A 230,686-nucleotide genomic window follows, 5' to 3' on the forward strand; every position below is an offset into this window, starting at 1 on the left:
AGAAGAGCAGAAACGAGTTGAAGAAGCAACTAAGCAACGATTAATAGATGAAGCTAAAGCAAAAGAAGCAGAAGCATCCAGAGTTAAAATAGCTAAAGAGCAGGCTAAAGCAGAAGAATTGGCTAAACAAAAATTAGCAAACGAAGAAGCAGATTTAAGATTGAAAGAAGAAGAGCGGAAACGAGTTGAAGAAGCAACTAAGCAACGATTAATAGATGAAGCTAAAGCAAAAGCAGCAGAAGCAGCAAGAATTAAAACAGCTATAGAACAAGCTAAAGCAGAAGAATTAGCTAAACAAAAATTAGAGAAAGAAGAAGCCGATTTAAGATTAAAACAAGAGGAACAAAAACAACTAGAAGAAAAAGCTAAACAAGAAGCATTAAAGCAAGAAAGAGAAAATCAATTAATGGATACACTAGAATTAGATGGTGTGTTGGTTAAAGTTGCTCGAGATAAAGAATCTTTAGAAATAAAGAAAATGATAGAATTAACAGAAAATTCTAAAATTGAACAACAAGATTTATTAACTAAGTTAAAAGCTTTTATTACAACTAAGCAACAAGATTTAGATGATTTAAAAGAAGAGAATGATTTAAGTGAACAAGGGGTTGTTAGTGCTAAACCAAAGGTGTTTAAAAGTGTTTCTGCAGAAAACAGAGCAATAGAAGTGTTAACTGAAAATCTTAATAATCTAATTAATTCTCAAGAATCCAAATTGATAGAGCTTCAAGATTTGTTTAGCAAAAGATTAAAAATAGTTAAAGATAAAACTGAAGCTACAAATGTATTTTATCAACAAAAGATTGAGGAATTACAATCTGTTCAATCAAGAGCAATTCAAACAAAAGCAAGTTTACTTTCTACTTTAGAAGTTGTTAAAGTTGCTACTGAAATAGAAAGAAAACGAAGAATAAAACGTGCATCTTATGATAATGAAGAAGATCGTTATAATAAAGATAGAGCATCATTAAATCAAATAAAACAAAATACGCCTTTAAGTGCAGAACCATTAAGTGAGTCAGATTTTGATTTTGGTGAAGAGTTAAATAATAATATCAAAATTGTAAAAAATGTTTCTAATGAAGAAAGTGGTTATTATTTAGTAATAGCAGTGCATAGTGATATTTCTAAAAGAGATGAGTTTTTAAGAAAAGCTATAGCTTCAGGAGAAAAGAATATTAATTTCTTTTTTGATGTAAATACTAGTAAATATTATATTTATTACGATAAGTTTGATTACATAGATATTGCTAAGAAAACACTGGAATCAAAAGAAAACAAACCGTATAATAGTAAAATGTCTATGGTCAAAATAGAAAATTAAGGACTTCCTTTTATCTTAATTTTAAAATTCTTAATTATTCAGCAAAAACTTCATCTTGCATATAAAAAACCTACAAAAAGATATATTAAAACAGTTAAAGCGTTTTATTTGTCGTTAAACTGCGTTAATTTTACTATGTTTTTTCATTGTTTAAAAAAAAATACCGATATTTATACCGTTTAAAAACTTAAATTAAGGATAAATTACATGTTTTGTAGTATTAGTCTTGTTTCTGTGTTGAACAATTAAATTAAGAGTGATATATCTTTTTTATTCCCCAAAGTAAAAGAGAAAATTTAAATATAGCCACCATGAAAAAAACTACTTATGTAACAAAAGGAATTGTTTTTTTATTGTTTATTACTCTGTTTTGTAGTAACTATGTTTTTGCTCAATTACCTGTCCCTTTTTCACCTAGACTTCCTGGTGGAAGTATAAAAGTAAAAGGAGATATTATTTTAATTGGTAATGGTATAGTTACAGCTAAAGATTTGCCTTTGCCATATAATGGTACAGAAATAAATAATAATAATGAAGGTGTTTATGTAAATGTTGCAAGTGGAGGCGACCCATCAATATTTAGTTCAAGTAGTGCAGACTTAGCTATAAACAATAATTGTAAAAATATTTTATATGCTGGTTTATATTGGGCTTCTGTTTATCCATTAGAAGTAGCCAATAATAGAAGTGTACAATTTGAAGGCACACCTAGACTTGAAGATTGGAATCAAATTAAGTTTAAACTTCCAACGGGTGGATTTATAGATATAGTAGCTGATAATAACCCTGATCCAGTAGGTGATGAGGATGATATTATTTTTGATGGATATGAATATTATGGTTCAGGCGTAGAAAATTCATTTAAAGATTCACCAATAATATGCTATAAGAATGTAACAAGCTTGTTACAAGGTTTACCAGAAGCAGATGGTGAATATACTGTAGCAAATTTAAGAGCTACAAGAGGAATAAGAAGAGGAGGGTGTTCAGCAGGATGGACATTAGTAGTTATTTATGAAAGCCCTATATTACCAAGTAAATTTATTTCAGTTTTTGATGGATATGCTGGTGTACAAAATACCACAGAATTAGATATTCCTGTTTCAGGTTTTCAAACCTTACCAAGTCCTCTACCAGTAAATTCTAATATTGGGGTTGCAGCATTGGAAGGCGATATTGGTATTTCTGGTGATTCATTTCAATTTAAAGCAAGTACATCAGGTACTTATACTGTATTAAGTGACGTAATAAATCAATCAAACAATTTTTTTAATTCTAGTATTACTATTGATGGTGCACATGTAACTAATAGAAATCCAGCCAGTTTAAATACTCTTGGTTTAGATGTTAATAATTTTAGATTACCAAATCCATTAAATTCCGTTTTGCCTAATAATGCCACTGCAGGAGATTTAAAACTAACTACAAATGGAGATGGCTATGGTGTGTTTTTAACATCTTTTGCTGTTGAAATTATAGAACCTAAGATTACATTAACTAAAGTTGTTGAAGATCCAGCTGGGAATGACATTGGAAATCAATTGGTTAATCTTGGTGATGAATTAAATTATGTAATTGGTTTTCAAAATACAGGTAATGATGATGCAACAAATCTTATTATTAGAGATATACTGCCAATAAATATTGATTTTAATTATCCAGCAGATATGGGGTTATTACCTCCTGGTGTAACAGTTCAAAGTTATAACCCAACAACTAGAGAACTCATTTTTAGTGTTGATAATTCTGTTGTTGAAGAAAATGACCCAGTTCAAGAAATACGTTTTAAAGTAACTGTAGTGTCTTCATGTAGTTTATTAAATGATGCATGTTCAAATATAATAAGTAATCAAGCTTATGTAACTTATAACGGAACTATAAATTCGACTTTTGTAATTACCGATGATCCCAGTTTTAGTGCTAATACAGGTTGTTTAATAACACCTGCAGCAACAAATTTTTTAGCAGATCTTAATTGTGTTTTTGAGGAAGAAGTAATACTTTGTGGAGATAATGTTGTATTAACTGCAGGTAATGGTTACGATGCCTATTCTTGGTCTACAAGTCCTTCTGGAACTCCAGTAATAGGAACTACACAATCTATTACAGTTACAACACCAGGAACATATTATGTAAGTAACACGGCTATCGCACCTTGTCAATCCACTGAGCAAACATTTGAAGTTATTACGTTTGGAGCTAATGTTACAAATCCAGTTATCCCTTTTGCTGATCAAGTTGTTACTTGCCCTAATGATGGTAAATTATTACCTAATATCTTTTTGTGTGGAGCAAACGATTCAAGGTTTATTCAAACAGGTATCACTGATACAACATCTATGATATGGGAAAAATTAGATGAAACAAGTTGTACTGCAGTTATAAATCAAGATTGTGCTAATGAGGATTCTGGTTGTACATGGAATCAAGTAACGACCGGTCCCGATTTTATGGCAGATACTGCGGGTCAATATAGATTGACTTTAAATTATACAGGTGGTTGCTTTAATCAGTTTTATTTTAATATTTATACAAATTTATTAGTACCTACAGCTACAACAAAAGATATAATTTGTACAACACCGGGAGAAATTAATGTAGGAGGAGTTTCAAGTGGTTACGAATATAGTATTGATGGTATAAATTATCAACCAACTAATGTGTTTTCTATAACTTCTCCAGGTATTTATAGTGTATATGTGAGGCAAATTGGTGTAACTCCAAACCCATGTATTTTTTCAGTACCAGATGTACAAATAAGACAACGTGATTTTACGGTTTCAACAGATGTAATCCAACCATTTTGTAATGGAGGTATGGGGAGTGTGATTGTTGCTGCAAATGACGCTCGTCCTCAATATTATTTCTCAATTTATGAAGGTGCTACCCTTGTAAATAGTGTAGGTCCATTAGTTGCTAGTGATTATACTTTTAGTAATTTAAATCCAGGTATTTATACACTAAATGTTTCTACAGAAGATGGCTGTTTGTATACAGGAGATATTGAAATTATTAATCCTCCATTAATAGAAGCAACGGCTGCACTTACCAAACCATTAACTTGTACTGATGGGGAAATTACAGTCTATCCAGTTGGGGGGACAGCACCATATTTCTATTTTGTAAACAGTGCAACAGTTTTTCAAACATCACCCATAATTAGTGTAACAACTACAGGTGTTTATGATATTACCGTTGTTGATTCAAATAATTGTTCAGCAGATACATCAATAACAGTAAATACAATACCTGCTCCAGATTTCACTGTATCTAAAACAGATATTTTATGTGCTGAAGCAGTAAATTCAGGAAGTATTGATATTAACGTATCAAACCCAAATGGAAACACTTTAGAATATAGTATAGATAACGGGGTTACATTTTCAACTTCACCAGTTTTCACAGGATTAAGTGCTGGCGACTATGATGTTGTTGTTCAGTACACTTTTGGACCAGATGTATGTTTAACCACACCACAAGCGATAACAATTACCGTTGCTCCAGCAATTAATGGAACCGCAACTTTAACAACGCCTTATACGTGTACTACTAATGGAGTAATAACTGTTTCAGGTGTTTCTGGTGGAACAGCACCTTATACTTATAGTCTTGATGGTGTAAATTTTCAACCAGGTCTTATTTTTACAGGTTTAACAGATGGAACTTATACTGTAACCATACAAGATGCTAATAACTGTTCATTTGTTACGGCACCTGTAATTATAGATTCTTTAAACCCTCCAACAGATTTAGATTTTACTAATACACCTATAAGTTGTCCAGCATTAACTTCAGATGTAACTTTAACCCCAACAGGAGGAGTAACATCTTTAGAGTATAGAATAATATCTCCAACAACAACGTCTTATCAAACTTCAAATGTTTTTACAGGATTAGTATCTGATACTTATACTTTTGAAGTACGAGATGCTAATGATTGTATGTATGCAGAATCTTATACTATTGAACCATTAGCAGCTGTTACGGCAAGTATAGTAATAACAAAGGATTTAGATTGTACAGCATCTCCTGACGGATTAATAACAGGAAATGTTTTAAGTGGTGTAGCTCCATTTACTTATCAAGTTTCTCTTAATGGAATTGGATATGGTAGTTCAACCTCTATTGCAGGGACATCATTTACTCATTTAGCACCAACTGATGGGACATATCAATTCTTGATTACAGATGCTAACGGATGTACTTTTGAATCTGGTGTACAAACAATTAATGCTATTTCGTATCCTGAAATAAGTTCAATTTCTTCAACTCCAAATATCTGTAATGGTGATACAAATGGAACTATACAAGTTACTATTAATAATACTGTAGGCACACCTCCATTTATAATTAATGTTCGTAATGATACCACTGGAAGTAATTTTGGTAGTCAAACTAGTGGACTTCCTTCTGGTGATTACACCGTTACACTAACCGATTCTAAATCTTGTACGGATACTGCAACAGTAACAATTGCAGCACCCGATCCTATAAATGTTGTTTATCACCCAGAACCAATAACTTGCGACCCTATAGGAGGTATTTCAAAAGGTTCTGTTGTTGTTGATGGTGTATCTGGAGGAACAGCTCCTTATAATTATTTTGTAACTGGAACAAACGGATATTTTGATTCCGAACTTAATGTTTCTGGCTCTATTTCTACTACGTTTGATGTAGTTGATTTTGGATTATATCAAATTAATGTTGTAGATGCAAATGGGTGTTCTGTTTTAATTCAAGATGTATTAGTGGCATCGCCGCCAGACCATTTTGATATTACAGTTTCCTCACCGCCAGCAGATTGTTCTACAGGAGGTTCAGCCTTAGTTGCTGTAGGTACTGCTCTTGCTAGTGCAGGTCCTTTTCATTTTGCTATTTACACAGGTCCAGGAATGATTTATACAGCTCCAACAGCTTTTCCTTGGCAAGATGAAGATGCTATTGGAAGTAAGCAAACTACGTTTTATAATTTAATACCAGGAGCAACATATACATTTATTGTTTTTGATGAGTCAACAGGTTGTTATTATTATGAAACGTCTACCACCCCAATTCCAACAAATTCAACATTAACAGCTAGTACATTAATTTCAAATAATATTACTTGCGTTGGAAGTGCCGATGGTAATGTGAGTTTTGATGTAACAAGTATTTATCCAGTTTCTACTAATATTACATATGAAGTATATAATTCACAAACTTTAACACCTGTAGGTATTACAGGGGTAGGAACAGTACCAGCAAATGGGACATTAAACGTATCAAATTTTGAATCATTAGATTTTGGTAATTATTTTGTTTTAATTACTGAAGACGTAGGAGCAACTAACGCTGGTTGTAGTGTAGTAAGTGTTCCTTTTAATATTTCAGAATCAGCATTCGATTTAAATATTTCTGCTACTGTAGATAAGAATGCTAATTGTAATCCGAATTCAGGAGTTATTAATGCTATTGCAAGAGATGGTACAGCTCCATATTTATATCAAATAACTACATCAGCAACGCCTCCTTTGGATACTGATCCATCTTGGGCATCAGCTAATGTGTTTAATATGGATGCAAATAGTTATTATGTGCATGTTAAAGATGCTTATGGTTGTATTAGGTCTACACCTGTTTTAGTATTACCATCTGATCCAGAACCAGTAATTACAGCTACTCTAAACAATCAATGTACTGTAACAGAAGGTAACTTTGAAATAAATGTAGCATTAACTACAGCAGGTATTGCCCCATATAGTTATAGTATAGATGGCGGTGTTTTTCAAACACGTACAGCACCATTTTCTATATCAAATTTAGCTTCGGGAACACATACTGTTGAGGTACAGGATGCTAACGGATGTGGTAATTTAGTATCAGTAGATATTGTAGCACCAATAGCTATAATACCTAATGTTACAACATTACCGACATGTAATGACGATGATGGAGAAATAACAGTAGCAGGATCAGGCGGAACAGGATTTTATAGTTATTCTATTAGTCCAAGTCCTGCTTCAATAAGTTTAAGTGGTAATGTGTTTTCTGGAGTTCCATCAGGTACATATACTGTAACAATTACAGATACGGCAACCTTGTGCTCTGAAAGTGTAGAGGTCTTTTTGCAAGCTGCAACACTTCCAAGTATAACTATTACATCTCCAACTGCTGTAACATGTTTTGGAGATAATAATGGAACTTTTGAAATTAATGTTAGTGGGTATTCAGGATCTTATACATATGAGGTTTTTGATAGCTCATCTACTTCTGTTTTTGGTGTAGTTTCAGCTAATACGTCAACGAATCCAGTATTGGTTTCTGGTCTTTTAGCCGATAGTTATACGGTTGTTATAAATGAAACAGCAAGTCCTTTTTGTTCAGTAACATCTGGAGCTGTTATTATTTCAAGTCCGGCATCAATATTAACTGTAGTTGCATCAGAAACATCTAGCGTAACATGTGATGACGATAAAGGAACAATTACTGCAGTTGCAAGTGGAGATTGGGGAACTTATGAATATGAATTAACTGGAGCAGCAACGGTTGCATATTCTTCAAACGGAACATTTACAAATTTATCTGCAGGAGTTTATACGGTTAACGTAAGAGATGCAAGAAGTTGTATAGCTTCAGATGATGTTACTCTTATTATTCCAGATCCTATTGATGCTGTTGTTACAGCAAATACAACATTATTAACTTGTTTTGGAGATACTAATGCAAGTATAACAGCAAGTGCAGTTACAGGCGGGCAAGTAGGTAATTATTCATTTACACTAAATATGCTATCTCCTACTATAACATCATCTGGACCACAATCTTCTCCTGTTTTTACAGGATTAGGAGTAGGAACTTATAATGTTGTTATTACTGATGGCTATAATTGTGAATTTACTTCACCAGATATTACAATTGATCAGCCAACTCAAGTTCAAGCAGCATTGGTAAAAGTAACATCACAAACTTGTTCAACTGGTTCAACATTAGAGTTAAGTGCGACAGGCGGTACAGGAACTTATGAATATAGTGCTACTGAAACTTTTACAACGGTATTAGGATCATTTTCTTCATCTGTTGTAATTCCAGTTAGTGATGGTTCTTATGTGTATTACGTTAGAGATGCTAATGGTTGTAATGCTAATGTTTCAAATGAAATAACTATTGATCCTCTACCAACATTAGAAGTTGATATAGATACTACCAACGCTAAAATTAATTGTGCTGGAGATACTACTGGTGTTATTGTAGCAACTGCTATAGGTGGTTTAGGAAGTTATGTTTATACTTTACAAGATGACACAGGAACTAATATTTCACCACTTAATCAAAATGCTACGGGTGTTTTTACAGATCTTCCTGTAGGTGCTTATCAAGTAAGAGTAGATAGTGGAGATTGTTTAACAGCATCTTCAGTAATTCCAATTATTGAACCTTCTTTACCATTAGATGTTAATTTCACAGTTACAAATGTTACGTGTACTGGAGCTAATAATGGGTTGTTAGAAATTGTAGCTACAGGAGGTTCAGGTATTATAAAATATGCTATTTCACCACAATTAAATCAATTTTTTGAATCACCAATTTTTGAAAATCTAGCTTCAGGAAATTATCAAGCTATAGCTCAAGATGAATCAGGTTGTTTTGTTCTTTTTGATTTTGTAATTAACGATCCTATACCTGTTTCTCTTAGTATTGTACCAAATTCTATAATTCCAGAATTGTGTAATGGAGATGATAATGGAGCTTTTAGTATAGAAATATCTGGAGGAGAGATGCCATACAGTGTTGCTTTAGATGATATTAATGGTATTTATACAACAGGAACTTTAACTCAAGTACAGTTTGATTTTACAAGTTTATCTGGTGGCGATCATATTGTTTATGTAAGTGATGCTCTAGGTTGTGAGTCTGAATGGAATATAACGTTCCCAGAATCAGTACTTATTAATCCGGTTGTAGATGTAGAATATGGTTGTTCAAATAATTTATCAACTAATACTGTAACAGTTAGTGTTGATGCCAGTATTACAGATCTTTCAAATTTAAGCTATTCACTAGATGGAGGCCCATATCAAACAAGTAATGTGTTTATAAATGTACCTCAAGGCTTAAATCATTATATCGATGTAAGTCATACAAATGGTTGTATTAAACGAACAGACTTTTTTGATATTTTAGGTTATGATCCATTAACATTGGTATTACAAGATGGTGAACTAAATCAAATTGTTGCTGTTGTATCTGGTGGATCTGGTGATTATGAATTTACATTAAATGGAGAGCCATATGGTAGTGAAAACACATTTATTATTTATGCATCTGGAGATTATACAGTTACTGTAACTGACCGTTTTGGATGTGTAGCTTCTGCCACAAGGTATTATGAATATATAGATGTATGTATACCTAATTATTTTACACCTAATGATGATGGTAATTTAGATGAATGGGGACCAGGATGTACTAATCAATATAAAGATCTAGAGTTTAATATTTTTGATAGATATGGTCGTAAAATTGCCACCTTACGAGTTGGTGAAAAATGGGATGGTAGATATAATGGAGCAGAACTTCCAACGGGAGATTATTGGTATGTTGTAAAGTTAAATGATACAAAAGATAATCGTCAATTTGTAGGACACTTTACGCTTTATAGATAACGATAATTAATGGTAATAACCATTAAATATAAATAAACAAATGCGAAAATTAATTATATATATACTTTTCTTTTTTATAGCAAATAGCTATGGACAGGAGTTAAATTTGCCTGTTTTTACACAGTATTTAGCAGATAATAATTTTGTAGTATCATCAACATATGCAGGAATTGGCGATAATTTAAAAATAAGAGCTAACGGATTAACACAATGGGTTGGTATTAAAGGTGCGCCAGATAATCAATCGCTTTATGGTGATTTTAGAATTTCAAATCGTTCAGGTGTCGGATTTTCAATGTATAATGATAGAAATGGAAATACTATTCAAACAGGTTTTAAGTTTTCTTTTGCACATCATCTTACCTTAGATTATTATTCTAAACAATATTTGTCATTTGGTATATCTTATAATATTAATAATTTTAGAATAGATATTAATAATTTTAATACCACTTATGAAAACCCAATTATAGATCCTTTTGTTACAGACGATAGAAGAACATCAAATAACAATTTTGATGCTGGTTTTTTGTATAGAAATAAAGGATTTTTTTTAAGTTTTAATGTTAATAATCTTTTAGATAAAGATATTGATAATAGTATTAGGGTAGCAGAACCTAACTTACTTTTAAACTATCAAATATATTCGGGGTACACTTTTAATGGCCCCAAAAAAAGTGGCTTAGAGTTTGAACCATCTGTATATTACCAAATGTTTGCAAGCGATAAACGTTCTAGTAGCGATTTAAATTTTAAAGTACGAAAGTTTAATAGAAAAGAAGATTATGTTTGGGCAGGTATCTCGTATCGTTTCCTTAACGATCAATTATTAAAACCTTTAAATATAGGTCCTATGGTAGGGTTTCAAAAGAGTGTTTTCTATTTTGGGTATGCTTATCAAATAACAACAAACGAATTATCTGCTTACAATTCTGGTACACATGTTATAACCATTGGATTGAATTTTTTACAAGGTATTAGCAATTGCCCTTGTGTGCAAAGTGCTGTGCATAAATAATTCCGTTAGCATTTTTTAATAAGTAGTTGAAAATCTATTTCAATAGTTTCGTTAACACAAATTAGGCCTAGTAATTTTTTAGGAGGTTCAATATTAAAATCACAAATATTTAATGTTAAAAGTCCTTTAACAAACAACTCATTTTTATTGTCTAATATTACTGGTGTTTGATATTGTTTAACTACTCCAGCAATTTCTATTTCTATTGTAGCGTTTAAAAAGGCGTTTTCTTTATCTATTTTTTCTATTTCTTTTAATTTTAGAAATATTTCAGGGTATTTTTTAGATTTTAATAAGTCTTGAAAATCTTTATTCATGCCTTTGTTTCCGCAATCAAAACAAGCGTTATTTAAAACAAGTTCCGTTTTTTTAAACACCATTTTATGGTCTTCAATCTCAAAAAAAACAGGAATGGGTTTTTTTAAGTTTGTAACATTAAATACACAATCAAAAGTGTTAATATTAGTTTTTCCTTTAACTACCAATTTACTTTTAGGAGTAATAATTACAGAAGTGCTTTTTGCAGTGCCTCTATTTGTAAATGAAACTAATAGTAAAATAGAAAAAATATATACAATGTTTTTCATGTTTTTGGTTTTAAATTGAATATATAATGAAATTAAAAAGAAAAAAGTCTCAATGAAACTTCTGCTTCATTGAGACTTATAATTTTTTATTAAAAGCTTATAGCCGCTTCTGCCATAAATCCATTAAATTTACCATCATTTAATATGCTTCCAACATCATAACCATCGTAAGTTTGGTTTACATATTCTAATTTTAATAAAATATTTTTAGTCATAAACCATCCAGCTCCAAGCTGTGTTCTTTTAACTTTAACATCGGCACTAGTTTCTTCTGCATCAACAACATTATATCGTCCACCAATATATAAGTTTTCATTAGTACCAAAACGGTATATAAGTTCTCCTGCATATTGTTTTGCAGTTCTTTCATCAGCTCCAGCAGCTGTTTTACCTTTAGAATTTTCAATAGTTCCAAAAAATTCTAATCCTTGATATTTTAAAAACGGATTAAACATTATAGCTGTGATGCTATTTCTAAAATTAGGATTGTAACGTCCAGATCTGAAATCATCAGATGTTGCAGTTGCAGCTGTCATAACACTATAATATCTAGAACCAGCTCTATCAGCTGCATATAAATTAGCATTTCCTAAATAACCAGTGTTATAAATAGATCCTGTTAATCTAAATCTAAAATCTTCATTATACTGTTTGTCATACCCTAATTTTGCTAAGAAAGTAGCTCCTCCTGTTTTATCATTTGCTGCTTTTTCTGGAGATTGGTTTAGTTTACCGTTTGATAACCCAACCATAGCTAAAAGACCACTATCACATCTATATAATAATTCAGCGCCAACTTCAGTTGTAAAAGCATCCATTAATAAGTTTCCAACAAAAGGGTTATAAATAGCTTGTGCGTTATCAGTTCTTCTAAAATGTGCATCACCATAGTTGTTTTCCATATGACCAATTTTAATAGTAGCATGTTTCATGAATTCTCCTAAAAAGCCTTCACTGATAAAGTCTAATTTATCAATTTGAAAGTAACCTCCTTTTACATAAGGTTCATGATGATGACGAGAAGAAAGAAAAGTACGTAAATGCATTCTAACACCATCAAATAAAGCGACATCTAAGTCTAAGTTTGCAGTTGCTAGATTAAAGTTTGCCCCAATTTCTTTTAACTCTAAACCTGTTGTTCCTGAATTTTCATTGTCTAGAGCTTGATATTGAATAGTTGAAGCACCACCAATTCTTACTTTTACATCATTAAAAGTTGTGATTGTATCTTTTGGACTTTCAAATACATTTATCCCATTTTTATCTGGTTGTCTGTAATTATCTAAGTTTCTATTTTGAGCATAAAAACTGAATCCAGTTAAGATTAGCCCAATTAGCATTGATTTTTTTAAAATTGATTTCATGATTTTTATTTGTTAAGTGTTATTAAGTTATATAAAGGTTGTTGAAAATTTAATAGTTATATCATCTCCTGTAGTAATGGTTCCAAATAATGCTTTTGGAGGGTTAATATTAAAATCTGTCATTTTAATTTTTTTCTCTCCTGTTAAATTTATTTTACTTCCATTTATACTTGCTGTAAAGTTTAGTATGATCTGTTTTTTTACACCAGCAATAGTTAAGTTTCCTATAGATTTTACAGAATAGATTCCATTACCTTTGTTTGTTACTTCTTCAACATTGGTTAATTGAAAATTAATTGTTTTATAATCATCTGTTTTTAAAGCTTTGTATGTGTTTTTATCCATAGAGTTTTTACCACTCTTTAAGCTTTCAGCATTCATGATTATATTGCAATCTTTTATATTACAATTATCAATGTTTTCAAATACTATGGTGCCGCTTTGAGTTTCTTCAGTAATATGCCAATCGTGCAAACTTGAAGTTCCTAGTACTGTTAATGTAGATTCGCTATTGTTTAAATTGAATTGTTGTGCTTGACTTAGGTTTATTGTAAATAATATTATCACGAATAAACTTAGTAGTTCTGATTTTGGATTTTTTAATATTGACATAATTTAGATTTGTTTTAAATAATAATACAAAGGTTGTCTGATTTCAGATATTAAAATATGATTTTGATCATGTTTTAGTAATATGCTTGTTTTGTTAGTTTATCTTTAATAAAACCAATGAGTTAGAGTGTGTTGTTATTGAATATTCATTTTTTTATTATGACTATTAGGTTATATATTTAATGGAATTATGCTTTTTTATAAAGCATTCCACTATTTTTGCGGCTCAAAAAAAATGAGTTAATGGAATTAAGGTCTAAACAACGTATAGCGTTAAGCACATACTTTTTTTTATCAGGTATTTGTTTTTCTAGTTGGGCGTCTCGAATTCCAACAATAAAATCTTTTTTTAATTTTAATGAGGCCGAATTAGGGACTATTCTTTTGGCAATGCCTATAAGTTCTCTCATAGGGTTACCCATTTCTGGTTGGTTAGTATCAAAGTTTGATAGTAGAGTACCCTTAATAGTAGCTTTTGTCTTTTTTTCTATATCACTTACCTTAATAGGTTTTGCAAGCACGCCTTTTTTATTAGTAGCTGCCGTTTGTTTTTTTTCATTTTGTATGCGTATCATAAATATTTCTATGAATACACAATCTATAATCTTGCAAAAAAAGTTTGAGAAACGTGTTGTAGGAGCTTTTCATGGTCTTTGGAGTACAGGAGGATTAGTTGGAGTAGGGTTTTCTACTTTAATGGTGAAAATGAATATTGCTATTCAAATACACTTGTCTATTATTTCAATAATGGTGTTGTTAATAGCTTTAATGGCCTATAAATACACATTAAAGAATGATAAATCACCATCTGGCAATAAATTAATATTAGGAAAACCAGATCCGTTTATACTGTATTTGGGCGTTATAATATTTATAGGAGCTATATGCGAAGGCGGTATGTTTGATTGGAGTGGAGTGTATTTTAAAGAAGTTGTAAAAGAAGACGTCTTTACTTATGGTTACCTTATGTTTATGCTAACTATGGCATTATCTAGGTTCTTTTCAGATAGATTAGTAAACCAAATAGGATTACAAAAAATATATATTTTAAGCTCTGTTGTCATTTCATTTGGCATGCTAATAGCAATTGTATTTCCCTATTTTTGGTCGGCATTATTTGGGTTTTGTTTGGTAGGATTTGGTACTGCAGCTATTTTTCCAATGACAATATCGTTAGCAGGAACTTCAAAAAAATATTCTCCTGGTATGGCTATTTCAATAATAACTACCTATGCTATTTTTGGTATGTTATTAGGTCCTCCGTTAATAGGCTATTTAGCACATGCTTTTAATTTACAAAAGGCCTTTTTAGTTTTTGTAATTCTTGGCTTTATGTTTATTCCTGTTTCTTATTCGTTTTTTAAATACCAGTCAAAAAATAATTAGGGCTTTACATTTATCCGGGTTTAGGTCAGGACAAAGGTCTGGCTATCCGTTATAGTTTTGGCTCGATACTCACCTCGCCAAAAGCTGTCACTACTATCCATAACGCAAAACAATACTATCTAAAAAAGGTTAGTGATTTTATAAAACAATTTACCAACATTAGTGCGCTCAATTTCACCATTTTTTAATTTTTGTTTGCGTATTTTTCTTTGTTTTTTATAAAAGGCAGCACCATTTTTTCTGGCAAATTCTCTTTTTCTTTTTTGTTCCAATGCTTCTTCAGGAGTTAATTGGTATGGTGTAGTACAAGATGTTGCACCTCCAACAGTTACAATCATTTCTCCCGAAATATCTTCTTCTAATTCTAATAAAATAGGTTCAGAAAAACCATTAGTAAGTTTAAGCTCTTTAGTTTTAAAGCCAATATAACTTATAACTAATATATCATCTGCTTTAGCTTCAATAGAAAACTTTCCATCAATATCTGTTGTTGTACCAATTTTCGAACTTTTAATAATAATATTAGCTCCAGGTAAAGGTATTTTATCAGCATCCAAAATAACACCTTTTATTAGGTTGTTTTCTACTTTAGGAGTGCTTTTAATTTTTCCTTGAATCTCATTATTATGTGTTTTATCAACTAGAACCGTTTGAGGTTTCTCTTGAGCAAATGATTCCTGACTCGAGATTCCTAAAAAAGCAAATAGTCCAGACGCTACATAAGATAAATAATTGTTTTTTTCTTTTCTGCTAAAGACTAAATCACGTTTTAATTGAGTGTTTTTAAATCGCCCGCAAACATTTCCATTTTTAGTGAATGTTTGTACAATTTGTTCGTCTGTTTTTGAAGTAAAATCATAAACAGTTTTTTTACATACAGCACAATGTCTACCTTTTTCTTCAGGAGTCATAGTGTTCCAGTCTTCATGACATGGTTTTGGAATATCAATGGTTATAACTTTTCTCATAGTTCAAATAACTATAAGAAAAACATTAAATAAAACTAAAAATGAGTGAACGCCCCTTTCTAGTGAGTGAAATCATTTTTGTTGCAAGTAATTTTATCTTTCAAAAACTTTAATCATTTTAAAAGACTTAAATAAATGAAATAAGCCAGGTAAAATAATAAGTCCTCCAACAATTAAAGAAGCACCCAAAACTGTGATAACACTTTCAGTTGCTGCTGTATCAATAAGGCTAATTTCCTTATTAGCTGCTATAATTAAATCTGGAAAATGTGTAATAAAAGCAGCAATCATAATTAATACAACCTGTATGCCTGCTAAAGATCGGCTAATAATTTGATGAGCATTTTTTATGCTTTTCAATAAAGGGTATATTAAAATAGCCGACAAAACTACCAAACTTATAGCATAAGGATTGTCTATAAAATCGGTTACAAAGGATACATTAAAAATAAAGCCATAGCATAATAAAACAAATCCCATTGCAATTACAATAATGGTAGCTATTTTAGATTTTTTAACATATATGCTTGTATCTTCATCATTAGCTTCACCAATTAATAATACAGCAGTTAAAAAGGCACATAGTGCCGCAAAAAAACATCCTACTAAAATAGAAAAACCATTAAGCCAAGGGTTTATAAATAATTCGTAAAAGGTGAAATTTTCATAGTTGTCAGTTATAATTAATTGACCAGATAACATAGCACCAAAAGTGGTTCCTAAAAAAATAGGAGTGAGGAGACTAGATATTCTAAACATCCAATCATATAGAATTTGTGAACTGTCTTTATAAGCATCATAATGTCTAAATACAAAAGCAACACCTCTTAGCGTAATTCCTAATAAAATAAGGGTTAACGGAACATGTAAATACACAACAAGCACGTTATAAAAATCTGGAAATCCTACCCATAAAATAACCATAAGAATAATAATCCATATATGATTTGCTTCCCAAACAGGCCCCATAACACGGTAGACCGTTTTTTTTGTTATGATTTGATTGTCTTCAGAAGAAAATAATTCAATAATTCCTGCTCCAAAATCGGCTCCAGCTAAAACAACATAAAGTAGTAACGAAAACATTAAAAAGAATAAAACAACGTATAACATATTAAGCTAGTTTAGAATTGTTAAGCGATTTTATTTGACGCATCATAAGCCATGTAACAGCCACAGTTAGTATGCTGTAAAGTACTACATACATATAAAAACTATAAACCATTCCTGGCATAGGGGTAACGGCATCTTTTGTTTTCATAATATTATGAATAATCCATGGTTGTCTACCAACTTCGGTAACAATCCAACCAGCTTCTAGTGCTATAAATCCCATAGGAGCTAATATGGTAAATAGTAACCAAAACAGTTTATTAAGCCACCATTTTTTCTTTTTTAAACTTATAAAAAATAAGATTCCAACTATTAGAAGTAGCGTGCCAATACCCACCATAACTTGAAATGCATAATGTACAATGGCAACTTTAGGTCTTTCATCTTCAGGAAAATCGTTAAGTCCTTTTACTTCGGCATTAAAATCTCCAAACGCTAAAAAAGAAAGTGCTTTAGGAATTTCAATTTTATACGATACTTTTTGTTTTTCTTCATCTACAATCCCACCAATATAAAGAGGAGCGCCTTTACTCGTTTCATAATGGGCTTCCATAGCAGCTAATTTAGCTGGTTGGCGTTGTGCTATATCTTTTGCAGAAATATCGCCACTTAAAGGTTGTAATATAGCAGCAATAGCTCCAAAGGTTATAGCGATTTTAAAAGCTTTTTTATGAAGTTCTACATGTTGCTTCTTATATATTTGAAAAGCATGAATACCTGCTACAGCAAACCCTGTTGCAGTAAAGGCAGCAAGTGTCATGTGTAAAGCTTGAGTAAACCAAGCAGGATTAAATAAGGCTTTTACGGGGTCTATATTTAAAAATTCACCATTTATATAATCAAATCCAGAAGGAGCATTCATCCATCCATTAGCAGATACGACGAGTATGCCCGACAAAACACCAGAAATACCAACAATGACACCTGTAAGCCAATGAAATTTTTCAGGCAGTTTTTTCCAACCATATAAATAAAACCCTAAGGCTATGGCTTCAACAAAAAAAGCAGCACCTTCTAATGAAAAAGGCATGCCAATTATAGGACCAGCATATTTCATAAATTCAGGCCACAATAACCCCAATTCAAACGATAGGGCTGTTCCAGAGACTGCGCCTGTAACAAAAAAAATGGCAACACCTTTTTGCCATGATTTAGTCAGTTTTAAATAAATAGGATCTTTTGTGTTTAACCATTTTTTATGAGCAACAATCATAAAAAAAGGCATTACCATACCTATGCAAGCAAACACAATGTGAAAAATTAGGGTAAATGCCATTTGTAACCTAGCAGCATCTAAATTATCCATAAAAAAGGGCTTTAAAATAGTATTACAAAGATACTTTTTAAAGCCTAATTTTTAGGTAACAATTATTACAAATGGGTAAAAAATTTTACTAAAAAAATAATAAGTATTTTACTTCTCAATAATTTCAACTTCAAATAATTTGTCCCAACGTTTGCCAGTTACAAAAACTGTTTTTGTAGTTGGGTTGTAAGCAATGCCATTTAGTACATCTAAACCTTCGTGTTGAGTTACTAATTTTTTTAATGGAGAAAAATCTATAACACCAATTACAGCTCCGTTTTTAGGATTAATAATGGCAACGCCATCTTTTTGGTATCGGTTTGCATAAATGCTTCCGTTAATCCATTCCATTTCGTTAATACCAACAATTTTTCCTTTGTTAGTGTAAACTTGTATATATGATTCTTCTACTAAAGTTTCAGAATTTAACAACCATATTTTTTCGGTACCATCACTTTTATAAATTGTTGTATCGTTATTGCATAATCCCCAACCTTCTTTACTATTGCCATATTTAAAGCTACTTAGTTTATCAAAAGAATTTATATCATAAACAAAACCAGTGCCTTTTCTCCAAGTTAGTTGGTATACTTTATCGTGTAATATGGTTAAGCCTTCTCCAAAGTATTCATCGGCTAAATCTATGTTTTTTAATACTTTTCCTGTTTTATAATCTATATGTCTCAGTTTCGATTCTTTATACAAACCATCACTTTCATATAAACTATCGTTTAAAAATTCGAGTCCTTGCGTGTATGATGTAATATCGTGAGGATATTCATTAATAATTTTATAAGTATAAATTTTAGGAGCTTCGTTATTTAAAACTGTAATAGTTGTATTGATTGTTTCTTTTTCATTATTAAAATAAACGGTAGCTTCAATAGTTTGTTTTCCTAATTTTTGATTTTTCAAACTAATGTTGTCACTTATTCGTTTTCCTTCAAAAGCATAAGTTATAGAATCTATTGTATGACTTTTTTTGTTTTCAATAGATAGTTTTAGAGTCTCATTGATAGAAATATTACCCTTTATAGCATTAGTTTTTATAGAAAAATCATTTTTTTTCTGACCTGTTTTTGATCCGCAAGCAATAAGAGATCCGCTTAAAAATATGATTGTTAAGTATTTAATAATTTTCATAGTTACTGTAAAATTTTAAGCAAGGTATTTATTTAAAATCAGTTTAAAAAATCATTGTGAAATTTTTAAAAGGTTGTATCTTTGCACTCGGCAAGTCCTACACAACCAGCTCCTGTTGAATCCTCCAGGTCGGGAACGAAGCAAAGGTAAATGGTCGTAGCGGTGTGATGTAGGTAGCTTGCCTTTTTTTGTACAATAAACTCAAATCTTGAAAGCTATGGCGAATCAAGATTTTTTAGTTTTTGAACATTTCCTCGAAAGCAGGAATCTTATAATTAATATTGTATTTTTAAGGAATAAATAACATAAAGTATGTCTAAAGTTGTTTTAATAACAGGAGGGTCTTCTGGTATTGGTAAATCTATAGGAGAGTTTTTAAATGAAAAAGGTTTTAAAGTTTATGGAACCAGCAGAAAACCAGAGAATTATCCTGAAAGCAAGTTTCCTATTTTAGCTTTAGATGTAGCGAATAATGATACTATTTTACAAACAGTTAAGACTATAATTGAAACTGAAGGACAATTAGATGTTGTAATAAATAATGCAGGAGCCGGAATTACAGGACCTATTGAAGAAGTACCAGAAGAAGAAATTAAAGCTAATTTTGAAACTAATTTTTTCGGACCCATAAAAGTTATTAAAGCGGTATTGCCACAAATGCGTAAACAACAATCTGGTTTAATTATAAACGTTACATCAATTGCAGGTTATATGGGCTTGCCTTATCGAGGTATTTATAGTGCTAGTAAAGGAGCTTTAGAACTTTTAACGGAGGCTTTTAGAATGGAAATAAAAGATTTTAATATTAAAATGACTAATGTAGCTCCTGGTGATTTTGCTACTAATATTGCTGCAGGAAGATACCACGCTCCGCTTTTAGATGATTCTCCTTATAAAAAGCCTTACGGCGATACTTTAGATCTTATGAATACGCATGTTGATAATGGTAGCGATCCTTATTTAATGGGAAAAGAAGTATTTAAAATTATAAATACAAGTACACCTAAAGTGCATTATAAAGTAGGGGAGTTTATGCAGAAATTTTCTATTGTTTTAAAACGAATTTTACCAGACACCGTTTATGAAAAACTGCTTATGAACCACTATAAACTATAGGACTATTTATTAATTAAGCCTAAAAGTTCTTCTTCAAAATTTCTAGAAAATATATTGGTATTATTATTAGCAATTTTTTTGTTCTTATCTATTAAAATTGTTTTTGTCATAGGGTGAATGGCAAAAGTTTCTATAGAAGCTTCTCGGTTTTTAAAGTGATATTCATCGTCAAACGAAAAGCTATTAGATTCTAAAAATTGTTTTGACTTTTTTATATCAAAATCATCAATGTTAATAGAGATGAATTTAACTTCTGGGTATTTTCTTTTTAAGTCGTTAATTTTAATGTGATTATCTTTAAAATGATCATAGTAAGTATGCGACCAAAAACTTATAACAGTTGGAGAATTTACTAAGTTATTTATACTTAATTCATCATTTTTATAATTAATAATAGTTACGTTAGGAATTTGTGATCCTATTTTTAAATTATTAATTGAGTTCGTAAAACGAGTTATCATTTCTTTTCCTTTTTCATCCTTACTTTTATTTAAGTAAGCATTTAAGATAATCTCGTTATTTTTTAAGTTTTTATTTTTTGAAATATAATTTACGGTAAAATGGTAAAGTAATCCATCTTTTATGTATGGATTACTAACTAAACTATCAATAAGCTTAAGCCTGTCTAAATTATAGCATAAATCACTTCTCTTAAATTTATTGTCAATCTCCTTATGATGATCAAAATGTTCTTGAAGGGCTAAATTGTTAAAACTAGATTTTAAAAAATTATTATAAATAAAATTATAGTCTTTTAGTAAGCTATCATTATAACTAACATTTTTTCTATAATCATAAAAATCTTTTGGTAATGATTTTAAAAGATCTTTTTTGCTATCACCATGATGCCATAACGGGTATACTTCTTTACTAAAGTAATAATTATATTTATTATTTGTTTTTGCTATTTTTTCAAATAAACTAGAAGGTTTGTATTTTTTTAAAAAAGCATTTAGTTTAACTTTTTTTAATAATGATAATGAATCTAACTTGTTTTGATAATCTTTTGGATTAAGCTGACAATACTTATAAATGCTTTTTTCAATTATCTCGTTTTCTAGAAAATCATTAATTAAGTAGTTGTTTTTTTTAGCTCCAACACCTGTAAATACTAAAGATTCATCAAAATCTATGGTGTTTAACCTTAAAAGAAGGCTATCATTAGGCTCTAAAAAAACTATTTGAAATTCGTTACCATGTTTAAAAGTATAAATTCCTTCTTTTAGATTATCAATTTTTTTTATAAATCTATTTCTTCCATCAAGATCAATGGTGTCTATAACAATGTTAGATCTAGATAGTATTATAAAGTTAGTATTAGGGTTAATAATTTCACCACCCAAATAGGCAATTTGATTTTCTGCTTTATTGGAATTGTTTTTACAACCAAAAAGCATTAATGATGATATAATAACTGCTAAAAATAATTTCATAAGTCCCTCAGCAAAGAATTACTAACAAAAATATGGCTTGTATTTATAAACTCCTGTTAATGCGTTGTTAAAAGTTTTATAACAGAAAAACCTTTTAACAAGAGAGATTACATAAAAATAGATGAACTAAGTTTCGTCTTACCAATTGATTTTTCTACTTTTGCAAAAACTTTAAAAACAGATATATGTCAAGGAGTATGTCTTAATTAATTTTGAAGTTTATGAAGTCTTTTTAGTATAAATAAAAACATCTGAGAAAAATATAAAACAACCCATATGTTATCAGTATCAAATCTTTCGGTTCAATTCGGAAAACGTGTTCTTTTTGATGAAGTAAATACCACATTTAATAATGGTAATTGTTACGGCATCATTGGTGCAAACGGAGCAGGGAAATCAACGTTATTAAAGATTATTTCAGGCAAACAAGAGCCAACTTCAGGTCATGTGTCTTTAGAATCAGGAAAGCGTATGTCTGTGTTAGAGCAAGATCATAATTTATATGATGAGCACACCGTTTTAGAAACTATTTTAATGGGAAATAAACCATTGTTTGATATTAAAACTCAAATAGATGCGCTTTATGCTGATTATTCTGATGAAAATGCTGATAAGATAGGAGAGCTTCAAGTGCGTTTTGAAGAAATGGATGGTTGGAATGCCGATAGTAATGCGGCTGCCATGTTATCTAACTTAGGTATTAAAGAAGAGTTTCATTATACATTAATGGGCGATTTAGATGGAAAACAAAAAGTACGTGTGTTATTAGCACAGGCTTTATTTGGAAATCCGGATGTGTTAATTATGGATGAGCCTACCAATGATTTAGATTATGAAACTATTTCATGGTTAGAAAACTTTTTAGCTAATTATGATAATTGTGTGATTGTAGTATCGCACGATAGACACTTTTTAGATGCTGTTTGTACACACATTTCTGATATCGATTTTGGGAAAGTAAATCATTATTCTGGTAATTATACGTTTTGGTATGAGTCGTCTCAATTAGCAGCACGCCAACATGCACAACAAAACAAAAAAGCAGAAGAGAAAAAGAAGGAGTTAGAAGAGTTTATTCGTCGTTTTTCTGCCAATGTAGCAAAAAGTAAACAGGCTACCAGTAGAAAAAAGATGATTGATAAACTTGATATTGGAGATATTAGAAGAACAAGTCGTCGTTATCCTGCTATTATTTTTGAACGCGAAAGAGAAGCTGGAGATCAAATTCTTAATATTGAAGGTTTAAGTGCTTCAACAGATGGAGAAGTATTATTTAGAAATATTGATTTAAATTTAGTAAAAGGTGATAAAGTAGTGGTGTTCTCAAGAGATTCTAGAGCTACAACTGCATTTTATCAAATTATAAATAATAAAGAACAAGCTGATTCTGGTAAGTTTGCATGGGGTGTAACAACTACACAATCGTATTTACCATTAGATAATAGTGAGTTTTTTAATAACGATTTAACACTTATAGATTGGTTACGCCAATGGGCAAAAACTGAAGAAGAACGCGAAGAAGTTAATATTCGTGGCTTTTTAGGAAAAATGATTTTTAGTGGAGAAGAGGCTTTCAAAAAATCATCGGTATTATCTGGAGGAGAAAAAGTACGTTGTATGTTATCTAGAATGATGATGACAAGAGCGAATGTACTTCAATTGGATGAGCCAACTAACCACTTAGATTTAGAGAGTATCACAGCATTTAATAATTCATTAAAGAATTTTAAAGGCACTATTTTATTCACAACACACGATCATGAGTTTGCTCAAACGGTTGGTAATAGAGTAGTAGAATTAACTCCAAATGGCGTTATTGATAGATACACAACGTTTGATGAATACATGCAAGACAAGAAAATAAAGGAATTGCGTGATAAAATGTATACTGTTTAAAGGTTTTAAATAGTAAGTATAAAAAAAGGATGCTTTGAATAAATTCAGAGCATCCTTTTTTTATTAAAAGACTAATTTAATTATTAGTCTTTTAATTCTGTAGTAATACTTTCAATAATTGGGGTTGCTTTTTCAATTTCATCTTTATGGATAAATACTTCTTGAAATCCAGGAACAATACCTCCACCAAAACCTGCTAAACGAGCAGATTCTGTTTCGTCTTTAACAACAGCAATGACACCTGATTTTTCTAAATCAAAAGTAATGCGTTGTGCTACAATAGAGCTTCCGGTAAAAATTTTTATATAGTTTGAATCTGTCATAGCTTATTGTTTTAAGTGTTCTCTTAAATATACGAAATTTTTGAATATGAAAAAGAGAATAATCATTGTTTTCTTTTGAAAATTCGATACTTAAAAATACCCATTTTTAGGTATTTACTAAGCTTTTGATAATTTGTATTTTTGTTAGTGCTATTAATTAATAAAATATTTGAAATGAAAAAGCTTAGTTTTTTCTTAGTCTTTCTATTGTTGTTTACATGTAATAAGGATGATGATGTTTCAACAGAATCCGTTTCAGAATCCGTTTCAGAGAATATAGTTCTCATTACTGATGATAATTCAGAATTAAAAAGTACCGAAGAACAATTAGATGCAGGAACTTATGTCATTCAGTTTACAGGAGAATTACCAGATGTTGTAAAAGGAGATATTATTATTGGAGATGAAGGAGAAGGGTTTCTTCGCAAAGTAACTACTGTCTTGGTTGAAGGTGATGTTGTAAGTTATAAAACAGAACAAGCCACTATGGAAGATGTTTTTATAAATGCAGATATTAGTTTTAATACAGATATTTCTGAAACCTCTAAATCAGGGAATAATAAATCTTCTAATAATAATTTGATAACTGTTAATTATAAAGCGGAAGGTGTAACCTTGTTAGATGATGGTTTAACCTTTGATTTTTCCAATACACCCATAACTGATAATTTAAAAATATCAAAAGGCTCGGTAAGTTTTAATCCAAATTTTTATTTTGATTGGAGTTATAGTTTAGGAAGTCTTGAAAGTTTCAATTTTAAAACAGAAAACACCGATTTAACAATAGATTGTGACTTATTACTTAGTGAGAGTGGTTCAGTTTCAGGGAGTCATAAAAAAACCTTAGTAGATTATAATAAATATATTACTGTTTTTGTATCAGCCATACCTGTTATTATATCTATAAACACCAAGCTTATAGCGAAGTTGAATCAAGATTTAGACGCGGAGTTTCATGTAACATCTGGATTTACGAATACTAATACACTCACTTTAGGTGCGACATATAAAGATAATGCTTGGAACTCTATTTACAACCTAAATTCAGAATTTCAATCTAAACCAGTTGTATTTGGTGGTTCGGCAAATTTAACTTCAAAGTTAACTATAGTGCCAGAGGTTAGTGTTAAGTTTTATGGTGTTATAGGACCTTATTTTACACCCGAAATGTATTTAGAAACCAATCATGCCATTGCTGTACCTTCTTTAGATTGGTATGCTAATTTAATTGCTGGAACTAATATTGGAGTAGGTGCTAAAGCTACAATTCTAGGTAAAACTTTGGCAAACTATAATAAAACATATTCTTCTTCAGAAACTATTATGGAAGCTCCGAGTAAAATAGAAATTATATCTGGAAATGAACAAATTGGAACTCAAGGCGCTAATTTAAAAGACCCAATTAAAGTTAAGGTAATAGATAAGGCAGGTTTTAAGGTTAGCAATGTACCTGTTTATTTTAACGTTACGACTGGTGGTGGAAGTGTAAGTGAAACAAGTATAATAACGGATGATGAAGGTTTTGCTGAAGTGACTTGGGTATTAGGAAAAGACTCTGAAAACCAAGAAGTAAGTGTAAATATAAAAAAACCTGATGGAACTACATTAGGAGCTCCTATTGTTTTCAAGGCATCTTCTAATGCAGTATTTATAGAACTTTCTGGAGATTTAGATTTTGGTAATGTCGCCTTAAATACAACAGTAGAAAAAACACTTACTATTACTAATAGTTTTGATGCTCCTATTGAAGTGAACTCTATAGAGTTACCAGAAGCATTTACTGTAGATTGGATTAGTGGAACAGTTCAAGCAAATAGTACACAAAATATTGTTATTAGTTTTACACCAACAAAGTTAGAGGACTATAATGGTGTTGTAACCATTAATAATGATGTAGACGAAATAAATAACACTATTAATGTTTCTGGTGTTGGAGTTAATGCTTATACATTAGCAGGAGATTTAAATTTTGGTGATGTAGCCGTTAATAGTGGAGTTACAAGAACTTTATCAATTACTAATAATTTACAACGGGTTTTAAATATTTCTTTAATTGATTTACCTACTGGTTTTTTTGCAAGTTGGACAGGTGGAGATATTGGTGTGAATAGTACACAAGAAGTGATTATTACTTTTATTCCTACCGAAGTAAAAGCGTATTCTGGTAATGCAATTGTTAATAGTGATTCTAATCAAGAAGATAATAATATTGGTGTTTCAGGAAATGGTGTAGAATACTCTATAATTGGAACTTGGAAAGTTATTGAAGAAAGAGGGAAGCCTATTGTTTATAATTCAGAAAAAATTATATTTAGAGAAGACTGTCCAGAATTAATATCATCTAAAGAGTTTGTTTCAAAAAAAAACATTGTATTTAGTTCAAGTACTATCACATATTCAGAAAATGCGAGCTATACTTCATATCACTATTATTTATTATTGAATGATTGTTCTTATGAATCATTTAATACCAACACATCTACTTCTACAGATGAAAATGATTCCATTAATGAGTGTGCATATGCAGGTAATAGAATAATTGTTGATATCAATGGTGATGAACTGATAGCAGAAGATGAAGGTTATTTTTTTGAGTTTGTTAATAGTAATATAGTAAAGTTATCAGTATCATCTGCTGGTGTATATGATACTGATTATTATGTTCTTGAAAGACTATAAAATAGTCTAATGCTTAAAAAACTGTTTTTTATCGTTATCAAACTTTGCTTATATATTGGATGGTGATAAATCGTTTTAATGGAATATTGAATTAATGCCAGATAAAATAATTGTAAAATAGAAAAATAAAACTAAAGTTTAACTTCAGTATTATCTTAATTCTGCACCCAATTGTATTTCAAAACTAGATTGTAATTTAGATATTATTTTATCTATCTGCTTATCGTTAAGCGTTTTGTTTTCATTTTGTAATGTAAAACTAACAGCATAACCCTTTTTACCTTGGTAAACATCAAATAAATTAACACTTTTAAGTAATTGCTTTTCGCTTTGTTTTGCTAATTTATAAATAGATTAAAAGACACATTATCATCTAATAATAATGCAAATTCACGCTTAACAGCAGGGTACTAAGTTTTAGCTATTGTTCAAAAAGTACCTATAAATCCTATTTTGTTTCCGCTAAAGGTAAAATTCCAAGAAATAGTTTTTTGCTTTTTAGTAGCATCATAAGCTTTTGTTTTAAACAAAAATTTGTCTACACCATCTACAACAGCAATACTTAATACGGTTGCTACACCAATATCTGTTAACCAATGAGCTCCAGCAAAAAGTCTGGAGATAGGTGCGATAGATCCTAAAGTATAAACTCCAACTTTAGACCAAGGGTTATTAAATTGTTTAGCGATAGCATGCGCCATAGTTATTGATAATACTGTATGACCAGATGGCATTGAGTGAAATCTAGATTCATTAGACCAAAATCTAAAAGAATTACTTTTATATTCACCTCCTGGTCTGGCTCTACCAATTGCTGTTTTTGAGAAGCTTTGTATTAACCCAGTTGTAAAAGATGAAGATATGATTAAAACACTTGTTCTTCTTAATTTTTCATTTTTGGTAAATAAGCCTACACCATATAATGTGGCGTTTGCAATAAAGTATACTTGAGGGCTCCCAAAGCGTGTGCCAGCTTCTTGAAACAGATTAGGAACATGAGGTTCGTTTCTAATAAAAAGAGCACTCACTTCATCATCAATACTAGCTAGAGATACTGCAGAAAATGCAATGATTCCTAATGTTTTAAAATCCTTTTTTTGCCAATGAAAAGGTCTAGAAAATGAGTATCCAACACTATTTATACTTTGCTTTAAATCATATAAGGCTAATTTGCCTATAGATGTTGTATCTGCAATTTTTACTTTTTTATACGTGTTTTGTTGCGCACTTATTTTAAAAATAGCTGCAAAAACAATAAAAAAAACAATATGATTTTTAAGTTTCAAAATCACCTTAATTCAGCACCAAGTTGTTTTTCAAAATTAGTTTGTAGCTTATTCATTATTTTGTCTATCTGCTTGTCGTTAAGCGTTTTGTTTTCATCTTGTAGTGTAAAACTAACAGCATAACTCTTTTTACCTTTTGGTAGGTTTTTACCTTGATAAACATCAAATAAATTAACACTTTTAAGTAATTGTTTTTCGCTTTGTTTTGCTAATTTATAAATAGATTCAAAAGACACATTGTCATCTAATAATAATGCAAAGTCGCGCTTAACAGCAGGATATTTAGCAATAGTTTTGAATGTGATTTTATTTCTTTTTACAAGTTCTAAAATGGCATCCCAATTAAAATCTGCGAATAGCACTTCTTGAGAAATATCGAAATGTTTTAAAATAGGATTTTTAATGATACCAAAATCAACCAACTTTGTTTTTCCTTGACTAAAACTTAAGCCTTCACTAAACAAATCATTAGCAGTTGGGCTTTCATTAAATCTAGAAATACCTAAACGTTCTAAAACAGTTGTAATATTTCCTTTTAGGTAAAAGAAATCACTTTTTTTAGAGGGAGATAACCAGTTTTCATGTGATTGATTTCCTGTAATAAATAGTCCTAAATGTTTATATTCTTCACGCTTATCGTTATAACCATGGTATGTTTTTCCAAATTCAAAAAGCTTTAAATCACTTCGTTTTCGGTTGATATTAAACGATAAGGCTTCTAGTCCTGAAAATAATAAAGACTGTCTTAAAACAGATAAATCATTACTTAAAGGATTGAGCATAGAAATATTATGTTCTTCTTTTAATTGCTCACTTAATGCAGCGTAATTAGGCGTCGTCAACGAGTTTGAAAGAATTTCAAAAAATCCTTGAGATGCTAATTGATTTCCTATAATATTCTGAATTTTATAATCTTCAAAACGTGTAGTTGAAGAAATAGAGGCGTTTAATTTTTCGGTAGTCTTTATATTATTATAACCGTAAACACGTAAAATTTCTTCAATAACATCAGCTTCTCTAATAACATCATTACGAAAAGCAGGTACGGTTAAACCTAATCCTGTTTCGGTAACATTATTTACCTTGATATCTAAGGAAGCTAAAATGCGTTTAATAGTTTCTTTTGGAATTTCTTCACCAATTAATCTTTCAGCACTATCAAAACTAAGGCGAACTTCAAAGTCTTTAATTTTATTAGGATAAAAATCAATAATATCACTTGTAATTTCTCCTCCAGCAAGTTCCTGAATTAGTAGGGCAGCACGTTTTAATGCATACTCAGTAATATTAGGGTCGATACCTCGTTCAAATCTAAAAGAAGCATCAGTATTTAAAGCGTGACGTTTAGCCGATTTACGAATACTTACAGGGTTAAAATAGGCACTTTCTAAAAAGATACTTGTTGTAGTTTCAGAAACACCAGAATTTAAACCTCCAAAAACACCTGCAATACACATAGGCTTTTCTTCATCGCAAATCATTAAATCATCTTCATGTAATTCACGTTCTACACCATCTAAAGTCACAAATTTGGTTCCTGCTTCTAAAGTTTTAACTTCAATTTTATTTCCAGCAATTTTAGCAGCATCAAAAGCATGTAACGGTTGTCCTAAATCATGTAACACATAATTTGTAGCATCAACAATGTTGTTTATTGGGCTTAATCCAATTGCTTTTAAGCGGTGCTGTAACCAAGCAGGAGATTCTTTAACTTTTAAACCAGAAATAGTAACACCACAATAGCGTGGTGCTAAATCTTTATCTTTTACATCCACATCAATTTTTAATATGCGACTATCAACATGAAACGCACTAACGGATGGTGTTATTAATTCTAAATTAATATCTTTTTGTACTAAACCAGCTTTTAAATCGCGAGCAGTTCCTAGATGACTCATGGCATCGGCTCTGTTTGGTGTTAAACCAATTTCAAAAACTTGATCGTTTTCTATATCAAAAATATCAGCTGCAGGTGTTCCTACTTTTAAAGCATTGTCTAAAACCATGATACCTTCATGAGACTTCCCTAAACCTAGTTCGTCTTCGGCACAAATCATTCCGAAGCTTTCTTCGCCTCTAATTTTACCTTTTTTTATGGTCCATGCTTCTCCTTCTTCAGAATATAAAGTAGTTCCTATAGTTGCTACAGGTACTTTTTGTCCTGCCGCTACATTTGGTGCGCCACAAACAATTTGTACAGGAGCTTCTAAGCCAATATTTACAGTGGTTACTTTTAGTTTATCGGCGTTTGGATGTTTTATACAAGTTAAAACCTCTCCAACAACAATACCTTCTAATCCTCCTTTTACAGATTGATAGGCTTCAATACCTTCAACTTCTAGTCCTAAATCTGTAAGTAATTCACTGGTTTGTTCTGGAGTCCAATCTATTTTTAAGAATTGTTTTATCCAATTGTATGAAATCTTCATAAATCATTATCGTATTAAGCATGCAAAGATAAAATATTGCTGCTAGCATTCAAACAAAGCGTTGTAATTTGTGAGGTTAAAAAGGAATAAATATATAATTTAATCTATAGATATAAAGTTTTCAATAAATTATAAATCTTCAAGCATCAAATTATAATCATATTGCAAGTCTTCATGTAAAGACGCTATTATTTTTTTAGAAAGTAATATTTGTCTATCATACATGTTTTGTAGCTGTGTGCTTCTTTTTATAGTAGGTTTAAAATGTTTTAGCTTTTCGCAAAAGTAGAGTAGGAGTTCAACTTCGGTTTCTTTCTTTTGAGAATATCGAACATACTTTTTTACGTTTCTAAGAATTTTGCGTACACTTTTTCTAATGTAAAAATAACTATCTCTGTTTATTAATTCAAACTCATCATCCATATAGGTTTTAACGGTTTGTATATAACCATCTTCATCAGCAGATTCAAACAATAAATAAGTAAGAAGTTCTTTGTTTTCTTTTTTAAATCGAGATAAGCGCAAACATAACTCCATTAATTCGTTAGAAGACAGGTGTTTTAATTCTTTTTTTATAGTAACAACTGAGACTGCTTTCATTTAAACTTTATAGTGTTTTTTAATCGTTCGTTTTACCGAATATAACCGTAACAAACCAATAATTAATATTGCAGGACATATTGCTAATAAAATGATACCAAAGGATTTCATTTCAGAAAAGAACTCTAATTTTAATAATGTTATTCCTGTTCCAAGAAATACAATAAACGTTCTAAAATAGGCAAGAAAGGTTCTTTCGTTTGCTAGTTTTGTTCGTTCTATGGCCAACCAATCTCTGGTTATTAATGGTGTTTTTTTATCCATTATTTTGATTTGTTTATAAATATAAAAAAACCATTACAAGTGTAATGGTTTAAAATATTATTTATTGCGATTTTATTTTACCTCAATTTAGGAAAATCGGTAGGGTTTAATTCGTGCATAACCTCATAAACTGCTTCAAAAATATCTTCGGCAGATGGTTTAGAGAAATAATCACCGTCATTTCCATAAGCAGGTCTGTGCGCTTTAGCAGTTAATGTTTTTGGTTCGCTATCTAAATATTGAAATGCTTTTTGTGTATTTAAAATTTCATTTAAAATATATGCTGAAGCACCTCCAGGAACATCTTCATCAATAATCATAACTCGATTTGTTTTAGTAATGCTTTTAACAATATCATGATTTAAATCGAATGGTAACAATGACTGTACATCAATAATTTCTACATCAATACCAATAGATAGTAATTCTTTGGCTGTTTCTTGTACAATACGAAGCGTAGAACCGTAAGATACTAATGTAATATCTGTACCTTCTTTTACGGTTTCTACAACACCAATAGGCGTTTTAACAATACCTAAATTATTAGGCATTTTTTCTTTTAATCGATAGCCGTTTAAACATTCCACTACTATTGCAGGATCGTCGCCTTGTAACAGTGTATTGTAAAAACCAGCAGCTTTAGTCATGTTTCTTGGTACTAAAACATGTACACCTCTTGCTAAATTTAATATACCTCCCATTTGAGAACCAGAATGCCAGATGCCTTCTAATCTATGTCCGCGTGTTCTAATAATTAACGGTGCTTTTTGTTTGCCTTTGGTTCTGTAATGTGTTGTAGCTAAATCGTCGCTAATAATTTGAATAGCGTATAGTATATAATCTAGGTATTGTATTTCTGCAATGGGTCTTAATCCACGAAGAGCCATACCTATTCCTTGACCTATAATGGTTGCTTCACGTATGCCAACATCGGCAACTCGTAATTCTCCATATTTTTCTTGTAAACCTTCTAAACCTTGGTTTACATCACCAATATTTCCTGAATCTTCACCAAAAACTAGGGTTTCTGGATAGTTTTGAAAAATGGCATCAAAATTATCGCGAAGAATAATACGACCATCTACTTGAGGTGCATCATCTTCATAGCTTGGTTTAACTTCTTTAATAAGAATATTAGATCGATTTGTTTCAGAATATAAATGAGAACTAAATTTAGGTTGTACTTTTTCAAAAAGAGCATCTACCCAATTACTAAGCAATTTTTTTTCTGTTGAAATATCTCCAATAGTATATCTTAATGCTTTTCTAGCATGTGATAATATATCTTTTCTTGTAGGCTCATCAATAATAGCTAACGAATCTTTAAGTTTCTTAATGAATATACCGTTAACACTTGATGATGCTACTTGAGTTAATATAGAAAGTAATTCTTGTTGTTCTTTTTGAATGGGTTTCAAAAATATTGTCCAAGCATTTTTTTTGGCTACTCTAACATCTCTTTTTATATTTCTTTCTATTTCAATAAGCGCTTCGTTAGTTGCTATACCACTTTCAATAATCCATTCTCTCATTTTGGTATTGCAATCATGTTTGGTTTCCCAATCTAAACGCTCTGCATTTTTATAACGCTCATGAGAACCAGAAGTAGAATGACCTTGTGGTTGCGTTAATTCTGAAACATGAATTAAAACAGGTACATGCTCATCTCTTGCAATAGTAGAAGCTTCTTGATATGTTTCTATAAGATTTGGGTAATCCCAACCTTTTACGCGCAAAATTTCGAAACCTTTTTGCTCGTTATCGCGTTGAAAACCTTTTAATATTTCAGAAATATTTTCTTTAGTTGTTTGGTGTCTTGCGTGTACAGAAATGCCATATTCATCATCCCAAATACTAATAACCATAGGAACTTGTAATACACCTGCAGCATTTATGGTTTCAAAAAATAGTCCTTCACTTGTACTGGCATTACCAATGGTTCCCCAAGCAACTTCATTTCCTTTTTTAGAAAAATTAGTTGTGTTTATACCATCAACTTGTCTGTAAATTTTTGAAGCTTGCGCTAAACCTAACAAGCGAGGCATTTGACCAGCAGTAGGAGAGATGTCAGCGCTAGAGTTGTATTGGTTAGTTAAATCTTTCCAACTTCCATTATCATTCAAACTATGTGTTACAAAATGACCTCCCATTTGTCGACCAGCAGACATCGGTTCTAATTCTAAATTAGTATTAGCATATAAACCAGCAAAAAATTGTTCAGGAGTAAGTTCTCCAATAGCCATCATGAATGTTTGATCGCGATAATAACCAGATCTCCAATCGCCTTTTAAAAAGGCTTTCGCCATAGCTAATTGAGGTATTTCTTTGCCATCACCAAAAATGCCAAACTTTGCTTTTCCAGTTAATACCTCTCGACGACCAAGGATACTACATTCTCTGCTTGTTGCTGCAATTTTATAATCATTTAATACTTCTGTTTTAAAGTCTTCAAATGATATATTGTTTTTCAAGTCTGGAATAGTTTGCATATAAGTAGAATTTCACTTTTGCAAAAGTAGGTAAAGTTTATCTTTTTTGCAATTATATAAACCTTAAAGTTATTGAGTAATTGCTAAAATAATTCATTTTTTTCTTCAAAAAACAAAAATAAATCATTAAAAACAACATTTTATTGATAAATATGTAATTTTAAAATGTTTTAAAACCATCTTCTTCTGAATAAACCTAAAAGCGCTTGTGGATCTACAGTAAACTTAAATCTAATTTTTTCATCGTAATTAGGTTGCCCAATTTCCCAACCTAGGTTAGAGTATAATGGAAAATAAATTTCGAAATAATCTGTGACTAAATTAAGTCTGATTCCAGAATCATAAACGAAATGTGGTGACGCAAATTTATTTTTAACTAAACCAATATCTCCATATAGTAGAATATACCTCCATAATGTTGTACTACTATTAATTGTTGTAATCCATTGGTTTGCAAATGGCGTGTCAAGTTTAGATTTAAAACCGCCTTCAGCAGCTATATATTGTTGACTAAAAATCCCTGAAGTTTCAGAACGCCCTAAGTATGGATAATCAAATAAATAATCTGTTGGTCTGTCTAAAGCAAAGCTAAAATAATTTGAATTAGCATCATTTTTATTACTTAAAAAAGCTCCAGTATACATGCGTAAATTTAATTGCCTATTGCTTTCAAATAAACGTCTGTATTCATAATTTAAAGATACTTTACTAAATGTTTTAGAAATTTGAAGGTCTGTTCGTAATTTGCTGAAATTTATTAGGTTGTCGTTTGAGTTAACATAACGCACATTGAATAAATTATAGTTTGGTTCATTGGTTGTTAATATGTTATTTATGTCTTCATCTCTATTAATATCAGAATATCTGAACATAAGTAATTGCTTCTTATTTGATCGTAAGTCATTCTTTTCTCTAAATAGAAACGTAATTGCTGGACCAAATTGTGTAACAAATAAATTAGGAGCAAACGAATTATAACCAGCTCCAATACCATAACTAATTGAATAAAGATTACTATCTTCTAAAAAGTGGGTCATTGAAACAAAACCAGAACCGGTAAAGGTTTTTGATTTTAAAGAATATTGTGGCTCAAATTTATAATTAAAGCGTTTTTTTAGAATGGTTGAGTTGTAAGCACGCATTCCAATAGTAAAACCGTCATAAATATTATTAAATTCTGCTATAGGCATAAAGAATACCTGACTGTAATGAGGATCTTCAATATCTTTAAAAAGCCTAAATTGCAGTGGTTTGTTATTAAAAAAGAAACCTTTTAAAGATTTCCAATTATCCCTTATATTTACTTCAGGAATAACTTTATTATAGTTTAAAACAAGTTTATTGGCATCATTTCTTGGTAACGTTATTGTTTTGTTATTTGTAATATTTTCAATCCAAGTTTTAGAAATAATACTATCATTATTTAAAGTGTATAATGATATAGGCATGCTATTATCTCTCTTGTTTTTAATAGTTAATGTAATAGAATCTTTTGTTTTTCTTACCTTTTTTATTTTGAAATCTATTTTTTTCCTGGTATTTAAATAATCATTAAAAAACCAATCAATATTTTTATTGGTTTTTGATTTTATATAGTTTTCAAAAGCTTTAGCCGATGTTGGTTTTAGTTTGTTATCAATTATAAATTCTGATAAGCTATTTTCTACTACATCATGATTTACGAAATCATCTAAATATTTTAAACCAACTCCAGCTTTGTATTTATTAGCAATATTTTTGTTGAATTTTAGTAACGAGTCCTTTGGCATAGTTAATTTTTGGTCTCTGTTACTTCTAGCCATCAACATGAATGCTAAAGTATACTTATCGTTAAAATCCATATCTGCTGCATGAAATGAACGAACTCCCCAAAAATCAGCTATAGAACCTAAAAATTTCATTTCAGGGTAATGCTCTTCAACATATTGCATTAGATAATAAATTTGTATACCATCAATGAGCCATTGTTCTTTTCTTGGATTGATTAAAAGCGTATTTTCTAAATAGTTTTGAAGCGCTATTTTTAATATTTTCAGTTCGTATTGAAAATGATTAGGATATGGTTTTATGAATTTAGGAAGAAAATTTAATCCATAAATAGGATCATTATTATAATCTATATTTGTTAAAAGAAGTTTACTATGAGGGGGCTTTCCAAAATTATCTAATAAAAAATTTATTACTTTTTCAGTAATCAAAACTTTATCAATAACTTCTAAGCCATCATCATTAATATTGGAAATTATTGTAAAATCATCAGTTTGAATGGCATTGAAGTTAGATATTTTATTTAGGAATAACTTATTGTTTAATCTGTTTTTTCCTTCTAATATTACTGTTTGTTTTTTTGTGTCTTCTTCTTTGTTTATAATATCTAATTCTGAAGTTATTGTATAACCCTTTGGATATTCAATTTTTAATGTTACATCTGACTTAGGAATGAATAAATCATCTAAATCTTTATTACTATAATACTGCCATTCACCATTATAAATAGCAGGAGTTATATACCAATATCTTAAGTTTAAATCTCCTGTATCTGTATAACCATAACTTGTAAATTTATCGCTAGGTACTTGTACTATATAATCTAAATTAATAGTATAAAACTCATTAGGCTTTAAAGGGGTTTTTAAAGCCACTTGAATAATATCTATTTGATTTTTTAATTGACTGAACACTAAATTTTTATTATCCTGTTTTATTGAGGTAATTACAGAGTAACCACGATCTTTATTTTTAGCTAAATGAAATTTATTATTGTATTCGTCAGCAATTCTATGTGCTAAAGGTGTTTTTTTAGTTGAGTAACTATTATTCCAATCGTTTAAATAAATAGTATCTAATACGTTATTTGAAGTATTCTGATATTGAATGGTTTGAGATATTTTTATCTGTTTAGCATTAATATCAAAAATAGCCTTTAAATCAATTTTATTTTGACCAAAGCCTGTAAAGAAAATTAGGGTAAATATGGTACAAATTAAAAGGCGTAATTTCAATGTATTAAAATCATTAAAGGTTCATAAGTCATTCAAGGCGCTGCAATATAGTAAAATAAGACGGTTTTGCTAAATTACAGCACTTTGAAAAAGAAAAGTAGATGTATTAAAAATTCGGACTCAAACCAGAATTTTCATAGAAAGCATCTAAAATAGTTATAACCTCTTCTTCAGTATCAACTAAATGTATTAAGTCTAAATCTTTTGCACTAATGTTGCCAAATTTTTCTAAAAGAGTAGATTTTACCCAGTCCATAAGACCTTCCCAAAATTCAGTTCCAACTAATATTATAGGGAATTTTTCAATTTTATGTGTTTGAATAAGTGTTATGGCTTCAAATAATTCGTCTAAAGTTCCAAAACCTCCAGGCATGACTACAAAACCTTGAGAGTATTTTACAAACATGACTTTTCTAACAAAGAAATAATCAAAATCTAAACTTTTATCAGAATCGATATAAGGATTATCATGTTGCTCAAAAGGTAATTCAATATTTAATCCAACCGAAGTTCCACCACCTAAATGTGCCCCTTTATTACCTGCTTCCATTATACCAGGACCACCGCCAGTAATAACACCATAACCAGATTCTACAATACTTTTAGCAATACTTTCTGCTAGTTTGTAGTATTTGTGTTCAGGTTTTGTTCTTGCAGATCCAAAAATGGAGACACAAGGACCTATTTTACTCATTTTTTCAAAACCATTGACAAATTCGCCCATAATTTTAAAAATAGCCCAAGAATCGTTTGTTTTTATTTCGTTCCAACCTTTAGGATGATGTTCTGTTACCATACTTCTTTATTTATTTTTTATTAACTTGTTTAGACAAGTCCTTAATTAGTAAATTTTATTGGTTATAAATCTAATTCTTTTTTTAAGAATTTAGCTGTATAACTTTTTTTATGTTTCACAATGTCTTCTGGCGTACCTTCAACAATAATTTGTCCGCCACCTTTTCCGCCTTCATAGCCAATATCAATAATATGATCAACGGTTTTAATAACGTCTAAATTGTGTTCAATAATTAATACGGTATTTCCTTTGTTGGCTAATTTATTGAGCACAACCATTAATACTCGAATATCTTCAAAATGTAATCCTGTAGTAGGTTCATCTAAAATATAAAAAGTATTTCCAGTATCTCGTTTACTTAATTCGGTTGCTAGTTTTATACGTTGAGCCTCTCCACCAGATAGGGTTGTACTTTGTTGTCCTAGTGTTATATAACCTAATCCAACATCTTTGATGGTTTTTAGTTTGTTGTAAATTTTTGGAATGTGTTCAAAGAAATCTACAGCTTCATTAATGGTCATATTTAAAACATCGCTGATGCTTTTTCCTTTATAACGAATTTCTAAAGTTTCACGGTTAAAACGTTTTCCTTGGCAAGTTTCACATTCTACATACACATCAGGAAGGAAATTCATTTCAATAACACGTAAACCACCTCCTTGACAGGTTTCACAACGTCCGCCTTTTACATTAAAACTAAAACGACCTGCTTTATAACCGCGAATCATAGCTTCAGGGATTTTAGCAAATAATGCTCTAATTTCACTAAAAGTACCTGTGTAAGTTACTGGATTACTACGTGGTGTTCTACCAATTGGCGATTGGTTAATATCAATAACTTTATCAATGTGTTCTAAACCTTTTATGCTCTTGTAAGGCATGGGTTTTTTTACACCATTAAAGTAGTGTGCATTTAAAATAGGGTAGAGGGTTTCATTAATTAAAGTCGATTTACCACTACCAGAAACACCAGTAATACCAATCATTTTGCCTAAAGGAAATTTAACCGATACATTTTTTAAATTATTACCTGTACAACCTTTAAGTTCTAAAAATTTGCCGTTGCCTTTGCGTCGTTTTTTAGGAATCTCTATTTCTTTATTACCATTTAAATAATCGGCAGTTAAGGTATCGTGAGTTAAAAGTTCTTCGGGTGTACCGATGCTAATAATTTCACCACCATATTTTCCAGCTTTAGGTCCAATGTCAATTACATAATCAGCACGTTCAATCATATCTTTGTCATGTTCAACAACAATAACTGAATTACCAATATCACGAAGTGATACTAACGAATTAATTAGTTTTTCATTATCGCGTTGATGCAGACCAATACTAGGTTCGTCTAAAATATAGAGGACACCAACTAATTGAGAACCTATTTGTGTAGCTAGTCTAATACGCTGTGCTTCTCCACCGGATAACGATTTAGAACTTCTATTTAATGATAAATAATTTAAACCAACATCTAATAAAAACTGTAATCTTGATTTTATTTCTTTTACAACTTCTTCAGCTATTTTAAGTTGTTTTTCTGATAAGTGATTATGTAAATCTTTAAACCAATTGGCTAATTCAACAATATCTGTATTAGCAAGTTCTGCTATGTTTTTATTGTTTATTTTGAAGTAAAGTGATTCTTTTTTTAAACGAGAACCTTCACAAACTGGACATTTAATTTTGTCCATATAATCTTTAGCCCAACGTTTTAAAGAGGTTGATTCTGCCGTTTTATATTGATTTTCAATAAAATTAGCAACGCCTTCAAAATCTATCTTATAATCTCGGGTAACTCCTAATGTTTTACTTTCAACAGAAAACTTATCGTTGCCACCATACAAAATCATTTGTTTAGCTTCCTCAGGAATATCTTTGTAAGCATCGGTTAGTTTAAAATTAAAACGCTGCGCAATTGTTTCAAACTGTTTAAAAATCCAGCTGTTTTTTTCCGCGCCATGAGGCGCTAAAGCTCCATTTTGTATTGAAAGAGAATCGTCTGGAATAATTTTATCTTCGTTTACCTGATATAATTCGCCAATACCATTACAATTATCGCAGGCACCTTTTGGAGAGTTGAATGAAAAATTATTGGGTTCAGGATTTGGATATGATATACCACTTGACGGACACATTAAATTCCGACTAAAATAGCGTGTTTCTTTGGTGTCTTGATCTAAAACCATTAATACATCATCACCATGATACATGGCCGTGTTTATGGTTTCGGTAAGACGTTTATCATTATCGGCTGTATCGTCAATTTTTAAACGATCAATAACAATTTCTATATCGTGATTTTTGTACCGATCTAATTTTAAGCCTTTTACAAGGTCTTTAATTTCGCCATCGGTTCTGACTTTAACAAAACCTTGCTTCGCTATTTGTTCAAACAGTTCACGGTAGTGACCTTTACGAGAGCGTACTACAGGAGCTAAAATATTTATGCGTTTTCCGTTAAAGTTTTTAATAATAAGTTCTTTAATTTGCTCATCACTATAACTTATCATTTTATCGCCTGTATTGTAGCTATATGCATCACTAGCACGCGCAAATAATAAACGTAAAAAATCATAAATTTCTGTAATAGTACCTACAGTAGACCGTGGTGATTTACTGGTTGTTTTTTGCTCAATAGCTATAACTGGAGAAAGGCCATCAATTTTATCTACATCAGGGCGTTCTAAACCTCCTAAAAATTGTCTGGCATAGGCCGAAAATGTTTCAATGTAACGACGTTGTCCTTCGGCATAAATAGTATCAAAAGCTAATGATGATTTTCCGCTGCCTGATAATCCTGTAATAACTACCAGTTTTTCACGAGGAATGGAAACATCAATATTTTTAAGATTGTGTACTCGGGCTCCTTTTACTTCAATAAAATCATCAAATTGGCTCATAAATAGGCAAAAGCGCAAAGTTACAATTTTTGATGTTAAATTCTTGTGAAGTTTATTCCCGTTTTATTTTATCAATATGCTTATCAAATATTATTGATTTGTTGCGTTTAGATAATTAATTAGAAATTTCATGTTTTTAATATAGTTCCCTGTTGAAATATATTTTTGATTTGTTTTATTTCTAAAAGGAGAAGTGTCAGTTTCATCACCAACCCTTGTAGTGCTATAATCATTGGTAAGCTCTGTTTTTACGCCGTCTCCAATATATGGGTTACTAATATATGCTTTAGTTGTTAGCCAACGGTTTTGGTTATCTAACGCATTAATAATTTCTGTTATTTTAGTTTCATTAACCTTAAATTGATAGCTAAACCTATTTAGATTATAATATTTTTGAGGTGTCCCTTCGTTTTTAAATTGTGCTGGTTTAAGAGGGGAATCCTTAGATGCTTCATCGCTTGTAAGTTGTGAAACTCTTTTGTATTCATCTTTTAATTTTTGAATAGGAATACCACGTTTTCCTCCGTAATGAGATAATAGATTTTTATCATCATAATCTACATAATAACGTCCGTATTTTACGTTAGATCCTTTACGGTGGACATAAATTGGTTTGTTGGATTTAATCTCAACAAATGTTGGGTGTGTACGGTGTGCATCTACTTTATCTGCAGGTAGAGTTACTTTTTCTAACCAATTAATGGCTTTAGGTACGCCTTCTAGAAAAGTTCTATCACCTGTTAATTCATAAAATTTCATTAAAAGAAACGTGTTTTCACTTGTCGCTCCAGGTAAAAAAGCAGCTGGTTCATAAGTTCTAGCACTAGCAACTTCCATTTTCATATTTAACTGTTGGCCCCATGCACCAGAGCTATGTTGAGATATTTTATAAAAATTCATACCTCTATAAATTGGATCAAGAAATCGTTCTTCTCCTAATACTAAATAACATTGAATGAGTAGATTTATATTCTCCCAAATAACATCATCGTTAAATGTATAAAACGAAGAATAGTCTGGAAATCCATGCTTTTCATAATTATACATTAACGGATATCTTTGAGGCCAACCACCATTAGGGTATTGACTTTTTAAAACAAACTCAATAGCTTTATCTAAGGCTGGTTTATATTTAGGATCTAATTCTTCTAGATACATTCTTAATAAAAATCTTGTAGCATCAGATGTTACATCGTCATCAAAAGTGGAGTTACCATAATAATGTTGAAACTCTTCTAAGCGCCATCCGTTTTTACCAATAGTATTATACCATTGTTTAAGCGATCGGTCTCCTGCAAAATCTACTACATAATTCCAGCCTCCTTCATTACTTTGTCCCCAAATAACCGCAGCTGCAGCTTTTTGTGCCGCTTTTAAATAGTATGTGTTATTAGTAGCATGATAGGCATCTAAAAACAAATTACCCATACCAATTGTTCCCGATCCTTGCATCCAAATCATGGTTTTATAAGCTTCCATTTCTCCCCACTGACGTGAAAAATCGGGCATATAATACCAAACATAACCACCATTAGTACTTACTTCTTCAACCATAAATTTGGTTGCTTTAAGCATGGTTTCTAATGTTTGTTCTTTAGTAAACTTTGTTTGTGCTTCTAATTTTAATCCTAATATTAAAATTAAGAATAGGAGTAGATAGTGGTTAGCTATTTTCATATTACTTAGTTGGTTTTAATACAAAAAAACAACATGAATTTGGAAACAAATGGGAAAGTATTCTAAATAGCTTAAGAATAATAAATTATTCAAACTTTTAATATGTAATTACTTAGATGGTTTAAAAACTCATAAATTCATTTGGTTTAAGTTGTTTTTGAGATACTTTAACTTTGTATATGTCTCCTTTAAACCAAGAGCGTTTATTTAAACGTACACCTGCAGAACTTTTCCCTGTTTCAATAGGATTAAAAGTGTAAGGCTCTGTTAATTCAAGTTTTCCGTTAACATAGGTGCTAAGACTATTTGCAGAAACAACTAAAGCAACATGATACCATTGTCCTAGAGGATGCAGCAAGCTTTCGTCAATGAGCGCTAATTTATTTTCTCCAGAAGCTACAAAACCATCAAAATACCAGTTATAATCTACAGCTCTTATTTCTAGTAACATTCTATCTCCAGAAACTTCACCCATGTGAACAACACGTTGCTCAAAAGGAGAATTTAATGACGGATTAAAAATCATTTCTATAGTAAACTCCTTTAACGATTTTAGAGGCATTTCATTAATGAATAAAGCATCATCAACTCCATTAAAATGAACGGCTTCACCATGTGATGATTGAACTATTATAGGATTACCACTAATTTCTAGATTATTAGGTTTTGTTTTTAGGATATTCGCTAGTGTCCATTCGGTTGTGTTATTTTGAGCTTGTTGTTTTTTAGAGTTTTTACAATTAAAAAGAAAAGTAAAACATAATGTAATTAATACAATTTTTACTGTGGTATTTATTCTAGTATATTTAATAATCATAAATTTATTTTTGTTTTGAATTGATAACTAAAGAAAAATAGTTAATTATTCAAATATATTTAAAAAAGAGTCCTTTGTCAAAATGTTAGTTACTAAATTGATTTTTAAAAGAATAATACTTAATAACTACCGTAACTAGTAACACAAAAAGATACAATTAAAACAACCAATCCAACAAGTAGGATTGCATAGGTTTCTTTTTTTACATGTTTCCATTCTTTCATAATGACACCTACAATATAGCTAAAGAAAATAAGCATAGACATGTGTAATACCCAACTAGCAAACTGGAATTCTCCCATTTTTACATGCCCTAAGCCATAAAAGAAAAACTGTAAACACCATAGCATACCTGTTAAAGATGATAAGAACCAATTTCTTAAAAGATTGCTTTTAGGAGCTTCTATTGCTGTGTTTTTATTAGGTAAAAATTCTTTTATTGTATTTTGTTTAAAACTTAAGACTAAATACCATATAAAGTTTACAACAAAACAACCTAAGGTAGATACTACTAATTTCGCATTTCCTTCAAAATGACCTGCGCCATTTTCGGCTGCCATATCTGCAATAGGTTGCCCAAATTCTAAAGATAGATTAAACACTCCAGAAAGTACACCTGCAATAATACTTAATGCTAAGCCTAACATCATGTTAAAGCCCGCTTTGTTTAGTTTTTTGCTACTTATATCTTTTTCTTTTTTAAAACCTGCCCATCCACAAATAACAACACCAAGAATAGATAATAGCATTCCTAAAAGTACAATACTACCTCCAGGTTTTGTGAAGAAATCTTGAAAGCCTCCAAACACCATAAGTGGCATGATTGTACCAATTACCGCAGAAATACCTATAGCAATGGTATAGGTTAAAGAATAGCCAATATGGTTAATGGCTTTACCAAAAGACATACCACCAAAGCCATAAATACCGCCTAACAAAAAGGCCATCCAAAACGGTTTTGAAGGTGCTTCTGCCATGATGGAAAAAAAATCAGGCACCGTTAACCACGCTAATAGCATAGGCATAACTAGCCATGCAAAAATGGATTGTGCTAACCAATAGGTATTCCATGACCATCCTTTTGTTTTGGTACTTGGTAAATAACAACTCGCTGCTGATATGCCTCCTACTGCATGAAGAAGCGTTCCTATTAAAGAATTTGGTGCACTCATTTTATTATGTTTTAGTTAGTTGGTTATTTTGAAACTCATTAGTAATTATAATCTAATGGGTAATTTTAAGCTTTTCTTTTAACGAGCAATAAATGATCGCAAACCAAAACAACTTCACCTTTTTGATTTATGATTTCTACATGCTCAGTTACGGTTCCCATTTCTGGTCTTTTTGCATCGGCTTTATTTGAAATGGTAATTTCAGAATGAATGGTATCACCAATGTGAACGGGTTTAACAAATCGCATTCTATCATAGCCTTTTGAAAATGCTTCTGGGTTTATTTCGGAAGCTGTTAAACCAATGCCTATACTAAAAATCATGGTGCCATGTGCAATACGTTGTCCAAAGGGTTGTGTTTTACACCAAGCTTCATCCATATGATGCGGAAAGAAATCTCCTGTATGTCCTGCGTGCACAACGAAATCGGTTTCGGTTATAGTTCTTCCTAAGGTAACACGTTTGTCGTCTAATTTATAATCTTCGAAAAATGTTGATTTGAAATACATATCTTATTTTTTTAATCGTTTTATTGTTTATAGTTACTCTGTGCGTTAGGGATTGTAGCGGCATCCTTTTGTTTTTATAAAAAAACATTCCTAGTTTTTAGGATGTAATTTTATTTGATTGTGGATTCTTGCCTGTTCAGGAATGACAAAAAAAACAAAAGATACAGCGTAAAGCCCGACCTTAATCCTTAACTTAATTCAGGATTAAGGTAACGCCCAATTAATTTAAATCTTTTAATGAAATACCGCCGTTTTTATTGCTAACATAACAAGCTTCAACCACTTTCATAGTATCTAAAACGTCCTGAACACTGGTGTGTAACACTTTGTCTGAACCTTCTTTAAAGCGCATTAAGTTAGACATGGTACCGATGAACGATTCAGGAAACCACGAGCCTTCCAAATCGATGGTTTTCCATTCGTATGGCTTTCCAGCTTCTGCAATGGCGTATTCGAAAACGTCTGGTAAACCATCGGGATAATTCATTAACAAGCCCATTTTGGCTTTTATAGCGCCTTTAGTGCCTTCCCATTTTATATAACTTTCTTGATGTTCTGCTCCAAAATGATGGTCGTGATTGGTGTTTATTTTAACACTTTTGGTATCGCCATAATCTAAAATGATAGTAGAGCGACACGAGGACAAATCTTTTGATGGATGCTTCCAAGTTTTTGCCATAACGCCGTTTGGATTTCCTAAAAATGAGCGAATACAATCTATATAATGCACGCTATGAAATAGTATTTCTAAGCGTGGATGCTGTTTAATAACAGGAAATAATTCCCATGGTGTATTTACGGTGACTTTAAATTCTAAATCGTATAAATCGCCTATAAGCCCTTGATCGATAATGTTTCTTGCTGCACTAACAAACGATGCAAATCGTAATTGAAAATTGATGGCGGCCACTAGGTTTTTACGCTCACAAACTGCTACAATTTCTTTGGCTTGTTTATAATCGTTACCCATTGGTTTTTGAATAAGTACAGCAGCACCATTGGGTAATTGTTCTAAAATGCCTATGTATTGATCTGGCAATACCGTAATGTCATAAACCGCATTTTTAGGTGCGTGTTTTACTGCATCAGAAACGGTATCAAATACATGCTCAATATTATGGTCTTTGGCGAGTGCATGTGCTTTCGAAATGGTTCGGTTTGTTATTCCAAATACTTTAAAACCTGCCATTTTATAAGCTGGTAAATGAGCATCTTTTACAATACCACTTGCGCCAATGATAATGATTGGTTGCTGTGTTTCTGGTAACAAAGGTTTATAAGTAACATTCATTTTAAATAATTTTTTGGATGTTATTTTGTGTGTCTTCTAATAGTTGCTTTGATGGCACATTTTTATTTATAGCGTTTAAAACCATAGCATCAATTAAGGCTGCTACTTTTGGCCAAATAGGTGTTTGCGGTAGCGTTAATGCGTTTTCGTGAAGCCTACTTAATTTATGATAATAGGGAATGGTTTTATTGATTTCTGTATCATTCCAAGTTGATTTTCGGCAGCCAATACCGCCTTCGTTGGTTAAAAGTTTATCACTTTTAGCTGTGGTTGCAAATCGTAAAAAATCATAGGCTATTTTTTTATGTTTACTTCCTGAACCAATAGTGTATAACCAATACACATTTAATGATGCTGATTTGTGATTTTCATTATGGGGTAATTCAGCAATATCGACGTTTCCTTTTACTTTAGAATCATTGATAACTTCGCACATTGAGGCAAAACCAAACCAATTTATTGCCATGGCAGCTTCACCTGTAGCAAATGCCATACCTGCTTCTACAGAACCAAATTCTTTTGATTTTGGATGTGTTGTTTTTTTATTGTTTACGAGTTGTCTGTAGAAATCTAATGCCTCAATAGCTTCTGGTTGGTTTATGTTTATTTGATTATTATCATCTAATAACGATCCACCACGTGTCCATAATTGTAAACAAAAATCGAAAACCATATTATGGCCATCAGGATAATTGGCAAATACGCAACCATATAATTTTTGTTCTGGACGATTAAAAAACGCTGCTATATCAGTAAATTGATTCCATGTTTTTGGAGGTTGTAAATCGTAACCATATTGGTTTTTAAAGGTTGTTTGTTCTGTTTTGTTTTCAAATAAATCTTTTCTATAAATTAAACATTCTGGCCCATCATGAAATGGTAATCCATAAACTTGATGATTAATTTCTTGTAAATGAAGTAACGATTGATGCCAACCTTCAGGAAAATCTTGAGGCGGGTTTTGATTGATTAGCGGTGATAAATTTTCAACTGCTTCAGCGTTTACTGCATCAAAAATCCAATCGGTATTAATATGAGCAATATCCCAATCGCCATTTTTTAAACCATGATTAGCTAAGGTTTGCTCGTACAAGTCATGAAGTTCTAAAGGAATCATTTCTGCTTCAACAGACAGATTGTTTTCTAAACAAAAAGCATCCCACAATTTTTGAAGTGTGGTTTCAAAAGGATCAAATTTCCGAACTGCAATTCTTAACTTTTCCATTACATATTGATTAATTCTTCTAATATTTTCTTGTTGTGTTCTCCTAATTTAGGCGAGCCTTTACTTGATGTTAATAATTCGCCATCAATTTTAATAGGACAGCGTGTGGTTTCGTATGAATAGCCATCTCCCATGGTTACTTTTTGAATAAAATCTAAGACTTTAAAACCGTCTTCTTCAAAAAGTTCTTGATAGTTTAGCACTTTCGCACACCAAATATCGGCGGGTTCTAAAATAGCAAGCCAGTAGTCTGTATCTTGTGTTTTAAGATGCTTTGCTAATACTTTTTTGATGTCGTTTCGTAATTCAAAGGTGTTTTCTGGAAACTTCAACAACTCCTCGCAGTTTAATAATTCTGATAAAACAGGAATAGATCCCATGGCTAGTGCTAAAAAACCATTATTTGTTTTATAGATCCCATAAGGTGCGCCTAAATATGCGTGTGCATTATTGCTTTTTGTTCTCACAGGAAGCTCACCGCCATCATTAAAATAAGTTGTAATGGTTTCAAATTGAAAATCGATTGCCGATTCTAGCATACTTACCTGAACAAATGCTCCCGTATTACTAACCGTTTTTCTGTAAAGTGCTGCTAAAATACCTTGTGCTAAATGAGCGCCTGCCAACATATCGACAATAGATAAACCCATAGCAACAGGACCATCGTTTTTATTGCCTGTTAACCAAGTTAAAGCTGTTAAGGACTGTAGCAATAAATCTTGCCCAGGATGTTTAATTAAATCGGGATGATTGCCATAGCCAGATATTTCGGCATAAACAACATTTGGGTTTATAGCTTTAACATCGTTGTAACTTAGCCCGATACGTTCCATAACACCTGGTCTAAAATTATGCATAACCACATCTGCTTTTTCCAATAATACTTTAATTGTCTTTAGGTCTTCAGCATCTTTTAAATCGGCTGCAAAAGACTCTTTGTTTCTATTTATAGTATGAAAAATAGAGGATTCTTCATTCATTATTAAATCAGAACAATAGAGCGTACGACAAATATCTCCTGTGATAGGTTTTTCAATTTTAATAACACGCGCACCTAAATCTGCCAATCGTAAACTAGCGGATGGGCCAGATAAAAACTGACTAAAATCTACTATTAAATAATCTTCTAATGGTCGCATTTAATTATTTAAAAATTGTTTGTGAATCGTTTTATTATCTTCTCCAATTTGTGGCGCCGCTTTAGTACTTGTCAAAATATTGCCATCAAATTGTATGGGCAGTCTTGTGGTTGTCATTTCTTTTCCTTCAGCATTTTTTACAATTTGTTTTAACTGTAAATCGTTCATAAAAGCTTGGTTATTCAAATCATTATAATTCAATACTTTTTCACACCACATGCCATTTTTTCGTAAAAGGCTAATCCAATGTTCTGAACTTTTAGTGGTTATTCGCTTTCTAAGTATTTTTCGAATAGCTGCTCGTCCTGTAAACCACGTTTTTTTATTAGAATAAGCACTTAAATCAACATTAAGAATATCACCCAATTGCATTAAATCGCCCATGGCTAAAGCTATATAGCCATTATTGGTTTCGTAAATACCATAAGGCGCACTTAAAAAAGCATGTGCACTGCCTTTTACATTTCCTCTATCTGCTAATTGACCACCATTATTTAAATAAATAGTTAAAGCTTCAAATTGCACATCTAAAATTGATTCTAACAAACTGACTTCAACTAAAACGCCTTTTCCTGTTTTAGCACGTTTAAGTAATGCTGCTAAAATGCCTTGTACAAAATGATTACCACACATTAAATCGGCAACCGCCAATCCAAAAGGTACAGGGCCTTGGCTACTCTTTCCGCTTAGCCATGTTAATCCTGAAAGTGATTGTACTAATAAATCTTGTCCTGGTTTTTTTGCCCAAGGACCTTCGTTTCCATAACCGGTAATAGTACCATAAATTATTTTTGGATTAATGTTTAAAACATCTTGAAACGTTAATCCTATTTTTTCCATAACGCCAGGTCGGAAATTGTGAGTAACAACATCTGCTTTGGCTATTAGTTTTTTTACCTGTTCTAAATCGTTTGGATCTTTTAAATTAGCCGCAAACGATTCTTTATTTCTGTTGATAGTATGAAACAGCATACTGCTGTCATCAACAAACAAATCTTTAATGCTTAATTGTCTGCAAGCTTCTCCTTTAACGGGACGTTCTATTTTAATGACACGCGCACCTAAATCGGCCAATTTTAAACCTGCCGAAGGTCCTGCCAAAAATTGAGAAAACTCTAATACCAATAAACCTTCTAATGGCTTCACTGTTTTATTTTATTAATGCGTTAATGATTCTTTATAAATGTCATTCATTTTGTCTACAGCTGCTTCAACAGAAACTTTGCCTGATACAGCTTCATGAATAACAGGACTTGCTTCATCTTGAAAATGCATATAACCATAATATTGTGGACGCATAGTTGCTTCATCTAAAGTTTGTAAGGTGTCTTTAAAAAAGTCTTTACACTGCTTATTTACATCATCATTTAACCATGACTTTCTATGTCCTGGTTGTCCTCCAAATTCGAAATATAATCCAGATTGCATTTTTTCTGTAGCTATAAACCCAGCATATTTCATGGCAGCTTCTGCGTGTTCTGTTTTTGAAGATACCGCAATACCTGCGCCTCCTAAGGTAGAACGCAGCCTTTTACCATTAAAAGTAACTAAGCCTCCTGCTTTTAAAGTATGATCTGCATAGTTTTTTTTCGAATAGTTTGAATACCCATAATTAAACGGACTGTAAACTATATCATTTGTTTGTGTCATATGTTCAGCTATTTTTATAGGATTCATTTCTAAACAAAATGACGGAGCTAAATCGACTAGTTCTTTATAGGTTTTTATGGCTTCAATCATAATATGACGAGGCGCAACTTCGGTTTTACTTTCAAAAACATTTGCGCCTAGAGCAATACACATCATATAATTATGCATTAAAGTATCAATAGGAATCGATGCAAACGCGACCTTCCCAGTTTTTGTTAATTCTAATAATTCCTTCCAAGTTTTAGGGATTTGTATGTTTTGCTGACTAACTAAATCTTCTCTCCACGTCGCAATGGGTGTAGCAGCATCGGTTGCTAAAGTCCATTGTTTACCATTCATATTGTAGCTGGCATGCGATTTCCCTACACTATTATTTGCTAATTCTTTTATAAAATCGGCATCCAAATAATCATCAAATGATAAAAGAACCTGATCTCTTGCTGCTATGGAAACATGCGGATTATCCATGATTAACAAATCGTATTGGCTTGTTAATTCATTTAAAGAAGCATCAGCAAATGCTTGTAGCGATCGCTTTTCCCAAGTAATTCGTATGTTAGGATGTAACTCTTCGAATCGTTGAGCTGTTGCAACTACCGAGGTAAATCCGCGGGTATGATTCCAAGCTATTCCTTTTAATGTTATCATTTATTTTATTCTATCTTAATAATTAATTTAATAATCCATTAGGCCATTCATAACTCCCTGGCTTTATGGTAATATATTTATTAGGGTTGTTGTCATACTGCATTCTAACAACACCAGATGCAAGTTCTTCAATTGGTGTAAATGATTTCCAATGTAATTCGTTTAACAAATCGTAGGCAGTAGCGCCACCTTCAATAAAAAGATTATTTGTATTAGAAGCTTTCACAAATCTTTTTGCTATTAAGCTCATTCTGGTTTTTAAATTTAATGAACTATTTTTAAGTTGAATGATTTCATTTGAAATTCTTAAAGCTACTTTCTTATTATCATTATAAATGCCTGATATTTTTTCTATAAAATCGTTTAAAGCATTTTGGTTGAGTTTGTCTTCTAGAAGAATTTTAGGAAACGTTACCAAAGGGCAATTTGTTTTTTCTAAATTTTTTGAAAACTGAACACTTTTAGGATGCGTACTTCCTGAAAGGAGTACATAATCATTTTTATAGTTGTGTTTCGTTTGATTAATTTTTGAAGTTGCTAATTTCATTTTTATTAATAACTGCTCGAAAAAAGCAGCACTTCCTGCAATAACAGTATCATCAGTATATAAATTGATGGATTGGGTTAATGCTTCTACAGCATCGCAATCTGGAATAAAAATACCTTTTGAATTGATTTCTGTAATTGTTCCTGTATGAATGTCGATTTTAGAAGGTTTACTATATCTATCAAGAATAAGGTTTTTAACTGAAGCTGTTTTTGAAGGAAAATCAGGATCGGTTGCAAATCCCGTTTTTTCAATGGAGATGTTGTTTATTAAATACGTGCCATTTTTGATACAGCGATTTCCTTCAGGATTTGAAGGTTGTAAAAGCACACGGTCTTTCTCGTGTACATCAAGTAAAGCTGAAAGTTCTGTTAAAACATGGCCTCTTAAAACAGAATCACATTTTTTAAAAAAGATACTGTTTGATTTTTCTAAAATATCTTCGGCTAGATGAAAATGCGTTTCATAAGCTTCATCCTCAGTCATCGATCGAGAATCGGTAGCAATAATATTAACAGCAGCTTCTTTCTCTGGAATCGTATCAATTCCAAAAGAAACCTCTACGCCGTAGCGAAGACAAATTCCTGCTATTTCAGCAGCACCTGTTATATCATCTGCAATTACAGTAATCATTATTTTTTATGTTTAGCCATTACAATAGCATAGTCTATAGCAACAAGCATGGCATCAGCCGAAGCAATGCCTTGTCCCGCTATTTCAAATGCTGTTCCATGATCTACCGATGTACGTATAATAGGCAGACCTAAAGTGATATTAACACCTTTAACACTCTTCATGGTTTCCTTTTCATTATCCCATTTAAAACCTTCTAATTTAAACGGAATATGACCTTGATCGTGATACATAGCAACACAGCCATCAAATTTTCCTTGTACTGCTTTTACAAACATGGTATCTGGCGGAAAAGGGCCTTCAACAGTATAACCTAATGCATTCGCTTTTTCTATAGCAGGTATTATTTCATTGACTTCTTCATCTCCAAATAATTGATTTTCTCCGGCATGTGGATTCAATCCAGCAATGGCTATTCTAGGGTTTTTAATACCGAATTTTTTACAAGCATCATCCAATAAAGTAATCACTTCAAATACGCGATCTGTTTTGCATAAATCGCATGCTTGCCGCAATGACACATGTGTACTGTTATGAATCACTCTAAAGTTTTCATCAGCCAAAAGCATAGCGAATTTTTTAGTGTCTGTGTATTCTGCATAAATTTCAGTATGCCCAGAATATTTATGTCCCGCTTTATGGATAGATTCTTTATTAATAGGTGCTGTAACTGTAGCATCAATTTCTTTAGCTAAAGCTAATTCTATATTTTTTATAACAGCCTCAAAAGCTGCTTTTCCAGCTATGGCGGTAACCATTCCCGGTTGTAAATTAGCATTATCAACATTTTTTAAATCATAAACATCAATAATTCCACATTCGAATTTAGCATCCTTTACATTTTGAATCGCATTAATTTTTAATGAAGATTTTAATGTGTTTACTTCATTTTGCATGGTTTGTGCATCTCCAACAACTAAAGGGTTACATCGATTGTAAACATCTTGTAATGCTAATGTTTTTATGATTATTTCTGGACCAATTCCTGCAGGATCGCCCATTGAAATTCCTATTTTTGATTTCATCAATTATATTTTAAAGCAATTTTGTATAAATATTTATAGCATCTTCTCGTGTAACCTCTCTTGGGTTATTCTTTAATAAGCGGGTTACTTTCATAGCGATGTCTGCTAGTTCAGGAATATCGTTTTCAGAAACTCCAATTTCAGATAGTTTTTGTGGTATATTACATGCTCTTGATAAGGCTTCAATTTTTTCTATACCTACGGTTGCAATATGCTCATCCTTACCATTCCACGTTATTCCCATAGCACGTGCTACATCGGCATGTCTTTTTGGGTTTGCCGATAAATTAAAGCGTAACACTCCGGGCATTAAAATAGCATTTGATAAACCATGTGCAATGTGGAATTTTCCACCTAAACCATAGGATAATGCATGAACTGCAGAAGTGTTTACAGGTCCTAAACATAAGCCTCCATACATTGAACCTAATAATAGGGCAGAACGCGCTTCAATATCATTTCCATCTTCATAAGCTTTTTGAATGTTTTCAGAAATAAGCTGTATGCCTTTTAAAGCGTAAGTATCAACTGCTGGATGTGCAAATTTATTAGTGTAGGCCTCAATACAATGCGATAAAGCATCAATACCAGTTTCTGCGGTTAGTTTTGGAGGTAACGTTAGTGTTAATATAGGGTCGAGATAACAAGCGTCTGGTACTAAATAAGGACTAATAATACCGCTTTTAGCTTGTGTTTCTTCATTTAATAAAATGGCATTTGGTGACACTTCACTTCCTGTACCTGATGTAGTAGGAATACAAATTAGTTTTATTTTTCTTCCATTTAAAAATCCAATACCTACAATATCTTCGAGTTTTTGTTCATTATTGATGAGCGCAGCAAGTAGTTTTGCACAATCTAGAACACTGCCACCACCAACACCAATGACACAATCAGGGGTGAATGATTTGGTTGCTTCTAGAAGTTCATTAAATTGAGCAAATGTAGGTTCTCCAACATATTTGTATTCTACAAGTTGAACTGTTTTGTTTTTAGATTGAATATCTTTTACGGTTGTTTTAACAGCAGATAATAGAGGTGTTGCGACCAATAATAATATACTGTTTGAAGTTTCTATAATAGCATCTTTTGAAAGATATTTTATTGAATCTTCTCCGAAAACAATTTTTTGAGGTTGTAATAATGTGATTGAATTCATTTTGTATGTTATGATTCTTTTTCTTTTAATTTGAAATATCCGTAGATGGTTAATTCGTCTTTTACTTCTTCAGATTTGAACAGGAAACTAGCAAAATAACCAACGACTAATACAATCAGGTGGCTATAAACACCTAGCATGTATTTATGATGTGGAAAATTATAATCACCTAAATCTAATATTAACGCATCTCCAATTTTTGTTGTTGTTAATATGGCATAAGCTGTAAAAATGATACAAGTAGCAATACCAATATGCAAACCTTGTTTGTTAGCTCGTTTTGAGAATAGTCCTAAAAGAAAAATTCCAACAATACCGGCTGAGAAAATGGCATATAATTTAAAAACGACACCTAATACACCTTGTCCGCTCCACGCAGCATATAATAATGCGACACCTGCCATAGAAACTCCAGCAAATAACACCAATAAACGCCCAACAATTAGTCGTTGTTTATCTGTACAATTAGGGTTGAAACGCTGATAAAAATCTTCGACACCAATTGCTGCTAAACAATTCATATCAGAATCTAAACTAGAAACTGCTGCTGCAATTAAAGCAGCTAGTACTAAGCCTACGGCTCCAATAGGTAATTCTGTTCCAATAAAATATGTAAATACTTGGTCTACTTTCATACCTTCTGGTAAAGTCGCGCCTCCTGTATTGTAAAATACAAATAATAATGATCCTATTAGCATAAACAATCCCCAAACAGGAACACTTGCTAAAACACCAATATAGGCTGCTTTTTTAGCATCTTTATCATTCTTGGCAGTTAAGTAGCGTTGCACAATGGTTTGATCGGTGCCATATTTCTGTAAAGCATAAAATGCTCCATTAATAACCAGTACCCAAAAGGTTAATTCTGAAAAACTAAAATCATAAGGTCCGAAATCTATTTTTTTCATTGAAACGGCTTCACTTATCATATGTCCAGCGCCTCCTTCAGAATTAAATAATAAAATGCCTATACATAATAATCCGCCTCCAATAAGTAAAAAACCTTGAATAACATCCATCCAAATAACAGCTTCCATGCCGCCTAATAATGTTAGAATTATAATGATTACTGTTAAAAATAAAATAAAGGTAGTAACATCTATACCTGTAAGTGTTGCTAAAGCTAAACTTACCAAATATAAAACGGTTCCCATTTTTGAAAAATGCGTTAAAATAAAGGCGACAGAGCTGTACATTCTTGCAAATACGCTAAAACGACGCTCGAAATATTCATAGGTACTTAATCTGATAACTTTTCGGAACAGTGGGACAATAACCCAAATTAACCCAATTAATACAATAGGCACCATTAAACCTTGAACGAGTAAAATCCAGTTAGATTTGTAAGCCGCTGCTGGATATGCTAAAAATGTAACACTACTTATTAAAGTTGCAAATATTGAAATTCCAATTGCCCAAGCTGGTATAGTTTTACTTCCTGAGAAATATTGATCGGAACTTTTTTGTCGATTTGCAAAGTAAAAACCTGCTCCTAAAGTAAAGGCAACAGAAATAATTACAATAACAATATCAATCCAATGAATGTTTAGCATAATAATTTAGTTTAGTTGGTATTTATTAATCCACCTCGGTTAATGGTGGCATCATGGTTTTATTACATATTCCTTTTTTGTTCATTAGCGACTTTAAAACGGCTAATGATTGTCCTAAGGTTTTATCTTTTTGATATTTTTGTGCAATTACATCAGTTTCATCTTGTAACCTATCACAATTATTCCAGTCTTTCTTTAGAGCAGCATCATAGAGCGCTTTATACATTTCTGGCACATAATTTCCAGTACTAGGAACAATACCATCGGCACCTAGTTTTAAACTACCAGCACTTTGAGCGCCCCAACCACAGAAAAAAGAGAAGTTTTCATTTTCTTTATATAAGTTTATAAACGTTTTCATGCGATATTCATCACGTTCAGAATCTTTTAGTCCCCATATGTTTTGATGTGTAGATAGGTTCTCTACCACATTTAATGGAATAGACATTTGAGTAGTTGCTGTAATGTTATACATCATTATTGGTCCAGATATTTTGTCAGCAAGTGTTTTGTAAAAAGAAGTCATTTGCTCTGGGGTAAGTCCGTAATAGGAGGGAAGTGTAGCAACAACACAATCGGCTCCAATTTCTATATATGTATTACCACGATTAATTAAATCACCAACCTGATTACCTACTAAACCTGCATAAATACATTGGTTTTCTCCCTTAGAATCTACAGCGGCTTTAACCAATCTAAAACTTTCGATTTCATTTATAGAGCTAGATTCACCTGTAGTTCCTAAAACAAGCGGATGTATATTGTTTTCTGCAAATAAAGTTACAAGCCTTTTTACAGCGTCAATATCTACAGTGAAATCTTTATTTATTGGTGTTATCATGGGTACTACAACACCTGAAAAACGTTTATGCATATAATTGTAATAGTTTATAAATTAGTTTGTGTCTGAATTGTAAAGTGTAAAATGCAATATTGGTAAATGAATAATAAAACTGTGTAATTTTTGAGCGGCGACCAATTTTGTAAACTTAATATTGATAACCATTATCAACTTTTAATTTGTTGATGCAGTCTTTATGCTAAACAGAAATTCATGTAATAAAAAAGGGTGTGTATTTTATAATACACACCCTTTAAAAATTATAATTTTTAAATTATTATCTAGTAAGTAATTTTACTGATTTTTCACCTTCTGCATTTTTAACAGTAGCAATCCAAAGACCAGATTTAAAAGTAAAATTAGTATCCTCATTAGTTTTAAATGACTTAACTAAAGCTCCAGTAATACTATAAATTTTTACTTCGGTTTGAGAATTTACATTTGACACATAAATTCTGTTGTTAACAGCACGTACTTGTGTTTGTGATTTTAAATTTTTATCATCTACACTTAAAAGTGCTTCTACAGAACTTTTGATAGAAGTAGAACTTACATACATTCTGTATATTCTAATTTTTCCACCACGGTTTCTTAAAATGTATGGTCCAGCATCAACAGCTTGAAACTCCATAACTCTTACAGATTCATCACCAGTATCAGTACCATCAATTGGTCCTGTAGAGCTTCCTGAACCAGTACCAGCATCAGTAATATCTACAGGTACTCCTGTACCTCCATAAGTTGCAAATTGGAAAGTTCCAGTTGAAAAACCTCGAGTACCATCACCTTCAATATCTGTATATTGACCAGAACCAACAACTGTTAAATATTCACCAGCAGCTAAAGTCATTGAAAACCCACGACCACCAGATCTATCCCATCTTTTTTCACCAGGAGTAGTAAATTGGATACATCCAGCAAATTCGTTAAGATCTACAGGGTCCGGTAAATCTACTCGTTCATCATAGCGAGTTATATCTTTATTTATTGTGATTATACGATCACTATTACTATCTTTCATAAAGCCCATGTTAGTTGTACCATCTAAATCAGGAAGGTTGTTTGGTTTTGTGTAAACACTAGAACCACTAATATAGATTCCACCATTGCCATCATCTTTACCAGAACCAACTTGAAATTTAGACATACTTGCATAAACAGGATCAAAAGTAGCATCATAAATTGATTGTACACTTTCTCCGTTTTCATTTTGATAACCTGCTTTTGGAGCATATCCTGTTCCATCAGCAAAATTAACTGCAGGAACACCTCCAGCGTCAACCCAATTTATATTACGAAGTTTAGCCGATAAAGCATTTAGATATTCAACAGGCATAGCGTTGTCATAACCAGCACCTAAATCTTTACCTCCAAAATCCCAATATTTAATTTGAGCTTCTGTTGTTGCTGTAAAAAGCAAGATTGGTAATATGAGTAAAAGTAATTTTTGTTTCATTTTTTTAGTTTTAAGATTAATATTTAGTTGAAAATAATTCTAAAATTTCAGCTATTATAAATAACGATAGCTTATTTAGATATAACATGCAATTTAATAAGTATATAAATATTGCGGTGTTACTATTGTACGACGACCAATTTTATAAAATTACGAAATTTTAATAAAAAATAAAATTATTTCATATTAAAAAATACTTTGATGATTGCTAAGTTTAATAATAATTATTAAGAATTTGAAAATTTATTAATGATTATTATAACCTCTAAATATTATTGGGGAAAATTTATAGCTACAGGTTAGAAACAATTGGAAAAATAGTGTTTTTCAATTTATTGATGCATATATGTTGATTTATATACCGTTAATTTTTTTGATATTTAAAAGGAAGCAATTAAAGGTTAACTTGAAATTTTAATATCAGTAATCTCTAACCCTAAAAATAGTAGTTTATGAAACGTAGGTAATTGTATGCCATTATCTAAGGTAGTCCAATTTATCCAAGATGCTTCTAAACCGTCAATGGGTAATATGGATGCCCATATCTTGAAAGCATTAGGTTTACCTGTTTTATCTAATAACCATAAGTATGAATCTCCAGGTGTAGAGCCGCCAGTTTTGTAGGTAACTAGTAAGGCTTCATCATTATTTTCTAAATTAACTAATCTGCGCTCAACACCATCATCAAAAACCTTATAAGGAGCAACCAACCAAAAAGAATCATTATTAAAGTAGTTTATAGCTTTTTCTATTAATTCTTCTCTTAATTCGCTTTCAATTATAAAACCATGAATATAAACTTTGCTGTTTGCATAGTTTTTTAGGTCAAGGTTTACTTTGTGCTCTTTCCAATATACTTCACAGATGTTTTTAGTTTTGTCCCATTTATAATGATGACGCTTTTTAAAAGTCCACTCAATATAATCTGTGTTTTTATAAGCTTCATAGTTTAATGCATCTAGCATTTTATTTGCCAATGCATCTGCTTGTTCACCTTCTATACCAGCAGGTAAATCTTCATTGTATTTAAAATAAAGAAAACCAAAAAAAAGAAAGCTTGGTAAAGTGAAAAAGATAATAACACCTATAGCTATTTTTAATATTTTCTTTGGTTTGATGGACATGATTCTGATTAAAGGGCTATTGCATAAATAATTAATGCGGTTCTAAAATATTAATTATTAGTTGATTAATGAAGTAAAAACGATAAAAAACGATGGGTGTTATATCCTTCTCGATTATCGGTATCTGACTTTGTACTTAATCTTATAAAAATGAATTCTATCTAAACAACTTTAAAGTAAACTTAAGGTGTGTTCTTCCAGTTTTTGTTTGGAAAAAGTAATTAACTCATCAAAGAACATGGTAAATTCATTTTCAAATTCATTATAAAATTCTTCTAATTCTTGTATGGCTTCATTCATGCCAGAACGATTTTTTGTTCGCCTATTCATACCGTCTAAAACTCTAGAAATACCTTCAATAGAGGCATAACTTAGTAGCCAATTATCTGTTATCATAAAGGGTGTCATTTTTTGAATTCGTAAAGGTAGAATGTCATAATATTCTTCAAGTGAATCATAAAAAGTATTAACATAAGCTTCCAAAGGTATGTCGCTATATTTACTCCAATTTTTAGCTAAAAAATGATCATAAAGAATATCAACAATGACACCAGAATAATGTCCGTATTTTTCATGCAAACGCTTCGTGCTTTTTCTAACGGTTTTATGAGCATCTGTAAAAGTGTCGATATTTCTATGTAATAAAATACCAATTTGGATGTCTTTGGAATATTTTTTATAATCTTTTCCTTTGATGCCATCTGCAATAAAGTTGCCAATAGTAACTAAATCATTGTCTCCAGAAAGGTAAATGTGTGCTAAATAATTCATTTGTGAAATTTACGAATAACGAATTGACAAATACAAGTTTGAAATACTATATTTGTTTTTTAAACTAAAAAAAGACTATGACATTAATAAAATCAATTTCAGGAATTAGAGGAACTATTGGCGGACAGGTAGGAGAGAATCTGACACCTATTGATGCGGTTAAATTTGCATCGGCCTATGGTGTATGGGTTAAACAACAGCGAGATAAAGAGAATTACAAAGTAGTTGTTGGTAGAGATGCGCGTATTTCGGGTAAGATGATACAGAATTTAGTTATGAATACTTTAATTGGTTTAGGAATAGATGTAGTTGATTTAGGCCTTTCTACAACGCCAACTGTAGAAGTAGCTGTTCCTATGGAGCATGCCGATGGCGGTATTATATTAACAGCAAGTCATAATCCAAAACAATGGAATGCTTTAAAATTATTAAATGCCAAAGGTGAATTTTTAGATGGAGATGAAGGTGCTAAAATTTTAGAAATAGCAGAAAGTGATGCTATGAATTTTGCCGAAGTTGATAGCTTAGGAAAGATAACAAAGAATAAAGCTTATATAGATTTACATATTATAGAGGTCTTAGATTTGCCATTGGTAACAGTAAAAGCTATTGAAGCTGCTCGTTTTAAAGTTGTAGTAGATGGTGTTAATTCTACAGGAGGTATTGCTATTCCTTTATTGTTAGAACGTTTAGGAGTAGATGTTATTAAATTATATTGTGAACCAAACGGGCATTTTCCACACAACCCAGAACCATTAAAAGAGCATTTAACTGATTTATCGGAGGAAGTAAAAAAACATAATGCCGATTTTGGTATTGTAGTAGATCCTGATGTCGATCGTTTAGCATTTATGGATGAAAACGGTGAGATGTTTGGTGAAGAATATACACTAGTGGCTTGTGCCGATTATGTATTGAGTAGAACTCCAGGAAATACCGTAAGTAATATGAGTTCTACGAGAGCTTTACGCGATGTTACAGAAAAACATGGAGGTACTTATGAAGCTAGCGCTGTAGGCGAAGTGAATGTGGTTAAGCTCATGAAAAAAAATAATGTTGTAATTGGTGGTGAAGGTAACGGAGGTATTATTTATCCTGATTCTCATTACGGTCGTGATGCTCTTGTTGGAGTTGCTCTATTTTTAAGTTTATTAGCAGATAAAAGAATGAGTGTTAGTGAACTTAGAAAAACCTACCCTAACTATTTTATGAGCAAAAAGAAAATACAATTAACACCAGGATTAGATGTTGATGGTATTTTAAAAGCGATGGAAACACGTTATAAAAATGAACAACTAACAACCATTGATGGAGTTAAAATAGATTTTTCTGAAAGTTGGGTACATTTACGTAAAAGTAATACAGAGCCAATTATTAGAATATATACAGAAGCAAAATCTCAAAATGAAGCAGATGATTTAGCTGATAAGTTTATTGAAGAAATTGGAGCAATAGCTAAAATTTAAAACTATTTAGTAAATAAAAACAACAAAGCAATCTTGTTACAAGATTGCTTTGTTGTTTTTAGATAGTTATAAAATATTTTATTTTTTTCCTTTGTGTTTCCAACGTTTATGAGTCCAGAAGTAAAATTCGGGTGCTTCATATATTTGTTTCTCTACTTCACGTAAAAACATATCTGTAAGCTCGTAATCTTTATAATCATTTGAATTTTCAGCAAGCGTCATAATTTCAGCTTCATAGTGTCCACGTTTTACTTTGGTAACCTTTAGGTAAGCAATAGTTAAATCTAACTTTTTTGCTAATCTTTCTGCACCAGTAAAACACGGTACTTCAATGCCCATAAAATTAGACCAGTATCCTTCTTTAGTTAGTCTTGGAGATTGATCGCTTAAAAAAGCCACAACGCTTTTTATACCATTTGTTTCATTTTGATTTATGGTGCTAATAGTTTCTTTTGTGCTTATTAGTGTGGTACCAAATTTAGAACGAATATCCCTAACCAATTTGTCAAAATACTTATTTGCTAATTGTTTGTATACACCTAATCCTTTATATGTAGCGTAATTTTGAAGTTCAACCGACCATTCCCAACTGGCGTAGTGGCCATACATTAATAAAACACTTTTATCTAAAGATTCTAATCGTTTAAGTTCTTCTGGGTTTTTTATTACAAATCGTTTTTTTAGTTGTTTTCTAGAAATTGTCATGGTTTTTGCCATTTCTAAAAACATATCACATAAATGATGATAGAATTTTTTTCTAATAATTGTTATTTCTTTTTCGGTCTTTTCAGGAAAAACAAGCTTTAAATTATTGGTAACTACTTTTTTTCTATATCCAATAATGTAATACAGTAATATATAGACACCATCAGATACAAAGTATAATATTTTAAAGGGTAAAATAGAAATTAACCACAAAAGCGGATAAACAAGAATATATGCTAGAAATTGCATGAATTAATTTTAGATTTGTAACAGCAAATATATGCTAATTTGAAATTAAACTTTTAAGTAATGGGGAATTTAGATTTAGTTACAATAATAATTATTGCAGCCAATGTTATTATATCCTATAAAGGATTCAATGACTATGGTTTTTTCGATCAATATAAGTTTAATGTTGGTGGTGTTCAGCGAGGTGAAAAAATACGCTTGTTTAGTTCAGGGTTTTTACATGCAGACACACAGCATTTGTTATTTAATATGTTAACATTATACTTTTTTGCTGGAACAGTGATGAATTATGTAGGTACAGTTAGTTTTTTATTCATTTATATTGGAAGTTTACTTTTTGGCAATTTATTATCGCTGTATTTTTATAAAAATGAATACCATTATAGTGCTGTAGGTGCTAGTGGTGCAGTTACAGGTGTTTTGTATTCTGCCATTTTATTACAACCAGGTATGAGTTTAATGATGTTTTTTATACCAATACCTATTCCTGCCTATATATTTGGTATAGGATATTTGTTATACTCAATTTATGGAATGAAAAATAGAATTGGTAACATAGGTCATGATGCCCATTTTGGTGGCGCTATTGGAGGTTATGTTATTACTTTAATTTTATCTCCATGGTTATTTAATACTAACTTACTTATGATTGGTTTATTGGCAATACCAATTGTTTTATTATTTGTTTTGAAGAAAGCTGGGAAAATGTAATATTAACATTTAGTTTTTGAATTCTACATAATGGCATAGCTATTGAATTTATACAATAGTAAAACATCTTATACTTGAATTAATTTATTGATTTTTAGGTGTTTAAAATATTTTGTAAATTATAAACTTAAAAGATTAGTGTGCTTTAATGACACATTGACTTAAATATATATATGAAGAAATCTAAATTTACTACCCTTGACAGTTTGTCATTACAGGAATTTGATGAAAACTCAGAATTAATTCCGTTAATGACTCCTGAAGATGAAGAAGAAATAAATAATGAAGAATTGCCAGAAACACTGCCAATTTTATCATTACGTAATACGGTGTTATTTCCTGGTGTTGTAATTCCTATTACTGCTGGCAGAGATAAATCTATTAAACTTATAAATGATGCCAATAAAGGTGGAAAAGTTATAGGTGTGGTGGCGCAAAAGGATGAATCGGTTGAAAATCCAACGGCTAAAGAAATTCATGAAACAGGAACTGTTGCTAGAATTTTACGTGTTTTAAAAATGCCTGATGGTAACGTAACAGTTATTATACAAGGTAAAAAACGCTTTAAGGTGGCCGAGGTACTTACCGAAGAACCTTATATGAATGCCACTATTAGAGATATTCCTGAAGCTAGACCAGCTGTTAAAAACAAGGAGTTTACGGCTATTATAGACTCTATAAAAGATTTAGCTTTAGAAATAATCAAGGAAAGTCCTAACATTCCTAGTGAAGCTTCTTTTGCTATAAAAAATATTGAAAGCAATTCGTTTTTAGTAAACTTCGTGTCTTCTAATATGAATTTGTCTGTTAATGAAAAACAGACGCTTTTAGAAATGGATGACCTTAAAAAGCGTGCACTAGCAACGCTTAAGTTTATGAATGTTGAGTTTCAAAAGCTAGAGCTTAAAAACGATATCCAATCTAAAGTACAGATGGATATGAGTCAACAACAACGTGAGTATTTCTTGCATCAGCAAATGAAAACCATTCAAGAAGAATTGGGAGGCGTAAGTCATGATGAAGAAATTGAAGAAATGAAAGCGCGTGCTGTTGATAAAAAATGGAATGAAGACGTTGCTAAACATTTTGATAAAGAAATAGCCAAAATGCAACGCATGAATCCGCAAGTGGCAGAGTATTCTATTCAACGTAATTATTTAGAGCTGTTTTTAGATTTACCTTGGAATGAGTTTAGTACGGATAAATTCGACCTAAAACATGCCATGAAAGTCTTAAACCGTGATCATTTCGGGTTAGAAGATGTTAAGAAAAGAATTATCGAATATTTAGCGGTATTGAAACTTCGTAATGATATGAAATCTCCTATTTTATGTCTTTACGGCCCTCCGGGAGTTGGAAAAACATCTTTAGGAAAATCTATTGCCGAAGCTTTAGGTAGAGAATATGTGCGTATTTCATTAGGTGGTTTACGTGATGAAGCCGAAATACGAGGTCATAGAAAAACCTATATTGGTGCGATGCCAGGACGAATTATTCAGAGTCTTAAAAAAGCAGGAACATCAAACCCTGTATTTGTTTTAGATGAAATTGATAAATTATCTAATTCACATCAAGGCGATCCTTCTTCTGCCATGTTAGAGGTTTTAGATCCTGAACAAAATAGCGAGTTTTACGATAACTTTTTAGAAATGGGTTACGACCTTTCTAAAGTTATGTTTATTGCAACTTCAAATAGTTTGTCAACCATACAACCAGCTTTACTAGATCGTATGGAAATTATAAATGTTTCTGGTTATACAATTGAAGAAAAAGTAGAAATTGCAAAGCGTCATTTATTACCAAAACAGTTAAAAGAGCATGGTTTAACCGATAAACACTTGAAAATAGCAAAACCTCAATTAGAGAAAATTGTTGAAGGTTATACTAGAGAATCTGGTGTTCGTGGTTTAGAAAAACAAGTAGCTAAAATGGTACGTTATGCTGCTAAGAATATAGCCATGGAAGAAGATTACGATATAAAAGTATCTAATGATGATGTTATAGAAGTGTTAGGCGGACCAAAATTAGAACGCGATAAATATGAAAATAATAATGTTGCAGGCGTTGTTACAGGGTTAGCTTGGACACGTGTTGGTGGCGATATTTTATTTATAGAATCTATTCTTTCTAAAGGTAAAGGAGGATTAACTATTACTGGTAACCTTGGTAAGGTTATGAAAGAATCTGCTACCATTGCCATGGAATACATAAAAGCAAATGCCGATGAATTTGGTATAGATATAGCTGTTTTTGATAAGTATAAGGTACATATTCACGTCCCAGAAGGTGCAACACCAAAAGATGGTCCAAGTGCGGGTGTTACTATGTTAACCTCATTAGTGTCATTATTTACTCAGAAAAAAGTTAAGAAAAGTTTAGCTATGACAGGCGAAATAACACTTCGTGGAAAAGTACTACCTGTTGGAGGTATTAAAGAAAAGATTTTGGCTGCTAAACGCGCTAGAATTAAAGAGATTTTAATGTGCGAAGAAAACCGTAGAGATATTGAGGAAATTAAACCTGAATACTTAAAAGGCTTAACGTTTCATTATGTGACAGATATGAGTGATGTTATCAAATTAGCGCTTACTAATCAAAAAGTTAAAAACGCTAAGAAATTATAAAATTTATAAACTGAAAAAGCCTCGATTTTATTTTCGAGGTTTTTTTATGTTTTAAAATAAAAGAAACTTGCATACGTTTTAAGATAGATTCACTTACTTTGTGTTTTATATGTTAAAGAAAATTACAACTTTTATTTGCCTTTCATTTAGTGTACATGTTATAGCACAAGTTGGAGGAGAAGCTACCTATCAATTTCTTAATTTGGTGTCGTCACCTCGTCAAGCAGCATTAGGTGGAAAAGTAATAACTAATGTAGATTACGATGTTACTCAAGCGCTTTTTAATCCGGCTACTATAAATGTAGAGATGGATAATCAGTTAGCAATAAATTACTCAAATTATTTAGGAGGTGTTAGCTATGGTACTGCTGCTTATGCGTATACTGTAGATAGAAGAACTCAAACATTTCACGCAGGAATTACTTATGTAAACTATGGATCGTTTGATGGTTATGACGAAAATGGTAATTCTACAGGCACTTTTACGGGTAATGAAGCAGCTTTATCTTTTGGATATGCACTTCAGATAGGATATTCCGATTTTTATTTTGGAGCCAATGCAAAATTAATTACTTCTAGATTAGAACAATACAATTCATTAGGTGCTGCTGTAGATTTAGGATTATTATATATAGATGAAGATTTAGATTTTCATGCGGCTTTGTCAATTAGGAATTTAGGAACCCAAATAACAACGTATGCAGATTTGAATGAGCGTTTGCCTTTTGAGGTTTCTTTTGGTATGTCTCAACGTTTAGAAAATGTACCTATTCGTTGGCATGTAACGTTCGAAAACCTTCAAAATTGGCCAATTGCTAGACCTAACCCTGCACGTGTTACTAGTGATTTAGGAGGTAATAGTACATCAGAAAAAATAGGTTTTTTAGGTCAAGTTATAAGACATACTATTTTAGGAGCCGAATTGTTTCCAGAAGGCGGATTTAATATAAGATTAGGATACAATTTTAGAAGAGGAGAAGAGTTACGAATCATAGATCAGCGTAATTTTTCAGGTATATCTGCCGGATTTTCAATTAAAATGAATAAAATGCGATTTAGTTATACGCATGCTAAATACACTAGTGCAGCTAATTCAAACTTTTTTGGTTTGCAAATAGATTTACAGTAAAGAATAGTTTTCAGTAAACAGTAGCAGTATTCAGTTTTACTCAATGTTTTTTTATTTAATAATTAAAGTGATTAGTATTTTTCACTTTAGTGCAGTTTAAGTACTTTAGGCTCTTTAAATTTTTAAGATTAGAATGAATAAAATTACCATTGCCATAGACGGTTTTTCATCAACAGGAAAAAGTACAGTTGCCAAACAGTTAGCTAAACATTTAGGTTATGTATATGTTGATACAGGAGCTATGTATAGAGCAGTAACATTTTATACCATGCAAAACGGACTTATAAGTAGGGACGATTTTAATGTAGAAGCGCTTATTTATCAATTACCAAAAATAAATATAAGTTTCGCCTTTAATGAAACTTTAGGTTTTGCCGAAGTATATTTAAATGACGTAAATATTGAAAAAGAAATTAGAACTCTTGAAGTTTCTAGTTTTGTTAGTAAAGTGGCAGCTGTGTCTCAAGTGCGTCATAAATTAGTTGAGCAACAACAAAAATTAGGAGACAATAAGGGTGTTGTTATGGATGGGCGCGATATTGGAACTGTGGTATTCCCCAAAGCAGAACTTAAATTATTTATGACAGCTTCCGCCGAAAAAAGAGCGATTAGACGTTATGAAGAATTAATAGAAAGAGGAGATGATGTTGTTTATGACGATGTTCTTAAAAATGTGGAAGAGCGTGATTATTTAGATTCTAACAGAAAAGACTCTCCTTTAACAAAAGCAAAGGATGCTATTGAAATTGATAATTCTAATCTAACTTTAGAGGAGCAGTTTAATAAAATACTGCAATTAGCTAAAATGACTATTGAGGATAATGAATAAAAAAAAGCGGCAATTGCCGCTTTAATTTTTATAATAAATCTATTAAATTATAGATTAGGAATTTTTAATTCTTGTCCTGGGTGAATAACATCAGGGTTGCTTAAAATATCTGTATTCGCTTTAAAAATAGCGTTATATTTAGAAGCGCTATCGTAATATTTTTTAGCGATTCCTCCAAGAGTTTCTCCGCTTACAACAGTATGAACTGCATAAACACTAGTGTCTTCAACAGTAATATTAGCTAAAATATCTTTAGGTTCAGCACCACCAATTTCTTTAATTTTATCCCAAAGTAGATTTTTTTCATATTGAGTACTAGCCATTCCTTTTACTTTAAGAACGCCGTTTTCTTCTGTTACTTTACCATCTTTAATGTTTAAGGCTTCTCCTAAATCTAGTACTGCTTGGTATTTTGCTTTCATTGTCATAATTTAATGTTTTTTAATGTTATTTGCGTCCATCAATATAGTAAATTTCTTAATCATTAATATATTAATAAACAGTTAAGGTATTTATTTGTTAATTAAGACACATACATTTCTAATAAGTCACAATAGTTTTAAAAATGATACACAATTTTTAAAAGTTTTGAAGTTGCATTTAAATATATAAGTAGAATTAATCTCGAATTTTAGCGTAATCTAAGTTAAAGATCTTACCCTTTGGTAGACACCCAATTAAATGGAGTTAGGGTTTACTATAAAATTTAATACTTTTTATTTATTCATTTTTAGGTAATTAACCCGATAATATGTATTTTTGCACTCCTTTTAGCGAATCGTCGGAAAGATAAAAGGAATGAAACTAAAAATAAATAACACTTCTGTGTGTTAAATGCTTAAATCTTCCGAGGCATACAGAATACAAAAACGTAATTACATACGTTTCCGCAAAGACGGATTTCTTATGATAATTACAAGATTAATTTAAATGGCTGAAAAAGCAAAACAAGCTGAAGTTGAAGCAACTGAAGCAAAAACTGTTGAAGCTCCAGTAGTATCTGAAGCACAAGCAAACCCTGAAAAATTCTTAGCAGATTTTAACTGGCATAATTACCAAGAAGGTATTGATGAAGTTGATGATTTACAACTTAAAGAATTTGAAAAATTAGTAGCTGAAAATTTCGTTGACACTTTAAATGATGAAGTTGTTGAAGGTACAGTAGTTCACATTTCTGATAGAGATGCTATTATTGACATTAACGCTAAATCTGAAGGTGTTATTTCTTTAAACGAATTTCGTTACAATCCTAACTTAGCAGTAGGAGACAAAGTAGAAGTATTAATTGACGTGCGTGAAGATGCAACAGGACAATTAGTATTATCTCACAGAAAAGCTAGAGTAATTAAAGCATGGGATCGTGTAAACAATGCTCATGATACTGGTGAAATCGTTAACGGTTTTGTAAAATGCAGAACTAAAGGTGGTATGATTGTAGATGTTTTTGGAATTGAAGCATTCTTACCAGGATCTCAAATTGATGTGAAACCAATTAGAGATTACGATCAGTACGTAAATAAAACTATGGAATTCAAAGTTGTGAAAATCAATCATGAATTTAAAAACGTAGTAGTATCTCATAAAGCTTTAATTGAAGCTGATATTGAAATACAGAAAAAAGAAATTATTGGTCAATTAGAAAAAGGTCAAGTACTAGAAGGTATTGTTAAAAACATTACTTCTTACGGTGTATTTATTGATCTTGGTGGTGTTGACGGATTAGTTCATATTACAGATTTATCTTGGTCTAGAATCAACCATCCAAATGAGATTGTTGAATTAGATCAAAAATTAAATGTTGTAATCCTTGATTTTGATGAAAACAAATCAAGAATCCAATTAGGTCTTAAACAATTATCTAAACACCCATGGGAAGCTCTTGCAGAAGAGGTGAAAGTTGGTGATAAAGTAAAAGGTAAAGTAGTTGTAATCGCAGATTACGGTGCATTTATTGAAGTAGCTGAAGGTGTTGAAGGATTAATTCACGTATCTGAAATGTCTTGGTCTACACATTTACGTTCTGCTCAAGATTTCGTTTCTGTTGGAGATGAAGTTGAAGCACAAATCTTAACTTTAGATAGAGAAGATCGTAAAATGTCTCTTGGTATCAAACAATTAAGTACAGATCCATGGACAGATATTACAAGCAAATACCCATTAGCTTCTAAGCATACAGGTGTTGTACGTAACTTTACAAACTTTGGTGTTTTTGTTGAATTAGAAGAAGGTATTGATGGATTAATTTACATTTCTGATTTATCTTGGACTAAGAAAATCAAGCATCCATCTGAGTTCTGTGCAGTTGGCGATAAATTAGATGTTGTAGTATTAGAGTTAGATGTTGAAGGACGCAAATTATCTTTAGGTCACAAACAAACAACTGTTAATCCTTGGGATAAATATGAAACTGAGTTCGCTTTAGAAACAGTTCATACAGCTACTATTTCTGAAATCGTTGATAAAGGAGCTACTGTAGAGTTTAACGAAGATATCGTTGCTTTTGTACCTTCTCGTCACCTTGAAAAAGAAGACGGAAAGAAACTTGCTAAAGGTGAGGAAGCTGAATTTAAAGTTATTGAATTTAACAAAGAATTCAAACGCGTTGTAGCATCTCACACAGCTATATTTAAAGCTGAAGAGATTAAAAACGTAAAAGCAGCAGCTAAAAAAGCAGCAAGTGCAGCAGCAGAAGCAAAACCAACTCTTGGTGATGCTAATGATGCTTTACAAGCTCTTAAAGATAAAATGGATGGGAAATAATATTTCTTAATCATTTATAAAATTAAAGCCTTCAAGAAATTGAAGGCTTTTTTTATGTGTTAGTTTTTAATAAGAAAGGACTTAAACCTAAAGTTTACAATTAATTACTACTGCTGCGAACCATGCGCTAGGGATAGTAGAGGAAAGCCCACAGCGAGCTACGAGCGAGGACTTGTAGCGTATAGCCCGACCCGATAGGGTAGCGCCATAATAAAGATTAAGTTTTGGGTTTTAACTTCTAATTTTTTGCATTACCTTTGTACTCCAAACACGTTTGGATATTAAATATGAGTCAAAAAGTTTTACTTAACGAAAAAGAGGTAAACATCATTCTTCATCGATTGGCTTGTCAGCTTATTGAAAAACATAACGATTTCTCTAACACCGTTTTAATTGGTTTACAACCACGTGGTGTGTTTTTGGCAGATCGTTTAGCTAAAATTTTAAAAGAAGACTATAAGGTTAAAAATGTGCAATTAGGGCATTTAGATATTACGTTTTTTAGAGATGATTTTAGACGTAGTGACAAACCTTTAGAAGCTAATAGCACAAAAATTAATTTTTTAGTAGAAGATAAAAACATTGTTTTTATTGATGATGTTTTATACACAGGGCGTAGTATAAGAGCTGCTTTAACGGCAATACAGTCTTTTGGTAGACCCAATGAAATTGAACTGTTAACGCTTATTGATAGACGTTTTAGCAGACATTTACCTATTCAGCCAAATTATAGAGGGCGACAGGTAGATGTTATAAATAATGAAAAAGTAAAAGTAAACTGGAAAGAGCATGACAATGAAGATTCGGTTTATTTAATTGAAAAATAATAGCTTAGTTAAAAGCTAGAAGTAATAGGAGAGAACAACTGGCAGCTAAAAACTGCCAAAGAATACTAATAAACCATGAGCGAGTTAAGTGTAAATCACTTATTAGGAATTAAATATCTAAACAAAAAAGATATTCAACTTATTTTTGAAACTGCCGATCATTTTAAAGAAGTGATTAATAGACCCATTAAAAAAGTGCCTTCGCTAAGAGATATTACTATTGCTAATCTTTTTTTTGAAAACTCTACCAGAACAAAATTATCTTTTGAATTAGCTGAAAAACGATTGTCGGCAGATGTTATTAATTTTTCATCGGCACAATCATCAGTTAAAAAAGGGGAAACTTTAATAGATACTGTGAATAATATTTTATCTATGAAAGTAGATATGGTGGTTATGAGGCATCCAAATCCGGGAGCAGGTGTCTTTTTATCAAAGCATGTTAATGCTAGTATTATTAATGCAGGTGATGGTGCGCACGAACACCCTACACAAGCTTTACTAGATTCGTATTCTATTAGAGAAAAACTGGGAGAAGTAGGCGGAAAAAAAGTAGTAATTGTTGGAGATATTTTACACAGTAGAGTAGCGCTTTCAAATATATTTGCACTACAACTTCAAGGTGCAGAAGTAATGGTATGCGGACCAAAAACACTAATTCCTAAGTATATTAGTAATCTTGGAGTAAAAGTTGAAACTAATTTAGTTAAAGCATTGAATTGGTGTGATGTAGCAAATATGTTGCGTGTTCAAAATGAACGTATGGATATTAGCTATTTTCCATCTACAAGAGAGTACACACAACAGTTTGGAGTTAATAAAGAATTGTTAGATTCTTTAGATAAAGAAATTACAATTATGCACCCAGGCCCAATAAATAGAGGTGTAGAAATTACTAGTGATGTGGCAGATTCTAAACAGGCCATCATCTTAGATCAAGTTCAAAATGGTGTTGCTATTAGAATGGCAGCTATTTATTTATTAGCGTCTAAAATAAAACAGTAAATCTATGATTATTGATAAAAACGGTAATACTTCAATTATTACTCAAGAAAAGGCTACAGTTATAGAGTTAGTTAAAAAACTACAAACATTATATCCTAAATTTAAGAACGATAATATTATTGTTATGTTAACGTCCTTAAACAAGTTAAACAATAAGGATATTGCTGAATTTCTTCAAATATCTAATATACACAGAGAAGAAAATCACACTTTTGTTATTGTTTCAGACAATGTAGATTTAGATACAATTCCAGATGAGATCATACTTGTACCTACCTTACAAGAAGCTTATGATATTATTGAAATGGAAGATATTGAGCGTGATTTAGGGCTTTAATTATGAGTAAGTTTCATCTTGCCCAGGTAAATATTGCTAAAATATTGGCTCCAATGGATGATCCAATCATGCAAGATTTTGTAAATAATGTTGATAAAATGAATGCCATTGCAGATGATGCGGATGGTTTTGTTTGGAGATTGAAAGATGAAGATAAAGAAGAAGCTATTCGTGTTTTTCAAGATGATTCAATAATAATAAACATGTCTGTTTGGGAAAATTTAGAATCCCTTTTTAATTACACCTATAATTCTGGACATATTGAAGTTTTTAAACGAAAAAAGGAATGGTTTAGTAAAATGAAAATGATGCATATGGCATTTTGGTATATACCAGAAGGCTATGAACCAACATTTGAAGATGCAAATACTAGATTAGATTATATTAATACACACGGAGATACACCTTTTGCCTTTTCATTTAAAAGTAAATTTTCTGTAAACGATGCACTAAATTACAAACAATAAACATCTACAGATGAAACTTTCCATATTAGGTTGTTACAGTGCGACTCCAAGAACTTTAAACAATACCACTTCTCAGGTTTTAGAGATTAACAATCATATGTTTTTAATTGATTGTGGCGAAGGTACACAAGTACAATTACGAAAACATAAAATTAAGTTTAATCGTATTAAGCATATATTTATATCGCATTTACATGGCGATCATTTTTTTGGACTTGTAGGTTTAATTTCAACATTTAGATTGCTTACAAGAGAAACCGATTTACATATTTATGGACCAAAAGGCATTAAAGAAATTGTTGTGTTACAAATGAAATTAGCCGATTCTTGGACTAATTATAAGCTTTATTTTCACGAATTAACTTCCAAAAAATCGGAATTAATTTTTGAAGATGATAAAGTAGAAGTACACACCATTCCTTTAAAACACAGAGTTTATACCAATGGTTTTTTATTTAAAGAGAAAGAAGGAGAGCGTAAATTAGATGTTTATGCTGCCGAATCTGCTAATATTAATAAAGCTTATTACAGAAAGCTAAAACAAGGTTTTGATGTAGAAAATGAAGCTGGAGAGTTAGTGAAAAACGAACTTGTAACAAAACCTGGTAATCCTCCAAAGAGTTATGCGTTTTGTAGCGATACTTGTTATAAAGAAGATATTGTTCCTATTATAAAAAATGTAAGTGTTATTTATCACGAATCTACTTTTTTAGATAAGCATGCCCACTTAGCGTCTAAAACAAAGCATTCTACAGCTAAAGAAGCTGCTACTATAGCTAAATTATCAAACGCAGGTAAATTGTTATTAGGACATTATTCTACCCGCTACGATAGCTTAAAACCTTTTAAAGAAGAAGCTCAAGAGGTTTTTAGTAATGTTGAATTGTGCGATGATGGAAAAGTTTTTGACTTTAGTAATTAAACTCTCTTAAGTTTAAAGACCATTCTATAGCTTCTTTTAAATTGAGGCAACGTTTAATACTTTTTTCAGAAAAAACTTTTTCAAGTGATGCATTATAGAATGTAAAGCTAGTATATGCTACAATAGAACTAGCAATAATGATTTTATATTTGTCCAACGTTTGTTTCCATGTTTGTGGATCAATAGAATATGAATTAATTCGATTAGAAATATAAGCTAAACTTGTATCATGGTCGTAGTGCTTAATTAAATCGTCCATAACAAGTTGGATTTTTTCCCAATTAAAATGAACGCCGTCATTTAATTCTGAAATAAAAAACTTTTCACATAAATAAAAGTTACCAAAAGGGTATTCTAATTTAGTGTATTTAAACTCTTTAGAATATTTACTGTTTTCGAAGTGCATTGCTATTAATTATTGTTTAAATTTATATGTTTTTTTTGAAGAATGAAAACAAATAACGCATAAAAAATTTTGTTTTTTATAATGAATACAGACTTAGGAGATTACAGAAAATCATACGAAAAAGGAGCATTACTTTTAAGTGAAGTACCAGAAAACCCTATGGAATTATTTCAAAAATGGTTTTATGAAGTTGATTCATTTTTTGCTGAAGATGAAACCAATGCTATGACAGTTTCAACAATTGGATTAGATGGATACCCAAAGAGTAGAGTAGTACTATTAAAAAAATACACCTATGAAGGTTTTATTTTTTATACCAATTATTCAAGTGAAAAAGGCAAAGCTATAGAACAGAATCCTAATGTATGTTTGTCTTTTTTTTGGCATGGAGCCGAACGTCAAATTATTATAAAAGGAAAAGCTGAAAAGATTGCAGAGAATTTAAGTGATGGGTATTTTGAATCTCGTCCCAGAGGGAGTCAATTAGGCGCTTTGGTATCAAATCAAAGTGAAGTAATTAAAGATAGACAATATCTTGAAGAAAAACTTTCTTCTTTGGAAAAAGAGTACGAAGGAAAAGAAATATTAAGGCCAAAAAATTGGGGCGGATATATAGTAAAGCCTGTTGAAATTGAATTTTGGCAAGGTCGCCCAAATAGGTTACATGACAGAGTGCGTTATCAACTTCAAGAAGACTATAATTGGCTTATTAATCGATTATCTTCTTAAATTATCGACCAATAACTTTAAATTATGCTTTTAAACGATTAAACACATTATACATCGACAAACTACGTGTCTTTGGTCGATTTTAACGTTTTGTTAACAGTTTTTATCTAGCTAGGTAGCTAACTTTATATCACCAAATTAAAAGTTACCTACTTATGAAATTATTAACCAAACTGCCATTATTGGCATTGTTAGCTGTGTTTACATTATTTTCATGTACAACAGACAGTCTTGAAGACAAAGCAGATGCAATTGCTTTGAATTTAACCGATACACCTGAAACAAAACCTATAGAAGTTCAGATTCTAGAACTCATTAATAATCATAGATTATCTTTAGGTTTAAGTCCTTTGGCAGATATGACGCTTATAAAATCTGTTGCTCATACTCATACTGATTATATGGTTGATAACAACGAAGTATCTCATGCAAATTTTTATCAACGAAGTGATTATTTAAAATCAAATGCTAATGCTAAAAAGGTATCAGAAAATGTTGCTTATGGTTATACATCAGCTGAATCTGTAGTAAGAGCTTGGTTGAAAAGTGATAGTCATAAAGCTAATATAGAAGGAGATTTTACAAATTTTGGTATATCAGCCGAAGAAAGCGAACTTGGAAAGTGGTATTATACTAACATATTTATTAAAAAATAACCTTGCTTTTATATTTAAAAGTAACGTCAATAAAATCTTTAATTTACTGAATAGTAGGAACTAAGTACAATGTGGTTATTGTACGTTGAATAAATTTTTCGTTATTTTAATAACTTTAGGTATAAAATCCTCTCAATTTTGGGAGGTTTTTTTATTCTATTATAAATTTTCTTTATTAGCTTTTTTCCAAAAATAAATTGCGAATATACTAGTGATTAAAGGAATCATAATACCATATTCATCAACCCAATAATTTGTGTTATCATTATAAATGGTTATTGGAGTACATACTTTTTGTATGTAGATATTGTGAATAGAATGATATACAGCTGCTGGCCAAAGACTATTAGATTTAAATGTATAATATGCCAATATCACAGAAATTCCAATTAGCATAATTGTAAATGCAACTATATGAAATAAAAGAAGTTTTCCTTTTCCGTAAATTAAATTTATTATCGGAAAATGCCATAAAGCCCAAATAATACCACTAAAAATAGAAAGTGTATTGAAAGACATAACTTTTCTTAATTCGAATATAAAAAATCCGCGCCAACCAATTTCTTCCCCTAATGTAGATCCTAAATTTTTTATGACTCCAACTGTCAATAGTAGAAAAGTCATTACAATTATTACAATTGTTTGATTTATACTGTCAATACCTAATGCTTTACTCCATATTAAAATTCTATTAATATTTAATAAATTTCCAAAACCCAATAACCAAATTAATGTATAAGCAATCGAAACATATATAATAGGAGTTATATAGGCTAGTTTTAAATATTTTAACTTTTTTAAATTCCAGGGTAAGCTAGAAATTGGTCTATTTCTAATTTTTAATGTTATAAAGGAAGCTATTGCTGGACATGACATTAAAGCACCAACATACATGCTAGTCGGGTTTAGTTTTAGAATTGCATAATATGCTATAGAGCTTAAAATTGATAAAATCAATAAAAATAAAATTATTGTTTTCCAGGTTTCTTTAATTTCTAACGTGTTTTTATTGATTTTCATAAGAGTCATCTTTAAAAGACGATAACAATAAAGTTTTGTTACACCTTGAAAAATTGATAACTTGTTATCAAATAAAAAACCACCAAAAGATTAGATCTCTTGATGGTTTTAATTAGTATTATATTGTTTTAAAATTATTCCATTTTTATCACAATAAACTGTGTGCGTCTGTTAAGTTGATGTTGCTCTTCTGTACATTTAATAGTACCATTGCAACCATTTACTAAGTTTTGTTCGCCATAGCCATTATAAGCAGTTATTCTATCTGAACTAACGCCTTTATTTATTAAATATTTATAAGTGGCTTCAGCTCTTTCAACAGATAGTTTTTCATTATAAAAAGCAGGGCCTCTAGAATCTGTATATGATTTAATTTCAATGACCATGTCTGGATAGGTATTCATCATTAAATTAACTATTCTATCTAATTCTGTAGTGCTATCTTTTCTAATATCAAATTTATTAAAATCAAAATAAATAGGATACAATTCTGTAATTGGAATTATTTCTTTTTTATTCGGATTTAAAATAAAATCTGCTGTTATACTTTTTACGCTTCTTTCTATTCCTTTAGAGGAAACAGCTTTAGAGTTATTAATAAAACCATCTTTTTTAATATCCAAGTTGTAATCTGAATCTCTGTCAATATTTATTTCATAATATCCATCATCATCAGTATTAACATATGCAATTTGATTACCATTATTATCTAGTATTTTAATAGTAGTATTTGGGATAGGATTATTATCAATATCAGCTACAGTACCTTCAATCTTTAATTGTGGAATTCTGTCATAAGCATAAATATCATCACTTCCTACACCTCCATTTCGGTTAGAAGCAAAGTAACCTGATAGCCCATCATTATTCATAAAGAAAGAGAAATCATCTTTACTTGAATTTACAGGGACACCTAAATTAATAACACTAACAATATTGTTGCTTTTATCTAAAACTGTTCCAAAAATATCTATTAGACCTAATCCTGGATGTCCGTCAGAAGAAAAGAACAAAACATTTTCAGTATTAACAAAAGGAAACTTTTCATTCTTATTTGTATTAATAATACTTCCTGCATTTTTAGGTTCGCTAAAAGAACCATTATTTATGTCTACATAATATATATCTGTTCCACCAATTCCTCCAGGCATATCTGATGCAAAATATAATTTTGTGTCATCATTATTTAAAGCTGGATGTCCGGTAGAGTAGGTGTTACTGTTAAATGGAAGTTCTTCAATATTAGTCCATTCATCATTAACTAAAGTTGCTTTATATATTTTAAGGTTACTTACGCCTTCATCATTTTTTCCTAAAGTGTTTTTGATGTAATCATTTCTTGAGAAGTACATCGTTTTTCCATCTTTTGTGATTGTTAATGGACCATCATGATAAATTGAATTAATTGAACCTTTTAATTTAGATTTATGATTTATGAGACTATCAGTTCTATTATTAGCAGTATAAATATCTAAAAAAGGTTCTCCATTCCATCCATAAATATGCTTTGATGAAACACCTTCATCTCTTGATGATGCAAAATATATTTTACCATTATGTTCAAAGGCACCAAAATCACTGTACTTCGAATTGAAATTTACGTCAGTAAGAAAGTATTGTTGTTTTGCATTAAAAATAGAATTTACAAAGTCACCATCTTTTTGAAGGTTTTCGTTATTAATTTCACCTCCTGCATCTTTAAAACGACGCATCCATAGACGGTATTCTTTATAGTTTTTAACCCCTCTTAAAGCTTGTGCGTAATTATAATAGTACTCTGTAGGAACGTTTTCTTGTTTTACAACTTTTTTATAGTAAACAACAGCACTGTCTGGGTTTCTTAAAAAAGCATAACTATCAGCTAATTGTCGTGTTGCATATTCAGCATTATAATTTTTATTTATAAGTGCTTTATATACATCGGTAGCACCAGCAAATGATAATTTATTAAATAAATTATCAGCTTTTTTTTGCGAGCCATATTGCGCAAATGAATTAAATCCGATACAGGATAAAATGCAAATTAATAAGTAGTTTTTTAGTTTCATGGGGCCATGTTTTTTTAAAAGCTAGGTTACTTTTATATTATTTAACACATAATAATATGATAATGTTTATTCCATTTTTACAACAATAAATTGAGTACGTCTGTTTAATTGATGGTCTTTTTCTTCACAGTTTGAGCCATCTTCACATCCATTTGTCAATCTACGCTCACCAAAACCTTCATGCTCTGTAATTCGTTCAGGTTTAATACCATGAGAAATTAAATATTCGTAAGTAGAGTTTGCTCTGTCTATAGATAGTTTATCGTTATATGATAATTTACCTCTAGAATCGGTATGAGACTCGATACGAATTACCATTTCTGGATAATCATTAAGCATTAAATCCACAATTTTATCAAGTTCTAATGCAGCATCTTCTCTAATATTATGCTTGTCATAATCAAAATAAATAGTGTTTAATTCTGCAAGTTTCACGACATCCTGAACTGGATTTAGTAATAAGTTTGCATTAATAGTTATAAGTTCTGTTTGAATGTTTTTAGATGTAAATGTGCGGTAGTCATCAATATATTTATCTTGACTTGCAACAATTTTATAGTCCTTATCTCTATCAATATTTATTTGATAATATCCATTTTTATCTGTTTTCATGTAAGCAATTTGCTTATCATTAGCATCAAATAATGTAATTATAGCATTAGGAATTGGCTTTACATTAATAGCATCTGTAACAACACCTTCAACATGTAATACAGGCTGTCTATGGTATGCGTAAATATCATCACTACCTCTTCCTCCAGTTCTATTTGAAGCAAAATAACCAGTAATACCATTTGTATTCATGGTAAAAGAAAAATCATCTTTATTAGAATTTACAGGAACTCCTAAGTTTATAACATCAACAAATTTTTCTGTATCATTTTCATCTTTAATGGTTCCAAAAATATCTAATAAGCCTAAGCCCGTATGTCCATCAGATGAAAAGAATAAAACACCTTCATTATTTATAAACGGAAACCCTTCAGCACTTTCTGTATTTATAACATCTCCTAGGTTTTCAATATTCATCAAGTTACCATCAGGAAGAATATCAATTTTCCAAATATCTGACCCTCCTTTAGTGCCAGGTCTGTCTGATGTAAAATATAATTCAGTATCATCCATATTTAAAGCTGGATGCTGTGTTGAAAAGTCGTCACTATTTATTGGTAAATCTTCAATGTTAGTCCATGAACCATCTACGAGTTTTGCTCGGTAAATCTTCATATTGGTTAAACCTTTTTTATCTTTCGCTTCAATGTCTTTATTGAAATTGTTTCTTGAAAAATACATGGTTTTTCCATCCTTTGTTATAGCAATAGGACCATCATGATAGATTGAGTTGATATCTCCTTTCAGTTTACCCGTGTAATCTACATTTTTTTTAGACTTTGCATCTGTAACATAAACATCTAAGAAAGGTTGTTCATTCCAACCGTATAGGCGTTTAACACCAACACCTTCGTCTCTAGCTGAAGTAAAATATACTTTACCATCATATTCAATGGCACCAAAATCGCTAAATTTAGAATTAAAACGTACTCTATCTAAAAAATACTGTTGCTTTGCTCCAAAAATACTTGTTATAAAATTAATGTCTTTAGAGAAATCATTAGCATTTACAACACCTCCAGAATCTTTAAAGCGTTCAAGCCAAGTTTGAGATTCTTTATATTTTTTAATACCACGAAGTGCTTGTGCATACTTATAATAATATTCTACTGGAACATTTTCTTGTTTAACAACACTTTTATAATAGCGAGATGCATTTTTAGGGTCTCTTAAGAAAGCATAGCAATCGGCAATTTGTCTTGTTGCATAATCTTTATTATAATTATTTTGAATAAGTTCTCTGTAAACTTTTACAGCTTTTACAAAAGAAAACTTATTAAATAAAGTATCAGCTCTTTTTTGTTTTCCCTGTTGAGAAAAAGAACTAAAGCTTAATAGTAATATGACGCAAACTAATATGTAGTTTTTAATTTTCATATAAATTTAAATTAGAAATATCTTGGTGATTTTAATTTTGAACTTAAGAATTTAAACTCATAAATAAGTAATATTTCATGTGATCCGGTTGTGTAACTTGCAATGTCTGAAATAGGCTTTTCATACGCGTAACCTACACGTAATTGTCTAGAAACTTGAAAATCTACAATGCCACCAATAGCAGCTGTTTGCTCGTTAATTCTATAAGAACCACCTACCCAAAACTTTTCATTAAATAAAAAGTTTGCTGTTAAGTCATATGATACTGGGGCACCATTGGTTGCTTTAATTAAAGCAGCTGGTTTAAATTTAATACTTTTAGAAATATCAAACACATAACCTGTTGTAAAATAATAGCTTAATCGGTCTAAAGCTTCAAAACCTTCATCTTTGTTTTTATCAGTATTTAAAACTCTAGGAGTTGATAAACCAGCATAAAATCTATTTGTACTCCAATATACACCTAAGCCTAAATTTGGTGTCCAGCGGTCTTCTATACCATAAATAGATGGATCAAAACTTTCCGATAATCTGAAATCAGGATCTAAGCTATATTGGGTAAAACCAGCTTTTAAACCAAATGCTAATTTACCATCAACACCTGTTGGAATACTATATGAAAAGTCTCCATATAGATATGTGAAGTTTTCAGGACCTAAATCATCTTCAATAAAGGATAAACCTAAACCGACTCTATCATTACGTAACGGTGTATGGATAGATAGTGTTTGTGTAATAGGACCTCCTTTAAAACCAACCCATTGGCTTCTGTGCAATCCAACAATGCTTAAAGCTTCTCTACTTCCTGCGTAAGCTGGATTAATGGAGATTGTATTGTACATGTATTGGGTGAATTGCGGTAATTGCTGCGCAATTCCAACCGTACAGCTAAACAATGCAATAGCGATTATGTTATATTTAATAAGTTTCATAGGTTAATGTTTTATTTGGTTCCTAAGTAAACTGGACCTGTAATAGGATTCAATCCACTATCTTTTATGTTTACTATGTAATAATATGTTCCATTTGGTACTTTTCCAGCAGTACCAACAGATGATTTGTGAGCAAAACCATTCCAATCATTTTGATAATCATCAGCTTCATATATCAATGCTCCCCATCTATTAAATATTTTAACATCATATCTAAATCCACATAATTCAATACCACTAATTTCAAAAAACTCATTGTAAGCATCTCCATTTGGTGTAACAGCTTTTGAAATTACCACATCATTTTCTCCACAAGGAAGTACTTTACAATAATTTACTACTACATCTATTTCGGTAATACTAATACAGCCTTGATCTGTAGTTGTATATCTAAATTTATAATTCATACCAGTTATTACAGTTTCTGCATCCCATTCTATGTTAGTAGGATCAAATATATTTCCAGTTAATATAGCGCCTGAATCACCTTCAAGTAATTCCCATGTTCCATTAATATTAAGTTCATCTGGAGTTAAGTTATTTAAATCAACAGCACCTTCATCAAAACAAACATCAGGAGCTACCATGTCAATAATAACTTCATCAAGTACTACATTAAGCGTTTGGGTGTATACAGACTCATTTTGACATTCGTCTCTAACGGTCCAAGTTCTTGTTATTACATAATCTTCAAAAACATTTTCAACATAAGTATTCGTTTCATTAAATACTACAATTATATTTGAATCTGACGAACAGTTGTCTGTAAACTCTAATTCAGGTGCCTCAGGAATATCTGTACAACTAACATTTAGTGTTTCATCAAATGTTGATGACGGTACAGGAGCTTCTGTATCTTCTACTGTTATAGTTTGAGTATGTGAAGTCATTAGTCCACATTCATCAGTAGCGGTCCAAATTCTAGATATAATATAATTATTAGGACAATCACCTTCAGTTATTTCCTCTTTTACTGAAACTATAGCATCACCACAATTATCTGTTGCAGTTAATGTTTCTGCAGTTGGTATAGCATCGCATTCTACAGTTATATTTTCAGGAAGTGATGTTTCAACAAATGTTGGAGGTGTTGTGTCTTGTACAGTAATAACTTGAGTATGAGTAGTTGTTAATCCACATTCATCAGTAGCTGTCCAAGTACGAGCTATTGTGTAATTATAAGGGCAATCACCATCTGTTCTAACATCCTCTAATGTTACAGTGGCATTTCCACATGTATCTGTAGCTGTTAAAGTTTCTGCAGTTGGAATTGCATCACATTCTACAGTTGTATTTTCAGGAAGTGACGTTTCAACAAATGTTGGAGGTGTTATGTCTACAACAGTTATTGTTTGAACATGAGTCTTAGTCAGTCCGCATTCATCAGTAGCAGTCCATGTACGTGTAATTTTATAATTATTTGGACAATCTCCATCAACTCTTTTATCTTCTACTTCAACAGTAGCAGAGCCACAGTTATCAGTAGCGGTTAATATTTCGGCATTAGGAATAGAACTACATTCTACAGTTAAATCTTGAGGAAGTGTAGTTTGTTCAAATTCTGGAGCAGTCATATCTGATGTTGATATAGTCTGATCTGCAGTTATAAAATTACCACAAGCATCAGTCGCAGTCCAAGTACGAGTTATTTTAAAAGTACCAATACAAGCACCGTCTTCTCTAACATCTTCAAATGTTATTATTGGATTTGCATCACAATTATCAATTGCCGTAGCAGTTCCAAAAGCAATTGGGCTTAAATCATCACTACATTCTGCACTAACATTAGCTGGAAGTGTAAGTACTGGTGGTGTTGTATCTTCAACAGTAATAGTTTGAGTATGTGTAGTAGTATTATTATTAGCATCAACAGTAGTCCATGTTCTTTTTAATTGATAATACGAAGAGCATTTGCCATCTATTCTTTCTTCTGAAGGTGTAACCGTAACAGAACTACAATTATCTGTAGCAGTTAGAACTTCTTGTTGTGGAATATTATCACATTCAACAGTTATATCAACTGGTAATGTTTCTACGAATATCGGAGCCTCATCATCAGTAATATTAATAGATTGAATACATGTTGAACTTATATTGTTGGCTTCATCAGTAGCTGTCCATGTAATTGTTGTTAAACCAACAGGGAATTCTTCAGTCAATGCTAAATTATCTGAACGTGTTCCATTAAATATAAATGTTGATGAACAGTTATCAAAAGCTGTTGGGTTTATAATACTAATTGTTGTGCTACATTGATTAGCATCTGCTGTTTGATTAATATCATCAGGACACACAATTGAAGGAGCTTCATTGTCAGTAATTGTAACATCAAAGCTACACTCAGCAGTATTTCCAGCAGCATCAGTCACACGGAACGTATTAGTAGTTGTCCCTACCGGGAATAATGAACCAGAAGCTAAACCAGCAATTTGAGTAGTAACAGCACCAGTAGAATTATCAGTTCCAACAGGAGTTGTATAATTAACCACAGCACCGTCAGCGCCAGTATCCACATTTTGAGGAATATCACCAGGACATACAATAACAGGCGGTTCGTTTATATAATCTAAGTAATCTATTTCTATTAGACTTGGTACAGGTATTGGATCTCCTATACACAAACCTGATGTTTCATATCCTTGTATTAAGGGATTGTTAAAATCAATATTTGATATCGATCCAATACCCTCTATTGTACCTAAAAGAGATATATTAGGATCAAAAGAATTATCACTTAAAATGCTACAATCTGTTGTAACGGTAAGTTTAAAACTTATATCTGCTAAAACCGTATCAGGGTCATTCGGAAGAGGTAAAGTTCCTAGATCCCATACAATAGATCCATTTGGGCCTAAGTTTTGATTATATGTAGGTGTATTTGTTGTACTTAAAGGCGCATAAACATTTGAAGTAATTTCTAAATCAGATTGATTAACATTATCCGGAATAGGAATTGTTATTATCGTATTATTTGTTGCTTCTGTTCCTTTGTTTCTTATTTCAATAGTATAATTGGCTGACTCATTTGGTGCAAGTGGAGGTGTAGCGCTAGTAGAGGTAGTTGTAAGTATACCATCTACATCTGGAATATATGCATCAACTGAAAAAGTTACATTAAAAATGACAAACGTGTCATTTGTTGAACCATAATTAAAAGAAGTACTGGTTTGTCCGTTACCAATGATGCTTTTATCACTATTTGGGATGTTATAGGTAACAATATCTAAACCTGTATTATTTACTAATTCAGGGGTTCTACTACCAGGTGATCCACCATAATCTATTGTTGAATCAAAAAAGTTATCGGTACTACCACTTTTATTAGCTAATGTTCGGTAATTTCCTGAATTTAATTCTTCAATTTCAAAATAATCACCACCAAAATCGAACTCTCCTTCACTAGCCATTAATCCTAATCTAATATTTACATCACCAGATTGAACAGCATTAAAACCATCAACATCAAAAGAGAAATCTTGATTAACACCGCTATCAACAAAAGCATGACCATCAAAAACGGTCACATTTCTATATTTCATTTTAGAGTTTTCGTATACTACTACCATGCCCCATCCACCAGAATAACCTGTAACATCTATTGTGCCTTCTCGAAGTGCCATATCGGCAATAACATAATCACCTTCTCCATTATTATCAATAACATATTGAGTGATATCTACGTAAGCAGTAAAAATATTTTGGTAAGCATTATCTGGAAAATAAATATTGTCAGGAGTTGCTTCAACTTCAGTATAAATTGTTTGTAAAGGCCCTTTTATTTTTACTTTTCGTTTATTCAATGTTTTTCCATTAATAACAAATGTGTTTGGGTCATTATCACCATCAAGATTTGCATCTGGTCCGTTATCAGCTCTTCCAACCCAATATAATCCTGCAAAAAGAATTTTTGAACATTCTGGAATAGAACCGTTTTCAACAGGAAACTCTAATCTAGCAGATGATGAGTTTAAGGTGTTTGAATCTTGATCAATATCAACATACCGCATTGCAGAATCATTTGCTCTTGTATCATTATAGTTCACAAGTGTAAGGTTGGTATTACCTATCATAGCAAAGTCTCCCTTGATGTTATATACTGTTTGTGTGGGAGTGGCAATAGCTGCTCTAGCTTCAAATTCTTTTAAAACTTGTGAGTAACTACTAAAGCAGGTTGTTATAAGCACAACAGTAAATAGTATCTTTTTAAAAGATAATTTACTTGTAATGGCTTTTTTAGCGTATAGATTTTTCATGCTGTAATATTTAAATTGACTTGGTGCTTAACTTATGAAGGTCTATTAATTGTATAAAAAACTTGTGTTTCTGAATTAGTTTTTATAAACTGTTTTAATTGTTCAGGATTACATTTTATATTACTCTTAATGAATATAAACTTTAAGTTTTTAAGCTCAGGTTTTTCACTAAAGTCATAATGATTACTTAAATCGGATAATGAATTTATTTTTATTGTCAATATTTGTACCTCATTAAACTTTTCGTTATTCAGACTGAATGTCTTTAAAGAATTTACATCTTCAAATATTAGTTTTATAGGTAGACCATCCCCATAAACTGTTTTTTCAATACCGTTTTCAATAAAAATTGATGGATGTAAATTATAAGCAAGATTATTAAAGACCTCTCGATTATTATTATCTTTTTTATCAGACTTTAGTTTTGAACTGGTTTTTGATTCAGTATTATGAGTTTTTAATTCAAAAATATTATTCTCTTGAGAAAAAGAATTACTAATAGAGCATATTGAAATGCAAATAGAAAGTATGAAGGTATAAAACGTTAAAGTTGATTTGTTTATCATGACTTTGGCTTAAATATTATTATTTACTAATTAGGGTGCATTATGCACATTATTAAAATTATATAAAAATTTTGTTTATCAATTTAATAAATGATAATGTCTTCGAGGGAAAAAACAGTGAGGGAAGTGCATTGTAAAACAATGCTATACTTTTATTAGAAATTTGATTTGGGGTCATAAGTTTCATTTTTAAGTAGGTAAAACAAATAAACATATATGAATTCAATTAGTCAAAATTAAATGATAAATCACTTAAATATTCGATTAACAGCTTATTCTAAACACTTTATCTTGATTTTAAGATCTTTTAACTATTTGGTTGTTTAACATGGTAATTCTATGATGTTTAACTTTAATATTGATTTTATATTCTCCATTTAACATAATTTTAATTATCTTTAAGGTAGCAAATAAAATGAATTTTATCGAAAAAAACAACATTTTATCGATAAATAATGTATTTAATCGGAAACGAATGAAAAAAATAACTTTAGTACGACATGCGAAATCTTCTTGGAAACATAATGTAATAGATCATGAAAGACCTTTAAACGAAAGAGGGCTAAGTGATGCTAATATGGTTTCAAAATCACTAAATAGTATAGGGGTAGATTTGTTATTATCCAGTGATGCCATACGAGCAAAAACTACCGCTGATATATTTATTTCAAACCTTAATATTAGTGACGATATTGTTTCTTTTAATCATGATTTATATGATTTTGAAGGCAGGAACTTACTGAGAGTTATTAAAGAATGTAATAATTCAATTAAAAATTTAATGGTTTTTGGTCATAACCATGCTATTACAGCGTTTGTAAATAGTTATGGAGATCAATACATAGAAAATGTTCCTACATGTGGTATTGTTAGTATTGAATTTGATATTAAAGATTGGACTGATTTAAAACAAGGCAAAACGGTGTTTACATTGTTTCCTAAAGATTTAAAACAATAGTATTAATTAAATCATCTTAATTATTAACAATTTCACAAAGCTTTTTTGTAAGGCTATTTATGTGAAATAGAATATATTTGTTCAGTAATTATAATCCAGTTAAATTCAATGACTAAATCAGAAAACCAAGATAATATTTATATAAATAGAGAAATAAGCTGGTTGCAATTTAATGCTAGAGTTTTACAAGAAGCTTCAGATGAGACTGTTCCGTTAATTGAGCGGTTACGATTTTTAGGGATATTTTCTAATAATTTAGATGAGTTTTTCAAAGTTAGATATGCTACAGTAAAGCGTATTGTTGAAGCAGGAAAAGGAGGGAAGAGTGAGCTAGGAGGTATCAAGGCTAAAGAGCTTTTAGAACAGATTACTGAAATTGTTATAAAACAACAAAGTAAAAGTTTAGAAATTTTACACACAATTGGGAGCCGATTAGAAGATGAAAATATCTATATAATAAATGAAGAACAAATAGATAATTCTCAACATGACTTTATAAAAAAATATTTTATACAGACTGTAAGTCCTGCTTTGGTTACTATTATTTTAAATGATTCGGTTGTATTACCTAATTTAAAAGATAGTGCAGCTTATTTAGCAGTAAAAATGTTAATGACTGATGGAACAAAGCAATTTGCTCTGATTGAAATACCAAAAGCAATAAACAGATTTGTTGTATTACCGGAGCAAGATGAAAAGAGTTTTATAATAATGATTGACGATTTAATACGTCATTCTTTAAGTGATATTTTTAATATTTTTGATTACAAAAGTATTTCTGCACATATGATTAAGATTACCCGTGATGGTGAACTTGATTTTGAAAGTGATTTAAGCAAAAGTTTTATTGAAAAAATATCAGATAGTGTTAAACACAGAGAAGTAGGTGAACCTGTTCGTTTTGTTTATGATAAAACAATTGATCAAGATACCTTAGAGTATTTAATGTCTAAAATGGGTATTGATACTACTGATAGTATTATTCCAGGAGGTCGATATCATAACAGAAGAGATTATACAAGTTTCCCTAGTTTGGGTAGAACCGATTTACTTTATAATAAAATAGAACCGCTACCTATAAAAGGACTTAGTTTAGAGGCAAGTATATTTAAAGCTATAAAGGAAAAAGATTATTTGCTTTATGCGCCATATCAAACATTCTCTTATGTTGTTAAGTTTTTAAGAGAAGCAGCTTTGGATCCAGCTGTAAAAACAATTAAAATTACCATATACCGTTTAGCCGAAATTTCCCATATTGCCAGTTCTTTAATAAATGCCGCTATTAATGGTAAGTCGGTAACTGTATCAATTGAGTTACGTGCACGATTTGATGAGCAAGCAAATATTAATTATGCGCAACAAATGGAAGAAGAAGGTGTTAATTTAGTTTTTGGAGTTGCAGGCTTAAAAGTGCATAGTAAAATGTGTGTTATAGAGCGCGAAGAGAATAAAAAGCTAAAACGATATGGTTTTGTAAGTACAGGTAATTTTAATGAATCTACAGCCAAGATTTATACAGATTACACATTGTTTACTTCAGATCAGCGTATTTTAAAAGATGTAAATAAAATTTTCAGCTTTTTCGAAACCAATTATAAAATATACCGATATAAACATTTAATTACCTCTCCGCATTACACGCAAAAAGCAGTTTTTAAACTAATTGATGCAGAAATTGAAAATGTTGAAAATGGTAAGGAAGGTTTAATTAAATTGAAAATGAATAGTATATCGAGCTATAAAATGGTTGATAAATTATATGAAGCAAGTAGAGCAGGGGTTAAAATAAAAATGATTATTAGAGGCCTTTGTTGCTTAGTTCCTGGAGTAAAAGGAATGAGTGAAAACATAGAAGTAATAAGTGTGGTTGATAAATTTTTAGAACACACCAGAGTTTATATTTTTGGTAATGATGGAGATACTAAAGTTTATATTTCTTCGGCAGATTGGATGACAAGAAATATAGACAATAGGGTAGAAGTAAGTTGTCCTATTTACGATGAAGATATAAAACAAGAAATTTTAGATACTTATAATATTTGTTGGAATGATAATGTGAAAGCACGATTATTAAATGAATCACAAAACAATGAATATCGAGTAAATGATAAGCCAAAAGTAAGATCTCAGTTTGCTACTTACGATTATTACTTAAATAAGATAAAAAGTTAATATGCTTTCAATAAAAAAATATGCAGCTATAGATATTGGATCAAATGCAGTAAGATTGCTAATTTCAAATATTATTGAGCAAAAAGGTAAACCTGTTCAGTTTAAGAAAAATTCATTAGTACGTGTTCCTATTCGTTTAGGAGCAGATGTTTTTGTTAAAGATAAAATTTCAAAAGAGAATACGGAACGTATATTAGATACGATGTTAGCTTTTAAACTCTTAATGAAATCTCATAAAGTAGTTAAATATAAAGCCTGTGCTACATCGGCAATGCGAGAATCGGAAAATGGTAACGAAATTGTAGATTTAGTTTTAAAGAAAGCAGGTATTAGTATTGACGTTATTGGAGGAGAAGAAGAAGCAGCCATTATAGCAGCCACAGATTTAAATAAATATATAGATAATAATAAAACATATTTATATGTAGATGTTGGTGGTGGTAGTACAGAGTTTACAGTCATTCATCAGGGAAAACCTGTAGCGTCTCGCTCTTTTAAAATAGGAACGGTGCGTTTGCTTAATGACATGGTTAAAAAAGAATCTTGGCAAGAATTAGAAGCATGGATAAAAGCAAACACTAAAAATTATGAAAAAATTAGTGTTATAGGGTCTGGTGGAAATATCAATAAAATATTTAAGGTGTCAGGAAAAGCTATGGGAAAACCATTAACTTATTTTTATTTGACATCTTATTATAATACGCTTCAAACCTATTCTTATGAAGAACGAATTACAGAGCTTTCCTTAAATCAAGATAGAGCAGATGTAATAATTCCAGCTATGAGAATTTATCTTTCATCAATGAAATGGAGTGGAGCAAAGAATATTTATGTTCCAAAAATTGGTTTGGCAGATGGTATTATAAAAAGTATTTATTACGATACTGTTTCTAGTAATACACAGTAATATTTTGCACTTTATCTTTTAAAATATGAGAATATAACATTATTAATATATATTCGTCATCATATAATTATAACCCAAAACTATTTAATTATGAAAAGATTATCAATATTAACAATCCTACTTGTTATTTCTTTTTCTGGATTCTCACAAGATGTAAAGTATGGAGTTAGAGGTGGTTTAAATATTTCTAACCTAGACTTTGATGGTGATTCACCTAAACTAAACAAACATCGTAATAGTATTTACTTTGGAGCGTTTGCAACTATAGGTTTATCAAAAACTATTTCTGTTATGCCTGAATTGCAATTTTCAGCTGAAGGTGCTAAAGATGAAACTTTAAATTTAGATTATATTCAAATTCCTATTTTATTAAGATTTAGAATGAGTGAAAAAATTCATTTTGGTTTAGGACCACAGGTTGGATTAAAAGTTCGTAAGGTTGATGATAACGCTAAAGATTTTGCTTATTCTGCTGTTGCTGGATTAGAATACAAATTAAACCATGTGTTATTTGCAGATGTTAGGTACACTTATGGTTTGGCTAATGTATTTACAAGTAGCTTATTAGAAGCAAAAAACACAAATATTCAAATTGGAGTTGGTTATAAATTTTAACCGTGTATAGCTTCAGTTTTACCTAATTTACTCATAATATCAGATTCATATTCAAGAAGTTGTTGCCATTTGGTGTCAACTTCTTTTTTTTTACCATACTTTCTAGCAAAACCTAAAAACATGGTGTAATGGTTTGCTTCACTAGCCATTAAGTTTCTGTAAAAGGTTGCTAACTCTTTATCCTCTAATTCTTCAGATAATAATCTAAAACGTTCACAACTTCTAGCTTCTATTAATGCAGCATATAAAAGTCTATGTACCAATTGTGTTGTTCTGCTACCTCCTTTAGGAAAAAACTTTAATAGCTGAATAACATAATCATCTTTTCTATCTCTACCAAGTACCCAACCACGTTTTATAATAATATCGTGTACCATTTTAAAATGACTCATTTCTTCTTTTACTAAAGCTGTCATTTCTTGAACTAATTCGGTGTATTCAGGAAAGCCTACAATTAATGAAATAGCTGTACTTGTTGCCTTTTGTTCGCAAAAAGCATGGTCGGTTAGTATTTCTTCAATGTTCTTTTCAACAATATTAACCCAACGTGGGTCTGTTGGTAGTTTTAATCCTAGCATAATTAATGAATTAATTCTGTTGTAATGTCTTCGGTAGTTTTATTTCCTTCTTTGTCTATAGTAATTTTATACTCTTTACAATCTTCAGACTCTATAGGGCAGTAAAAAGCAATAATAGATACTTTATCGGAATCAATATTTGTATCATCTAAGGTAAAACCTCCTAATAAAGCATTTTTCCAAAATAGAGTGTCTTCATCTTTACTAAAAGATGATTTGTTAAAATATTCGTCTATAATTAATTTGTTATTGTAGAATATTTCTAACTTATTTATGTAATTTCTATAGTAGTATTTATAATTAATACTATCAATTGTAAATGCATTTAAAACGTTTTGTTTCATGTCTGTAAAAGTTTTAATTTTTACATGAAACCCGTTATTTAAAATAGTATCTGTTTCAACTTCGGTATATGCTTCGGGAAAATATTTTTTAATCTCGATTGGACTTATAGAATCTTTAAACTTTGTGACAGATTCTTTTAAAGCTTCACTTTTGGTTTTTCTATTATTACAATTAAACAAGGTAATTGTTAGTACAAAAATTAAAACAAATAAATTTCTCATAAACTGTAGTTTATATATCTAAATCGAAAGTTCTTCTTAAAAGATCTAAATTAGGATTTTTTTCGTTTAATTTCTCAAATTTATCAGCAGGTGTGTAAGTATATTGTTTTTCAAGAATTTCATTTACACTAATATCTAGACTAATATCATAGTTGCTTAATGACTTTCTTAAATAGGCCATTAAATCATATTGCTGACGCTCTAATTCAACCTTGTTTGTCGCATTTGGGTATTCTAAATGTATGGTTGTTCCTTTAACTTTAGGTGTATCCATAGATAAAATGGAGGCTAAATTATGTTTTCCTTTTTCTATTAAAATTTGAGTAAATTTTTTCCAATGGGCTATTAAGTCCGCTTCAGTAAAATCTTCTTTTGGCAAATCTTCTTCATCAACAACAACATCCATTTGTTTTATTTGATGCTCTTTTTTTGCCCTAATACTACTTAATGACAGTCCAGAAGTTCTTTTTGTGCCTTGTTTTAATATAATTTTTTTAGGTTCCTTTACTTGTAAAGATTCTACATGCTTAGATGCTGCAGTAGTGACTTCCGTTTTATTTGAAGTTGTATTATTTTGTGAGGAAACTTGCTCAGGAACTTTAACAGGAACAGGCGTAATGCCTTTCTTTTTAAAATATGAAGCAGGTATTATGTAATGTTTGCTATTTTTTTTTTCTCCATCAAAAGTGATAGAGGCAAGCTGCATGATACATAATTCAACGAGTAATCGTTGATTTTTACTGGTTTTATACTTGAGATCGCAGTCGTTAGCAAGTTCAATACCTTTTAAAAGGAAATCTTGAGACGCTTTTTGCGACTGCTTTAAGTATTTTTCTTTTGTTTGATCGCCAACTTCAAGCAATTCTATGGTTTCGGTAGTTTTACTAACTAATAAATCTCTAAAATGAGATGCTAAACCAGCAATATAATGATGGCCATCAAAACCTTTTGATAGCGTATTATTAAATTGTAGTAAAAGTTCAGGTATTTTATTTTCTAAAATATAATCTGTACTTGTAAAATAAGTATCGTAATCAAGAACATTTAAATTCTCTGTAACTGCTTGTCTTGTTAGGTTTTTTCCTGAAAAACTAACAACACGATCGAATATAGAAAGCGCATCACGCATAGCACCATCTGCCTTTTGAGCAATAATATGTAGCGCATCATCATCGGCAGTAATGCCTTGTTGTTCTGCAATATATTTTAAATATTCTTTAGCATCTTTAACCGTAATACGTTTAAAATCAAAAATTTGACAACGCGATAAGATGGTTGGAATTATTTTATGTTTCTCTGTAGTGGCAAGAATAAAAATACAATGCTTTGGTGGTTCTTCTAAAGTTTTAAGAAACGCATTAAAAGCTGCCTGAGATAACATGTGTACCTCATCAATAATATAGACTTTGTATTTTCCAACTTGTGGTGGTATACGAACCTGATCGGTTAAACTTCTAATATCATCAACCGAGTTGTTTGATGCGGCATCTAACTCGAAAATATTAAAAGCAAAATCCTCGTCTTCGGTTTCGTTGCCTTCACTATTAATCATTTTAGCCAAAATACGAGCGCAAGTTGTTTTACCAACTCCACGTGGTCCTGTAAATAGTAAAGCTTGTGCTAAATGATTGTGTTCTATGGCATTTAGTAGGGTATTTGTAATAGCTTGCTGCCCCACAACGTCTTTAAACGTTTGAGGTCTGTATTTTCTAGCCGATACTACAAAGTGTTCCAAATTGCCTAATTATTTAAGCATCTTTTGATGCTTATTGAATAGATAACAAAGTTAAAAATTCAATTGATAATTTAGAATTTTGAACTTAGAATTTAATAGGAGTTATTAACAAATGAAATTAATTGTGATGATAGTTTTTTCTTTATTTTATCAGAAAAAAATAGCTAGCTTAGTTTTAATGGTTACTTATAATATTAGTGGCGCGTTTAAGCACTAATTTAGTAAATAGAAACTTATCAGCGGAAAATTCCGCAGGAATTTTCCAAATAGGCTAGAACCAGCCATTAATTTTATGCTTTGTTGGCAACAGTTTTTGTTTTCAGTTTTCTTCTCCAATATATAATATATATTGTTCCTAAAATTGAAGGCAAAGTCCAAGCAATCAAATTTCCAATTCCTAATCCAGCAACTATAAATGCGGTAATTGAGGCAATAAATGCTCCAATCATTTTTCCGATATGATTAGACAGCCATCCGTTTTTTGTTTTCTCAACATTTTTATAAAAAATAAAATCTCTAATTGTCAATGAAAGTCCAAATCCACCAAAGAAAACAAATAATAGATATGTTGAATTTCCTTTAATGATACCATGAGTGCCAAATAAAATCATAAGAATTGATATAGTTAACATACTTCCAGATATGATTTTATCAATCGGTTTTGCGATTTTCTTTCTTTTAGATTTAAAAGTCAAAATTTGATTTCCAGAAATAACTAAATAAATAGTGAATAACCCAATTAGAAAAAGAAATATATTTTCGTGATTAGGTAGCCAAGAAATTGGCATTGAAATTAGAGAGCTTATTACCATTCCGATTGAGAATAATTTTCCCATTTTTTTATGAGGTTTACTTCCTTTTTTTACAATTACACTTCCAATTCCTGTCACTAATCCAAGTCCACCAAAAAATGCGTGGATATAAATCAAAATTTTTATCGTTTCTTCCATTTGTTTCTAATTGAATTTAGCGATTCAAAATTCAGATTATAGTTTTGGTTTGGAAAGTTTAAAAGTCCGAGTTGTTGTTTTTTAGTGATGAGTTGTTCAAATTGTTGCCAACGTATGATATAAATTATTAAAAAGATTTTATATCTACGTCATTAGCAGTAATTACTAATGCTTTAAATTTAATACCAATCCAGTACTAACTCATTTATTTCGACAATTTTTTTACTTAACTCGAATGATTCATTATCTGATATTTTTAAATTAACTTTCTTAGAATAATCTTTAATTTTTTTAGTTGCTTGTATCACTAAAGTTTCTCCTTTTTTTGTTATTTGAATCTTAACTTTTCTTCTGTTTTTACTGTCAGTTTTTCTTGTAGCTAATTTCTTTTCTTTTAATTTATCCACTAATCTACTAGTATTTGTGGTAGACAAAATCATTCTTTCTTGAATTTCCAATAATGATAACGACGACTTACAAGAATCGTAGAAAAGAATAATTAATATATTAAGCTGTTCGTGTGATATATTAAACTCTTTCAACAATATTTCTTGCTGCTTATTAATGTTTTTAGCTAGTTCAAGTACATTATGAATAAGGTCTAGTTGTGGTGTTCTAAATGTTTCCATTTGTTATCTGTTAAAGTCTATTGATGAATTTTCATCAATGGATTTTTAAAACTTTGTACTTTTGAATTATCAATTAATGAGTAGTCAACAATTGATATGCAATATTAATAAATAAAATTCAATAATTATGAAAACAACTTTTATAGTGATTATAATTTCACTCTTGTCTATTAATATGACTAATGGGCAAGAGATTCCAATCAAAGAACCAATTGGAGGGGAAACATTTGGACATAGTATAAAACAAATAAGCGACGATTTATATGTTTTTCGTTGGTGGGTTTATCGTAATATCTTTTTGATTACTGATGAAGGCGTAATTGTTACAGACCCTATGAATCCCAAAGCTGCAAAATTATTACAAAGCGAGATTCGTAAAATCACAGATAAGCCAATAAAATACGTAATATATAGCCATAATCATCACGACCATATTTCTGGTGGAAATATCTTTAAAGAAGAAGGAGCAAAGTTTATTGGACATAAAAACTTATTAAAGGAATTAACTGACCATCCTAATCCTGTAACTCCTTTGCCAGATATTACATTTTACAATAATTATACTTTAGAGTTAGGAAATAGAACTGTAGAATTATTTTATTTTGGACCAAATCATGGAGAAAGCTTAATCGTAATGCGAATCCCAAAAGAGAAAATTTTGTTTATTGTTGATATAGTTACACCTCGAAGAGTTGCTTTTAGAGGAATGCCTGATTTCTGGCCAGACGAATGGGTAAGAACATTAAAAGAAATTGAGCAAATGGATTTTGATTATGTTATTTCAGGACATGGTCCAGAAGGTCAACCGGCGATAGACTCGAGTTCTGTAGTTAAGGAACAAAGAGTTTATTTGGAAGATTTAATGAATGCTGTAAAAACAGCTATGGATTCTGGAAGTCATAACCCAGAAGAACTAAAAAAAACAATAAAACTTCCTAAATATAAAGATTGGAGGTATTATAACGAATGGTTACATATGAACATTGAACGGGTTTGGGCTTATTATCACATGGGCTGGTAAGAGTATGTGGGTTTTGAAATTTTGGAAATAAAACGTTTTACAACAAAACATAAAATTAATGGCAAGTTTCTATTTATTAAATTAGTGCTTTAACGCGCCATTAATATTTTACGTAAACGTTAAACGAACCTATCCAAAATAAGACAACTTTTCATTTAAAAAAGCATAAGCCAGCAAACACCCGCGTTAAGGATTGCAGTGAAAAGTCCACAGCGACGTTAGGAGCGAGGACTTGTAACGGAAAGCCTGACCCTTGGTCCTGAACTAAATTCAGGATAAAGGTAACGCCCAAAAGTTTAAATTTTCATGATAATAATAATTTTAACTGAATTCTAGTTAAGCTTAGGAAAACGCTTTTTATTTAGATTTTAATTTCAGTTTGTTGTAGTTTTGCGGGAAGTAGATTGCCTTATCGCTTTTGTGCTGAATTTATTTCAGTACTTGAGAGGAAAGTCCGGACACCGTAGTGCAATATAGTGGTTAATGGCCACCAGCCGTGAGGTTAGGAAAAGTGCAACAGAAAGTATGTACAGGTAATGCTGTAGTGAAACCAGGTAAACTCTATGTGGTGCAATGTCATGTAAACCAGTGCTTGAGGGCGGCACGCTCGATACTGGAGGGTAGGCAGCTAAAGTGTAATGGTAACAATGCACTCAGATAAATGATAAGGGTATTCTAATTCTTTTTTGGAGCGATCCTGAAACGAGTTCAGGGTATACAGAATCCGGCTTATAAATTTACTTACCTATAAAAAAACCCTTCTTTAATTTAAAGAAGGGTTTTTTGCTTAAAAAAGATTGGTTGGTTAATCTGTTTTTGGAGAATAACTTAGGTCTGGTCGCATTTCTCCTGTATAATTTTCTACTCGAGTGGTGTAATTCATGATTTTGCTAAAGGTATCCCATCTGTCTGGTCCTAAAACTTCCTTGTTGGCTTTACTTTTTTGAGCAGAATCAATTTCATCTTTCGAAGCAATAGAGACTAGGTAGAAGTTTTCCATAGAGCCAAAACCGTTTTTATATATTCGGTAATATTGTTTGGATCCTTTGTTTGTGTACATGTCTTTTACTGCTTTTAAGCCTTCTTTCATTTTTTCTGCATTTTCTGGTGTGTAATACATATAGAACCAATCTCTGTAGTTTTCATCTGCTGGAGCATTTGTAGCACCTTCTGGCATGTATGAAAGAGCATCGTCTTTTATAAGAATATAAGATCCGTGAGAATCGTAACATTTGTCGAAACGTTGAAATAGTTCTTTCCATTTGTCTCCCATTGTTTTTGCCATTTCTGCAAAGGGACGTTTATCTAAATCGGCAAAATTTTCGATAGGCGTAATGTAAAAATATTTAAAATCACTTGTCGAGGCTGTAAACCATGTAGCTTGTACATTATTGGCAACACTTGCCTCGTTAAATGCTTTAGCAACTTTTTCGTATTCCATAAACATGGAAGGTTTAACGTTGTCTTGATGTACTTGAAATGCTTGTTGTGATAAAGCTACATTAAAAGTAAAACAGTAAAGGAGCATTGCTAATAAGCTTGTTTTAATTGTTTTCATAATATTTATAGTGTTAGTTGCTTTTATTCTTCAGAAACTTCGGTTTCAGTTTCCATTTGTGCAGCGATTTCAGAGGCTATAACTTTATTTATACCTGCTGTATCATAATAGGCATATTCTTGAACAATTTTGCCTTCAATAAATTCGATTGTTAAATGTACAGGTATTACTAATTTTTTTTCAGTAATTTTAGATGTACCGTTCCAGTTATTCCAATAATTTACCCAAGTTTTTCCGTCTTTATCTATAACCATTTCGGATACGCCTCCTTTTTTAGAAAACCCATAAGAAGAGAAGTTAGATAACATTTGAGTCATGCCTGTCATCATTTCATTAGGTGTAGCTCCTTTATTGGTGTTATGGAAAATTTTTGCAGTATCAGCAAAGTTTGCTTTCCATTTAGTCCAGTCTTGAGCTTCATAAGCTTTAATTCCTGCTTTAACAGTTTCTATTTCGGCAGATTCTTCAAAATAACGTTGCGGCTTATTTTGACAAGCAATAAAAAGAACAAGCGCTGTTGCAATTAAAAAAAGTTTTTTCATTTGTTTTATGGTTTAAAGGGTTAGTATTAAGTTTAATCCATAAACAAATACCCGAATAAATTGGGTAAAAAGGAAGATGTAAATAGAGTCTGGGACTCTTAAGGAGATTTCTAAAGTACTAAATAAAAGCGAATTAACAAAATAAGGCGTTTTCTAGACCTCTTGATTTTCGAAAAAGCTAAACATATTACCTCCATAACTTTTAGAATAACTGTAGTTTGGTAAAGTAGATAAACTAGTATGTTTTGAGTGCTCTATTATTAGTACACCTTCTTCTAATAAAAGATTATTTTTAAATACTAATTCTGGAATTTTAGAGAACAATTCTTCAGAGAAATTATACGGAGGATCGGCAAAAATGACATCTGCTTGTATTTTTGTTTTCTCTAAAAATTTGAAGACGTCACTTTTTATAGTTTGTAGTGGCATATCAAATTTGTCGGCTGTTTGGTTAATAAACTTAATACAGCCAAAGTCTTGATCTACACAAGTAATTTGCTCTGTGCCTCTTGATGCAAATTCATAACTTATATTTCCTGTGCCAGCAAATAGGTCGAGAACTGAAATATCGTTAAAATAAAATGTGTTATTTAATATGTTGAATAATGACTCTTTCGCCATATCTGTTGTAGGTCGAACAGGTAGGTTTTTAGGCGCTACTATTTTTCTGCTTTTAAATAATCCGGATATAATGCGCATTAAAAACTTTTTATTAAGGTGAAATTGCTATGATGACTCGCTGGTTGAGCATCTATGCTGTATTTATAATTATCTTCTCTGTTGCCTAAAAATGTAAACCGAATGTATTTGTATGCAATAACATAGAGGTCATCTTTAGTATCTATACCTCCAAGAAAAATTAAATTTAATGTTTCTGGGTTTAGTTTTAATTGTTCTGCTGTAAAGAGCAAGTAATAAATAAAATCTTCTTTAGTTTTATATTCAAAAGTGTTAAAGAAGATTAATTTTGAGTTTTCTACAACAACTATTTCAAAATGATTTTTATTAACATTTACATACATTTTTATTGCATCAGAATTCTTTTCTATCAGTAAAATTTGTTCAATTAAAACGGTAGAAGCATGCTTAAAAGTAAATGCACCAAACTTATCATAAATGAAATTATTAATATTTATGTATGGTACATAAACATTAACACTGTCGTTTATAAGAATATCATCATAGGTAATAAAATCTGATTTTAAAATTTTAGAATTAAATTTTAAATAATCAACTAAACAATCTTCATTAAATATTGGCTTTGGTACTAAGGTTGAAAGTTCATTATCATGTATAATGCATACATTGTTAAAATCATCTTGTAGATTTTTTTCTGTATTGAATACATGTTTTAATTTATCTAAAACTTCTAATGGATTTAACTTTTTAATAAAGTCAACTTGTTTTAAACTAGAGATGGTATTAGTATCTCTTTGTAGGGTACAAAAAGAAAGTCCACTCAAACTTATTTGAATGGACAGATCTATATTAGTTAGTTTCTTAAAAGTTTTACTCGTTATCGCCATAAGTTTTTGGCCAGTTACCTCCAGTATTAACTTCGTCCATAGAGCCTACTATAAGAGCATCTCCGTTTACGCCTTCAACTGAAACCACTTCATTCTCTTGACTTAATAAATCTTTATCTTGGTCAAATAAAATAACGGCTTTTTTAACTTTGGCTTCAAAAACAGGGATTTTAGCATCACTTTGTTCAATAAAACCAGATTTAAGTTCAAATTTAGCACCTGCTTCACCAACAGGTACATTCATCATTGTTTTATACTTATCAGATGATTTAAATAAAGAATCTTTTACAGAAGAAGTTCCTAATGTATCAATGATAACTATTTCTTTATACATGTCTACTCCAAATTGTTTTGTTAACACAGGATCAATTACACTTGAATCACGACGTTGTGTAATCGTATATTCAGCAGTATCAATAAACTTTACCAGTTTATCAAAATCACCAGCAAATACTCCAGTAATTTGTTTATGTGCTAATTGAGCATCTCTAATATCAATTAAATTTTTAATAACTTCAGCATAGCGCTTTTCTTTTGTTTGTTCAAATAAAACAGGGTTATATACAGACATAAAAGTTTGGTATCCTAGAAAAAATATTAACCCCCACAATACGATAGTTAATACAGATTTAAATTTAGAAGGAACAAATTTGTCAATTAGCTTTACTAAGCCAATTGTTACTAGTATTACAGCAACTGCAATCAGAATAAATGTTAACATAATGGGTTTTTATTAAAAATAAATTATTATAAAGGTATTTAGCAAATCTACAAATTTTTTTTAATCGTAAAAACGAAAGCACGTAAAAATCATTCATATATTTGAATAATTTTTAATCCGTCTAATTTAAATGACATCACCCGAATTTTATTCCCTTATAAAACAGGACTTTCCGTTCGAACCTACTATAAAACAAAATATTGTTTTACAGCAATTATCCGAGTTTATTTTTAATAAATCGCCTGATGCGCTTTATTTGTTAAAAGGGTATGCAGGTACAGGAAAAACAACCATTATAGGCTGTATTGTGAGTAATTTATGGAAAGCAAAAAAAAGCGCTGTACTAATGGCACCAACGGGTAGAGCTGCTAAAGTGATTTCAAATTACTCAAAGAAAGAAGCCTTTACTATTCATAAAAAAATATATTTTCCTAAGAAAGATCAGGGTGGAGGTGTTAAATTTGTTTTACAACCTAACAAGCATAAAAACACCATTTTTATTGTTGATGAAGCTTCAATGATACCTGATACGGCAGGAGATTCTAAACTTTTTGAAAATGGCTCTCTTTTAGATGATTTAATGCAGTACGTTTATTCTGGTCATCAATGTAAATTATTGTTAATTGGTGACACGGCACAACTTCCTCCTGTAAAGTTAGATTTAAGTCCTGCTCTAAATGAGAATACGCTAGCTTTAAATTACAACAAAGAGGTTACTAGAATGGAGTTAGATGAAGTCATGCGTCAAGAACATGATTCAGGAATTCTTGTTAACGCTACTTTTTTACGCGAAACATTGTCTAGTTCATTTCATGATGCTTTTAAGTTTGATTTAAACAACTTTAAAGATATTGTTAGGTTAGTTGATGGTTATGATATTATGGATGCTATAAACGATGCTTATAGTAATTTAGGAAACGAAGAAACAGCTATTATTGTTAGAAGTAACAAACGCGCTAATTTATATAACCAGCAAATACGCAGTCGTATTTTATTTAATGAAAATGAATTATCGGCTGGAGATTATTTAATGGTTGTTAAGAATAATTATTTTTGGATTAAGCCTAATACAGATGCAGGGTTTATAGCTAATGGTGATATTATTGAAGTTTTAGAAATATTTAAAATTGAAGAACTTTATGGTTTTCGCTTTGCAGAAGTAAAAGTAAGAATGGTTGATTACCCCAATATGCGTCCATTTGAAACTGTTTTATTATTAGATACTATTGATGCTGAAACCCCTTCTTTACCTTATGAAGATTCTAACAGGCTTTATCAAGAAGTTATGAAAGATTATGATAGTGAAACAGCCAAGTATAAAAAGTTTTTAAAAGTAAAGGCAAACAAACATTTTAATGCCTTACAAGTTAAGTTCTCTTATGCTATTACTTGTCATAAATCTCAAGGGGGGCAATGGAATACAGTTTTTGTAGAACAACCTTATTTGCCAAACGGCATCGATAAAGATTATTTACGTTGGTTATACACTGCTGTAACCAGAGCTAAAGAAAAGTTGTATCTTATTGGTTTTAAAGACGATTTTTTTGAGGAATAGTTTTTGATTATATTTAGCTATGACAATAGAAACAATTATAAGTATTTGTTTGGGAGTAGGACTTGCTGCTTCTGTTGGTTTTCGAGTGTTTTTACCATTATTCGCATTAAGTTTAGCTTCCTATTTTGATGTTTGGCAACTTAATGAATCTTGGCAATGGATAGGAAGTACAACAGCACTAATAACTTTAGGGGTTGCTACTGTAGTAGAAATATTTGCATATTTTATTCCGTATATAGATAACTTATTAGACAGTATAGCAGTACCATTGGCAGCATTAGCAGGAACCGCAGTCATGATGTCTACTGTGGCAGATTTAAGTCCTGTAATTACATGGTCTTTAGCAATTATAGCAGGAGGTGGTACAGCAGCAGCCATTGCAGGAACATCAAGTACTACAAGATTAGCATCTACTGCTACAACAGGCGGTTTAGCAAACCCTATTGTTGCGACTTTAGAAACGGGTACTTCGGTTGTTATGTCTATTATTTCAATTTTTTTACCTGTACTTGCTATTGTTTTAGTAGTGATACTATTTATTGTGATTTTTAAATTATATAAAAAGTTTAAATCCAAAAAAAATTAACTCATTAAATAGTACTATTTTTGACAAAGAATTGAATATTGAATAAATGAAAATAATTTCTATGATTCCAGCGCGTTATAGCGCAACACGTTTTCCTGCAAAACTTATGCAAGACCTTGGTGGTAAAACAGTAATACGTCGTACATACGAAGCTACTGTTGCAACCAATTTATTTGATGATGTTTTTGTGGTTACAGATAGTGATATTATTTATAATGAAATTGTAAATAACGGAGGAAAAGCCATCATGAGTAAAAAGGAACACGACTGTGGAAGTGACAGAATTGCTGAAGCTGTTGAGTTTTTAGATATAGATGTGGTTATAAATGTTCAAGGAGACGAACCTTTTACTGATAAAGAATCATTAATTAAACTTATTGATGTGTTTAAAAACGACCCTGATAAAGAAGTCGATTTAGCATCATTAATGGTTCATATTACAGATATCGACGAAATTAATAACCCTAATACAGTAAAGGTTATTGTAGATCAATCTGATTTTGCATTATATTTTTCACGTAGCCCAATTCCATATCCAAGAGAAACTAATGTAGGCGCCAAATATTTTAAGCATAAAGGCGTTTATGCATTTAGAAAGCAAGCTATATTAGATTTTTATAATTTACCAATGCTTCCTTTAGAAGCTTCAGAAAAAATAGAGTGCATTCGTTATTTAGAATACGGAAAACGTATTAAAATGGTTGAAACAGATATACAAGGTGTAGAAATTGATACTCCTGAAGATTTAGAACGCGCCAAAAAAGAATGGAAATAGATTATAAAAACATAAAAGTTATTGGTTTTGATGCTGATGATACGCTTTGGGTAAACGAGACCTATTTTCGTGATGCCGAAGCTGAATTTGCTAGTTTATTATCTAAATATGAAACGCCTAATAAAATAGATCAAGAATTATTTAAAAAAGAAATAGGTAATTTACCATTATATGGCTATGGTGTTAAAGCTTTTGTATTGTCTATGGTAGAAATGGCTTTAGAATTATCAAATTTTGAAGTATCTAATAAAACTATAGAAGCCATTTTGAACATAGGTAAAGATATGTTGAATAAACCTGTTGAATTACTAGATGGTGTTGAAGCTGTTTTAAAAAGTCTATCAAAAGAATATAGATTAATTTTAGCTACAAAAGGTGATTTGCTAGATCAGGAACGAAAATTAGAAAAATCTGGTTTAACTAATTATTTTCATCATATCGAAGTTTTAAGTGATAAGAAAGAAGCTAATTATTCTAAATTATTAAATCATTTAGATATAAAGCCTTCAGAATTTTTAATGATTGGAAATTCATTAAAGTCAGACGTTTTGCCTTTAGTAAATATAAAATCAAATGCCATACACGTACCTTTTCATACTACTTGGGCACATGAACAAGTAAGCGAAAAAGAAACGAATGGAAAAGCATATAAAACCTTAGAGAGCTTAAAAGATATTTTAGAATTATTATAATAAATAGTTCTATCAAATAATATTTCTTTTTAGTTGAAAAACAAAATATTTATCAAAGTAAAATTAAATAATACTATTTTTACTTTTTGAAAAGAAAATAAATTAAATGAGTTATAAAAACTTTCCAATGGTGCCAAGAGTTATTTTTGGTAGAGGTAGTTTCAGCCAACTAAATGATATAATTGCCCCAAAGCGATTAAGTATTAAAGCCCCTTTCATTTATTTAATAGATGATGTATTTAAAAATAATACCTGGTTAATATCAAGAATAAGTTTATCGTATGACGATAAGATAATTTATATTTCGGCTAATGAAGAACCTAAAACATCTCAAGTAGATGAATTAGTTGAGGATATTATTTTAAATACAAAAGAACGACCTTCTGGCATTATAGGTATTGGTGGTGGTACGCTTCTAGATTTGGCCAAGGCAGTATCTATTATGTTAACTAATGAAGGTGATGCTAAAGATTATCAAGGATGGGATTTAGTAAAAAATCCTGCTATTTATCATGTTGGTGTACCAACTATATCAGGAACAGGAGCAGAAGTGTCAAGAACAACAGTACTTACTGGTCCTGAAAAGAAATTAGGTATTAATTCTGATTATACACCTTTTGATCAAGTTGTTTTAGATCCTGAACTGACTAAAGATGTACATACAGACCAATGGTTTTATACAGGAATGGATTGCTATATTCATTGTATAGAATCTTTAAGCGGAACGTACTTAAATGCTTTTAGCCAGAGTTATGGTGAAAAAGCTTTTGATTTGTGTAATGAAGTATTTTTAGATAATAACTTGTCAAAAAAAGACTTGCAAGATAAACTTATGATGGCAAGCTGGCATGGAGGTATGAGTATAGCTTATTCTCAAGTTGGTGTTGCTCACGCTATGAGTTATGGGTTATCATATTTATTAGGTACAAAGCATGGCATTGGTAATTGTATTGTATTTAATCATTTAGAAGAATTTTATCCTGATGGCGTAAAACTATTTCAAAAAATGATGTCTATACATAATATAGAATTACCTGAAGGGATTTGTTCCAATTTGAGTGATAACGAACTTGATATTATGATTAACATCGCTTTAAGTTTAGATCCTTTATGGGAAAATGCATTAGGTAAAAATTGGAAAACAATAGCAACTCCTAAAAAATTAAAAGAACTTTATAAAAAAATGTAATATGCAATGGTTAGCCAAACTTATTTATTTTAAAATATTAGGTTGGCAAGTTGTTGGTAATACTAATTTTTCTAAAGATACAATTAAGAAAGCAGTTATAATTGCTGTACCGCATACCAGTTGGCACGATTTCTATATTGGTGTTTTGTTACGGTCTGTATCAAACATTAAAATCAATTTTGTTGGTAAAAAAGAATTGTTTGTATTTCCTATGGGTTGTTTTTTTAGAGCTTTAGGAGGTACGCCAATTGATAGGTTTACAAAAGAAAATAAGGTTGATGCTATAGCTAAACTATTTAAAGAAAAGAAAGAATTTAGAATGGCTTTAGCTCCAGAAGGCACTAGAAAGAAAGTAAATGAGTGGCGTACGGGTTTTTATTTCATAGCTAAAAAAGTTAATATACCTATTATTATGGTGAGCTTTGATTTTGAAAACAAGCAAAATAAGATTTCAGAACCATTTTATCCAACAGAAAACATTGAAAACGACCTTAAATTCATGTATCATTTTTTTAAAGGGATTAAAGGTAAAATCTCTAAATATTCATAGCTATATTAAATTATGGCATAAAAATTGATTTATGTATAGTGTATCAATCAATGAAACATAAAGTAAACAATTATTTGTACCTAAAAAGAAACATTGCATTAATACAATCAAAATAAAAAAAGCCTGTTAAGTTTAAATTAACAGGCTTTTTTATGCAGTTTAAGATTGATTATTTAATCTCTTTTACAGCATTATCAATAAGCGTTCTTAGATGTTGTTTATGAGCTCTTGATTCTATATTTCCCAAAGAAGACGCCATAGTTCTAATTTGTTTTAAATTATATAATGCCATCGATTTAGAATTGTTAGAAAAGCTACTTGCTCTTTTACCATTTAGCATATTTATTAATGTGTTTGTATATTCTAATTGCAAGTTTTGTCTAAATGAATTTATATTACCACTAATATCAGCTTTAAATATTGCTTTGTTTAAATCTGTCATAAAACGAGATAAAGTATACTTGTTACCATAAAGTTCAGAATCTGAAATACGTTTTAATGTTGTTGGATGTAAAATATGAGCAAATACATTTTTTTGATATGTTAATACTTGTTGATGTATTTTTGGGTCTTCTGTATTTCTTCCAAAATTAAAACCTCTACGTTGTAATGCTAAATAATTGTATAATTCATTAGGAGCATCAAAAGCATTTGGAGCAAATACATATTTACTTAAAGCATTCATAGCTCTTTTTTGATCTTCTAAACTTACAGGCGTATATGGTTGTTTACTATGTTTTTGTCCTACCATACCGCGTTCAACATATACGCCTCCAATATATCTAGATATTATATTTGCAGCACCAGATTTTTGCCTACTTAATAAATAATAAGCTTGTCTTAATTCTTGATAAGATTGGCCTTTTGTTGTAAAATTTTGAAATAGATCTTTCATTAAATCATTTGCAAGCTCTATACGATCAATAGAGTAAGTAATAGCATCATTAGATTGATCCCAAACATTAACTCTAGGATCTATTGCTTTACCTGGAGATCGCATATCATCGGCATCATTACCAAAAATAAGTTCGGGTTTCGTAGATTCATTTAATAAAGCGTCTTTTTCAGCTTCAGATTTAAATGGGGTATATCCAAATTGTATAGCCCAAACATCATACGGTCCAACAGACATATCTGTGTATTGTCCTTGTTTACTTCTGTCTCTAGTTAAATTTAAAGCAGCATAATCCATAACAGATCCTGTTAAGCATTTCCCTTTTATAAAATCGGCATCTGCAAGTTGTTCAGGCGAGAATAATTGACTAGCTTTCATGTTATGATTAAGTCCTAATGTGTGTCCAACTTCATGCATTAATAACGCAGTGATAACTTCTTTTTGAAGTCTTTTTAATTCTAAATTAGTAGCTCCAAATGCAGAAGCTATAGACTTTGCAAACATTGCATCTTCATGCAATAATTCACCAAATGAACAATACATGTGGTCGTTATTTAAAACATCAGATGGGGTAAAAGCCGTTTCTAAAGATGCTAAATTGTATAGTTTATCTAAAATTACTCTATTCGAAAACATAATATATTCTAACATAATATCGGCACTCAATATTTCACCAGTTCTTGGGTTTGCCATACTTGGTCCGTAGCCGCCAAAAGGCGGTTCTGGAGATGATGTCCAGCGTAAAACATTATATCGTATATCGCCAGCATCCCAAATGGCATCATCTGGTTGTTGCTTCACAACAATGGCATTTTTAAATCCTGCTTTTTCAAAAGCAATATTCCATTTTAAAACCGCTTCTTTTATAGTTTCTCGCCATTCAACTGGTGTTGTATTTTCCATCCAGTACGTAATTGGTTTCACAGGTTCAGATATGGCTGCACTTGGATCTTTCTTTTTTAAATTCCATCTATTTATTAAATCTCTATATGGTGTAGCACTGGTAGATGTTTTGTCATCTACTTGTTGGCCAAAGTATCCAACTCTAGGGTCGTCAAAACGTGGTTCAAAATCATTCTCAGGCATTGCAATTAAGCTATGAAATACTTTTACGCTTACATTTCTGCCATCTGCAACAGCATTAGAACCATTATTTAAGGTTGATGGTTTAGAGAATACATATTCAACTTTAATATTTGAGTTTTCAGGATAGTTTTTAATATTGATAATTTTCGTTTTATTTTTATCTAAATTACCTAGTTTGAAATCTGTAGGAGAACCTCCAGGTCTTGAAGCTGGTTTTATTTGTGAGAATGTTTCTTTTAAAAATAAATCATTTGCTTTAATAAGGTATAACCCTTTTTCTTCATTGTATGCTTCAATTTTTATGCTTGCCATATTACCTTCACTAATATTGGCGCCTTCAGATTTTGAAATAGCATTATCTGGATCGTAATAAAAGGATGTGTTTTGAGTTATAAACTCTATTTTATCAAAATATTTCTCAATTTTAAAAACTTTTGAGTCTTGATATGAACCTCTAATTATTCTACCAGCATCCATGACACCGTCTGCTATTTGGCTAAAATGAATAAATTCTTTACCAAGCTGTTCGTTAGATATTAACATTTGAAGCGATCCTGTAATTGTATCTTGGTACATAGTCAGTAAGCCTTCAATTTTTCTACTAGATTTTGTTAAATCTTTAATTGTTTTTTTCTTGCTTTTTTTTGGTACTGGGGCTTTTATTTCTGTTTTATCCTTTTTTTTGGTTCGCTTCTTTTTTTGAGCGTTTAGGTTTATTGAGCTAAAACAGATTAATAAAGAAAAAAACAAGTAAGTAAAATTGATACTTTTGGTTTTAAATTGATTCATTTTGAAATGATTTCTATTGATTTAATAAAAAATTAAAGGATATAATCGTTAAAAATAAGTAAAGTGTAAGATAATTTTATGTTGAAAGTGTTAAAATATTAAATAGATAACTCAAAAACTTATAATTATATAACTGTTGTGTATATATTTATTATCTATCTTTAAAAAATTATGATAAAAGACACAAAAATAGCCGTACTTATTGATGGTGATAATATCCCTTCAAAATACATTTCAGAAATGATGGAGGAAATAGCCAAGTATGGTACGCCTACTATAAAACGTATTTATGGTGATTGGACTAAACCGCATCTTTCTAAATGGAAAAACATTCTGTTAGAAAACGCCATAACGCCCATTCAGCAATATGCGTATACTACAGGCAAGAATGCTACAGATTCGGCCATGATAATTGATGCGATGGATATTTTATATTCCGAGAAGGTTAATGGTTTTTGTTTAGTGTCTTCAGATAGTGATTTTACAAAATTAGCAACACGATTGCGAGAGGCAGGTATGCAAGTTTACGGAATAGGAGAGAAGAAAACACCAAATCCTTTTATTGTTGCATGTGATAAATTTATTTATTTAGAAATTCTTAAAAATGATAATGAAAAGGAAACTAAAGAAGGCGCTCAGAAAAAAGAAAATTTATATAATATAACACCGAAAGTTATTAGACTTCTTAAAAACTCTGTTAACGATGCAGCCGATGATGATGGTTGGGCTTTTTTAGGAGACGTGGGCTCATTAATTCTTAAAAAGCAACCCAACTTTGATCCTCGAAATTTTGGCTTTGCAAAATTAACACCTTTGTTTAAATCGTTAAACCAATTTGAAATGGAACAACGCGACCAATCAAACGGACGATTCAAATTAATTTATGTGAAAAATAAATAAGATCTTTTATTTATTAAATTACTCCTAAAATTTTATCCATAACCCAATTGGCATGTATTGCCGATTGTCCTAAAGAAGGATGTGTATAATCTTTATTTATTAACATATCTCTCATACCTTCTACATGGTGCATTTGTACATGTTTAGGGTGTTCAATAAACAATTCTTCGTTTTTTGTTTTGCTTTCTAATACAATAGGATTATCATGAAAAACAGAAAATTTAATGTGCCCTTCACTTCCATAAATAACAACTTCGTCTAAATGATTATGGCAATCAAAGTTCCAAAATGCAGATCCTGTTATATGTGTTTCATGTAGCCAACATGCTGTAATAGCATCTTTAGCAGTGTATTTTCCTTGTTGATTTAAGCCAATACCATTAGCAATTTTTATATCACCAAGTAGAAAAGCGAATAAGTCAAAACCATGACTCGCTAAATCATCAAAATAACCTCCAGGAGCAATTTTAGCATCTGTACGCCAATTATAGTCTCCAGATTTATCAATGTCATTAGCTGGTTTACTAAAATTCCAACTAATATGTCTTACATCTCCAATATAATTATGTTCTAACCAATCTTTAATCTTAGTAAATCTTGGTAATGATCGCCTGTAATATGCAACAAATAGCGGAATTTCTTTTTCTTTAAAAGCATTAAAAACTTCTAAGCTATCAGCGTAATTTGGAGTCATTGGTTTTTCTATACAGCAAATTTTTCCAGCTTTAGCTACTTTTAAAGCATACAATTTATGGGTATCTGGTGGTGTTGCAATATATACAGCATCAATAGTGTCATCATTAATTAAGGCATCAGCATCGGTATAAGTAGTTTCTATATTATGACGCTTAGCGTAATCTTTTAGTTTTTCAACATCACGTCGCATAACAGCTTTTATATTAAAACCTTCTGTTAATTGAAAAGCTGGTCCACTTTTTACTTCAGTAACATCGCCACACCCAATAATTCCCCAATTGATAGTTTGCATAATTTTTTGTTTTTAAAACAAAAAAGAGCTGTGAAGCTCTTTTTGTATTTACTTTTTATAGTGTTACTCTGCTGATTCTTCCATGGTGTGATATACAGATTGTACATCATCATCTTCTTCAAGTTTTTCTAATAATTTTTCAACATCAGCAACTTGTTCTGGTGTTAATGGTTTTGTTACTTGAGGAATACGCTCAAATCCAGACGATAAAATTTCAATTTCACGACTTTCTAATTCCGCTTGAATGGCTCCAAAACTTTCAAAAGGTGCATAAATTAAAATACCATCATCATCGGCAAAAACTTCTTCGGCACCAAAATCAATAAATTCTAATTCTAATTCTTCTGGATCTAATCCTTCTGCGTTTATTCTGAAATTACAAGTATGATCGAACATAAAAACCACAGAGCCAGATGTACCTAAACTACCATCGCATTTATTAAAATAACTACGAACGTTTGCTACGGTTCTTGTATTATTATCGGTTGCAGTTTCTACTAAAATAGCAATACCGTGTGGTGCATAACCTTCAAAAATAACTTCTTTATAATCGCCTTGACCTTTTTCGCTAGCCTTTTTAATAGCACGCTCTACGTTATCTTTTGGCATGTTAACAGATTTTGCATTCTGTATAACAGCTCTTAAACGCGAATTACTATCAGGATCTGGACCTCCTTCTTTTACTGCCATGACTATGTCTTTACCTATACGTGTAAAGGCTTTACTCATTGCAGACCAACGCTTCATTTTACGTGCTTTTCTAAATTCAAAAGCTCTTCCCATAATACTGTGTTTTTATTTTTATTCCCTTGATAAAAAGGAATTTTTTAATTTTAAAAAATTTTAATCTAACAAAGTTAAAAACCTATTGCTTAATTGCAAATTATTCCTCATCAGGTTCTACAATATTTTCTATTGCTTCAGCTAATTTAAAATCTAAATGCGTTACGCCATTTGCAGAATGTGTAGATAACGAAATAGTAAGTACATTATAAACATTAGACCAATTAGGATGATGATTTAAGGCTTCGCATTCAAACGCAATACGGCTCATGGCACTAAAGCAATCTTTGAAATTTTCAAATTCAAATTCTGCATGAATAGCATTATCATAATATTCCCAATCTGGAAACTGTAACAATTTTTTTTCTATATCATCTTCAGATAATTTACTCATAATTAAAATGTTTATTTGTTGCTGAAAATTTTCACCAATTTAATCATTTGAAAGCTTATATTTCTAATTCTGTTAATATTTCTTGACTTAATAATTGTAAATTTTTTGGAAGTAAATTATATTTTGGTAATACTGCTAAATACCGATCGTCGTTAGTTGTATAAACTTGTTTGTAAACAACATTTTTTAACTCTAAAGATTTAATTATTTCTTTAATAAAGTCGTCATGATGCACCAAATCATTAGAACCTAAATGGTAAATACCGTATTTGTTTCTGTTAATTATATAATGAATTTGTTGTGTTAACTTGTTATCGTTAGTAACATTCATTATTAAATTAGGAAACACTTCTACAGGTGTTTTTTCTTTTACTTGCTGAATAATTTCTAACACTCTAGGTGATTGCGCACCAAATACCATAGGAAGTCTTATAATGGCAACTTGTTTTTTAGGTAAGCGCAACAGCATATTTTCAATTTTTATCTTGAAATGCCCATAAATGCTATTACTATAGGTTTTATCTAGTTCGTAACTTGGATACTTACTGTAACCATCAAAAACAACAGCAGACGAAGTATATATAATCTTAACTTTATTAGAATATACATATTCTGCCAAGTGTTTATGTGCAACAAATTGAGCAGCAAAATCGCCTCGAAGTGCCGAAATAACAATAGTAGGTTTTACAATGTCTAGAATTTCATAAACATCATCTTCTTCAATATTATACTGAAAAAAGTGTTTGTTTTTTTCTAAAGCTTTGTTTGTTAGTCTGTATGTGCCAAAGGTTCTGAAATAGGAGCATAGTTCTTTATAAATAGCAGCACCTATAAAACCGCTAGCGCCTAAAATTAAAATTCTATGCTTGTTATTTCGTTTTATCATACATCAAACTTCACATTAGCAACAAACTAGAAAATAGATAGTTTTGTTTGGCTAGTAAATTGTTCAAGTGCTAGCATTCCTAATTTAGAATTTCCTTTTTTATTGAGTCCTGGAGACCATGTTGTTATAACAAAATGATCGGGTAGAAGCGCCACAATACCACCGCCAACACCACTTTTTCCTGGTAATCCAACCTCAAAAGCAAACTCTCCAGCTTCGTCATAAAATCCACAAGTAAGCATAATGGCATTAATACGTTTTGCTTGTGTTTTTGTGAGTCGCACTTTATCATGCAAACAATTTCCTTTATTCGATAAAAAAGAAAATGCATTTGTTAATTGACTGCATGACATTTCGATAGCACACTGATGAAAATAAAAATCTAAAACGTCATCGACATTATTTTCTAAATTATTGAAAGATTTTAAAAGATTAGCTGCTGCGTAATTTTTAAATCCTGTTATTTTTTCAGAATGGGCAACATCTTTATTGTAATTAATACTTTTATCTCCTGTTAAATCTCTAATGAAATTTAAAAAATCGTCTTTCGGATTTTTTAAATTTGAAACTAGAATATCAGCAATAACAATAGCACCAGCATTAATTAATGGATTTCTAGGAATTCCGTTTTCAATTTCTAACAACGATAAATGATTGAACGGGTTTCCGCTAGGTTCAACATCAACCCGTTCCCAAATTGATTCGCCTACCAAAGCCATTGCTTTTGATAGAGCTAAAACTTTAGAAATACTTTGAATAGAAAATGGTTTGTTATAATTACCAACACCATAATGCTTTCCATCGGATGTTCTTAAATGAATACCAAAATTATTTTTGTCTATATGCGCTAATTCTGGAATATAAGATGCTACGACTCCTTTGTCGGAAGCATTTATTGCATTTTGATAAATGCTTTCTAGAATTAATTGAAAATCTGGCATAAATTATTTGTAAAAAGGCAATTTTACAACCGTTGCAGGAATGGCCTTTTTACGTATTTGAATATTAATTTTGCTATTAACATCTGCAAAAACAGTTGGTACATAGCCTAATCCAATACCTTTACTTAAACTAGGAGACATAGTACCTGAGGTAACTTCACCAATTTTATTTCCGTTACCATCAACAATATCATAACCATGACGCGGAATACCACGTTCGTCTAACTCAAAAGCAATGAGTTTACGTTCTACACCACGTTCTTTTTGAGCTTTTAAAGCTTCAGAATTTGTAAAGTCTTTTGTGAATTTTGTTATCCATCCTAAACCAGCTTCAATAGGCGAGGTGGTATCATCAATATCATTTCCGTAAAGGCAATAACCCATTTCTAATCGTAAGGTATCACGAGCAGCTAAACCTATTGGTTTAATACCAAAATCGGCTCCAGCTTCAAATACCTTATCCCAAATTTGTTTTACTTCTGTGTTTTTACAATAAATTTCAAATCCGCCACTACCAGTATAGCCTGTAGCCGAAATAATTACATTTTCAATACCAGCAAAATCGCCTACTACAAAATTATAGAATTTAATAGCTGCTAAATCATGACTAGTTAAGCTTTGCATAGCTTCAATAGCCTTTGGACCTTGAATGGCAAGTAATGAATAGTCTTCACTTAAATCGCGCATAGTAGCCCCAACATCGTTTTTAGATTGAATCCAATTCCAATCTTTTTCAATATTGCTAGCATTTACAACTAGTAAATACGTGTCTTCTTTTATTTTATAAATAATTAAATCATCAACAATACCACCATCATCATTTGGCATACAGCTATATTGTGCTTTTCCATTGGTTAATTTTGTGGCATCATTACTAGATACTTTTTGTATTAATGTTAAAGCGTGTTCGCCTTCTATTAAAAATTCCCCCATATGCGAGACATCAAACACACCAACAGCTTTACGTACTGTTTCATGTTCTGCGTTTACACCTTCATATTGTACTGGCATATTATAGCCAGCAAAGGGTACCATTTTTGCACCAAGTGCTTCGTGAGTTTCGGTTAAAGCTGTATTTTTCATCTAAAATTAATTCAAAATTTGAAAAGCAAATGTATTGAAAAAATATAGATGAGGGTTTTTATGAAAAGTTAAAAAGAATAAAAAATGAGTGATTAGCGAAAATGCTACAACCTCCTTTTTTAATTTTTAGATTTTAATGATCAATGAAGATGAATTTTATTTATGCTATACTAAGATATAGCTTGCTTTAATTATGAATATTTTTAAATACCTTATCTGAATAAAACAATAAAAACATAACAAAATTATCATCATTCTCAAAAGCTTCTCTTATTTTAAGAAAAGCTATACGTAATTGAGCTTCAACGGTTTTAACAGAAATACCTAATTGCTCTGCAATTTCTTTATGCTTCTTTTTCTGCCATTTACTTAAAATTAAAATTTCTTTACAGCGGTCTGGTAAGGTTTTAATAATAGCATTTACTTTATTAATTTTTTCATGAAATATGGTATTATCATCTTCTATTTCAGACTGCAATACCTCATGTTTTAAATTTTCAATAAATTTATTATCTCTCTCTGCTTTTTTCGTTTTATTTATAAAATCATAATAGGCTGTTTTATATAAATAAGCCTTAAATGAAGAATGAATTTCTATATCGTTTCTTTTTAACCATATTTTTACAAAAACACTTTGTGCTATTTCTTCAGCTTCATAATTATTATTAGTATATTGAAGTAGATAAGAACAGAGTAACGGATAATACATTTCAAAAAGTTCTTTGTAGGCAACGCTATCGCTTTTCTTAGTACGTAACCATAAAGAATTTTCTGTTTTCATGTTAAATGAATGATGATTTTTTAATGTAAGCTGCAAAACTACAATAAAAAAACATTAATTTATTGTTAAGGGTTTTTGAATTCTCATTTGTCACTAGTATATAAAAAGGCATAAATATAAAATTTTACTGTGGAAAAATTAACAATTAAATTATTAACAGACACCATTACAGAAGAAGAATTGTCTGTTCTTCAAGATCTTATAAAAGATAAAGCCAATAAAAAAAGATTTGAAAATTTATTAAGAGCTAATCTATATTTAGATCTTAATAATAATTGGAATACAGAAAATGCCTTTGATAAAGTGCTTGCTAAAATAGCACAAGAAGAAAAGCCCGTTAAAAAATTAATCCCTTCTTGGATTAAATACGTTGCTGCATCAGTAGTAATCTTAATTGCATCAACATTATATTTTAATAATAAACTAAATATAGATTCTGATACTATTTCTGAAACTCAAAATTCAACCATTATTGTTGCAGGAACCAATAAAGCTACTTTAACCTTAGAAACAGGTGTTGATGTTGCTTTAGAAAAAGGAAAAAAGTATAGTAATAAAAATGTAGAAAGTAGCGGAGAGGCTTTAATTTATAACAACAAGCCCACTGCGAAAGAAGATATTCAATATAATTATTTAACAATAGCAAGAGGTGGACAATTTTTTCTAGAATTATCTGATGGCACTAAGGTTTGGTTAAATTCAGAATCTAAATTAAAATACCCAGTTAATTTTCCTAAAAACAAAACACGTGAAGTTGAACTCGTATATGGTGAAGCTTATTTTGAAGTAAGTCCAAGCACCCAACATAATGGCAGTAAATTTAAAGTTAATAATGCATTTCAAAATATAGAAGTTTTAGGTACACAATTTAACGTAAAAGCATATAAAGAAGACCTTGTTATTACTACGAGTTTAGTTGAAGGTAAAGTTAAAATAGAAAACAATTTTACAGGAAGTATGCTTAAACCAGGAGAAGCTTCTTATGTAAATATAGAAACGAAAAGCTTAACGGTAGAAAAAACCGATATTGAAAGTGCCATTGCATGGAAAAACGGTTATTTTATGTTTAAAAACGAAACTTTAGAAGCTATGGTAATCACCTTGTCTAGATGGTATAATGTCGATTTTTCTTTTGAAAACAGTGCAAAGAAAAATTTACGCTTTACAGGTATTCTTAATAGATCAGATAATGTAAATAGCTTGTTACAAAAAATAGAAAAAACCGATGAAGCCTCATTTGTAATAGAAAACAACAATATTATTATAAAATAAAAAAGGGAGTTAGCTAAAACCGTCCAAAGTACAGCTAATACTCCCTATGTAGTAGAATTAATTAAAACTAATGTTTAACTAACCCAATTTGTAAATTTATGAAATTTAAATTAGAAAACACTTTTGCTTTTTTTAGTAAAAGATTATTAAAAGGAATTATGAAAATCCTCATGCTACTATCCTGTGTTACTATTTTTGGTTTTTCACCAAATACAGGTTTTACACAAAATATTGATATTGATAACGATAAAACAATATCAGTAGAAGATGTCTTTAAAATAATTAAAGGCGAAACAGGTTATGAGTTTATTTACAGAAACGATTTAATAGCAAATGCACCCAAAGTTTCTCTTAAAAAGGGAGCTATTGAAGTTAATGCTTTATTAAATCAAGCTTTAAACCCTATTCATTGTCAATATGAATTAACTGAAAACACCATTATTGTAAAAGAAAAGCAAAAATATCCCATACTAAAAGGAAAGGTAACAGATGTTAGAGGCATGCCTATTCCTGGAGTAAATATTATAGTAAAAAGTTTAACTTTTGGGGTTTCTTCAGACTTTGATGGGATGTATAGATTACCTATTAAAAAAAATGGAGTTATTGTTTTTTCGGCATTATCTTTTAAAACTCAAGAAATTAAAACGGAAGGATTACCTGTTGGAGCAGACGGAGATATTCTTTTAAACATACAATTAGAAGACGATGTTCAGGCGCTAGACGAAGTATTAATAGTATCTGATGGGTATAGAACATTAAATAGAGAAAAAGAAGCCGGTGCTTACGTTTCTGTAAGTGGTAAACAATTAGAAAGCCAAATTACAAACGATGTGCTTTCTACTTTAGAAGGGTTAGCACCAGGACTTACTTTAAATAATGACAGTAGTACAGCTCCAGCTTTATTTATTAGAGGTATTGGTTCTTTTGGTAACGTTACCCCTTTATTTGTGCTAGATGGCCAACCTATAAGTCTAGACAACTTAAACTTAATAAATCCACAAGACATTGATAATGTAGTAGTGTTAAAAGATGCAGCAGCAGCCTCAATATATGGTTCTGGAGCAGCAAACGGTGTTATTGTAATCACAACAAAACGTGGTAAAGGTGTAGGTTCTAAACCTGTTTTTAGTTTTAGAAACTCTTTTCTATTTACAGCAAAACCTTCATTATCATCTCTTAATACTATGAATTCAAGAGAAACTATAGACTTCCAAAAAGATTGGTTTAATAATTCATATACTAATACGAATAATGATCCTTTATATCCTAGAGCTTATGATGTATTTTTTGATTATGATGATGGACTTATTACAGAGAACCAAATGAATACAAGATTAGATGCTCTAGCGTCTTATGATAATACTAAAGATTTAGAAGATGCGGTATTTAATAATACACTTCAACAACTATACAATCTTAGTTTCTCTGGACAAACAGATAAGATAAATTATTATGGATCTGTTGCGCTTAATAAAACGGATGGGTTGTTTAATGGTGATGACTCTAAATCAGTAAACACTATATTAAATGCAGATTATAACTTTACAAAAAGCACTGTTTTATCTTTAGGTATTAATTATTTAAAAGATGATAATACAGCTTCGCCTTTAACAGACTATAGATTATCTCCTTATGAAAGAATTTATGATGAAAATGGTAACCCTGCTACAAATGTTCGTAGAGAATATTTAGATGATGCAAATCAAGAATTAGGTTTTTCAGATGCAAATCAAGAGTTAGGCTTAGGGTTAGGAACTAAAGATTTATCGTATTCTCTTTTAAATGTTTTAGAAGATGAAACACATAAAAACAAAAAATCATCTACTAGATATAATTTAAAATTAAATCAAGACATCATTGCAAACGAATTAAGTGCTTCTGTAAGTTTTCAATATTTAAATTCAAATTACCAGCAAGATGATTTGTTTAGAGAAAACTCTTTTTATACTCGTAATTTAATATCAAGCTTTCGAGGAGCAAATGTAATACAAGATCCAACCCCGGATCCTGAAGATCCAACTAAGCTTTTGAATCCAGGTAAAATGATTGCTACTGATTTACAGGATCAAATTATTCCTGATGGCTCTATATTAAAAAAACGATTTAATAGCCAAGTCTCAACAACAGCAAGGGCACAACTAAACTATAATAAAAGTTTTAATGAAAACGCGCATCAAATTACAGCTACTGCAGGTGTTGAACGCCGCAAAACCGTAATAGAAAGTGATGGAACAACCTATTTTGGCTACAATGAAGCTAATTTATTATTTTCTCCTGTAGATTTAGCAACAATACCTGAATTTAATTTTCGAGCTCTTTCAATATCAGAGAATTATATACAGAGAAATAACTTTTATAATACAACAAAACGCGACACTAGAGAAAGTGGAATATATCTTAACTTAAACTATACCTTATTAAATAAATACAGCTTTAATGGGAGTACAAGAAGAGATCGTTCTAGTACATTCTCCAACGACAAAGAATATTTAGGTTCTGTTGGATTCAAATGGAATATACATAAAGAAAATTTCATGTCTAATGTGAATTGGATTAATAAATTAGATTTTAGATCTACTTGGGGTGTTGTTGGTAATAGTGCTGCAATTGGTACTGCGTCTACTGAAGTAAGAACGTATGCTTCTATTAATTTTATTACTGGTGAACAAAGTTTAAACCTTTCATTTCCTGCCAATAAAGATTTAACCTTTGAAGTGGTAAAAACCACCAATTTAGGATTAGATTTTGGGTTATTTAAAAATAATAGAATTACAGGAAGTTTTGATATTTATCGCAAAATATCTACTGGTGTTATTGCTCTAGGCGATATTAATAGTGCAACCCATGGATTTTTTAGTATTGAAAAAAACACTGCCGATATTACCAATGAAGGTATTGAGGTAGGGCTAAGAACTAAAAATATAATAACAAATAATTTTAGTTGGACATCACAAATTAGTTATTCAACCTTTAAAAACAATGTTGACAACAATACTGGGAGTAACAATTTAGGTGCAGATCAATTAGCTGCTAGATCCCGAAACGTATTAGGAAATCCAATGAATACTATTTGGGCCTATGAATGGGCAGGACTAGATGAAGAAGGTCGATCTCAAGCCTATTATACAAACGAAGCTGGTGAGCGTGCAAAAACAATAGATGTTGACAATATTCAAAAAGAAGACTTAGTAATTATGGGGTCAACTATTCCAACAACAACTATTGGTTTCATGAACACATTTAAATATAAAGGGTTTCAGTTATATGCGAGATTTGCATATAATGCAGGTAACACGATTAGAAGAGAGAATGTAATATTAGGATCGCAAGCTAGTGGAACAAGTACTATATCTAAACAGGCTCTAGGTTATTGGAAAAATCCTGGTGATGAAAACACGACTAATATTCCTGCCTTAAAGTGGCAAGGTGATTTTTCAACGTTCACTATTAGAAATAATTCTTCAATTAATTATATGTCTGGCGACTATATTAAATTAAGACAAGTAGCATTAAGTTATAGTGTTGATAGCGAAGTTATGAAAAAAACGCCATTTACAAATTTAAATATAGCGCTACAAGGTGATAATTTATGGTATTGGGCAAAAAATGATCAAAATATAGACCCAGAGGCATATACTAATTTTGATGGTTCAGGTGGTTCTAGGAGATTAAACATACCTGCTACATATAGCTTACGTGTATCTCTTAACTTTTAATACTATACTTAAAAATAACGTCCATTATATAAATCTAATTACCTAAAAGTGATTATTTGTAAAAAATGAATGTTATCTAAAACGAACAAAAAATATAAACATATGAAAACAATATTAAACAAAAAATTTGGGCTCTTTTTTATACTAACCATTGCCCTGTTTCTTTCTAGTTGTGAGGCTGAAGACAGTTTTTTAGAATCAGACTATCGAGGTAATTTTACACCAGGTATCGTTAGTGATTATAATTTAATGCTTAATGCTCTAAATTTAACGTCTCAATTTGAAGGCGTACCTCTTGAGCAAATGAGTGATAATATAGCTACAACAGTTGCTCTTGTTAATTCAGAAAATCAGGCTTATACTTGGCAAAAGCAATTATATAGACCAGATGAAACTCCTCATGCTTGGGTGGTATCGTATAATAAGATACATATTTTTAATACTATTTATAATGAAATAGACAGTGCTGTAGATAAAGACCTTTCATCCAATCAAGACTATGTTAAACTCTATAAGTCTGAAGCCCTTTTAGGAAGAGCTATGGAGCATTTTTTTCTGTTAAATTTATTTTCTCAACCTTATAGTGAAGCTAATAAAACAAAACCAGGGATTCCTTACATAGATTTTGCAGATATTACAAAACAAATACCACCTAGAGAAACTATAGAAGATACCTATAACAAAATTGAGGCAGACCTACTGAGTGCTATACCTGGGTTACCAGATTTAAATGAGAATAATACAAGAGGTAGTAAAATAGGTGCTTATGGTATATTGGCAAGAGTATATTTATTTAAAGGAGAATGGGAAAAAGCACTTACTTATACTCAGTTAGCCTTAGATATTAAAAGTGATTATAATCTTTATAATGAAGTAGCTAGTTTGCCTTGGAGACCAACTGACATTTCGGATGCTGTATATTATAATACAAATGGTGGTAATGGCTTTCTTTTCTATTCAGTTAATATATCAGAAGAATTAAATAATCTATACGGACCTACAGATATTAGACCATTTCTTTATTTTATTGACTTTTTTGACCCAACACCTCTTTATGGGTTTCAATATTTTTATAGTAATAAAGGCGTTACCATTCCAGAGCTTATTGTAACAAAAGCTGAACTTTTAATACGATTAAATAGGGTGCAAGAAGGTTTAGATGTTATTAATGATTTTAGAAATTCTAGAGATTTATTAGGCTTTGCTTCTCCTTTTGATACTGCAGATAAAGAAGAAGCACTTAATCTGGTATTAGATGAGCGTCGTAGAGAGTTATGTATTAGCTCGTTAAGATGGTTTGATATGAGGCGTTTAGATATGGAAGGTCGAATGAATACTGTAACACATACCGATTTTGTAACGGAAGAAGTTTTTACCTTAGAACCAGGTAGTCCGCGTTATACTTTACAAATACCCAATGCTATAATAAATCAAGAAGGTTTTGAACAAAACCCATAAATATTAAAAAGAGGCGCTCTTAAAATTTAAGAGCGCCTCTTTATTTAGTAAATAGTAAACATTATAAATAATAGATAAATGAAACACTTTTTTAAAATAAAACGAGTAACCTTAGCTTCCTTAATATTTATAGCTACTATAATAACATCTTGTAAAAATACAGATGTACAGGTAAAAGGATTTATAAAAACAGATAAAGACAAGATAGTACTATCTCGATTAGGAGAAGTGATTACAGAATCTAATATTGATGATGCGAAACATTTTAGTTTAGAAATAAAAGACTTAAAAAAAGGGTATTATAATATTGATAATTATTTACTTTATTTAGCGCCTGGGTTTAATTTAGACATCGATAATAATGATTCTATTCCTAAAATAACAGGTGTTGGGTCAAAAGAAAATAATGTATTGTTTGCTAGAATACAACAACAGATAAATTACCATCCTTCATCTAAGATTATGATGGCAAAATTTCAAGACGAATTAGAGCCTTTTAAATTATATTTAAAAAATATGGTAAAGGAATTGGATGCAAATTTAAATGATAAAGACTTAGATCCCGATTTTGTAGCGTCTGAAAAGTTAAGAACAAAGGTATTGCAAGATGCATTGTTTTCGCAATTTGTAGCAATGCATGGTATTGACTATAGCAAAGAAAGACTATCAGATAAATATTTGATGTCACTTACAAAAGCAGATTGGGCAGACCCTAAGACTATGGTAGAATACCGCCGTCTTGCAAAAATTGACAATAAAGATTGTTTTTCTAGAGAATTTATTAATAAAGTTAGAGACTCTATAAATAAAGACTTTAACTGGAATGATGAAGTGCTTTATAGTATGTCCTCACTAGGTTATACTTATTTATATGATAATAATATAACAAGTGAAGGCTATGCTTTAAGAAATGAAAAAGGTAAAGATTATAATGTTCCTCAAAGTATTCTAAAAAGAGATGTAGTATTAAAAAAGGTTACTAGTAATCCTATAAAAAAGGAATACCTTACAAAGTATACCAATCAAATTATAAAAGTAAATCCTGACCATGCAGAAGCGGCTTATAAACTATTTTTAGAGCAAAATCCTACTGAGGTTCAAAAAGAACTTGTAGAACAAACCTATAAAAATTTCAAGAGCGTGGTTGTAGGAAAGCCGTCAGCTAAATTTGTAAACTATAAAACACCAGAAGATAAAGCGGTAAGTTTAAACGATCTTTTAGGTAAATATGTGTACATAGATGTATGGGCAACATGGTGTGGCCCTTGTAAAAAAGAAATACCATACTTAAAAACATTAGAAGAAGAATTACATGGTAAAAATATTGAATTTGTAAGTATTTCGGTTGATACCGAAAAAAACAGAGGCAAATGGAAGCAAATGGTAAAAGATATGGAGCTTAAAGGCGTTCAAATTATGGCTGATAAAGATTTTAGTTCAGACTTTATAAAAGCCTATAATATTGCAGCTATCCCACGCTTTATTTTAATAGATCCAAAAGGAAATTTAGTATCTTCTGATGAACTTAGACCTTCTGATCCTAAATTAAAAGAGAAATTAGAAGTATTGTTAATGTTTTAAAATTAGCATATTTTTTTATTTTCTATCTAATAACACGTTTTATTACGGTAATTTCAATTCGGAATAGATATAATTATTTAAGCAAAGCGATTCTTAAAAATTAGAGTATAAAAATGAGTGCCTTTAAAGTTCTTCCTTATCACTTTAAATGCATTTCTTACATGCGATTCTACAGTTTTAATAGACAAATTTAACTGATCAGAAATTTCGGTGTTTTTAACGCCTTTTCGCTTTAATTCAATAATGCGTTTGCAAGCAGGAGATAGTGTTTCAATAGCATTATTTAATTGTTTAATTCGCTCAGCTTCCATATTTTCATTATCAATATAATGCTCTGAAAAAGCCGATGCTGTAAGATCAATAATTAATTTATCCTTTCGAGTTTGATGGCGATACGATTGAAGAAAATTATTATACGCCATTTTATAAAGGTAACTTTTTAAAGACGATTTAATTTCTAATACGGTTCTTTTTTCCCATAAAGTAGCAAAGGTTGCTTGAGTTAAATCTTCGGCAGTAGCTACATCACGTGTAAAACTTCTTAAATAAGTGAAAATAGGCGTATAATAAAGCTCAAATATTGCTTTAAAAGCATTTTGATCACCTTTCTTTATACCCTCTAAATACTCATTCACAGAAATAAATTTTAACAATTATGACAATATTACAAAATAATTTAAGGGTAATTTAACTTTTTAACATCATAGCAATAGAAAAGTTAACTTTTATTATGAAACAAAGAATTATAAAATTCTTATACGGAGAAATTTCAGACCACGACATGAAGCTTTTACGCGTTTGGTTAGAAAACCCAAAGAACTATAAAAAATTTAAAAAACAGGTTAAATTATTTTATTTATTTAATAATAAACCAGACCAAGAAAGCATTGATTTAGCATATAAAAAACTACAAACATCTATAAATCCAACTATTAATATAAAAAGCAAATCAAGAAAACGTATTCCAATATGGATGCGATATGTGGCTGCAGCTTGTGTTGTATTAGGTAGTGTGTATTTTTATACTAATACTTCTAACAAACAAGAAGTAGTTACTACTAATTTTCCTATTGGTACAGATAAAGCTACATTAACATTATCTAACGGAACTTCTATTAGTTTAAATAAAGGAGAGTCTTTCGATAACTCTTTTGTTACCAGTAATGGTGAAGAACTGATTTATGATAGTAAATCCAAAGTAAAAACAAAAAAACAACTCCATTACAATTATTTAACGGTTCCTAGAGGCGGACAATTTTTTATGGAATTAGCAGACGGAACAAAGGTTTGGCTTAATTCAGAATCAAAAATAAAATATCCTGTAAAGTTTCTTGCAGGAGAAACTCGATCTGTAGAACTAATTTACGGAGAAGCTTACTTTAAAGTATCTAAAAGTAGCAATCACAATGGTGATGGTTTCAGTTTAAAAACAAACGAACAAAACATAACAGTTTTAGGTACAGAATTTAATGTAAAAGCCTATAAAGATGAAACAGATATTTTAACGACTTTAATAGAAGGTAGCGTTGCTGTAAACAACAATGTTGATAAAAAAGTTTTACTTCCAGGAGAGCAATCAAAACTGTCACAAAGCGCAAGTCAATTTGAAGTTTACTCTATAGAAGTAGGAGACGAAATTGCTTGGAGAGATAGCATGTTTAATTTTACAAACAAACCATTAAATGAAATAATGAAGGTTTTATCAAGATGGTATGATTTAGATATTACTATTGTAAGCAATGACATGAAAACTATTGAATTTACTGGAGCATTAAGTAAAAAACAGTCTATTTATAAAATTTTAGAAGCTATTAAAAGTACTACAGATATGGAATACACATTTAACAATAAAAATTTGATAATAAAATAATAATAAAAAGGGATACAAACTTAACATCTCACAGCCAGTTATATCCCTTAAACAATGATTAATTAATTCTTTAACTAACCAAAATGTAAATTTATGGAAAAATTTTTTACGAACACCCTTTTCTTATTTCGGAAAAGACTATTAACTCTACTCATGAAGACTTTCATTTTACTTTTTTGCACAACCCTTTTTAGCTTTACGCCTAAAAATGTATTATCGCAAGATGCCAAAATTAAAATTGATAAAGATGTATTAGCTTCGGTAGACGAGGTTTTTAAAATGATTAAAGAGCAAACAAATTACACGTTTGTTTACAGGTCTAATTTGTTTGAGAACTATCCTAAAACTCGATTAAAAAAAGGAACAATTAAGGCTAATAAACTATTAGAAAAAACCTTATCGGAAGGTGATTTTATTTGTGAGTTTTTGTCAGACCAAACCATCATGGTTAAAGAAAAAACTCTTGAAAAAATAGAAAACCCTAATATTGCTTTACAACAGGCTATTAAAGGAATTGTTTATGACGAACAAGGAGTACCTTTTCCAGGTGTAAATGTTATTATAAAAGGTTTACAAGCAGGTACAACGACAGATTTTGATGGACAGTTTAAAATTGTTTCAACTAATTTTAATGAAAACACAATATTGGTCTTTAGCTATGTGGGCTACAAAAGTCAAGAGGTTTTAATTGGCAAAAACAAATTTTTAGATATTAAAATGATACCAGATCTTGCACGCCTTGATGAAGTTGTTGTTGTAGGATATGGTACTTCAAAAGTAAAAGATGCAACAGGTGTTATTTCAAATTTAAGTACAGAAGAAATTGAGAAAGCGCCTATGGGATCTAGTGTTGAAGGCCTTTTACAAGGTAAATCGGCAGGTGTAAGTGTACAAATTCAATCGGCTTCACCAACATCGCCTGTAAGTGTTATTATTAGAGGAGCATCTTCGCTTTCTGGAAACAATCAACCTTTATGGGTTATTGATGGTGTTCCGCAATACGCATCAACAACTTCTGGAGATGTAGATAACACATTATATAATTTAAATGTTAATGATATAAAAAGTATTGACATTTTAAAAGATGCATCTGCTACAGCTGTATATGGCTCAAGAGCAGCAAATGGTGTTATTCTTGTTACAACAAAAAAAGGTCAAGCAAATATGAAACCTATTTTTGAGGTATCAACACGAGCAGGTGTTCAAGTTACTGACTTTAATAGCTTTAAATATTTTAGTGCCGATGAATATAAAGCCTTCACGGAAGCAGCAGCAAGAGAAGGTGCGTTAAGTAAAGGTTTTGGAAGGACTTCTAGAAATTATTTAGACCAACAAGCCTTTTATAATTTAAACACAAGTGAATACGATACAACCGATTTTGAAGTTTTACCAACAGCTTACTATGATGGTAACACCAATTGGTTAGATGAAATGACTCAAAGCCCTTTAACATTGAAATATGATTTTTCAGTAAGAGGAGGCTCTGAAAAATCAAAATATTTTATATCCTTTAATCATACAGATATGGAAGGAATTGTAAAAACGGGTAGTAATAAATTATACGGAGGTCGTGTTAATTTTGATACTAAAATTAGTAATCATGCAAAATTTGGACTTAACTTAAGTGGTAGTACAAGAGATACTGACAACAAAGATAATATGCTATCTATAATAAGAAGCATTCGTCCTGATATTCCTGCTTATAATGACGATGGCACTCTTTTTACTCAAGATATATTTACAGAAAACCCTTATACAACTTTAAAAAATACCAATTCTGGTAAAGGGGTTACCTTTAATGGAACTGCTTTCTTAGAAATAGATTTTCTTAAAAATTTAAAATTAAGAACTGCTTTTACCAATAATTATACAGATAGTCAAAATACTACATATGAAAGAGCTGGAAGTCGTTATGTAACAAACGGAAGACGAACATTTGCTGAAAGCAAATTATCGGTAAACGTTTGGGAAAACACTTTAACATACTCAAAATTAATTAACAAAAAACACGATATTAAAGCTTTAATGGGGTATTCTATGGAAGGTAGTAAGATTAACACCTATAGTATAGAAGCTACTAATTTTCCTGATGACGATATTCTTAATAATTTTGGGTCGGCAGCAACCATAGCTTCTATTGATGAAACAGAAACCGAAAATGCTTTAATATCTCAATTTGCAAGAGTACATTATAAATTTGACGATCGTTATATTATATCAGGAACCATTCGACGTGATGGTTCATCAAAATTTGGATTAGATAAACGTTGGGGAGTATTTCCTTCTGGAGGTGCTGCATGGGTAATTACTAGTGAGAAATTCATGCAATCTCCGAATATTAAAAAATATGTGTCCTTTTTAAAATTAAGAACTTCATTAGGATTATCTGGATCTCAAAATTTAGGAAACTTTGACTGGATTACCCAAGTTAATGCAACCATATATAATGCTCAACCAGCGATTCAACCAAGTTCAGTAGGAAATCCTCTCTTACAATGGGAACGAACAGAAATGTTTGACTTAGGTATTGATTATGGCTTATTAGATAATCGTATTTACGGATCATTTGGTATATACCAAAAGAAAAGTGATGAGTTAATTTACAAATCAGAATTACCAGGAAGTGCCGCATTTAGAAATGTGAATTCAAATGTAGCTTCAATTAATAATAAAGGATTAGAATTTAATATTAAGTATGACATGCTTCGAACAAAAAATCAACGCTTAACGCTTGATTTCAATTACTCGAAAAATGTTACAAAAGTGACAAAAATAAATAATACTGCTAAAGAATTATTATTTCCATATTCTTTTAAAACATATATAAGATTAGAAGAAGGTGGTGAAACAGGACAATTTTATGGCTATCAAACTGCTGGACGCTTTTATACAACAGCAGAAGATGCTATAGCTTTACAGGGTAGAACAGATACTGGACAACCAACCCATTACCACCATGCAGAAGAAACAAAAGGGGATCTTATTTTTATTGACCAAAATAATGATGGTAAAATAGACGACGAAGACAAAGTGAATATTGGTAGCTCTATACCAAAAGGATTTGGAGGTTTCGGTTTATCATACACCTTCAAAGGCTTCTCCGTTAACGCTGTTTTTTCTTACGCTTATGGTTTTAAAAGATTTTGGGAACAAGCTAGAACAGAATTGTCAGGTGTTGGAAATTATAATATAAGTAACTTAATTTCAGGACAAAGTACAATACTTAATAGCCCTTTTGATGCATCATACCCTAGAATATCACTTGATGGTCCTGGATTCGCTGGTAGTAGAGATATTTCAGATTTCTTTTTACATGATGCTTCTTATTTACGCTTAAATGCATTAAATTTTTCATACAGATTGCCTAAAAATATATTTAATAATAATGTTATTAAAGGTATCGATTTAACTTTTCAAGCAACAAATCTTTTTACAATTACAAAATACCCTGGATTTGATCCACAAGGAAACTGGACATCTTCATCTGTTGGGTCTGGTATGGCAGCTGATGCAAGTACATATCCTGCTGCACAAATTTATAGTCTTGGTCTTAAAATTAATATCCAGTAAACATGAAACAAATGAAAAAAATAATTTATATATCGTTTTTAACGCTAGTTTTAGGAGTTAGTTCTTGCTCTGACTATTTAGAAAAAGAACCTAGTTACACATTAAATGACCAAAATGCAATCAATGATTTAGAAAAAGCTAAAAATGCATTAGGTGGAGTATATCAATCTTTCGCAACAAACACTTGGTCTGGTCAATATTATGTTGATTTAGCTTTAAAGTCTGGTTTTATAAGATGGGAGGATTCTGAACTTTACGATTTAGACTATTCACCTGTTACGAGTAATGGAGACACTCAAGGCTTTGCTTTTTGGAATAATTTTTACATAAGTGTTAATAACGCTAACTTTGCTATAACTGGAGCCACTAATTTACCAGAAGCAGTAGTAAATGATGAAGCTCAGCATAAATCTGTAATAGCAGAAGGGCGTTGTTTACGAGCCTGGATTAATGCAAATATTTTATGGAATTTTGGTCATTGGTGGTCATTAGATGACGCAAATCCTTACGGAATTATGTATCGCGATGAAGTTGTTAATTTAGATAATGTACAACAAGCCAGATTAAATATAGGCGATAGCTATGCTAAAATATTTGAAGACCTTGATTACGCTATAGAAAACTTAAATAACTATGATAGCCCTCGCTATGTATCAAAAGAATTTGCTAAAGTTATTAAAGCAAAACTAATACTATATAGAAGCGGTTATAATGATAGTACAGAAGATCTTGATGAAGCTCTAAATCTAATTAATGAAGTTTTAAACACGAGCTCAAACTTTAAAATGCAAGAAGATTTAGCTAAGGTGTATCAAGACTCTTGGGATTCCAATGAAAATTTATTTGCACTTTATTTAGACGATAACGGTGCTAGAACTAGAAATTCAAGTACTTATTCAGGTTTTGTAAGTTTAAATGGAGATCGCTTACCTGTAGCACCCGAACAAACAACCGCAGGACTTGAATTTGGTTTAGACTGGTTTAAAGCAGATCCTAGATGGGATATTGTAACTGGGCCTGTAAGAGATGGAAATCGATATAATAACACCTATTACCATACATGGTCTAAAGTAGCCCGATTTGGAGGTTATGAAGGACTACAACAAAGTCCTCCTGATGAAAAATATACAGCGTATTACTTCAGGTATCCAGAATTATATATCATGAAAGCAGAATTATTGGCTAGAACAGGAGCTTCTGTTATGGATGCAATTGCGCCAATAAACGAAATGCGATCTTTAAGAACGAATCCTGTGCTATCTGAATTAAGCCCTTCTACTCAAGAAGAACTTATGGATATGATTTTCCAAGAATATTTTCTAGAAACCTTTTTAGAAAATGGAAGTGAATTTTTTGCTTCGCTTAGATTTAAGAAAAATGGAAAACCATGGATTGAAACTATTAAAAATGGTAAAACTCTTGAAGAAAACAAGATCTGCTACCCAATTCCTTCTCAAGAATTAATTGCGAATCTCTTGATGAAACAAAATCCTGAATAATAATTTAATTTAAAAACATTATGAAAATAAGATTCACCTATATACATATCACAGTTGCTATTTTTGCTTTATTTTGCTTAAGTTCTTGTGAAGATGATGCCGTAGATTTAAGAATTCCTTATCCAAACGACATTGATTTTAATGAGCTTTCGCTAGATAGATTTAGCTACAAAATACCAAATGCTCCATATACGGCTGGCGATGACAAATCAGGAATTATTACAGTAAATGTTTCTGGTACCGAAAGCACGAATTATTCAGGCTTTGCATTATCAAATAAAAACTGGAGATCTTACCCTTGGAATTTAAGTCCAGATTTCGTACCTCCAGGAGGTATTACAGATGCTGAAAAACAACAATCTATTGATTCTACAGCATTTAGTGTTTTTACTGAAGACCCAAACAGAACAGAAAACTATTTAATTGGTCATGCAGGAGGTAACGATGCTTATTTTACATTAAATACACCATCTGTTGTTAAACATGTATTAATTGCAAATACAAGTTACAACTTCCTTTTAGCGTCTTATGGCTCTGTTTATTCTAGAACCTTTGACAACGCTACACAAGCCTATTTAATTACTGGTACAAAAGTAAGAAATATAAAAAACCCTAATTCTTCACCTTCACGTTATGGAACATTTTCTCTGCCTGCACCAAATGGAGTAGAAGCTGTTAAATTAACTGGTCATGCAGAATTAGCTAAAAGAGAAGCTGGTGAAGTTGCTGCCGAAGCTGTAAGAAATGCTGGAGGAACAGAAACTGAAGCTACAAATGCTTATACAGAAGCTTATAACAATTTAACTACAGGTTATATAAAACTATCTATTGAAGGCTATTTAAATGACTCAAAAACAGGAGATGTTGATTTTTATTTAGCAGCATTACCAAATACAGATCCAGAACATCCTGAGTATAATTTTATTTTAAATGACTGGACTGCTGTTGATTTAACCTCACTAGGAGAAGTTGATAAAGTTTTATTTAAAATGTCATCGTCTTATGTTGATAATACAGGTAAAATGATATATGACCCAGCCTTTTGTTTGGATGGTATACGATTAATGGAATAGTGACAAAATATGTTTATGAAAAAACAACTTTTTATTTTTGCGATAGCCTTTACATTATTGGCTTGCAATAAAAAACAACCAGTAGATTATACATTAATATCTGGTAACATTAAGAATAATAGTGTTAACGAATTATTACTAGGAAAAGAAGGAATAGGAACTATAAAAAAAATAGTAGTAAATGCAGATGGTACTTTTAATGACACTATAAAAAATGCTAGTGGGCTAAATATATTAATGGTAGCTAAAAGTTCGGTTTTTTTATATTTAGATAATGGCATGTCGCTTAATATAAATGCAGACGAGAAGGATTTTGATAATTCTCTTTCTATTACAGGAAAGGGCAATGAAATTAGCAATTATTTACTATTTAAAAGAACAAAAGAGAGAGAATATGCAAAGTTTATTAAACTAGATGAGGACGGTTTTAAAAAGAAAATAAAAGAATTAAATTCAATCCTAAGTCGTGTAATTGATACAATGCATGGTATTCCAGAATCATATAAGACTGCTGAGAAAAGAAGTTTAAATTACAAATATTTAAACAAGTTGTTATTTTATTATAGCTTTCAGAAAAGACAATCTAAAGAACCCATAGATTTTAAAGAACCTATTGCTTTAAAAACTATGGACTATAATAACGAGGCAGACTATCTTTTTTCATCTGACTATAAACAATTAGTTAAGAAGCATTACAAAAAAGAAATACAGAAGATAGCTGAAAAAGATTCCATAGATTTTGGTTCAGCAGGTTTCAAAGTCCTTTCTAAAATATCGAATGCAACTATTAAAAATCAAATGCTGTTCTCTGTTGCAAAAAGATCAATATCAAAAGTTGAAGATTTAGAAAGTTATTACAATCAATACATGAAGGAATCAACAGATGAGGCCAATAATGTAAAGATTACCGAAATTTATAACAATCTTAAAAAGCTTAGAAAAGGATCGATATCGCCAAAGTTTATTAATTATGAAAACAATGCTGGTGGAACCTTATCACTAAACGATCTTCTTAACAAAGGGAAATACATATATGTAGATATTTGGGCTACTTGGTGTGGACCATGTAGAGCAGAAGTTCCGCATTTAAAACGAATTGAAGAGCAATACCATGATAAGAACATAGAATTTTTAAGCATTTCAATTGATGAAGCAAAAAATCATGATAAATGGAAAAAAATGATTGTTGACGATGCTTTAGGTGGTATTCAACTGTTAGCAGATAATGATTGGAAATCTCAATTTATTAAAGATTATAATATTAATGGTATTCCTCGTTTTATCTTAATTGATCCTAAAGGAAATATTATAGATGCAGAAGCGCCACGTCCATCAGATTCTAAGCTGATTTCACTATTTAATGAATTAAGTATTTAATTTGTTGTTTATAAACTTACAAGAGCGATTCGAAAGAGTCGCTCTTTTTTATTTTTATCCACTCGTTATATATTGCATTAATCCCTATTAAACATAGTAAATATCATATCTATTAAAATTCCGTTATCCAAAAATAGTGGGATTTTATTAAGGGCTATTCAAAATGATAGCATCTTTATTAAAAATATATCCAGGTATTTTGTAAAAAAATTAATAAATAAAATCAAATGAAAAAAATCAATATAATTTTCATCTATACTTTAGTATTATTTGTTGCTTCCTGTAAAAGCGAAGCCATACATATTCATGTTACAGATACTACAAATAGCATAGAAAAATTAAGGCTTTCATCAAAAGGAAACCTTATAGCAGAAGTGACTCCCGTAAACAATGTCTTTGAAATTGATATTAAGAAAATAAAAGGTGGTTATTATAACTTAAATAACACCACTTTATATTTAGCTCCAGGTTTTAATTTAAACATAAATTATACTAAAGAAACGGTAAGTTTTGAGGGTAAAGGAAGTAAGGAAAATCAAATTCTTAATACGCGTATTTATGAAGAACCTAAATACAAACCATTAGCTATAGATTCTATTTCTAAAAGCTTAGAATTAAGTTTAAACGATTATAAAAATTATGTAAAGCAAACCGTTAACCGTTTTGATAAAAGTATTGAAGACGAAACATTAGATCGTAATTTTGTTTTAAATGAAAAAAAACGAACCCAAGCATTTTCTAATTATTTAATGCTTAATTATACGTTATTTGGAGGTCTTGATTTAAAAGGGAATAAAGAATTTATGAGCTTTATGAAAAAAGCGAACCCTAAAATGTTTAAGGATCCAAAAATCAAGGAGAAGTTTATGATGCTTAAAAAGAATTCACAACCTAATAAACCATCAAAAGCAGTATCAAAATCAATAGAAGATTCGCTTTCTATCGATTCTAAATTTCTTAATGATGAGATTCTTTATACTATGAAATCATATAGTTTTTCTGAAATACTTAAAAAAAGAATAGCGAGTTATAGTAGAAAACCTGGATATGCATTAGAAAAAAAGGAAGCATATAACTTAGATTTTGTGCCATCGAAATTTTTATTACAAATGTATGCAGTTTCAGATTCTTTAACATCTGATTATATAAAAGAAGAAAAACTTGCTGAGTTAGCAAAAAGAACAATAAAAATTACGCCAAAATATGGTGAAGATGCTTATAAAATATACATGGCAAGCAATCCAAAAAAAGAAGCGCAAATAGAGACTGTAAAAACAGTATATAATACTTTTAAAGCAACAACAACAGGTGCGTCATCTAAAAAGTTTGTAAATTATAAAACCCCTGAAGATAAATCTGTAAGTTTAGATGATTTATTAGGCGAAAATTATATTTATATCGATGTTTGGGCAACATGGTGTGGTCCTTGTAAAAAAGAAATTCCATACTTAAAAAAACTTGAAGAAGAATACCGTAAAAAGAACATAACCTTTGTAAGTATATCGGTTGATACCGAAAAAAACAGAAGTAAATGGAAACAAATGGTAAAAGATATGGAGCTTAAAGGTGTTCAAATCATGGCTGATAAAGATTTTAGTTCAGCTTTTATAAAAGCCTATAATATTGCTTCTATACCAAGATTTATTTTAATAGATCCTAAAGGTAATATTGTTGAAAACAGTGCATTAAGGCCATCAGACCCTAATTTAAAACTGCAATTAGATAAGTTAGTGCATTAAAATTAGCGTATCTTAAAAATTAAAAGGAGACAGGTTTATAAATCTGTCTCTTTTTTTTATGGCATAACCCATTTTGTACTTATTTAATGTTTTCTATTATTTTTCAATAACAGGAGGGCCAATCACCAACACAAGATTGATTACCGTTGTACTATTAGTTGCAAAAATGTTTTTTTTAGTGTATATAGTAAAAAGATTAACACTAAATTTTTAATCATAACATTTATGTGTTTTAATTCTAATATTGAATTATTTTGTTGAAGCTTATAATTCTTTTATGAGTTCTTTATAGAATTTTACAGCCATCTTTTTATTACCTTTTTCGTTAGGATGGTATTTGTCATAGGCTGTTTCTGGATATTTTGTACCCAACATATCACCACCTTCATAAGGCGGGTTTGCTGATGTGTCTGGTGGGGTATCAGTATAATCTAGACCAGCACCATTTTCCATGTCAACTAAAATGATTTTAATTTTATCATTGGTTCTTGCATTTACCATTTTAACAACGTCTTTATTAAATAGAGTAGTGGGTGTATTATCTTCTTTTATAAACCGCTTTATAATTGAACAAAGAAATATGGTTATTGAATGGTTATTATCAACAGAATAATTATTTATCATATCTAGCATGTCTTTAACCTGAGCAGGTTTAAGATTCCAATCGCTTCCATTTGTACCAACATGAACCAAAAGAATATCTGGTTTGTAAACAGGTAAAGCAATTTCTATCTGTTTAGAAATATCTGGAATTTTCCATCCAGGGTAGGCTTCACAATTCCAATCATACCAATTTTTAGATTCCTTAGGTCTAATTCCATGATTTTGAGACCCAACAAAATCAACATTATAACCATCTTTTATTAGCATTTCATAGAGTTCTTTCCTGTATCCTGTTCGTTCTTCTAAAGCTGGAAATTTATAATGTTCTCCTGCTGTTATAGAATTACCTATGGGCATTATCTTTATTACATCTTTTCTATTCGAACATGAGAACACAAATAAAAGACATAAAAAGTAAACGGTAATTTTTTTCATTTTGCAGGGCTTTATAATTAAATACTATTTAAATATATTTCTAGCATCGTATATCCATCTTTACCAATTATATTTCTATCAGCTGCATTTTTAGGATTTAGTTTGTTTTTCATTTCCCATCTATCTGGCATACCATCGTTATCAGAATCAATAGGAATTGGGCTGGTTTTTAATTCTGGCCAGCCTCCAACATCGTCTTGACTTTTAATAATTTCACCTGTGCTGTTCTTTACGTTATTTATAATTCGTTTATCAACAGCATCACGTTTAGGTAAAATAGCGCCACCTTCATCTAAAACACGCTGATAAGCTACTGTTGCGTCTTCTATTTTTACAGGACCAGTTTCAAAAGGTTTTGATTGTTTATAATTTTGAATATTCTTTTTAGTCCAATTTTTATTAAAATTTACAACATCCCAAGGATTATTAGGAAGTTTATTATCGTAATAATTACCCATAAAATAAGAACGATTATACGGTGAACCTGTAGCATATGCAATTCCTGTTGATTTCGAATTTTTTCCAGGAATTAAATAATTATCGACATAATTTAAGCGGGTAACGCTTTTTTTATCGGCATTATAACCAGGATGTGTACCACCCCAATTATATAGAACATTATTTCTGAAATCTAATAGTAAGCCTTTTGGATCTTCATCATGTGGATTTGAGTCATAGTTACCCGGACGTGGGTTACGTCCACGATTATGAGCATATAAATTATGCAAATAGCTGTATTTAGCACCTCGAGTACCACGAATTAATGATCCGTAACCATGATTGTCGGGATTTAAACCTTCCGTAATAAAACACCATTGTACAGTAACATTAGTTAGCGTAGGATTTTTACTTGAAGTAGATAAGGCTTCATCTAAGCTCCAACTGGCAGAACAATGATCGACAATAATATTGGTTCCAATAGATATATCTATGGCATCTTTACCTTGTTTACTACCAATACCATGTTTTCCATCACCCAAGCGGACACGTATATAACGGATAATGATATCATGCGTTAAAATTTTTACGGTTTCACCTTTTAAACAAATACCATCACCTGGAGCAGTTTGACCAGCAATAGTTAAGTATGGATTCTTTATATTAAGTCTTTCCTTTAGTTCTATAGTGCCTGAAATAGCAAATACAACCGTACGTGGACCTTCTTGTTCTATTGCCCAGCGTAAACTACCTGGGCCATTATCATTAAGATTGGTAACATAAAGCACTTGACCACCACGTCCACCTTTTGAGTAAGCTCCAAATCCTTCAGCTGTAGGAAAGGCGAGTTGTTGAGAATTTGAAACAGAAAAAAATAATAGAAAAATGAGTAATCCAATAAAATGCTTATTCATGAATGTATAATTTACAATGATGATACTTTTGTTTTAAAAATAATATATATCTATTCAACAACATCAATAATAATGCGTTTGTATCGTGTTAAGCGAGGTGAACCATTATCTGTAACAGCAAGTATAATATGCATTGTTCCTGTACCAGGAGGCATTACACGGCTGGTTTTTACGTTAAGCCAAGCTTTTTGCTGATCGAAACCTACAATATCGTGTTTATTACCCGTTCTAGAGTTGGACATGCCACGAGTTCCTGCTTCTTCATAGCAAAACCATTTATATGACAGTAGGTCGCCATCAGGATCGGTTGTGCCAATTGCACTTAGATCAATCCGCTCACCTTTTTTTGCCTTGATATAAGTTGGGTGCTCGAGTTTTACAATAGGAGGGTGGTTTGCTTTATTATAGGGTTTAATGGTCCAATCCATTCGAGCAGCAAAATCGTTTTGATATGCTTCACGCCATCTCCATATGGTTGCATGGTTTGTGGTATGCCATTCTCCGTCGTTGCCTAATACTTCATCTTGTACATTGGTCCATATAGGGCGCGTTTCTGGTTCATAAAACCATTTTTCGGTTTTTGGTGTATACAATTCATAACGACCACCCCAACTTCCCCAATTAGGATGTTCAGGATTGTTTAAACCATTATTTACAAGATAAAGAAATGCAGGTGTATCTCCTTCCATCATGTATTCCCAATGGGGATACATTTTTCCTAAAGGACCTTTTTTACGAATGTTACGTTCTAGCCATTCGTTGGTTACTAATTCAAAATCGGCACCACCAAAACGGCCATGAAATTTATCGCCACCAATAGCAATCCAAGTTGCATGATGAAACCCACCACCAGCATTGGCACCGGGTGTAACTATATAAAAAAGTTCAGGGAATTCTTTACGTATCCAAGGGCCGCTATTATCTTGATCGGAAATAGCATACACACGAATTTTGTTAACAAATTTTGCTAGTTCTTGCTTTGAACGTGTGTTACTTACTTTCCATAATGCTTGAGCTAAAACACTTGGTCCTCCCCAAACATTTACCCATAATGGTCTAGAGTCTTTACGATCTACGGCATTAATAAGTAGTTCTGATCCTGGAGAATCCTTTCCTTCACCAACACCATCCATTCCTCCAATTGGAATTCCTTTTGAAATGCATTTTTGTAAATATTCTACGTCTGGATATCCTGTTTCGTGAAGTTCTAGATTGTTACGTACTTTTCCATAACTTTCTACTATTTGTTGAATACGTTCTGGATTAACTTTATCTTTTACCTCGGTAGCAACAAGTCCTTCAATATCTATTTGGTTAGAATAAGTCATAAGTCTAACCATAGACATTTGGTCATCTGGATCGCCTCCAATGTCTGTAAGAACAAATAATCTTGGTTTTTCTTGTGCTGAAATTAGGTTAACTCCAACGAATAATAAAATGGTTAATGTCTTAATAATTTTAGTCATAAATGGTTTTATTTTATAGTATTTAAATATATTTCTAGCATGGTATACCCATCATCACCAGTGTTATTTCCATCATCTGGATTATTAGGATTAAGTCCATTTTGTATTTCCCAAAAGTTTGGCATCCCATCATGATCTGTGTCAATAGGAATTGGGGCTGATTTTAATTCTGGCCATCCGCCTACATCGTTTGGTGAATCAATAATTCCACAATTTTTAGATGTATCAGGAACATCATAATGCTTTTTATATGAAGGACCTTCATATGTAGCTTGTCCACTGCGAGTTTCTTCAATAATGCGAATATCTACAGCGTCTCTTTTAGGAAGACTAGCACCAACATGCTCAAGAATAGAATTATAAGCCTCTTTTGCCGTTTGTTGCTTTATTGCCATAGCTGGCCATGGTTTATTAAGTTTTAAACCTGGAATTGCTTTTAAATTATTCGGGTTGTGTTCTTGCACTCCTTTAATAGCTGTTAATGCAGGAACAACACCCTTCCAGTTATCATTTGTTACTGCTTCACTACCAACCATTTCATTTTCGGCAATATACCATTTGCCATAATCACTATCGCCATTACGAGACCATGGTGCAGCAATTTGATGAGTCATTTTCCCTGGTTTTGTAGCAGGTCCAGGCTTATAGTAATTTGCAACTACATTTACATTAGAGAAATTAAATTTATCATTCCCTTTTTGTTTAGATTCAGCTCCGTATGTAGACTCAAACCCCCAGTTGTATATCACATTATTACGATAGTCTGTATTACCACAACCTGAAGCAAATCGGATATTTCGGTTAGAGTTATTTGCAATTAAATTATGATGATAAGTGCTATAGTTAGAGCCCCAAATACCTCCAAAACCATGGTTGCCTTTTGTTGGATGATTAGAGTTGAATAAACTTTCTGAAATAATACACCATTGTACGGTTGTATATTCACCGTGATAGATAGACATAACTTCATCAATACTCCAACTTGCAGATACATGATCTAATATTAAGTTCTTTACATACCTACTTGAAACGGCATCGGCGTCTTTAAGCGCTTCGTCACCAAATCTTACTCTAATATACCGGATAATTACTTCGTCAGCATTAATTATTAGCGGATACTTTCTAAGGCAGATACCATCACCAGGAGCTGTTTGTCCTGCTATGGTGATATATGGATTATTTATTCGAAGATCACTTTCAAGTATAATGGTTCCTGAAATACTAAAGACAACTGTTCTAGGGCCTTTAGCTTCTACTGCTGCACGAAGACTACCTTCTCCAGAGTCATTAAGGTTTGTAACTTCATATACTTTACCACCACGTCCTCCAACGGTATATTTTCCATAACCTTCTGCAGTTGGAAATGCTAATTGTTGACCCCATGTAGTTGTTAAAAATAATGAGCAAACAAATAGAGTAAAAATGTGTGTTTTCATAATAATATGTTTCTGTTTATTTTATGCTATTCAGGTAAATTTCTAACATGGTGTAGCCATCTTTACTTAAATTATTTCTATCATCAGCATTATTTGGATTCAGCTTATTCTTTAGTTCCCAAGCATCTGGTATCCCATCATGATCTGTATCAAGTGGAGCAGGGGTGCTTTTTAGATCTGGCCATCCACCAACATCTGCAGGTGAATCAATAATGCCTGTTTTTTTAGAAGTATCTAAAACTTTTTTTGTTTTTTTATAACTAACCCCTTCAAATGTTGCAATGCCATTGCGAGCATCACTTATAACTCTTGTGTCTACTGCATCTCTTTTTGGTAAAATGGCACCAGCATTATCCAATACTAATTTATAAGCCTCTTGTGCTGTATGTTGGTTTATCTCCATAGCAGGCCAAGGTTGTTTTGCTTTTAATATTTCAATATCAGCATCACCACCTTGAGGTTGAACACCACCATTCCAGTTATTTGCAGTAACTTCAGGACTTCCTTTCATAAAATTATCAGCTACATACCATTTTCCATAATCAGTTACTACATCACGGCGAGACGGATTTATTATTCTGTAAGAAACATTTCCTGGTTGCGTTGCTGGTCCTGGTTTATAATAATTAGCAACCATATTAATGTTAGAGAAATTAAATTTATCATTACCTTTTTGTTGGTTTTCTCCACCATAAGAACTTTGGTATCCCCAATTATATATAACGTTGTTACGATAATCTGTATTACCACTTCCTGAAGCAAAGCGTACATTTCTACTTGAATGATTTGCTATTAAGTTATGATGATAACTACTATAGTTAGATCCCCAAATGCCTCCAAATCCATGAGATCCTTTAATATGATTAGAATTAAACATACTTTCAGAAATAAGACACCATTGTACGGTTATGTTTTCACAATGGTAAATAGACATGGTTTCATCTACACTCCAACTGGCTGAAACATGGTCTAGAATCAAATTTTTATTATATCTACTTGAGACAGCATCAGCATCTGAACCAGATTCATTACCAAATCGAACTCTAATATATCGAATAATAACTTCGTTAGTTCCAATTACCAATGGCCATTTTCTTAAGCAAATCCCGTCACCTGGGGCTGTTTGACCTGCAATAGTGATATACGGATTTTTAATTGTTAAAGGTTTTTCAAGAATAATAGTTCCAGAAACTCTAAAAACTACAGTACGAGGCCCTGATGCTTCAACTGCAGCTCTTAAGCTTCCTTCACCACTATCATTTAAATTAGTCACTTCAAAAACTTTACCACCACGTCCACCAACGGTATATTTTCCATAGCCTTCTGCTGTTGGAAAGGCTAGTTGTTGCGCATGAAAATTAAATGTTATTAGCATTAATATGATACTAAAAATTACTTTTTTCATTTTAAATTTGTTTTTAGTTTATTATCTCTTGCTATTAGCTAACTGGCTACTTATTAATTTTAGCAAGCCATTCAGGGTATTTCTTAAATATTTTTTCTGGAGCATTAGTATACCAACTATATCCATTTCGACGATTATAACCAATTTCGGCTAGCGTTTTTTTCTTTATTCCATCACGGTCACAGAAATATGGTTTTTCAGTGTCTAAATCATAGAATCTGCCCCATAATGGTGAAGCGTTTTCATCTTTAACAACAATTCTGTTACGCTTTCCATTTGTTTGAATTTCTTCTTTTACTTTAATACCTTTAATTTTGTGATTTTTAAACCAGTTTATAGCTCCATTTACTGATGCGATAATTTTATTAGAAGGTGATTCTTCTTCCATTAATAATAATATAATATTCACTGATTCCGCACCACTAAATGATGCTAATTCATAACTTCTTGCATTTGCAGGAGCAAGTGTTTTTGCATCATGCTGTGCACACCATACGGTTCGTTTTCCTTTTACAATTATTTGTGTATTTAGGATGCATGCAATCCCTTTAGAGAATGCTTTTTTTGCTTTTCTTTTTATTGATTTGTTTAATTTTAAAGAAGTAAATACTTGATTGTTATTATAGATGTTTTTTAAAAAAATCATAATATTAACCATGGCATTATCATTATATGTAATATGCATTGAGTATGGTTCGGTATGGTCTAAAAGAATTTCTTCTTTAGCATTTTTAATAGGGAAATATTGAGGCCATCCACCATTTTTATATTGAGCCATAAAAATATAATTTACACCTTTTATAAAAGCTTGTTTGTACCGCTCATCTGGATTATGAGAATATACTTTTGCTAAAAAAATAAGTTCGGTAATTGTTGATCCATTATCAAATGTGCCTCCTTTTTTATATTTATTTTTAATGTATTCTTTTTTTTCTAATTCTGAAATGTTATGATGATGAGGTTTGTTTTTCTCCCACCCTCCAATGTCTTTTTGGGCAATTAATACATTTTCTGCAATCAACTTTGCTTCATTTGAACCATACCATTTTGAAGGCATGTTTTTTGCTACATGATTCCACTTTTTATTAAAAAAGTTAGAAGCTTTATTTTGAGTAAAACCTAAAGTTGTTGTTAGGGTAAATATAAGTATTGATATATATTTAGCTATTTGCATGTTGTATTTTATTATTTAACTTTTAATATTTTGCCATTAGCATTAAAGGTTACGTATACTTGTTTTTTTGATTTTCTTATCTTTAAAATATAAACTGTTTCTCCATTTTCTTCTACTAAATCAGCATTACGAATTTCATAACCGTCATAGGAAGTTGATAAGGTTTTAATTATAGAATTTGGAATCTCAGACTTGTTAATTTCTATAATAAGTTTGATAATATTTCCTTTAGCATCAAACCTAAAATTATGGTCGTTGTCTTTAATTTCGCCATCAACTATATATATTATTTCACTTCCTTCTTCAACATATTTAGAATAATTAATATCTATATTTCCGTATTTGGTTTTAATGAAATTCATGATTCCTAAAGGGATTTCACTATCTTTCAATACCTTTCTGTATTTTAATAAGTCTCCTTTTTCGTTTACCCAGAAGTAATGGTTTTTTCCATCAATTCTAAATTTTATCTCGTATACTATTCTATTTCCTTTTTCATACCTGTCTGCATCTTCAATATCAAAATAGGTAATTCTTGGTTTAATGGTATTTAAAACTAATTGAGGTATTTCGCTAACGTATAAATCTTGAGAGTGTTCAAAAACAGATCCTTTATAGTCCATTTTTACGATATGTGGTTTACTATTAACCTTGTACTTAATTTGGTAATTTTTGTCTTCCTTTTTCCAATGCACATCATCTGCATTTGGAAATTTTATTTGAAAAGTATTCAATATTACAGCAGGGACTTTGCTTTGATCTATATTTTGTGAAAATGTATTAATAGCAAAAAAAACAAATACAATAATTACTATTATTCGTGTCATGTAGCTCATCTATCATTTATAATTTAATACAAATAAATAATATGAATTTGGAAACAAATGGGAATGAAACTGTAAAGAATATGTAATAAAAAAGTAAATCTATTTGATTATGCTTTTATATAACAGCATTGCAATAGCATTTGCTCCTTCAATATTTGGGTGTACGCCGTCATTAAAATAGTTACAATCTGAAAGAAGCGGTGTATTAGCATCAATTATAGATAATTCTTTTTCTTTTGCAATTTCTTTAATTATAGGAATCTCTAAATTGAGAATATGATTTCTTATACCATAATTCTCTTTACAAGCAGGAACGGGGATGACTAGAAATATTTTAGCATTTTTGTTTTTAGATTGTAATGTGTCAATTAATGACACGTAATCTGATTTAAACTCACTACTATAATGGTCCCAGTTTTTAGATTTAGTATCGTTTGTACCAAGCAAAATAGTTATAATGTCGGCATTAGAATTAATTGCTCTTGTAAAAGCATGTTGCTGGCTATAAGGTTTGTTTCCTTTTTTTAAAATAGTGGCGCCACTTTTACCATTGTTTTCAACTATATAATCTGATCCAAGTAATTTTTGAAGTATTGGCACATATGATGGGTTTCCATTCCATCCTTCAGTAATACTATTACCAACACAACTAACTTTAATTTGAGCACAAAGAGACGTAGTAGCGATTAAAAAAAATAGAATAAGTTTTAATATTTTCATTTGCTCATTACTTTAAAAATATGATTGTTGTTGTATGAGTAAGTAATTGATAAATTAGACACTTCTGCAATTGCTTTAACAATAGCTAATCCTAATCCTGTTGAGTTTTTACTATTTGTATTTTTGTTGAATCGTTGAAATAAATTATTAGCATTTATACGAGGAATATCACTAGTGTTTTCTATGGTAAAATACGATGAAGTTAATTTAATTATAACCTCTCCATGCTCTTTTTTGTTATGAATAATGGCGTTTTTTATAAGATTTACAATAAGTATTTCTGCCAAATTTTTATTCATATTAAAATTCCAATCACCTTCATTTAGATAAGTTATTTTAATTTTTTGAAATTCAGAATAATCTAAAAAATCTTGTTTTATTCTGCTTAATATGTCATTAAAATTTAAAGATTCTTTAGAAATAAACTGTTTGTTTTCTATTTTGGAAAGTAATAATAGTGATTTGTTTAATCCAGATAATCGTTGAAAGGATTCAATAATATTCCCTATTTTTTTTAATTGTTCAGAAGATAAATCGGGGCTTTCAGCTAGTAATTCAAGTTTGTTAATGCCAATAGCTATAGGTGTTTGCAATTCATGAGACGCGTTTTCAATAAACTGTTTTTGACTATTAAAAATATCAACATTCGTATTCAGTAATTTTTGAACAGATTCATTTAACAAAGTAAATTCTTCGATATTAGTTTTAGATAATTCTTGAGAATTGCTTTTGTCTAATCTAAAATTGTTTAAATAATTTAATAGTTGGTAGAATGGTTTCCAAGTGTTTTTTAATACAAACTTTTTAACCATAAACGTGCTTAATGCTAAAAGTAAAAATAGCCATAGAAGCGAGGTAATTATTTTCTTTATTAATTTTCCTTTATTTAATTCATGAGAGAGTACTTTCATCTCATAATATTTACCATCTGAAGCTACAAAGGCTGTTGTTAATAAACGTGCTTCATAATTATTATGCTTTAGGTTTGAAAAAATTAATGTGTCTTTATAGGAGTCTCTTACTTGAAGCGCATATGCTTCGTTTACATTTTTTATAATATAACTTTTGTCTAAAAAATCTAGCTGTTCAGAAATTGTTTTATCATCTTTTAAATTGTCTATAATAGCAATTTTATGATTAGTAAGTCCTTCATCAATAGCCGTTTTAACCTGACTTAATAGTTGCGAATAAAAAAGAAATGCCCACACACCAACTGTTGTAAATAATATTACAGATAGAATTAACAAGGTGTGGTTTATTAGTTTCATCTGTTTATATCTATTATTTTTCTATGTATTGAAGGTTTAGTTATGAATGTTTTATTTAATAACCAGTTTATAGCCCATTCCGTAAACGGAGTTAATATCTATTTCTGCACTATGGTTACGAAGCTTTTTACGAAGGTTTTTAATTTGTGAATAAATGAAATCAAAATCATTTGACTGGTCTATATAATCGCCCCATATATTTTCAGCAATAGCCGATTTGCTTACAATTCTAGATTTATTCATGCCAAAGAAAACAAGTATATCAAATTCTTTTCTATTGAGTTCTACCCGCTCATTATTTATTAGCACTGAACGTTCTTCAATATTAATTTTAACATTCTCTAATTCTAAAAAAGTTTGTCCGTCTGTTTTTTTTCTTCGTATTACAGATTTTATTCTTGCATTAAGTTCTGTTAAATGAAATGGCTTGGTAAGGTAGTCATCTGCTCCTAGGTTTAAGCCCTTTACTTTATCTTCAATAGAATCTTTTGCCGAAATAATAATGACACTATCGGCTTTTTTTAAGGTTTTTAATTTTTGTAATAAATCGAGTCCACTACCATCTGGTAATGTAATATCTAGTAGAATACAATCATAATCATAGGATACAATTTTATCTAAACCTGAATTAAAATTATCAGCAACTTCCACAACGTAATTTTCGCCTTCAAGGAATTGTTTTATCAATCCTTTCATTTCAGGTTCGTCTTCTATTACAAGTATTTTCATCTTATAAAGATATAATTATTCAATTTTATTTAGGCCATTCACTTTTTAATAAATAATGAAAAGTACTATTACGAGAATTAGCTTTAGTTTTTTTTACTTCAATGTTATCATTTTGTAACAAACGAATCATTTCAGCTCCAGCATAAAGTGTAGGACCATAACCATGGGTTGCATAAATACTTTTTCCTCTATGATAATAATAGCTATTATCGTGAGCAAAGGTTGTGCCCTCACAGGTACCATCTACAGCACCATTTTCTAGCACTCGTGTTTGAAGTGCATTCCAACCAGTAATGGCTACAGGTCCGTAAACATGGTTTATCCAACCTTCGTTAATACCTTTGGCTATTGCAAAAGTAATCATAGCGGTACACGATGTTTCTGTATAAGTATCATTTTTATCTAGTAAATTATGCCAAAAACCATCACCTCCTTGAAGGTTCGCCAATGAACGTATCATAGAACGATATAAATGTAAAATTTCATCTCTTCCTTTATAGTTTTCAGGTAATGCACTAAGCAATTCGGCCATAGACATTAACACCCAACCATTAGCGCGTCCCCAATAAAAACGAGGGTCATAATCGCCAGACGTTACATTCCAACCATGATCGAATAATTCTTTTTCAGGAATGTATAAGCGTTTCGCCATTTGAAGCACTTGTTTTACGGCATCATCAAAATACTTATTATCGCCAGTAAGTACTCCCATATTAGTTAAAAATGGAACACTCATATACATATCATCTGCCCAAACAGACTTGTATTGTGGGCGGTTTCTAGCTAGTGTACCATCTTCTAAACGAAACTGATTATTTGAAATATGATCTGCAGTTTGATTGATTAACTCTAAATAATCATCGTTTTTAGTTTTTAAATAGGTTTTAATCATTGCAGCAGTAATAGAACCACAATCATCGAGAGCATGAAAATTCAAAATACGTCCCCAACCACCAATTTTAGTCTTCTTAATTTTATCTTTATTTTCTTTAAAATAGGGTAAATGTTTAACAACATAATCATAAAACTTTATGTTATCAGAAAAGAATGTTTTATCGCCAGTAACATCTTCAATATAGCTGAATGCAGATAAAACTACGCCATGTGTATACGACCACTCACTTGAAAAACCTTTAGAAGGAACAGCATTAGGATTGAATTTTGAAAAATTGGTGATTTCTTCTCCCGTTTTCTCATCAATTATGGTTTGTGGACTTGTTGATTCGTAGTAAGTTTTAATTCTATTTAAAACGTCTTTAATGCCTTCTTCTGAAGGATATGTGTAAGGAATTTCATATTGTGGAATTCTACCTGTTTGATCTTCTTGTGCATTAATAACAACACTTGATAAGGTTATACAAAGAACTAATATGTAGTATATTGATTTATTCATCTTTAAATGTAATCTTATTTTTTTAATTTTATTTTTGAATTCGAAGTATTAATATAGCATCTTCCCATTTTGATGGAGGCGCCATTATTCTAGACTCATTTTCTTTAAATACTGTAACGGTTTCTTTTTTGCCATTTCTAGGATAAAACCAATAGGCTTCTGCATTTTTATTTAAAACATTAGTAACCTTACAATGTGAGTTATTTGAAAAATATACCAATGCCATATCATTAGATTTGGTAGTTACAGCTGTTTTTAAACTTTCATTTTTACCAACTCCAGAAATAACATTACCATTTGGAATCCATTCATACCAGTTATGATCTTTTAAAAATTGTTTTCCTATTACCGATACTTGTTTAGCTGCTGGGAAATTTAATGCTTCTTGCCAGGTATATCCACAATTATAATCACCTTCATTACCTCTCATTGCCCAAATTGGAGCTGCTCCATATGTATGTCCTGCGCCACCCGCAAAGTACGTTTGATAAAATTGTCTGCGAACACGAACAGGAGTTACCCAACCACAATCATGTCTGTAAGTTCCATATTCATAAGATCCTTCTAGAAATAAACTAGGTTTTACGGGACTTGTTAATTGATAGTCATCTAACATGGTTCTATATACATCATTAACTTCTTTCCAAACTTCTACACCATTAACATCTTGCCAAACATCGTCATGAAACCATTGTGATGAGCCATAAGGCGCATCTCCATTTGGATGGTATGTAAAGAAAACGTCATCCCAAGCTGCATGTTTTTCGTTCCAAGCAGGTTTTTTACCTGTAACACCATTTACAATACCTTCAGCCATTGACCTATAAACATCACGATAATCGTATTCGCTAAATTTTTGATTTTTGTCATAAGCACTAAACTGCGCTTTGGTATCTCCTCCCAAAACCCAAATAATGTGAGGCTCTTTGCTATAGCGTTTGCCTAAAAAAGCACCATAAATTTTGGCTTCTTCAGCAGTATATTCATGAGTACCCGTAACAAGTTGAGATGCCCAACAAGGTAAAAGGGCTAAATACATATTACGTTTCTTTACTGCTTCAATGACATAGTCTGCATGATCCCAATAATCATTAGGAGCATTCATACTACCACCTTTAACAACGAGTGGTTCAGATGTATTTGGATGTTTTTCATCTCCTGTAAAAGGACTATGACCATAAGCATTCACTGCATTATCAGGACTTCTGCTTAAACCACCTCCATGCGGAGACCAATGTGCTACAGCTTGAATGACTGTAAAACCTAAAGCTTGTCTGCTGTCTAGATATTGGTCGACTTCTTCTCTTGTAAGTTGTTGAAACATACCCCAACCTGTATCTCCAATCCATAAAAAAGGATTACCATCTTCATGTTGAATATAATGACCGTTAGATGAAGCTTCTAATTTTCCATGGTCTTGCCATGGCGATTGTGCTAATAAATTGCTAGAAACAGATGTTATTATTAGAATAATTAAAAAGCTAATTTTTTTCATGTGTCCAATTTTAGTTTATAAAATTCATTGTATTATATGTTATTCACCAATAACTTCTTTTAACCAAGTGATTATTTGTTCATCATAATTCTTTAAGAAATCATTCCATTTTGTTAATCTATGAGGCGCACCAGGTATGGTAATTAAATCACAACGAACGCCATTAGTTCTTAGTTTTGTTTGAAATAAAAGCGATTGTTCGTATGGTACCGAATTATCTGCATCTCCATGGACTAGTAAAAATGGAGGAAGTCCTGGGCGAACATAATTAATAGGGGATAGGGCTTTTAACATGCCTAGAGATTCTAGAGTTAGTTCTTGCGGACGGTTTAATAGCCCACGTTGTGCACTACCAAGTATATTGCCTCGCTTAGGAAGTTCTTGAACAAAATCGGTTAAAGGTGCATATCCAATAACAGCCTGAACATTTATGCTTTCATCAACAACTGTAGACGCAAAGGTTGCTAATTGTCCACCTGCAGAATACCCTATAAGGACTATTTTATTAGGATCGCCTTTATATTTTTTTGCATTGGCTTTTACCCAACGAATAGCCGTTTCAACATCATTTAGGCATGCTGGCCATCGATGTTTTGGAGCAAGACGGTAATTAATAGAAAATGAAACAAATTTTGCTTTTGTTAGCATTTCTAAGGCAGGTGCATCATCAGGATTGGCTTTGTCTCCCCACATCCAAGCACCACCATGAACATAAATTGCAACGGGAAATGTTCCATCTTCTTTTGGTTCTCTAATGTCAAGTAGGAGCTTTTCGGTTGATGTTTGTCCATATTCTACATTAGAATGCAATTTATATGTATCATTTTGAGCATGAAGCTGAGGATAACAAAATGTAAAGAAGACTATAAAAGTCATTTTAAATACTGTTATGTATTGTTTTTTATTTGTTATCATCTTTAATTCTATTGAACTGTTAAAATAACACGTTGGTATCTTGTTATTTGAGGTGTACCGTTATCAGTTACTTCACAAACAATATGAAAAGTATCTCCTTTTTGTACATCGCTTGGAACAATAAAGGAAGCGTTTTGTTTATCAGCATTTATAATTTGAACACTTCCACTATAAGTATCAGCTTCTTCATATTGCCACCAATTATAAGTTAATTCATCGCCGTCAGGATCATAAGTTCCTTTAGCTTTAAGCTTCACGGTTTTATTTGCTTTAGTATTTCTATCTAAAGGATGATCAAGTAATACAACTGGGCTATGATTAGCATCTTCAAAAGATTTTACACACCAATCGGCACGTGCAGCAAAATCGTTTTGTAAAGCATCTGTCCAACGTGTAATTGGTTTGAAATATTCGTGCATTACATCTTGATTTTCAGGATATGTATCACGCATATAGCTTCGTCCAAATGCAGATCTTGTATACCATCGTCCTTCGGGATAGGTGTAATTAGCATCAGGAACAGGATCTAGCCATGTATTTTCTCTAACATTGGTATAACGACCTCCCCAACCTCCATACGAAGGAGATTCTAAAGACCTTAATCCTGTTGGAATAGTATATATAAATGAAGGAGAATCACCTTCAGATCTAAAATCATCTTTCTTTTTATGGTTTTCTGCTCTAAAGCCTTCATTATCATTTCCACCTTTATAGGCTTCATATAAAGAACAAAGTTGTCCGTGATTTTCTAAAATATTTGATTTCATCCAATTAGATTTAAAATAATCTATTTTATCAGAAGGTATTATTTTATCCCATTGATAAGCAACAGCCCAAAATTGGTCGCATATGATGGTTTGAATATTATATTTCCCCCAATGCGGACGTATATATTTTTGATAAGTGTCATCTTGTTCCCAAATAAAGAAAAAACGTAATTTTTTAGCAACAGATTCCATTTTTTCAGGATGCTCTTCTTCAATCGTTTTTAAAGCTCTGGCAATGGTATTGGTACCTCCCCAAGCTTGAAGCCAAATAGGGTTGTTGTCTGATTCATCTAAAAGTACTTTTACAATGTGTTGCGAACCAGGAGTAATAGAGTCCATTTCACCTTCTGCATCAACATTACCAAGAAAATTAATAGATTTTAAATAGTCTGGAGTTGGGTACTCTTTACTGTGTTTTATTAAGTTAGGATACACTTTTGTATAGGCTTCAAGATAAGGATCAATCCAATCATCACCGGCCCATTTATGTCCACGCCAATGGTATTGTGAGCTAGAAGTAACAATACCTTCAACATCCCATTCATTTGAATATAATAAAAATCGAACCATGGAGCACTCGTCGTCTATTTCACCATCGCTAGTAACAATAATTCGTGGTTTTTCTGATATGTTTATTTTTGAGCTTATAGCTTCTGCAGATACCTTAATTCCGGATTGTTCAGAAATACTTAATATTTGTTGAGTTGTTAAAGCGCTTTTGTATATTCTAATATCGTCTAATTCACCAAGAAAAGGGTTATCTAAACGGCTGGCATCACCAATATACAAATCTTGTGGATTGGAAATATTACCAACTCTATCTATACCATCATAGTATTTATCGTATGGTTTTATAGATTTTTGAAGCACTCCATTTGCGTACGCTCTTATTTGTTTGTTTTTCGTATCACGAACCATTACAACATGAACCCATTCTCCGGTTGTGAATGCATCTAGAGGTGCTAATAGAGAAGACCTATTAATATCATCATCAATATTAAAGCAAACGCCTCTACCACCAACAAATGTTATTTCCCAGCGTTTTCCTGTTTCTCCTTCAACACTTGCTTGGTAATCTCCTTTAGTTAGTAAATGTTCATAGTAAGGTTTTACTCCTTTTGGCCATTTCAACAAAAAGGAAACTGAAAAATCCTCATCACCAAAATCGAATGCTGAATTATTTGGTATAATAATATGGTCATCTTCTCCATCAAAATGTATAGCGCTTCCTAAAGCACCCGATACCCATACGGAATCTGCATTTGTATTGTTTAATAAACCTTTAGTTCCACTAATCATTTCTGATATTTCAATACCTTCACCTTCATCAAAAGGGATGTGAGCAGACATATTTGGTAGGTCAACATTATTCTTACAGCCTGTAATTATTAGTGCTAATAAGAGAGAAAATTTTAAAAAGAATACTTTATTAATATCTATCATCTTTATACTTTTTATTTTTCTATTGTAACTATAACTCTTTGATAGCGTGTTAAACGTGGAGAACCATGATCGGTAACTGCTAGAATAATATGCATAGTTCCTGTACCATCACCTCCTAATCGTTTTGTTGGTACTGTAAACCAAGCGTTTTGCTGATCGTTATTTTGAATTTCAACGGGTTGTCCACTACGAGCACTTGAAACTGAAAAAGTTCCGGCTTCTTTATAGTAAAACCATTTATATGACAGGGCGTCTCCATCTGGATCTGTAGAACCTTTTGCGCTTAAATTAACGCGATCACCTATTTTTGCTGTCAAATTTATGTCATGGCCAATTTTAACAATAGGAGGGTGGTTGGCTTTGTCGAAGGTGTTGATTGTCCAATCCATTCTTGCTGCAAAATCATTTTGAAATGCCTCACGCCAACGCCAAATAGTTTCATGATTTCCTAGATGCCAACGACTATCTATACCTAATACTTCATCTTCTGCATCAGAATAAATAGGTCTACTTTCTGGATAAAGCTGCCATTTGCGGTAACGTGGCGTGTATAATTCGTATCGACCTCCCCAGCCACCATATTCTGGATGTTCAGGATCATTTAATCCATTATTAATTAATGATAAAAATGAAGGCGTATCTCCTTCCATTAAATAATCCCAACGTGGGTATTCGGCTCCTAACGGTCCTTTTTTTCTAATATTTTTTTCTAACCATTCATTTGAAACAATGGTAAAGTCGGCACCATCACAGCGCGCATGAAAAAAATCACCACTAATACCGCTCCAAGTTGCATGATGATAACCACCACCATCATTAAATCCAGGACTTACAATATAAAATAAGTTTGGAAATTCTTTTCGTATCCAAGGACCACTATCATCTTGATCTGAAATAGTATAAACACGAATTTTTGAAATAAATTTATCAACCTCTTTAACAGATCGTGTTTGTTTCACTTTCCAAAGTGCCTGAGCTAATACATTTGGTCCACCCCAAACAGTTACCCATAATGGTCTTGTATCGTTTTTGTCAATCGATTGTATTAGCAATTCAGAAGCAGGAGAATCTTTTCCTTTTCCTACTGCTTTTACACCATATTCTGGAAGTCCTTCAGTAATTATAGATTTTAAATAATCTCCTGTTGGAAAACCAGGTTCGTGTTTTTCTAAATTGTCTCTTACTTTACTATAAGCTTCAACAATTTCTTTGATGCGATAGGTTGCGACTTCATGTTGTTGATGCACAGAAGTTGTAGCAGCTAATCCTTCAATATCATAATTATTGGCATAGACTAGAAAACGAACCATAGACATGGCATCATCTGGTTCATTTTCAATATCTGTTAAAACAAAAACTCTTGGTTTTTCTTGAGCTGAAACAAGACATATTCCACAAAAGAATAAAATATATAGAAAAATCTTATTAGTTTTTATTGTCATGTATTTAATTGGTTTAGTTGGTTTTGATACAAATTAATAATATGAATTTGGAAACAAATGGGAAAAAAATCTTAATTTTTAATCCATTCCCATCGTTTAGCCCAATCCATTAAAAAAGCTTCTCTGTGTTTTGAAATCGTTCTAGCACCTTGTTGTACGCCAAAGAACAATTCAGGGTTAGGCATGTCTCCATACCAGTTTGGTCCAAGTTTATAATCGTCTGCATCTTCTTTTCCTGGCCAAGGTTTAATACTAACATATTCACCATGTTGTCCATCTAATTCTGGTATTTTACTCGATGTTAAATAACTTCCTTTTTCAGGTTTTTTTGAAGAATAACGAAAGCCATAAGTACTATTTCCTAAATAATAACCTGGCCAAACTTGTTTTGAAATAGTTACTGTAAAACAAGCTGAGTCTTGAGGAATTGATAATTCAGGCCCCTTAAAACGCCATTCTTGAATACCATAAGCTTTTACGGTATCAGCAATAGTTGTATTACGATTAAAAATAGATCTAGAACTATGAGTAATTGGAGTGTATTGACCGCCCCAGCTTTCACTAGTTGGATCATCAGGATTACCATTCATTACATACGCAAGTGAAGGAGTATCTCCCATTTTTATATGACCTCCATAGCGTTTTTTAAAATCTACTCCCATAGCACCATTTCCTTTTATATGGTTTTCAAAGTATGAGGCATTTGTAATATCTTTTGGAGATTCTTTATCTAAAAACCAACCTCTGTATGTGGCATTTGATTCAATCATCCAAAGGTTTGGATGGTTTTCTGCAATATAAGCATAGGCATTAGGTCCCCATTTTTTATTTGGCCCTCCAATCCAGTAAACTCTAATGTTTTTTTCAATTTCAGGTGCATCATGCAAAGCTTGAGCGACATCTTCTATACCACCCCATACTAAAACCCATAAAGGTTGATCACTTTTCTTTTTTGCACATTTTATAATCCATTCCGATCCTTCAGTAGGACTATCATAACCTTTATAAGTTGCGCCTACTTTAGCACCTTCTTTACAAATAGCTCTTAATGAATCTGGAAGCGGAAGTTCTGGTGCATGTTTTTTTAATTTATCTAAGTCTTTTTCATAAAGGGCAATCATGTCAAGAATATCTTGTGTAGTTCCTGTTTTAAAGGAAGTAGATACTAATCCTTCAATTTGAAAAAGATCGGCGTACATTAATAAATGAATCATAGATTGAAAATCATCAGGGTCTGTTCCTCCAATATCTGTACTAATTAATATTCTAGGCTTTACTTTTTGTTGTTTAGCATTACTACATTGTGTTAAAAGCATCAAAGAAAATACTCCCATAAGCAGCATTTTGACTGCTTTTTTTAACTTTTGTTTAGACATTTTTTTATCCCTTTATTTATTTTATGAATACATATTTATAATACAAATAAGCTTATTTGTTATTTAGTTTTGCTAAGATATGAAAAGAAAGCAAACGAAAAAAAAGAAAAACAAACGAAATATATACGTTAACTTTGATCTTATTAATTCTTATGATATATTTATAAAAAACTTATAAATCATGATAAATATTCGAAATACTAAAATCTTTTTTATAGCCTTATTTGTTTGTTCAATATTTAGTTTTTCTCAAGAAAAAAAAGTAAAACTTACTGAGGTTGAATGGCATGGAACGGGCTGTTATAAAATTGAAATGCCAATGGGAACAGTATATTTTGAGAAAGATAATGGTGTTTCTGGTTTTAAAAGTTTTATTGATAATGAAGGTAATGACTGGATAGCTTCTTATTTAGAACCAGGACCAAATGGTAATTTTCGTGGTTTTCCAAATAGCGTTGGTAATTTTGGTCATGCAGGTAGAGATAGTGGATCTAGTACTATAATTGTTGATAATAAGACCGAAGGTGAATATGTTATTTTAGAATCGTCTAACAAAACATTTACATTCCAATATTGGTTTTTTACTAATCATATAGCAATTAAAGTTCTTAAATCTCAAGGTGATTATTGCTTTCTTTTAGAAGGTGTAGCAGGAGGGAAGGCTGATGCTGAAGATTATTTTGTAACTGCAGATGGAAAAAAGCATATACCTAGTGGTGAGTTTTATGATTTTACACCAGAATGGTTTTATTTAGGAGACTCAAAAGTGAAAAATGTTCTGTTTCTGGCTAAAACTCCAGATGATGATGCGCCAAATGAAAACCATAGGCAAATACGTAAAGGCAACTTACATAATATGGATCTTTATAGTTTTGGTAGAGCAGGGAAAGAACGAAAATATGAAGTTAAAGGTATGAGTGGTAATGAACATATTTGTGTTATAGGTTTTATGCCAGCCAAAAAGTCTCATAAAAAGATTTCTAAAATGATAAAAAGATTTCTAGAAGCCCCATTTACTGCAACAAAGTAAATTAAAGAATTGACTTTGGTAATGCCTTACGAGTCCAAGTTTTTATTCTTTTAAAATGACTCACTTCTGAATCTGGATTAAAATCTGGTGTTATTTTCCATGAATTTTCTGGTTTAAACTCTTTATTCATTCCTTTTAGAACACCTTTAGCAATTTTTTCAGAATCTATTATAGTTATACATTCTGTGTTTAAATTAGCGCTTCTAGGATCAAGATTAAAAGTCCCTATTACCGTAGTTTTTCCATCTATAACCATTGTTTTGGCATGTAAACCAAAAATAGGTTTTTCTTCTAAAGTTTCATGTAATTCATCAGTCATTATACTAACACGTTCTGCAGCATCAGGACGGAATTCAAATATTTCAACGCCCGTTTCTAGAAGTTTGGCTCTGTCACTTTGATAAGCACTAAAAGCTTCTGTATTATCTGTTGAAGCAAGACTATTAGTTAATATTCTAATTTTTACGCCTCTTTTAATAGCGTTTTTAAATAAGTTTCTGCTTAATTCTGTTGTAATTAAATAAGGGGTTTGAATATCAACAGCGTGTTTAGCTGTGTTTAGTAAGTCAATGAGTTTACTTGTAGAAATTCCACCTCCTTTTAAACCACTTGTTCCATCGTTTTTACCAGGTAAGTCTGAAACAAAAGAAACATTGTCGACCCAAACCAGTTTTTCTGATTTTTTTAATTCTCTAAAAACAGTTGGTAGGTTTTCGATTCTAGTTCGTACTTGAGGCCAAAAATTTTCAGGATTGCAAGCATACTCATGAAGCTTATCAAAATTATATGGCTCAATATTATCGGTATTATCACTTAAATCTGTTATAGGAACACTCAAAGAATTATTCCAAAACTCGGAAAAAGAAGCACTAACACGTTTTGTTTCTTTTCCAATTAATAAAACATCTCTATCTCTAAAATTATACTCATGATCGTAATCAAAATACTCATCAGCAATATTTCTACCGCCAGTAATTACTACCTTTCCGTCTACAATAAATGTTTTATTATGCATACGTTGGTTTGCTGATCTAAAATCTGTAGTAAATTTTTTAATTTTAGAAAAAATGTTTTTACCTAGATTAACACCTGGATTATATATTTTTATGCTAATGTTTTTATGGGAATTTAACGCTAAAACATCTTCAATTCCTGCATCAACCATAATGTCGTCTAAAAGAATTCTAACTTTTACGCCTCTATCTGCTGCTCTAACTAAATAATCGCAAGCAATCAAGCCAATATTGTCTATTGAAAAAATGAAATACTGAATATCAATAGTTTTTTCAGAATATTCAGATAACCATGCTCTAGCTACCATTGATCCCGCACCGTCTTCTAAAACATAGACACCTGTTTTGGTGGTCATTTTTTCAGAAATATCTTTTAATTCTGAAGTAAGACTTAAGCTATCATTTCTATGAATGTTTGCACAGAAATCACTTTCAGGTAATAATTGATTATTCTTCTTTTGAGAACAAGAACATAACACTAATAAAATTATGAAATAGAAGTTTTTCAATTTGACTAATTTAATTTTATACTGAATATATTCGAAGATAGAGTATTGTTCAATAAAGTCAAACATTGATGGTATAAATTTGACAAATTAAAGTTTAATAAAAAGAGGCTATTTAATTGTTAAATCAAATAGCCTCAAATAAAAATTAATAATCAAGATGTATTACAAACACAGCATATATGCTGTAATAGCTTCTTTTTCGTCTTTGGTTAGTTTTAACTCTAAAATTAAATTAAAAAACTCGGTAACATCATCTAATGTAGGTAATCTTCCATCATGTAAATAAGGAGGAGAATCTTTAATGCCTCTAAGAGCAAATGTTTTTATTGGGCCTTCAGGTCTGCCTTTATAAAAACGTTCTACTTTTAAATCGTGTAAATAATCATCTGCAAATGCTGGACCATAATGACAAGTTGCACATTTTGCTTTTCCTTTAAATAATTGTTCTCCAAATAATTCTTTTTTAGTAGACTTGCTAGGTATTAAGTTTCCCATAGCGTCTAATTTAGGAGCTGGAGGATAATCTAGCATTGCATTAAAATCTCCCATTCTATTTGATAATGACCTTTGTAAACCTCTTTGTCCAATGTGTTGTTGCATTCCTGGATCGCCATCAAAATATTCTTCAACTTCAGCAAAATGATCCATACTTCTAATAGAGCGTTTCGAAGCTAATTGCATAGCATTATAATTTCCTCTCATGGTAGGTGTGTCAACTCTTAATCTAGCAAGATTTGGTCTACTATCTGGTCCTAATTCAATAGCACCATTAGTATGCCCATTAACATGGCAAGAAAAGCATGATACTCCTGCACTTGGCTCTAAAGTTACTCTATGTTGTGTATGGTTAAACCATGTGGTAGGAGTAGGGGTTAAAAGTTCATTAAGCCCCTCCATTTGTTCAGGAGTAATCAATCCATTAAAAATCTCAAAATAATTTGCTAGAGTAATTTCTCTACCTTTAGTAACATCACCAAGCTCTTTATGATTAGATAAAAACATTGGTGCCGGAAATTCAGGAAGATATGTATCAGGAAAATCATGATCTACATCTATTCTATCATGTTCCGGATGAGCTTTATTCCAGCTATCAGGAAAAAGCATATGAGCTGTTGAATGTAAAGGATGTGCTAAAGGTTTGAAAGGAAATAAATCCTTGTTTCTGATTTCTTCTGCAGAATAATTAGCTAAAGTTTCATAAGACGAAATACCTTTTGGTAACTTAGCTATGGGACCTTTCATAATAGCTTTTCTTCCACCAGACATTACTTTGCCTTCATGAGTTTTTCCATTAAAATCAAATCGAGAGTTCATGTACTTTCTAACATCTGCCATTAATTCTGGTTTTTGTTTTTCATGAAATTTAACCCATTCTTCCCAAGACATTGGTAATTCTGGAGTTGTAAAAGAACTACTTCCTTTACCACCGTAGCGCCATAAATCAAATGGAGTTCTTTCTCCTTTTTTTGCGTTTGGATATGGAATTAATGAGTCTATATGTCCTGCTCCTAAATTATAATCAGGCTCAACATAATCTTCAATTACTGCTCCAGGTGATTGTAATAAATGAAGTTTATTGTTTATCACTTGAAAACTTAACAAAAATAAGCCACCAAAGACTATTGCTAAAAGTATCCTTTTTTTCTTCATGTAAATTGGTTTTATACTGGTTATTATTAGAAAGTTGGTTGTTTTTAAAGTATTATAAGTAGCTTTTTTTATGTGCCATTATAAGTTTTGTCTTAATAAATATTTAGATGTTTACTTTGTATTTATCTAATGGATAAATTAGGAGTAAGGCACTTATAATGACAATGTTTTTTAAAATATACTGTCCAACTAAGGTTAGTACAAATGGTGCTTTAGAAAACGAGATGTCTGGAAAAAATAATACAGGTATAAATGTTAGTATTAAATGTAGTATAGCGGCAATAACAGCATTTCTTAGTTGAAAATTAAACAATAAACATAAACCTATTGTTACTTCTATAATTGCTAAGGTGATAATACTAAACATCTCAGGGAGTATTCCAATAGTTAAAAAAGAAATAGTTTGTTTAGCTAGCTGATCTGCAGGACTTAATTCTGGAAAAAACTTAAGTGCTCCAAACCACAAATAGATGATACCAATACTAATAGCTAATAATCTGTTTTTATTTATACTGGATATAAAACGTGTCATAATCTATATGTTTTTATACTTCAATTATAACCTTTTGTTCATTATTAGGTTTTTTTATTGTACGGATTAGCTATATTGCTTGATGAAACATGTAATTTATTTGATAAAACTATGACTTGCCTTATAATAGATGATGATCCTTTAATGTGTGACTTACTAGAGCATTTTTGCAGCAAGATAGATGATATTACCAGTGTAGTAACGACAACTTCTGGATTTGAATCAATAAATATATTAAACAGATCTCATTTTGATATTATTTTATTAGATTACAATTTGCCCGATATTACAGGGGAAGACATTCTGAAAATTGTAGATAAAAATGCTGCTGTTATAATGATTACTTCCAATAAAGGTTTTGCACTCGAGTCTTATAACTATAATCAAATTGTTGATTTTTTAGTGAAGCCAATTAATTTTCCTAGGTTTTTTAAAGGGTTCCAGAAGGTTAAAAGTTTTATTTCAAAGCATAAAAATAAGGAGGATAGGTTGTTTGTTAAGGATGGAAATAAATTGGTTAAAATTGATTTAGAGGAGGTTATTTATTTTAAATCTGAAGCCAATTATATTTCGGTATTTTTTAAAGACAAAAAAATATTAACACTAATGACTATGAAAGATTTAGAAGTTAAATTACCAAATTATTTTCAACGTGTGCATCGTTCATACATTGTAAATTTGAACAAAATAACTACCATAGGAAACAGTTTTATAGAAATTAATAATGAACACATTCCTGTAAGTCAGAGTTATGAAAAAGAATTGTTGAAAAAAATTAACCTTTTAAATTAATACGTTTTTCTAATCTGAAACAACACAGGTAATAGGCAAATGTGTTATATATTTTCTGCTTTTCTTTTTCATTTAAAGTGTTAACCTTTTTGGGTAGTACATTTGATAGAGAGGTTAATTTTAGGTTGTTTATATGCGCTATAAGTTTATGTAATATCGCTTCCCAATCTGTCTGATTTTCTGTTACAATTGAAGTTTTAATTCGTGTTAAGTAAGTTTCAAATTCTTCAATAACTAGATTAAGTACTTTTGCTATTTTATTAATATCATGGTCATAATTGCTGTATATATTAGAAAAATCTGGTACTGAGAATTCATTAGCTCCTAAAGTATAGTATATAAAGTCTTTTAGGTGTTCTATATCAAAGGGTTTTTGAAAATATATTGGACTAATTGTTGCCATTTCTTCTGGTTCTAAAGCAGAAATTAAAACGAGTGGGCAATTTATGTTTTTTGTGGTTATCCAATTTTTAAGTTCTGGTTTTAGTTGGGTTTCGTTTAACAATAAATCGCTAAGAATTATATCTGGAGTGTTTTTAGCTAAATACGCTTTTGCGTCAACTAATTTGCTAACTTGTTTTAAGTTAATTTGGTTATCCGATAGAATATGTTTCATTAATTCTAATGTAGATGTATCATCTTCTATATGAAGAATTTTATATGAATTCTCTAGCTTGGGTAGAATGATATCTTTTACTGAATTACTGTTTTTTATTGAACTTGAAGGAATGGCAGGAATGTTAACGTAAAATTCTGATCCGCTACCTTTCTTTGATTTTGCATTAAAAGTACCTCCAAACAAATTGGTTAATTGTTTAACAATAGATAAACCTAGTCCGTAACCTCCATAGCGACCTGATAAATCGTTGTTCTCTTGAAAGTAGCGATTGTTTATTTTGTCAATGTTTTCAGGTAATATGCCAATTCCTGTATCTGTAACTCTAATTGTTATAAGTTTTGGATCTGTAAGAGAAAGGTTTGCATGTAATTTTATAGTTCCTTCTGAAGTGAATTTTATTGCGTTTACAATTAAGTTTGTTACAATTTGAGAAAAACGTAATGGATCTGTTTGAAAAGTGTCATTTTTAAGTTGTTCATCAATTTCAATGTCAAAAGTCAGTCCTTTTTGTATGGCTTCATAATGATAACTAGAATAAATATCATTTAAAAGTAGGCTTATATTAGTAGGAATATATTCAATATTTAAATTGCCTTCAACAAGTTTTTTATGATCTAGGACATCGTAAACCAATCCTGCTAAATTATTAGAACTACGCTCCAATGCCTCAATTATTGGTAATTGAGACTCTAATGGTGTGTTTTTACGTAGTAATTGGTTAAGTCCTAAAATGGCATTGAGGGGCGTTCGCATTTCGTGACTCATATTTTGTAAAAACTCATCTCGCTGCTGTTTTGCTTGTTTTTCTTTTTCAAGAGCAATATTAAGTTTTTTTAAGTTTTGGTCTATTTTAGTCTTCATTTTATTAAATGTTCTCGCTAAAACACCAATTTCATCATTTCTATTTACAGGAAGGTCTATATTTATAGCTATTCCTTCATCATAATTACTAATAGCTTTAGTAACTTGATTAATTTTTTTAGAAATGAAGTTAACAAAGAACCATGAAACTAAAATAGAAATTAAACACACCCAAAGTAATGTTTTAATACTATCTTTTTTAACAGATTGTGCACTTTTTAGTAGTACTTTCTGTTTTAAAGTTGAAATTAAATAAACCTTTCTTTTTTGTTGGAAATAATTTAATTCTTTGATGTAACTAAGCAGATCATTGTTGAATGTTTTTGTTGAATTATCAGCTGTGTTATCAGAGTTTGTTATTGATTGAGCGTCAACATTAAAATCTGTATAAAAATTATGGGAGGTATCCATTTGAGAAGCAAATTCTTTGTCCTTATCAGGAGCGTATAAATATTCGCCTTCAGAATTAATTAAATAAAGCTGAGATTCTTCGTTAGATATTTTATTAAGAATATTGTAAAATTTGCTTAAATCTACATTTATAATAACAGTTCCAATAATATTATTTGATGCATTAAAAATTGGACTTGCTGCTCTTAATGTAGGTGTGTAGGGCATACTGATGACTCCATGCTCTTCGTTTAAATTGATTTTAGAAAAATAGAATTCCCCTTTTTTGATACTAATGGCTTCTTTAAAATAATCTCGATCTCCTTTTTCTTGTAAATTATTAGATTTTAATATTTTGTTATCTATTTTATCGAAACGGATAATCTCTCTTCCATTATTTTCTGTTCCTATATATCTAATTTGAAAATATGATTTCTTATTTTTAAGTACACTGCTAAATAATTGATTAATGTCTTCTGTTGCTTTTTTAGACGAAGAATCAAGTACATAATTTTGTAAAGATGGACTTGAAGCTATTACAGCAATATCATTTGAAACTTCTCCTAACAAAGCATAAAAAGCTTGCTCAGCAAGTTCAGACTCAAATACTATCCGATTTTTAGAGTATTCAATAATCACATTGGATGATTTTTTAAATACCAAATAACCTGAAAGCAAGATTGAAAAGATAATTAATCCTGTGAAAAAAAGTGCTAATCGAAATACAATAGTATGTCTATACTTCATTAAACTAAGCTGTAAAGAATAACTTAGTGCAAATTACAAAAGATTATTATAATTGCTTAGAAAACACTTGAATAAGAATAAAGTAAATTAGTCTATAGCTAAATGACAATTTAGCTATAGACTTTAAATAATAGATAGTTGCTATTTTTTGTTTAGCAAAAATTGTTTCAAATCATTATAAGTAGAAATTACAACCGATTCTTTTTCTTCTCCCATAACTGCCTGTATTTGTTCTGGTAAAGGTTGTTCTTCTTTTATAACTTCTTCAACTACATCTAAAAATTTAGTAGGATGCGCTGTTTCTAAAAATACGCAATGAGTATTTGGGTTTTCTTTTAAATGAGACTTACAACCTAAATAACCTACAGCACCATGTGGATCTGCTACATAGCTATAGTCATTATAAATTTCTAACATAGCTTCTTTAGTTTCATCATCAGAAAAACTATAAGACGATACATTTTCTTTTAAACTCTCAAAATTATTTTTATAAATTTCTTGAATACGAATAAAGTTACTTGGAGCACCAACATCCATAGCATTACTAATGGTTTGAACAGAAGGTTTTGGTTCGTATAATTTTGAAATTAAATAACGAGTTACTACATTATTAGCGTTATTAGAGGCTACAAAATGTTTAATTGGTAAGCCTAATTGTTGTGCCATCATACCTGCGCAAACATTACCAAAATTACCAGAAGGTACAGAAAACACAATGTCTTCATATTTGTTATGTAATTGCTTATAAGCAAACATAAAGTAGAATAATTGTGGTAACCAACGTGCTACGTTAATTGAGTTTGCAGATGTTAACTGCATTTTGCTAGTTAAAGTATCATCTAAAAAAGCCGTTTTTACCATAGCTTGACAATCGTCAAATGTACCGTTAACTTCTAAAGCTTTAATATTTTGACCTAATGTTGTTAGTTGTTTTTCTTGAATATCACTCACTTTTCCGCTAGGGTAGAGTATTACGACATTTACACCTTTAACGCCTAAAAATCCGTTTGCTACAGCTCCACCAGTATCTCCAGATGTTGCTACTAAAACAGTGACTTCGTTAGTATTATCCTTATTAAAATAACCTAAACAACGCGCCATAAATCGTGCTCCAACATCTTTAAATGCCATGGTTGGACCATGAAATAACTCTAAAGTAGAAATATTTTTATTCAATTCTACTACAGGAAAATCAAATGATAAGGTTTCTTCAACAATGGTTTTTAAAACTGCTTCAGGAATTTCAGGAGACACAAATTGCTTAATGGCTTCAAATGCAATTTCGGAATATGATAAATTATCAATATTATCAAAAAAATCTTTTGGTAAAGGTGTAATGCTTTCTGGAAAGTATAATCCTTTATCTGGAGCTAATCCTTTTATAACAGCATCTTTAAAAGATGTGTTTGGTGCTTGTTTGTTTAAACTGTAGTAATTCATTTTGTTGTCATTCCTGCGTAGGCAGGAATCTGTTTATTAGTTATTCTTAACTTTATTTTTATGATGCGATTCCCTTCGCGTCTTCAATCTTCTGTCTTCTGTCTTACTTTATTTTAATCCCCTCAGCATTAATCTTGGAAACATGAATATCAAATTCAATGCCTGTTTTAATATATACACTTCTCATGGCAGATTCCACATTTTTAGCGGTTTCTAATCCTTTACTTAATGAAAAAATTGAAGGTCCAGAACCAGAGATACAAGCCCCTAAAGCACCTGCTTTTAATACTTCAGCTTTAACATCATCATAATGAGGAATCAACTTACTTCTATGTGGTTCTATAATAACATCGTGAAGTGAATTTTTAATTAAATCATAATCACTTGTATGTAATGCATGTACCAAACTTCCTAAGTTAGACCATTGCGTAATCGCATCCGTTAAAGAAACTTGCTTAGGTAAAACAGCTCTAGACTCCGATGTTTTAATTTCAATTTGTGGATGAATAATAGTCGCATACAAATCATCTGGAGCAGGAATTTGTAATATCTCCATCGGTTTTAAGCTTTTTACTAATGTAAAACCTCCAAACATAGCAGGCGCAAGGTTATCTGCATGTTCACATTTACTTGCTATAGCTTCTCCTTTAATGGCAAATTCAGTAAGTTGCGTTTTATTGTATGGGCGTCCTAAAAGTTCATTCATTCCAAAAACACTTCCAACAGCACTTGCAGCGCTACTACCAATACCACTTCCTGGTTTTATATTTTTGTATATTTCAATTTCAAATCCACAATCGGGTTTAGCATCTTCATACATAGTCAATGCCGAAACACCAGCTACATTTAATTCTGCTTCGTATGGCAAATCAAAACCTTCAATTTTGGTGATATAAATCCCTTTTTTGTCGGTTTTTCTAATGACCATATCATCACCAACACTATCTAAACAAAAGCCTAAGACATCAAAGCCACACGCGACATTAGCAACAGTTGCTGGTGAAAATATTTTTATTTCGTTCATACTTTAATCATTTCCAATTCTAATAATATCTGCAAACAATCCAGAAGCAGTAACATCGGCTCCAGCACCTGCTCCTTTAATAATCATAGGTTGTTCTGGGTAACGCTCTGTATAAAACATCACGATATTATCACTTCCTTTTAAATTATAAAATGGATGTCCTTCAGGAATTTCTTGTAAACTCACACTCGCTTTTCCGTTATTTAAAGCAGCTACATATTTTAACTGACTTTTATTCGCTTTCGCGGAAGCAAATAAACTTTGGTAGTGTGCTTCATCTGTTATTAAAGTTTCATAGAAATCATCAACAGTATCACTTTTTACGCCTGATTCAGATAAGAAAGGTGTATTCTCAATATCTTCTAAATTCATTTCCATTCCGCTTTCTCTTGCTAAAATCAGTATTTTTCTAGCAACATCTACACCACTTAAATCAATTCTAGGATCTGGTTCGGTATAACCTTCAGCTCCAGCTTGTTTTACAATATCGTGAAACTTGGTTGTATCATTAAAATTATTAAAAACAAAGTTTAAACTACCCGACAATACCGCATGAATAGATTTTACTTTATCGCCAGAAGCAATTAAGTTGTTTAATGTATCAATAATTGGTAAACCAGCACCAACATTGGTTTCAAATAGGTAAGGGGCATTGTATTTAAGTGATAAACGTTTTAATAATTTATAGTTTTCGTATTCACTTGAACAGGCTATTTTATTACAAGCAACAACACCAATACTTTCTCGTAAATAGTTTGCGTATAAACTAGCAACATCTTTATTAGCGGTAACATCAACAAAAATACTATTGCGTAAATTTAATGATTTTGTCTTATCAAAAAAGCCATCTAAAGTAGCTGTTTCTCCATTTGCTAAAAGGTCTTTCCAATTTTTTAAGTCGATACCTCCTTCATCAAAAATCATTTTTCTAGAATTAGATAATCCAGCAATTCTTAAGTTGATTTTAAGATTTTCTTTAAGGTATTTGCGTTGTTGGTGTATTTGTTCTACTAATTTCTCACCAACATTACCAACACCTGTAATAAATACATTCAGTTGTTTTGTTTTAGCTTCAAAAAACTGCTCGTGTAACGTGTTAAGTGCTTTTTTTACATCATTTTCTGAAATAACAGCAGATATATTCTTTTCTGAAGCGCCTTGAGCAATGGCTCTAATATTAATATTGTTTTTACCTAATGTGCTAAACATTTTTCCGCTAATACCTTGGTGGTTTTTCATGTTATCACCCACTAAAGCAATAATAGAAAGGTTCTTTTCTACAATAATAGGATCTATTTTATGTAAAGCAATTTCGTTCTCAAAAGCAGCATCAATAGCTGTTTTAGCAGCATCAGATTCTTTGTCGTCAATACCTAAACAGATAGAATGTTCTGAAGAGGCTTGTGTAATCATGATAATATTGATTTTCTCCTGAGATAAGGTTTCAAATAAACGCTTAGAAAAACCAGGAATACCCACCATACCACTTCCTTGTAGCGTAAGTAAAGCAATATTTGAAATATTACTAATACCTTTCACTGGAGACGTGGAGTTTGTTTCATCATTAGAGATAATAGTTCCAACCGCTTCTGGTTCTAAAGTGTTTTTTATATGAATAGGAATTTGTAAATCCAACACAGGTTGAACTGTTGGAGGATATAATACTTTTGCGCCAAAATGCGACAATTCCATAGCTTCTTGATACGATATTTTATCAATAGGGTAGGCTTGTTTTACTAGTTTTGGGTTGGTAGTAAACATACCGCTTACATCTGTCCAAATTTCTAACTGCTCTACGTTTAATGCGGCAGCAACAATAGCAGCTGTAAAGTCTGAACCTCCACGACCTAGAGTTGTTTGCTCTCCAACAACCGATTTTGAAACAAAACCAGGAAGAATTGTAATTTGTTGTGAAACTGATTTAAAATAATCTTGAATGTTTTTATTAGTGATACTATAATTAACTTCAGCTTTTGTGAAATTAGAATTGGTAATCATTAATTCGTGAGAGTTTTTACGATCTGCAGATAAACCACGATTTTTCATAGTTTCAGCAATGATAAACGAAGATAACAATTCTCCAAAACTCACTAATTTATCTGATGTTTTAGGTGATAATTCATTTATTAAATAAATACCATCTAATAAATTTTTAAGATCACTTAATTTTCCATCAACATACTCTATAATGGTATTACTTTCATTAGGATTGAGTTCATTTATAATAGTAAAATGAATATCCTTAATAAGATTAAAAGTGTCTATATAATTTGTCTCTTTATTTTGTGCTTGTTTACCAGCTAAAAGTAGTTTGTCTGTGATACCTCCAACAGCTGAAACGACACATACTACAGAATCTGTATTAGCATATTTTTCTAAAATACTAATAACGTTATTTATATTTTTTGAGGATCCTACTGAAGTTCCTCCAAATTTTAAAACCTTCATTTTTTAATGAATTGATAATTGAAATAATAATTTAAAATATTGTAATTGGTATAATTACAAAGAATGCCCGAAGAGTATATAGTTAGCAACCCCAAAGGGTTCTAGTAATTGTAGTTGTTCCAAAAATAGACGTGTTTCCTTTTGTGAAAAAAGGAATAATGATGCTTGTATTTTGGATTAAATGATTCATTATATCTATAATAATACAAATCAAAAGTATTACTTTTAGCCTTATAAAAAAACTAAAACTTTTTTTTTACAGTATTCTTATATTGAAGCTAATTTCATTTAAAAAAAGAGAAGAATATAATTAAGTATTGAAAAATCAATAAAAAAACTAATGAAGATATTTTCTAAAGAACAAATTTACAAAGGCGATGCGCTAACAGCTGAAAGGCAAAATATATCCTCAACCGATTTAATGGAACGTGCTGGGGAACAAATTTTTAATTGGATTCATATGCGCATGCAGGGAGCTCAAGTGCCTATTCATGTGTTTTGTGGCATTGGTAATAATGGAGGTGATGGTTTAGTACTAGCAAGACATTTAATTATACACGGTTATAACGTAAATACTTATATTATTAATTGTAGTGACAAGCGTTCTAAAGACTTTTTAATTAATTATGATCGTATTAAAAACGTCACTAAAAAATGGCCAAAACTTTTAAGTTGTTCCGATGATTTTCTTGAAATACAGCCAGTAATACAACCAGATGATATTATTGTAGATGCTGTTTTTGGAATAGGTTTAAACCGACCAATAGACGATTGGGTTAAAGCCTTATTTATGCATTTTAGAGAAACTAAAGCTTTTACTTTATCTATTGATATTCCATCTGGTTTAAGTACAGATACTGCTATAACTGATGAAGACGCTGTTGTTTGGGCAGGTTACACATTAAGTTTTGCTTCACCTAAATTAGTTTTCTTTTTACCTGAAACAGCTAAATATACAGTGCAATGGGAAGTGTTAGATATTGGTTTAGACCCTCAGTTTTTATTTGAAACTACTACAGAAGTAGATTTAATTGGTAAGCATGATGTTTTACCAATGTACATACCACGAGAAAGGTTTTCTCATAAAGGGCAATTTGGACATAGTTTAATAATAGGAGGGAGCTACGGAAAAATAGGAGCTGTAACTTTAGCTAGTAGAGCTGCTTTATCTATTGGTGCAGGTTTAATTTCTGCTTTTGTTCCAAAATGCGGATATACTGTTTTGCAATCGTCGTTTCCTGAAGCTATGGTTATTACTGATGTAGATGAAGAGAAAATTACAGCTATAAAATTTAAAATAGAACCAACCGTTATTGGTATTGGAATAGGAGCAGGAACTAATTCTAAAACTGCAAAAGCTTTTGAAACGTTTTTAAAAACTAATAAAACACCATTGGTTATTGATGCCGATGGTATTAATATACTTTCTAAAAAGAAAACCTTATTAAAATTACTACCTGCTCAAACTGTTTTAACACCACATCCTAAAGAATTAGAACGCTTAATAGGTGTCTGGAATGATGATTTTGATAAACTTAGTAAAGTCAAAAAATTTTCTAAAAAGTATGATGTTATTATTGTAATAAAAGGAGCTAATAGTATTACTATATATCAAGATAAACTATATGTTAATACAACGGGAAATCCAGGACTTGCTACAGCTGGTAGTGGAGATGTTTTAACAGGAATTATAACAGGATTAATTTCTCAAGGATATGATCACTTATCTGCCGCCATTTTTGGTGTTTATTTACACGGAAGAGCTGCCGATATAGCTGTTGAATATTTTGGATATCAAAGCTTAATAGCAAGTCATATTATTGAATATCTTGGAGAAGCTTATATTGATTTATTTAAGCAGCCAGAACCACCTCAAGAAGTTGTTGATGAAGCTTCACAAGAAGAAAAAAGTAATTAAAATAAAAATGCCGCTATAAAGCGGTATTTTTATTTTGTTAGATATGTTTGTTCTAAATATTTAATGAATTAAATACTTCTATTAGTTTAGGACTTGATGGTCTTGGTGCATCAGCATTAACCACATTACCAGCTGGATCTATTAATATAAATCTAGGGATACTGTTAATTTTATAGTCTTGTACAAAATCTGATTTAAAACCGTCATTAGAAAATAATTGAATACCTCCCATTTCTTTTTCTGCAATCATTTTTTTCCAGCCTACTTTTGATGCAGCCATTTTTTCTTCTGGTGTTTTCCCTTGAAAACCTCTACCATTATCAACAGAAATACTTACAAATTCTATATTCTTACCATGGTATGCTTCTTCAACTTTTTTCAATGAAGGTATTTCAGCTTTACATGGTCCACACCAAGTTGCCCAAACATCAATATATACATATTTGCCTTTTAAATCAGATAAAGAAGTCGTTCCTCCTTTGTAATTTTCATAATTTTCAAAAGAAGGCGATGGTTTTCCTTTAAAATCAGCAAATTGATTTGTTCTTGCTTTTTGCTGTTTATATGCTCCAAGTAGTCCTTGTGGTAAATTTTCTATATTAGCTTTGTCTTGAGCTACAACTAAAGAATCTAATCCTTTAGAACTTTCTAATAAATTTAAAAACTCATCCTTAATTTCTGTTGTTTTCTTTGTAAAAGCGTCTTCTTCTAAATCAAAAAGTGCAGCACTAAATAGACTTTCTTGTAATAAAGCTTTTTTTGCTAGATAATTATTAGTTTCTGCTCCATTTCCTGAATATGCTAAAGATTCATCAAATTCTTTAGTGTCTAAATTTATATTTAAATCATATCCGTTTTTAAGAAATAGATTTGTAGATTCATTTCCATCAAAAAAGTTGTAAAATCCTGCTTCTACTTTTAAAGTATCGCTAAAAGTACCATCTTCATTTACTTTAATAGTTTTTGAGAAAGTACGTGTTCTTATAACAATAGAATCACTATTCTTATCTGTAATTTTACCAGATAATGTTACATAGTCTTTAGGTTCTGTTTTACAAGCAATCATAGCTATTGCTACAGATAATAATAGTAGTTTTTTCATGTGTAATTTTTGTTAAAAATCAAAAATAGAAATATTAATATTGTATTGATATAATTGGTTAAATTATTAACATTTATTTAAGGACTCGAATATTCTTTAATATGGAGTTAAAGCTTATAAGTAAGCTTTTCATATTCAACAACCTCAGGAATGATATTCAAAGCAAATAATTGTTTTTGGACATTCATAATGGTTTTTTTAGCAATTAAATTTTGAGACCACTCTGTAATGCTTAACCATTCTTGAACGTCTTCAAGTTGCTGCTCGTAACGGTTAGCTATGGTTTTATCTATACTAGGTATATCCTTAAAGTCTAAAGTTGTATTATTAATAATATCTAGAATAGTTTTTAATTCATTTTTATTAGATTCGATAAAATCTTCGCGAACCGCAATAACAAAACATGGCCATGGAGACGGACAATTACCAATACGTCTAAAAGTGCCATTATCTACCAATGGCTTTGTCGTGAATTTCTCCCACATAAAATAATCGGCTGCTCCATTGGTTAAACCTTCGACGGCACCATCTAAATTTTTAATAACTTCAAAGTTTAAGTCCTTTTCTAAATCCCATTCATTATTTTGAGCATTAATATAGGCCATTAAATGAGATCCTGAGCCATATCGACTTATGGCAGCTTTTGTTCCTTTTAAATCTTCAATGTTTTTATAAGGTGAATTATGAGCCACATGAATACCCCAATTTAAAGGTGTTTGCACAAAAGTTTGCACAATTTTACTTGGGTTTCCTGCAATTATATCTTTAATAATACCTTCGGTAAGAATAACTGCAATATCTATTTCTTTTTCACGAAGCGCTTTACACATAGCACCAGTTCCTCCATGGTAATCTTGCCAACGTAAATTAATACCTTCTTCTTTATATTCGCCATTTTTTAAGGTTAGGTACCATGATAAATTAAAATGTTCTGGTACACCACCTATTTTTACGTTCTTCATGTAATCAATCTAGATTATTCAACAATTTTATTTAATGTATATAGAATAAGGTTCTCTATAGTTTTTCTAGGGTTTTTACTAAAATCTCCAGTAGCTCTATTAGCTATAATAGCATTTAAAGATACGGCATTATGTCCTAAAAGTTTAGACAAACCGTAAATAGCAGAAGTTTCCATTTCAAAATTTGAAATTCTTATACCATCAAAATTAAATGTATCCATGTTATGATTTAAACTAGCATCTTGAACTGGCAAACGTAATACGCGACCTTGAGGGCCGTAAAAACCACCAGCAGTAGCAGTTAAACCTTTAAAGCTTATGTCGCTTTCTAGCTTTTTTTCTAAATCGACACTATTTATTATTACAAGAGGTCTAGCCTTTTGTGCATCCCAATTAGTATGTTTTATAAAGGCATCTTCAATAGCTGGATTATTAATAGTTTCTATTTGATAGGAGTGAAGCATCCCATTTAAATCTAAGCCATGTGTACTTAAAACAAATGCATCAACAGGAATGTCTTTTTGTAAAGACCCTGACGTTCCAATTCTTATTATATCTAATTTTGTGAGGGTTTCTTTTGGCTGTCTTGTATTTAAATCAATATTAAAAAGTGCATCCAATTCATTTAAAACTATATCAATATTATCAGGACCTATTCCTGTAGAAACAACTGAAATTCGTTTTCCTTTATACCTTCCTGTATGTGTTTTAAATTCTCTTTTCTGAGTTTTAAATTCAATAGTATCAAAATGTTTAGATACTTTTTCAACACGATCTTGATCGCCAACTAGAATAATAGTTTTTGCAACTTGTTCGGGTTTTAAATTTAAATGATAAATACTACCATCTGGGTTTAATATCAGTTCCGATTCTTTAATTGGCATTATGAATTGTTTTTACAAGTTTGTTCAGTTTTTTATTGAATTGAAAATCGAATTTATAAACACCTCCGTATTTTATGTTATTATCAATTTCTTTAGCAAAGTTGTGTTTGCCTAATAAAGCTTCAAAACCTTTTCTGTTTAGTTTTAAACTTTCATCACTTTCGATAATGAAAATTTTAAGCTTGTCTATAATTCTAGATATTTGTAAATCGCCATAACCATAATAACCTTGGTAGTTAAGCGCATAACCCAATAAATGATGATACGATTTTATATTAGTATCTCTTATAATTTCTAAAATATTACGCTCTATATTATTTAAGCCATCTTTAGTGTATGGAAAACGCTCTAAATGAGCTTTTAAACAGCTGTTTAGGTAAATAAAAGAAGAACTTTTTACTATATAAGGTTTTAGTAAATTATGGTCTTTTCCGCAGTAAATACCCCAGATAGTTTTTGCTAAATCTATATCTTCGGGAGTAAGTTTTACTTTATCTCGATAATGCTTTAGTAAATTACCTGAGTTTAGTTCGCTCAAACCTTTTAAGTTTTTACTTCCTCTAACTCTTCCACTAGTTACCAAAAATAAAGGAAGTGTTATCTTTTTTTGCAGAATTAAGCTAATAACTGCTATTAGGTTAATGTGGCAAAACAAATCGTATTCAAACCAAAGTACAATCTCAGAATAGTTTTCTATATGATTTAATTTGTCTAATTCTCCATTTATTTCTGAAATATCTAGATCTATATCGTAATGAGAGCTAAAAAATGTCTTTCTAAGTTCAATGAATTTTTCTGAATATACTTGCTCTGTAGTTGGTCCTTCACAAAGCATTTCTTGCCAAGTAAGTTTATCTCCATCAACGTTTAATTCATTCAAAAAGTTAGTTAAAACGGTCCCATTTGTTATATGAAGTGTTTTTTTATCCATATAAAATCAACCTCCTACACGTTTAACTAAAAAACCTTTATCTTTTAGCATCTGCATAATTTTATCGCGATAATCACCTTGAATAATTATTTTATCGTCTTTAAAACTACCTCCAACACTTAATTTGGTTTTTATTTCTTTAGCAAGAATTTTAAAATCCTCGTTAGCACCTGTATAGCCTTCTATAATGGTAATAGGCTTGCCTTTGCGCTTTTCGTATTTACAAATCAAAGGATCGTCTTGCATCCATATTTGTGAAGCATCATCAATATTTTCAGCAACTTCTTCTTCAACATGATCTGGAAATAGGTTTTTTAGTTGGTCTTGTAAATCCATTAAATTATTTTTTTATCAATCCTAATTCTATTAAACGCTCCGTTAAAAATTCACCAGCAGTAATATCTTCAAATGCTTTTGGGTTTTCTTCATCTACGCAACCGTCTAAAACATTTAATTTCATATCGCTTATAGGGTGCATAAAAAACGGAATAGAATAACGAGATGTTCCCCAAAGTTCTTTAGGCGGATTTATAACGCGATGAATAGTCGATTTTAATTTATTGTTAGTATGTCTAGAAAGCATATCGCCTACATTAATCATAAGTTCATCAGCTTCTGCAATGGCGTCAATCCATTCGCCTTCGTGATTTTGAACCTGTAAACCTCTTCCTTGCGCGCCCATTAAAAGCGTTATTAAGTTAATGTCTCCATGTGCTGCTGCACGAACAGCTTCATCTGGTTCTTGTGTTATAGGTGGGTAATGAATAGGTCGTAATATAGAATTTCCATTATGAATGTAGTTATCAAAATACATTTCATCTAAACCTAAATGCAAGGCTAAAGCTCGTAATACATATTTTGCAGTTTTTTCAAGCATTTGGTAAGCTTCCTTTCCAACTTTATTAAACTCAGGAAGCTCTTTAACAAGAACGTTATCTGGATATTCGGCTTTTAATTTATCATCATCTTCAATATATTGACCAAAATGCCAAAACTCTTTTAAATCGCCTTCTTTTTTACCTTTAGCGCTTTCTTTTCCAAACGACACATAACCACGTTGCCCTCCAATTCCAGGGATTTCGTAGGCTTGTTTTGTTTCAACAGGTAAATCAAAAAAGTTTTTCACTTCTTTGTATAAATTTTCAACTAAAGTTTCATCTAAAAAATGACCTTTTAATGCTACAAAGCCAATCTCTTCATAAGCTTTACCAATAGCGTCTACAAACTTTTGTTTTCTATTAGAATCGTTAGAAATGAAATCATTTAAATTGACACTTGGAATAATATTCATGCGAAATAATTTAATTTGAATGGATTACAAATGTACAAAAACATTGTAAATTTTGTCACTTTCAATTTTATAGAACTTTTAATATCATATTTGCATTTTTGTTATATTTGATAAGATATTATTGCAAATTCATGAAAAAAGGGTCTTATTCGTTTAATATTGAATACAATACAGGTCTTCTTGATAACAATACTTTAATTCAGTTGTACAAAAACATGCTGAAACCAAGATTGATAGAGGAGAAGATGCTTATTTTATTACGACAAGGAAAAATAAGCAAATGGTTTTCTGGTATTGGGCAAGAAGCTATTGCTGTTGGGGTTACTATGGCTTTAAATAATAGCGAATACATATTGCCTATGCACCGAAATTTAGGTGTTTTTACAACTAGAAATATTCCTTTGTATCGGTTATTTGCACAATGGCAAGGTAAAGCATCGGGTTTTACAAAGGGGAGAGATCGTTCTTTTCATTTTGGAACTCAGCAATATAAAATTGTGGGTATGATTTCGCATTTAGGGCCTCAACTAGGTGTAGCAGATGGTATTGCTTTAGCTTCAAAATTGAAAAATAAAAACGAAGTAACCGCTGTTTTTACAGGGGAAGGAGGTACGAGTGAAGGCGATTTTCATGAAGCTTTAAATGTAGCATCTGTTTGGAAACTTCCTGTTTTGTTTTGTGTAGAAAATAACTGCTACGGATTATCGACACCTACCATAGAACAATACAATTGTAAAGACATTGCCGATAGAGGTATAGGTTACGGTATGGAATCTCATATTATTGATGGAAATAATATTATTGAGGTTTATACAAAAATTAAAGCTATAGCTGAAAGTGTTCGCGAAAACCCGCGTCCTGTTTTAATAGAATTTAAAACCTTTAGAATGCGTGGTCATGAAGAGGCTAGTGGTACAAAATATGTGCCTCAAGAACTTTTAGATACTTGGGCTGCTAAAGATCCTGTTATTAATTTCCAATCCTTTTTAAGAACCAATGCTATTTTAAATGAAGAAGATGAAGTTGCTATAAAGGAAGCTATTGTGAGTGAAATTAATGAACATTTAGAGGTTGCCTTTAATGAGGAAATGATTATTCCTTATAAAACTATCGAATTAAATGGTGTGTTTCAAGAATTTGAATATCAGGTGTTTGAAAATAATTCAAAATTAAAGGAAATACGATTTATTGATGCTGTTTCTCAAAGCCTAAAACAAAGTATGCAACAGCATGAAGACTTAGTTATTATGGGACAAGATATTGCTGAATATGGCGGTGCTTTTAAAATTACTAAAGGTTTTGTTGATGAATTTGGTAAAGATCGCATTAGAAATACACCTATTTGCGAATCGGCCATTGTTGAAACCGCTATGGGTTTATCTATTGCCGGAATAAAGAGTGTTGTTGAAATGCAATTTGCCGATTTTGTGAGTTCGGGCTTTAATCCTATTGTAAACTATTTAGCAAAATCGCATTATAGATGGAATCAAAATGCCGATGTTGTTATACGAATGCCTTGTGGTGGTGGCGTTGCTGCAGGTCCGTTTCATTCACAAACCAATGAAGCGTGGTTTACTAAAACACCTGGATTGAAAGTGGTGTATCCAGCTTTTCCGTATGATGCTAAAGGTTTATTAAACACAGCTATTAACGACCCAAATCCTGTGTTGTTTTTTGAGCATAAAGGGTTGTACAGAAGTATTCGTCAAGACGTACCTGTAGATTATTATACCTTACCATTTGGTAAAGCTTCTGTTTTAAATGAAGGTGATGATGTCACTATAATAAGTTATGGAGCAGCAATTCATTGGGTCTTAGAAACTTTAGATAAAAATCGAGCAATTAATGCTGATGTTATTGATTTAAGAACACTTCAACCTTTAGATACAGATACTATTTATAATTCGGTAAAAAAGACAGGAAGAGTAATTATTTTACAAGAAGACTCTTTGTTTGGAGGTATAGCGAGTGATATTTCAGCAGGTATCATGGAGCATTGTTTTGAATATCTTGATGCGCCAGTAAAGCGTGTAGCAAGCATGGAAACCCCTATTCCGTTTGCATCTCAATTAGAAGAACAATATCTTTCTAAAAACAAATTTGAAACTGCTTTAAAAGATCTTTTGGCTTATTAATTAAAAACCCACAAGGTTTATAAAAACGTTGCGGGTTTAATATATTTAGGGTGTGCAGTAATTTATTTAGTTTCAGCTTCCGATAGAATAAACGGATAAGCCTCTTTAACTTCTTTTAATTCATTTGCCGTTAAATCTTCTGGAAGTTTGTTATAAGTATTTTTAGTATACTCTTTTCTTAATTCAAAAAGCGCCTTTGTTAATTCATCTTGTACAGCTATAAACTGATTGTAGCTCGTGTTTCTATCGTTTTGTAGTGAAATCACAGCTTTTTTAGGGTTGTCTGATGCCTTTTCAGACTGTTGTCCGTTGCAATAATTACAGCTTCCATCTTTATTATTATCTAAAAATTGTTTTGTAACATCTTTTAATGCTTCAATTTTAATGATTTCATTTTCTACCATAATGTTATCATTACTATTAATTACAATTCGTAAAAGGTTGTGTTCTTTTATTTTACTATCACAAATAACTCCTGGCGGACATTCGGTAGGGAGTTTTCTCGTAATCCCTTTATCTTTAGGGATGGCTGCAGTTACTAAAAAGAAAATGAGTAATAAAAATGCAATGTCTGCCATAGAGCCTGCATTTACTTCGGGCATTAGTCTTGATTGTCTCATAATTATAGATTTAAATGTTAATATGAATCCTTATTCACAAAAACAATACCATAAGTAACTGACAATTAATTAATGAGCATATCGTTTTGAACCTCTCCAAATAAGAGTTTGTGATGGTTGAAAATTTAATACACGACTACCTGTAAACAAGTTTTCTTGAGTCATCGTGTTTATATGCTTAGATATTCTATTAATTGGTTTCATTTTTTTTGATTGATTAAAGGTTTTGGTTAGTAAAGATGTTAATTATCTGTAACGTCTTTTAAAGTTCCACTGATTACTTTTTGTTGTTTTTAGTGTTCCTGTTAATTGATTACTGTTTAATGTTCTCATGATTTCTGTTTTTTTTGATTGATTGATTGATTGATTGATGAAAATTTTGTTTAAAATAGAAGTTATATTATCTATAACGTCTTTTGTTGTTCCAGTTATTACTTTTAGTTGATAATAGTGTTCCTGATAATTGGTTGTTGTTTAAAGTTCTCATAATTGATTGTTTTTAATTGATTTATACTAGATAGACGACATAAAATCAATTTTGTTACAGTACTATGCATAACAAAGTAATGAATTAACAAATTTTAACAGTTTTTATAAGCATAGGGTAGGCGAAAAGATCATATATAATGGGTAAAATAATATTTAGGAACGGTATTTGTATTAATTTTTTCCTAAATACTTAATGCATGGTTGATGTTTTCATCATATAGAATTATATTTGATGTTAATTATACGAGCACTTATAATTAAAGAAGTACTAATAACAATGAAGTATTACTTTTCATTTTTTATATTCATTATTTTTACACTGTCTGCTTTTACACAAATAGATAGTAGAAATAAATCGATATCAATACCATCAATAGAAAGTCCTAAAGACTCTATTGATGCAGATATTGCTATATCTCCTAAAACAATTACACCAAAAAATATTGATAATTTAAACACTCCAAAAGTATCAACAAACCTGAATTTACCTAAAAAAGAGTTTTCTATGTTTCCAAAAGAACAATTTGGAAATCCTGGTGAGCTGTATGTAAAGCAAGTAAATAAAAATATTGAAAACTTAAAATTAACTCCTGAAGAGGTAGAACAACGCAATGGTAGTTCAACCGATCAATTTTTAGGAGATTTTAAAAGTAAAGCTAAATTTGTAAATGTTGTTTATCGAGATCACGGATACGTTGATGGCGATGTCATACAAGTTCTTGTAAATGATGATATTATACATGCAAGAGTGTTTCTGTCTGGAGGTTTCAAAGGTTTTAAGTTAGATTTACAACCTGGATTTAATAAAATAGATTTTTTAGCCTTAAATCAAGGATCGTCTGGTCCTAATACGGCGGAATTTAGAGTTGTTGATGATGCAGGAAACTTAGTATCTGCTAACCAATGGAATCTTGCCACTGGAGTAAAAGCAACTATTATTGTTATGAAAGAGTAATATTTTTATTACCTTAGCGTAATGAAAATATTGTTTTATGAAAAACAGTTACCTTATCTTTTTTTGTTTGATTATTTCGTCTTTAGGGTTTTCTCAATACAATCCGTTATCTGGTTCATGGCTTTTAGAGAGTTTAGTAATTGATAATACGACTTATAATGTAAACACCATTAATGAAACACAAACTGATGACAATGGTGATCGAATTGTTTTAAATTTTAATGAATCATCAAATTTAACTTTTGATACTTCGGTATGTAATACTAAGGAAGGTCTATTTAGTTTAGATGAATTTAATCGATCCTTAACAATTATTTCCACATCTACGACATTAATTACTTGTGGTAATTTAGGAGATTCAGATTTTGAAAATTTGTATTTTGGTTTTTTTAAGGCTACAACTAATTATAACTATGAAATAGCATGTCTACTTAGTGGCGATTCATGTTACCTATATATTTATTCACCAAATGGAGATGAAGCTACTTTCTGGAATGGTCAACTTTCAACTAACAAATATGAAACATTAAATTATTCAATTTATCCAAATCCTGTAAAAGACAAACTAAACATCAATACATCAAAAAATAATCTTACAACCAAAATATTCGATTTAAACGGAAAGCTGGTTCAAGAGAATGAACTTAACAAAACCAAATCAATAAATGTAGAAACCTTAAAAAAAGGATTTTATTTTATTGTAATTGAAGATGATTTAGGAAATATTGGAACACAGAAATTTGTGAAATAAATTAGCTAACTATTTTATCAATCAATGTTAATTCCTCATCAGTAAAACCTAAATTATCTAACGCTTTTACATTTTCTTTTAATTGACTAGGAGAACTAGCTCCAATTAACACCGATGCTACTTGTGGTTGTCTCAAAATCCAAGCAATAGCCATTTGCGATAGTTTTTGTCCACGTGCTTCAGCAATAGCAGCTAATTTTTGAATTTTTTCAATATTATTTCCTACAGTTGCTTCATCTAAAAACGTTAAATCTTTAGCTGCTCTAGAATCTTTAGGAATTCCTTTTAAATATTTATTTGTAAGCATTCCTTGTGCTAATGGTGAAAACGTAATACAACCCACACCGTTTTCTTCAAGTGTATCTAAAAGGCCGTCTTCAACCCAACGATCAAACATAGAATAACGTGCTTGATGTAATATAAATGGTGTATTTAAACGCTTTAAAATAGCTGCTGCTTCTTGGGTTTCTTTAGGTTGATAATTAGAAATACCAACATACAAGGCTTTTCCTTGTCGCACTATATCTGCCAATGCTCCCATGGTTTCTTCTAAAGGCGTATCTGGATCTGGTCTATGATGATAAAAAACATCGACATAATCGAGTTCCATGCGTTTTAAACTTTGGTCTAAACTCGATATTAAATATTTTCTAGAACCCCAATTTCCATAAGGCCCTGACCACATATCATAACCAGCTTTTGAAGCTATGAATAATTCGTCTCTATGATTTTGAAAATCTTTTTTAAAAATAGTTCCAAAATTTTCTTCAGCTGAACCATACGGAGGCCCATAATTATTTGCTAAATCTAAATGGGTTATTCCTAAATCGAAAGCACAACGCAAAACATCTCTCGCATTTTGAATACTATCAACAAAACCAAAATTATGCCATAAGCCCAACGAAATAGCTGGTAAAAGTACACCGCTTTTTCCAGATCTTTTATAAGTCATGGTGTCGTAGCGTTGTTCAGACGCTTGATACGCTTTAATTTCTGTCTTGTCGTTTATATGCATAATTCAGTTAATAATTTAGAAAAGATAAAAATATAAATAAGTTTAGTTCTATTGTAATAATTTGTATTAAAATAATTTAAGAAGCATAATCATATTTAATATTTCACTTTAGTTTAAATCATTTAAAAATTTTAATAGAAAATAGTCGTTAAAAACCCTTTAAAGATGTTATTTTTGCACGCTACTAAAAGTTAAGATACATGTCCATTTCGCAAACCGAATTAGAAGAAAGAAAAGAAGGCAAAGATTTATATAGTTACCAAAAAGGCGCTATTGATAAGATTTTCACCGCATTTGAAGAATCTCCTGCAGATTATCATTTATTATATCAATTACCTACTGGGGGAGGAAAAACGGTTATATTTTCTGAAATTGTAAGACAGTATCTTAAACACCACAAAAAAAAGGTGTTAGTAATGACACACCGTATTGAATTATGTAGACAAACCTCTAAGGTTCTTACAGAGTTTGGTGTACACAATAAAGTGGTTGATAGTAAGGCAGATTTAAGTGATCAAGCAGACTATAGCTGTTTTGTGGCTATGGTTGAAACCTTAAACAATAGATTAAATGATGATAAACTTGATATTTCTGATATTGGTTTAGTTATTATTGATGAAGCGCATTATAACTCATTTACTAAATTATTTAAATTTTTTAGTCAATCATTTATACTTGGTGTTACAGCAACACCGCTAAGTTCTAGTATGGAGCTGCCTATGACCGATAATTATGATGAATTAATTGTAGGTGAAAGTATAGAATCTTTAATTGAAAATGGATTTTTAGCACGTGCTGAAATGTTCTCTTACAATGTAGGTTTAACATCTTTAGTTGTTGGTGCTAATGGTGATTATACGGTAAAATCATCTGAAGATTTATATACAGCTAACGACATGCTTTCTAAGTTGTTACAAGCTTACGAAGAACGTGCAAAAGGCAAGAAAACATTAATTTTTAATAACGGTATTAACACATCGCTTCATGTATACGATACCTTTAAAAGAGCTGGATATCCAGTCGCTCATTTAGATAATACCTACAGTAAAAAAGAACGAGCCATGATATTAAAATGGTTTAAAGAAACACCAGATGCAATATTAACATCGGTAAGTATTTTAACCACAGGTTTTGATGAGCCAACGGTAGATTGTATTATTTTAAATAGAGCAACAAAGTCGTTAACACTTTATTACCAAATGATTGGTCGTGGTTCTCGTGTTTTAGAAAACAAGAAAACATTTAGTGTACTCGATTTAGGTAATAACTTCCACCGTTTTGGTCCTTGGGGAGACGATTTAGATTGGCAACGTATATTTAGATCGCCAAATTATTACTTAGATGCTATTTTAAGTGATGAAGATTTAGAAAGCAATTTTAGATATGAAATGCCAGACGAATTACGTGCTGAGTTTTCAAATTCTAAAGATGTCTATTTCGATATTCAAAAAACATACGTTGATTCTATAAGAAATGGGGAATCATCTAAAGTTGTTTTAGAACGTTCTATAGCACAACATGCTAAAATATGTATAGAAAACAGTGAAGATGTATATGATGCTTTAGCTTTAGCTAAAATGTTAGGTGACGATATAGACTTTAGAATACAACGCTATACTAAATGTATTAGCAAAAGCACTTATAACTTTGTTGAATGGCTACGAGGCGATTATAGAAAGAAATTAAATGCTTACTTGCGCTCTAATTTTGATGAAGTATTCGAACAAATTTTTGGATATCCACCAGAAGAATAAGAAACTTAGTAATTTAGCTTAAATAATATTATTCCATCCTTAAAATAAGGCGTATCTTTACGTTCTAAAATTTAAAAAACATTCTACGTAAACAATGGCTAAATCGCAAGTAACATTTAACAAAATAGAAAAAGAAAAAAAACGCTTAAAAAAGAGAGAGGAAAAGCAAAAAAAGAAAGAAGCTCGTAAAGCTGAAGCTAAAGAAAACCCACAAGGTATTCAATTTGCTTATGTAGATTTTAATGGAAATTTAACCGATACGCCACCAGATCCAGCAATGCGTGAAAAAGTTGAAGCTGAAAGTATTGAATTAGGAATTCCTAAAAAAGAAGATAGAGAAGAAGAAGAGCCAGCAAACAAAGAAGGTAAGGTTTCTTTTTTCGATCATTCTAAAGGATTTGGTTTTATCATAGATAGCATCAACCAAGAAAAATATTTTGTACATGTTAGTGGCATCCTTGAACCTATTGAGGAAAACGACAAAGTTACTTACGAATTAGAGCGCGGACAAAAAGGAATGAATGCCGTTCGTGTAAAAAAGATTTAATTATTTTCTATTAGAAATTATATTTTATTAACCCTTATTTTTTAAAATGGGTGTATCTCGAAAAACAATTACAATTGCATTAGCCTTTTTTGCAATATATGTTATTTGGGGCTCAACCTATTTACTTAATAAAATAGCGGTTACAGAATTACCTCCTTTTAAACTAGCATCTATACGATTTATAGTAGCTGGCATTATTATTTTTATTATTGCCAAAATTTTAAAGGTTAATATTTCAATTACTAAAGAGCAATTTAAAAACACCATTATTGCAGGGTTCCTATTTTTAACCTTTGGAAATGGTGTTGTTGTATGGGCGCTAAAATATGTTGATAGTGGTTTTACTGCTTTAGAAATTTCTGCACAACCATTAGTAGTCCTTATTTTAATGCGTATTCTGCAAGGAAAAAAAATATCTGCGATGTCTTATATAGGTGTCGCTTTAGGTTTTATAGGTATTTATCTTTTGGTAAGTCAAAAACAACTCATAAGTCAAGAAGGTCAAATTACTGGAATGATTATGATTTTTGTTTGCATGATTAGTTGGGCTTACGGTAGTTTATTTGTTGGAAAAGCAAATTTACCTTCAAATTATTTTGTTAATACTGGTTACCAAATGCTTACTGGTGGTATTATGCTAGCAATAGCAAGTGTTTGTTTTGGAGAAACTTGGACTTTGCCTTCTACATGGAGTACTAATGTACAATGGTCTATGTTAGGACTTATTATATTTGGAAGTATTATTGCGTTTACAGCTTTTAATTATTTACTTCAAGTTGTTTCCCCTGAAAAAGTAGCAACCTCTACGTATGTTAATCCTATTATTGCATTAATTTTAGGTTGGTGGATTTTAAATGAACACATTACAACACAATCTATAATTGCAGCAATTGTACTGTTAACAGGTGTTTATTTTATTAATTCTAAGCGAAAATTTAAACCTAGAAGTATTGGACGCTAAAAAAGCTATAAAATTCATGCTAATTAGCACTTTAGCATTTGCATGTATGAATGCTACGGTTAAGTATTTAAAGGATGTTAACTCGTATCAAATAGTGTTTTTTAGATCTTTAGGTTCGCTGTTTTTTACCTTTGGATTTCTAATAAAAAATAAAATTCCAATTATAGCAAAAAAGAGTAAACTTCTTATTTTGCGAGCTATAACAGGAGCAACTTCCATGTTATTGTTTTTTATGTCTGTTAAGTATCTATCTGTTGGTACCGCAGTATCTTTAAGGTATTTAGCACCAATATTTGCAGCTATTTTTGCTGTTCTTTTATTACGTGAAAAAATAAAACCATTGCAATGGCTGTTTTTTATTATTTCATTTTTTGGAGTGCTTGTTTTAAAAGGCTTAGATACACAATTACATTCTACAGGATTATTACTTGTGCTACTAGCATCTGTTCTTAGTGGTTTAGTTTACGTTATTATAAGTAAAATAGGTAATAGCGAACACCCTGTTGTTATTGTTAATTACTTTATGGTTATTGCTACTGTTTTAGGAGGCGTTCTTTCCATAGGCAATTGGGTAACACCTAAAGGAACAGAATGGTTATTCTTATCTAGTTTAGGTGTATTTGGTTATATAGGTCAAATATTTATGACCAAAGCTTTCCAGAGTGCTACAACAAACCTAATAGCTCCTATAAAATACGTTGAAGTTATTTTTACAGCTTCTTTAGGAGTCCTTTTATTTAGTGAAATATACACGTTTTGGAATCTCTTAGGTATCGCATTGATTATAGGAGGTATGGTTTTGAATGTTTGGTATAAGGGAAGAACTAAAAGTTAATCCATTTTTTTAATTCTAGAATCGGCTGTTAAATGCTGATGAATAATATCTGCATTTCCTTTATATCTTAAAACACAATCTGCTGTAGCATCAATATCAATAGTATTGGTTACAGTTATATTGGCATCACAATCTGCTGCCATATCTATTATTAAATCTTCTACAACTAAATCATAATCAGAAAGTTTAGCATCTGCTGAAAGATTCGTTTTTAATTGAGAAACACTACCATATAAATCCGCTTTAGCATCAGCTGCTAACTTAAGTTCTAAGTTATAGATATCTACTTCACCAGAGAAAAAACTATCTGCAGTAACCTGAATTTTCACATCATCTTCAACTAAAGCATTTTCTAGATATATTTTTGAATCTGCTGCTACTTTAAAATCTGTAATAGAATTTGTAGTGATATAAACATTTAAAGTTGCTGAGCCTTTAATATGTATATTGTTTTTTAATTTTACTGTAAGCTTATTATTTTTAATTGTAGCAACTACTAGGCTTTGAAGGTTTTCATTTGCTTCAATTTCAATAGACTCTTCAGTTTCAGAGAATGTTACATAAGCATTAAAATCGTTAGAAATTTCAATAGCATTGTAATCTGAAACAGGAATGTTCTTATAAGTAATTGTATCATTTGCTGAAACTCTTATGGAGTCTACACTACATGAGTTTAAAGTTAGCCCTATAATGGCTATAATAGATAATAGTCTGTTCGTTTTCATTATGATTGTTTTTGATTAATTGATTGATGATTTTTTTTATTTAATGATTCATATTGGTATATGATTTTATCATTACTGTCATATGTAATTCGTCTTTATATTTATTTCATTGCGTCATTAAGCTTTGTAATTGGAATCCATTGAAAATTTATAGGAAACCATTCGTTCGCTTCCGATTTTACAAATACTTTATTGTTTTTTGAAATAACATGAACAGAATTTATCTTATCACTTAGTGTTTTAATTTTCATCAGTTATATTTTTTTTGTATCGGTTTCTACCCATATTAAACACACCAATTTTAATACCTACACCTGCTGAAAAGCCATTAATATTATTAAAGTCATAATCAGGATTTAAATCTATTTTACTAGAAAAACGGTATTTAGCTCCAGCTTCTAGTTGTACATATCTTGATAAATTAAATAAGACATTAATACCAGGTTCTACGACAAAAACAGCTTGCCATTCATCATCTTCTACAACAATATTATCTTCAACATCTTTATCATCTAATAAAGCGACAGCGCCTCCACCTATAAGCACAGGGAATGATACACTTAATAAAGATTTACCAAATAATATAGGTTCTAGATGTAACCCACCATATCCACCAACTAAATCTCTATCGTAAACGCTTAATCCTTGATTATTTAAATCGGAATAAAAGCCCACTCCAACAAAACCAACTTCAAATTGTTGATTTGCAACATAAGCAATTTTTAAATCGGCTGAATACGTATCTGCACCGTGTATTTTACCAGTATACATGCCTAATCCTACATATACACCATGCACTGTGTTTTTTCTATCGTTAAACTCAATATAATCGGTGTTTGATTCTTCTTGAGCATTTAAAAAGTTAGTTAAGCTAAAAAATAGTAGAACTAAAAAAATGGAATATTGTTTCATTATTGTTAATTTATATAGTTATTATTATAGACAACACAATTAAAAAAGGGTTGCATGTAAATAGTTGTTTTTGAAAAATTATGAGTGAATTTTTAATGTTATTCATTTAAAACAATAACACCTTTTTTCCCTGCAAAAGAAAAGACGCCTTTTTTTAAGCTGCCATAGTTGGCTGTAATTTCTCTAAGTCTTTCGCTTTTGTTTATGACTTTACTTTTAACATTTGAAAATGTTTTAGGTAGCCTTAATAAACCTTGCTCTAATGTAGCATTAAACTTAAATGACAGCCCCGTAATGTTTATATGAATATCTGATGATTCTTGATTAATATCAACCATGGCATCTGGCTGGTTTATTTTTGATACTCTTAATTCTGCAACACGCATTAGTAAACTAATTTTGTCTCCAATACTTTGAGTCGTCACTTTTGAAAAATAAATTTCACCTGTAATATCTTCAACATGTTCTATAGCTATTTCGTCTTTACTAGAGTAGAGTTCTAAATTAGTAACTGTATCAATATCTATATTGCTACCACTAGTTCTTAATAGTAAATTTTTAGATTTTGTAATATCTATGTCTCCATTTTTTAAATTTATTGTTCCGTAAGTAATGGATTTTGCTCTAAGCTTACCAAATTTCATATCTATTTTAGCATTAGATACAATATCATTAATCCATAAATCACCATGTTCTAAATTAGCCTTTAATTTACCTGTCCAATTATCAATAATAATATCGCCAAACATATTGGTAACATCAATTTCTGCATTAATTGGTAAGTATACATTATAGTTAATTTCAACATTACTTTTATCAAACTCAAACGGATTAACTTTATTGAAATATCTTGAAAAAAAGCTGGTATTTTTTTCTGATATTGTAGAGGTAATACTCACAAAATCTCCAGCAGTTTTTATATCTGCAATAATCCTGTCAATAAGTGCTTTTGCATTTTCTTTTTTCTTATTGTTTACTTTAATATCAATAACCACGGCTGCTTTATTTTCCTCCCAACCAGAAATTATTACATTACCGTATTTATTATTTAAATGCAATTCACCTGCATTCGTCATTTTAAAGGTCTTCTCAATTTTTTTAGTTACTATTTCTTGAGACTGCATTGTGTAGCTAACCAATACTAAAATTAGTAGTGTTATTCTTTTATAAAATATATGCTTCTTCATCTTCTATGTTTTTAGAACTATTAATTTGCTTCAATAAGTTCTCTATTAACTCTATTCTTTTTTTATAATTTATTACTATTGCTTCTAAAATAACTTCACTATCTAAATTCTTATTTAGTTCTAATTTTAGTGCTTCGTATTCAACATCTAATTCATCAATAAATGATAGAAACTCTTTCTTTTCTTTAGCCGATAATTGCGTGTTGTTATCAACCAATTTAACTTGATAGGCTACCAAACCTTTATAGTGCGCATCAATATCATTTAATTCTTGATTAGCAAAACTATTCTGTTCATCACTTCCAGCAGTATTTATGGTATTTACTAAAGAAAATATACCAAGAGCAATAACAATGGTTGCAGCCACTTTAAACATAGGTTTATTCCATAAGCTTATAACTTTTGGTTTGGCCTCTGGCTCATTTAATTTAGATTCAATATTTGCCCAAAGTTTGCTTCTATCAGCTTTATGTTCATCAAAAAGAGATCTATTTTCTCTTATGTTTTTTTCAAAATCATCCATCATAATGTCTTTATAATTTCAATTAATTTTTTCTTTGCTCTGTGGTATTGCGATTTAGAAGTAGATGTTGTTATATCTAATATTTCTGAAATCTCACCATGATCATATCCTTCAATTAAATACAAGTTTATTATTTGCTGATACCCCGAGGGCAGAAGCCTTATACCTGCAATAACTTTTTTTATATCCATTGCTGGACCGTCATCTTCAATATCATCCGTTTTTATATGATACATTTCATTTTCAATTGGCACAACGGGTATTTTTTTCTTCTTCAAGTAATTAATACTTTTATTCACTACAATGCGCTTTAACCATGAACCAAATGTACTTTCATATCTAAATGAGGACAAATTGTTAAATGCTTCAACAAAACTATCTTGTACAACATCTTCTGCATCTTCTCTAATATGCATCATACGCATACTAATATTATACATAGCGTCAACATAAAGCTCATACAATTTATATTGTGCTTTTCTATCACCTAACTTGCTGTTTTCAACAAGGTCTTTATGTGTATATAAAATGTTAGCTTCCAATTAAAATATGCTAGCTTTAATTCGTCTTAAAAATAGTTTTATTTTTTAAGTTACTATTATAGACAAGTAAAAAACTAAAAGGTTGCATATAGTTCTAAAAAATAATTTAAAGTACATGTATTGTGTTTGTCTACCATCATCTGTATTTGTACTTTTACACGCTTTATATAACAGCATTTATAATGAGTTTTTCAAAACGTATTAATAGTATAAGAAGAAAAATCACGCACAGTCTTACTAAAAATATTGGGAGTTCTTATTCTGAACCAAAAATAGGATCTCTTAATGCATCAGACATAAAACGAGTTTTAATTATTAGACCTAACCATAGATTAGGTAATCAACTTTTATTAACACCTATTGTACAAGAAGTGATTAATACGTTTCCGGGTTGTAAAATAGATTTGTTTGTAAAAGGCGGAGTTGCATATCCTGTTTTTGAAAATTATGCAGAGGTTGAAAAAATAATTCAACTTCCTAGAAAACCATTTAGTAACTTATTGAAATATGCGAAATCATGGTTATCAATAAAAAAAGAAACCTATGATTTAGTAATTAATGGTGATAAAAACTCATCTTCAGGAAGATTATTAACAAACTTAGCCAAAGCATCCATAAAAATTTTTGGTGAAGCAAATGAAGATATTGCGAAGCTACATAAAGATTACCAACACATTTCAAAGTATCCTGTTTATAATTTAAGAGATTATTTAGCTAAAATAGGGTTTCCTAAAAATGAAAATCAAGTTCCTTTGTTAGATATAAAATTGAACGATTCTGAACTTTCTAATGGTAAGAAAATTTTAGATGAAATTATTAAAAATGATAAAAAAACCATTTGTATATACACCAATGCCACAGGAGATAAGTGTTATTCTGAAGCTTGGTGGTTAACCTTCTATGAGCGTTTACAAAAAGAGTTTCCTAATTATAATATTATAGAAATGCTACCTATTGAAAACATTTCAAAAATAAACTTCAAAGCACCAAATTTCTACAGTAAAGACATTCGAGAAATGGGAGCCATCATAAATAACACCTCTATTTTTATAGCAGCAGATAATGGTGTGATGCACTTAGCAAGTGCGTCATTAACACCAACTGTTGGTTTCTTTTCGGTAACCAATGAAAATGTTTATGCACCTTACGGGAATGGAAGTATAGCGTTAAATACAAATAAAATGAATATTGACGATTGGTTTAAAACGTTAAATGAGATGCTTTAGATAAAAAGATTAAGATGATTGTATTATAATTATTTTATTACTCATTATCATTATTATATTTTTCATTGAATTTATTAGAAATAAAAATCGATATGTTAAGTAACAGTATATTAACCTTAGCGTAATAAAGAAGATTTTATCTTTGCTTTCTAAATTTAAATTATGCGATTTCCAACTAAAAATGTTCTTCAATTAATAACAATTCTAACCTGTTTATTCTTGGTTTTTAATTGTAAACCATCATACAATACAACAAATACCGTACAGTTGGTACGCCAACCATATTTACAAAATGCTTTTAAAGACAGTATAAGTATTTTATGGATAACAAATAAAGGTGAGCATGCTAAAGTAAAATATGGTACCTCTAAAGCTATGAATAAAACAGCTGATGGTTATATATTAAAAGATAGTTTTAAAACAAGAAATACTGTTACTATAAAAGGTCTTGATCGTGGTAAAAAATATTATTACTCTATTTATACTGATGAAAAACTACTAGCTTCGGGTGAAGAGTACTTTTTTAAAACGGAGCCTGTTGAAAAAAATGCTAGTTTTTCCTTTTATGCCATGGGAGATATTGGAGAACCTGTATACAAAGGTGGGTTTCCTGAAATTACATCTTGGCAAATACATAATTTGAAGGATCGACCTGATTTTGGACTTGGGTTAGGAGATATTATTTACCCTGACGGGGAAAGTTCTTTTGCAGATGCTTATCTTTTTAAGCCTATGGAACCTATTCTGAAAAACATCCCGTTTTATCCTGCTTTAGGAAATCATGATTGGCATGTCAATCCTGATACTAATTTTACTACTGAATGGAAACTTCCTAATAATGAACATTATTATTATTATGATTATGGCAATGCTCATTTTATTGCATTGGATACCAGAAGTGGAGATATGTACGATCAGAAAAATCAATTAAAATGGTTTGAAAACGATTTAAAAAATGCACAAAATAAATATGATTGGATATTTGTATACTTTCATCATAACGGCATTAGTTGTACTTACAAACCTGAATATAAAGCTGTGGTTGATATGTATCCGTTATTTACTAAATACAACGTTGATTTAGTTTTAAACGGACATGCACATACTTATGAAAGACTTATGCCTTTTGATAAAAATGGAAATGTTATTGAAAAATATAATAAGCCATTAAATGAATACGCCGATATAAAAGATGGTTTTATACAAATTACTACAGGTGCAGGAGGGAAGTTAAAAAAAGATTGGAACCCAGGGCAATGTGATAAAGATATTGTAGCAGCTTCGGCTCATAGGGGGCATTTTACACTTATAAATATTGAAGGAAGACAACTTAAACTAAAAACAATTGCATCTATGGGTGGTGCTGTGCTTGATTCGTTAGTTATAAATAAATAGAATAGTATATTCTTTTTTATAATATTTCTTTATTAATTGCATTTCATCTAGATTTTATCATTTCATCGTGTATATTTTATAGTTCATAAGATTTTTTAGGAAGAGATAATATAATGATTTAGTTTTGAGAATATTAAACAATTAATACTATCATGAAAAAACTAACGCCCCTAATGTTTTTTGCGTGTTTAATAAGTTTTAGCACACTTATTGCACAAGAATCTGCAAGTACTAGTAACGATATTCCGGTAAACTACAAGAAACGAAATGCTGTCTTTGATTATTCTGAAAAACAACTAAATAATACAGATACTATCCCTGATTTCGCTACGAAAACAGACAAGCTTAAAATTACAGGAACTATTTATCAAAGTGATGGAAAAACGCCTGCTAGTAATGTTATACTTTTTATACATCAACCTGATGAAGATGGAAATTATGACCTTAAAAGAGATGAAAACCGTAAGCGTTACATAAAACATAGAGGTTGGATAAAAACCAATTCCGACGGACAATACACTTTTTATACATTTATTCCTGGGAAGTTTATACGGTCTAAGGAATTAAGACAAATACATCGTACTATTAAAGAACCTGGAAAATCAGAATATGAATTAACATCATTCTTTTTTGATGATGATCCATTATTGCCAGACTTAACTTTAGCATGTCGAGCAAAAGCTGTTATGAGTATGTTAAAACTTAATAAAAAAGATAATATGTATGTGGCAACAAAAGATATTATTTTAAATGAAAATACAATATTAAATCAGTAGTAACATATAGTTTTGGTGTTTAAGACCACCACACAATAAAAAACTTTTGAACAGCTCCTTTAGGAAATTTTATCCAACATAAAGGTGCTGTTTTTTTATTTATTAAAATGGTTGTTTTTTCAACAAAAGAGGTATAGGACAACCAATTTACGTGAGTTTGAACTTCTAATAACCAATCTACTTTGTTCGGAATATAAAATTTACAAGAAGTAAATTGTTCTATTTCAGAAAAAGGAATATAAAATCCTTTTAAGCAGCCTTTATTTAGTAATTTAAAATCTACAGCACTTGTATTGTATGGTATGAATAATTGTGCTTTAAAACAAACTCGTTGTAAAATGCTTTCAGCATTTAAATTTAACGCATCTAGATACGGTTTCGTGTGTACGTTATATAGTAACGGTAATTGCTTCTCTTTTAATTTTGTTAATTTTTTTAGTAGATTATCATTTCTGTTTGGTCCAATCCAATGTTCAATTTCAGTAGCCCCTATAGTGGGGTCATACAAATAAAACTTATAAATAATTTCTAAATGAATAGGTGTTTCATTAAACTTTAAAATACAATCAAGCTCTCCAATAGTTAGTTTCTGGTTCTGTATTTGAGTGTTTTCTAGCAAAACCTCTATGCGGTCATCCTTTTCAATTTCTCTACTAACAAAGCGTTCTACGCGTTTTCCTAATCGTAAATTGTCAGGAATTATGTCATTAAAAACAAAATGTCTTTGTTTACTTATTTCTAATTGTTTCAAGCCAAAAACCTCATGTGTTTTCCAAAGTAATGAGGTGTTTAAATAACCTTGAAACTGTAATTGAAGCTGCTTTTGTTTTAAATTCATTATCATGCTAAAGTATGAGTTCTTAATAGAAAAATAAATACAATTCATCAGTTTTCTATTAAAAATGCCATATGTTTTGTATTTTAGAACGTAATAAAATTTTAAAATGAAACTAATAAGTTATAGTGTTGTTATTATAGGATGCTTCTTTTTTTCTTGTAGAGCATCAAAAAACTCTGTGACACAAACAGAAATTGAAGCTTTAGATATATTAATTAAAAATCAACAATTCACTATAGAATCTGATTGGGTATATCCGCAAGTAACAAATGCTATGCAACAAGTTTTAAATTCTGGTATTATGCAACCAGGAAGTTCGGCAGGAAGTATAAGTTTAATAGGAAATGCTAATTTTTTAACCATTTCTGGAGATAGTATTACATCTTACTTACCTTATTTTGGTGAACGTCAAATGCAGGTAGATTATGGTGGAACAGATTCAGCTATACAATTTAACGGCTTAATTGAAGATTATAAACCGGTTAAAAATAAAAATCAAAGTTATGATATCAAGTTTAAAGCTAAAAGTAATAATGAGAATTTTAATGTATTTATAAAACTTTACCCTAGTTTAAATTGTGAAATGATACTTAATAGCTCCTCTAGAAATTCTATACGTTATAACGGAAATGTAAAACCAAAATTATAAAGCAGTACAAGTCTTATGAAAAGAAAACAAATTACCACCTTTATATTCTTTCTACTTATCAATATTGTTGCAGCTTATTCACAAAATGTAACGGTTAAATACATGGCATTTTACGAGCATTTAGAAGGAACAAGTATGCTTAGGAATTCGTTTTTTAAGAGTGAAGCAACACATATAGGCACTTATTTTAAGCTTAAAAATGATCTTTATAATAAAAGTGATAACCCCATCAATATTAAATTAGATTATCATTTTGCAGATGGGCTATTATTTGGTACTACAAATATTGAAACTACTATTCCTAAAACAAAGAGTGAAACTTTTGTTGCTAGAAGTTTTGGATATGATAAAGCAGGAATTTGGAAGACAGGTAAATATTATGTTAATGCCAGTATTAAAGGTTATGAAATAGGATCTGCCTCATTTTATATAACAGATGGAAAAGTTGTAAGAGAAATTTCAGAAATTAAATTTTTTGAAGGAGGAGAAAAAGCGCCTGAAGACAAAGTCTTTACTAATAGGTTCTCAAGAAATAATACAAGAAAGGTATTTACTAATATAAAATTTGCTAATCCAAATTACAATAAAACCGATTTTACAACCGATTTAACTCTAAAATATTTTAATCCAGATGGCACACTTTTAGGCTCGCCAAAACTTGAATTTTTAGTTCCTAAAAGTTGGCAAGTAGCCATTTTATGGAATGGCTATGGTTATAATGAAAGCTATTCTTATTGGTCTCCTGGAAATTATCGTGTTGAAGTATGGGCAGGAAAAAATATACTAACAACAGGATATTTTACTATATATTAATTTAGATCTTATAATATTTTGAAATAAATTCTATGACCAGAGATATTATAGACATCAATAATTTTACTATTTTGGTTGAAGAAGCCCAAGTAAATACACCTACAGTAGATTCATGTTTTTTCGAAGAACCTCTTATTGCTGTCGCGTTTTATGGTTCTGGTAATGTAGATTTAAATATAAAGTATGGAGAAAAACAGCAATCTTACAAACAAACTAAAGGATTAGCACTCTCCTTTTATGCAGACGAAAACGTAGAATTTGAGCATTCTGTTTCTGCTGATAAATCCTTACAATGCATCTTAATAACTACAACTACTAAGTTATTAGATAAACTTCCTAATCAGGAAGGGGAGCTATTTGGAGATATGCTTAATCAACTTGTAAACCCTTCAGATTATTATGTAGAAGGACCTCGATTTACAATGACACCGGAAATGCATCGTATTGTAGGCTCTCTTTTCAATATTCAATATGAAGGAAAAACTAAAATGATGTTTTTCAGAAGTCAAATCACCACATTACTTTCTCATTATTTCGGAGAATTAGCAAGTTTAAAAACAGAGAAAATAAAATTACCCGAACGCGAAAAATTGATTCAGGCTAAAGATCTTTTATTGAAAAATATAGATAATCCACCGTCTTTAAATGAAATTTCTAAACAAATAGGATTGAATACGTTTACTTTAAAAAAAGAATTTAAAGCTTTTTTTGGGGTGCCTGTTTTTAAATATCTTCAAAACGAACGCCTTACAATGGCTCATAAAATGATTCGAAATGAGGAATCTACCGTACAAGAAGCCGCATGGCATGTTGGGTATGATAGCTTGAGCTCATTTTCTAATGCTTTCGAAAAAAAGTTTGGTTACAGACCTAGTCAAATCAAGTAAGCTCCTTTTCGAACAACTCTTTCTCCTTTTAAAACAAATTCTTTTTTTTCTTACGCTATAGTTTTGCCATGTAACTTTTAAATATAAAGACATGAAAACAAAACGAGCCATTTTAACAGGGTTTATTCTTTGGACTATTGCATTCCTATTATATTCAATTTCTTATGCTATTCCCCTTTTGGAAAATGCAGATACACAGGTAAACGTGGTCTTGTTTATTACCATTATGCCTTTGGTGTGGTTTACTTCTGCTTTCTACTACAAAAAAGACCGAAACACTCACGGACTTAAAATAGGGCAGACTATACTTATAACTGCTGCTGCATTAGATGCACTTATTACGGTTCCACTTTTTGTAATACCAAATGGTGGTAGCCACTATAGTTTTTTTACTGCGTTAGATTTCTGGATCATCGCTTTCGAAATTCTAATAGTAGCAGCATTATATTTTTATGCGCGTGTTTATCCTAAACTAAGAAACATAAAATCTTAAGACTATGGAATTCACTTTTCAACATATCAGTTTAGGCTTATTAATAGTACTTACAGGATTATCAGCAGGCTTGTGTTTTACATGGTCTAATGCCATTACTCCTGGTATTGGAAGACTGGATGATTACGGATATTTAATGTCCTTTCAACAAATGAATAGAACCATTTTAAACCCTATATTTTTTATAGTGTTTTTTGGTCCTTTTATACTAGGAATCATCAATTTGTTTGTATTCAAAAACACTTCAAATTCAGTTGTTTGTCTATTAGGTTTAGCGGTATTAATATACTTCTTAGGAATTGTATTAGTTACCATTATGGGAAACGTACCTCTAAATGAAATGTTAGATAAACCAGATTTACGAACTGCATCTCAAGAAAAATTAACAACTCTTAGAAACAACTTTGAAGTCAAGTGGAATCAATTTCATCTCATTAGAACATTAAGCGCAATAGCATCATTTATTCTGCTTATAATGAGCCTTATTCAAATAACAAAAAACAATATTTAAACAATAATAAATAAATAACAAAATCATGAAAGAAAACATTTTAGTAATCGGAGGAACAGGAAAAACAGGACGTAAAGTAGTCGAAAAATTAAATCAACTGGGTCATAATGTACGCATTGGCTCTCGAAATGCAACACCTATTTTTGATTGGAGTAATCCTGAAACATGGTCAGAAAGCATGCAAGGTATGGATAAAGTGTATATCACTTTTCAACCAGATTTAGCGGTTCCAGGAGCATTAGAAGCTATAGAAGAACTAACAAAACAAGCAAAACGTTGTGGGATAAAAAAGTTAGTATTGCTCTCAGGCAAAGGTGAAAGAGAAGCTGAGCTTTGTGAGCAAGTAGTTATTCATTCTGGATTAGATTATACCATTGTTCGCGCAAGTTGGTTTAATCAGAATTTTAGTGAAAGCTTTTTTCTAGAACCTATATTAGAAGGATTTGTAGCATTACCACAAGCAGAAGCTAAAGTTCCTTATGTTGACACAGATGATATTGCAGATGTTGCTGTAGCCGCATTATTAAATGAGATGCATAATGGTAAAATTTATCAACTTACAGGACCAAGACTCTTAAACTTTAAAGAAGCTATTCAAGAGGTTTCTATTGCCTCAGGAAAAGCAATCACCTTTACTCCAATTAGTTTGTCAGCTTATGTGAAAGCTATGAAAGATCAAGGGATTCCTGCAGATTTTATATGGTTGATTGAATATTTATTTTCTGAAGTTTTAGGTAACCCAACTAATTCTGAAATCACCAACGATATTGAAGTTGTTTTAGGAAGAAAGCCAAAAGATTTTAGTCAATACGCAAAAGAAACAGCAGCAACTGGTGTTTGGAATTAAATATAAATACGTCTAAATTCTGAAAGAGTATAATAAGTTTTAAACTTTAAAAAAGTAATCATGCCACATTTTATAATAGATTGTTCAGAAAATATAATATCATTAAAATCTCCAAAAGATATCATGCAAAATGTGTATGATACTGCAGAATCTACAAATCTTTTTGACAAAGGAGACATCAAAGTACGAATTAATCCATATAAGTATTATAATATCGGAAACGATAAAGACAGTTTTATTCACATATTCGCAAATATTATGTAAGGCCGCACTATTAATCAAAAAAGTAGTCTTTCAAAAAAAATAATTGAAGCGTTAACAGTTATGTTTCCTAATGTTCCAATTATCTCAATGAATATAAGAAATTTTGAAAAAGCAACGTATTGTAATAAAGCAATGATATGAAAGAAGATGAATAAAGAAGATAAATTAAAACTATTAAAAACAAGTTGGGAGCTACACAGTCAAGTTGAAACGGGTTATTTAAATAATGCTGCAAAGCAAGGAGATGAAAAGTGGTTAGAAAAGCAACGTTTACTTTTATCAGATATGGCGCTTCATTTACTACAAACCGCTATAAGTCCAGAAGCTATTAAGTTAGATAGATTGCGTGATAATATACACGCGATTTTAACTATAAGCGATCAGTTTTTACCTGAGGCAAATCTTAAAAAAGCAACTGAAGATTTATATAAAGCCGAAAACACCAATATTTCAAGACCATAATAGTAATCTCAAAACTGTAAGTTTTACAACTAATATCGACTTCTAAACTAATTATTAACTTAAAACCTCTATAAACGTGAATTCACAAATTAAAAGTACGCTTGCTAGTTTTTTAGTTTCACTCGTATTTACACTTTCAATTAGCTCACAAAATACAGATGCTAAATCTGCCGAATTATTAGATGCTTTAGTTGCTGTAAACGGTGGTTATAAAACATTAGCAGCTAAAAAAGATGTTCAATTTCATTATGTATATGATAATTTTGAAAAAGGAAAAGATGTATCAACAGAACGTCATATATTTCATGGCGAGCATTCTTGGGCGTCTTACGTGCAACATGATTTAAATGTGTTACCTGGTAAAAAAGGGATTGCTATACAATCGTATGTTGATGGTAAACCTGCATTAACTTTAGATGGACAAGAAATAACAGATGCCAAAGCCATTGGTGGCACTATCTTTTTACGTAAAGTAAATTTTTATTGGTTCACTATGATGTATAAATTAAAAGATCCAGGTACTAATTACAAATATCTAGGAACGGAAAAAGTAGGCGACATTACATATAATAATGTAAGCTTAATTTATGATGCCAATATTACCAAAAAAGAGAAAAATGACGAATACATCCTATATTTCAACCCGAAGACGCATTTAGTAGATCAATTTTTCTTCTCATTACCAGATTGGGGCATTAACAAACCAATACTAAAAATGACTTTAACTTATGAAAAAGTGGATGGTATTTTAATTTCTACGGTACGTAAAGGGTTTATGCCTAATAAAGAAGGAGGCTATATACCTATTGGTGTATATACATTTAGTGACATTAAATTTAATAATGGTTTTAAGAAAGAAGATTTTATTTTATACTAAACTATGAAACATATTTAATAATTAAGCTCAATGTATTGTTGGGCTTTATTTAAAAACAAAATCAAAGCTTCTTAATAAACATACAATAGCATGAACTGATAAAACTCATATTATACTGCTAATTATGAAAGTATTTTTGCTTCTTCAAAAAAAAAGCAAATAATACCTATTGAGTTAGTAATAAATATGAAGAATAAAAAAACGGTTAGTGTTATCTCACTTTCACTTATGTTATCAATCTCGTTTTTGATGACAGCACAGAAAAAAGGATTGCAATCTATTATCAAATTTAGCGGATACATAAGTAACGACGCTAGCATAAATACTAGACAAAGTGTTTCTGCAAGAGGCGAGGGTTTATTTGTACTGGCGCCAGAACCCATTCTGTTAGATAATGAAGGTAATGACATTAATAAAACGCCATCATTTAACTTTATAGGTATCAATTCAAGAATTAGAGCAAAAATTACTGGTCCTGTGGCATTTGGTGCAAAAACATCAGGAATGATAGAAGGTGATTTCTTTGGTGTAAATGCCGATTCAAAATTTAATTTCAGGCTTAGGCATGCCTTTTTAAAGCTAGATTGGACTAAATCACAGTTGTTAGTAGGGCAATATTGGCATCCTACATTTTTACCACAATGTTATCCAGGAACCGTTTCCTTTGGCTCTGGATCTCCATTCAATCCACTTGCTAGAAATCCGCAATTTAGATTTACTTATAATTCAGGAAAAATAACCATGAGTTTGACCCAATTAACAAATGGACATTTTAGAAATAAAGGTGCAGCAGATTCTCAAATTAACTCATTAATTCCAGAATTTCATCTTCATATACATTATAAAACCGAAAACTTTATTGGAGGTATAGGGTTAGGACACAAAACATTGCGTCCAGAAATTATAACCACCAATAATTATATTACCAAACAGAAAGTAAATTCTAATACCGCTTTAGCTTTTGCTAAAATAACTTTGAAAAAACTCACTATTAAAACCTATGGAATTTATGGTCAAAATAATGACAACCTTGTTATGATGGGTGGATATGCAGCTATAGAAAAAAACTACACACAGGACCAAATTGCTAAAGGCATTGTAGAGTATACACCATACAATAACATAACCTCTTGGTTAGATATTAATACCATTGGAAAAACATTTGTAGCAGGTGTTTTCGCTGGTTATTCTGAAAACTTAGGTGCTACAAAAAAAGTAGATATTACTAGTTATACAGGACGATGGGGAAACGTAAAAAACATGATGCGAGTGTCTCCTAGACTAGTCTTTATTTCTAATAGAACAAGCATAGGAACCGAAATAGAATATTCTTATGTAAATTATAGTGCTTCTGCTCAAAATATAGCAGCTTATGACAGTAAAGGGAATGTTGTTAGTTATGAAGCTGCAGATAACTTAAAGTTTTTACTGAATTTTACTTATAAATTTTAAAATCTATTGGTGTCAAATACTAGAAAGCTTTTTTTAACTGATAAATATCATTAATAAAGCCAATTAAATGAAGGTATTTTGCTTGAAATTAAATTACAAACATGAATACTATAAAATTAGGAAACCCTGCAGTTGTAGGTTTAGCAGGATTTGGATTAACAACATTATTATTACAATTTCATAATTTAGGATGGTGCGGATTAGGCCCTGTTGTAGCTATGGGTTTTGTTTTTGGAGGATTAGCACAATTAATAGCTGGCTTTATGGAGCAAAAAACAGGCAATAATTTTGGCTTTGCTGCCTTTACAAGTTACGGTGCCTTTTGGATTGGTTTAGGAGTTATTTGGTTGTTAAATTATTTTGATCTTTATCCGTCTTCAAAAACTGATGTTGGCATGTATTTAATTGCTTGGACACTTTTGACCATGATTTTCTTGGTAGGATCTTTATTTATTCATACTGCTATGATATTTACTTTTACCACTTTAACTATTGGTTTTATTTTACTAGACTTAGCGCATTTTGGTTTTCCAGAAGTAACTTCTTTGGCTGCTTATGTTTTAATAGCTTGTGCTTTGGGCGCTTGGTATATGATGGCTGCAACTATTATTAATGATGTAGCAGGAAGAGACATATTAAAAGTAGGTAAGCCTTTAATTAAAAAAACGGAATAAGGGTTTGCTAAGCATTAAAAAATTATACTGTAACCCCTTGACTATCTTGTATGAATTATAATGAATTGAAAATAAGTGAATTAATATGTTGTATGTCCAATAAATGGCATCACCTTTGCATATCAATAAATATTATAAATTTAATTACATTACAATGAGTAAAGGAACAGTAAAATTTTTCAATGATTCTAAAGGATTCGGATTTATCACTGAAGAAGGCGTAGATAAAGATCATTTTGTACACATTTCTGGATTAGTTGACGAGATTCGCGAAGGCGATGTTGTTGAGTTCGATCTTCAAGAAGGAAACAAAGGATTAAACGCAGTGAACGTAAAAGTTATCTAATACATATACTTTCAAGTTTAAAAGAAAGCTCATCGTTATTGATGGGCTTTTTTTATGTCTTGTTTTATTTGTAGCACATTATCAGTTAGAGCGCAATCGAAACCAATAAATAGAATAATAAACCAATTGACGCCATTCCCTATGAAAGTGTCATTATCTTTGCACAAAATTACGTTATGTCAAAATTATTTTCTGATTTAGGAATTCATACTTCATTACAACAAAGTTTAGCCGATTTACAAATTTCTGTTCCAACAGATATTCAAGAAAAAGTCATTCCTGTTGTATTGAAACAAAAAGAAGATGTTGTTGCTTTAGCAAAAACAGGAACTGGTAAAACGGTAGCTTTCGGATTGCCTTTGTTACAGTTAATAAATACAGAAGATACTACGGTGCAAGCCTTAATATTAGCACCAACAAGAGAATTAGGACAACAAATACACGCTAATTTAGTATCGTTTACAACCAATAGTCCAGCTATTTCTGTAGCAGCTGTGTGCGGTGGTATCCCTATAAAGCCTCAAATAGAGCGTTTAAAAACACCAACTCAAATAGTAGTGGCAACACCAGGGCGTTTAGTCGATTTAGTAAAACGTGGTGCTATCAACATTAAAGACTTAAAGTATTTAGTGCTGGATGAAGCCGATGAAATGGTGAGTGCTTTAAAAGAAGATTTGGATATTATTATTAAAAGCATCCCAAAATCGAGACGCACCTTGCTATTTACTGCAACAATGCCCGGAGCTATCAAGCAATTGGTTCAGAATTACATGTCGAAACATGTGGTACAGATTGAAGCAGACATGGGGACTGTAGGTCATCAAGGAATCGATCATCAATATGTGGTTGTAGAACCAATAGAAAAACTAGACGTATTACTTCATTTTTTAAATAAGAAAGAAGGACAACGTGGTATTATATTTTGTAAAACCAAAGCAGCCGTTAATAAATTAGCAAAAAATTTAGCTATTAATAAATTCTCGTCTGGTGCGTTACATGGTAGCTTATCGCAAGGTATTCGCGATAGAATCATGGGGCAGTTTAGAGAAGGTCATATTGATATTTTAGTGGCGACGGATTTAGCTGCGCGTGGTATTGACGTAAAAGATATAGCATACGTTGTTAATTATCATTTGCCAGATACCTATGATGCTTATGTACATAGAAGCGGACGTACAGCCAGAGCAGGAGCAAAGGGGCTTTCATTAACCATATTGCAACAAGAAGAAGTTGTTGATATTGCTGATTTTGAACAAGAATTAGGCATTGTTTTTAAAACCTTTGAAAAAGCTGATGCACAGAGCATTGAAGAAAACAATGGCTTGTTATGGGCTAAAAAAATATTTAAAACCAAACCTAATCGTGAGGTTTCAGAAGATTTTAAAGCAAAAATAAAAACGATCTTTCATCATTTAACAAAAGAGGAGCTCGTAGATAAAATATTAGCAAATTACTTAGCGCAAACGGGTACGGTAGTACTTAAACCAGAAGTGTCTAAAAAGAAAAAGAAGAAATAAATAGTATGGCAAACCCAATAAAAACTCAAGACGATATTTTAACAAAATTAAATATCGAAGCCTTGAATCCTATGCAAGAGGAAGCTGTTTCTGTTATTGAAACAACAACAAACACGATTATATTATCGCCAACAGGCACAGGAAAAACATTGGCGTTTTCGTTACCATTATTAAAAACTTTAAAGTTAGATTCTACTGAAGTTCAAGCTTTAATATTGGTGCCATCAAGAGAATTAGCCATTCAAATAGAACAGGTTATTCGCTCTATTGGTTCTGGTTATAAAGTTAATGCGGTTTATGGTGGTAGACCCATGTCTAAAGACAAAATTGAAATTAAACACAACCCAGCTATTTTAATAGGAACACCTGGTAGAATATTAGATCATTTTAATAGCGATCGCTTTTCTAAAGCGAGTATAAAAACACTTATTTTAGATGAATTTGACAAGTCTTTAGAGGATGGTTTTGAGGAAGAAATGAAAGCAATTATAGATCAAATTCCTAGTGTAAATAAACGCATATTAACCTCTGCAACACAAGGTGTTACTATTCCTGGTTTTGTAAGGTTGGATAAGCCAACTACAATCAACTATTTAAAAGCAAAAAAAGAATCGAAGTTAGCCATTAAAACAGTGGTGTCTCCAGACAAAAATAAACTAAAAACCTTGTTGAGTTTGATGCAACATATTGGCAACGAACAAGGGATTATTTTCTGTAATTTAAGAGATAGCATAGGAGAAGTGAGTCGTTTTTTAAAACGAAATAAATTGAGTCATGCTTGCTTTTCTGGTGGTATGGAACAAAAAGACAGAGAACGTGCTTTAATAAAATTTAGAAACGGTACCTGCCAAGTATTAGTGGCAACCGATTTAGCAGCAAGAGGTATAGATATTCCAGAACTGAATTATATTATTCATTATGAATTACCTCGTCATGAAGAAGAATTTATTCATAGAAACGGTAGAACCGCTAGAGTTAATGCTAAAGGAACTGCCTATATATTAAAATGGGAAAACCAGTTATTACCTGAATTTATAAAAAATGTTAATGGCATTAATATTTCTAAAAAAGCACCGCATAAACCACAATATTGGGAAACCTTATTTATTTCAGGCGGACGAAAAGATAAAATTTCAAAAGGTGATATTGCAGGTATGTTTTTTAAACAAGGTGGTCTTAACAAAGATCAATTAGGAACAATTGAATTAAAACCTGATTGTGCCTTTGTAGGCATTCCGTTAACACTAGCTGAAGAACTGGTAGAAAAATTAAATAATACGCGCTTAAAAAAGAAGAAGGTAAGAGTTACTATTTTGTAAGCTTTATGTATACAAAATCAAAAATACACCACACATAATACCTGCTAATGGCACTAATTTTTTTCGTTTGTTTTGTTCTTTAAAAATCAAACCTCCTATAACGACTGCAATAATTAACTGACTACGTTTAATAGCTGAAAGTAACATAATTAAAGCTTCTGGATCTTGTAAAGCTTTAAATGAAAAGTAGTCAGCAATTTGCAGCAAAACCCCAACTAAAGGGATTGACCAACGCCATTTAAAAGCTTTTCGTTTTTCTGCTTTGGGAAACCAGATTACTGTCATTATAATCAGTAAAATAAGTACGGTATATAAACAAAACCAGAATTGTAATGTTTGCGGGTTTAAGGTTAAATTCTGAATTAAAAATTTATCATATAAACCACAAGAAGCTCCTAAAAAGGTAGCGCCTATAATAGCAAATATCCATTTATTTCTTTTAAAATGAATGCCTTCTTTTTTGCCTATTTTAGAATATAATAGTACAGAGAAAATAATAAGAAAGAAACCTATCCATTGCCAAAAACTAGGCTTTTCTTGATAAATAAGAATAGCACCAATAAAGGTAAAAAAAGGACCTGCCGATCGTATAGGTGTTACAATAGTTATTGGTAAATGTTTCAAGGCTTGATATGCTAATAACCAAGAAGCTGCCATCATAGCAGATTTTATAAAAATAAAACCATGGGTTTTCCATGGTATATTGGTAATATAAAACTGAATCTTAATCATGTATTCTGGGTAGAATACAGAACCTATATAAAAGGGGAGAAGTAATAAAAATCCAGATGAAATAGTTCCTAAAAGCACAGGAAACACTTCATTGCCTTGTACAGCATGTTTTTTACATAAGTTATGTAATCCTAAAAATAAAGCCGCTAAAAGTCCTAAGTACATCCACATAATGCGCGCGAAGATACTAATACGCGTATTATAATTTTACACTGAATTCTGATTTATTTTGAGGCTTGAAATAGTTTGTTTGAAGTCTAATTACATTTGAATACTTAATTCGCTGAAAAACAAGTTTTAATAATCAAATAGCACTATGAATCCTTAATAAAATCTAAATCAAGTACATTAAAATTATTAGCTGCTTTTACCAATAGGGTAGAACCTATGGTTTCAAATAAATTATTCGTTTTAAGTACAAATTCTGCTTGCTTTTCAATCTTGTAATTAGGAATACCAATTAGAGTTAAATCTGTATTAGCTGAATATTGTGATATAATATTATAAAACGGTTCTTGCTCTACAGCATTATTAATGATTTTTATTTCTACATTAACTCTTAAACTATCAACGAGTTCGTCAATTTTTGAATATATAATATCTCTATCAACATTGTTATTATTTAAAAACAAGACTCTAATTTTAGTATGACTCCATTTAGGAGATGCAATGATGAATCTAGCTATATTCAACATCATTTCAGCATTCTTACTATCTGTTTCTCGCCACCATAAATCTACCGTTTGATAGTTTCCAAACTTTGTCTTATTATCAAAATCGAGATACAATAAATTATAATCTAAATGTAATAAGGTTTGAGTCATTTTAGAATATTCCTCAGAATTCTCTAAACCCTTTGGCCATCCCATCATAATGGTATTAGGCTCAACACCTGAAAAGCCAAAAGTGGTAGCTATATTAGTAATACCATTATATATATTATCAACTTTTACTTGTCGTGCAAAAATACCAAGATCGCTAAAGGTATCATCTCTTACAATTTGTTCTGTTCTTTTTAATGGCTTAAAATTATCTTTTTCTATAATAAGTTTAAAATTGGTAACAATGCCTGTTCTGCCTGAAACCGTTTTACACAACTCTAGTAAGTAAGATTGATGCTTGCTTTGACCACTAAATAATATAATATTAGGGTTCCAATTTGGGTTTGCATCATCGCCTTGCGCATTTATTTTTTTTAAACCTTTATTTACTACATTTTCCCAAACACTTCGCCATACGTCATTAGACTGTAACTTGACTTCCTTCCGTTGTAATCCAAAATATAAGGCTGCTACAATAGCAAAGGCAGCAATCATAGCCATCATATCTAGTTTAAACATAACTGTAAAACAAGCTATAAACCCAAGTAAACCAATCCAGCGTTTAATTTTAAATGACGGTTGAAAATCTGGATTCGCCCAACTTTCAAGAAAATAAGAAATATTTATAAAACCATATGCCGTTAGGTAAAACATAGATACCACGCGCGCAATAACATCTAATTCACCTATTAAAATACCAGCTTCGGCAATAATAAATACCATAAACAAGGCATTTACTGGCTCTTCGTTTTTCCCTTTTCCTTTACCAAATAGTTTAGGTGTTACCTTATCTATAGACATGGCTTGTAAAATTCTAGGAGCACCAAGAATACCACCTAAAGCCGACGATAAGGTAGCTCCCCAAATTCCTCCTACCACAGCTGGAGCAAATAAGGCTATTTTCATTAAAAAATTATAATCTGTTTTTAAGACTTCAGAATTAACGCTAAAAGCAATAAAAACAGCAAGTGCAATATAAATTAGTAAGCCTACACCAATAGCCGATAAGGTTCCTAGAGGAATTGATTTTTTCGGATTTTTTAAATCACCACTCATAGCAATTCCTGCTGTAAACCCTGTAACAGCTGGAAAAAATACTGCAAATACCACTTCTAAAGGTACTGAGCTTGGATCAGAAAATAAATGTAAGGTTTCAGGAGCATAATCACTGCTTCCCAAAAAAACAGAAATCAACGAAATAACAATGGCTGCCAGAATAAAAAACTGCATTTTTAGTGCAACAGACGTACTAATTAAAGCTAAAACAGTAAGTGATATTAACGCAAGTGTACCAGTTAACCGAATATCATTAATAGCCATTCCAAAACCAAAATAGCCGTTTAAACTTTCGGCAAATCCTACTAAATATAAAGCAATAGAAAAAGCAGTACCAACATATAGGGCAATACCAATAGAACCTCCAATAGGAATGCCCATACTTCGAGATAATACATAATAAATACCACCAGCACCTATTTTTTTATCTGATGCCACAGACGAAACACTTAAACCCGTAGTAACCGCAATAACGTGTGCTATAATTATAATGGCAATAGCACCAAATAAACCTGCGTTACCAACAACCCAGCCTAAACGCATATACATTATCACCCCTAAAATGGTTAATAATGATGGCGTAAAAACGCCTTCAAATGTTCTATATTTCTTTTTTTCGTCCATTATTTTGGTCTTTATAAGGAATATTCGCAAAAGCGAAAGTGAATATAGCTAATCTTTTTGTTTACATTATTTAGAATACAAAATTTTTAAAACAAAGCTTATAATAATACTCTAATAAACCACACTTTTGATAATGTAAAAAATATGACGAATTAACTACCATATAGTCTATTAATGCTATTCTTGTATGTCTGTCCAATTGGTATTTTATGTTCACTAATTAAAATACGATTCCCCTCAATAAACTTTATTTTATCAATAGCAACAATAAATGATTTGTGAACGCGTAAAAACTTAGAAGCATTTAATAAATCTTCATAGTGTGATATTTTTTCATGACTTACAATCATTTCATCTTTAAGAAATAGTTTAGTATAGTTTCCATATGCTTCTATATATAGCAAGTCGTTCAAGTCAATTTGATGATGTTTTTTGTCTCCTTTTACAAAAAAACGAGTTGTGCTATCTGTTGCACTAGAAATTTCTTTAATAATCGTTTTTGTTGTTTGTGCTTCTGAAACCTTATTTACAGCTTTCACCAAACGTTCAAAACTAAAAGGTTTTAAAATATAATCGACAACATTTAGCTCAAAGCCTTCTAAAGCATGTTCTTTATAAGCTGTAGTTATTATTGTTTTTGGTGGTTTTGTGAGTGTTTTTAAAAAATCTAAGCCTTTCAATTTTGGCATATTAATATCTAAAAACATAAAATCTATCGTGTTTTCATTTAAAAACTGCATGGCTTCCATTGCGTTATAACAGTTTTTTTGTAACTGAATATGCGGCAACATACTACAAAACTCTTCAATGATTTCGTGAGCTAAAGGCTCGTCGTCAATAATAATATAGTTAAGCATGTTTTGAAATTTTTAAAGTGGTTTTATAGCTATTAGTGGTTTTATTAATCGTCAACTCGTGTTTCTGTTTGTATAATAACGCTAATCTCCGTTTTAGGTTTGTGAGTCCGATGCCTTTGGTTTCGCTTATTTCATTGGGATCGTAGTTGTTTTCAATGTCAAAACAGATGGTATTTTTGTCATCATATAAATTAATATGAATATAGGCATTTTCGGTAAGGGTTTCAATACCATGTTTAAAGGCATTTTCTAAAAGTATAATATACATTAATGGCGCTATAGATAAACTGGAATCAATTTCATGCTTAAAGGTAATATCTACGGTTTTTTTATAGCGAATTTTATGCAGTTCTATATAGTTATTAAGATACTCAATCTCATCACCAATCTGCACGGTTTCTTTTTCACCTTCATAAATGGTATAACGCATCATATCAGATAATTTAAGAATAACCTCTGGAGCTTGCTTAGAGTTTTTAACTGTTAGTGCATATAGATTATTTAATGTATTGAAGAAAAAATGCGGATTAATCTGACTTCGCAATAATGATAATTCGGCTTTAGATTTTTCGGCTTTTAGGTTTTGAATCCATTTCCATTGTTCAAAAACCCAAACCAGAAACAAAACAGGAATTGGTAAAAAAAATATGTAAAAGGGAAAGTCTTCCTTAATTTTTAAATAAGCTTCTAAATCGCCAGAAAACAATCTTAAATACAAAAAATATAAAAATAATGGTATGTAAATGATGGTTATTAATTTCCAGTATTTTTTAAGAAATGAAGGAATTAAAATATAAGCAAAACCAATCCAGAATCCTATTAATAAGATAAAGGTTATTGGGTTGTCTGGGACACTCATTAAACTATCTGCTAATAGCGTAATAAAAAAGAGTGCTATTAAACTTAATACTTTAAAAACCGTCTTCTTTTTCTTTTTTAAGTAGTTAAAATTATGAAAAGGCAAAGCAATTATAAATCCCCAAAATATGGCATAAATAACAATCTCAAAGGTTTGGTTTTCAGGAAGAATAATTATCCCAATATAATCTAAAAAATAGAAAATAGGAACTATAACAAGCAACCCAATAAAAAAGGCTTTATATTTTTTTAAAAACTGAATCATACTTCAAAAGTAGTTATGTTATCTCGTCTTCACAACTAATTGGACATACACCATTGTTTTTAATATGAACACATTCTTTTTTTACATGAACCCAACTTATGCTAATTAGTATAGAATGTAACACCATTATAATCCTGTTTGTCATATATACTTTAATAACCTTAACCATGCATATATGTTTGTATCAAATTAATATTAAAACAAAAACAATGAGCACTTTAAACAATACAAAAATCAGAATTAAACTAAATGCATCTAACAGTAATACTTGGAATGCAAAAAGACGTTTCAGATAAATCAATCTATTAAAAAACAAACAGTTATGAATACACTACAAATTAACAATCTTACCAAAACATACCCAAACGGTGTAAAAGCATTAAACGGAATTAATTTAGAAATCACGAATGGTATGTTTGGTCTGTTGGGTTCTAATGGCGCAGGAAAATCATCACTAATGCGAACCATTGCTTCTTTACAAGAACCATCTTCAGGAAGTATTTCTTTTAACGATATAGATGTTGCTAAACAACCTCATGAAATTAGAAAGCAGCTTGGATATTTGCCACAAGAGTTTGGAGTTTATCCAAAGATATCTGCAGAAAAATTATTGAATCATTTGGCAATTTTAAAAGGCATCATCAATAATAAAGAACGTAAAGAACAAGTAACGGCTTTGTTACAACAAGTTAATTTGTACCAACACAGAAAGAAAGCAGTATATACTTTCTCAGGAGGAATGCGACAACGTTTTGGTATAGCACAAGCTTTATTGGCTAATCCACAATTAATAATTGTAGATGAACCTACAGCTGGTTTAGATCCAGAAGAAAGCAATCGCTTCCTAAATTTATTAAGTGAAATAGGAGAGAACGTAATTGTAATTCTTTCTACACATATTGTAGAAGACGTAAGAAACTTATGTCCTAAAATGGCTATTCTATCTAATGGAGAAATTATATCTCAAGGAAATCCAACGGATTTAGTTACGAGTATTGACGGCAAAATTTGGACAAAAATAATTCCTAAAAAGGACATTGATATCTACAAAAAAGCATTTGATGTTATCTCTATAAAACTAGTTTCTGGAGAAACACAAATTCGTGTATTGTCTGAAAACAAACCAGAAGTTGGGTTTGACGTAATTGCACCAAATTTAGAAGATTATTATTTCGCAACATTGTTTAATCACACCAATATAAAAGCTTAAGCCATGTTTAAAAAATTATTACAATTCGAAGTTTTTTATCAACTAAAACAACGCGCTTTTCCAATATTTGCAATCTTATTTTTAGCATTAGGAGTGTTTATTGGAAGACAAGGTCATGCACCAACTGGCATTGACTTTAATTCAGTATATCAGGTCTATTTTTATACGAATCTTTTTACTTTAGGGAGTGTTTTTATAATTATGTTTTTTGCTATAAGTGCAATGCTTCGAGACAAACAGCATCATATGGAACCTTTAATATATAGCTCTTCCATTAAAAAAAGCCACTATTTTTGGAGTCGATTTTTAGGTGCTTTTATTTTTAGTGTTCTTGCTTTTTCACCTTTTCTTCTAGGTTATTTTTTAGGTTTAAATTTTTCAAATTTAGATTCAGAAAGAATAGCAGATTTTCAATTAATGACCTATGTACAACCTTTACTATATATCGTAATCCCGAACATTTTTATATGCGCTACTATTATATTCTCTGTAAGCACACTCACAAAAAATAGTACTGCAACCTATGTAACTGCGGTATTTATTTACATGCTATATTTTGTAAGCTCTATCTTTTTAAATTCGCCATTAATGGCACAAGCAGTGCCAGCTTCACCAGAAAGTATGGCTATTGCTGCTCTTGCAGACCCATTTGGAATCGCAGCGTTTTTTGAACAAACGCAGTATTGGACTCCTTTTCAAAAGAACACACAATTGCTTTCTCTTTCAGGATTATTTTTAATGAATAGAGTTGTTTGGATACTTGTTTCGATAGGATTTCTTTTAACGACCTACAAACTATTTTCATTCCGTAAAATCACTAAAAAAGTAAAGAAAGAACCAAAAGTTAAACAAGATAAACAAGAATTGTTGGCTTATAAACCCACACAAGCAGTATATGATTTTAAAGCGCAAAGAAAGGCGTTTTTTGCATTATTAAAAATAGAATTAAAAAGTGTTTTTAGAGGCTTACCGTTTATAGCTGTGTTATTAATGTGGTTGTTTATTGTGTTTTCAGAAATCTATTCAACTATTATAAGCGGTGGAGAATATGATGTATGTGTCTATCCTTTTACAAATAAATTGATAGAATTAATTGTTGATCCATTAACTATTTTTAGTTTGATACTCATCACTTTTTATAGTTCAGAAATTGTATGGAAAGAGCGAAGCTTCAATTTTAATACAATTATTGATGCTACACCAGTAAAAAACGGGGTGTTCTTTTTATCAAAGTTTAGTGCCTTGTTATTTCTGCCAATCATTTTAATTACTACTGGAATTTTAATGTGTATGGCATTTCAAATTAGTTTAGGCTATACAAATTTTGAATTTGGTTTATATGCGTCACTTTTTTATTATTACGGAATCTCGTTAGTCGTATACTGTATGATTGCCCTATTTGTAAATAGTTTAGTGAAAAACAAATATATGGGAATGGGGATTTTTGGATTGATTGTTTTACTTAGTTTAAGATCAGGTATGATTGGATTAGAACATCCATTAACAAGTATAGGTTTTATACCAAGAGTGAGTTCTAATAATATGGATGGCTTCAATGGTGTTTCTAGCTTATTTAATCATTTGACTTTATATTGGTTTGCATTAGGAATGCTATTGGTGTTAATTTCATTTAAAATTTGGAATAGAGGTATTGTTGCAACTTTTTCAGTGAAACTAAAACAACTTAGATACGGTTGGTCAAAATTGCAGAAATTAACATTGTCCTTTTTTATCCTATTATTTATTGGAGCAGGAAGTTTGGTTTTTTACAATGTGAATGTGGTGTCTGACTATACAACCAATAACGATAATTTAGATTTTAGAGAAAACTATGAACGAAAATTTAAACAATATGAAAACTTAGAAAGACCAATTGCTACCTATAAAAAAACAGAAGTAGCAATCTATCCAAATGAGCGAAAATATGCTATGAAAGCTAATTATATATTGAAAAACAAGAGTGAGAAACCATTGTCAAAAGTCTTTATTCACGAACGAGTTCCGTTAGAAAATATAGCGATAGAGCATGCAGATTTAATAGAACGTGATAGTCTATTTGGGACGTATTTATTTCAGTTCAAAAACCCATTACAGCCAAATGATTCTGTAAAATTCAGATATGAATTAAATAAGTCATTAAAAGGCTATGATGAAGATAATTCAATTGTTAAAAATGGAAGCTATATTAATCATAGCAGTCTTGAACCTGTTTTAGGATATGGTTCTGGATTAGAAATAACGAATAGTATTGAACGCCAAAAAAGAGGTTTACCCGAAAGAGTAGAAGAGAATAATACCGATGCGCATATCGTAATGGAAGATGTTAAAAATGAAAAAATTAGGTTTGAAACCATTATTTCTACAAGCAGTGATCAAACCGCATTAAGCTCTGGAAGCTTAATTAAACAATGGTCTGAAAATGAAAGAAATTATTATCATTATAAATCAAAAGATAAAATTTTACCTGTAATGGCTTATTTCTCTGCAAAATATGAAACAAAGAAAATAATACATAATGGAATTTTAATTGAACAATATTACGATGTTAAGCATTCATTTAATATTGAAGATGTTGAAAATAGTATAAAGCAAACCTTAGATTATTGTCAAGAAAACTTTGGTGTATACAATTTTGATCATATCAGAATTGCAGAAATTCCTGCGCATTGGCCCTTTGGTGGATTTGCACATCCAGGGATGATATCTATGGTAGAAGACAGGTTGTATTTGACTAATCAAAGTAATGAAGAAACTTTTAATGTTGTTGCTAAAAGAACCATTCATGAAGTTGCGCATCAATGGTGGGGGCATACATTATCTGCTAAACCTGTAGCAGGAGGTTCATTATTAGTAGAAGGTTTTGCAAAATATACTGAAGCTGTTATTATGGAAAAAATGTACGGAAAAAGAGTCTTATTTACGTTGAGTGAAAACTCTAGAAGTCGATATTTTTCAGGAAGAGCTTTTGCTAACGAACTCGAACCTCCCGTTTATAAGGTAACAAGTCAAAGCTATATCTCTTATGGAAAAGCATTGACTGTAATGATGGCATTAAGAGATTTAATAGGGGAGCAGCAAGTAAATCAGATTTTAAAGACAATTACAAATAAGCATCGTGATATTAATAAGTTAGAAGCTAATTCTATTGAGTTTTTAGAAGAAGTTTATAAAGTAACACCTCAAGAACAGCATATTATAATTGATGATTGGTTTAAACGCGTTATTACTTATGATTTAAACATTGATGATAGTTCTTATAAGCAATTAGAAAACGGAACGTATGAGATTATTGTAAAAGTAAAAGCGAAGCGTTTTCAAACTTTAGATACTGGAGAAATCAAACAAATTACTATAAACGAACCTATTAAAATTGGAGTTTTTAATGAGCATCCGTCCAATATAAAAGATGATAGTTCTCTACTATATTATCAATCAACTACAATTAACAAAGAAGAAACAATTCAAAAAATTATTGTTAACGAATTGCCTGAATATATTGCTATTGACCCTTTTGGAACACGATCTGATGAGAATTTTGTTGATAATATCATAAGGTTTTAATAAAATAATGAACATCTCTTCGTTTGAGGTGTTCATTATTTTCTATTTAAACGTATGGCGTTGTTCTTCTGTTGATGATGCTTTTAGCAATTGGTTAAAAGTTCTTATAGAATTAAAATTATGGGTTATTGCCTCAGATACAGCAATTCCTGAAACACCTGTTTCTAATATGTTTTTAACATCATCTGTCGTAATACTTCCAAAACCAATAATTGGTGTTTCTGTTGTTAAGGCTTCTGTAATGGCAACAAACCCATTTAAACCTAAAATAGAATTTAAATTTTCTTTGGTAGCACTTCTAAAGCTACCTAAACCAATATAATCAACTTCCTTATCAATTAAAGCTTCACAATCTTGTAAAGTATTAGCTGTACTTCCAATACTTTGCCAAGTGTACAAATGTTTTCTCACTATGGTAGGGCAGGTGTCTGTTTGTTCTAAATAAACACCATCTGCTTTAATAGTTTTCGCAATTTTATAATGACCATTAATTATTAATCTTGTTTGAAAATGTGATGTAATCTCTCTAGCTTCTTCAGCTAACTTTAAAAGTTTTTTTTCTGAAACATTTTTTAATCGTAATTGAACCAATTCTACTCCAGATGTACATGCTTTTTGTATGTTTTCTAAATGCTCTTTTGGAGTGTTTCCTTGAGATATATAATGTAGTTTAGGTATTATCATGTCTTATATTTCTTGTGTATAAAAGTACAATTATTATCATATGAAAAGACGTTAGAAATAAAGTATAAATAGATGATGATATTCTAGCTTAAGCTATAGAATTTTATACCTTTGCCTCTTGATTTTTATAATATGAAGAAAGAGATTATTAATTATACATTTATAATAATTGGTTGCGCTTTAATGGCATTTGGAGTGGTAGCTTTTTTAAACCCTAATGATATAGCAACAGGAGGTACAGGTGGTTTAGCCATTGTTTTTAATAGGGTTTTCAATATCTCTATAGGTGCACTATTTGCAATTATAAACATTCCGTTATTACTAGTGAGTATTAAATATTTAGGGAAATATTTTGCAATTAAAAGCACGATAGCCATATTAACCATTAGTTTATTTATAGATGCGCTTTCATTTGTAGGCTTAATGCCTATGAGTGACAAACCGTTACTAGCTACTTTATATGGTAGTGTATGTATAGGACTAGGAATTGGTCTTATATTTAAAGGTGGTGGTTCTGCTGGTGGCGGCACTATAATTGCACGAATTGTTACTTCTAAAACATCTTTAAAAACAGGAACCGTTATTCTATTTTTAGATTCTATAGTTATAATTGCTTCAGGAATTGTTTTTAATAATGTAGAACTAGCATTATGGAGTATGATAGGTATTTATACAACATCTAAAATGATTGATCTTGTATTAACAGGAAAACCTAACGAACGAATTGTTCATATTTCTTCATCTAATGATTTAGAACATATGGGAACATTAATAAATGAAAAAATAGGTGTAAATGGTACTTTAGTTAAAGGTAAAAATTTAAGCTTAACCGAAAAAAAGCATATTATTTTTGTAACAGTACCTGCAAATAGGCTGAATTCATTAGAACAATTAATATATGCAGAAGATACTACGGCAAAAATGATTGTTATGGAAGCCTCTCAATTGTTAGGTTCTAAGTTTATAAAATAAAGTCTTAAGTAAAAAGATTAAGCTTTTTTTATTTTTTATTGTTTTATATTTTTGTTGACAACAAAAACTAAATCTTGATTAACCAAAAATCAATAGCTGTATTGCCTTTTATCAATATGAGTAATGACATTGATAATGCATATTTTTGTGATGGTATTACTGAAGAAATCATTAATGCTTTAACCAAAATAAAAGGGTTAAAAGTTATAGCAAGAACTTCTTCTTTTGCGTTTAAAAACAAACAAATTGATGTCCGGCATATTGGAAATCAATTAGGAGTCGCCACCGTTCTTGAAGGCAGCGTTAAAATTTTTAAAAACAAAATTCGTGTTAATGTTCAATTAGTAAGAACAAGTGATGAGTTTAATGTTTGGTCTCAAAATTTTGACAGAGATTTAGAAGATATTTTTGAACTACAAGATGAAATAAGTTTAATTATTGCTGAAAAAATTCGTGAAAATTTTGGACATTTAGATATTTCGGAACATATATCTATAATTGGAACCAAAAATTTAAATGCATATAAGTTATATCTTAAAGGCAGATTTTATCAGTTAAATTGGGATCTCCAAGATTATATTAAAGCCATAGATTATTATAAAAAGAGTGTCGCAATAGACAACCACTTTTACGATGCTTATTTTGCCCTTAGTAGATCGTACGGTATTTTATCCAGTTGGGGTGTTTTAGAAAAAAATGAAGGATTAAAAAAAGCAAAATACTATTTAGAAGAAGGTCTAAAAATTAATTCAGAGTCTTATCTGGGGTATTTTTCTAAATCGTCTATTATGTTTTGGAATAATTGGGATTACACTGATGGTATTTCTAACTTAAAAAAGACCTTAAATCAAAATCCAAGTTTTGCAATCGCATATGAAGGCATTGCCGAAATTTACATGGCAACAAATCAATTAGATAAAGCACATTTAAATATAGACAAAGCATTAGAAATAAGCCCATTATCACCCAATCATTATTTTACTAAAGGCAATGTTTATTTTTTAGGTAAAGATTATGACAAGGCGATTTCTTATTTAGATGAATGCTTAAAAATAGATCCAAATTTCACGTTAGCAATTGAAACCAAATTAGCTTGTTTTATGCTTCTTAATGATAAATTAAGTTTCAGAAATTATATAGCTACAATGCCTCAACTCATTAATCCAGAAGTATGCGAAGCATTATTTAACTTGATGCACGATAGCCCAAATAATTATTCTAAGAGTCATTTAAACATCGATATTGAAACTAGTTTTAAAAGTATCTACCCTTGGCATTTTTATTTTTTAATCTATTCTGGAGAGGTTGATAAGGCACTTGAAATTTTTGAAAATAAGGTAAAAAATAGAATAGGGCAACTTATCAATTTTAGATTAGACCCTTTTTTAAAGCCTTTAAGAATACATAAAAAATTCCAATCCATAGAAAAAGCACTTTTTTTAAATTATCAAACTTCAGAAGTAAAAGAAGTTAGTAATGAGACTAAAACAATTGCTAAGCCAATACTTGATAATGACGTTATAACATATATTGAAAAACTTAAACGTACCCTTCAAAATGAAAAGCTTTATCAAAATCCAAACTTTTCATTAAGAGATTTAGGATTAGCTATTCATTTGCATCCCAATAAATTGTCTTGGTTATTAAATGAACATTTACAGGTTAATTTTAATGAGTTCATCAATAGCTATCGCCTCAAACATTTTAAAACCGAAGTACTAAAACCATCAAACTCACATATTACATTGCTTGGATTGGCCTATGAAAGTGGTTTCAATTCTAAAACTGTTTTTAACACCTTCTTTAAAAAAGAAACAGGAATGACGCCCAGACATTGGGTGAAATCACATCAATAAGAATATTTTTTATTTAAATACGTTCGGAATTTCACTTAAAAAAGTTCCAAATCATAATGTCGAACGATGCGTTTATGCTTAGTCTGCATATTTGCATCATACTTTTTTCAAATCAAAAAACGATCATTATGACAACATTATCAAAACAAATTCTCTTATTAACACTTTTCTTTTTAAGCTTATTCACATCATGTTCCAATGATGATACCACTCAGAACCCCACACCAAATGGCATTGAAACAACTGAACAACTTTCAGCATATTTAGAAAATTTAGTAAACAATAATGCTGTTCCTGGTTTTTCAGTAAATGTAAGCATCGGTAATGAAATTGCATTTCAAGAATCCTTTGGCTATGCTAATATTGCAAATCAAACAGCTTACACAAATCAAACCATCAACAATTTAGCATCTGTGAGTAAAACCTTCGTTGGGGCAGCCACAGCAAAGGCCATAGAACAAGGTCTTTTTACTTTAGAAACCAATATTAATGACCTTTTGCCCATTGCCATTATTAACCCAAAACACCCCAACGGGGAGATTAAAATTAAACATTTAGTCACACATACTTCAGGCATTGTAGATGTACCCGAAACGTACATTGCGAGCAACTATTTTATTTTACCAGGAGAAGATGTTACAACGAATATTTCGAGTATTCTAATAAATGATTTAGGTATTCAGCAAATGGAGCAAGTCGATTTAGAAGATTACTTATCTGAGATTTTCGATACTGAAGGTGATCTTTACAATTTAGATAATTATTTAGATACAGCACCCGGAGAAACTTGGGCATATTCAAATGATGCAACGTCATTATTGGGCTATATTATTGAGTATACTTCTGAACAATCTTTTGATGAATATGTAGAAACTCATATTCTTTCGCCTTTACAGATGTCAGATTCCACTTTTGATTTGGCAGCTGTTGATTTTCAAACTATGACAACCCAATATTATGATGCTAGTTCATCATTTCCAAGATATGGAAATCATGGATACGTAGAAGGTGGTTTGTATAGTAATAGTGACGATATGAGCAAATATCTTTTAGATATGATGAAAGGTGCTAGAGGAGAAGGTACTGTTTTGTTTCCTCAGAATTATTACGATTTATTATTTCAAGAACAGTTAGAAAATGGCATTGTACCTACAGAGTTTGCTGAAAATCATGGTTTATTTTGGTATATGAAAGAAGGGAACATTATGCATGGCGGGAATAGTTTAGGTGTATCTACACATATACAACTAAAACAAGATGGTTCATCTGGCTTCTTCATTATCACGAATATGGATGGAACCTTTACAGGAAATGAATCTAAATGGGAAGAAGTGAAAATACTTATTTCGCAAGCCATAAATCAATTTGTAGCTAACAATCAATAAACGAACTATTAAAAATGAAAAAACTCTTAATTATTATTAGTTTAGCTTTTTGTACAATAAATGTTTTTGCACAAAGCAATACAGAACTATTAAGAACAGATAATAGTGATAATAAATACAGAATTAGCTTTCCTGTAATCATTTTAGGAAATATTGGAAAAGGAGGAGAGCGAACAAATACGAAGCACATTGAGCTTCACGTAAAACGCGAATTAGATTCTAAAAATATCATTGGAGTAAAATTTGCAACGTGGAGATTATTTCAGCCTATGGGAATTCAATGGTGGGATGGCCTTTTAGATAAAATAGATTCAAAAAGTGAATTTTATCCTGGCTATGTACGCGAAACAGGTATAGGAGTATCTTATCAACGAATGCTTTGGAAAGGCTTATTTGCATCCGTAGAAGTATTACCGCAGTACAAAACGTACTTAGATGAAAATAATAAAAAAATAGCAAACGGATTTAAACTTTATACGTCTTATCATGTAGGGTATCATATTGCTTTCGGCAAAAAGAAACAATTTTTCATAGAACCACAAATTCATTGTCAGAATTGGATGTTTGACACCAATACACCCACAGAATTTAAAAAATTAGATAACAAATGGAAAACATTTTTTCTTTTTGAACCTAACCTTTATTTTGGAATAAAATTATAAAAATGAATACAAATAACTTACAAACCGTTTTACTAGCTGGAGCAACAGGTTATTTAGGTACTTATATTGCCAAGGCTTTAGCTGAAGCAGATACAAATACGAAACTTATAGCACGGTCGCCAAAAAAACTAAAACAATTTGAAAGTGAAAAGGTTAAAGTTATTAAGGCTGAAGTAACTAAACCTGATACTTTAAAAGGCATTTGTGAAGGTGTAACAACAGTTATATCAACTGTTGGTATTACGCGTCAAAAAGATGGTTTAACCTATATGGATGTTGATTATCAAGCTAATGTTAATCTTTTAAATGAAGCTAAAAAAGCAGGTGTAAAAAAGTTTATTTATGTATCTGCCATCAATGGCGAAAAACACAGGTATCTTAAAATTTTTGAAGCTAAAGAAAAGTTTGTGGATGTATTAAAAAGTTCAGGCTTAGATTTTACCATAATTCGTCCAAATGGTTTTTTTTCAGATATGAAAGATTTCTTAGATATGGCAAGAAAAGGAAAAGTGTATCTTTTTGGAAATGGTTTACAGAAGTTTAATCCTATTCATGGTGAAGACCTAGCAATTGTCTGCTTACAAGCCATTCAATCAAATAAAAGCGACATTGTAGTTGGTGGACCAGATATTTTAACATTAAATGAAGTAGGAGAGATGGCTTTAGAAGCGTTAGAAAAACCAATAAAAATTATACACTTGCCAGATTGGATAAGAAAATTTATAATTTGGTTTTTACGAGTCTTAACCTCCTCAAAAACTTACGGTCCTATTGAATTCTTTTTAACTATAATGACTGAAGATAATATTGCTCCAAGATTTGGATCACAAAGACTATTTCAGTTTTTTAAAGAGAATGCTTAAAATAACATCTATAAATATTGACAATGAAAATATTGATATATAGCTTTTTATGTATTGCAAGTCTTTCGTTTGCACAGACAGATGCCATTAACAAAATAATAGAAAGTAAGATTGCTCATAATTCTGAAACCCCAGTACATAGTATGTTGTTTTACTTTGAAAATGAAAACTTTAGTTATAACGAAGGATTTGGACGAGTTAACAGAAAAGGTGATACTATTTCAAAAAATACGCCTTTTAAAATAGCCAGTAGCACCAAGCTTTTTGTAGCAACTATTATGTTACAACTTGAAGAAGCAGGTAAACTTAGTCTAAACGATAAAGTATCTCAGTATTTAAACGATATAGACTACTTAAAATTTGAAGATTTCCATATTTTAAACGGAAAAAAACATGCAACTGAGATTACTATAAAACAACTTTTATCGCATCGCTCTGGGCTTGCTGATATTTTTACAGATAGAGAAGAGTCCTTTTTTAGTTTATTGATTCAAAATCCAAATAAACAATATACACCAAAAGCGATTATCGAATTATATTTTCAATTTAATTTGAATAAAGAACCACACTTTAAACCCAATGAAGGTTGGCATTATTCGGATATGAATTATGTGTTATTAGGATTGATTATTGAGAAAATTGATAAAACAGCCCTTTCGCAATCTATACGAAATCGCATATTAGAACCCTTAAAAATGGAAAATACATTTTTCGAGTTTTATGAAGCACCACAAAAGGCATTAAAACCCATAAGTCAATATGTTGGAAATATAAATTTTTTGGACATCAACACCTCTTTTGATTGGGCCGGAGGCGGATTGGTATCAACAAATAAAGATTTAGCAATATTTATAAAAGCACTCTTTAATTTTAAACTCATCAATAAAGAATCTGTAACTAAAATGATTGACGTTAAGTTAACTAAGGACCATGAAAGCCGTTATGGTCTAGGAGTTTACGAATTTATCATCAATAAAAACGTTTATTATGGGCATTTCGGTTTTTATAACACCTTTGTTGGGTATTGTCCCGAAACAAAATCGACACTTTCGTATTGCATTAGTCAAACAAATCCAGATTTTAACACTTATGAATTGATTGATAAGCTATTACGTTTTGTAGAATAATAAAGTAGATTAAATGCATTATAATTTTTAAGTCAAACTCTAAATTAGCGCATAAAAGAAATATCTAAAACTTAACATTCAATAACTTTTTTGGCATATGATTTGTAATTACCCAAGCAAGTTTAATATTTAAAAATATAACACGTAAAGTTTATGAATAATCACAAGATTACAAAACTAATTTTAGCCCTTTGCTTCCTTTCAGGAATTACAAGTTGCGATTCAAACGATGATGTAAAACCTTCTAAAATAGTAGTCACAGATTTCACAAAAGACGAGCTAATTAAATTAAATGGCGGGTCTGAGAAATCATGGCGATTAACAGAGGTTATACTTCCTGAAGAATATAAAGACAATCCAAACTTACTAAATAATGCTTGTGTTACAGATGATATTTACACCTTTTACGCTTCTACATCATACGAAAGTGTTGAGAATATTAAAATTGACTTAGGTAATACTCGTTGTTATGATACATATAGTGAAGCAGAGCGTTTTGAAGGTAAATTGCTATACGTTCCATATAAATTAAACGGAGTCGACGTAATTGAAACAACGTTAATTTTAAAGAGTTGTAGCATTGAAATTATCACAAACGATAATGGAACCAAAGAAACAGATACAACGTGTGATGAAAATAATTATCGTTTAGTAGAACTTACTGATGATAGAATGGTGTTTTCAAATGCTGAATATATAGGAGACTATACCTTTGGTTATGTGTTTGAAAAAGTAGAGGAATAATTTGAATTAATACAATAAATTACCTATTAGGTATAAAACAAGGGCTAGAAAGAATCTAGCCCTTATTATTTTATTTAAAAATAATTTTAATTCTACATAATAAGAAGCCACAATTAGCTTGACATAATTACTATTGATATAAGTCTGGCAGCCATTATATCTGTAATTATGTCAAATATCGGCCAAAAGCGCTATTTCGCTAATTGTTGAAAAATGTACTATAATGTTCTGCGTTATGTAACTTGAGCTTTGGTTAAAAGCGAAAGTTGTTACTACAGTTTCTTTAAAAAATTTATTCTAAAAGTTTCTTTTGCAATGTTAATGGAACACTTTTTATGCGACGACGTAGGAGGGAAGCGTAATATGTGTGGAATGGGATTAACAGCATTAATTTTCGTTAAATACCCAATATTAGGCATAGGAATTATAAGGTATTTCTTCTATTTTTATAAAATAAAAAATCAGACATATGAAGAATTCATTCTTTTATTTATTTCTATTCATTTTAATAATTTCATGTGGAGGAAAAGATGACGCTTCAGAAATTGATGATGACCCTATACTGATAGTAGATGAAATTACTCCACAGGAAGGCAACACTGCGCTAGAAGTAATAATTAACCTTCCAGAAGGTAGTACTCAAAACCTTGATAATGTTGAGATTTTATCTATTTTTAACACTGACACTGATTACTCTAATGGTGTGAAAGTTGAAGTTTTTGAGACTGATGAATTGGAATTGGTTTTCGCAACAAATAATTCAAATCAATTATATATGATGGGTTATGTAGTTCCAAATAAAGTTGATTCTTTAGTCTTGGATTCTCAGAGTACTGCTTTAGCAACTATACTTTTTCATCCTTGGGCTTTTGATTTGACTTCTGAAGATAAATTAAATGCAATGGAAAAATTAAAGACCTTACCTGAGTTCAATGAGTACTTAAAACTTGTAGAAGCTAATATAACTTCGGGAAACCAAATAACAGTAGCTGGGAGAGAAAAAGTTATAGAAGCTTATATTAAAGAAGATTCCGGAAAGAATAGTATAGTAAAAAAAGAAGATGTAATCGAAATTAAAGTTGATGAAACGAAGGTAACTGTCAAAAAGAATAATAGCGCAGCTCATTATGGAGTGGGAATTTATAAAAAATCAAATCCCGACTCCCCTTTTAACGATAGAACGGTTTTAAGTCAAAACACTGAAACAAGTGAATTTGCGATACCACTTGATGGGGAATGGGATATAAATGTAAAAAATGGTTTAGTTTTTGACGGTAGCGTGGAAAATCAATTTGCTTTAAGAAGTAATTCTTCTATTATCATTAAAAGCATTTTAAACCTTTATTCAGGCAAACTTGGAAATGAATTATTGGAAAGGGGAGAATGTACTTTTGACAATTTTTTGGCACCCGCTCTTGTACCTACAGCAAACTTGTATGTAAGTTGGCAACAGTTTTCAAAGAAAGAAATATCTGATTTAGAATTGATAAAGAATGTTTCACTTTATGCTGCTGGACGTGAAAATGATTTTTGGACAGCCATAAATAATTGTCTAGTTAAAGATTTTGGCGATTCATTTGGTTCTGAAGCATGGAGTAAAATTCTTAAGTTGCTGAACTTTGTTAATGATGCTTATGATGGTTATCAGGTTACCAAATCTTTGATTCTTAATAAGAACTCTGTTGAACTTTGCTTTGTAAAGAATGGCACAAATATTTCATTTTGTAATGGTATTTCATTGGGCGGAGTATTTGACTTTGGTAAAATTCCAATTGGAAAGTCTTCCGAAGAAAAAACACTAGTTGTATCAAATAACCTAGATATTGAAGTAACAGTAGAAGGTATTGAATTACCAATTGGCTTTACTACTATTCCTGATTTCAAGACAAACGAAGTTATAATGCCAGGACAGGATCTATCTGTAAAGCTAAAATATGAGCCTCAGAATGTGGCACAAATTGATACAGATATTATTATAAAGAATGATGCTGACCAAGAAAACAATAAGATTAAGGTTTTAGCTGCTGCTGTTAATCCTTTAAATTCTGACAAAACAGTTTTGGATTTCGATTCGCTCTTAGTTGATGATTCTAGTACTGCGCAATTAATAAATCTAACAAATGATTCTGATGTTGATATTACCCTGATAGAAGTTGCTCCAATTGAAGGATATGAGTTTAGTTTACCCGAGCAAACTATTAAAGCTGGACAAACAATATCAGTAAGTATAAAGTTTACACCAACAGATGATACTGAGAATTACAATAAACAATTGATATTAAAAACTGACACTAATCAAGAAGATTTGATAATAGAACTAAAGGGGCAGGTATTTAAGAGGTTAATACTAGAAGTTTTATCTGAACCTAAGAATCTTGATTTTGGAGAGGTAGCCACAAATTCTAATACTGGTAAAACAAAATCATTAAGGATAACTAACCCGACAGACATACCAATTTTCATTAATTATTTTGAGTTTACCGATGAAACAAAAGATGAAGGTGGTTATATAACATCTGAGGATGAAAAGCTTTCCCTGAAAAATGGTACTCCTAGTGGAATTGAGTTAATTGCTGGTGGTGTTCTAAACTTCTCAATAACCTTTAAGCCAGATACAGAAAGGACTTATAATGGTAATTTTTTAGTTGATTACACAGAATCTCAGGATGTTCCTTTAAGCATGACTATAACAGGAAAAGGAGTGGTGAATGAACTTTCAGTCTCTGAAACTTTTCTTGATTTTGGAGAAGTCGAAGTTGGAGGTATACCTTCTGAGAGAACTTTTGTTATTACAAACAATCTTGGAGAAGATGCAACTATTACAATGATTCCAGATGATGCGGAAGTAAAAACAAATTGGCCAGAGAATACTTCTATTGCTAGTGGTGATAGCAGAACAATTACTGCTACATTTACTCCAACAGCAGAAATGAATACGACACCATTAAATGGAACTATACAAATTGAGTATGGGAATTTAGGCCAACCAATTACGGTTAATTATACAGGAAGTAAAAAAGAAGATAACAATGATATTGATTTACCAGGTATATGGTATTTTAATTTTGATGAAGATGGACTAAATAGTGGAATTTGTACTTCTTATGCTGCTGATGGCTCCATTATTAATGTTCAAAATGATGCATTTGTTGAGTTTATAAATTCTGTGCGTATCAATTCAGGTGGTATTTTTGATCCTGATGAAAATGGCGTTAATCAAGCGGTGGGAGAAACAGCTAGTTTTTCAGTTTCAAATAATAATTTAAGCTTTGAATGGCAGATTAAGAGTGATGTATGGGATATTAAACATACGTTTACGGGTGTATGGAACGAATCAAAAAAAGCATTTGTGGGTACAGCTAGTACGGTACATAAGCAATTTTTTGTTAACCTCGATATGACTTATCTTCAAAAGGAATGTACAGGTTTTAGTGAATATTGTGAAGTATCTAAATCTAGTTATACATTACCTTAAAACACTTATTAATTGTAATTATTTATAAAGTAAAATTAATAAAATGTGATTGAAGATATAGCCCTTGGCCTCATAAAATTTTGGTAAAACAATAAGGTGAAGTGAGCGTACATATTTTAGGGATTTAGTAATACAGTTTCTTAAGAGTTTGAATTATACAAGGGATTTCAAAGCAATCTAAATGAGTTTCAATGTTTCCTAAAATATAGCAAATGAGCCGTTAATTGTTTCCAAAAGTTTATGCAGCCTTGAATTTTTGTTTCTTTTGTTTCAAGACAAAAGATAATGAAAGAATGAAAAAGAAAGATTAATTGAAGTTCTAATTATAACAAGTGCATATAATTTTATTTTTCTTAAAATTTATGCTCTTATGGCAATCCACGAGAATTGTCTAAAATTTTTTATTACGTACATTTTATCGAATACGCGATTTTTAATAAGAGCAAAAAGGTTAGCTTTTATTTTGGCGTTGGCAAGCGTTGGATAATTGTGTGTAAAATAAATTGCCAGAGCAATTTGATTTTATAAAACAATCGAGCGCTTGGTAGCGGCTATTTTACATAACGGCTAATTATAGATACAAATGTTTTATAAAAACGCTGCGAAGCAAACCTTATAATAGTTTAATGACCCAAGTTCCAATTATTCTAATGGAATACAATGCTTCTGGGATATTTTACATAATACTACATTATAGCTATCAAATGGATAAACCACTCTTATTGACTAAATAATACATTTGTACTATAATGTTCAGCGTTATGTAACTTTGCTTTGGCAAAAGCTAAGTTTAAATTACTACTTTTTCTTTATTTTTTTCTTCTAAAAGCTTTCTCTACAACGTTAATGAAACACGCTTTTTACGGAGCGACGATAGGAGAGAAGTGGAATGTGTGTGAAATGGAATTTATTTATAAATGTATTTTCGGATATGAGTGTGTATTTACTTACCATTTTGTAATTTTACATTTATCATCGTAGAACCTAATAATTATAATATTAAATTGCTAAATGAGTAATCTTGAATCTAAGTTAAAAGAACTAAATGCAAATCTTTCATCTAGTTTTGAAGAAACTAAAAATATAGTTTCCAAATTGTTGCAACAATACATAAAAAACTTCCCTACTTACACAGACCATTCAATAGAACACACTCAAGAAGTGTTAAATATTGCTGGAAATTTGTTAACAGACGTAGAATTAGACAATTTAAATGCTGACGAAATATACATATTGTGTATGGCTTGTATTCTTCACGACGTAGGTATGTGTATTCCTGAAAATAAAATTAAGGAAATTTCAGAAACAAAGGAATTAATTGATTATAGAAAGTTTAATCCCGATTTTTCAACTGAAAAATACATAAGAGATATACATCATGTTTTAAGTCTTAAATTCATTAATGAAGAATGGAAGTTACTAAACATTCCTACTGAAAAATATGCTGAAGCAATTGGGCTGGTTGCTCAAGGACATAGAAAAGTAGATTTAAACGATTTTGAATTATACGACCCTCAATTTTTTGTCAAGAGTGGAAGGGAGTTTGTATGTTTACCTTATTTATCTTGTATCTTAAGAATAGCTGATGAGCTTGATATAACAAATTTAAGAACTCCTGATATTCTCTTAAAATATTATATACCTGATAATAAAATTAGCGAAAAAGAGTGGAATAAGCATAAGTCAACTATACAAGTCAACTTTAAATCTAATAAAGTTATTATACAAGCTAAATGTACGGACCATAATATCTTAAGCGCTTTAGAAGAACAATTTGAAAAAATCAAGAATGTAATAAATGATTGTCAAAAAATAATACGCTCTCTCAGTTTAGTTGATAGAAAAATCTATAACCTAAATATCAATAGTTTACAACCAAAATATATTTATGAAAATTTCGACCCCAAAGGAATTAAGTATTCTTTTGAATTCAAAAACGTTGTTAAAACATTCATTGGAGAAGAATTATATAAAAATAATAAAGCTGCTTTAAGAGAAGTTGTTCAAAATGCAATAGATGCTTGTAATTATAAAAAATCAATTAAAAAGGAAGCGTATAATCCTAAAGTGATAATTTATGTTTGTGATGATTTTATTTCAATTGAGGACAATGGTCAAGGAATGGATGAATTTATTATAGAAAACTATTTCGGAAAACTTGCCAGTAGTTTTTATCAGCAAGATTCTATAAAAAATGATTATGAGGCTATTGGACAATTTGGAGTAGGTGTTTTTTCATATTTTTTATTAAGTGACTATATAGATGTTGAAACAAAAAGGGCAGAAAAACCTAGCCTGAAGTTTAGAACTGACAAAGACCCCAATGGCTATTTTCATTTTTTTGACGATTTTCATCGAGATGAAGAAGGAACAAAAATTATTCTTCATTTAAAAGAAAAACATAAAACTAAAATCTCATTAAGAGAAGTAATTGATTTCGTAGAAAAAACGTTTCCTTTTGTTAAAATTCCAATTATTGTAAGAGATGAAACTGAAGAAATTAATATTTCAATGAATGAAATGAGTATTTCTTATGAAAAAGACATACTACCTCATTTTTATTTTAATTCAAGGAAATATTCAGATTTATATAAAGTGATTTCAGTATATGAGAATAATGACAAGTATGAAGGAGTATTAGCAATTATAGTTCCTAATTCGTTAGAAGAGGAATCAAAGGATTTATATTATATAATAGATAGTAGTTCTCTAGAAGAAAAAGAAGGATTTGCAAACGACACTAGCTTAATTTCATTTTCACAAAAAGGAGTACATATTAATAATTATGAAGGAAGATTAAACTTTACTTTTGGTAAAATAAATATTAAACAAAAATTAAAAGTTAATTTAAGTAGAACAGATTTCGTAGATGATAATGCAACTGAAAAAACTTTAGAAGGTATTGAAGCTAAATTAATAAATGAAGTTTTTAATGAAATTATCACTGTCTTAGGAACCAATAACATAAATCATAAAAAACAAACTGATTGGTTCATAAAAAATTACTGGCAAGGTTACTATTATTCAATTCAAGTAGCTAAAATTATTAAAGAATTATTTTGTTTTGAATTTAATTATAAAAATTCTATTGAATATTATACATTAAATGAATATGTGAAATTATTTTCTAAAATAGTAGTTTTTCAGAGTGAGAAAGACGCTGAAAATTATTCAAGCTTTATCGATTGCCCATATGTAATATTAGACATTACATCTGGTGATTATTATAATTATTCGAGGTTGTTTTCTGTGTATATAGACTTTGGTTATTCTGTTGTTAAGATAAAAGATAGATATTTTAAGTGTTTTGACAAGAGTTCATATGAACACCTTTCAAAAGTTGAATCTATCTTTTCAATGTATAATATTCAAATTGAATTATCTAACATAGAAAGCAAAGCTGTTGGTGTTAATTATCTAGAAAATAGCGATTTAGTTAATAAAGATAAGGGTTTTGACTTTTCATATAGAGATTCAGTTAGTATAAATGTTAATCACTGGTTAATAAGTAATCTTGTCCAATTTTCTAAGAAAAATAGATTTAATAGTACAGATTTAAGGTTAATCAATGAATTATTTGGAATACTTGATTCATATTATAGGAAGCTAGGGAAAAAGCCTGGACTCTTAAAAGAAACTATAAAATCATGTAATTCAATTATATCAAAGATTCATGAAGGAGGAAGGATAAAGTTGAATGAATTTACTAAAAAAGATTTACAGCATTAACTTTTATTCGACCTCATAAAATTTTGGCAAAACAATAGGTGAGTGAAGCGTCCATATTTTAGGGGTCTAGTTTTTGTTTCTTTTTTCATCAAGGAAAAAAGATAATAAAACATTAAAAATGTATCTTGTTAACTATGAATACTGTTACTGAAAACGCATTGCAATTTATGCAACTAGAGTTTCAAAACGCTCAAATTGAAGTTTCAGCAAAAGAAAATGGGAGAGAAGGAGTTGATTTTTTAATTGGGAATAAGCAAATATACTTACAGCCTCTAGATTTAGATATCATACTACAAAGTATTAAAATTTTAAAGCAAGAGTTAGGAGAACTAAACGATAACTTGTTTATCGCTTTGGTTTTAATAATAAAAAAACAACCAAGAGTTGTTTATGTAATTCCATCTAAACAATTACAAGATTCCAATAATAACTTCTTTATAAATAATGAAGTGAGCTTAATGCCTAGTTTATCT

Annotated in this window: 186 protein-coding genes, 2 other RNA genes and 2 pseudogenes (1 of these 190 cut by a window edge); 83 read left to right on the forward strand and 107 right to left on the reverse strand. The window is 30.8% G+C overall.

Going from position 1 to position 230,686, the window contains the following annotated elements; all coding sequences use genetic code 11:
* From ACH5TX_RS17785 to ACH5TX_RS17795, 3 genes and pseudogenes are all read left to right on the forward strand, one after another.
* Positions 1–1,324: pseudogene (locus ACH5TX_RS17785) on the forward strand (PorP/SprF family type IX secretion system membrane protein); the annotation flags it as partial.
* A 311-nt stretch (positions 1,325–1,635) separates the two neighbouring features.
* Entirely contained in the window at positions 1,636–9,966 is an 8,331-nt protein-coding gene (locus ACH5TX_RS17790) for a T9SS type B sorting domain-containing protein (RefSeq protein ID WP_439340843.1), read from the forward strand.
* Positions 9,967–10,006: 40 nt separating this feature from the next.
* Positions 10,007–10,984, forward strand: coding sequence for a PorP/SprF family type IX secretion system membrane protein (locus tag ACH5TX_RS17795; protein ID WP_439340844.1), 978 nt, complete (start codon positions 10,007–10,009; stop codon positions 10,982–10,984).
* A 5-nt stretch (positions 10,985–10,989) separates the two neighbouring features.
* On the opposite strand, the gene ACH5TX_RS17800 is transcribed toward ACH5TX_RS17795, so the two are convergent.
* From ACH5TX_RS17800 to ACH5TX_RS17810, 3 genes are all read right to left on the reverse strand, one after another.
* Positions 10,990–11,571 carry a YceI family protein gene (locus ACH5TX_RS17800; RefSeq protein WP_439340845.1) on the reverse strand — a complete coding sequence of 194 codons (582 nt, stop codon included), beginning with the start codon at positions 11,569–11,571 and terminating at the stop codon, positions 10,990–10,992.
* A gap of 89 nt (positions 11,572–11,660) precedes the next feature.
* Entirely contained in the window at positions 11,661–12,935 is a 1,275-nt protein-coding gene (locus tag ACH5TX_RS17805) for a hypothetical protein (protein ID WP_439340846.1), read from the reverse strand.
* A gap of 27 nt (positions 12,936–12,962) precedes the next feature.
* The gene (locus tag ACH5TX_RS17810; protein ID WP_439340847.1) at positions 12,963–13,547 is read right to left on the reverse strand and encodes a YceI family protein; all 585 of its coding nucleotides are present in this window, start codon (positions 13,545–13,547) and stop codon (positions 12,963–12,965) included.
* A 243-nt stretch (positions 13,548–13,790) separates the two neighbouring features.
* Between ACH5TX_RS17810 and ACH5TX_RS17815 the strand changes: the two genes are divergently transcribed.
* Positions 13,791–14,933 (forward strand): MFS transporter, encoded by a 1,143-nt coding sequence (locus ACH5TX_RS17815; protein ID WP_439340848.1) that lies wholly within the window; start codon positions 13,791–13,793, stop codon positions 14,931–14,933.
* Positions 14,934–15,052: 119 nt separating this feature from the next.
* On the opposite strand, the gene ACH5TX_RS17820 is transcribed toward ACH5TX_RS17815, so the two are convergent.
* The 4 genes from ACH5TX_RS17820 to ACH5TX_RS17835 all read right to left on the reverse strand — a co-directional run bounded on the left by ACH5TX_RS17820 (position 15,053) and on the right by ACH5TX_RS17835 (position 19,463).
* Positions 15,053–15,901 carry a carboxypeptidase-like regulatory domain-containing protein gene (locus ACH5TX_RS17820; protein ID WP_439340849.1) on the reverse strand — a complete coding sequence of 283 codons (849 nt, stop codon included), beginning with the start codon at positions 15,899–15,901 and terminating at the stop codon, positions 15,053–15,055.
* 93 nt (positions 15,902–15,994) lie between these two features.
* A complete protein-coding gene (locus ACH5TX_RS17825; RefSeq protein WP_439340850.1) occupies positions 15,995–17,014 on the reverse strand; it encodes a cytochrome d ubiquinol oxidase subunit II in 1,020 nt (339 codons plus the stop codon).
* Between the two features lies 1 nt (position 17,015).
* Entirely contained in the window at positions 17,016–18,320 is a 1,305-nt protein-coding gene (locus tag ACH5TX_RS17830) for a cytochrome ubiquinol oxidase subunit I (RefSeq protein ID WP_439340851.1), read from the reverse strand.
* Between the two features lie 108 nt (positions 18,321–18,428).
* A complete protein-coding gene (locus ACH5TX_RS17835; protein WP_439340852.1) occupies positions 18,429–19,463 on the reverse strand; it encodes a glutaminyl-peptide cyclotransferase in 1,035 nt (344 codons plus the stop codon).
* A gap of 88 nt (positions 19,464–19,551) precedes the next feature.
* Between ACH5TX_RS17835 and ffs the strand changes: the two genes are divergently transcribed.
* Both ffs and ACH5TX_RS17845 read left to right on the forward strand, forming a co-directional pair.
* Positions 19,552–19,650: signal recognition particle sRNA small type (gene ffs, locus ACH5TX_RS17840), an RNA gene on the forward strand.
* Between the two features lie 125 nt (positions 19,651–19,775).
* On the forward strand, positions 19,776–20,579 hold the full coding sequence (locus tag ACH5TX_RS17845; RefSeq protein ID WP_439340853.1) for an SDR family oxidoreductase: 804 nt from the start codon (positions 19,776–19,778) through the stop codon (positions 20,577–20,579).
* Positions 20,580–20,581: 2 nt separating this feature from the next.
* Here ACH5TX_RS17845 and ACH5TX_RS17850 read toward each other — a convergent pair whose 3' ends face one another.
* Positions 20,582–22,012, reverse strand: a complete 1,431-nt coding sequence (locus ACH5TX_RS17850; RefSeq protein ID WP_439340854.1) for a TlpA family protein disulfide reductase — start codon at positions 22,010–22,012, stop codon at positions 20,582–20,584.
* 276 nt (positions 22,013–22,288) lie between these two features.
* Here ACH5TX_RS17850 and ACH5TX_RS17855 point away from each other — a divergent pair, with 276 nt between their 5' ends.
* Positions 22,289–23,908, forward strand: coding sequence for an ABC-F family ATP-binding cassette domain-containing protein (locus ACH5TX_RS17855; protein WP_439340855.1), 1,620 nt, complete (start codon positions 22,289–22,291; stop codon positions 23,906–23,908).
* Positions 23,909–23,991: 83 nt separating this feature from the next.
* Here the strand turns inward: ACH5TX_RS17855 and ACH5TX_RS17860 are convergent, their stop codons facing one another.
* On the reverse strand, positions 23,992–24,231 hold the full coding sequence (locus ACH5TX_RS17860; protein WP_439340856.1) for a putative signal transducing protein: 240 nt from the start codon (positions 24,229–24,231) through the stop codon (positions 23,992–23,994).
* Between the two features lie 174 nt (positions 24,232–24,405).
* Here ACH5TX_RS17860 and ACH5TX_RS17865 point away from each other — a divergent pair, with 174 nt between their 5' ends.
* The gene (locus ACH5TX_RS17865) at positions 24,406–26,910 is read left to right on the forward strand and encodes a choice-of-anchor D domain-containing protein (protein ID WP_439340857.1); all 2,505 of its coding nucleotides are present in this window, start codon (positions 24,406–24,408) and stop codon (positions 26,908–26,910) included.
* A 150-nt stretch (positions 26,911–27,060) separates the two neighbouring features.
* Here the strand turns inward: ACH5TX_RS17865 and ACH5TX_RS17870 are convergent.
* From ACH5TX_RS17870 to ACH5TX_RS17995, 26 genes and pseudogenes are all read right to left on the reverse strand, one after another.
* Positions 27,061–27,320 (reverse strand): annotated as a pseudogene (locus ACH5TX_RS17870) (phenylalanine--tRNA ligase subunit beta-related protein); the annotation flags it as partial.
* A gap of 18 nt (positions 27,321–27,338) precedes the next feature.
* Entirely contained in the window at positions 27,339–28,196 is an 858-nt protein-coding gene (locus ACH5TX_RS17875) for a phosphatase PAP2 family protein (protein WP_439340858.1), read from the reverse strand.
* Positions 28,197–28,198: 2 nt separating this feature from the next.
* On the reverse strand, positions 28,199–30,625 hold the full coding sequence (pheT, locus tag ACH5TX_RS17880; protein WP_439340859.1) for a phenylalanine--tRNA ligase subunit beta: 2,427 nt from the start codon (positions 30,623–30,625) through the stop codon (positions 28,199–28,201).
* A 129-nt stretch (positions 30,626–30,754) separates the two neighbouring features.
* The gene (locus ACH5TX_RS17885; RefSeq protein ID WP_439340860.1) at positions 30,755–31,225 is read right to left on the reverse strand and encodes a hypothetical protein; all 471 of its coding nucleotides are present in this window, start codon (positions 31,223–31,225) and stop codon (positions 30,755–30,757) included.
* Complete coding sequence (locus ACH5TX_RS17890; protein ID WP_439340861.1) at positions 31,226–31,489, reverse strand: DUF202 domain-containing protein; 264 nt, start codon at positions 31,487–31,489, stop codon at positions 31,226–31,228. It abuts the gene before it with no gap.
* Positions 31,490–31,566: 77 nt separating this feature from the next.
* Positions 31,567–33,978, reverse strand: a complete 2,412-nt coding sequence (locus ACH5TX_RS17895) for an alpha-ketoacid dehydrogenase subunit alpha/beta (protein WP_439340862.1) — start codon at positions 33,976–33,978, stop codon at positions 31,567–31,569.
* Positions 33,979–34,148: 170 nt separating this feature from the next.
* Positions 34,149–36,980 carry a gluzincin family metallopeptidase gene (locus ACH5TX_RS17900; RefSeq protein WP_439340863.1) on the reverse strand — a complete coding sequence of 944 codons (2,832 nt, stop codon included), beginning with the start codon at positions 36,978–36,980 and terminating at the stop codon, positions 34,149–34,151.
* A gap of 106 nt (positions 36,981–37,086) precedes the next feature.
* Positions 37,087–37,776, reverse strand: a complete 690-nt coding sequence (locus ACH5TX_RS17905) for an LOG family protein (RefSeq protein WP_439340864.1) — start codon at positions 37,774–37,776, stop codon at positions 37,087–37,089.
* A gap of 62 nt (positions 37,777–37,838) precedes the next feature.
* Positions 37,839–40,673, reverse strand: coding sequence for an excinuclease ABC subunit UvrA (uvrA, locus tag ACH5TX_RS17910; protein WP_439340865.1), 2,835 nt, complete (start codon positions 40,671–40,673; stop codon positions 37,839–37,841).
* 90 nt (positions 40,674–40,763) lie between these two features.
* A complete protein-coding gene (locus tag ACH5TX_RS17915) occupies positions 40,764–42,350 on the reverse strand; it encodes a pectate lyase (RefSeq protein WP_439340866.1) in 1,587 nt (528 codons plus the stop codon).
* A gap of 121 nt (positions 42,351–42,471) precedes the next feature.
* Positions 42,472–43,167 (reverse strand): LamG domain-containing protein, encoded by a 696-nt coding sequence (locus ACH5TX_RS17920; RefSeq protein ID WP_439340867.1) that lies wholly within the window; start codon positions 43,165–43,167, stop codon positions 42,472–42,474.
* A 119-nt stretch (positions 43,168–43,286) separates the two neighbouring features.
* On the reverse strand, positions 43,287–44,339 hold the full coding sequence (locus tag ACH5TX_RS17925; protein WP_439340868.1) for an L-rhamnose/proton symporter RhaT: 1,053 nt from the start codon (positions 44,337–44,339) through the stop codon (positions 43,287–43,289).
* 65 nt (positions 44,340–44,404) lie between these two features.
* Entirely contained in the window at positions 44,405–44,848 is a 444-nt protein-coding gene (locus ACH5TX_RS17930; protein WP_439340869.1) for a MaoC/PaaZ C-terminal domain-containing protein, read from the reverse strand.
* A gap of 220 nt (positions 44,849–45,068) precedes the next feature.
* Positions 45,069–46,139 (reverse strand): Gfo/Idh/MocA family protein, encoded by a 1,071-nt coding sequence (locus ACH5TX_RS17935; protein WP_439340870.1) that lies wholly within the window; start codon positions 46,137–46,139, stop codon positions 45,069–45,071.
* Between the two features lies 1 nt (position 46,140).
* A complete protein-coding gene (locus ACH5TX_RS17940; RefSeq protein WP_439340871.1) occupies positions 46,141–47,364 on the reverse strand; it encodes an ABC transporter substrate-binding protein in 1,224 nt (407 codons plus the stop codon).
* The gene (locus tag ACH5TX_RS17945) at positions 47,364–48,503 is read right to left on the reverse strand and encodes a CaiB/BaiF CoA transferase family protein (RefSeq protein WP_439340872.1); all 1,140 of its coding nucleotides are present in this window, start codon (positions 48,501–48,503) and stop codon (positions 47,364–47,366) included. Before ACH5TX_RS17945 ends, ACH5TX_RS17940 begins: the two co-directional genes overlap by 1 nt.
* A complete protein-coding gene (locus ACH5TX_RS17950; RefSeq protein ID WP_439340873.1) occupies positions 48,504–49,649 on the reverse strand; it encodes a CaiB/BaiF CoA transferase family protein in 1,146 nt (381 codons plus the stop codon).
* A gap of 12 nt (positions 49,650–49,661) precedes the next feature.
* Positions 49,662–50,801, reverse strand: a complete 1,140-nt coding sequence (locus ACH5TX_RS17955; protein ID WP_439340874.1) for an extracellular solute-binding protein — start codon at positions 50,799–50,801, stop codon at positions 49,662–49,664.
* Positions 50,802–50,823: 22 nt separating this feature from the next.
* Complete coding sequence (locus ACH5TX_RS17960; protein WP_439340875.1) at positions 50,824–51,981, reverse strand: four-carbon acid sugar kinase family protein; 1,158 nt, start codon at positions 51,979–51,981, stop codon at positions 50,824–50,826.
* Positions 51,981–53,006 carry a 4-hydroxythreonine-4-phosphate dehydrogenase PdxA gene (gene pdxA / locus ACH5TX_RS17965; RefSeq protein ID WP_439340876.1) on the reverse strand — a complete coding sequence of 342 codons (1,026 nt, stop codon included), beginning with the start codon at positions 53,004–53,006 and terminating at the stop codon, positions 51,981–51,983. Before pdxA ends, ACH5TX_RS17960 begins: the two co-directional genes overlap by 1 nt.
* A 10-nt stretch (positions 53,007–53,016) precedes the next feature.
* On the reverse strand, positions 53,017–54,165 hold the full coding sequence (locus ACH5TX_RS17970; protein WP_439340877.1) for an iron-containing alcohol dehydrogenase: 1,149 nt from the start codon (positions 54,163–54,165) through the stop codon (positions 53,017–53,019).
* Positions 54,166–54,173: 8 nt separating this feature from the next.
* Positions 54,174–55,718: a sodium:solute symporter family protein gene (locus ACH5TX_RS17975; RefSeq protein ID WP_439340878.1), complete on the reverse strand. Its 1,545-nt coding sequence runs from the start codon at positions 55,716–55,718 to the stop codon at positions 54,174–54,176.
* A 25-nt stretch (positions 55,719–55,743) separates the two neighbouring features.
* A complete protein-coding gene (locus ACH5TX_RS17980; protein ID WP_439340879.1) occupies positions 55,744–56,592 on the reverse strand; it encodes a dihydrodipicolinate synthase family protein in 849 nt (282 codons plus the stop codon).
* A 244-nt stretch (positions 56,593–56,836) separates the two neighbouring features.
* The gene (locus ACH5TX_RS17985; RefSeq protein WP_439340880.1) at positions 56,837–58,015 is read right to left on the reverse strand and encodes a T9SS type A sorting domain-containing protein; all 1,179 of its coding nucleotides are present in this window, start codon (positions 58,013–58,015) and stop codon (positions 56,837–56,839) included.
* A 401-nt stretch (positions 58,016–58,416) separates the two neighbouring features.
* Entirely contained in the window at positions 58,417–59,139 is a 723-nt protein-coding gene (locus ACH5TX_RS17990; RefSeq protein WP_439340881.1) for a hypothetical protein, read from the reverse strand.
* Positions 59,140–59,310: 171 nt separating this feature from the next.
* A complete protein-coding gene (locus tag ACH5TX_RS17995) occupies positions 59,311–59,910 on the reverse strand; it encodes an acyl carrier protein phosphodiesterase (protein WP_439340882.1) in 600 nt (199 codons plus the stop codon).
* Between the two features lie 77 nt (positions 59,911–59,987).
* On the opposite strand from ACH5TX_RS17995, the gene glmM reads away from it, so the two are divergent.
* Positions 59,988–61,376, forward strand: coding sequence for a phosphoglucosamine mutase (glmM, locus tag ACH5TX_RS18000; RefSeq protein ID WP_439340883.1), 1,389 nt, complete (start codon positions 59,988–59,990; stop codon positions 61,374–61,376).
* 78 nt (positions 61,377–61,454) lie between these two features.
* Here the strand turns inward: glmM and ACH5TX_RS18005 are convergent, their stop codons facing one another.
* On the reverse strand, positions 61,455–62,330 hold the full coding sequence (locus tag ACH5TX_RS18005) for a lysophospholipid acyltransferase family protein (RefSeq protein ID WP_439340884.1): 876 nt from the start codon (positions 62,328–62,330) through the stop codon (positions 61,455–61,457).
* Positions 62,331–62,390: 60 nt separating this feature from the next.
* On the opposite strand from ACH5TX_RS18005, the gene ACH5TX_RS18010 reads away from it, so the two are divergent.
* The 4 genes from ACH5TX_RS18010 (at position 62,391) to cmk (ending at position 67,623) form a co-directional block, all read left to right on the forward strand.
* On the forward strand, positions 62,391–63,041 hold the full coding sequence (locus ACH5TX_RS18010; RefSeq protein ID WP_439340885.1) for a rhomboid family intramembrane serine protease: 651 nt from the start codon (positions 62,391–62,393) through the stop codon (positions 63,039–63,041).
* Positions 63,042–63,214: 173 nt separating this feature from the next.
* Positions 63,215–65,665, forward strand: coding sequence for an endopeptidase La (gene lon / locus ACH5TX_RS18015; protein ID WP_439340886.1), 2,451 nt, complete (start codon positions 63,215–63,217; stop codon positions 65,663–65,665).
* A 109-nt stretch (positions 65,666–65,774) separates the two neighbouring features.
* On the forward strand, positions 65,775–66,794 hold the full coding sequence (gene porQ, locus ACH5TX_RS18020; protein ID WP_439340887.1) for a type IX secretion system protein PorQ: 1,020 nt from the start codon (positions 65,775–65,777) through the stop codon (positions 66,792–66,794).
* A 133-nt stretch (positions 66,795–66,927) separates the two neighbouring features.
* Complete coding sequence (gene cmk / locus ACH5TX_RS18025) at positions 66,928–67,623, forward strand: (d)CMP kinase (protein WP_439340888.1); 696 nt, start codon at positions 66,928–66,930, stop codon at positions 67,621–67,623.
* Positions 67,624–67,670: 47 nt separating this feature from the next.
* Here the strand turns inward: cmk and ACH5TX_RS18030 are convergent, their stop codons facing one another.
* On the reverse strand, positions 67,671–68,051 hold the full coding sequence (locus ACH5TX_RS18030; protein ID WP_439340889.1) for a LysM peptidoglycan-binding domain-containing protein: 381 nt from the start codon (positions 68,049–68,051) through the stop codon (positions 67,671–67,673).
* Positions 68,052–68,553: 502 nt separating this feature from the next.
* Here ACH5TX_RS18030 and rpsA point away from each other — a divergent pair.
* The 6 genes from rpsA to ACH5TX_RS18060 all read left to right on the forward strand — a co-directional run bounded on the left by rpsA (position 68,554) and on the right by ACH5TX_RS18060 (position 73,941).
* A complete protein-coding gene (gene rpsA / locus ACH5TX_RS18035) occupies positions 68,554–70,383 on the forward strand; it encodes a 30S ribosomal protein S1 (RefSeq protein WP_439340890.1) in 1,830 nt (609 codons plus the stop codon).
* 287 nt (positions 70,384–70,670) lie between these two features.
* Positions 70,671–71,210 carry a bifunctional pyr operon transcriptional regulator/uracil phosphoribosyltransferase PyrR gene (pyrR, locus tag ACH5TX_RS18040; protein WP_439340891.1) on the forward strand — a complete coding sequence of 180 codons (540 nt, stop codon included), beginning with the start codon at positions 70,671–70,673 and terminating at the stop codon, positions 71,208–71,210.
* A 75-nt stretch (positions 71,211–71,285) separates the two neighbouring features.
* Positions 71,286–72,215 carry an aspartate carbamoyltransferase catalytic subunit gene (locus ACH5TX_RS18045; protein WP_439340892.1) on the forward strand — a complete coding sequence of 310 codons (930 nt, stop codon included), beginning with the start codon at positions 71,286–71,288 and terminating at the stop codon, positions 72,213–72,215.
* A gap of 4 nt (positions 72,216–72,219) precedes the next feature.
* Positions 72,220–72,552 (forward strand): ribonuclease Z, encoded by a 333-nt coding sequence (locus ACH5TX_RS18050; protein WP_439340893.1) that lies wholly within the window; start codon positions 72,220–72,222, stop codon positions 72,550–72,552.
* Positions 72,553–72,554: 2 nt separating this feature from the next.
* Positions 72,555–73,019 carry a DUF3291 domain-containing protein gene (locus tag ACH5TX_RS18055; RefSeq protein ID WP_439340894.1) on the forward strand — a complete coding sequence of 155 codons (465 nt, stop codon included), beginning with the start codon at positions 72,555–72,557 and terminating at the stop codon, positions 73,017–73,019.
* Between the two features lie 10 nt (positions 73,020–73,029).
* Positions 73,030–73,941 carry a ribonuclease Z gene (locus ACH5TX_RS18060; protein WP_439340895.1) on the forward strand — a complete coding sequence of 304 codons (912 nt, stop codon included), beginning with the start codon at positions 73,030–73,032 and terminating at the stop codon, positions 73,939–73,941.
* Here ACH5TX_RS18060 and ACH5TX_RS18065 read toward each other — a convergent pair.
* Positions 73,931–74,347 carry a hypothetical protein gene (locus ACH5TX_RS18065; RefSeq protein WP_439340896.1) on the reverse strand — a complete coding sequence of 139 codons (417 nt, stop codon included), beginning with the start codon at positions 74,345–74,347 and terminating at the stop codon, positions 73,931–73,933. The two genes, ACH5TX_RS18060 and ACH5TX_RS18065, sit on opposite strands and share 11 nt — an antisense overlap.
* Positions 74,348–74,428: 81 nt before the next feature.
* Here ACH5TX_RS18065 and pdxH point away from each other — a divergent pair, with 81 nt between their 5' ends.
* Together pdxH and ACH5TX_RS18075 are read left to right on the forward strand one after the other, a co-directional pair.
* Positions 74,429–75,076, forward strand: coding sequence for a pyridoxamine 5'-phosphate oxidase (gene pdxH, locus ACH5TX_RS18070; RefSeq protein ID WP_439340897.1), 648 nt, complete (start codon positions 74,429–74,431; stop codon positions 75,074–75,076).
* Between the two features lie 155 nt (positions 75,077–75,231).
* Positions 75,232–75,732 carry a CAP domain-containing protein gene (locus tag ACH5TX_RS18075; RefSeq protein ID WP_439340898.1) on the forward strand — a complete coding sequence of 167 codons (501 nt, stop codon included), beginning with the start codon at positions 75,232–75,234 and terminating at the stop codon, positions 75,730–75,732.
* Positions 75,733–75,891: 159 nt separating this feature from the next.
* On the opposite strand, the gene ACH5TX_RS18080 is transcribed toward ACH5TX_RS18075, so the two are convergent.
* The 6 genes from ACH5TX_RS18080 to ACH5TX_RS18105 form a co-directional block, all read right to left on the reverse strand.
* Complete coding sequence (locus tag ACH5TX_RS18080; RefSeq protein WP_439340899.1) at positions 75,892–76,752, reverse strand: CPBP family intramembrane glutamic endopeptidase; 861 nt, start codon at positions 76,750–76,752, stop codon at positions 75,892–75,894.
* 134 nt (positions 76,753–76,886) lie between these two features.
* Positions 76,887–78,800 carry an OmpA family protein gene (locus ACH5TX_RS18085; RefSeq protein WP_439340900.1) on the reverse strand — a complete coding sequence of 638 codons (1,914 nt, stop codon included), beginning with the start codon at positions 78,798–78,800 and terminating at the stop codon, positions 76,887–76,889.
* 66 nt (positions 78,801–78,866) lie between these two features.
* Positions 78,867–80,789, reverse strand: coding sequence for an OmpA family protein (locus ACH5TX_RS18090; protein ID WP_439340901.1), 1,923 nt, complete (start codon positions 80,787–80,789; stop codon positions 78,867–78,869).
* A gap of 11 nt (positions 80,790–80,800) precedes the next feature.
* Positions 80,801–81,721 (reverse strand): PorP/SprF family type IX secretion system membrane protein, encoded by a 921-nt coding sequence (locus ACH5TX_RS18095; RefSeq protein ID WP_439340902.1) that lies wholly within the window; start codon positions 81,719–81,721, stop codon positions 80,801–80,803.
* Positions 81,722–81,732: 11 nt separating this feature from the next.
* Positions 81,733–85,974 carry an HYR domain-containing protein gene (locus tag ACH5TX_RS18100; RefSeq protein WP_439340903.1) on the reverse strand — a complete coding sequence of 1,414 codons (4,242 nt, stop codon included), beginning with the start codon at positions 85,972–85,974 and terminating at the stop codon, positions 81,733–81,735.
* A 32-nt stretch (positions 85,975–86,006) separates the two neighbouring features.
* Positions 86,007–86,540 carry a hypothetical protein gene (locus ACH5TX_RS18105; protein WP_439340904.1) on the reverse strand — a complete coding sequence of 178 codons (534 nt, stop codon included), beginning with the start codon at positions 86,538–86,540 and terminating at the stop codon, positions 86,007–86,009.
* Positions 86,541–87,015: 475 nt separating this feature from the next.
* On the opposite strand from ACH5TX_RS18105, the gene ACH5TX_RS18110 reads away from it, so the two are divergent.
* The 4 genes from ACH5TX_RS18110 to ACH5TX_RS18125 all read left to right on the forward strand — a co-directional run bounded on the left by ACH5TX_RS18110 (position 87,016) and on the right by ACH5TX_RS18125 (position 91,192).
* Entirely contained in the window at positions 87,016–87,498 is a 483-nt protein-coding gene (locus tag ACH5TX_RS18110; protein WP_439340905.1) for a SixA phosphatase family protein, read from the forward strand.
* Positions 87,499–87,606: 108 nt separating this feature from the next.
* A complete protein-coding gene (gene ppk1, locus ACH5TX_RS18115; protein WP_439340906.1) occupies positions 87,607–89,670 on the forward strand; it encodes a polyphosphate kinase 1 in 2,064 nt (687 codons plus the stop codon).
* A 1-nt stretch (position 89,671) separates the two neighbouring features.
* On the forward strand, positions 89,672–90,577 hold the full coding sequence (locus ACH5TX_RS18120; RefSeq protein WP_439340907.1) for a Ppx/GppA phosphatase family protein: 906 nt from the start codon (positions 89,672–89,674) through the stop codon (positions 90,575–90,577).
* 90 nt (positions 90,578–90,667) lie between these two features.
* Positions 90,668–91,192: a porin family protein gene (locus ACH5TX_RS18125; protein WP_439340908.1), complete on the forward strand. Its 525-nt coding sequence runs from the start codon at positions 90,668–90,670 to the stop codon at positions 91,190–91,192.
* Here the strand turns inward: ACH5TX_RS18125 and ACH5TX_RS18130 are convergent.
* The 5 genes from ACH5TX_RS18130 to ACH5TX_RS18150 all read right to left on the reverse strand — a co-directional run bounded on the left by ACH5TX_RS18130 (position 91,189) and on the right by ACH5TX_RS18150 (position 95,650).
* Positions 91,189–91,770: a MiaE family protein gene (locus ACH5TX_RS18130; protein WP_439340909.1), complete on the reverse strand. Its 582-nt coding sequence runs from the start codon at positions 91,768–91,770 to the stop codon at positions 91,189–91,191. The genes ACH5TX_RS18125 and ACH5TX_RS18130 overlap by 4 nt on opposite strands.
* Positions 91,771–91,772: 2 nt before the next feature.
* Positions 91,773–92,336 carry a hypothetical protein gene (locus ACH5TX_RS18135; RefSeq protein WP_439340910.1) on the reverse strand — a complete coding sequence of 188 codons (564 nt, stop codon included), beginning with the start codon at positions 92,334–92,336 and terminating at the stop codon, positions 91,773–91,775.
* A gap of 10 nt (positions 92,337–92,346) precedes the next feature.
* On the reverse strand, positions 92,347–94,071 hold the full coding sequence (gene dnaX, locus ACH5TX_RS18140; RefSeq protein WP_439340911.1) for a DNA polymerase III subunit gamma/tau: 1,725 nt from the start codon (positions 94,069–94,071) through the stop codon (positions 92,347–92,349).
* Between the two features lie 290 nt (positions 94,072–94,361).
* On the reverse strand, positions 94,362–95,021 hold the full coding sequence (locus tag ACH5TX_RS18145; protein ID WP_439340912.1) for a hypothetical protein: 660 nt from the start codon (positions 95,019–95,021) through the stop codon (positions 94,362–94,364).
* 179 nt (positions 95,022–95,200) lie between these two features.
* Positions 95,201–95,650 carry a MarR family winged helix-turn-helix transcriptional regulator gene (locus ACH5TX_RS18150; RefSeq protein ID WP_439340913.1) on the reverse strand — a complete coding sequence of 150 codons (450 nt, stop codon included), beginning with the start codon at positions 95,648–95,650 and terminating at the stop codon, positions 95,201–95,203.
* 127 nt (positions 95,651–95,777) lie between these two features.
* Between ACH5TX_RS18150 and ACH5TX_RS18155 the strand changes: the two genes are divergently transcribed.
* Both ACH5TX_RS18155 and rnpB read left to right on the forward strand, forming a co-directional pair.
* Entirely contained in the window at positions 95,778–96,671 is an 894-nt protein-coding gene (locus ACH5TX_RS18155; RefSeq protein WP_439340914.1) for an MBL fold metallo-hydrolase, read from the forward strand.
* 396 nt (positions 96,672–97,067) lie between these two features.
* An RNA gene (rnpB, locus tag ACH5TX_RS18160) (RNase P RNA component class A) lies at positions 97,068–97,419 on the forward strand.
* Between the two features lie 57 nt (positions 97,420–97,476).
* On the opposite strand, the gene ACH5TX_RS18165 is transcribed toward rnpB, so the two are convergent.
* From ACH5TX_RS18165 to ACH5TX_RS18185, 5 genes are all read right to left on the reverse strand, one after another.
* Positions 97,477–98,229, reverse strand: a complete 753-nt coding sequence (locus ACH5TX_RS18165; RefSeq protein WP_439340915.1) for a hypothetical protein — start codon at positions 98,227–98,229, stop codon at positions 97,477–97,479.
* 23 nt (positions 98,230–98,252) lie between these two features.
* Positions 98,253–98,771, reverse strand: coding sequence for a nuclear transport factor 2 family protein (locus ACH5TX_RS18170; RefSeq protein ID WP_439340916.1), 519 nt, complete (start codon positions 98,769–98,771; stop codon positions 98,253–98,255).
* A 153-nt stretch (positions 98,772–98,924) separates the two neighbouring features.
* A complete protein-coding gene (locus ACH5TX_RS18175; RefSeq protein ID WP_439340917.1) occupies positions 98,925–99,470 on the reverse strand; it encodes an RsmD family RNA methyltransferase in 546 nt (181 codons plus the stop codon).
* Positions 99,470–100,297, reverse strand: coding sequence for a DUF3822 family protein (locus tag ACH5TX_RS18180; RefSeq protein WP_439340918.1), 828 nt, complete (start codon positions 100,295–100,297; stop codon positions 99,470–99,472). Before ACH5TX_RS18180 ends, ACH5TX_RS18175 begins: the two co-directional genes overlap by 1 nt.
* A complete protein-coding gene (locus tag ACH5TX_RS18185) occupies positions 100,281–101,018 on the reverse strand; it encodes a hypothetical protein (RefSeq protein ID WP_439340919.1) in 738 nt (245 codons plus the stop codon). The genes ACH5TX_RS18180 and ACH5TX_RS18185 overlap by 17 nt, the downstream gene beginning before the upstream one ends.
* A gap of 130 nt (positions 101,019–101,148) precedes the next feature.
* Here ACH5TX_RS18185 and ACH5TX_RS18190 point away from each other — a divergent pair, with 130 nt between their 5' ends.
* The 6 genes from ACH5TX_RS18190 to ACH5TX_RS18215 all read left to right on the forward strand — a co-directional run bounded on the left by ACH5TX_RS18190 (position 101,149) and on the right by ACH5TX_RS18215 (position 106,365).
* On the forward strand, positions 101,149–102,573 hold the full coding sequence (locus ACH5TX_RS18190; protein ID WP_439340920.1) for an ATP-dependent DNA helicase: 1,425 nt from the start codon (positions 101,149–101,151) through the stop codon (positions 102,571–102,573).
* A gap of 19 nt (positions 102,574–102,592) precedes the next feature.
* A complete protein-coding gene (locus ACH5TX_RS18195) occupies positions 102,593–103,159 on the forward strand; it encodes a DUF4126 domain-containing protein (protein ID WP_439340921.1) in 567 nt (188 codons plus the stop codon).
* Positions 103,160–103,205: 46 nt separating this feature from the next.
* Positions 103,206–103,934 carry a 3-deoxy-manno-octulosonate cytidylyltransferase gene (gene kdsB, locus ACH5TX_RS18200; protein WP_439335667.1) on the forward strand — a complete coding sequence of 243 codons (729 nt, stop codon included), beginning with the start codon at positions 103,206–103,208 and terminating at the stop codon, positions 103,932–103,934.
* Positions 103,925–104,626: an HAD family hydrolase gene (locus tag ACH5TX_RS18205; protein WP_439335666.1), complete on the forward strand. Its 702-nt coding sequence runs from the start codon at positions 103,925–103,927 to the stop codon at positions 104,624–104,626. Before kdsB ends, ACH5TX_RS18205 begins: the two co-directional genes overlap by 10 nt.
* A gap of 106 nt (positions 104,627–104,732) precedes the next feature.
* On the forward strand, positions 104,733–105,815 hold the full coding sequence (locus ACH5TX_RS18210; protein WP_439340922.1) for an iron-containing alcohol dehydrogenase family protein: 1,083 nt from the start codon (positions 104,733–104,735) through the stop codon (positions 105,813–105,815).
* A 1-nt stretch (position 105,816) separates the two neighbouring features.
* On the forward strand, positions 105,817–106,365 hold the full coding sequence (locus ACH5TX_RS18215; RefSeq protein ID WP_439340923.1) for a 1-acyl-sn-glycerol-3-phosphate acyltransferase: 549 nt from the start codon (positions 105,817–105,819) through the stop codon (positions 106,363–106,365).
* A 169-nt stretch (positions 106,366–106,534) separates the two neighbouring features.
* Here the strand turns inward: ACH5TX_RS18215 and ACH5TX_RS18220 are convergent, their stop codons facing one another.
* A complete protein-coding gene (locus ACH5TX_RS18220; RefSeq protein ID WP_439340924.1) occupies positions 106,535–109,135 on the reverse strand; it encodes a zinc-dependent metalloprotease in 2,601 nt (866 codons plus the stop codon).
* Between the two features lie 171 nt (positions 109,136–109,306).
* Between ACH5TX_RS18220 and ACH5TX_RS18225 the strand changes: the two genes are divergently transcribed.
* Positions 109,307–110,035, forward strand: coding sequence for an NYN domain-containing protein (locus tag ACH5TX_RS18225; RefSeq protein WP_439340925.1), 729 nt, complete (start codon positions 109,307–109,309; stop codon positions 110,033–110,035).
* Between the two features lie 13 nt (positions 110,036–110,048).
* On the opposite strand, the gene ACH5TX_RS18230 is transcribed toward ACH5TX_RS18225, so the two are convergent.
* The 7 genes from ACH5TX_RS18230 to ACH5TX_RS18260 form a co-directional block, all read right to left on the reverse strand.
* Positions 110,049–111,023, reverse strand: a complete 975-nt coding sequence (locus tag ACH5TX_RS18230) for a Gfo/Idh/MocA family protein (protein WP_439340926.1) — start codon at positions 111,021–111,023, stop codon at positions 110,049–110,051.
* A 63-nt stretch (positions 111,024–111,086) separates the two neighbouring features.
* A complete protein-coding gene (locus ACH5TX_RS18235) occupies positions 111,087–111,806 on the reverse strand; it encodes a YebC/PmpR family DNA-binding transcriptional regulator (protein WP_439335661.1) in 720 nt (239 codons plus the stop codon).
* Between the two features lie 100 nt (positions 111,807–111,906).
* Positions 111,907–112,200 (reverse strand): 4a-hydroxytetrahydrobiopterin dehydratase, encoded by a 294-nt coding sequence (locus tag ACH5TX_RS18240; RefSeq protein ID WP_439335660.1) that lies wholly within the window; start codon positions 112,198–112,200, stop codon positions 111,907–111,909.
* Positions 112,201–112,255: 55 nt separating this feature from the next.
* Positions 112,256–113,086 carry a sugar nucleotide-binding protein gene (locus ACH5TX_RS18245; protein WP_439340927.1) on the reverse strand — a complete coding sequence of 277 codons (831 nt, stop codon included), beginning with the start codon at positions 113,084–113,086 and terminating at the stop codon, positions 112,256–112,258.
* Between the two features lie 26 nt (positions 113,087–113,112).
* A complete protein-coding gene (locus ACH5TX_RS18250) occupies positions 113,113–114,027 on the reverse strand; it encodes a glutaminase (RefSeq protein ID WP_439340928.1) in 915 nt (304 codons plus the stop codon).
* 3 nt (positions 114,028–114,030) lie between these two features.
* Positions 114,031–115,110, reverse strand: a complete 1,080-nt coding sequence (gcvT, locus tag ACH5TX_RS18255; protein ID WP_439340929.1) for a glycine cleavage system aminomethyltransferase GcvT — start codon at positions 115,108–115,110, stop codon at positions 114,031–114,033.
* A 187-nt stretch (positions 115,111–115,297) separates the two neighbouring features.
* Positions 115,298–115,891: an RNA polymerase sigma factor gene (locus tag ACH5TX_RS18260; protein WP_439340930.1), complete on the reverse strand. Its 594-nt coding sequence runs from the start codon at positions 115,889–115,891 to the stop codon at positions 115,298–115,300.
* 129 nt (positions 115,892–116,020) lie between these two features.
* On the opposite strand from ACH5TX_RS18260, the gene ACH5TX_RS18265 reads away from it, so the two are divergent.
* The 4 genes from ACH5TX_RS18265 (at position 116,021) to ACH5TX_RS18280 (ending at position 123,918) form a co-directional block, all read left to right on the forward strand.
* Positions 116,021–117,163 carry a FecR family protein gene (locus tag ACH5TX_RS18265; RefSeq protein WP_439340931.1) on the forward strand — a complete coding sequence of 381 codons (1,143 nt, stop codon included), beginning with the start codon at positions 116,021–116,023 and terminating at the stop codon, positions 117,161–117,163.
* 98 nt (positions 117,164–117,261) lie between these two features.
* Positions 117,262–120,879, forward strand: a complete 3,618-nt coding sequence (locus ACH5TX_RS18270) for a SusC/RagA family TonB-linked outer membrane protein (RefSeq protein WP_439340932.1) — start codon at positions 117,262–117,264, stop codon at positions 120,877–120,879.
* 102 nt (positions 120,880–120,981) lie between these two features.
* Entirely contained in the window at positions 120,982–122,337 is a 1,356-nt protein-coding gene (locus tag ACH5TX_RS18275; protein WP_439340933.1) for a RagB/SusD family nutrient uptake outer membrane protein, read from the forward strand.
* 78 nt (positions 122,338–122,415) lie between these two features.
* Positions 122,416–123,918, forward strand: a complete 1,503-nt coding sequence (locus ACH5TX_RS18280; RefSeq protein WP_439340934.1) for a TlpA family protein disulfide reductase — start codon at positions 122,416–122,418, stop codon at positions 123,916–123,918.
* A gap of 77 nt (positions 123,919–123,995) precedes the next feature.
* Here the strand turns inward: ACH5TX_RS18280 and ACH5TX_RS18285 are convergent, their stop codons facing one another.
* On the reverse strand, positions 123,996–124,553 hold the full coding sequence (locus ACH5TX_RS18285; protein ID WP_439340935.1) for an RNA polymerase sigma factor: 558 nt from the start codon (positions 124,551–124,553) through the stop codon (positions 123,996–123,998).
* A gap of 95 nt (positions 124,554–124,648) precedes the next feature.
* On the opposite strand from ACH5TX_RS18285, the gene ACH5TX_RS18290 reads away from it, so the two are divergent.
* From ACH5TX_RS18290 to ACH5TX_RS18315, 6 genes are all read left to right on the forward strand, one after another.
* A complete protein-coding gene (locus ACH5TX_RS18290) occupies positions 124,649–125,788 on the forward strand; it encodes a FecR family protein (RefSeq protein WP_439340936.1) in 1,140 nt (379 codons plus the stop codon).
* 153 nt (positions 125,789–125,941) lie between these two features.
* Positions 125,942–129,358, forward strand: coding sequence for a SusC/RagA family TonB-linked outer membrane protein (locus ACH5TX_RS18295; RefSeq protein WP_439340937.1), 3,417 nt, complete (start codon positions 125,942–125,944; stop codon positions 129,356–129,358).
* An 11-nt stretch (positions 129,359–129,369) separates the two neighbouring features.
* Positions 129,370–130,857 carry a RagB/SusD family nutrient uptake outer membrane protein gene (locus tag ACH5TX_RS18300; protein WP_439340938.1) on the forward strand — a complete coding sequence of 496 codons (1,488 nt, stop codon included), beginning with the start codon at positions 129,370–129,372 and terminating at the stop codon, positions 130,855–130,857.
* Between the two features lie 20 nt (positions 130,858–130,877).
* Positions 130,878–131,930 carry a DUF4465 domain-containing protein gene (locus ACH5TX_RS18305; RefSeq protein ID WP_439340939.1) on the forward strand — a complete coding sequence of 351 codons (1,053 nt, stop codon included), beginning with the start codon at positions 130,878–130,880 and terminating at the stop codon, positions 131,928–131,930.
* Between the two features lie 15 nt (positions 131,931–131,945).
* On the forward strand, positions 131,946–133,307 hold the full coding sequence (locus tag ACH5TX_RS18310; RefSeq protein ID WP_439340940.1) for a TlpA family protein disulfide reductase: 1,362 nt from the start codon (positions 131,946–131,948) through the stop codon (positions 133,305–133,307).
* 227 nt (positions 133,308–133,534) lie between these two features.
* Positions 133,535–135,046, forward strand: a complete 1,512-nt coding sequence (locus tag ACH5TX_RS18315) for a TlpA family protein disulfide reductase (RefSeq protein WP_439340941.1) — start codon at positions 133,535–133,537, stop codon at positions 135,044–135,046.
* 264 nt (positions 135,047–135,310) lie between these two features.
* Here ACH5TX_RS18315 and ACH5TX_RS18320 read toward each other — a convergent pair whose 3' ends face one another.
* The 16 genes from ACH5TX_RS18320 to ACH5TX_RS18395 all read right to left on the reverse strand — a co-directional run bounded on the left by ACH5TX_RS18320 (position 135,311) and on the right by ACH5TX_RS18395 (position 155,250).
* A complete protein-coding gene (locus tag ACH5TX_RS18320; protein WP_439340942.1) occupies positions 135,311–136,084 on the reverse strand; it encodes an SGNH/GDSL hydrolase family protein in 774 nt (257 codons plus the stop codon).
* A 17-nt stretch (positions 136,085–136,101) separates the two neighbouring features.
* Positions 136,102–137,436 carry a pectate lyase family protein gene (locus ACH5TX_RS18325; protein WP_439340943.1) on the reverse strand — a complete coding sequence of 445 codons (1,335 nt, stop codon included), beginning with the start codon at positions 137,434–137,436 and terminating at the stop codon, positions 136,102–136,104.
* A gap of 50 nt (positions 137,437–137,486) precedes the next feature.
* Positions 137,487–138,902, reverse strand: coding sequence for a nucleoside hydrolase-like domain-containing protein (locus ACH5TX_RS18330; protein ID WP_439340944.1), 1,416 nt, complete (start codon positions 138,900–138,902; stop codon positions 137,487–137,489).
* An 8-nt stretch (positions 138,903–138,910) separates the two neighbouring features.
* Positions 138,911–140,338, reverse strand: coding sequence for a pectate lyase family protein (locus ACH5TX_RS18335; protein WP_439340945.1), 1,428 nt, complete (start codon positions 140,336–140,338; stop codon positions 138,911–138,913).
* Positions 140,339–140,354: 16 nt separating this feature from the next.
* Positions 140,355–141,743, reverse strand: a complete 1,389-nt coding sequence (locus ACH5TX_RS18340) for a pectate lyase family protein (protein ID WP_439340946.1) — start codon at positions 141,741–141,743, stop codon at positions 140,355–140,357.
* Positions 141,744–141,789: 46 nt separating this feature from the next.
* Complete coding sequence (gene pelA, locus ACH5TX_RS18345; RefSeq protein WP_439340947.1) at positions 141,790–142,917, reverse strand: pectate lyase; 1,128 nt, start codon at positions 142,915–142,917, stop codon at positions 141,790–141,792.
* A gap of 11 nt (positions 142,918–142,928) precedes the next feature.
* The gene (locus ACH5TX_RS18350) at positions 142,929–143,744 is read right to left on the reverse strand and encodes a hypothetical protein (protein WP_439340948.1); all 816 of its coding nucleotides are present in this window, start codon (positions 143,742–143,744) and stop codon (positions 142,929–142,931) included.
* A gap of 99 nt (positions 143,745–143,843) precedes the next feature.
* A complete protein-coding gene (locus ACH5TX_RS18355) occupies positions 143,844–144,464 on the reverse strand; it encodes a GDSL-type esterase/lipase family protein (RefSeq protein WP_439340949.1) in 621 nt (206 codons plus the stop codon).
* Positions 144,461–145,732 carry a PorY family sensor histidine kinase gene (porY, locus tag ACH5TX_RS18360; RefSeq protein ID WP_439340950.1) on the reverse strand — a complete coding sequence of 424 codons (1,272 nt, stop codon included), beginning with the start codon at positions 145,730–145,732 and terminating at the stop codon, positions 144,461–144,463. Before porY ends, ACH5TX_RS18355 begins: the two co-directional genes overlap by 4 nt.
* A gap of 51 nt (positions 145,733–145,783) precedes the next feature.
* Complete coding sequence (locus tag ACH5TX_RS18365; protein ID WP_439340951.1) at positions 145,784–146,461, reverse strand: response regulator transcription factor; 678 nt, start codon at positions 146,459–146,461, stop codon at positions 145,784–145,786.
* Between the two features lie 25 nt (positions 146,462–146,486).
* Positions 146,487–147,854, reverse strand: coding sequence for a glycoside hydrolase family 88/105 protein (locus ACH5TX_RS18370; RefSeq protein WP_439340952.1), 1,368 nt, complete (start codon positions 147,852–147,854; stop codon positions 146,487–146,489).
* 28 nt (positions 147,855–147,882) lie between these two features.
* The gene (locus ACH5TX_RS18375) at positions 147,883–149,349 is read right to left on the reverse strand and encodes a glycoside hydrolase family 140 protein (protein WP_439340953.1); all 1,467 of its coding nucleotides are present in this window, start codon (positions 149,347–149,349) and stop codon (positions 147,883–147,885) included.
* Positions 149,350–149,388: 39 nt separating this feature from the next.
* Positions 149,389–150,264 (reverse strand): alpha/beta fold hydrolase, encoded by an 876-nt coding sequence (locus ACH5TX_RS18380; protein ID WP_439340954.1) that lies wholly within the window; start codon positions 150,262–150,264, stop codon positions 149,389–149,391.
* Between the two features lie 8 nt (positions 150,265–150,272).
* Positions 150,273–152,474: a nucleoside hydrolase-like domain-containing protein gene (locus ACH5TX_RS18385; protein WP_439340955.1), complete on the reverse strand. Its 2,202-nt coding sequence runs from the start codon at positions 152,472–152,474 to the stop codon at positions 150,273–150,275.
* A gap of 11 nt (positions 152,475–152,485) precedes the next feature.
* Entirely contained in the window at positions 152,486–153,916 is a 1,431-nt protein-coding gene (locus tag ACH5TX_RS18390; protein ID WP_439340956.1) for a nucleoside hydrolase-like domain-containing protein, read from the reverse strand.
* Between the two features lie 71 nt (positions 153,917–153,987).
* A complete protein-coding gene (locus ACH5TX_RS18395; RefSeq protein WP_439340957.1) occupies positions 153,988–155,250 on the reverse strand; it encodes a nucleoside hydrolase-like domain-containing protein in 1,263 nt (420 codons plus the stop codon).
* A 223-nt stretch (positions 155,251–155,473) separates the two neighbouring features.
* Here ACH5TX_RS18395 and ACH5TX_RS18400 point away from each other — a divergent pair, with 223 nt between their 5' ends.
* Entirely contained in the window at positions 155,474–156,322 is an 849-nt protein-coding gene (locus ACH5TX_RS18400; RefSeq protein ID WP_439340958.1) for a hypothetical protein, read from the forward strand.
* 1 nt (position 156,323) lies between these two features.
* On the opposite strand, the gene ACH5TX_RS18405 is transcribed toward ACH5TX_RS18400, so the two are convergent.
* The 3 genes from ACH5TX_RS18405 to ACH5TX_RS18415 form a co-directional block, all read right to left on the reverse strand.
* On the reverse strand, positions 156,324–157,844 hold the full coding sequence (locus tag ACH5TX_RS18405) for a phospholipase D family protein (protein ID WP_439340959.1): 1,521 nt from the start codon (positions 157,842–157,844) through the stop codon (positions 156,324–156,326).
* Between the two features lie 162 nt (positions 157,845–158,006).
* On the reverse strand, positions 158,007–159,494 hold the full coding sequence (locus ACH5TX_RS18410; RefSeq protein WP_439340960.1) for a cytochrome C: 1,488 nt from the start codon (positions 159,492–159,494) through the stop codon (positions 158,007–158,009).
* Between the two features lie 103 nt (positions 159,495–159,597).
* On the reverse strand, positions 159,598–160,026 hold the full coding sequence (locus ACH5TX_RS18415; protein WP_439340961.1) for a doxx family protein: 429 nt from the start codon (positions 160,024–160,026) through the stop codon (positions 159,598–159,600).
* A 111-nt stretch (positions 160,027–160,137) separates the two neighbouring features.
* On the opposite strand from ACH5TX_RS18415, the gene ACH5TX_RS18420 reads away from it, so the two are divergent.
* Positions 160,138–160,818 (forward strand): LytR/AlgR family response regulator transcription factor, encoded by a 681-nt coding sequence (locus ACH5TX_RS18420; RefSeq protein ID WP_439340962.1) that lies wholly within the window; start codon positions 160,138–160,140, stop codon positions 160,816–160,818.
* On the opposite strand, the gene ACH5TX_RS18425 is transcribed toward ACH5TX_RS18420, so the two are convergent.
* From ACH5TX_RS18425 to thrA, 4 genes are all read right to left on the reverse strand, one after another.
* Entirely contained in the window at positions 160,802–163,435 is a 2,634-nt protein-coding gene (locus tag ACH5TX_RS18425) for an ATP-binding protein (RefSeq protein WP_439340963.1), read from the reverse strand. The genes ACH5TX_RS18420 and ACH5TX_RS18425 overlap by 17 nt on opposite strands.
* 141 nt (positions 163,436–163,576) lie before the next feature.
* Positions 163,577–164,875, reverse strand: a complete 1,299-nt coding sequence (gene thrC, locus ACH5TX_RS18430; RefSeq protein WP_439340964.1) for a threonine synthase — start codon at positions 164,873–164,875, stop codon at positions 163,577–163,579.
* A 103-nt stretch (positions 164,876–164,978) separates the two neighbouring features.
* Positions 164,979–165,899, reverse strand: a complete 921-nt coding sequence (locus tag ACH5TX_RS18435; protein WP_439340965.1) for a homoserine kinase — start codon at positions 165,897–165,899, stop codon at positions 164,979–164,981.
* A 3-nt stretch (positions 165,900–165,902) separates the two neighbouring features.
* Positions 165,903–168,347: a bifunctional aspartate kinase/homoserine dehydrogenase I gene (thrA, locus tag ACH5TX_RS18440; RefSeq protein WP_439340966.1), complete on the reverse strand. Its 2,445-nt coding sequence runs from the start codon at positions 168,345–168,347 to the stop codon at positions 165,903–165,905.
* A 340-nt stretch (positions 168,348–168,687) separates the two neighbouring features.
* On the opposite strand from thrA, the gene ACH5TX_RS18445 reads away from it, so the two are divergent.
* Positions 168,688–170,265, forward strand: coding sequence for an NAD(P)H-hydrate dehydratase (locus ACH5TX_RS18445; protein ID WP_439340967.1), 1,578 nt, complete (start codon positions 168,688–168,690; stop codon positions 170,263–170,265).
* Positions 170,266–170,317: 52 nt separating this feature from the next.
* Here the strand turns inward: ACH5TX_RS18445 and ACH5TX_RS18450 are convergent, their stop codons facing one another.
* The 6 genes from ACH5TX_RS18450 to ACH5TX_RS18475 all read right to left on the reverse strand — a co-directional run bounded on the left by ACH5TX_RS18450 (position 170,318) and on the right by ACH5TX_RS18475 (position 175,435).
* A complete protein-coding gene (locus ACH5TX_RS18450) occupies positions 170,318–171,367 on the reverse strand; it encodes a redoxin family protein (protein WP_439340968.1) in 1,050 nt (349 codons plus the stop codon).
* Between the two features lie 107 nt (positions 171,368–171,474).
* Positions 171,475–172,329 carry a substrate-binding domain-containing protein gene (locus ACH5TX_RS18455; RefSeq protein WP_439340969.1) on the reverse strand — a complete coding sequence of 285 codons (855 nt, stop codon included), beginning with the start codon at positions 172,327–172,329 and terminating at the stop codon, positions 171,475–171,477.
* Positions 172,330–172,343: 14 nt separating this feature from the next.
* Entirely contained in the window at positions 172,344–173,213 is an 870-nt protein-coding gene (locus ACH5TX_RS18460) for a nucleoside phosphorylase (RefSeq protein WP_439340970.1), read from the reverse strand.
* A complete protein-coding gene (locus ACH5TX_RS18465) occupies positions 173,203–174,093 on the reverse strand; it encodes a DUF1835 domain-containing protein (protein ID WP_439340971.1) in 891 nt (296 codons plus the stop codon). Before ACH5TX_RS18465 ends, ACH5TX_RS18460 begins: the two co-directional genes overlap by 11 nt.
* A 57-nt stretch (positions 174,094–174,150) precedes the next feature.
* Positions 174,151–174,480, reverse strand: a complete 330-nt coding sequence (locus tag ACH5TX_RS18470) for a translation initiation factor (RefSeq protein ID WP_439340972.1) — start codon at positions 174,478–174,480, stop codon at positions 174,151–174,153.
* A 4-nt stretch (positions 174,481–174,484) separates the two neighbouring features.
* A complete protein-coding gene (locus tag ACH5TX_RS18475; protein ID WP_439340973.1) occupies positions 174,485–175,435 on the reverse strand; it encodes an isopenicillin N synthase family dioxygenase in 951 nt (316 codons plus the stop codon).
* Positions 175,436–175,566: 131 nt separating this feature from the next.
* On the opposite strand from ACH5TX_RS18475, the gene ACH5TX_RS18480 reads away from it, so the two are divergent.
* Complete coding sequence (locus ACH5TX_RS18480; protein ID WP_439340974.1) at positions 175,567–177,570, forward strand: alpha-ketoacid dehydrogenase subunit alpha/beta; 2,004 nt, start codon at positions 175,567–175,569, stop codon at positions 177,568–177,570.
* A gap of 62 nt (positions 177,571–177,632) precedes the next feature.
* Here ACH5TX_RS18480 and ACH5TX_RS18485 read toward each other — a convergent pair whose 3' ends face one another.
* The gene (locus tag ACH5TX_RS18485; protein ID WP_439340975.1) at positions 177,633–178,190 is read right to left on the reverse strand and encodes an ExbD/TolR family protein; all 558 of its coding nucleotides are present in this window, start codon (positions 178,188–178,190) and stop codon (positions 177,633–177,635) included.
* Positions 178,191–178,259: 69 nt separating this feature from the next.
* A complete protein-coding gene (locus tag ACH5TX_RS18490) occupies positions 178,260–178,394 on the reverse strand; it encodes a hypothetical protein (protein ID WP_439335623.1) in 135 nt (44 codons plus the stop codon).
* 562 nt (positions 178,395–178,956) lie between these two features.
* Here ACH5TX_RS18490 and ACH5TX_RS18495 point away from each other — a divergent pair.
* Positions 178,957–179,634, forward strand: coding sequence for a hypothetical protein (locus ACH5TX_RS18495; RefSeq protein WP_439340976.1), 678 nt, complete (start codon positions 178,957–178,959; stop codon positions 179,632–179,634).
* A 37-nt stretch (positions 179,635–179,671) separates the two neighbouring features.
* Positions 179,672–180,385, forward strand: a complete 714-nt coding sequence (locus ACH5TX_RS18500) for a T9SS type A sorting domain-containing protein (RefSeq protein ID WP_439340977.1) — start codon at positions 179,672–179,674, stop codon at positions 180,383–180,385.
* 1 nt (position 180,386) lies between these two features.
* Here the strand turns inward: ACH5TX_RS18500 and mgrA are convergent, their stop codons facing one another.
* Positions 180,387–181,400 carry an L-glyceraldehyde 3-phosphate reductase gene (mgrA, locus tag ACH5TX_RS18505; protein WP_439340978.1) on the reverse strand — a complete coding sequence of 338 codons (1,014 nt, stop codon included), beginning with the start codon at positions 181,398–181,400 and terminating at the stop codon, positions 180,387–180,389.
* A 200-nt stretch (positions 181,401–181,600) separates the two neighbouring features.
* On the opposite strand from mgrA, the gene ACH5TX_RS18510 reads away from it, so the two are divergent.
* The 4 genes from ACH5TX_RS18510 (at position 181,601) to ACH5TX_RS18525 (ending at position 185,497) form a co-directional block, all read left to right on the forward strand.
* Positions 181,601–183,154, forward strand: coding sequence for a DEAD/DEAH box helicase (locus ACH5TX_RS18510; protein WP_439340979.1), 1,554 nt, complete (start codon positions 181,601–181,603; stop codon positions 183,152–183,154).
* Between the two features lie 94 nt (positions 183,155–183,248).
* Positions 183,249–183,701 carry a cold-shock protein gene (locus ACH5TX_RS18515; protein ID WP_415862312.1) on the forward strand — a complete coding sequence of 151 codons (453 nt, stop codon included), beginning with the start codon at positions 183,249–183,251 and terminating at the stop codon, positions 183,699–183,701.
* A gap of 46 nt (positions 183,702–183,747) precedes the next feature.
* Complete coding sequence (locus tag ACH5TX_RS18520) at positions 183,748–184,662, forward strand: EamA family transporter (protein WP_439340980.1); 915 nt, start codon at positions 183,748–183,750, stop codon at positions 184,660–184,662.
* On the forward strand, positions 184,652–185,497 hold the full coding sequence (locus ACH5TX_RS18525) for a DMT family transporter (RefSeq protein WP_439340981.1): 846 nt from the start codon (positions 184,652–184,654) through the stop codon (positions 185,495–185,497). The genes ACH5TX_RS18520 and ACH5TX_RS18525 overlap by 11 nt, the downstream gene beginning before the upstream one ends.
* On the opposite strand, the gene ACH5TX_RS18530 is transcribed toward ACH5TX_RS18525, so the two are convergent.
* From ACH5TX_RS18530 to ACH5TX_RS18555, 6 genes are all read right to left on the reverse strand, one after another.
* Positions 185,494–186,222 carry a GIN domain-containing protein gene (locus ACH5TX_RS18530; protein WP_439340982.1) on the reverse strand — a complete coding sequence of 243 codons (729 nt, stop codon included), beginning with the start codon at positions 186,220–186,222 and terminating at the stop codon, positions 185,494–185,496. The two genes, ACH5TX_RS18525 and ACH5TX_RS18530, sit on opposite strands and share 4 nt — an antisense overlap.
* Positions 186,223–186,323: 101 nt before the next feature.
* Positions 186,324–186,473: a hypothetical protein gene (locus ACH5TX_RS18535; protein ID WP_439340983.1), complete on the reverse strand. Its 150-nt coding sequence runs from the start codon at positions 186,471–186,473 to the stop codon at positions 186,324–186,326.
* Positions 186,463–187,134, reverse strand: coding sequence for a hypothetical protein (locus ACH5TX_RS18540; RefSeq protein ID WP_439340984.1), 672 nt, complete (start codon positions 187,132–187,134; stop codon positions 186,463–186,465). Before ACH5TX_RS18540 ends, ACH5TX_RS18535 begins: the two co-directional genes overlap by 11 nt.
* Before the next feature lie 98 nt (positions 187,135–187,232).
* A complete protein-coding gene (locus tag ACH5TX_RS18545) occupies positions 187,233–188,321 on the reverse strand; it encodes a DUF4097 family beta strand repeat-containing protein (RefSeq protein ID WP_439340985.1) in 1,089 nt (362 codons plus the stop codon).
* Positions 188,299–188,847, reverse strand: coding sequence for a hypothetical protein (locus ACH5TX_RS18550; RefSeq protein WP_439340986.1), 549 nt, complete (start codon positions 188,845–188,847; stop codon positions 188,299–188,301). The genes ACH5TX_RS18545 and ACH5TX_RS18550 overlap by 23 nt, the downstream gene beginning before the upstream one ends.
* Entirely contained in the window at positions 188,844–189,386 is a 543-nt protein-coding gene (locus ACH5TX_RS18555) for an RNA polymerase sigma factor (RefSeq protein WP_439340987.1), read from the reverse strand. Before ACH5TX_RS18555 ends, ACH5TX_RS18550 begins: the two co-directional genes overlap by 4 nt.
* Positions 189,387–189,568: 182 nt before the next feature.
* Here ACH5TX_RS18555 and ACH5TX_RS18560 point away from each other — a divergent pair, with 182 nt between their 5' ends.
* From ACH5TX_RS18560 to ACH5TX_RS18570, 3 genes are all read left to right on the forward strand, one after another.
* Positions 189,569–190,612, forward strand: a complete 1,044-nt coding sequence (locus tag ACH5TX_RS18560; protein ID WP_439340988.1) for a glycosyltransferase family 9 protein — start codon at positions 189,569–189,571, stop codon at positions 190,610–190,612.
* A 162-nt stretch (positions 190,613–190,774) separates the two neighbouring features.
* Positions 190,775–192,007: a purple acid phosphatase family protein gene (locus ACH5TX_RS18565; protein ID WP_439340989.1), complete on the forward strand. Its 1,233-nt coding sequence runs from the start codon at positions 190,775–190,777 to the stop codon at positions 192,005–192,007.
* A 152-nt stretch (positions 192,008–192,159) separates the two neighbouring features.
* Complete coding sequence (locus ACH5TX_RS18570; RefSeq protein ID WP_439340990.1) at positions 192,160–192,783, forward strand: hypothetical protein; 624 nt, start codon at positions 192,160–192,162, stop codon at positions 192,781–192,783.
* A gap of 19 nt (positions 192,784–192,802) precedes the next feature.
* On the opposite strand, the gene ACH5TX_RS18575 is transcribed toward ACH5TX_RS18570, so the two are convergent.
* On the reverse strand, positions 192,803–193,621 hold the full coding sequence (locus tag ACH5TX_RS18575; RefSeq protein ID WP_439340991.1) for a DUF1853 family protein: 819 nt from the start codon (positions 193,619–193,621) through the stop codon (positions 192,803–192,805).
* Between the two features lie 106 nt (positions 193,622–193,727).
* Between ACH5TX_RS18575 and ACH5TX_RS18580 the strand changes: the two genes are divergently transcribed.
* From ACH5TX_RS18580 to ACH5TX_RS18645, 14 genes are all read left to right on the forward strand, one after another.
* Positions 193,728–194,270, forward strand: a complete 543-nt coding sequence (locus ACH5TX_RS18580) for a DUF4251 domain-containing protein (protein WP_439340992.1) — start codon at positions 193,728–193,730, stop codon at positions 194,268–194,270.
* A gap of 15 nt (positions 194,271–194,285) precedes the next feature.
* Complete coding sequence (locus ACH5TX_RS18585) at positions 194,286–195,083, forward strand: hypothetical protein (protein WP_439340993.1); 798 nt, start codon at positions 194,286–194,288, stop codon at positions 195,081–195,083.
* A gap of 32 nt (positions 195,084–195,115) precedes the next feature.
* Positions 195,116–195,970, forward strand: a complete 855-nt coding sequence (locus ACH5TX_RS18590) for a helix-turn-helix transcriptional regulator (RefSeq protein WP_439340994.1) — start codon at positions 195,116–195,118, stop codon at positions 195,968–195,970.
* 91 nt (positions 195,971–196,061) lie between these two features.
* Positions 196,062–196,463, forward strand: a complete 402-nt coding sequence (locus ACH5TX_RS18595) for a DUF5367 family protein (protein WP_439340995.1) — start codon at positions 196,062–196,064, stop codon at positions 196,461–196,463.
* A 4-nt stretch (positions 196,464–196,467) separates the two neighbouring features.
* On the forward strand, positions 196,468–196,974 hold the full coding sequence (locus tag ACH5TX_RS18600) for an anthrone oxygenase family protein (protein ID WP_439340996.1): 507 nt from the start codon (positions 196,468–196,470) through the stop codon (positions 196,972–196,974).
* Positions 196,975–196,999: 25 nt separating this feature from the next.
* Complete coding sequence (locus tag ACH5TX_RS18605) at positions 197,000–197,821, forward strand: NAD(P)H-binding protein (protein WP_439340997.1); 822 nt, start codon at positions 197,000–197,002, stop codon at positions 197,819–197,821.
* A 60-nt stretch (positions 197,822–197,881) separates the two neighbouring features.
* Positions 197,882–198,085, forward strand: coding sequence for a tautomerase family protein (locus ACH5TX_RS18610; RefSeq protein ID WP_439340998.1), 204 nt, complete (start codon positions 197,882–197,884; stop codon positions 198,083–198,085).
* A 147-nt stretch (positions 198,086–198,232) separates the two neighbouring features.
* Positions 198,233–198,547 (forward strand): hypothetical protein, encoded by a 315-nt coding sequence (locus ACH5TX_RS18615; RefSeq protein WP_439340999.1) that lies wholly within the window; start codon positions 198,233–198,235, stop codon positions 198,545–198,547.
* Between the two features lie 76 nt (positions 198,548–198,623).
* Positions 198,624–199,424 (forward strand): DUF6503 family protein, encoded by an 801-nt coding sequence (locus ACH5TX_RS18620; RefSeq protein ID WP_439341000.1) that lies wholly within the window; start codon positions 198,624–198,626, stop codon positions 199,422–199,424.
* Between the two features lie 186 nt (positions 199,425–199,610).
* Positions 199,611–200,876, forward strand: a complete 1,266-nt coding sequence (locus ACH5TX_RS18625) for a hypothetical protein (protein ID WP_439341001.1) — start codon at positions 199,611–199,613, stop codon at positions 200,874–200,876.
* 101 nt (positions 200,877–200,977) lie between these two features.
* Positions 200,978–201,550 carry an acetate uptake transporter gene (locus ACH5TX_RS18630; RefSeq protein ID WP_439341002.1) on the forward strand — a complete coding sequence of 191 codons (573 nt, stop codon included), beginning with the start codon at positions 200,978–200,980 and terminating at the stop codon, positions 201,548–201,550.
* A gap of 154 nt (positions 201,551–201,704) precedes the next feature.
* Positions 201,705–201,896 carry a cold-shock protein gene (locus tag ACH5TX_RS18635; protein ID WP_439335591.1) on the forward strand — a complete coding sequence of 64 codons (192 nt, stop codon included), beginning with the start codon at positions 201,705–201,707 and terminating at the stop codon, positions 201,894–201,896.
* Positions 201,897–202,072: 176 nt separating this feature from the next.
* Complete coding sequence (locus ACH5TX_RS18640) at positions 202,073–203,413, forward strand: DEAD/DEAH box helicase (RefSeq protein ID WP_439341003.1); 1,341 nt, start codon at positions 202,073–202,075, stop codon at positions 203,411–203,413.
* A gap of 5 nt (positions 203,414–203,418) precedes the next feature.
* Positions 203,419–204,732 (forward strand): DEAD/DEAH box helicase, encoded by a 1,314-nt coding sequence (locus tag ACH5TX_RS18645; RefSeq protein WP_439341004.1) that lies wholly within the window; start codon positions 203,419–203,421, stop codon positions 204,730–204,732.
* 3 nt (positions 204,733–204,735) lie between these two features.
* Here the strand turns inward: ACH5TX_RS18645 and ACH5TX_RS18650 are convergent, their stop codons facing one another.
* The 4 genes from ACH5TX_RS18650 to ACH5TX_RS18665 form a co-directional block, all read right to left on the reverse strand.
* Positions 204,736–205,635 carry an EamA family transporter gene (locus tag ACH5TX_RS18650; RefSeq protein WP_439341005.1) on the reverse strand — a complete coding sequence of 300 codons (900 nt, stop codon included), beginning with the start codon at positions 205,633–205,635 and terminating at the stop codon, positions 204,736–204,738.
* A gap of 143 nt (positions 205,636–205,778) precedes the next feature.
* Positions 205,779–207,965 carry an amino acid permease gene (locus ACH5TX_RS18655; protein WP_439341006.1) on the reverse strand — a complete coding sequence of 729 codons (2,187 nt, stop codon included), beginning with the start codon at positions 207,963–207,965 and terminating at the stop codon, positions 205,779–205,781.
* 152 nt (positions 207,966–208,117) lie between these two features.
* A complete protein-coding gene (locus ACH5TX_RS18660) occupies positions 208,118–208,822 on the reverse strand; it encodes a LytR/AlgR family response regulator transcription factor (protein ID WP_439341007.1) in 705 nt (234 codons plus the stop codon).
* Entirely contained in the window at positions 208,815–209,945 is a 1,131-nt protein-coding gene (locus tag ACH5TX_RS18665; protein ID WP_439341008.1) for a sensor histidine kinase, read from the reverse strand. The genes ACH5TX_RS18660 and ACH5TX_RS18665 overlap by 8 nt, the downstream gene beginning before the upstream one ends.
* A gap of 322 nt (positions 209,946–210,267) precedes the next feature.
* On the opposite strand from ACH5TX_RS18665, the gene ACH5TX_RS18670 reads away from it, so the two are divergent.
* Both ACH5TX_RS18670 and ACH5TX_RS18675 read left to right on the forward strand, forming a co-directional pair.
* Entirely contained in the window at positions 210,268–211,155 is an 888-nt protein-coding gene (locus ACH5TX_RS18670) for an ABC transporter ATP-binding protein (protein WP_439341009.1), read from the forward strand.
* 3 nt (positions 211,156–211,158) lie between these two features.
* Positions 211,159–214,716, forward strand: a complete 3,558-nt coding sequence (locus ACH5TX_RS18675; protein WP_439341010.1) for an ABC transporter permease/M1 family aminopeptidase — start codon at positions 211,159–211,161, stop codon at positions 214,714–214,716.
* 42 nt (positions 214,717–214,758) lie between these two features.
* Here ACH5TX_RS18675 and ACH5TX_RS18680 read toward each other — a convergent pair whose 3' ends face one another.
* Positions 214,759–215,400 (reverse strand): thiamine phosphate synthase, encoded by a 642-nt coding sequence (locus ACH5TX_RS18680; protein ID WP_439341011.1) that lies wholly within the window; start codon positions 215,398–215,400, stop codon positions 214,759–214,761.
* Positions 215,401–215,532: 132 nt separating this feature from the next.
* Between ACH5TX_RS18680 and ACH5TX_RS18685 the strand changes: the two genes are divergently transcribed.
* The 10 genes from ACH5TX_RS18685 to ACH5TX_RS18730 all read left to right on the forward strand — a co-directional run.
* The gene (locus tag ACH5TX_RS18685; protein WP_439341012.1) at positions 215,533–216,372 is read left to right on the forward strand and encodes a YitT family protein; all 840 of its coding nucleotides are present in this window, start codon (positions 215,533–215,535) and stop codon (positions 216,370–216,372) included.
* A 74-nt stretch (positions 216,373–216,446) separates the two neighbouring features.
* Positions 216,447–218,228: a tetratricopeptide repeat protein gene (locus tag ACH5TX_RS18690; protein ID WP_439341013.1), complete on the forward strand. Its 1,782-nt coding sequence runs from the start codon at positions 216,447–216,449 to the stop codon at positions 218,226–218,228.
* A 128-nt stretch (positions 218,229–218,356) separates the two neighbouring features.
* Entirely contained in the window at positions 218,357–219,613 is a 1,257-nt protein-coding gene (locus ACH5TX_RS18695) for a serine hydrolase domain-containing protein (protein ID WP_439341014.1), read from the forward strand.
* 14 nt (positions 219,614–219,627) lie between these two features.
* On the forward strand, positions 219,628–220,275 hold the full coding sequence (locus ACH5TX_RS18700) for a hypothetical protein (RefSeq protein ID WP_439341015.1): 648 nt from the start codon (positions 219,628–219,630) through the stop codon (positions 220,273–220,275).
* Between the two features lie 2 nt (positions 220,276–220,277).
* Positions 220,278–221,138 carry an SDR family oxidoreductase gene (locus ACH5TX_RS18705; protein WP_439341016.1) on the forward strand — a complete coding sequence of 287 codons (861 nt, stop codon included), beginning with the start codon at positions 220,278–220,280 and terminating at the stop codon, positions 221,136–221,138.
* Positions 221,139–221,161: 23 nt separating this feature from the next.
* Positions 221,162–222,265, forward strand: a complete 1,104-nt coding sequence (locus ACH5TX_RS18710) for a serine hydrolase domain-containing protein (RefSeq protein ID WP_439341017.1) — start codon at positions 221,162–221,164, stop codon at positions 222,263–222,265.
* Between the two features lie 153 nt (positions 222,266–222,418).
* Complete coding sequence (locus tag ACH5TX_RS18715; RefSeq protein WP_439341018.1) at positions 222,419–223,009, forward strand: hypothetical protein; 591 nt, start codon at positions 222,419–222,421, stop codon at positions 223,007–223,009.
* 469 nt (positions 223,010–223,478) lie between these two features.
* Complete coding sequence (locus ACH5TX_RS18720) at positions 223,479–226,484, forward strand: Ig-like domain-containing protein (protein WP_439341019.1); 3,006 nt, start codon at positions 223,479–223,481, stop codon at positions 226,482–226,484.
* Between the two features lie 1,011 nt (positions 226,485–227,495).
* Positions 227,496–230,213 carry an HD domain-containing protein gene (locus tag ACH5TX_RS18725; RefSeq protein WP_439341020.1) on the forward strand — a complete coding sequence of 906 codons (2,718 nt, stop codon included), beginning with the start codon at positions 227,496–227,498 and terminating at the stop codon, positions 230,211–230,213.
* A gap of 134 nt (positions 230,214–230,347) precedes the next feature.
* Positions 230,348–230,686, forward strand: partial view of a hypothetical protein gene (locus ACH5TX_RS18730; RefSeq protein ID WP_439341021.1) — the 5' portion only. The gene runs 93 nt beyond the window's last position; the window shows 339 of its 432 coding nt (coding positions 1–339); its start codon is at positions 230,348–230,350; its stop codon lies beyond the right edge, outside the window.

Origin of the sequence: Thalassobellus citreus (genome assembly GCF_044385915.1) — a bacterium.
Classification (GTDB): domain Bacteria; phylum Bacteroidota; class Bacteroidia; order Flavobacteriales; family Flavobacteriaceae; genus Thalassobellus; species Thalassobellus citreus.

Coding starts and splice junctions, on each gene's coding strand:
- ACH5TX_RS18095 (WP_439340902.1), bottom strand. CDS start 81,721: ATGAAACTTATTAAATATAACATAATCGCTATTGCATTGTTTAGCTGT.
- ACH5TX_RS18655 (WP_439341006.1), bottom strand. CDS start 207,965: ATGGACGAAAAAAAGAAATATAGAACATTTGAAGGCGTTTTTACGCCA.
- ACH5TX_RS18645 (WP_439341004.1), top strand. CDS start 203,419: ATGGCAAACCCAATAAAAACTCAAGACGATATTTTAACAAAATTAAAT.
- ACH5TX_RS18260 (WP_439340930.1), bottom strand. CDS start 115,891: ATGAAAACAGAAAATTCTTTATGGTTACGTACTAAGAAAAGCGATAGC.
- kdsB (WP_439335667.1), top strand. CDS start 103,206: ATGAAAATAATTTCTATGATTCCAGCGCGTTATAGCGCAACACGTTTT.
- ACH5TX_RS18570 (WP_439340990.1), top strand. CDS start 192,160: ATGAAAAAACTAACGCCCCTAATGTTTTTTGCGTGTTTAATAAGTTTT.
- ACH5TX_RS18065 (WP_439340896.1), bottom strand. CDS start 74,347: ATGCACTTCGAAAACAGTAAATATTCTAAAGAGTTTAAATACACTAAA.
- ACH5TX_RS18275 (WP_439340933.1), top strand. CDS start 120,982: ATGAAAACAATATTAAACAAAAAATTTGGGCTCTTTTTTATACTAACC.
- ACH5TX_RS18290 (WP_439340936.1), top strand. CDS start 124,649: ATGAAACAAAGAATTATAAAATTCTTATACGGAGAAATTTCAGACCAC.
- ACH5TX_RS18420 (WP_439340962.1), top strand. CDS start 160,138: ATGACTTGCCTTATAATAGATGATGATCCTTTAATGTGTGACTTACTA.
- ACH5TX_RS18400 (WP_439340958.1), top strand. CDS start 155,474: ATGATAAATATTCGAAATACTAAAATCTTTTTTATAGCCTTATTTGTT.
- gcvT (WP_439340929.1), bottom strand. CDS start 115,110: ATGAAAAATACAGCTTTAACCGAAACTCACGAAGCACTTGGTGCAAAA.
- ACH5TX_RS17905 (WP_439340864.1), bottom strand. CDS start 37,776: ATGGTAACAGAACATCATCCTAAAGGTTGGAACGAAATAAAAACAAAC.
- ACH5TX_RS17915 (WP_439340866.1), bottom strand. CDS start 42,350: ATGAAAATAGCTAACCACTATCTACTCCTATTCTTAATTTTAATATTA.
- ACH5TX_RS18150 (WP_439340913.1), bottom strand. CDS start 95,650: ATGGAAACATTTAGAACACCACAACTAGACCTTATTCATAATGTACTT.
- ACH5TX_RS18155 (WP_439340914.1), top strand. CDS start 95,778: ATGAAAACAACTTTTATAGTGATTATAATTTCACTCTTGTCTATTAAT.
- pelA (WP_439340947.1), bottom strand. CDS start 142,917: ATGCAAATAGCTAAATATATATCAATACTTATATTTACCCTAACAACA.
- ACH5TX_RS17960 (WP_439340875.1), bottom strand. CDS start 51,981: ATGATTACTGTAATTGCAGATGATATAACAGGTGCTGCTGAAATAGCA.
- ACH5TX_RS17815 (WP_439340848.1), top strand. CDS start 13,791: ATGGAATTAAGGTCTAAACAACGTATAGCGTTAAGCACATACTTTTTT.
- ACH5TX_RS18145 (WP_439340912.1), bottom strand. CDS start 95,021: ATGGAAGAAACGATAAAAATTTTGATTTATATCCACGCATTTTTTGGT.
- ACH5TX_RS18580 (WP_439340992.1), top strand. CDS start 193,728: ATGAAACTAATAAGTTATAGTGTTGTTATTATAGGATGCTTCTTTTTT.
- ACH5TX_RS18725 (WP_439341020.1), top strand. CDS start 227,496: ATGAGTAATCTTGAATCTAAGTTAAAAGAACTAAATGCAAATCTTTCA.
- ACH5TX_RS18600 (WP_439340996.1), top strand. CDS start 196,468: ATGGAATTCACTTTTCAACATATCAGTTTAGGCTTATTAATAGTACTT.
- ACH5TX_RS18335 (WP_439340945.1), bottom strand. CDS start 140,338: ATGAAAACACACATTTTTACTCTATTTGTTTGCTCATTATTTTTAACA.
- glmM (WP_439340883.1), top strand. CDS start 59,988: ATGACATTAATAAAATCAATTTCAGGAATTAGAGGAACTATTGGCGGA.
- ACH5TX_RS18315 (WP_439340941.1), top strand. CDS start 133,535: ATGAAAAAAATCAATATAATTTTCATCTATACTTTAGTATTATTTGTT.
- ACH5TX_RS18225 (WP_439340925.1), top strand. CDS start 109,307: ATGATAAAAGACACAAAAATAGCCGTACTTATTGATGGTGATAATATC.
- ACH5TX_RS18675 (WP_439341010.1), top strand. CDS start 211,159: ATGTTTAAAAAATTATTACAATTCGAAGTTTTTTATCAACTAAAACAA.
- ACH5TX_RS18085 (WP_439340900.1), bottom strand. CDS start 78,800: ATGAAACTAAAAAACTACTTATTAATTTGCATTTTATCCTGTATCGGA.
- ACH5TX_RS18375 (WP_439340953.1), bottom strand. CDS start 149,349: ATGAAAAAAATTAGCTTTTTAATTATTCTAATAATAACATCTGTTTCT.
- ACH5TX_RS18510 (WP_439340979.1), top strand. CDS start 181,601: ATGTCCATTTCGCAAACCGAATTAGAAGAAAGAAAAGAAGGCAAAGAT.
- ACH5TX_RS18080 (WP_439340899.1), bottom strand. CDS start 76,752: ATGAAAATCAATAAAAACACGTTAGAAATTAAAGAAACCTGGAAAACA.
- ACH5TX_RS17985 (WP_439340880.1), bottom strand. CDS start 58,015: ATGAAACAAAAATTACTTTTACTCATATTACCAATCTTGCTTTTTACA.
- ACH5TX_RS18425 (WP_439340963.1), bottom strand. CDS start 163,435: ATGAAGTATAGACATACTATTGTATTTCGATTAGCACTTTTTTTCACA.
- ACH5TX_RS18325 (WP_439340943.1), bottom strand. CDS start 137,436: ATGAATAAGCATTTTATTGGATTACTCATTTTTCTATTATTTTTTTCT.
- ACH5TX_RS18280 (WP_439340934.1), top strand. CDS start 122,416: ATGAAACACTTTTTTAAAATAAAACGAGTAACCTTAGCTTCCTTAATA.
- ACH5TX_RS18380 (WP_439340954.1), bottom strand. CDS start 150,264: ATGATAACAAATAAAAAACAATACATAACAGTATTTAAAATGACTTTT.
- ACH5TX_RS17970 (WP_439340877.1), bottom strand. CDS start 54,165: ATGAATTCAATCACATTATTACAACCTCAAAAAATTGTTTTCGGAGAA.
- ACH5TX_RS18545 (WP_439340985.1), bottom strand. CDS start 188,321: ATGAAGAAGCATATATTTTATAAAAGAATAACACTACTAATTTTAGTA.
- ACH5TX_RS18075 (WP_439340898.1), top strand. CDS start 75,232: ATGAAATTATTAACCAAACTGCCATTATTGGCATTGTTAGCTGTGTTT.
- ACH5TX_RS18365 (WP_439340951.1), bottom strand. CDS start 146,461: ATGAAAATACTTGTAATAGAAGACGAACCTGAAATGAAAGGATTGATA.
- ACH5TX_RS18245 (WP_439340927.1), bottom strand. CDS start 113,086: ATGATAAAACGAAATAACAAGCATAGAATTTTAATTTTAGGCGCTAGC.
- ACH5TX_RS17820 (WP_439340849.1), bottom strand. CDS start 15,901: ATGAGAAAAGTTATAACCATTGATATTCCAAAACCATGTCATGAAGAC.
- ACH5TX_RS18165 (WP_439340915.1), bottom strand. CDS start 98,229: ATGAAAACAATTAAAACAAGCTTATTAGCAATGCTCCTTTACTGTTTT.
- ACH5TX_RS17855 (WP_439340855.1), top strand. CDS start 22,289: ATGTTATCAGTATCAAATCTTTCGGTTCAATTCGGAAAACGTGTTCTT.
- ACH5TX_RS17975 (WP_439340878.1), bottom strand. CDS start 55,718: ATGCTAAACATTCATTGGATTGATATTGTTATTGTAATTATTTCTGTT.
- ACH5TX_RS17810 (WP_439340847.1), bottom strand. CDS start 13,547: ATGTCAATATTAAAAAATCCAAAATCAGAACTACTAAGTTTATTCGTG.
- ACH5TX_RS18515 (WP_415862312.1), top strand. CDS start 183,249: ATGGCTAAATCGCAAGTAACATTTAACAAAATAGAAAAAGAAAAAAAA.
- ACH5TX_RS18195 (WP_439340921.1), top strand. CDS start 102,593: ATGACAATAGAAACAATTATAAGTATTTGTTTGGGAGTAGGACTTGCT.
- ACH5TX_RS17850 (WP_439340854.1), bottom strand. CDS start 22,012: ATGAAATTATTTTTAGCAGTTATTATATCATCATTAATGCTTTTTGGT.
- ACH5TX_RS17865 (WP_439340857.1), top strand. CDS start 24,406: ATGAAAAAGCTTAGTTTTTTCTTAGTCTTTCTATTGTTGTTTACATGT.
- ACH5TX_RS18565 (WP_439340989.1), top strand. CDS start 190,775: ATGCGATTTCCAACTAAAAATGTTCTTCAATTAATAACAATTCTAACC.
- ACH5TX_RS18125 (WP_439340908.1), top strand. CDS start 90,668: ATGAAAAGATTATCAATATTAACAATCCTACTTGTTATTTCTTTTTCT.
- ACH5TX_RS18715 (WP_439341018.1), top strand. CDS start 222,419: ATGAATAATCACAAGATTACAAAACTAATTTTAGCCCTTTGCTTCCTT.
- pheT (WP_439340859.1), bottom strand. CDS start 30,625: ATGAAGATTTCATACAATTGGATAAAACAATTCTTAAAAATAGATTGG.
- ACH5TX_RS17895 (WP_439340862.1), bottom strand. CDS start 33,978: ATGCAAACTATTCCAGACTTGAAAAACAATATATCATTTGAAGACTTT.
- ACH5TX_RS18485 (WP_439340975.1), bottom strand. CDS start 178,190: ATGAGACAATCAAGACTAATGCCCGAAGTAAATGCAGGCTCTATGGCA.
- ACH5TX_RS18660 (WP_439341007.1), bottom strand. CDS start 208,822: ATGCTTAACTATATTATTATTGACGACGAGCCTTTAGCTCACGAAATC.
- ACH5TX_RS17845 (WP_439340853.1), top strand. CDS start 19,776: ATGTCTAAAGTTGTTTTAATAACAGGAGGGTCTTCTGGTATTGGTAAA.
- ACH5TX_RS18295 (WP_439340937.1), top strand. CDS start 125,942: ATGAAGACTTTCATTTTACTTTTTTGCACAACCCTTTTTAGCTTTACG.
- ACH5TX_RS18250 (WP_439340928.1), bottom strand. CDS start 114,027: ATGCCAGATTTTCAATTAATTCTAGAAAGCATTTATCAAAATGCAATA.
- ACH5TX_RS18500 (WP_439340977.1), top strand. CDS start 179,672: ATGAAAAACAGTTACCTTATCTTTTTTTGTTTGATTATTTCGTCTTTA.
- ACH5TX_RS18370 (WP_439340952.1), bottom strand. CDS start 147,854: ATGAATAAATCAATATACTACATATTAGTTCTTTGTATAACCTTATCA.
- ACH5TX_RS18625 (WP_439341001.1), top strand. CDS start 199,611: ATGAAGAATAAAAAAACGGTTAGTGTTATCTCACTTTCACTTATGTTA.
- ACH5TX_RS18390 (WP_439340956.1), bottom strand. CDS start 153,916: ATGACAATAAAAACTAATAAGATTTTTCTATATATTTTATTCTTTTGT.
- ACH5TX_RS18130 (WP_439340909.1), bottom strand. CDS start 91,770: ATGCTAGGATTAAAACTACCAACAGACCCACGTTGGGTTAATATTGTT.
- ACH5TX_RS18060 (WP_439340895.1), top strand. CDS start 73,030: ATGAAACTTTCCATATTAGGTTGTTACAGTGCGACTCCAAGAACTTTA.
- ACH5TX_RS18235 (WP_439335661.1), bottom strand. CDS start 111,806: ATGGGAAGAGCTTTTGAATTTAGAAAAGCACGTAAAATGAAGCGTTGG.
- ACH5TX_RS18685 (WP_439341012.1), top strand. CDS start 215,533: ATGAAGAAAGAGATTATTAATTATACATTTATAATAATTGGTTGCGCT.
- ACH5TX_RS18320 (WP_439340942.1), bottom strand. CDS start 136,084: ATGAAAAAAATTACCGTTTACTTTTTATGTCTTTTATTTGTGTTCTCA.
- ACH5TX_RS18520 (WP_439340980.1), top strand. CDS start 183,748: ATGGGTGTATCTCGAAAAACAATTACAATTGCATTAGCCTTTTTTGCA.
- ACH5TX_RS18205 (WP_439335666.1), top strand. CDS start 103,925: ATGGAAATAGATTATAAAAACATAAAAGTTATTGGTTTTGATGCTGAT.
- mgrA (WP_439340978.1), bottom strand. CDS start 181,400: ATGCATATAAACGACAAGACAGAAATTAAAGCGTATCAAGCGTCTGAA.
- ACH5TX_RS18005 (WP_439340884.1), bottom strand. CDS start 62,330: ATGCAATTTCTAGCATATATTCTTGTTTATCCGCTTTTGTGGTTAATT.
- ACH5TX_RS18300 (WP_439340938.1), top strand. CDS start 129,370: ATGAAAAAAATAATTTATATATCGTTTTTAACGCTAGTTTTAGGAGTT.
- ACH5TX_RS18310 (WP_439340940.1), top strand. CDS start 131,946: ATGAAAAAACAACTTTTTATTTTTGCGATAGCCTTTACATTATTGGCT.
- ACH5TX_RS17930 (WP_439340869.1), bottom strand. CDS start 44,848: ATGTATTTCAAATCAACATTTTTCGAAGATTATAAATTAGACGACAAA.
- ACH5TX_RS18210 (WP_439340922.1), top strand. CDS start 104,733: ATGAGTTATAAAAACTTTCCAATGGTGCCAAGAGTTATTTTTGGTAGA.
- ACH5TX_RS18630 (WP_439341002.1), top strand. CDS start 200,978: ATGAATACTATAAAATTAGGAAACCCTGCAGTTGTAGGTTTAGCAGGA.
- ACH5TX_RS18705 (WP_439341016.1), top strand. CDS start 220,278: ATGAATACAAATAACTTACAAACCGTTTTACTAGCTGGAGCAACAGGT.
- ACH5TX_RS18615 (WP_439340999.1), top strand. CDS start 198,233: ATGAATAAAGAAGATAAATTAAAACTATTAAAAACAAGTTGGGAGCTA.
- ACH5TX_RS18535 (WP_439340983.1), bottom strand. CDS start 186,473: ATGAAAATTAAAACACTAAGTGATAAGATAAATTCTGTTCATGTTATT.
- ACH5TX_RS17920 (WP_439340867.1), bottom strand. CDS start 43,167: ATGATTATTAAATATACTAGAATAAATACCACAGTAAAAATTGTATTA.
- thrA (WP_439340966.1), bottom strand. CDS start 168,347: ATGAAGGTTTTAAAATTTGGAGGAACTTCAGTAGGATCCTCAAAAAAT.
- ACH5TX_RS17935 (WP_439340870.1), bottom strand. CDS start 46,139: ATGAATGTTACTTATAAACCTTTGTTACCAGAAACACAGCAACCAATC.
- ACH5TX_RS18270 (WP_439340932.1), top strand. CDS start 117,262: ATGAAATTTAAATTAGAAAACACTTTTGCTTTTTTTAGTAAAAGATTA.
- ACH5TX_RS18180 (WP_439340918.1), bottom strand. CDS start 100,297: ATGGCGATAACGAGTAAAACTTTTAAGAAACTAACTAATATAGATCTG.
- ACH5TX_RS18105 (WP_439340904.1), bottom strand. CDS start 86,540: ATGATAAACAAATCAACTTTAACGTTTTATACCTTCATACTTTCTATT.
- rpsA (WP_439340890.1), top strand. CDS start 68,554: ATGGCTGAAAAAGCAAAACAAGCTGAAGTTGAAGCAACTGAAGCAAAA.
- ACH5TX_RS18475 (WP_439340973.1), bottom strand. CDS start 175,435: ATGAATATTATTCCAAGTGTCAATTTAAATGATTTCATTTCTAACGAT.
- cmk (WP_439340888.1), top strand. CDS start 66,928: ATGAATAAAATTACCATTGCCATAGACGGTTTTTCATCAACAGGAAAA.
- ACH5TX_RS18680 (WP_439341011.1), bottom strand. CDS start 215,400: ATGATAATACCTAAACTACATTATATATCTCAAGGAAACACTCCAAAA.
- ACH5TX_RS18710 (WP_439341017.1), top strand. CDS start 221,162: ATGAAAATATTGATATATAGCTTTTTATGTATTGCAAGTCTTTCGTTT.
- ACH5TX_RS18190 (WP_439340920.1), top strand. CDS start 101,149: ATGACATCACCCGAATTTTATTCCCTTATAAAACAGGACTTTCCGTTC.
- ACH5TX_RS17795 (WP_439340844.1), top strand. CDS start 10,007: ATGCGAAAATTAATTATATATATACTTTTCTTTTTTATAGCAAATAGC.
- pdxA (WP_439340876.1), bottom strand. CDS start 53,006: ATGAAATCAAAAATAGGAATTTCAATGGGCGATCCTGCAGGAATTGGT.
- ACH5TX_RS17885 (WP_439340860.1), bottom strand. CDS start 31,225: ATGAAAGCAGTCTCAGTTGTTACTATAAAAAAAGAATTAAAACACCTG.
- ACH5TX_RS18445 (WP_439340967.1), top strand. CDS start 168,688: ATGAAGATATTTTCTAAAGAACAAATTTACAAAGGCGATGCGCTAACA.
- ACH5TX_RS17830 (WP_439340851.1), bottom strand. CDS start 18,320: ATGGATAATTTAGATGCTGCTAGGTTACAAATGGCATTTACCCTAATT.
- ACH5TX_RS17790 (WP_439340843.1), top strand. CDS start 1,636: ATGAAAAAAACTACTTATGTAACAAAAGGAATTGTTTTTTTATTGTTT.
- ACH5TX_RS18470 (WP_439340972.1), bottom strand. CDS start 174,480: ATGGATTTACAAGACCAACTAAAAAACCTATTTCCAGATCATGTTGAA.
- ACH5TX_RS17955 (WP_439340874.1), bottom strand. CDS start 50,801: ATGATAACATTAAAAGGAATAGCTTGGAATCATACCCGCGGATTTACC.
- ACH5TX_RS18330 (WP_439340944.1), bottom strand. CDS start 138,902: ATGACTAAAATTATTAAGACATTAACCATTTTATTATTCGTTGGAGTT.
- ACH5TX_RS17925 (WP_439340868.1), bottom strand. CDS start 44,339: ATGAGTGCACCAAATTCTTTAATAGGAACGCTTCTTCATGCAGTAGGA.
- ACH5TX_RS18550 (WP_439340986.1), bottom strand. CDS start 188,847: ATGATGGATGATTTTGAAAAAAACATAAGAGAAAATAGATCTCTTTTT.
- ACH5TX_RS18650 (WP_439341005.1), bottom strand. CDS start 205,635: ATGTGGATGTACTTAGGACTTTTAGCGGCTTTATTTTTAGGATTACAT.
- ACH5TX_RS18410 (WP_439340960.1), bottom strand. CDS start 159,494: ATGAAGAAAAAAAGGATACTTTTAGCAATAGTCTTTGGTGGCTTATTT.
- ACH5TX_RS18230 (WP_439340926.1), bottom strand. CDS start 111,023: ATGCAAACTATCAATTGGGGAATTATTGGGTGTGGCGATGTTACTGAA.
- ACH5TX_RS18350 (WP_439340948.1), bottom strand. CDS start 143,744: ATGACACGAATAATAGTAATTATTGTATTTGTTTTTTTTGCTATTAAT.
- ACH5TX_RS18185 (WP_439340919.1), bottom strand. CDS start 101,018: ATGTTAACATTTATTCTGATTGCAGTTGCTGTAATACTAGTAACAATT.
- ACH5TX_RS18575 (WP_439340991.1), bottom strand. CDS start 193,621: ATGAATTTAAAACAAAAGCAGCTTCAATTACAGTTTCAAGGTTATTTA.
- ACH5TX_RS18590 (WP_439340994.1), top strand. CDS start 195,116: ATGACCAGAGATATTATAGACATCAATAATTTTACTATTTTGGTTGAA.
- ACH5TX_RS18695 (WP_439341014.1), top strand. CDS start 218,357: ATGACAACATTATCAAAACAAATTCTCTTATTAACACTTTTCTTTTTA.
- pdxH (WP_439340897.1), top strand. CDS start 74,429: ATGAATACAGACTTAGGAGATTACAGAAAATCATACGAAAAAGGAGCA.
- ACH5TX_RS18110 (WP_439340905.1), top strand. CDS start 87,016: ATGAAAAAAATAACTTTAGTACGACATGCGAAATCTTCTTGGAAACAT.
- ACH5TX_RS18045 (WP_439340892.1), top strand. CDS start 71,286: ATGAGCGAGTTAAGTGTAAATCACTTATTAGGAATTAAATATCTAAAC.
- ACH5TX_RS18220 (WP_439340924.1), bottom strand. CDS start 109,135: ATGAATCAATTTAAAACCAAAAGTATCAATTTTACTTACTTGTTTTTT.
- thrC (WP_439340964.1), bottom strand. CDS start 164,875: ATGAATTACTACAGTTTAAACAAACAAGCACCAAACACATCTTTTAAA.
- ACH5TX_RS18640 (WP_439341003.1), top strand. CDS start 202,073: ATGTCAAAATTATTTTCTGATTTAGGAATTCATACTTCATTACAACAA.
- ACH5TX_RS18540 (WP_439340984.1), bottom strand. CDS start 187,134: ATGAAACAATATTCCATTTTTTTAGTTCTACTATTTTTTAGCTTAACT.
- ACH5TX_RS18385 (WP_439340955.1), bottom strand. CDS start 152,474: ATGATAGATATTAATAAAGTATTCTTTTTAAAATTTTCTCTCTTATTA.
- ACH5TX_RS18665 (WP_439341008.1), bottom strand. CDS start 209,945: ATGATTCAGTTTTTAAAAAAATATAAAGCCTTTTTTATTGGGTTGCTT.
- ACH5TX_RS17835 (WP_439340852.1), bottom strand. CDS start 19,463: ATGAAAATTATTAAATACTTAACAATCATATTTTTAAGCGGATCTCTT.
- ACH5TX_RS18305 (WP_439340939.1), top strand. CDS start 130,878: ATGAAAATAAGATTCACCTATATACATATCACAGTTGCTATTTTTGCT.
- ppk1 (WP_439340906.1), top strand. CDS start 87,607: ATGACTAAATCAGAAAACCAAGATAATATTTATATAAATAGAGAAATA.
- ACH5TX_RS18635 (WP_439335591.1), top strand. CDS start 201,705: ATGAGTAAAGGAACAGTAAAATTTTTCAATGATTCTAAAGGATTCGGA.
- ACH5TX_RS18670 (WP_439341009.1), top strand. CDS start 210,268: ATGAATACACTACAAATTAACAATCTTACCAAAACATACCCAAACGGT.
- ACH5TX_RS18175 (WP_439340917.1), bottom strand. CDS start 99,470: ATGCGCATTATATCCGGATTATTTAAAAGCAGAAAAATAGTAGCGCCT.
- ACH5TX_RS17890 (WP_439340861.1), bottom strand. CDS start 31,489: ATGGATAAAAAAACACCATTAATAACCAGAGATTGGTTGGCCATAGAA.
- ACH5TX_RS18605 (WP_439340997.1), top strand. CDS start 197,000: ATGAAAGAAAACATTTTAGTAATCGGAGGAACAGGAAAAACAGGACGT.
- lon (WP_439340886.1), top strand. CDS start 63,215: ATGAAGAAATCTAAATTTACTACCCTTGACAGTTTGTCATTACAGGAA.
- ACH5TX_RS18340 (WP_439340946.1), bottom strand. CDS start 141,743: ATGAAAAAAGTAATTTTTAGTATCATATTAATGCTAATAACATTTAAT.
- ACH5TX_RS17860 (WP_439340856.1), bottom strand. CDS start 24,231: ATGACAGATTCAAACTATATAAAAATTTTTACCGGAAGCTCTATTGTA.
- ACH5TX_RS18490 (WP_439335623.1), bottom strand. CDS start 178,394: ATGAAACCAATTAATAGAATATCTAAGCATATAAACACGATGACTCAA.
- ACH5TX_RS18010 (WP_439340885.1), top strand. CDS start 62,391: ATGGGGAATTTAGATTTAGTTACAATAATAATTATTGCAGCCAATGTT.
- ACH5TX_RS18415 (WP_439340961.1), bottom strand. CDS start 160,026: ATGACACGTTTTATATCCAGTATAAATAAAAACAGATTATTAGCTATT.
- pyrR (WP_439340891.1), top strand. CDS start 70,671: ATGAGTCAAAAAGTTTTACTTAACGAAAAAGAGGTAAACATCATTCTT.
- ACH5TX_RS18610 (WP_439340998.1), top strand. CDS start 197,882: ATGCCACATTTTATAATAGATTGTTCAGAAAATATAATATCATTAAAA.
- ACH5TX_RS18120 (WP_439340907.1), top strand. CDS start 89,672: ATGCTTTCAATAAAAAAATATGCAGCTATAGATATTGGATCAAATGCA.
- ACH5TX_RS18170 (WP_439340916.1), bottom strand. CDS start 98,771: ATGAAAAAACTTTTTTTAATTGCAACAGCGCTTGTTCTTTTTATTGCT.
- ACH5TX_RS18585 (WP_439340993.1), top strand. CDS start 194,286: ATGAAAAGAAAACAAATTACCACCTTTATATTCTTTCTACTTATCAAT.
- ACH5TX_RS18240 (WP_439335660.1), bottom strand. CDS start 112,200: ATGAGTAAATTATCTGAAGATGATATAGAAAAAAAATTGTTACAGTTT.
- ACH5TX_RS17980 (WP_439340879.1), bottom strand. CDS start 56,592: ATGCATAAACGTTTTTCAGGTGTTGTAGTACCCATGATAACACCAATA.
- ACH5TX_RS17945 (WP_439340872.1), bottom strand. CDS start 48,503: ATGCGACCATTAGAAGATTATTTAATAGTAGATTTTAGTCAGTTTTTA.
- ACH5TX_RS18455 (WP_439340969.1), bottom strand. CDS start 172,329: ATGAAGAACGTAAAAATAGGTGGTGTACCAGAACATTTTAATTTATCA.
- ACH5TX_RS18215 (WP_439340923.1), top strand. CDS start 105,817: ATGCAATGGTTAGCCAAACTTATTTATTTTAAAATATTAGGTTGGCAA.
- ACH5TX_RS17800 (WP_439340845.1), bottom strand. CDS start 11,571: ATGAAAAACATTGTATATATTTTTTCTATTTTACTATTAGTTTCATTT.
- ACH5TX_RS18090 (WP_439340901.1), bottom strand. CDS start 80,789: ATGAAAATTAAAAACTACATATTAGTTTGCGTCATATTACTATTAAGC.
- porQ (WP_439340887.1), top strand. CDS start 65,775: ATGTTAAAGAAAATTACAACTTTTATTTGCCTTTCATTTAGTGTACAT.
- ACH5TX_RS18135 (WP_439340910.1), bottom strand. CDS start 92,336: ATGAGAAATTTATTTGTTTTAATTTTTGTACTAACAATTACCTTGTTT.
- ACH5TX_RS17940 (WP_439340871.1), bottom strand. CDS start 47,364: ATGGAAAAGTTAAGAATTGCAGTTCGGAAATTTGATCCTTTTGAAACC.
- ACH5TX_RS17825 (WP_439340850.1), bottom strand. CDS start 17,014: ATGTTATACGTTGTTTTATTCTTTTTAATGTTTTCGTTACTACTTTAT.
- ACH5TX_RS18560 (WP_439340988.1), top strand. CDS start 189,569: ATGAGTTTTTCAAAACGTATTAATAGTATAAGAAGAAAAATCACGCAC.
- ACH5TX_RS18530 (WP_439340982.1), bottom strand. CDS start 186,222: ATGAAAACGAACAGACTATTATCTATTATAGCCATTATAGGGCTAACT.
- ACH5TX_RS18595 (WP_439340995.1), top strand. CDS start 196,062: ATGAAAACAAAACGAGCCATTTTAACAGGGTTTATTCTTTGGACTATT.
- ACH5TX_RS18050 (WP_439340893.1), top strand. CDS start 72,220: ATGATTATTGATAAAAACGGTAATACTTCAATTATTACTCAAGAAAAG.
- ACH5TX_RS17805 (WP_439340846.1), bottom strand. CDS start 12,935: ATGAAATCAATTTTAAAAAAATCAATGCTAATTGGGCTAATCTTAACT.
- ACH5TX_RS18055 (WP_439340894.1), top strand. CDS start 72,555: ATGAGTAAGTTTCATCTTGCCCAGGTAAATATTGCTAAAATATTGGCT.
- ACH5TX_RS18395 (WP_439340957.1), bottom strand. CDS start 155,250: ATGGGAGTATTTTCTTTGATGCTTTTAACACAATGTAGTAATGCTAAA.
- ACH5TX_RS18435 (WP_439340965.1), bottom strand. CDS start 165,899: ATGAACGAAATAAAAATATTTTCACCAGCAACTGTTGCTAATGTCGCG.
- ACH5TX_RS18700 (WP_439341015.1), top strand. CDS start 219,628: ATGAAAAAACTCTTAATTATTATTAGTTTAGCTTTTTGTACAATAAAT.
- porY (WP_439340950.1), bottom strand. CDS start 145,732: ATGAAACTAATAAACCACACCTTGTTAATTCTATCTGTAATATTATTT.
- ACH5TX_RS18030 (WP_439340889.1), bottom strand. CDS start 68,051: ATGACAATGAAAGCAAAATACCAAGCAGTACTAGATTTAGGAGAAGCC.
- ACH5TX_RS18720 (WP_439341019.1), top strand. CDS start 223,479: ATGAAGAATTCATTCTTTTATTTATTTCTATTCATTTTAATAATTTCA.
- ACH5TX_RS18355 (WP_439340949.1), bottom strand. CDS start 144,464: ATGAAAATATTAAAACTTATTCTATTTTTTTTAATCGCTACTACGTCT.
- ACH5TX_RS18450 (WP_439340968.1), bottom strand. CDS start 171,367: ATGAAAAAACTACTATTATTATCTGTAGCAATAGCTATGATTGCTTGT.
- ACH5TX_RS17990 (WP_439340881.1), bottom strand. CDS start 59,139: ATGTCCATCAAACCAAAGAAAATATTAAAAATAGCTATAGGTGTTATT.
- ACH5TX_RS18480 (WP_439340974.1), top strand. CDS start 175,567: ATGAAAAAAGGGTCTTATTCGTTTAATATTGAATACAATACAGGTCTT.
- ACH5TX_RS17995 (WP_439340882.1), bottom strand. CDS start 59,910: ATGAATTATTTAGCACACATTTACCTTTCTGGAGACAATGATTTAGTT.
- uvrA (WP_439340865.1), bottom strand. CDS start 40,673: ATGAGCCAATTTGATGATTTTATTGAAGTAAAAGGAGCCCGAGTACAC.
- ACH5TX_RS18460 (WP_439340970.1), bottom strand. CDS start 173,213: ATGCCAATTAAAGAATCGGAACTGATATTAAACCCAGATGGTAGTATT.
- ACH5TX_RS18495 (WP_439340976.1), top strand. CDS start 178,957: ATGAAGTATTACTTTTCATTTTTTATATTCATTATTTTTACACTGTCT.
- ACH5TX_RS18100 (WP_439340903.1), bottom strand. CDS start 85,974: ATGAAAAATCTATACGCTAAAAAAGCCATTACAAGTAAATTATCTTTT.